The organism is Frateuria sp. (assembly GCF_035943815.1).
GTDB lineage: Bacteria > Pseudomonadota > Gammaproteobacteria > Xanthomonadales > Rhodanobacteraceae > Frateuria_A.
The window spans coordinates 1-208,755 of the sequence record NZ_DASZBU010000009.1 but is presented as its reverse complement, the minus strand read 5'-3'; the positions used below and the strand labels follow the sequence as shown (position 1 = coordinate 208,755).

The 208,755-nt window shown below is 68.6% G+C and carries 199 protein-coding genes, 1 tRNA gene, 2 pseudogenes and 1 riboswitch; of the genes and pseudogenes, 108 read left to right on the top strand and 94 right to left on the bottom strand.

Going from position 1 to position 208,755, the window contains the following annotated elements; genetic code table 11:
* Window positions 1–247: 247 nt before the first annotated feature.
* On the bottom strand, window positions 248–1,459 hold the full coding sequence (gene tyrS / locus VGU65_RS05930) for a tyrosine--tRNA ligase (protein ID WP_327473756.1): 1,212 nt from the start codon (window positions 1,457–1,459) through the stop codon (window positions 248–250).
* 177 nt (window positions 1,460–1,636) lie between these two features.
* Here tyrS and VGU65_RS05925 point away from each other — a divergent pair, with 177 nt between their 5' ends.
* Both VGU65_RS05925 and VGU65_RS05920 read left to right on the top strand, forming a co-directional pair.
* Window positions 1,637–3,079: an OapA family protein gene (locus VGU65_RS05925; RefSeq protein WP_327473754.1), complete on the top strand. Its 1,443-nt coding sequence runs from the start codon at window positions 1,637–1,639 to the stop codon at window positions 3,077–3,079.
* A gap of 11 nt (window positions 3,080–3,090) precedes the next feature.
* Complete coding sequence (locus VGU65_RS05920; protein WP_327473752.1) at window positions 3,091–4,218, top strand: anhydro-N-acetylmuramic acid kinase; 1,128 nt, start codon at window positions 3,091–3,093, stop codon at window positions 4,216–4,218.
* Between the two features lie 21 nt (window positions 4,219–4,239).
* On the opposite strand, the gene VGU65_RS05915 is transcribed toward VGU65_RS05920, so the two are convergent.
* The 3 genes from VGU65_RS05915 to VGU65_RS05905 form a co-directional block, all read right to left on the bottom strand.
* A complete protein-coding gene (locus VGU65_RS05915) occupies window positions 4,240–4,533 on the bottom strand; it encodes a hypothetical protein (RefSeq protein ID WP_327473750.1) in 294 nt (97 codons plus the stop codon).
* Window positions 4,534–4,658: 125 nt separating this feature from the next.
* Window positions 4,659–5,957, bottom strand: a complete 1,299-nt coding sequence (locus tag VGU65_RS05910) for an AmpG family muropeptide MFS transporter (RefSeq protein WP_414655799.1) — start codon at window positions 5,955–5,957, stop codon at window positions 4,659–4,661.
* Window positions 5,947–6,717, bottom strand: a complete 771-nt coding sequence (locus VGU65_RS05905; RefSeq protein ID WP_327473748.1) for an exodeoxyribonuclease III — start codon at window positions 6,715–6,717, stop codon at window positions 5,947–5,949. Before VGU65_RS05905 ends, VGU65_RS05910 begins: the two co-directional genes overlap by 11 nt.
* A 75-nt stretch (window positions 6,718–6,792) precedes the next feature.
* Here VGU65_RS05905 and pyrE point away from each other — a divergent pair, with 75 nt between their 5' ends.
* Entirely contained in the window at window positions 6,793–7,440 is a 648-nt protein-coding gene (gene pyrE, locus VGU65_RS05900) for an orotate phosphoribosyltransferase (RefSeq protein ID WP_327473746.1), read from the top strand.
* 110 nt (window positions 7,441–7,550) lie between these two features.
* Window positions 7,551–8,186, top strand: a complete 636-nt coding sequence (locus tag VGU65_RS05895) for a DUF4124 domain-containing protein (protein WP_327473744.1) — start codon at window positions 7,551–7,553, stop codon at window positions 8,184–8,186.
* A gap of 73 nt (window positions 8,187–8,259) precedes the next feature.
* Here the strand turns inward: VGU65_RS05895 and VGU65_RS05890 are convergent, their stop codons facing one another.
* The 3 genes from VGU65_RS05890 to coaBC are packed head-to-tail and all read right to left on the bottom strand — an operon-like array spanning window position 8,260 to window position 12,230.
* Window positions 8,260–10,548: a phosphomannomutase/phosphoglucomutase gene (locus VGU65_RS05890; protein ID WP_327473742.1), complete on the bottom strand. Its 2,289-nt coding sequence runs from the start codon at window positions 10,546–10,548 to the stop codon at window positions 8,260–8,262.
* Window positions 10,549–10,572: 24 nt separating this feature from the next.
* Window positions 10,573–11,028, bottom strand: a complete 456-nt coding sequence (gene dut, locus VGU65_RS05885; protein ID WP_327473740.1) for a dUTP diphosphatase — start codon at window positions 11,026–11,028, stop codon at window positions 10,573–10,575.
* The gene (gene coaBC, locus VGU65_RS05880; protein WP_327473739.1) at window positions 11,025–12,230 is read right to left on the bottom strand and encodes a bifunctional phosphopantothenoylcysteine decarboxylase/phosphopantothenate--cysteine ligase CoaBC; all 1,206 of its coding nucleotides are present in this window, start codon (window positions 12,228–12,230) and stop codon (window positions 11,025–11,027) included. The genes dut and coaBC overlap by 4 nt, the downstream gene beginning before the upstream one ends.
* Before the next feature lie 97 nt (window positions 12,231–12,327).
* Between coaBC and radC the strand changes: the two genes are divergently transcribed.
* The 4 genes from radC (at window position 12,328) to VGU65_RS05860 (ending at window position 16,580) form a co-directional block, all read left to right on the top strand.
* The gene (radC, locus tag VGU65_RS05875; protein WP_327473737.1) at window positions 12,328–12,999 is read left to right on the top strand and encodes a RadC family protein; all 672 of its coding nucleotides are present in this window, start codon (window positions 12,328–12,330) and stop codon (window positions 12,997–12,999) included.
* Window positions 13,000–13,445: 446 nt separating this feature from the next.
* Window positions 13,446–15,134, top strand: a complete 1,689-nt coding sequence (argS, locus tag VGU65_RS05870; protein ID WP_327473735.1) for an arginine--tRNA ligase — start codon at window positions 13,446–13,448, stop codon at window positions 15,132–15,134.
* Complete coding sequence (locus VGU65_RS05865) at window positions 15,134–15,826, top strand: SPOR domain-containing protein (protein WP_327473733.1); 693 nt, start codon at window positions 15,134–15,136, stop codon at window positions 15,824–15,826. Before argS ends, VGU65_RS05865 begins: the two co-directional genes overlap by 1 nt.
* Before the next feature lies 1 nt (window position 15,827).
* On the top strand, window positions 15,828–16,580 hold the full coding sequence (locus tag VGU65_RS05860; protein WP_327473732.1) for an SDR family NAD(P)-dependent oxidoreductase: 753 nt from the start codon (window positions 15,828–15,830) through the stop codon (window positions 16,578–16,580).
* A gap of 16 nt (window positions 16,581–16,596) precedes the next feature.
* Here the strand turns inward: VGU65_RS05860 and VGU65_RS05855 are convergent, their stop codons facing one another.
* Together VGU65_RS05855 and speA are read right to left on the bottom strand one after the other, a co-directional pair.
* A complete protein-coding gene (locus tag VGU65_RS05855; protein WP_327473730.1) occupies window positions 16,597–17,397 on the bottom strand; it encodes a 3-hydroxybutyrate dehydrogenase in 801 nt (266 codons plus the stop codon).
* Window positions 17,398–17,518: 121 nt separating this feature from the next.
* The gene (speA, locus tag VGU65_RS05850; protein ID WP_327473728.1) at window positions 17,519–19,399 is read right to left on the bottom strand and encodes a biosynthetic arginine decarboxylase; all 1,881 of its coding nucleotides are present in this window, start codon (window positions 19,397–19,399) and stop codon (window positions 17,519–17,521) included.
* 254 nt (window positions 19,400–19,653) lie between these two features.
* Between speA and speE the strand changes: the two genes are divergently transcribed.
* Complete coding sequence (speE, locus tag VGU65_RS05845) at window positions 19,654–20,505, top strand: polyamine aminopropyltransferase (RefSeq protein WP_327473727.1); 852 nt, start codon at window positions 19,654–19,656, stop codon at window positions 20,503–20,505.
* A 10-nt stretch (window positions 20,506–20,515) separates the two neighbouring features.
* Here the strand turns inward: speE and VGU65_RS05840 are convergent, their stop codons facing one another.
* Window positions 20,516–20,716, bottom strand: a complete 201-nt coding sequence (locus VGU65_RS05840; protein WP_327473726.1) for an antitermination protein NusB — start codon at window positions 20,714–20,716, stop codon at window positions 20,516–20,518.
* Between the two features lie 158 nt (window positions 20,717–20,874).
* On the opposite strand from VGU65_RS05840, the gene VGU65_RS05835 reads away from it, so the two are divergent.
* From VGU65_RS05835 to VGU65_RS05815, 5 genes are all read left to right on the top strand, one after another.
* On the top strand, window positions 20,875–21,957 hold the full coding sequence (locus VGU65_RS05835; RefSeq protein ID WP_327473725.1) for a hypothetical protein: 1,083 nt from the start codon (window positions 20,875–20,877) through the stop codon (window positions 21,955–21,957).
* Between the two features lie 40 nt (window positions 21,958–21,997).
* A complete protein-coding gene (locus VGU65_RS05830) occupies window positions 21,998–22,627 on the top strand; it encodes a nucleotide-binding protein (protein ID WP_327473765.1) in 630 nt (209 codons plus the stop codon).
* Between the two features lie 12 nt (window positions 22,628–22,639).
* On the top strand, window positions 22,640–23,113 hold the full coding sequence (locus VGU65_RS05825) for a SixA phosphatase family protein (protein WP_327473723.1): 474 nt from the start codon (window positions 22,640–22,642) through the stop codon (window positions 23,111–23,113).
* Complete coding sequence (locus VGU65_RS05820) at window positions 23,113–23,667, top strand: YceI family protein (protein ID WP_327473722.1); 555 nt, start codon at window positions 23,113–23,115, stop codon at window positions 23,665–23,667. Before VGU65_RS05825 ends, VGU65_RS05820 begins: the two co-directional genes overlap by 1 nt.
* 124 nt (window positions 23,668–23,791) lie before the next feature.
* Window positions 23,792–25,681 (top strand): phospholipase D-like domain-containing protein, encoded by a 1,890-nt coding sequence (locus VGU65_RS05815; protein ID WP_327473721.1) that lies wholly within the window; start codon window positions 23,792–23,794, stop codon window positions 25,679–25,681.
* Between the two features lie 73 nt (window positions 25,682–25,754).
* On the opposite strand, the gene VGU65_RS05810 is transcribed toward VGU65_RS05815, so the two are convergent.
* A complete protein-coding gene (locus VGU65_RS05810; RefSeq protein WP_327473720.1) occupies window positions 25,755–26,258 on the bottom strand; it encodes an energy transducer TonB family protein in 504 nt (167 codons plus the stop codon).
* A gap of 21 nt (window positions 26,259–26,279) precedes the next feature.
* Window positions 26,280–27,563 carry an acetyl-CoA C-acetyltransferase gene (locus VGU65_RS05805; protein ID WP_327473719.1) on the bottom strand — a complete coding sequence of 428 codons (1,284 nt, stop codon included), beginning with the start codon at window positions 27,561–27,563 and terminating at the stop codon, window positions 26,280–26,282.
* 112 nt (window positions 27,564–27,675) lie between these two features.
* On the opposite strand from VGU65_RS05805, the gene VGU65_RS05800 reads away from it, so the two are divergent.
* A complete protein-coding gene (locus VGU65_RS05800; RefSeq protein ID WP_327473718.1) occupies window positions 27,676–28,800 on the top strand; it encodes a hypothetical protein in 1,125 nt (374 codons plus the stop codon).
* A 175-nt stretch (window positions 28,801–28,975) separates the two neighbouring features.
* On the top strand, window positions 28,976–31,471 hold the full coding sequence (locus tag VGU65_RS05795) for a sensor domain-containing protein (RefSeq protein WP_327473716.1): 2,496 nt from the start codon (window positions 28,976–28,978) through the stop codon (window positions 31,469–31,471).
* Window positions 31,472–31,492: 21 nt separating this feature from the next.
* Here VGU65_RS05795 and VGU65_RS05790 read toward each other — a convergent pair whose 3' ends face one another.
* From VGU65_RS05790 to VGU65_RS05780, 3 genes are all read right to left on the bottom strand, one after another.
* Window positions 31,493–31,960 carry a GNAT family N-acetyltransferase gene (locus VGU65_RS05790; RefSeq protein WP_327473714.1) on the bottom strand — a complete coding sequence of 156 codons (468 nt, stop codon included), beginning with the start codon at window positions 31,958–31,960 and terminating at the stop codon, window positions 31,493–31,495.
* A gap of 128 nt (window positions 31,961–32,088) precedes the next feature.
* Window positions 32,089–33,462, bottom strand: coding sequence for a nitrogen regulation protein NR(I) (gene ntrC, locus VGU65_RS05785; RefSeq protein ID WP_327473712.1), 1,374 nt, complete (start codon window positions 33,460–33,462; stop codon window positions 32,089–32,091).
* Between the two features lie 102 nt (window positions 33,463–33,564).
* Window positions 33,565–34,554, bottom strand: coding sequence for a two-component system sensor histidine kinase NtrB (locus VGU65_RS05780; RefSeq protein ID WP_327473711.1), 990 nt, complete (start codon window positions 34,552–34,554; stop codon window positions 33,565–33,567).
* A gap of 150 nt (window positions 34,555–34,704) precedes the next feature.
* Between VGU65_RS05780 and VGU65_RS05775 the strand changes: the two genes are divergently transcribed.
* Complete coding sequence (locus tag VGU65_RS05775; protein ID WP_327473709.1) at window positions 34,705–36,216, top strand: T6SS phospholipase effector Tle1-like catalytic domain-containing protein; 1,512 nt, start codon at window positions 34,705–34,707, stop codon at window positions 36,214–36,216.
* Window positions 36,217–36,276: 60 nt separating this feature from the next.
* Here VGU65_RS05775 and glnA read toward each other — a convergent pair whose 3' ends face one another.
* A complete protein-coding gene (gene glnA, locus VGU65_RS05770) occupies window positions 36,277–37,686 on the bottom strand; it encodes a type I glutamate--ammonia ligase (protein ID WP_327473707.1) in 1,410 nt (469 codons plus the stop codon).
* Between the two features lie 271 nt (window positions 37,687–37,957).
* Here glnA and VGU65_RS05765 point away from each other — a divergent pair, with 271 nt between their 5' ends.
* On the top strand, window positions 37,958–38,755 hold the full coding sequence (locus VGU65_RS05765; protein WP_327473705.1) for an undecaprenyl-diphosphate phosphatase: 798 nt from the start codon (window positions 37,958–37,960) through the stop codon (window positions 38,753–38,755).
* Window positions 38,756–38,807: 52 nt separating this feature from the next.
* Here the strand turns inward: VGU65_RS05765 and VGU65_RS05760 are convergent, their stop codons facing one another.
* Complete coding sequence (locus VGU65_RS05760) at window positions 38,808–39,770, bottom strand: LysR family transcriptional regulator (protein WP_327473703.1); 963 nt, start codon at window positions 39,768–39,770, stop codon at window positions 38,808–38,810.
* A gap of 148 nt (window positions 39,771–39,918) precedes the next feature.
* On the opposite strand from VGU65_RS05760, the gene VGU65_RS05755 reads away from it, so the two are divergent.
* From VGU65_RS05755 to VGU65_RS05725, 7 genes are all read left to right on the top strand, one after another.
* Window positions 39,919–41,115, top strand: a complete 1,197-nt coding sequence (locus VGU65_RS05755; RefSeq protein WP_327473702.1) for an efflux RND transporter periplasmic adaptor subunit — start codon at window positions 39,919–39,921, stop codon at window positions 41,113–41,115.
* 153 nt (window positions 41,116–41,268) lie between these two features.
* Window positions 41,269–44,457, top strand: a complete 3,189-nt coding sequence (locus tag VGU65_RS05750) for an efflux RND transporter permease subunit (protein ID WP_327473700.1) — start codon at window positions 41,269–41,271, stop codon at window positions 44,455–44,457.
* A 1-nt stretch (window position 44,458) separates the two neighbouring features.
* Entirely contained in the window at window positions 44,459–45,934 is a 1,476-nt protein-coding gene (locus VGU65_RS05745) for an efflux transporter outer membrane subunit (RefSeq protein WP_327473698.1), read from the top strand.
* Between the two features lie 328 nt (window positions 45,935–46,262).
* Window positions 46,263–47,960: a TolB-like translocation protein gene (locus tag VGU65_RS05740; RefSeq protein WP_327473696.1), complete on the top strand. Its 1,698-nt coding sequence runs from the start codon at window positions 46,263–46,265 to the stop codon at window positions 47,958–47,960.
* A 99-nt stretch (window positions 47,961–48,059) separates the two neighbouring features.
* Window positions 48,060–49,172, top strand: a complete 1,113-nt coding sequence (locus VGU65_RS05735) for a sensor histidine kinase (RefSeq protein ID WP_327473694.1) — start codon at window positions 48,060–48,062, stop codon at window positions 49,170–49,172.
* Window positions 49,169–49,921, top strand: coding sequence for a LytR/AlgR family response regulator transcription factor (locus VGU65_RS05730; protein ID WP_327473692.1), 753 nt, complete (start codon window positions 49,169–49,171; stop codon window positions 49,919–49,921). Before VGU65_RS05735 ends, VGU65_RS05730 begins: the two co-directional genes overlap by 4 nt.
* 118 nt (window positions 49,922–50,039) lie before the next feature.
* Window positions 50,040–51,011 carry a TolB-like translocation protein gene (locus tag VGU65_RS05725; RefSeq protein ID WP_327473690.1) on the top strand — a complete coding sequence of 324 codons (972 nt, stop codon included), beginning with the start codon at window positions 50,040–50,042 and terminating at the stop codon, window positions 51,009–51,011.
* A gap of 18 nt (window positions 51,012–51,029) precedes the next feature.
* Here VGU65_RS05725 and VGU65_RS05720 read toward each other — a convergent pair whose 3' ends face one another.
* The 7 genes from VGU65_RS05720 to VGU65_RS05690 all read right to left on the bottom strand — a co-directional run bounded on the left by VGU65_RS05720 (window position 51,030) and on the right by VGU65_RS05690 (window position 55,462).
* The gene (locus tag VGU65_RS05720; protein ID WP_327473689.1) at window positions 51,030–52,172 is read right to left on the bottom strand and encodes an AI-2E family transporter; all 1,143 of its coding nucleotides are present in this window, start codon (window positions 52,170–52,172) and stop codon (window positions 51,030–51,032) included.
* Window positions 52,169–52,450 (bottom strand): hypothetical protein, encoded by a 282-nt coding sequence (locus tag VGU65_RS05715; RefSeq protein WP_327473687.1) that lies wholly within the window; start codon window positions 52,448–52,450, stop codon window positions 52,169–52,171. Before VGU65_RS05715 ends, VGU65_RS05720 begins: the two co-directional genes overlap by 4 nt.
* Window positions 52,447–52,896, bottom strand: a complete 450-nt coding sequence (locus VGU65_RS05710) for an ABC transporter ATP-binding protein (RefSeq protein WP_327473685.1) — start codon at window positions 52,894–52,896, stop codon at window positions 52,447–52,449. Before VGU65_RS05710 ends, VGU65_RS05715 begins: the two co-directional genes overlap by 4 nt.
* Window positions 52,897–52,920: 24 nt before the next feature.
* Window positions 52,921–53,280, bottom strand: a complete 360-nt coding sequence (locus tag VGU65_RS05705) for an ElaB/YgaM/YqjD family protein (protein ID WP_327473763.1) — start codon at window positions 53,278–53,280, stop codon at window positions 52,921–52,923.
* 119 nt (window positions 53,281–53,399) lie between these two features.
* Window positions 53,400–53,555, bottom strand: a complete 156-nt coding sequence (locus VGU65_RS05700) for a DUF1328 domain-containing protein (RefSeq protein WP_091335435.1) — start codon at window positions 53,553–53,555, stop codon at window positions 53,400–53,402.
* A gap of 124 nt (window positions 53,556–53,679) precedes the next feature.
* On the bottom strand, window positions 53,680–54,300 hold the full coding sequence (locus VGU65_RS05695; RefSeq protein ID WP_327473680.1) for a YbhB/YbcL family Raf kinase inhibitor-like protein: 621 nt from the start codon (window positions 54,298–54,300) through the stop codon (window positions 53,680–53,682).
* A 64-nt stretch (window positions 54,301–54,364) separates the two neighbouring features.
* On the bottom strand, window positions 54,365–55,462 hold the full coding sequence (locus tag VGU65_RS05690; RefSeq protein WP_327473679.1) for a PQQ-dependent sugar dehydrogenase: 1,098 nt from the start codon (window positions 55,460–55,462) through the stop codon (window positions 54,365–54,367).
* A gap of 401 nt (window positions 55,463–55,863) precedes the next feature.
* Between VGU65_RS05690 and VGU65_RS05685 the strand changes: the two genes are divergently transcribed.
* A complete protein-coding gene (locus VGU65_RS05685) occupies window positions 55,864–56,757 on the top strand; it encodes a manganese catalase family protein (RefSeq protein ID WP_327473678.1) in 894 nt (297 codons plus the stop codon).
* 141 nt (window positions 56,758–56,898) lie between these two features.
* Here the strand turns inward: VGU65_RS05685 and VGU65_RS05680 are convergent, their stop codons facing one another.
* The 4 genes from VGU65_RS05680 to VGU65_RS05665 all read right to left on the bottom strand — a co-directional run bounded on the left by VGU65_RS05680 (window position 56,899) and on the right by VGU65_RS05665 (window position 60,219).
* The gene (locus tag VGU65_RS05680) at window positions 56,899–57,669 is read right to left on the bottom strand and encodes a ZIP family metal transporter (RefSeq protein ID WP_327473677.1); all 771 of its coding nucleotides are present in this window, start codon (window positions 57,667–57,669) and stop codon (window positions 56,899–56,901) included.
* Between the two features lie 143 nt (window positions 57,670–57,812).
* On the bottom strand, window positions 57,813–58,817 hold the full coding sequence (locus VGU65_RS05675) for a YheT family hydrolase (RefSeq protein WP_327473676.1): 1,005 nt from the start codon (window positions 58,815–58,817) through the stop codon (window positions 57,813–57,815).
* Window positions 58,814–59,608 (bottom strand): lysophospholipid acyltransferase family protein, encoded by a 795-nt coding sequence (locus VGU65_RS05670; RefSeq protein WP_327473675.1) that lies wholly within the window; start codon window positions 59,606–59,608, stop codon window positions 58,814–58,816. The genes VGU65_RS05675 and VGU65_RS05670 overlap by 4 nt, the downstream gene beginning before the upstream one ends.
* A 134-nt stretch (window positions 59,609–59,742) precedes the next feature.
* Window positions 59,743–60,219: an Lrp/AsnC family transcriptional regulator gene (locus tag VGU65_RS05665; RefSeq protein ID WP_327473674.1), complete on the bottom strand. Its 477-nt coding sequence runs from the start codon at window positions 60,217–60,219 to the stop codon at window positions 59,743–59,745.
* A 145-nt stretch (window positions 60,220–60,364) separates the two neighbouring features.
* Here VGU65_RS05665 and phhA point away from each other — a divergent pair, with 145 nt between their 5' ends.
* Window positions 60,365–61,264: a phenylalanine 4-monooxygenase gene (gene phhA, locus VGU65_RS05660; RefSeq protein ID WP_327473673.1), complete on the top strand. Its 900-nt coding sequence runs from the start codon at window positions 60,365–60,367 to the stop codon at window positions 61,262–61,264.
* On the opposite strand, the gene VGU65_RS05655 is transcribed toward phhA, so the two are convergent.
* The 11 genes from VGU65_RS05655 to VGU65_RS05605 form a co-directional block, all read right to left on the bottom strand.
* On the bottom strand, window positions 61,222–61,941 hold the full coding sequence (locus VGU65_RS05655) for a GDSL-type esterase/lipase family protein (protein ID WP_327473671.1): 720 nt from the start codon (window positions 61,939–61,941) through the stop codon (window positions 61,222–61,224). The genes phhA and VGU65_RS05655 overlap by 43 nt on opposite strands.
* Window positions 61,942–62,004: 63 nt before the next feature.
* On the bottom strand, window positions 62,005–62,691 hold the full coding sequence (locus VGU65_RS05650; RefSeq protein ID WP_327473670.1) for an RES family NAD+ phosphorylase: 687 nt from the start codon (window positions 62,689–62,691) through the stop codon (window positions 62,005–62,007).
* 84 nt (window positions 62,692–62,775) lie between these two features.
* A complete protein-coding gene (locus tag VGU65_RS05645; protein WP_327473669.1) occupies window positions 62,776–63,168 on the bottom strand; it encodes an MbcA/ParS/Xre antitoxin family protein in 393 nt (130 codons plus the stop codon).
* 87 nt (window positions 63,169–63,255) lie between these two features.
* Window positions 63,256–63,627: a GDSL-type esterase/lipase family protein gene (locus VGU65_RS05640; protein WP_327473668.1), complete on the bottom strand. Its 372-nt coding sequence runs from the start codon at window positions 63,625–63,627 to the stop codon at window positions 63,256–63,258.
* Window positions 63,628–63,953: 326 nt separating this feature from the next.
* A complete protein-coding gene (locus VGU65_RS05635) occupies window positions 63,954–65,720 on the bottom strand; it encodes a DUF885 domain-containing protein (RefSeq protein ID WP_327473667.1) in 1,767 nt (588 codons plus the stop codon).
* Window positions 65,721–66,047: 327 nt separating this feature from the next.
* Window positions 66,048–66,749: a helix-turn-helix transcriptional regulator gene (locus VGU65_RS05630; RefSeq protein WP_327473666.1), complete on the bottom strand. Its 702-nt coding sequence runs from the start codon at window positions 66,747–66,749 to the stop codon at window positions 66,048–66,050.
* A gap of 57 nt (window positions 66,750–66,806) precedes the next feature.
* The gene (locus VGU65_RS05625) at window positions 66,807–67,433 is read right to left on the bottom strand and encodes a glutathione S-transferase family protein (RefSeq protein ID WP_327473665.1); all 627 of its coding nucleotides are present in this window, start codon (window positions 67,431–67,433) and stop codon (window positions 66,807–66,809) included.
* An 11-nt stretch (window positions 67,434–67,444) separates the two neighbouring features.
* Window positions 67,445–67,828, bottom strand: a complete 384-nt coding sequence (locus VGU65_RS05620) for a GFA family protein (protein WP_327473664.1) — start codon at window positions 67,826–67,828, stop codon at window positions 67,445–67,447.
* A gap of 19 nt (window positions 67,829–67,847) precedes the next feature.
* A complete protein-coding gene (locus VGU65_RS05615; protein ID WP_327473663.1) occupies window positions 67,848–68,585 on the bottom strand; it encodes an NIPSNAP family protein in 738 nt (245 codons plus the stop codon).
* The gene (locus tag VGU65_RS05610) at window positions 68,582–68,746 is read right to left on the bottom strand and encodes a hypothetical protein (protein WP_327473662.1); all 165 of its coding nucleotides are present in this window, start codon (window positions 68,744–68,746) and stop codon (window positions 68,582–68,584) included. The genes VGU65_RS05615 and VGU65_RS05610 overlap by 4 nt, the downstream gene beginning before the upstream one ends.
* Window positions 68,747–68,757: 11 nt before the next feature.
* Window positions 68,758–69,366: a DJ-1/PfpI family protein gene (locus VGU65_RS05605; RefSeq protein ID WP_327473661.1), complete on the bottom strand. Its 609-nt coding sequence runs from the start codon at window positions 69,364–69,366 to the stop codon at window positions 68,758–68,760.
* 194 nt (window positions 69,367–69,560) lie between these two features.
* Here VGU65_RS05605 and VGU65_RS05600 point away from each other — a divergent pair, with 194 nt between their 5' ends.
* From VGU65_RS05600 to VGU65_RS05590, 3 genes are all read left to right on the top strand, one after another.
* Window positions 69,561–70,577, top strand: coding sequence for a class 1 fructose-bisphosphatase (locus VGU65_RS05600; RefSeq protein ID WP_327473660.1), 1,017 nt, complete (start codon window positions 69,561–69,563; stop codon window positions 70,575–70,577).
* 115 nt (window positions 70,578–70,692) lie between these two features.
* Window positions 70,693–71,616 carry a patatin-like phospholipase family protein gene (locus tag VGU65_RS05595; protein ID WP_327473659.1) on the top strand — a complete coding sequence of 308 codons (924 nt, stop codon included), beginning with the start codon at window positions 70,693–70,695 and terminating at the stop codon, window positions 71,614–71,616.
* 66 nt (window positions 71,617–71,682) lie between these two features.
* Window positions 71,683–73,728 (top strand): LpqB family beta-propeller domain-containing protein, encoded by a 2,046-nt coding sequence (locus VGU65_RS05590; RefSeq protein WP_327473658.1) that lies wholly within the window; start codon window positions 71,683–71,685, stop codon window positions 73,726–73,728.
* Window positions 73,729–73,737: 9 nt separating this feature from the next.
* Here the strand turns inward: VGU65_RS05590 and VGU65_RS05585 are convergent, their stop codons facing one another.
* A complete protein-coding gene (locus VGU65_RS05585; RefSeq protein WP_327473656.1) occupies window positions 73,738–73,917 on the bottom strand; it encodes a hypothetical protein in 180 nt (59 codons plus the stop codon).
* A 222-nt stretch (window positions 73,918–74,139) separates the two neighbouring features.
* Here VGU65_RS05585 and VGU65_RS05580 point away from each other — a divergent pair, with 222 nt between their 5' ends.
* Complete coding sequence (locus VGU65_RS05580) at window positions 74,140–75,825, top strand: ABC1 kinase family protein (RefSeq protein WP_327473654.1); 1,686 nt, start codon at window positions 74,140–74,142, stop codon at window positions 75,823–75,825.
* A 33-nt stretch (window positions 75,826–75,858) separates the two neighbouring features.
* On the opposite strand, the gene VGU65_RS05575 is transcribed toward VGU65_RS05580, so the two are convergent.
* Complete coding sequence (locus tag VGU65_RS05575; RefSeq protein ID WP_327473653.1) at window positions 75,859–76,953, bottom strand: PA0069 family radical SAM protein; 1,095 nt, start codon at window positions 76,951–76,953, stop codon at window positions 75,859–75,861.
* Window positions 76,954–77,115: 162 nt separating this feature from the next.
* Between VGU65_RS05575 and acs the strand changes: the two genes are divergently transcribed.
* The 3 genes from acs (at window position 77,116) to VGU65_RS05560 (ending at window position 80,795) form a co-directional block, all read left to right on the top strand.
* Window positions 77,116–79,056, top strand: coding sequence for an acetate--CoA ligase (gene acs, locus VGU65_RS05570; RefSeq protein WP_327473652.1), 1,941 nt, complete (start codon window positions 77,116–77,118; stop codon window positions 79,054–79,056).
* Window positions 79,057–79,188: 132 nt separating this feature from the next.
* Window positions 79,189–79,824, top strand: a complete 636-nt coding sequence (locus VGU65_RS05565) for a 4'-phosphopantetheinyl transferase family protein (RefSeq protein WP_327473651.1) — start codon at window positions 79,189–79,191, stop codon at window positions 79,822–79,824.
* Window positions 79,825–80,051: 227 nt separating this feature from the next.
* Window positions 80,052–80,795, top strand: coding sequence for a pyridoxine 5'-phosphate synthase (locus tag VGU65_RS05560; protein ID WP_327473650.1), 744 nt, complete (start codon window positions 80,052–80,054; stop codon window positions 80,793–80,795).
* A 152-nt stretch (window positions 80,796–80,947) separates the two neighbouring features.
* Here the strand turns inward: VGU65_RS05560 and VGU65_RS05555 are convergent, their stop codons facing one another.
* The 9 genes from VGU65_RS05555 to dnaA all read right to left on the bottom strand — a co-directional run bounded on the left by VGU65_RS05555 (window position 80,948) and on the right by dnaA (window position 91,354).
* Window positions 80,948–81,355, bottom strand: a complete 408-nt coding sequence (locus VGU65_RS05555) for an ExbD/TolR family protein (protein WP_327473649.1) — start codon at window positions 81,353–81,355, stop codon at window positions 80,948–80,950.
* 4 nt (window positions 81,356–81,359) lie between these two features.
* Complete coding sequence (locus VGU65_RS05550; RefSeq protein ID WP_327473648.1) at window positions 81,360–81,773, bottom strand: ExbD/TolR family protein; 414 nt, start codon at window positions 81,771–81,773, stop codon at window positions 81,360–81,362.
* Between the two features lie 11 nt (window positions 81,774–81,784).
* Window positions 81,785–82,546 (bottom strand): MotA/TolQ/ExbB proton channel family protein, encoded by a 762-nt coding sequence (locus VGU65_RS05545; protein ID WP_327473761.1) that lies wholly within the window; start codon window positions 82,544–82,546, stop codon window positions 81,785–81,787.
* Window positions 82,547–82,600: 54 nt separating this feature from the next.
* Window positions 82,601–83,260, bottom strand: coding sequence for an energy transducer TonB (locus VGU65_RS05540; RefSeq protein ID WP_327473646.1), 660 nt, complete (start codon window positions 83,258–83,260; stop codon window positions 82,601–82,603).
* Between the two features lie 202 nt (window positions 83,261–83,462).
* Window positions 83,463–84,758, bottom strand: coding sequence for a tetratricopeptide repeat protein (locus tag VGU65_RS05535; protein WP_327473645.1), 1,296 nt, complete (start codon window positions 84,756–84,758; stop codon window positions 83,463–83,465).
* A gap of 292 nt (window positions 84,759–85,050) precedes the next feature.
* Window positions 85,051–87,465 (bottom strand): DNA topoisomerase (ATP-hydrolyzing) subunit B, encoded by a 2,415-nt coding sequence (gene gyrB / locus VGU65_RS05530; RefSeq protein WP_327473644.1) that lies wholly within the window; start codon window positions 87,463–87,465, stop codon window positions 85,051–85,053.
* Between the two features lie 64 nt (window positions 87,466–87,529).
* Window positions 87,530–88,609: a DNA replication/repair protein RecF gene (gene recF / locus VGU65_RS05525; protein WP_327473642.1), complete on the bottom strand. Its 1,080-nt coding sequence runs from the start codon at window positions 88,607–88,609 to the stop codon at window positions 87,530–87,532.
* An 84-nt stretch (window positions 88,610–88,693) separates the two neighbouring features.
* The gene (gene dnaN / locus VGU65_RS05520) at window positions 88,694–89,794 is read right to left on the bottom strand and encodes a DNA polymerase III subunit beta (RefSeq protein WP_327473641.1); all 1,101 of its coding nucleotides are present in this window, start codon (window positions 89,792–89,794) and stop codon (window positions 88,694–88,696) included.
* A 228-nt stretch (window positions 89,795–90,022) separates the two neighbouring features.
* Window positions 90,023–91,354, bottom strand: coding sequence for a chromosomal replication initiator protein DnaA (dnaA, locus tag VGU65_RS05515; RefSeq protein WP_327473640.1), 1,332 nt, complete (start codon window positions 91,352–91,354; stop codon window positions 90,023–90,025).
* 181 nt (window positions 91,355–91,535) lie between these two features.
* Here dnaA and rpmH point away from each other — a divergent pair, with 181 nt between their 5' ends.
* The 4 genes from rpmH to mnmE all read left to right on the top strand — a co-directional run bounded on the left by rpmH (window position 91,536) and on the right by mnmE (window position 95,211).
* Entirely contained in the window at window positions 91,536–91,670 is a 135-nt protein-coding gene (gene rpmH, locus VGU65_RS05510; protein ID WP_007510029.1) for a 50S ribosomal protein L34, read from the top strand.
* 14 nt (window positions 91,671–91,684) lie between these two features.
* Window positions 91,685–92,065, top strand: a complete 381-nt coding sequence (gene rnpA / locus VGU65_RS05505; protein ID WP_327473622.1) for a ribonuclease P protein component — start codon at window positions 91,685–91,687, stop codon at window positions 92,063–92,065.
* A gap of 61 nt (window positions 92,066–92,126) precedes the next feature.
* Entirely contained in the window at window positions 92,127–93,815 is a 1,689-nt protein-coding gene (yidC, locus tag VGU65_RS05500) for a membrane protein insertase YidC (protein WP_327473621.1), read from the top strand.
* Between the two features lie 46 nt (window positions 93,816–93,861).
* Entirely contained in the window at window positions 93,862–95,211 is a 1,350-nt protein-coding gene (mnmE, locus tag VGU65_RS05495) for a tRNA uridine-5-carboxymethylaminomethyl(34) synthesis GTPase MnmE (protein ID WP_327473620.1), read from the top strand.
* A 27-nt stretch (window positions 95,212–95,238) separates the two neighbouring features.
* Here mnmE and rbsK read toward each other — a convergent pair whose 3' ends face one another.
* On the bottom strand, window positions 95,239–96,129 hold the full coding sequence (gene rbsK, locus VGU65_RS05490; protein WP_327473619.1) for a ribokinase: 891 nt from the start codon (window positions 96,127–96,129) through the stop codon (window positions 95,239–95,241).
* A gap of 113 nt (window positions 96,130–96,242) precedes the next feature.
* On the opposite strand from rbsK, the gene VGU65_RS05485 reads away from it, so the two are divergent.
* Complete coding sequence (locus VGU65_RS05485) at window positions 96,243–96,845, top strand: cation efflux transmembrane domain-containing protein (RefSeq protein ID WP_327473618.1); 603 nt, start codon at window positions 96,243–96,245, stop codon at window positions 96,843–96,845.
* 23 nt (window positions 96,846–96,868) lie between these two features.
* Here VGU65_RS05485 and VGU65_RS05480 read toward each other — a convergent pair whose 3' ends face one another.
* From VGU65_RS05480 to lptM, 7 genes are all read right to left on the bottom strand, one after another.
* On the bottom strand, window positions 96,869–97,483 hold the full coding sequence (locus VGU65_RS05480; protein ID WP_327473617.1) for a hypothetical protein: 615 nt from the start codon (window positions 97,481–97,483) through the stop codon (window positions 96,869–96,871).
* Between the two features lie 36 nt (window positions 97,484–97,519).
* A complete protein-coding gene (gene hslU / locus VGU65_RS05475; protein ID WP_327473615.1) occupies window positions 97,520–98,857 on the bottom strand; it encodes an ATP-dependent protease ATPase subunit HslU in 1,338 nt (445 codons plus the stop codon).
* Window positions 98,858–98,924: 67 nt separating this feature from the next.
* Window positions 98,925–99,491: an ATP-dependent protease subunit HslV gene (gene hslV / locus VGU65_RS05470; protein ID WP_327473613.1), complete on the bottom strand. Its 567-nt coding sequence runs from the start codon at window positions 99,489–99,491 to the stop codon at window positions 98,925–98,927.
* Between the two features lie 146 nt (window positions 99,492–99,637).
* A complete protein-coding gene (gene xerC, locus VGU65_RS05465) occupies window positions 99,638–100,525 on the bottom strand; it encodes a tyrosine recombinase XerC (protein ID WP_327473611.1) in 888 nt (295 codons plus the stop codon).
* Window positions 100,526–100,542: 17 nt separating this feature from the next.
* Entirely contained in the window at window positions 100,543–101,229 is a 687-nt protein-coding gene (locus VGU65_RS05460; RefSeq protein ID WP_327473609.1) for a DUF484 family protein, read from the bottom strand.
* A gap of 85 nt (window positions 101,230–101,314) precedes the next feature.
* Window positions 101,315–102,148 (bottom strand): diaminopimelate epimerase, encoded by an 834-nt coding sequence (gene dapF / locus VGU65_RS05455; protein ID WP_327473607.1) that lies wholly within the window; start codon window positions 102,146–102,148, stop codon window positions 101,315–101,317.
* A gap of 5 nt (window positions 102,149–102,153) precedes the next feature.
* Window positions 102,154–102,321 (bottom strand): LPS translocon maturation chaperone LptM, encoded by a 168-nt coding sequence (gene lptM, locus VGU65_RS05450; RefSeq protein ID WP_327473605.1) that lies wholly within the window; start codon window positions 102,319–102,321, stop codon window positions 102,154–102,156.
* 64 nt (window positions 102,322–102,385) lie between these two features.
* Here lptM and VGU65_RS05445 point away from each other — a divergent pair, with 64 nt between their 5' ends.
* On the top strand, window positions 102,386–103,069 hold the full coding sequence (locus VGU65_RS05445) for a hypothetical protein (protein WP_327473760.1): 684 nt from the start codon (window positions 102,386–102,388) through the stop codon (window positions 103,067–103,069).
* Between the two features lie 70 nt (window positions 103,070–103,139).
* Complete coding sequence (locus VGU65_RS05440) at window positions 103,140–103,643, top strand: hypothetical protein (RefSeq protein ID WP_327473604.1); 504 nt, start codon at window positions 103,140–103,142, stop codon at window positions 103,641–103,643.
* A gap of 4 nt (window positions 103,644–103,647) precedes the next feature.
* Here VGU65_RS05440 and VGU65_RS05435 read toward each other — a convergent pair whose 3' ends face one another.
* Window positions 103,648–104,121: a GNAT family N-acetyltransferase gene (locus VGU65_RS05435; RefSeq protein ID WP_327473603.1), complete on the bottom strand. Its 474-nt coding sequence runs from the start codon at window positions 104,119–104,121 to the stop codon at window positions 103,648–103,650.
* A 211-nt stretch (window positions 104,122–104,332) separates the two neighbouring features.
* On the opposite strand from VGU65_RS05435, the gene VGU65_RS05430 reads away from it, so the two are divergent.
* Complete coding sequence (locus VGU65_RS05430) at window positions 104,333–105,817, top strand: RimK family ATP-grasp domain-containing protein (RefSeq protein WP_327473601.1); 1,485 nt, start codon at window positions 104,333–104,335, stop codon at window positions 105,815–105,817.
* A 15-nt stretch (window positions 105,818–105,832) separates the two neighbouring features.
* On the opposite strand, the gene VGU65_RS05425 is transcribed toward VGU65_RS05430, so the two are convergent.
* Both VGU65_RS05425 and VGU65_RS05420 read right to left on the bottom strand, forming a co-directional pair.
* Window positions 105,833–107,926 carry a putative bifunctional diguanylate cyclase/phosphodiesterase gene (locus tag VGU65_RS05425; RefSeq protein WP_327473599.1) on the bottom strand — a complete coding sequence of 698 codons (2,094 nt, stop codon included), beginning with the start codon at window positions 107,924–107,926 and terminating at the stop codon, window positions 105,833–105,835.
* A gap of 119 nt (window positions 107,927–108,045) precedes the next feature.
* Window positions 108,046–108,261, bottom strand: a complete 216-nt coding sequence (locus VGU65_RS05420; RefSeq protein WP_327473597.1) for a hypothetical protein — start codon at window positions 108,259–108,261, stop codon at window positions 108,046–108,048.
* Between the two features lie 117 nt (window positions 108,262–108,378).
* On the opposite strand from VGU65_RS05420, the gene aroE reads away from it, so the two are divergent.
* The 3 genes from aroE to VGU65_RS05405 all read left to right on the top strand — a co-directional run bounded on the left by aroE (window position 108,379) and on the right by VGU65_RS05405 (window position 111,718).
* Window positions 108,379–109,215 (top strand): shikimate dehydrogenase, encoded by an 837-nt coding sequence (aroE, locus tag VGU65_RS05415; protein ID WP_327473594.1) that lies wholly within the window; start codon window positions 108,379–108,381, stop codon window positions 109,213–109,215.
* Between the two features lie 109 nt (window positions 109,216–109,324).
* Window positions 109,325–111,085, top strand: coding sequence for a peptide-N4-asparagine amidase (locus VGU65_RS05410; RefSeq protein WP_327473592.1), 1,761 nt, complete (start codon window positions 109,325–109,327; stop codon window positions 111,083–111,085).
* A gap of 129 nt (window positions 111,086–111,214) precedes the next feature.
* The gene (locus VGU65_RS05405; RefSeq protein ID WP_327473590.1) at window positions 111,215–111,718 is read left to right on the top strand and encodes an energy transducer TonB; all 504 of its coding nucleotides are present in this window, start codon (window positions 111,215–111,217) and stop codon (window positions 111,716–111,718) included.
* Here VGU65_RS05405 and VGU65_RS05400 read toward each other — a convergent pair.
* A complete protein-coding gene (locus tag VGU65_RS05400; protein ID WP_327473588.1) occupies window positions 111,700–112,233 on the bottom strand; it encodes a gamma carbonic anhydrase family protein in 534 nt (177 codons plus the stop codon). The two genes, VGU65_RS05405 and VGU65_RS05400, sit on opposite strands and share 19 nt — an antisense overlap.
* 78 nt (window positions 112,234–112,311) lie before the next feature.
* Here VGU65_RS05400 and VGU65_RS05395 point away from each other — a divergent pair, with 78 nt between their 5' ends.
* From VGU65_RS05395 to VGU65_RS05370, 6 genes are all read left to right on the top strand, one after another.
* Window positions 112,312–114,369: a M3 family metallopeptidase gene (locus VGU65_RS05395; protein ID WP_327473586.1), complete on the top strand. Its 2,058-nt coding sequence runs from the start codon at window positions 112,312–112,314 to the stop codon at window positions 114,367–114,369.
* Window positions 114,370–114,629: 260 nt separating this feature from the next.
* Complete coding sequence (gene xth, locus VGU65_RS05390; protein ID WP_327473584.1) at window positions 114,630–115,400, top strand: exodeoxyribonuclease III; 771 nt, start codon at window positions 114,630–114,632, stop codon at window positions 115,398–115,400.
* A gap of 6 nt (window positions 115,401–115,406) precedes the next feature.
* Window positions 115,407–116,087, top strand: a complete 681-nt coding sequence (locus VGU65_RS05385; protein WP_327473582.1) for a YecA/YgfB family protein — start codon at window positions 115,407–115,409, stop codon at window positions 116,085–116,087.
* Window positions 116,088–116,096: 9 nt separating this feature from the next.
* Window positions 116,097–116,459, top strand: a complete 363-nt coding sequence (locus VGU65_RS05380; RefSeq protein ID WP_327473580.1) for a DUF4336 domain-containing protein — start codon at window positions 116,097–116,099, stop codon at window positions 116,457–116,459.
* Window positions 116,449–116,847 carry a hypothetical protein gene (locus VGU65_RS05375; protein WP_327473579.1) on the top strand — a complete coding sequence of 133 codons (399 nt, stop codon included), beginning with the start codon at window positions 116,449–116,451 and terminating at the stop codon, window positions 116,845–116,847. The genes VGU65_RS05380 and VGU65_RS05375 overlap by 11 nt, the downstream gene beginning before the upstream one ends.
* A 122-nt stretch (window positions 116,848–116,969) precedes the next feature.
* Window positions 116,970–117,803, top strand: a complete 834-nt coding sequence (locus VGU65_RS05370) for a pirin family protein (protein WP_327473578.1) — start codon at window positions 116,970–116,972, stop codon at window positions 117,801–117,803.
* Between the two features lie 73 nt (window positions 117,804–117,876).
* Here VGU65_RS05370 and VGU65_RS05365 read toward each other — a convergent pair whose 3' ends face one another.
* The gene (locus tag VGU65_RS05365) at window positions 117,877–118,443 is read right to left on the bottom strand and encodes a gluconokinase (RefSeq protein ID WP_327473577.1); all 567 of its coding nucleotides are present in this window, start codon (window positions 118,441–118,443) and stop codon (window positions 117,877–117,879) included.
* A 256-nt stretch (window positions 118,444–118,699) separates the two neighbouring features.
* On the opposite strand from VGU65_RS05365, the gene VGU65_RS05360 reads away from it, so the two are divergent.
* The 6 genes from VGU65_RS05360 to VGU65_RS05335 all read left to right on the top strand — a co-directional run bounded on the left by VGU65_RS05360 (window position 118,700) and on the right by VGU65_RS05335 (window position 123,052).
* The gene (locus tag VGU65_RS05360) at window positions 118,700–119,155 is read left to right on the top strand and encodes an SPFH domain-containing protein (protein ID WP_327473576.1); all 456 of its coding nucleotides are present in this window, start codon (window positions 118,700–118,702) and stop codon (window positions 119,153–119,155) included.
* 62 nt (window positions 119,156–119,217) lie between these two features.
* Window positions 119,218–119,844 (top strand): 16S rRNA (guanine(527)-N(7))-methyltransferase RsmG, encoded by a 627-nt coding sequence (rsmG, locus tag VGU65_RS05355; protein WP_327473574.1) that lies wholly within the window; start codon window positions 119,218–119,220, stop codon window positions 119,842–119,844.
* A gap of 156 nt (window positions 119,845–120,000) precedes the next feature.
* On the top strand, window positions 120,001–120,846 hold the full coding sequence (locus VGU65_RS05350; protein ID WP_327473572.1) for a ParA family protein: 846 nt from the start codon (window positions 120,001–120,003) through the stop codon (window positions 120,844–120,846).
* A gap of 2 nt (window positions 120,847–120,848) precedes the next feature.
* Window positions 120,849–121,718: a ParB/RepB/Spo0J family partition protein gene (locus VGU65_RS05345; RefSeq protein WP_327473571.1), complete on the top strand. Its 870-nt coding sequence runs from the start codon at window positions 120,849–120,851 to the stop codon at window positions 121,716–121,718.
* Between the two features lie 177 nt (window positions 121,719–121,895).
* A complete protein-coding gene (locus VGU65_RS05340) occupies window positions 121,896–122,612 on the top strand; it encodes a glycosyltransferase (protein ID WP_327473570.1) in 717 nt (238 codons plus the stop codon).
* Between the two features lie 71 nt (window positions 122,613–122,683).
* A complete protein-coding gene (locus VGU65_RS05335) occupies window positions 122,684–123,052 on the top strand; it encodes a DUF488 domain-containing protein (RefSeq protein ID WP_327473569.1) in 369 nt (122 codons plus the stop codon).
* A gap of 56 nt (window positions 123,053–123,108) precedes the next feature.
* Here the strand turns inward: VGU65_RS05335 and VGU65_RS05330 are convergent, their stop codons facing one another.
* Window positions 123,109–124,005: a patatin-like phospholipase family protein gene (locus tag VGU65_RS05330; protein ID WP_327473567.1), complete on the bottom strand. Its 897-nt coding sequence runs from the start codon at window positions 124,003–124,005 to the stop codon at window positions 123,109–123,111.
* Between the two features lie 221 nt (window positions 124,006–124,226).
* Between VGU65_RS05330 and VGU65_RS05325 the strand changes: the two genes are divergently transcribed.
* Window positions 124,227–125,993, top strand: coding sequence for an SLC13 family permease (locus VGU65_RS05325; protein ID WP_327473565.1), 1,767 nt, complete (start codon window positions 124,227–124,229; stop codon window positions 125,991–125,993).
* A gap of 45 nt (window positions 125,994–126,038) precedes the next feature.
* Here VGU65_RS05325 and VGU65_RS05320 read toward each other — a convergent pair whose 3' ends face one another.
* Window positions 126,039–127,022, bottom strand: coding sequence for a helix-turn-helix transcriptional regulator (locus VGU65_RS05320; protein ID WP_327473563.1), 984 nt, complete (start codon window positions 127,020–127,022; stop codon window positions 126,039–126,041).
* 126 nt (window positions 127,023–127,148) lie between these two features.
* On the opposite strand from VGU65_RS05320, the gene VGU65_RS05315 reads away from it, so the two are divergent.
* On the top strand, window positions 127,149–128,060 hold the full coding sequence (locus tag VGU65_RS05315; RefSeq protein WP_327473561.1) for a hypothetical protein: 912 nt from the start codon (window positions 127,149–127,151) through the stop codon (window positions 128,058–128,060).
* An 84-nt stretch (window positions 128,061–128,144) separates the two neighbouring features.
* A complete protein-coding gene (locus VGU65_RS05310) occupies window positions 128,145–128,960 on the top strand; it encodes a DUF481 domain-containing protein (RefSeq protein ID WP_327473560.1) in 816 nt (271 codons plus the stop codon).
* Window positions 128,961–129,022: 62 nt separating this feature from the next.
* Here VGU65_RS05310 and hemC read toward each other — a convergent pair whose 3' ends face one another.
* From hemC to VGU65_RS05290, 4 genes are all read right to left on the bottom strand, one after another.
* Complete coding sequence (gene hemC / locus VGU65_RS05305) at window positions 129,023–129,937, bottom strand: hydroxymethylbilane synthase (protein WP_327473559.1); 915 nt, start codon at window positions 129,935–129,937, stop codon at window positions 129,023–129,025.
* A gap of 101 nt (window positions 129,938–130,038) precedes the next feature.
* Entirely contained in the window at window positions 130,039–130,743 is a 705-nt protein-coding gene (locus tag VGU65_RS05300; protein WP_327473557.1) for a LytR/AlgR family response regulator transcription factor, read from the bottom strand.
* A complete protein-coding gene (locus VGU65_RS05295; RefSeq protein WP_327473554.1) occupies window positions 130,743–131,792 on the bottom strand; it encodes a sensor histidine kinase in 1,050 nt (349 codons plus the stop codon). The genes VGU65_RS05300 and VGU65_RS05295 overlap by 1 nt, the downstream gene beginning before the upstream one ends.
* Before the next feature lie 79 nt (window positions 131,793–131,871).
* On the bottom strand, window positions 131,872–132,537 hold the full coding sequence (locus VGU65_RS05290; protein WP_327473552.1) for an alpha/beta hydrolase: 666 nt from the start codon (window positions 132,535–132,537) through the stop codon (window positions 131,872–131,874).
* 249 nt (window positions 132,538–132,786) lie between these two features.
* Between VGU65_RS05290 and VGU65_RS05285 the strand changes: the two genes are divergently transcribed.
* Window positions 132,787–135,207, top strand: a complete 2,421-nt coding sequence (locus tag VGU65_RS05285) for a S9 family peptidase (protein ID WP_327473550.1) — start codon at window positions 132,787–132,789, stop codon at window positions 135,205–135,207.
* Window positions 135,208–135,996: 789 nt separating this feature from the next.
* On the opposite strand, the gene VGU65_RS05280 is transcribed toward VGU65_RS05285, so the two are convergent.
* Entirely contained in the window at window positions 135,997–136,851 is an 855-nt protein-coding gene (locus VGU65_RS05280) for a helix-turn-helix transcriptional regulator (protein ID WP_327473548.1), read from the bottom strand.
* A gap of 271 nt (window positions 136,852–137,122) precedes the next feature.
* Here VGU65_RS05280 and VGU65_RS05275 point away from each other — a divergent pair, with 271 nt between their 5' ends.
* The 5 genes from VGU65_RS05275 to VGU65_RS05255 all read left to right on the top strand — a co-directional run bounded on the left by VGU65_RS05275 (window position 137,123) and on the right by VGU65_RS05255 (window position 142,221).
* The gene (locus VGU65_RS05275) at window positions 137,123–137,365 is read left to right on the top strand and encodes a hypothetical protein (RefSeq protein WP_327473546.1); all 243 of its coding nucleotides are present in this window, start codon (window positions 137,123–137,125) and stop codon (window positions 137,363–137,365) included.
* Between the two features lie 74 nt (window positions 137,366–137,439).
* Window positions 137,440–137,898: a MarR family winged helix-turn-helix transcriptional regulator gene (locus VGU65_RS05270; RefSeq protein ID WP_327473544.1), complete on the top strand. Its 459-nt coding sequence runs from the start codon at window positions 137,440–137,442 to the stop codon at window positions 137,896–137,898.
* Between the two features lie 23 nt (window positions 137,899–137,921).
* Window positions 137,922–139,379: an efflux transporter outer membrane subunit gene (locus VGU65_RS05265; protein WP_327473542.1), complete on the top strand. Its 1,458-nt coding sequence runs from the start codon at window positions 137,922–137,924 to the stop codon at window positions 139,377–139,379.
* A gap of 10 nt (window positions 139,380–139,389) precedes the next feature.
* Complete coding sequence (locus VGU65_RS05260) at window positions 139,390–140,586, top strand: HlyD family secretion protein (RefSeq protein ID WP_327473540.1); 1,197 nt, start codon at window positions 139,390–139,392, stop codon at window positions 140,584–140,586.
* A 111-nt stretch (window positions 140,587–140,697) separates the two neighbouring features.
* Entirely contained in the window at window positions 140,698–142,221 is a 1,524-nt protein-coding gene (locus VGU65_RS05255; protein WP_327473539.1) for a DHA2 family efflux MFS transporter permease subunit, read from the top strand.
* A 35-nt stretch (window positions 142,222–142,256) separates the two neighbouring features.
* Here the strand turns inward: VGU65_RS05255 and VGU65_RS05250 are convergent, their stop codons facing one another.
* Complete coding sequence (locus VGU65_RS05250; RefSeq protein ID WP_327473537.1) at window positions 142,257–142,790, bottom strand: acyloxyacyl hydrolase; 534 nt, start codon at window positions 142,788–142,790, stop codon at window positions 142,257–142,259.
* Window positions 142,791–143,051: 261 nt separating this feature from the next.
* Here VGU65_RS05250 and VGU65_RS05245 point away from each other — a divergent pair, with 261 nt between their 5' ends.
* A complete protein-coding gene (locus VGU65_RS05245; protein ID WP_327473535.1) occupies window positions 143,052–143,654 on the top strand; it encodes a DUF2239 family protein in 603 nt (200 codons plus the stop codon).
* A 46-nt stretch (window positions 143,655–143,700) separates the two neighbouring features.
* Entirely contained in the window at window positions 143,701–144,978 is a 1,278-nt protein-coding gene (locus VGU65_RS05240) for an MFS transporter (RefSeq protein WP_327473533.1), read from the top strand.
* Window positions 144,979–144,990: 12 nt separating this feature from the next.
* On the opposite strand, the gene VGU65_RS05235 is transcribed toward VGU65_RS05240, so the two are convergent.
* Entirely contained in the window at window positions 144,991–148,176 is a 3,186-nt protein-coding gene (locus tag VGU65_RS05235) for an efflux RND transporter permease subunit (protein ID WP_327473531.1), read from the bottom strand.
* Between the two features lie 311 nt (window positions 148,177–148,487).
* Window positions 148,488–150,335: a TonB-dependent vitamin B12 receptor gene (gene btuB / locus VGU65_RS05230; protein ID WP_327473529.1), complete on the bottom strand. Its 1,848-nt coding sequence runs from the start codon at window positions 150,333–150,335 to the stop codon at window positions 148,488–148,490.
* Between the two features lie 133 nt (window positions 150,336–150,468).
* Window positions 150,469–150,686: riboswitch (cobalamin riboswitch) on the bottom strand.
* A 216-nt stretch (window positions 150,687–150,902) separates the two neighbouring features.
* Between btuB and VGU65_RS05225 the strand changes: the two genes are divergently transcribed.
* Both VGU65_RS05225 and VGU65_RS05220 read left to right on the top strand, forming a co-directional pair.
* Complete coding sequence (locus VGU65_RS05225; protein WP_327473527.1) at window positions 150,903–154,106, top strand: TonB-dependent receptor plug domain-containing protein; 3,204 nt, start codon at window positions 150,903–150,905, stop codon at window positions 154,104–154,106.
* A gap of 375 nt (window positions 154,107–154,481) precedes the next feature.
* On the top strand, window positions 154,482–157,508 hold the full coding sequence (locus VGU65_RS05220) for a TonB-dependent receptor (protein ID WP_327473525.1): 3,027 nt from the start codon (window positions 154,482–154,484) through the stop codon (window positions 157,506–157,508).
* 300 nt (window positions 157,509–157,808) lie between these two features.
* Here VGU65_RS05220 and VGU65_RS05215 read toward each other — a convergent pair whose 3' ends face one another.
* Both VGU65_RS05215 and VGU65_RS05210 read right to left on the bottom strand, forming a co-directional pair.
* The gene (locus tag VGU65_RS05215; protein WP_327473523.1) at window positions 157,809–159,407 is read right to left on the bottom strand and encodes a tetratricopeptide repeat-containing sulfotransferase family protein; all 1,599 of its coding nucleotides are present in this window, start codon (window positions 159,405–159,407) and stop codon (window positions 157,809–157,811) included.
* A 63-nt stretch (window positions 159,408–159,470) separates the two neighbouring features.
* A complete protein-coding gene (locus VGU65_RS05210; RefSeq protein WP_327473521.1) occupies window positions 159,471–160,223 on the bottom strand; it encodes a GntR family transcriptional regulator in 753 nt (250 codons plus the stop codon).
* Window positions 160,224–160,383: 160 nt separating this feature from the next.
* Here VGU65_RS05210 and zwf point away from each other — a divergent pair, with 160 nt between their 5' ends.
* From zwf to VGU65_RS05190, 4 genes are all read left to right on the top strand, one after another.
* Window positions 160,384–161,850 carry a glucose-6-phosphate dehydrogenase gene (gene zwf / locus VGU65_RS05205; protein ID WP_327473519.1) on the top strand — a complete coding sequence of 489 codons (1,467 nt, stop codon included), beginning with the start codon at window positions 160,384–160,386 and terminating at the stop codon, window positions 161,848–161,850.
* Between the two features lie 73 nt (window positions 161,851–161,923).
* Window positions 161,924–162,619 carry a 6-phosphogluconolactonase gene (pgl, locus tag VGU65_RS05200; protein WP_327473518.1) on the top strand — a complete coding sequence of 232 codons (696 nt, stop codon included), beginning with the start codon at window positions 161,924–161,926 and terminating at the stop codon, window positions 162,617–162,619.
* 49 nt (window positions 162,620–162,668) lie between these two features.
* Window positions 162,669–164,483 (top strand): phosphogluconate dehydratase, encoded by a 1,815-nt coding sequence (gene edd / locus VGU65_RS05195; protein ID WP_327473517.1) that lies wholly within the window; start codon window positions 162,669–162,671, stop codon window positions 164,481–164,483.
* Entirely contained in the window at window positions 164,483–165,142 is a 660-nt protein-coding gene (locus tag VGU65_RS05190; RefSeq protein WP_327473515.1) for a bifunctional 4-hydroxy-2-oxoglutarate aldolase/2-dehydro-3-deoxy-phosphogluconate aldolase, read from the top strand. Before edd ends, VGU65_RS05190 begins: the two co-directional genes overlap by 1 nt.
* A 414-nt stretch (window positions 165,143–165,556) precedes the next feature.
* Here the strand turns inward: VGU65_RS05190 and VGU65_RS05185 are convergent, their stop codons facing one another.
* Entirely contained in the window at window positions 165,557–166,012 is a 456-nt protein-coding gene (locus VGU65_RS05185) for a GNAT family N-acetyltransferase (protein ID WP_327473513.1), read from the bottom strand.
* 5 nt (window positions 166,013–166,017) lie between these two features.
* A complete protein-coding gene (locus tag VGU65_RS05180; RefSeq protein WP_327473511.1) occupies window positions 166,018–166,410 on the bottom strand; it encodes a rhodanese-like domain-containing protein in 393 nt (130 codons plus the stop codon).
* An 81-nt stretch (window positions 166,411–166,491) separates the two neighbouring features.
* Here VGU65_RS05180 and ftrA point away from each other — a divergent pair, with 81 nt between their 5' ends.
* From ftrA to VGU65_RS05165, 3 genes are all read left to right on the top strand, one after another.
* Window positions 166,492–167,514: a transcriptional regulator FtrA gene (gene ftrA, locus VGU65_RS05175; protein WP_327473510.1), complete on the top strand. Its 1,023-nt coding sequence runs from the start codon at window positions 166,492–166,494 to the stop codon at window positions 167,512–167,514.
* Window positions 167,511–168,374, top strand: coding sequence for an EamA/RhaT family transporter (locus VGU65_RS05170; protein ID WP_327473508.1), 864 nt, complete (start codon window positions 167,511–167,513; stop codon window positions 168,372–168,374). The genes ftrA and VGU65_RS05170 overlap by 4 nt, the downstream gene beginning before the upstream one ends.
* A gap of 77 nt (window positions 168,375–168,451) precedes the next feature.
* On the top strand, window positions 168,452–170,050 hold the full coding sequence (locus tag VGU65_RS05165; protein ID WP_327473506.1) for a S10 family peptidase: 1,599 nt from the start codon (window positions 168,452–168,454) through the stop codon (window positions 170,048–170,050).
* A 96-nt stretch (window positions 170,051–170,146) separates the two neighbouring features.
* Here the strand turns inward: VGU65_RS05165 and VGU65_RS05160 are convergent, their stop codons facing one another.
* The 8 genes from VGU65_RS05160 to VGU65_RS05125 all read right to left on the bottom strand — a co-directional run bounded on the left by VGU65_RS05160 (window position 170,147) and on the right by VGU65_RS05125 (window position 175,152).
* Window positions 170,147–171,016, bottom strand: a complete 870-nt coding sequence (locus tag VGU65_RS05160; RefSeq protein WP_327473504.1) for a beta-lactamase induction protein — start codon at window positions 171,014–171,016, stop codon at window positions 170,147–170,149.
* 93 nt (window positions 171,017–171,109) lie between these two features.
* A complete protein-coding gene (gene nudC / locus VGU65_RS05155; protein WP_327473502.1) occupies window positions 171,110–172,054 on the bottom strand; it encodes an NAD(+) diphosphatase in 945 nt (314 codons plus the stop codon).
* Between the two features lie 9 nt (window positions 172,055–172,063).
* Window positions 172,064–172,432: an iron-sulfur cluster insertion protein ErpA gene (gene erpA, locus VGU65_RS05150; protein ID WP_327473501.1), complete on the bottom strand. Its 369-nt coding sequence runs from the start codon at window positions 172,430–172,432 to the stop codon at window positions 172,064–172,066.
* A gap of 61 nt (window positions 172,433–172,493) precedes the next feature.
* Window positions 172,494–172,931 carry a bactofilin family protein gene (locus VGU65_RS05145; RefSeq protein ID WP_327473499.1) on the bottom strand — a complete coding sequence of 146 codons (438 nt, stop codon included), beginning with the start codon at window positions 172,929–172,931 and terminating at the stop codon, window positions 172,494–172,496.
* A gap of 1 nt (window position 172,932) precedes the next feature.
* Window positions 172,933–173,673 carry a DUF6776 family protein gene (locus VGU65_RS05140; RefSeq protein ID WP_327473497.1) on the bottom strand — a complete coding sequence of 247 codons (741 nt, stop codon included), beginning with the start codon at window positions 173,671–173,673 and terminating at the stop codon, window positions 172,933–172,935.
* 122 nt (window positions 173,674–173,795) lie between these two features.
* Window positions 173,796–174,263 (bottom strand): bacterioferritin, encoded by a 468-nt coding sequence (bfr, locus tag VGU65_RS05135; protein ID WP_327473495.1) that lies wholly within the window; start codon window positions 174,261–174,263, stop codon window positions 173,796–173,798.
* 99 nt (window positions 174,264–174,362) lie between these two features.
* Window positions 174,363–174,569 carry a (2Fe-2S)-binding protein gene (locus VGU65_RS05130; RefSeq protein WP_414655798.1) on the bottom strand — a complete coding sequence of 69 codons (207 nt, stop codon included), beginning with the start codon at window positions 174,567–174,569 and terminating at the stop codon, window positions 174,363–174,365.
* Between the two features lie 37 nt (window positions 174,570–174,606).
* On the bottom strand, window positions 174,607–175,152 hold the full coding sequence (locus tag VGU65_RS05125) for an RNA pyrophosphohydrolase (protein WP_327473492.1): 546 nt from the start codon (window positions 175,150–175,152) through the stop codon (window positions 174,607–174,609).
* A gap of 154 nt (window positions 175,153–175,306) precedes the next feature.
* Here VGU65_RS05125 and VGU65_RS05120 point away from each other — a divergent pair.
* The 16 genes from VGU65_RS05120 to VGU65_RS05045 all read left to right on the top strand — a co-directional run bounded on the left by VGU65_RS05120 (window position 175,307) and on the right by VGU65_RS05045 (window position 187,770).
* Window positions 175,307–175,383 (top strand) — tRNA-Met (locus VGU65_RS05120).
* Between the two features lie 80 nt (window positions 175,384–175,463).
* Entirely contained in the window at window positions 175,464–175,826 is a 363-nt protein-coding gene (queD, locus tag VGU65_RS05115) for a 6-carboxytetrahydropterin synthase QueD (RefSeq protein ID WP_327473490.1), read from the top strand.
* Between the two features lie 116 nt (window positions 175,827–175,942).
* Window positions 175,943–176,329 carry a phasin family protein gene (locus VGU65_RS05110; RefSeq protein ID WP_327473488.1) on the top strand — a complete coding sequence of 129 codons (387 nt, stop codon included), beginning with the start codon at window positions 175,943–175,945 and terminating at the stop codon, window positions 176,327–176,329.
* A gap of 231 nt (window positions 176,330–176,560) precedes the next feature.
* The gene (locus VGU65_RS05105; RefSeq protein ID WP_327473486.1) at window positions 176,561–176,950 is read left to right on the top strand and encodes a hypothetical protein; all 390 of its coding nucleotides are present in this window, start codon (window positions 176,561–176,563) and stop codon (window positions 176,948–176,950) included.
* Window positions 176,951–176,953: 3 nt separating this feature from the next.
* On the top strand, window positions 176,954–177,760 hold the full coding sequence (atpB, locus tag VGU65_RS05100; protein WP_327473484.1) for a F0F1 ATP synthase subunit A: 807 nt from the start codon (window positions 176,954–176,956) through the stop codon (window positions 177,758–177,760).
* A gap of 53 nt (window positions 177,761–177,813) precedes the next feature.
* Complete coding sequence (gene atpE / locus VGU65_RS05095) at window positions 177,814–178,092, top strand: F0F1 ATP synthase subunit C (protein ID WP_291196641.1); 279 nt, start codon at window positions 177,814–177,816, stop codon at window positions 178,090–178,092.
* Window positions 178,093–178,183: 91 nt separating this feature from the next.
* The gene (locus VGU65_RS05090; RefSeq protein ID WP_291196643.1) at window positions 178,184–178,654 is read left to right on the top strand and encodes a F0F1 ATP synthase subunit B; all 471 of its coding nucleotides are present in this window, start codon (window positions 178,184–178,186) and stop codon (window positions 178,652–178,654) included.
* 2 nt (window positions 178,655–178,656) lie between these two features.
* Window positions 178,657–179,190 carry a F0F1 ATP synthase subunit delta gene (locus VGU65_RS05085; protein WP_327473479.1) on the top strand — a complete coding sequence of 178 codons (534 nt, stop codon included), beginning with the start codon at window positions 178,657–178,659 and terminating at the stop codon, window positions 179,188–179,190.
* A 127-nt stretch (window positions 179,191–179,317) separates the two neighbouring features.
* Window positions 179,318–180,868 carry a F0F1 ATP synthase subunit alpha gene (gene atpA / locus VGU65_RS05080; RefSeq protein WP_327473477.1) on the top strand — a complete coding sequence of 517 codons (1,551 nt, stop codon included), beginning with the start codon at window positions 179,318–179,320 and terminating at the stop codon, window positions 180,866–180,868.
* Between the two features lie 89 nt (window positions 180,869–180,957).
* Window positions 180,958–181,875 (top strand): F0F1 ATP synthase subunit gamma, encoded by a 918-nt coding sequence (gene atpG, locus VGU65_RS05075; RefSeq protein ID WP_327473475.1) that lies wholly within the window; start codon window positions 180,958–180,960, stop codon window positions 181,873–181,875.
* A gap of 124 nt (window positions 181,876–181,999) precedes the next feature.
* Window positions 182,000–183,433, top strand: coding sequence for a F0F1 ATP synthase subunit beta (gene atpD, locus VGU65_RS05070; protein ID WP_327473473.1), 1,434 nt, complete (start codon window positions 182,000–182,002; stop codon window positions 183,431–183,433).
* A gap of 53 nt (window positions 183,434–183,486) precedes the next feature.
* A complete protein-coding gene (locus tag VGU65_RS05065) occupies window positions 183,487–183,915 on the top strand; it encodes a F0F1 ATP synthase subunit epsilon (protein WP_327473471.1) in 429 nt (142 codons plus the stop codon).
* 224 nt (window positions 183,916–184,139) lie between these two features.
* Window positions 184,140–184,655 (top strand): energy transducer TonB, encoded by a 516-nt coding sequence (locus VGU65_RS05060; RefSeq protein WP_327473469.1) that lies wholly within the window; start codon window positions 184,140–184,142, stop codon window positions 184,653–184,655.
* Between the two features lie 71 nt (window positions 184,656–184,726).
* A complete protein-coding gene (locus tag VGU65_RS05055) occupies window positions 184,727–185,809 on the top strand; it encodes a DUF748 domain-containing protein (RefSeq protein ID WP_327473467.1) in 1,083 nt (360 codons plus the stop codon).
* 60 nt (window positions 185,810–185,869) lie between these two features.
* Window positions 185,870–187,240, top strand: coding sequence for a bifunctional UDP-N-acetylglucosamine diphosphorylase/glucosamine-1-phosphate N-acetyltransferase GlmU (gene glmU / locus VGU65_RS05050; protein ID WP_327473465.1), 1,371 nt, complete (start codon window positions 185,870–185,872; stop codon window positions 187,238–187,240).
* Window positions 187,237–187,770 (top strand): P-loop nucleotide/nucleoside kinase family protein, encoded by a 534-nt coding sequence (locus VGU65_RS05045; protein WP_327473463.1) that lies wholly within the window; start codon window positions 187,237–187,239, stop codon window positions 187,768–187,770. The genes glmU and VGU65_RS05045 overlap by 4 nt, the downstream gene beginning before the upstream one ends.
* On the opposite strand, the gene VGU65_RS05040 is transcribed toward VGU65_RS05045, so the two are convergent.
* Window positions 187,761–188,756 (bottom strand): chorismate transformation FkbO/Hyg5 family protein, encoded by a 996-nt coding sequence (locus VGU65_RS05040; RefSeq protein WP_327473461.1) that lies wholly within the window; start codon window positions 188,754–188,756, stop codon window positions 187,761–187,763. The genes VGU65_RS05045 and VGU65_RS05040 overlap by 10 nt on opposite strands.
* 89 nt (window positions 188,757–188,845) lie before the next feature.
* On the opposite strand from VGU65_RS05040, the gene apeE reads away from it, so the two are divergent.
* The 8 genes from apeE to fabG all read left to right on the top strand — a co-directional run bounded on the left by apeE (window position 188,846) and on the right by fabG (window position 195,234).
* Window positions 188,846–189,115 (top strand): ApeE family acyl carrier protein, encoded by a 270-nt coding sequence (gene apeE, locus VGU65_RS05035; protein WP_327473458.1) that lies wholly within the window; start codon window positions 188,846–188,848, stop codon window positions 189,113–189,115.
* Between the two features lie 85 nt (window positions 189,116–189,200).
* A complete protein-coding gene (locus tag VGU65_RS05030) occupies window positions 189,201–189,905 on the top strand; it encodes a xanthomonadin biosynthesis protein (RefSeq protein WP_327473456.1) in 705 nt (234 codons plus the stop codon).
* On the top strand, window positions 189,902–190,207 hold the full coding sequence (locus VGU65_RS05025; RefSeq protein ID WP_327473454.1) for an ApeI family dehydratase: 306 nt from the start codon (window positions 189,902–189,904) through the stop codon (window positions 190,205–190,207). The genes VGU65_RS05030 and VGU65_RS05025 overlap by 4 nt, the downstream gene beginning before the upstream one ends.
* The gene (locus tag VGU65_RS05020; protein WP_327473452.1) at window positions 190,204–191,157 is read left to right on the top strand and encodes a lysophospholipid acyltransferase family protein; all 954 of its coding nucleotides are present in this window, start codon (window positions 190,204–190,206) and stop codon (window positions 191,155–191,157) included. Before VGU65_RS05025 ends, VGU65_RS05020 begins: the two co-directional genes overlap by 4 nt.
* The gene (locus VGU65_RS05015) at window positions 191,081–191,719 is read left to right on the top strand and encodes a LolA-related protein (protein ID WP_327473450.1); all 639 of its coding nucleotides are present in this window, start codon (window positions 191,081–191,083) and stop codon (window positions 191,717–191,719) included. Before VGU65_RS05020 ends, VGU65_RS05015 begins: the two co-directional genes overlap by 77 nt.
* Window positions 191,716–194,076, top strand: a complete 2,361-nt coding sequence (locus tag VGU65_RS05010; RefSeq protein WP_414655797.1) for an MMPL family transporter — start codon at window positions 191,716–191,718, stop codon at window positions 194,074–194,076. The genes VGU65_RS05015 and VGU65_RS05010 overlap by 4 nt, the downstream gene beginning before the upstream one ends.
* Complete coding sequence (locus VGU65_RS05005) at window positions 194,060–194,500, top strand: hotdog family protein (protein WP_327473448.1); 441 nt, start codon at window positions 194,060–194,062, stop codon at window positions 194,498–194,500. The genes VGU65_RS05010 and VGU65_RS05005 overlap by 17 nt, the downstream gene beginning before the upstream one ends.
* Window positions 194,497–195,234, top strand: a complete 738-nt coding sequence (gene fabG, locus VGU65_RS05000; RefSeq protein WP_327473446.1) for a 3-oxoacyl-ACP reductase FabG — start codon at window positions 194,497–194,499, stop codon at window positions 195,232–195,234. The genes VGU65_RS05005 and fabG overlap by 4 nt, the downstream gene beginning before the upstream one ends.
* A 21-nt stretch (window positions 195,235–195,255) precedes the next feature.
* Here fabG and VGU65_RS04995 read toward each other — a convergent pair whose 3' ends face one another.
* The 3 genes from VGU65_RS04995 to VGU65_RS04985 are packed head-to-tail and all read right to left on the bottom strand — an operon-like array spanning window position 195,256 to window position 198,049.
* Window positions 195,256–196,053, bottom strand: a complete 798-nt coding sequence (locus VGU65_RS04995) for a glycosyltransferase family 2 protein (protein ID WP_327473445.1) — start codon at window positions 196,051–196,053, stop codon at window positions 195,256–195,258.
* Complete coding sequence (locus VGU65_RS04990; RefSeq protein ID WP_327473443.1) at window positions 196,050–196,847, bottom strand: beta-ketoacyl synthase chain length factor; 798 nt, start codon at window positions 196,845–196,847, stop codon at window positions 196,050–196,052. Before VGU65_RS04990 ends, VGU65_RS04995 begins: the two co-directional genes overlap by 4 nt.
* Complete coding sequence (locus VGU65_RS04985) at window positions 196,844–198,049, bottom strand: beta-ketoacyl-[acyl-carrier-protein] synthase family protein (protein WP_327473441.1); 1,206 nt, start codon at window positions 198,047–198,049, stop codon at window positions 196,844–196,846. Before VGU65_RS04985 ends, VGU65_RS04990 begins: the two co-directional genes overlap by 4 nt.
* A gap of 181 nt (window positions 198,050–198,230) precedes the next feature.
* Between VGU65_RS04985 and VGU65_RS04980 the strand changes: the two are divergent.
* Window positions 198,231–198,524, top strand: a pseudogene (locus tag VGU65_RS04980) (integrase core domain-containing protein); the annotation flags it as partial.
* Between the two features lie 80 nt (window positions 198,525–198,604).
* A complete protein-coding gene (hemF, locus tag VGU65_RS04975; protein ID WP_327473439.1) occupies window positions 198,605–199,516 on the top strand; it encodes an oxygen-dependent coproporphyrinogen oxidase in 912 nt (303 codons plus the stop codon).
* A 43-nt stretch (window positions 199,517–199,559) separates the two neighbouring features.
* Here hemF and VGU65_RS04970 read toward each other — a convergent pair whose 3' ends face one another.
* On the bottom strand, window positions 199,560–200,219 hold the full coding sequence (locus VGU65_RS04970; protein ID WP_327473437.1) for a DUF4097 family beta strand repeat-containing protein: 660 nt from the start codon (window positions 200,217–200,219) through the stop codon (window positions 199,560–199,562).
* A 142-nt stretch (window positions 200,220–200,361) separates the two neighbouring features.
* On the opposite strand from VGU65_RS04970, the gene gpmA reads away from it, so the two are divergent.
* On the top strand, window positions 200,362–201,105 hold the full coding sequence (gene gpmA, locus VGU65_RS04965) for a 2,3-diphosphoglycerate-dependent phosphoglycerate mutase (protein ID WP_327473435.1): 744 nt from the start codon (window positions 200,362–200,364) through the stop codon (window positions 201,103–201,105).
* A gap of 135 nt (window positions 201,106–201,240) precedes the next feature.
* A complete protein-coding gene (locus VGU65_RS04960; protein WP_327473433.1) occupies window positions 201,241–201,765 on the top strand; it encodes a CcdC protein domain-containing protein in 525 nt (174 codons plus the stop codon).
* Window positions 201,766–201,770: 5 nt separating this feature from the next.
* Here the strand turns inward: VGU65_RS04960 and glnK are convergent, their stop codons facing one another.
* Window positions 201,771–202,109 (bottom strand): P-II family nitrogen regulator, encoded by a 339-nt coding sequence (glnK, locus tag VGU65_RS04955; protein ID WP_327473431.1) that lies wholly within the window; start codon window positions 202,107–202,109, stop codon window positions 201,771–201,773.
* 174 nt (window positions 202,110–202,283) lie between these two features.
* Between glnK and VGU65_RS04950 the strand changes: the two genes are divergently transcribed.
* Together VGU65_RS04950 and VGU65_RS04945 are read left to right on the top strand one after the other, a co-directional pair.
* Window positions 202,284–202,541, top strand: a complete 258-nt coding sequence (locus tag VGU65_RS04950) for an accessory factor UbiK family protein (RefSeq protein WP_327473429.1) — start codon at window positions 202,284–202,286, stop codon at window positions 202,539–202,541.
* Window positions 202,542–202,825: 284 nt separating this feature from the next.
* Complete coding sequence (locus tag VGU65_RS04945; RefSeq protein WP_327473427.1) at window positions 202,826–204,328, top strand: YifB family Mg chelatase-like AAA ATPase; 1,503 nt, start codon at window positions 202,826–202,828, stop codon at window positions 204,326–204,328.
* Window positions 204,329–204,496: 168 nt separating this feature from the next.
* Here VGU65_RS04945 and aceA read toward each other — a convergent pair whose 3' ends face one another.
* Window positions 204,497–205,792, bottom strand: coding sequence for an isocitrate lyase (gene aceA, locus VGU65_RS04940; RefSeq protein ID WP_327473425.1), 1,296 nt, complete (start codon window positions 205,790–205,792; stop codon window positions 204,497–204,499).
* A gap of 39 nt (window positions 205,793–205,831) precedes the next feature.
* On the bottom strand, window positions 205,832–207,457 hold the full coding sequence (aceB, locus tag VGU65_RS04935; protein ID WP_327473423.1) for a malate synthase A: 1,626 nt from the start codon (window positions 207,455–207,457) through the stop codon (window positions 205,832–205,834).
* A 142-nt stretch (window positions 207,458–207,599) separates the two neighbouring features.
* Between aceB and VGU65_RS04930 the strand changes: the two genes are divergently transcribed.
* Window positions 207,600–208,601 carry a LysR family transcriptional regulator gene (locus VGU65_RS04930; RefSeq protein ID WP_327473421.1) on the top strand — a complete coding sequence of 334 codons (1,002 nt, stop codon included), beginning with the start codon at window positions 207,600–207,602 and terminating at the stop codon, window positions 208,599–208,601.
* An 8-nt stretch (window positions 208,602–208,609) separates the two neighbouring features.
* Here the strand turns inward: VGU65_RS04930 and VGU65_RS04925 are convergent.
* Window positions 208,610–208,755: pseudogene (locus VGU65_RS04925) on the bottom strand (IS481 family transposase); the annotation flags it as partial.

Genomic DNA, 208,755 nt, shown 5'->3' with positions numbered 1-208,755 from the left:
AAGGCGCCCACACAAGTCACCTGCGCACACTGTCAAAGATCAATCACTTGCGATCCTTTCTTCAGATCGCCCCGAGACCTTTCGTCCCGGGTGAGCCGCCCATTCTACATCCCTTTCTCTGCCCGTCAACACCTTCGTGTGTTGTTTTTCTACCGAGGGAGTCGTCAGCCGAAAGGGGAGTGGGCGACGGGCCGCGAATGATAAAGACGGCGTCTGTCGAAGGCAAGCGAACACAGCCTTTTAGTGCTCAGCGGACGACCAACCTCACTCGCGCGAAATTGCGCTTGCCGATCTGCAGCACGCCTTCGAAGCCAGCGCCGAACATGTGCGAGGCATCTTGGACCACCTCGCCATCGATACGCACCGCGCGCTCCTTGAGCTTGCGGTTCGCCTCCGAGTTGCTGCCGGCAAGCCCCGCGGCCGTTAGCAGCGCCGGCAGACGCAGGCCTTCGGCGCCCACGGCGATGTCATTGCAGGGCAGCAGCGACGTGTCGCCTTCGCCACGCACCACGGCATGCCATCCGGCGATGGCCTGGTCGGCCGCCGCGGCGTCGTGGAAGCGGGCAGCCAACTCGCGCGCCAGGCGCAGCTTGGCGTCGCGCGGGTTGAGTGCGCCGACCGCGACGTCGTGCTTCATACGCTCGAGCTCTTGCAATGAAACCTCGAAGCTGAGCAATTCGAACCAGCGCCACATCAGCACGTCGTCAATCTTCATCGTCTTGGTGACGATATCGATGGCCGGCTCATCGATGCCGATGTAGTTGCCCAGCGACTTGGACATCTTATGCACACCGTCCAGGCCCTCGAGCAGCGGCATGGTCAACACGATCTGTGGCGGCTGCCCGTGGTGCTCTTGCAGGGCGCGACCCATCAAGAGGTTGAATTTCTGGTCGGTGCCGCCGAGCTCGACGTCGGCTCGGAGCGCAACCGAGTCGTATCCCTGCACCAGCGGATACAGGAATTCATGGATGGCGATGGGCTGCTGCGCGGCGTAGCGCTTGGCGAAATCGTCGCGCTCGAGCATGCGCGCGACGGTGTGCTGCGCGGCCAGCTTGATCATGTCGGCGGCAGACATCTTGCCGAACCATTCGTTGTTGAAACGCACCTCGGTACGCTCACGATCGAGCACCTTGTAGACCTGGCTTGCATAGGTCTGGGCGTTCTTCAGCACGTCCTCGCGGCTGAGCGGCTTGCGGGTGACGTTCTTGCCGGTGGGGTCGCCGATCATTCCGGTGAAGTCGCCGATCAGGAAGATCACCTGGTGCCCCAAGTCCTGGAACTGGCGCATCTTGTTGAGCAGCACCGTGTGGCCCAGGTGCAGGTCCGGCGCGGTGGGGTCGAAGCCTGCCTTGATGCGCAGCGGCCGGCCGGCCTTCAGGCGCTCGCTCAGCTCCTCCTGCTTGATGATCTCGTCGGCGCCGCGGGCAATGGTCGCCAGCGCCTGCTCAAGCTCGTTCATGGTGTCCTCTATCCGGATCGGTTCGACGGGGGCAACGGGCCGCCGTTCACAAAATGGCGTTAATTGTGCGTTAATCAGAAAACCAGCGCAAATCCTTGAAAGAAAAGGCGTTGACGCCCTTTATACGCGGCCGCTAAGGTACGACGCCTGAGTACTTTGTAGCGCGGGGCAACGAGCATGGGTGAGGGCGAGCAGATCGCGCGGGCGGCGCGCAAGCAGGCTATCCGCCGCAAGGCGCAGCGCCGCCACATGCACTTCTACGAACGTTGCTCGCACTGGTCCTTCAGTCGTCACGGCGAAGCCGAGCCCATCAACTGGCATCGCGAGCGCTGGGTGCTGGCCGGTACGGCGCTGCTGCTGACCGCGCTATCCGGCATCTTCTTGCCTGCCTGGGCCAGCGCGATGCGGCCCGCGCCCGAACCGGCCGTGCACACGCTGCTTCCGCTCACTCTGCCAAAGGCAGACGTCACGACCTTGCCCGCCCCGGCGATGGAAGACTGGCGGGTGGTGCAGGTGCAACCTGGACAGACGCTGTCGGACATCTTCAAGGATCAGGGTCTGAGCCTCACCGACCTGCAGCGCGTGATGGACGCGGCCGGCTCGGCCAGAGGCGCATTCCACAATATCCGTCCGCACCAGGAGTTCGACTTCCTGCTGGGTGGCGACGGCAGCCTGCGGGGCATCCGCTTCGACAAGGACGAGGCCAACCGCGCAGTCGTGCGCTTCGATGGCGGGCAGTCCACGCTGGCGGTTCAGCCGCGCGCGATGGAAACCCGCGAGCACGTGGCGCACGGCACCATCACCAGTTCGCTGTATGCCGCCGCGGCCAAGGCCGGCATGAGCCAGGCGATGGTCGGCAAGCTCGCCGACCTGTTCAAGTACGACATCGATTTCGTGCAGGATCTGCGCGAAGGCGACAATTTCACGGTGATCTACGACGATGTCTACCGCGACGGTAGCTACTACGCCGAAGGCGACATAGTCGCCGCCGAGTTCGTCAACCAGGGGCGCCGCTACACCGCCTACCGCTTCAAGAAGGATGACGGGCACTATGGCTGGTTCAGCGAGGACGGTCGTCCGATCCAGAAATCGTTCCTGCGCATTCCGGTGGACTTCACCCGCATCTCCTCGACATTCAGCGCCGCGCGCTTCCATCCGATCCTCGGCCGCATGCGCGCACACAAGGGTGTCGATTACGCCGCCCCCATCGGTACCCCGATCCACGCCGCGGGCGATGGCGTGATCAAGTTCAAGGGCTGGATGAACGGCTACGGCAATTTCGTGGTGATCCAGCACAACGGCAGCATCAGCACCGCCTATGGCCACATGTCGCGCTTCGCCAACGAGCGCGTGGGCCAGCACGTGAGTCAGGGGCAGGTGATCGGCTACGTCGGCATGACCGGCCTGGCCACCGGGCCGCACCTGCACTACGAGTTCCGCGTGAACGGTACGCAGCGCGATCCGCAGACGGTCACCCTGCCCAAGCCGCAGCCCCTGCCGGCCGCGCAGCTGGCGCGCTTCGAGAGCCAGGTCGTGCGCCCGCAGCTGGCGCGTCTGAAGACCATGGACGCGAGCATCAAGCTCGCCCAGCTCGGTTCGACTACGCGCAACGACGACTGACGGCCAGCGCCTTGCGCCAGGATGACGCCTCGGCTCTCTATCTGGGCCTGATTTCCGGCACCAGCGCCGACGGCATCGACGCGGCCCTGGTTTCCTTCGAGCAGGGCCTGCCGCGGCTGGTCGCGGCGTTCACGCACCCGTGGCCGGACGCATTGCGCGAACGCGTGCTCGCCGTGGCGCAGGATCTGGCGGCCTTCGACCTGGATGCCTATGGCCGGCTGGACGTTGCCGTCGGCCGCCACTTCGCCAGCGCCGCCCAAGCCCTGCTCCAGGCCAGCGGCACGATGGCGTCGCAGGTGCGGGCCATCGGCTCGCACGGGCAGACCGTGCGGCACCGGCCTGGCGGCGAGGCGCCGTTCACCCTGCAACTGGGCGACCCAACAGTGATCGCCGAGCAGTGCGGCATCGACGTGGTGGCCGATTTCCGCCGCGCAGACGTGGCCGCCGGCGGCCAGGGCGCGCCGCTGCTGCCTGCCGTCCACGCCATGCTGCTCGGCCAGCCCGGGCGCACCCGCGTCGTGCTGAACCTGGGCGGCATCGCCAACATCACCGTGCTGCATGCCGGCGGCCAGGTGCTCGGCTTCGACACCGGACCGGCCAACGGCCTGATGGATGCCTGGTGCCTGCAACACCGCGGCGAGCCGTTCGATCGCGACGGCGCCTTCGCGGCCACGGGTCGGGTCGATACGGCCTTGCTCGAGGCGCTATTGGCCGATCCCTATTTCGCGCTCAGCCCGCCCAAGAGCACCGGGCGCGAGCACTTCCATCTGGCATGGCTGATGCGCCAGTCGCGCGTGGCGACCCTGTCGCCGGCCGACGTGCAAGCCACCCTGCTGGAGTTGACGGCTCGCAGCGTGGCCGATGCGATCCACATCCATGCGCCCACTGCCGACGATGTGCTGGTGTGCGGCGGCGGCGTGCACAATCCCCGGCTGATGGAGCGACTGGCTCGATATCTAGAATCCAGCCGACTGGCCAGCACCGCAACCTGCGGCATCGACCCGGATCATCTGGAGGCGACCGCATTCGCCTGGCTCGCCCGCCAACGCGTCCTGGGCCTGCCGGGCAACCTGCCCACGGTGACTGGCGCGCGGGGGCGGCGCGTCCTGGGCGCGCTATATCTGGCACCCCAAGACTGACCGGACGGACGCAGCCTGCAGCTAGCCCAGCGTGGGCGCGCTCGCAGGCGCCAGCTGCGTGGGCCGCGTGAGGGAGAGCGCCTGCAGCGCCTCCTGGAAAACCGCCTTCTCGGCCAAGTCCCACTGCCCCCCGAGCACCAGGCTGTTCGGATCGAACAGCGTCTCGCTGGAGATCTGCCCTGCGGAACTCAAGCCAAGGCCATGGCGCAAGGCGTGCAGTACAACGTCATTGATCGACCAATGGCGATCCTTCGCGAGCGCCTTGATGCGCTCGGCCATCATGCTGTCGATATGGCGTATGACGAGGTCCGGCACGTGCGTCGCTCCGTGTCGTGCATGCCAGGTGGCGAGGCATGGTGGCACAGAACCGGCGGCTTTGCAGTAGGCCGGGCGACCGGTTCCGCCAAGCCGCGCACGAGCCGGCGAAAACGGTGCAGGGCCTAGGTGTCGCCCTGCTCGGTCGCACGCATGCGCCGCCAGAGCACCGCGTAGAGCAGCATGGCCGGGATCAGCGCCAGTACGGTGAGCACGAAATAGCCTGCGTATCCGGCGGCTGTGGCGATGCCGCCGGCAAAAAAGCCCAGCAGCTTGCCCGGCAGGTTCACCAGCGAGCTCAGCAGCGCGTACTGGGTGGCGGTGTGCTGGCGGTTGACCAGCATCGACAGGAACGCCACCGCTGGCGGACCCAGCATGCCCAGGGTGAGGTTCTCCGCGGAAATCACCAGGGTCAACACTGCGACGTTGCCCGGATGCGGGATCAGCGTCAGGTAGCACAGGTTGCTACAGCCGCAGAGCACCGCCGTTGCGCCCAGCGTACGCCACGCGCCCCAACGGGCCACCGCCGCGCCGCCGATGAATACGCCGACGATGCCAATCCAGACACCGTAGATCTTGGTGATCGCGCCGATCTCGGTCTTGGAGAACTGCATGTCCCGGTAGAACGGGCTCATGATGCCGCCGATGGTCGCCTGCTCCGGGATCTTGAACAGCAGGATGAACAACAGGATCACGCCGGCCACCAGCGCGCCGTAGCGGCGGAAGAAATCGGCGAACGGGTCGAGCACGCTCTCGCGCATGGCCGCGCGCCAGCTCGCCGGCCGTGCGCGCAGCACGTCCGGCTCACGCGCTAGCAGGGTGGTCGCCAGGGGAATGGCCATGGCGGCGGCCATGACCAGGTAGACCACGCGCCAGGGCAGGTGATCGGCCAGTATCAGCGCCACCGCGCCGGCCAGCAGCAAGCCGATGCGATAGCCGAGCGCATAGGTGGCCACCAGCGCGCCCTGCGCTTCCGGCGGCGCGATCTCGATGCGGTAGGCGTCGATAGCCACGTCCTGGGTGGCGCCGAAGAACGCCACCAGCAGCGTGGCCGCCACGAACGGCACCAGCTGCGCCGGCGTCAGCAGCGCCATCGCCAGCAGCCCGGCGGCCACGCAGAGCTGGGCGAACAGCAGCCAGCCGCGGCGCTGTCCCAGGCGCGCGAAACCCGGCAGCCGCCAGTGATCGAGCAGCGGCGCCCACAGGAACTTTAAGGCGTAGGTCATGCCGGCGCTGGCGATCATGGTGATGTCGGCCAGCTTGATGCCGTTCTCCTTCAGCCAATACGCCAGCGTGCCGGCAACCAACAGGAAGGGCAGGCCCGAGGAAAAACCCAGCAACGCCATCGTACCCGCCGCCGGTTGCGCGAATGCGCGCCAGATCGGGGGCTTGGGCGGCGCCGGGGCGCCCGGTTCAGTCGGCATAGTCGACCGTGTAGGGCGCGTGGTCGGAGAAGCGCTGCTCGCGATAGACCGAACAGCCAAGCATGCGCTCGCGCAGTCCGGGCGTGCAGACCTGGTAGTCGATGCGCCATCCCACGTTGTTCTCGCGCGCACGCCCGCGGTTGGACCACCAGGTGTACTCGACCGCCTCGGGCTTGATCGCGCGGAAGCTGTCGACCCAGCCGCGAGTGTGGAACAGCAGGTCCAGCCAGGCCCGCTCTTGCGGCAGGCAGCCGGAGTTTTTCTGGTTGGAAGTCCAGTTCTTGATGTCGTTCTTGGTATGGACGATGTTCCAGTCGCCGCAGATCACATAGTCGCGGCCGCTGTTGAGCCATCGATCGAAGATCGGCGTCAGGAAGTCCATCGCCTTGAACTTGAACTGCTGGCGCTCCTCGCCGGAAGAGCCCGAAGGCACGTAGAGCGAAACCACCGATAGGTTGCCGAAACGCGCCTCGACGTAGCGTCCCTCACAATCGAAGGGCTCCCAGCCCAATTCCGTGAGCACCGCATCCGGTTCCCGCCGCGCGTAGATCGCAACGCCGCTGTAGCCCTTCTTGCAGGTGGCGTCGCGGTAGAAGCAGTGGTGGCCGTCGGGGCGGAACATCGCGTCGCCGAGCTGGTCCTCCTGCGCCTTGGTTTCCTGCAGGCAGACCACGTCGGCCTGCTGCGTGCGAAGCCAGTCGAAGACGCCCTTGCTGGCGGCCGAGCGGATGCCGTTGGCGTTGAGGGTGATGATTCTCATGCGGTGCGGCTCGTCGTGCGGGAAGCGATGGATAATAGCCACAAGCGCCCTCCGGCCGTCGACCCTGGAAACCCCGTGCAACCCCATCAACGCGACTTCATCGAACTGGCCCTTTCGCGCGACGTGCTGCGCTTCGGCGAATTCACCTTAAAGTCCGGCCGCCACAGCCCGTATTTCTTCAACCTCGGCAGGATCGACTCCGGCGCCGCGCTGGCGCGGCTGGGTGATGCCTACGCCGAAGCACTGGTGCGCTCGCAACTGGCCGTGGACATGCTCTTCGGTCCCGCCTACAAGGGCATCGCCTTGGCCGCTGCCACCGCCATCGCGCTGGCCACGCGGCACGGCCGTGACCTGCCGTGGGCGTACAACCGCAAGGAGGCGAAGGACCACGGCGAGGGTGGCGTGCTGGTCGGGGCGCCGCTCAAGGGCCGCGTGCTGATCGTCGATGACGTGATGACCGCCGGCACCGCCGTGCGCGAGTCGCTCGCGCTGATCCGGGCCCAGGGCGCGACGCCGGCCGGCGTGCTGATCGCCCTGGATCGCCAGGAACGCGGCCAGGGCGAACTGTCCGCCGCGCAAGAGGTCGCGCGCGACCACGGCATTCCGGTGGTCGCGATCACTGGCCTGGAAGACGTGCTCGCCTATGCCGGCGAGCGGCCAGAGCTGGCGGCCGAGCACGCCCGCCTGCTCGATTACCGCTCCCGCTACGGCGTGGACTCGTAAGCGCAGGCTGCCGTGTGGCGACCGGCGTCACACGCCCGGCAGCGGCCTTCATCCACGCTTTAGGCGGCATCGGCACGATGGCTATACTGGCCGCCAGGAGGGGGTTATCCATGCGCAAGTTCGTTTACGCCGCCGCCATCAGCATGGCGACGGTCCTGACCACCTACGCCCAAGGCGCCGGTGTCCGCTACCACTGGCGCGATGGCCAGGGCCTCTCGCACTACAGTGACAGCCTCACCGCGGAGGCGATGAAGTACGGCTATGACCTGGTCAACGACCAGGGCATGGTGGTACGCCATGTCGAGCGCCAGCTCAGCCCCGAGGAGCGCGCCGCGGCCGACAAGGTGGCCGCCGAGCAGGCCGCCCGGCTGCGTGCGGAAGACGCGCGCAAGCGCGCCGACCTGCAAATGCTCAACGCCTACGGCGACGAGGCGGCGCTGCGGCAGGCGCAGCAGGAAGAAATCAATTCCATCGACCAGCAGATCAGCACCACCCGCATCAACCTGCGCAGCCAGGAGAAGACGCTGGCCGATCTGCTCGGCCGTGCGGCCGAACTGGAGCGCGCCAAGAAGCCGGTCCCCAAGTACCTCACCGACAGCATCAGTGAGCAGCGCAACGTGGTGGCCAGCCAGCACGCCACGCTGGAGCGCCAGCAGGACCGCCGCGACGACGCCCAGAAGACGGCCGCGCAGCAGCTGGATCACTACCGCGCGCTGAAGAAGGCACAGGAAGAACAGCGGCAGTAGCGTCGCGCATCGCAAGGAGGCTGGCCCACCCTGCGATGCTGCACGGGCGGCTTCAGCCGCCCCGCCGGATTACTCAGAACGGCAGCTTCAAACCCGGATCGACCAGGAACAGTTGCTCGCGGAAGGCCTGCTGGATCCGCCTGAGCGCCGCCGGGTTGTCCGCATCGAAGCGCAACACCAGCACCGGCGTGGTGTTGGAGGCGCGCACCAGGCCCCAGCCATCCGGCCAGTCCGCGCGCACGCCGTCGATGGTCACAAGGGTGGCGTCACCGAAGCTGGCCTTTTCCCTGAACTTCTCGATGAAGCGGTAGTGCTCGCCTTCCTTGAGCTCGATCTTCAGCTCGGGCGTGGACACACCCTTCGGGCACGTGACAAAGATCTCCACCGGCGTGCGCCCCTCCAGGTCGCCGGCAAGGATCTCCAGCAGCCGCGCGCCGGCGTAGATGCCGTCGTCGAAGCCATACCAGCGCTCCTTGAAGAAGAAGTGGCCGCTCATCTCGCCGGCGAGCTCCGCCTGCGTCTCGCGCATCTTGGCCTTGATCAGCGAGTGGCCGGTGCGCCACATCAGCGGGCTGCCGCCGGCCTCAAGTACCTGGCCCTTCAGATGCCCGGTGCACTTGACGTCGTAGATGATCGTGGCGCCCGGCTGGCGCGAGAGCACGTCGCGCGCGAACAGCATCAGCAGGCGGTCGGGGAAGATGATCTCGCCTTCGCGGGTCACCACGCCCAGGCGGTCGCCGTCGCCGTCGAAGGCCACGCCGATGTCCGCTCCGGTCTGGCGCACCGCGTGGATCAGGTCCTCCAGGTTGTGCGGATCGGACGGGTCCGGATGGTGGTTGGGGAAGGTGCCGTCCACCTCGCAGTACAGCGGGATGATCTCGCAGCCGATGCCTTCGAGCACCTGCGGTGCGACCGCGCCGGGAATGCCGTTGCCGCAATCGACCACGATCTTGAGACGACGCTCGGCCTGCACGTCGGAGGTGATCCGCTCGATGTAGTCGGGAACCACGTCGACATGGCGCAAGCCGCCGTGGCCGCCATCCTCCAGCGCGCCACTGGCGATGCGCCGGTACAGGTCCTGGATCGCGCCTTCGGACAGCGTCTCGCCGCCCACCACGATCTTGAAGCCGTTGTAGTCCGGCGGATTGTGGCTGCCGGTGACCGCCACGCCGCTGCCGGTGTTGAAGCGGTAGGCGGCGAAGTACACCACCGGCGTCGGCACTGCGCCGACGTCGATCACGTCGATGCCCGCCTCGCGCAAGCCGTCGGACAGCGCGCCGGCCAACTCAGGACCGGACAGCCGGCCATCGCGACCGACCACGATCTCGGACAGGCCCTTCTCGCGCATCAACGTGCCGATCGACTGGCCCAGCAGGTGGGCCACCCGCGCGGTAAGCGTCTTGCCGACCACGCCACGCACGTCGTAGGCGCGAAAGATGCTCGGATCGATCGCATCGGCGGGGCTGGCCGCGGGCGGCTTCGCCGCGGGGCGCACCACCGGCGGAGCCGGTTGGGGCTTGGCTGGAGTGACGTCTGACACCATGATCTCCTTCGGTTGAATCTCTCGCTGCGCTGGCGCTCGGGCGCGCAGCCACAGCAGGTAAAGGCCGCCGACGATGCATGCCAGTGCCAGCAACGCCGCCAGCGACCAGATGCGCGGCAGCACGATGAAGGCAGCCGGAAGCGCGGCGGCGACACTGAAACTGCTGCCCGGCACGGGCTTGGCATCATCCTCCAGCTGGGCCGAAGCCACCCCGCGCGAAAGCAGGCTCAACGCACCGCGGTCGTCGCCCTGATGCAAATCGATGCGGCCGTTACCCGGCGCAATGGACTCGAATCGCCGTTGCAGCGGCGTGAATGGGAGTTCCACCCAGGCCCACGCCAGCGGGCGTGCCGCCGGGCCCATCGGCTGCACCACGCTCAACCGCCGCTGGCCGTGCGTGGTCACGGTCTGCACCGGCGGATTGCCATCACTGGTCTGGGCCGCCATCAGCTGGGCCGCCTTGGCATAGCCGAACTCGCGGTAGTTCGCGTGCAGCACCTCGTCCAGGGCGGCGCTGTAGACTTCCACCTCCAGTGCCGCAGGCAGCCTGGCGCGCAGCGCCGCGGCGAGCTGCGCGCGGTCGCCCTGCACGCCCACAGCGGCCACCGCCTGAGCGATACGGTTGTGCTCGTCCGCGATCTCGGCCGCCAGCGACTGCACCGCCTGGTCCTGCGCCGCGTGCACCCGCGCCACCTGGCCGCTTTCGCTGGCGATCAGCCAGGTCTGCCATGCGCAAAACAGGCCCAGCAGCAACAGCACGGTGCCGCCAGCCAGCGGCAACAGCCGAAGCCACGCATCTCCCGCGATCTTTCTTGCCATCTCGCCCCCGACTGCAGCCCGTCTTCAGTTGATGCCTGTCGAACCAAACCCCCCCGCGCCACGGGCGGTCGGCGCGAACTGCGCCACCACGCGCAACCGCGCCTGCGCTACCGGTACCAGCAGCAACTGCGCTATTCGGTCGCCCACGCCGATGGTGTACGGCGCGCCGGCACGATTCCAGCAGGAAATCATCAGCGGCCCCTGGTAATCGGCATCGATCACGCCCACCAGGTTGCCCATCACCAGCCCATGTTTGTGGCCCAGTCCAGAGCGCGGCACGATCAGCGCGCACCAGTTGGGATCTCCAATGTGGATGGCGATACCGCTAGGCACCAGCGCACTCTCGCCCGGCGCCAGGGTGAGCGGTGCATCGATGGCGGCACGCAGGTCCATGCCGGCGCTGCCGGCGGTCGCCGCCTCGGGCAAGGGGATGGTGCCGCCCAGGCGCGGGTCGAGAATCTTCAGCTCGACGTCGATCATGCGCGCGCGGCCCGGTAGCGCTGCGCGATGCGCTCGACCAGCCGCGAGGCCAGTTCACGCTTGGAGGCACGCGGCAACTCCTCGCCACCGCCCGGCCAATACAGGCTGAGCGCGTTATCGTCGGCCTCGAAGCCCAGGCCCTCGCCGACGCGGTTGGCGGCAATCATGTCCAGTCCTTTGCGGGCGAGTTTGTCCTGCGCGTAGGCCGCGACGTCATGGGTTTCGGCAGCGAAGCCGACCAGGAACGGATGCGGCGTGGCGGCGACCAGTGCCATCAGGATGTCCGGGTTCTCGGCCAGGTCCAGCACCAGCGGGGCGCCGTCGCGCTTCTTGAGCTTGCGCGGCGCCACCTGGGCCGGACGATAGTCGCCCACCGCCGCCGCGCCGACGTAGATGTCCGCCGCTGCCGCCGCGCTGCGTACCGCCTCGTGCATCTGTGCGGCGCTGCGCACATCGATGCGGCGAGCCACGCCCGCCGGCGTGGCCAGGCCGACCGGGCCGGCGACGAGCGTCACCTCGGCGCCGGCCGCAGCTGCCGCCTGCGCCACCGCGAACCCCATGCGCCCGGAACTGCGGTTGCCGATGAAGCGCACCGGATCGATGTCCTCGTAGGTCGGGCCTGCGCTCACGACCACGCGCAGCCCGGCCAGCGCGCCGCTCCCGAACGAAGCGGCGAGGGCGTCGCGCAGTTCCAGCGGTTCGAGCATGCGGCCCGAACCGACGTCGCCGCAGGCCTGCTCGCCGGCGGCCGGGCCCAGCACCGTGACGCCACGGGCGCGCAGCGTGGCCAGATTGGCCTGCACAGCCGCATGCGCCCACATCTGCTGGTTCATCGCCGGCGCCACGAACAACGGTGAGTCACTGGCCAGGCACAACGTGGTCAGCAAGTCGTCGGCCCGGCCCTGGGCCAGGCGGGAAAGGATGTCGGCGCTGGCCGGCGCGATCAGCACCCGCTCGGCCCAGCGCGCCAGCTCGATGTGGCCCATCGCCGCCTCGGCGCCTTCGTCCCACAGCGATACGCGCACGGGTTCGCCGGACAGCGCCTGGAACGTCGTGGCGCCAACGAAGTGCGTGGCGGCTTCGGTCATCACCACACGTACCTGCGCGCCCTGCTCGCGCAGACGACGGACTAGTTCGCAGGACTTGTAGGCGGCGATACCCGCCGAGACGCCGAGCAGGAGGCGACGTTGCGCAAGACTCATGTAAGGCGGGCCTGACAATCGGGCGGAGCGCTAGCTTACCGGAATCGTCCGGACGCTCCGCTGCCTGCGGTCGCACTACGGTAGGCAGGATGGCCCGATGAGCATCCGCCACTGGCCCAGCGGTGAACGCCCCCGCGAAAAGCTGCTGCACAAAGGCAGCGCCGTCCTGTCCGACGCCGAGCTGCTGGCCGTGCTGCTGGGCAGTGGCGTGCCCGGCAAGGACGCCATCGCACTGGGCCGCGAGCTGCTGCAGGAGGCCGGCGGCCTGGGCGCCCTGCTCGGCCGCCCGGACCAGCCCTTGCGCAGTACCGGCCTGGGCCCGGCCAAGCGCGCACGCCTCATGGCCGCGCTGGAACTGGCTCGCCGCAGCCTGGCCGAACAGTTGCAGGCGCTGCCCAGCCTGGGCAACCCGCGCGACAGCGGCGACTACCTTTCCGCCCGCCTGCGCCACCTGCCCTACGAAGTGTTCGGCTGCCTGTACCTGGACAACCGGCACCGCGTGCTCGCCTTCGAGGAACTCTTCCGCGGCACCGTGGACGGCGCCAGCGTGCACCCGCGGGAGGTGGTGCGCGCCTGCCTCAAGCACAACGCTTGCGCGGTGATCTTCGCCCACAACCACCCAAGCGGCACGGCCGAGCCCAGCGCAGCCGACCGCGCCATCACCCGCGAGCTGCGCGAAGCGCTGCAGTTGGTCGGCGTGCGCGTGCTTGACCACCTGGTGATCGGCCACGGCGCGCCGGTGTCGATGGCCGAACGGGGACTGTTGTAAACGACGGCCCGGGGGTCGACCGCCGCTCCGGCAAAAAAAGGGCGGCACGCCGGGGAATGCGTGCCGCCCTGGACGCGCCCGGGGGATAAGCGAGCGCCAGCGAAGCATGCCCCCTGCGTGTGACCGGAACATGACCACGATCACACTACTTGACAGGCGCCAAAACAAGCCGCGCGACTTATGCACAACTCGGCCCCATCGGGCCTGCCGGGCCGAAGCTTCCTGAAAAGGTAAGACTTGCATTGCAAGTACTTGTTTTAAAAGGTTTGTTCTCTTTACAAGCGCTTTACGGGACCAGTCGAATCTAAGATCACGCCTCCGATCCGGTTTTTCCCCACAGAGTTATCCACAACATTGTCCCCACCGGGCCCGGCAAGGTGCCCGCGGACCCCGCCAGGCGCGCCTCTGCTAGGATTGACGGTTCCCATCGACGCTGATGCCCCGCCGTGAAACAACCGCTGCGCGACCTGCTGCTGCAGGCCATCCGGACCCTGCAGGACACTGCCGTCCTGCCTGCCGACCTCGAGATTCCGCCCTTCGTGGTGGAACGCGCGCGCAGCCGCGAACATGGCGATTTCGCGACCAACGCAGCGATGCTGCTGGCCAAGCCGGCCCGCGCCAAGCCGCGCGAGCTGGCCGAGAAACTGGTCGGCGCGCTGCCGCTCAACGCGCTGGTGAAAAAAATCGAGATCGCCGGCCCCGGCTTCGTCAATTTTTTCCTGAGCCCCGGCGCCTACCACGCGCAAGTGCAACGCATCTTCGCCGACGGCGAGGATTACGGCCGCAGCACCGCCGGCGCGGGCAAGACCGTCGGCGTGGAATTCGTCTCGGCCAATCCCACCGGTCCTTTGCACGTGGGCCACGGGCGCAACGCTGCGCTGGGCGATTGCATCGCCCGCCTGTTGGAGGCGACCGGCTGGAACGTCCGGCGCGAGTTCTACTACAACGATGCGGGCGTGCAGATCCAGAACCTGGCGATCTCCACCCAGGCGCGCGCGCGCGGCCTGGCACCCGGCGACCCCGGCTGGCCGGAGGATGGCTACCGCGGCGACTACATCGCCGAGGTGGCCAAGGCCTACCTCGCCGGCGACAGCGTCACGGTCGAGGGCCACACGGTCACCGGCGCGAAGGATCCGGCCGACCGGGAGGCGATCCGGCATTTCGCCGTGGCCTACCTGCGCCGCGAGCAGGACCTGGACCTGAAAGCCTTCGGCGTCGGCTTCGACACCTTCTTCCTGGAGTCCAGCCTGTACACCGACGGCAAGGTGGAGGAGACCGTGCGCGAGCTCGTCGCCCATGGCCACACCTATGAGGAAGGCGGCGCGCTGTGGCTGCGCACCACCGATTTCGGCGACGACAAGGACCGCGTGATGCGCAAGTCCGACGGCACCTATACCTATTTCGTGCCGGACGTGGCCTATCACCTCTCCAAGTGGCAGCGCGGCTACGAGAAGGCGATCACCGTGCTGGGCTCGGACCACCACGGTTCGCTGGCGCGCGTGAAGGCCGGCCTGCAGGCGCTCGATGCCGGCATCCCCAAGGGCTATCCGGATTACATGCTGTACCAGATGGTCACCGTGATGCGCGGCGGCGAAGAGGTGAAGATCTCCAAGCGCGCCGGCAGCTACGTGACCCTGCGCGACCTGATCGACGAAGCCGGCCGCGATGCCACGCGCTACTTCCTGATCTCGCGCAAGGCCGACTCGCAGCTGGTGTTCGACATCGACCTGGCCCGTTCGCAGAGCAACGACAACCCGGTCTACTACATCCAGTACGCCCACGCGCGCGTGTGCTCGGTGCTGCGCCAGGCCGGCGAGAAGGGTCTCGGCGTCGACCTCGACCAGGGGCTGGCGGAGCTGGCGCGACTGGACAACGAGCACGAGCAGGTCTTGCTCACCGAACTATCCAAATACCCCGAGATCGTCGATGCCGCCGCCGCCAACCTCGAGCCGCACCTGCTCGCCGGCTGGCTGCGCGAACTGGCCAACGCGTTCCACACCTACTACAACTCGCACCAGTTCCTGGTCGACGACGCCGCCCTGCGCAATGCGCGACTGGCGCTGGTGGTGGCGGCCCGTCAGGTATTGAAGAACGGGCTGGGCCTGCTGGGCCTTTCCGCCCCGGAGAGCATGTAATGGCAGCACGCAAGGGCAAGGGCCGGCAGGCCGTGCGCAACCGCAAGGGCGGCTTCCCGGCCTGGGGCTGGGCGGTGGTCGGCATCGCGGTCGGCGTGGTGGCGATGGTGGTGCTGACGCGCCATTCGCTGCTGCCGATGGCGCCCACCGGCCCGCAACCGAATCCGCAGGCCACGGCGCAGGGCGGCGGCGACAAGGGCCTGGCACCGGCCGAGAGCGCGCCGAAGAAGCCGCAGTACGACTTCTACTCGGTGTTGTCGGAGAAGGAGGTGCGCATCCCCGACGAGCAGATCAGCGCACAGGCGCGCGCCGAGCAGCAGCAGAAGCAGCAGGCCGCGCAGCAGGCGCAGGCCACGGTGGCCGCGCAGCAACAGGCGACCACCGCCAATGCACCCGCCGCCGTCACCGAAAACATCCAGGCCGCGCCGGCAGCGGCGCTGCCGCCGCCCGCCCCCGGCAGCGGCTACCTGCTGCAGGTCGGCGCCTTCCCCAGCGCGGCCGACGCGGAGGCATTGAAAGCCAAGCTCGCGCTGCAGGGCTTCGTCGCCAACGTGCAGGCGGTCAGCGTGGGCGGGCAGACCTTCCATCGCGTGCGCCTGGGCCCGTTCCGCTCCGCCTCCGAGCTGGAGTCGACCAAGCAGCGCCTGGCCTCGGCCGGCATCAAGGCGATCGCGCTGAAGGAAGGCCGCTGAGATGAACGCGCGCACCGCCTGGATCAGCGGCGCCACGTCCGGTTTCGGCGCCGCGGCGGTGGAGCGTTTCGTGGCCGGCGGCTGGCGCGTCGTCGCCAGCGGCCGCCGCGCCGAGCGCCTGCAGGCGCTGGTCGAGCGCCACGGCGCCGAGCACGTGCATCCGTTGGCCTTCGACATCCGCGACGAGGCCGCCATGCGCGCGGCCCACGCGAGCCTGCCCGCAGGGTTCGCCGGCGTCGACCTGCTGGTCAACAACGCCGGCCTGGCGCTGGGCACCGTTCCCGCGCAGCAGGCGGATCTCAAGCAATGGCAGCAGATGATCGACACCAACGTCACCGCCCTGGTGACGCTGACCCGGCTGCTGCTGCCCACGCTGATCGAGCGGCGCGGCGCCATCGTCAACATCAGTTCGACCGCGAGCAGCTATCCCTACGCCGGCGGCAACGTGTACGGCGGGACCAAGGCCTTCGTCTCGCAGTTCTCGCTGGGCCTGCGTTCGGACCTGCACGGCACCGGCGTGCGCGTGACCTCGGTCGAACCCGGCATGGCGCAGACCGAGTTCACGCTGGTGCGCACCGGCGGCGACCAGGCCGCCTCCGACAGGCTCTACGCGGGCGCGCACCCGATCACCGCGGCCGACATCGCCGAAACGCTATGGTGGATCGCCAACCTGCCGGCCCACCTCAACGTCAACCGCATCGAACTGATGCCCACCAGCCAGTCGTTCGCCGGGTTCCAGGTACACCGCGACTGAGCCGCGTCGAAGGCGGCTACTGCATGTGCCAGCCGTGGCTGACCAGCAGGCTCTGCCCGGTCAGCGCGGCGCTGGGGAAGGCGGCCAGGAAGAGTGCGGTCTGCGCCACGTCGTCCAAGGTGGTGAACACGCCGTCGACGGTGTGCTTGAGCATCACGCTGCGGATCACTTCTTCCTCGCTGATGCCCAGTTCCCTGGCCTGCTCGGGGATCTGCTTTTCCACCAGCGGCGTGCGCACGAAGCCCGGGCAGATCACGTGCGAGCGCACGTTGTGCGGTGCGCCCTCCTTGGCCAGCGTGCGGGCCAGGCCGAGCAGGCCGTGCTTGGCGGTGACGTAGGGCGCCTTCAGCACCGAGGCCTCGTGCGAATGCGCCGAGCCCATGTAGATCACGGTACCGCCGCGACTCTTGCCGGTACCGTCGTCCTGATACATGTGCTTGAGCGCCGCGCGCGTGGTGAGGAAGGCGCCATCGAGGTGGATCGCCAGCATCTTCTTCCAATCGGCATAGGCGAAGCTCTCGATCGGGTTGACGATCTGCACGCCGGCGTTGGAGATCAGGACATCCAGACGCCCGAAAGCCTTCACCACCGCCTCGGTGCCGGCATCGACCGCCTGCTCGTCGGTAACGTCCATGGCCACCCCCATGGCGCGCCCGCCGGACGCCCTGATCGCCTCGGCGGTGCCACCGGCGGCCTGCAGGTTGATGTCGGCGATCGCCACGGCGGCGCCTTCGCGCGCGTACAGCTCCGCGATCGCCTTGCCGATGCCGCTGGCCGCGCCGGTGATAAGGGCGACCTTGCCTTCGAGCTGGGCCATGGCACGTCTCCGGGAGGGGGAGCCTGCGATTGTAGACCCGCCCCCGGCGGGCGCCATCGGACCTTGGTGCAAGGCTGCGCAGCCGCGCCAAGCGCATCCATGCGCGGGATGCGCCTGCGACTCAGCCGGCCAGATAGGTATAGGCGGTCAGTCCCGCGTCGAGGTCGCGGTAAAGCGCCTGGGCCGCGCCGTCCTCGATGCCGGCGGCCGCGATGCGCTCGCGGTAGCTGCGGCGCAGGGCCGCCAGGTCGTAGCCGACGTAGTCGAGCATCAGGTCGGTGGTGTCGCCGCGGCGCACGTGGTCGAACACGTAGCCGTCGCCGTCGGCGCGCACGTTGACCGCGTCGGTGTCGCCGAACAGGTTGTGGATGTCGCCCAGGGTCTCCTGGTAGGCGCCGACCATGAACAGGCCCAGGCAGTAGTCCTCGCCGGGCCGCGGACGATGCAGCGGAAGGCTCACGTCCACGCCCTCGGCATCGACGTAGTGGTCGATGCGGCCGTCCGAATCACAGGTGAGGTCGACGATCACGCCGCGCCTCACCGGCGCCTCGTCCAGCCGCGTGATCGGCACGATCGGAAAGATCTGGTCGATCGCCCAGATGTCCGGCACCGACTCGAACACCGAGAAGTTGAGGAAGTACTTGTCGACCAGTTTCTCGTCCAGTTCGTCCAGCAGCACGCGGTGCGCGCGGTCGGCGGGCGAGAGCCGCGCGCGCACCGCGTTGGCGATCAGGTAGAACAGCTCGTCCAGCCGCGCGCGGTCGGCGAGGCTTAGCTGCCCCAGCGCGAACAGCGACTGCCCCTCGGCCAGGTGGTGCTGCGCCTCGTGGTAGAGCTCCAGCGGCGGGCGTTCGCCCAGCGCGGCATGCACTTCACGCAGATGGCGCAACACCGGCGGTTCCTCCGCCCGTGCCTTTGGCAGCGCACCGGCAGGCACTTCCTCGACTTCGGTGACGCCGGAAACCAGCACCGCATGGTGCGCCGTCATTGCGCGGCCGGCTTCGGTGAGGATGTGCGGGGCGGCCAGGCCTTCGGCCGTCACCGCCTCGGCCAGCGACTGCACGATGGTCAGCGCGTACTGCTCCATCGAGTAGTTGATCGAATTGTGGCTGCGCGAGCGCGAACCTTCGTAGTCCACGCCCAGGCCGCCGCCGACATCGACGATCTCGAGCGGCACGCCCATGCGCGAGAGTTCCACGAAATAGCGCGTGGCCTCGCGCATGCCGTTGGCGATGTCGCGCACGTTGGAGATCTGCGAACCCATGTGGAAGTGCTGCAGCTTGAGCGTGTGCTTCAGGCCGGCCTCCTCCAGCGTCGCCACCAGCTCCAGCACCTGCGCCGGCGACAGGCCGAACTTGCCTTTGTCGCCGCCGGTGTTCTGCCATTTGCCGGCGCCGATCGAAGCCAGCCGCACGCGCACGCCGAGCAGCGGCTCGACACCCAGCGCCTTGGCCTCGGCGATCACGTGCTCGAGTTCGGACAGCTTCTCGATCACGATGAACACGCGCAGCCCCAGCTTGCGACCGATCAGCGCCAGGCGGATGTACTGGCTGTCCTTGTAGCCATTGCAGATCACGATCGAGCCGGGCCGCGCCAGCGCCAGCACCGCCATGAGCTCAGGCTTGGAACCGGCCTCCAGGCCGAAGCCTTCGCTACCGGCGGCTACCAGTTCCTGCACTACGCCGCGCTGCTGGTTGACCTTGATCGGAAAGATCGCGGTGTAATCGCCGGCGTAGCCGGTCTCGCCGATCGCACGGGCGAAGGCGCCCTGCATGCGGCGCAGGCGGTCGGCCAGGATCTCGGGAAAACGCACCAGCAGCGGCAGCCGCAGGCCCTGCGCGCGCGCCTGCTCGACGATCTGCGGCAGCGGCAAGGAAGGGCCGCCCGCACCTTGCGGGCGCATCACGATCCGGCCGCCGGCATCGACGTCGACGTAACCGTCGCTCCAATACGGCACGGCATAGAGCAGGCGGGCGTCGTCGACGGTCCAGGGCGTGGACATGGCAAGGGTCTCCCAAGCAAACGGATCCATGCACGTCGCAGCGGCGAGCCTTGACGCATGCTCGAATCGAGCGAGGGCCCGCCGGCCGGAAGCCTCGCACGCCGCGGGGCCGGATGGGCTCGTGGGCGACCGACGGCCGGCCCGGCGCCATTGTAGCGGCGGGGCGGCAACAGGTGGTCAACCCGCACATTGCGTGCGTGCGGTTGCCGCTACAATGCCGCTCTTTTCATGTATCCCAAGTGCAGGACAGCGCCATGTCGCAACTCAGCTGGTTCACCGAGGCCCACCAGACCTCAGGCTCCTCCATCGGTTTCCGCGTGGAGAAACTGCTGCATGCGGAGAAGACGCCGTTCCAGACCATCGAGATCTACCAGACCACCGACTGGGGCAATCTCATGGTCATCGACGGCTGCGTGATGCTGACCAGCCGCGACAACTTCCTCTATCACGAGATGATGACCCATCCGGCCTTGTTCACCCATGCGCGCGCCAAGCGCGTGGTGATCATCGGCGGCGGCGACTGCGGCACGCTGCGCGAAGTGCTCAAGCACGAGGAAGTCGAGCACGCGGTGCAGGTGGAGATCGACGAGCGTGTCACGCGCCTGGCCGAGCAGTATTTCCCGGAACTGTGCGAGTCCAACGGCGATCCGCGCGCGGAGCTGTTGTTCATCGACGGCATCAAGTACATGGCCGAGGCCGAACCCGATTCGCTGGACCTCATCATCGTCGACTCGACCGATCCGGTGGGGCCGGCCGAAGGCCTGTTCAACGCCGCCTTCTACGCCAGCTGCCACAAGGCGCTGCGCCACGGCGGCATTTTGGTGCAGCAGAGCGAATCGCCGCTGGCGCACCTGGAACTGATCAAGTCGATGCGCTCGGCCATGCGCACCTCCGGCTTCTCCGCGGTCAAGACGCTGCCGTTCCCGCAGCCCTGCTACCCGACGGGCTGGTGGAGCTGCACGATGGCGCGCAAGGGCGGAGATCTCTCCGGCTTCCGCGAGCGCGGCGCCCTCAGCAAGGGCTTCCCTACCCGCTACTACAACGCCGAGACTCACCGCGGCGCGCTGGCGCAGCCGGAGTTCATGCGCGAGGCGCTGGGCGAATAGCGGCCGCCGATCAGAACAACTTCTGGCGCACCTTCGGCAACAGCACCAGCACCAGCGTGGCGAGCGGGCCGAACACCAGCGAGAGCAGGAACCACAGCAGGCCGCTGCGGTTCTTGCCTTGCGCCAAGCCCGCGTTGATGAGCGCCAGCGTGCCCCAGCCGACAAACCATGGCGCCGCCTGGACGTCGGCCAACCTCGAAAACTGATCCACGGCATCTCTCCATCATTCGCAGGCACGCGCCGGGTGCGCGTCGGGGAGCGGTCATGCTAACCATCCTTGCCCGCCAGCGCGCACCCCGCCGCCAGGCGGATCAGGCTGGCTTAATCCTTGCCCGCTATGCTGCCCGCTTCAGCTCCAAGGAGAACGCGATGCCGGGACTGCGTCAACTGGCCATCCTGCTGGCATGCGTGCTGGGTGCCAGCGCCGTGCCCGGCACCGTGCTGGCGAAGAAATCCAAGGCCCACCCCCGGCAGCAACAGCACTCCGCCGCCTTGCTTGCCTTCCAGCGCGACCTGGTGAGCGTGCTGGCGCCGCGCGCCGACGCGTTGCCGCTGCTCGGCGCGGCGCTGCTGGCGCGTCCGCTGGCCGACCAACCCAAGGCGAACGACTTCCACAGCCTGATCGAGCGCGCCGTGGCCGCGCCGGGGCATGGCCCGGCGGAGCGCTGGATACAGCTGGCCGATTGCGACGCGAAGGCCGGCGCCTGCCCCAACGCCCAGGCCCTCGCCTCGCTGCTGGAAGAGGCTCCGGACAACGCCGCCGTCTGGCTGCTCAAGCTCGGCCAGGACATGCACGAGGCCAAGCGCGAGGCCGCCCGCGCGGACCTCGCGCACGCGGCCCAGACCAAGCTCTACGACGACTACACCGGCACCAGCCTGAAGGCCCTGGCCAGCAGCGTGGGCGTGCTGCCGCCCCCCGCGGCCACGCTCGATCCGAAGGCCGGCGCCGGCGCGGCCGGCCTGCAGGCGATGCTCGTGTTCGGCATCGCCGGCACGCAGCCGCAACCGGGCCTGCGTGCCGTGGCCGACCTGTGCCAGGACGCCGGCGCCGACCAGCAGCTGAGTGCCGATTGCCGGCAGCTCGGCAAGACGCTCGAATGGGGGTCCAGTCCCTTGGCCCGATCGCTCGGCCTGCACCTGCGCGAAACCCTCGGCGACGAAGCGGAGCGCAACCAGGCGCTGCGCGAACGGCGCGACCTGGTCTGGCAGGTTCAGCAGTTCGCCCGGCTCGCCTCGCGTGTGCAGGCCGACAAGGCCCAGGCCCAGCACCTGCTGTCGCTGGCGCGCAGCGGCGGTACCGAGATGAGCCTGGTGCTCTCGGCATTGCGCGATGCCGGCGTGCCGACCGATGCCCCGGCCGACTGGGAGATGCACCCCGAAGGAAACGCGCCGCCGCCTGCGGGCACCCGAACTGCGGCGCGCGCGGACCATCCTGTTCCCCGCTCCCCGTAACCAGTTACGCTTGCCCCACCTTTCCGAACGGGGGCGGCCGATGCTGACGGTGCTGGTGGCAAGCAGCAAGGGCGGATGCGGCAAGAGCACGCTGGTCACCCAGTTGGCCTCGCACTTCGCGCAGGAGGGCAGGCGCACGGCGATCGTGGACACCGACCGCCAGGGTTCGAGCTTCCGCTGGGCCGCGCTGCGGCCCGACGGAACGCCAGGCGTGCTGGGGCTGGAAGGCCGCCGTGGTCTGCAGAAACTCCCGCCGGACACCGACCGCGTGCTGGTCGACACCCCCGCCGGCACCGGCGAGCGCGAGCTGGAGCCGCTGCTGGAGCAGGCCAGCGCCCTGCTGGTGCCGGTGTTGCCCTCTTCGTTCGACCTGCACGCGACGCTGGACTTCCTGCAACGGCTCGCCGGCATCGCGAGGATCAAACGCGGCAAGCTGCCGGTGGCCCTCGTCGGCAACCGCCTCAAGCCATGGACCCACGCCAGCCAGGACGCGCTGGCGCAGCTGGCCGAGGATGCCCCCTTCCCGGTCGTCGCCGAATTGCGCGACAGCCAGGCCTACGTGCTGCTCACCGCCCTGGGCAAAGGCATCTTCGACTACCACTCCGAACAGGTGCGCAGCCAACAGCAGGACTGGCTGCCGCTGCTGCGCTGGCTCAAGCGCCAGCATTGAATCGAGGCCGCCATGCAAGAACTGATTCTTTTGCGACATGCCGAGGCCCTGCCCGCATCCTCCGGCAGCCAGGACCTGGAACGCTCGCTGAGCCCGCGCGGCGAACAGGAGGCGCTGGCCGCCGGCCGCTGGCTCGCCGCGCACGGCGTGCGTCCGGACCGCCTGCTGTGCTCGCCGGCCCTGCGTGCAAGACGCACCGCGGAATTGGCCGCCAAGGCGGTCGCCCCTGACGGCGCGATCGGCCTGGCCGGGGAAATCTACGACGCCACCCCGGGCGAATTGCTCGCCCTGCTCGACCAGCACGCCGACGCACGCTGCATGCTGCTGGTGGGCCACAACCCCGGCATCGAGCGACTGGTCGCCCTGATGGTGGACGGCCGTTCTGACGAATTCCGCGGCATGCCGCCGGCCGCGCTGGCCGTGCTGCACCTGCAGGGCGTGCTGGAACCGGGCAACGCACGACTGGATGCTTTCTGGTCGCCCTGATGCGCACCGCGGCCCTCGTCGCGATGCTGGCCCTCGCGCCGGCGGTGCACGCGGCGCCGTCCCACCGGTGGCGCATCGAAAGTCCGCCCTCGCATGTGGATTTCGGCGTGCGGCTGCTGTGGCTGCACACCATTCACGGCCGCTTCGAGCGGCTCGCCGGCGCGATCGAGCCGCACGGCGACGGCCGCGTGGTGGTGGACGCGCGCGTTGCGGTGGACAGCCTGTCGATGGACTCGCAACGCCTGCGCCGCTGGGTGTTGGCCGAGGAATTCTTCGACGCGGCGCGGTATCCGACCTTGCGCTTCGTCTCCGCACCGGTGCCGCGCACGGCGCTGGACGACGGCGGCACGCTCGAAGGCCAGCTGACCTTGCGCGGAATCACCCGCCCGATGCGCTTCGAGCTGCTGCCCGCGCGCTGCACCGCCGACGCCTGCTTGATCGAGGCACGCGGCCAGTTGACGCGCAGTGAATTCGGCATGACCGGCCACCGCGCCGTGCTATCGGACCACGTGGAGCTGGCGTTGTCGATCGCGATTGCCCGGGCATCGCAATGAATGGCCGTGCGCCGGAGGCGAGCCCCGCGTCAGGCCCTGCTGCCGGCGGCAAGGAATACCTGCCCTGCTGAACGGACGCTGCGTCTTGCCTCGCCGCCCACGGCACCGCCCGTATGATGGGGGTATGAGTTTGCGCCACTTCGCCCTGTTTACCCTGCTCGCCGCCGCCGCGCTGCTCAATGGCTGCACGCTCTCGCGCGCGCAGATCCGCCGCGCCGATGCCCTCGTCGCGGCCACTACCGCGAAAGACTCCACCTGCAGCCAGCCCGAGCACTGCGCGCGTCCCTCGCCGCTGCTCGATGCGGCGGTGGAGGCGCTGGCCGAATCGACGCCGGCCCGGCCGCAGCACCTGGTGGCGCTGCTCGATGCCAGCGAGCCGGCGCTGGTGGCGCGGCTCAGCCTGATCCGCGCCGCGCGCCGCTCGATCGACGTGCAGACCTACATCTGGGACCAGGACGATGTCGGCCAGCTGGTGCTCGACGAGCTGGTGCAGGCGGCACGGCGTGGCGTGCAGGTGCGCATCCTGGCCGACCAACTGTCCTCCTTCGGTGACCTCGGCCTGCTCGACCGGCTCGCCCGCGCGAGCCCCAATCTGCAGGTGCGGCTGTACAACCCGACCTTCCAGGAAGCGCGCACCTCGCCGCTCGAATGGGCCGCCGGCATCGCCTGCTGCTTCCTCAAGTTCAACCAACGCATGCACAACAAGGTGATGGTAGTGGACGACACCGCCGGCATCACCGGCGGGCGCAACTACCAGGACCGTTACTTCGACTGGAACGACGACTTCGACTACGTCGACCGCGACGTGCTGGTCGGTGGCCCGGCCGCACGCGCCATGGCCAGGAGCTTCGCGCTGTTCTGGCGGCACAAGCGCGCCGTGCCGCTGACCCAGCTGCGCGACGTCAACCACTACATCCTTGCCCATCCGCAGGCGCCCGGCTGGGATGCGCCTCACTACGACCATCCGCAGCGGGTCTACCGCGTGCAGCAGGAGGCCGACGATGCGGCCTGGCTGCGCATGCACGTGCTGGCCGGCAGCGTGCGTGTCGAGCACGTCGAATTCTTCAGCGACCTGCCGGCCAAGACCGAGCAGCCGCTCAAGCGGCAGGCACGCCAGTTCACCGCGCACGTGATGCAGATGGTCGGCGAGGCGCGCCATGAGGTGATTCTGCAGACGCCCTATCTGGTGATGAGCCGGCGCGCACGCCACATCTTCGAGCACCTGCACGAAGAGCAGACCGCACCGCGCATCGTGGTGTCGACCAACTCGCTCGCCTCCACCGATGCCTTCGCGGTCTATGCGCTTTCCTACAAGCATCGCAAGCGCTACCTCAAGGACTACGGCTTCGAGATCTACGAGCTCAAGCCGCATGCCGCGGACGCCGCCGCAGCCAACGCGCTGGCCAGCCTGGAATGGGTCGGCGATGGCCGGCACGCGAGCGGCGAACCCGCGCGCAACGCCTCGCGCCGCTACGTCAGCACCGAGGACCACGGCCTGCTGGGCAGCCACGGCAGCAGCCGGCGGCCGGCGCCGCTGGTCAGCGAAGGCCGCCGCTTCGCCTTGCATGCCAAGTCGATCGTCGTGGACGACCGCTTCGCCATGGTCGGCTCGCACAACTTCGACCCCCGTTCGGACCACTACAACACCGAAGCGGGGGTGATCGTCTACGACAGCCGCATCGCTGCCCAGGTGCGCGCGTCGATCCTGCGCGACACCGAGCCGCAGAACGCCTGGGTGATCGCGCCGCGCCGCCCGGTGGTGCCGGTGCTGACCACGGTCAACCAGGTGATCGGCGACGTTTCCGAAAGCCTTCCGCTGTTCGACTTCTGGCCCTATCGCTACGCCACCAGCTACCAGCTCAAGGCAGGTTGCGCGCCGATGCGGCCGAGCGATCCGGCGTTCTTCAGCTGCTACGAGCCGGTGGGCGACTTTCCCGACGTGGCGCTGTCGCCCAAGCTGATCTACACACGCCTGATCACGGCGTTCGGGTCGAGTGCGAGCGGGATTCTCTGAGTCCGCACTAGCGCTGCGCTCGGAGGCGTGAGAGCACAGGAGACATTCGCTCTCTTTTCCCGCGAGCGGAACGTCACGGCGGCGTGGCCTTCGGGCCTTGAAAGCGCATCGGCAGCTGGCCGCGTACTCCGGAAGATCCCGCTGGCACCGCGAAACGCCAGTGCCGCACGGTGGCCAGCGCATGCGCATCGAGCACCGGGTCGCCACTGGTCCGGGCGACACGCGCATCGGTGACGCGGCCGTCGCTGCCGGTATCGATTTCCAGCACCACGCGACCGTCAAGGTGGCCCTGCAACTCGGCCCACGCGGACGGACCGGCGGGCGTCTCCAGCGGCACCAGCGAAGGCGGCGGGACCGGCGCGGCAACGGGGCCGGCCTCGGGCTCCGCACCCAGCACGCGCGGGGGCGTATGCGAACGATGGTGCGAAGGCGCCCGTGGCGGGCGCGCGGCCGCCGTTGCGCCTCGCGGCGGCGGACCGATCCAATCGTCGGTGAAGCCGCTCAGCCAGTGCGTGCCCCAGATACCGACGAGCAACGCCAGCAGGCTCAGTGCGGTGGTGACGCGCAGGCGCGGCATCGCTTCGGGCGTCCGGACGGCTCAGCGTTCGAGGATCGCCACCACGCCCATGCCGCCAGCGGTGCACACCGAGATCAGGCCGCGGCCGCTGCCCTTCTGCGCGAGCTCCTTGGCCAGCGTGGCGACCAGCCGCGCACCCGTGGCAGCGAAGGGATGGCCGACGGCAAGGCTCGAGCCGTGCACGTTGAGCTTGGCCGGATCGATGCTGCCCAGCGGCGCGGCCAGGCCCAGCCGGTTGCGGCAGTAGTCGGCGCTTTCCCATGCGCGCAAGGTGCACAGCACCTGAGCGGCGAAGGCCTCGTGGATCTCGTAGAAGTCGAAGTCCTGCAGACCGAGGTTGTTGCGTGCGAGCAGCCGCGTCACCGCCACCGTCGGCGCCATCAGCAGGCCTTCGCCATGGACGAAGTCGACCGCCGCCACTTCGGCGTCGCGCACCCAGGCCTGCACCGGCAGGCCGCGCGCGGCGGCCCAGTCCTCGCCGGCAAGCAGCACCGCGGCGGCACCGTCGGAGAGCGCCGTGGAATTGCCGGCGGTCAGCGTGCCGTGGCCGGAGGTGCGGTCAAAGGCAGGCTTTAGCGTCGCCAGCTTCTCCATGCTGGTGTCGGGCCGCAGAATGTTGTCGCGCTTGACGCCACGAAAGGGCACCACCAGGTCGTCCATGAAGCCCGCCTCGTAGGCGGCGGCGAGCTTGTGGTGGCTTTGCAGCGCCAGGCGGTCCTGCTCCTCGCGGCCGATGTGCCATTCGCGCGCCATCTTCTCGCAGTGCTCGCCCATCGACATGCCGGTGCGCGGCTCGGCCACGCCCGGAAAAGAAGGCTTGAGTTCCGCGAGCGAGAAGCCGCGCGTGGCGGCGGCCAGCTTGTCCTGCCAGCCCGTGGCGCGGTTGATCGAAAGCAGCCGCTTGCGCAGACGGTCGCCGTAGACGATCGGCACGTCGCTGGTCGTGTCCGATCCGGCGGCGATGCCGGCGTCGATCTGCCCCAGCGCGATCTTGTTGGCCACGATGATCGCGTTGTCCAACGACGTGCCGCAGGCGCGCGCAGTGGTGATGCCGGGCGTGGTCGGCGCAAGGCCCGAACTCAACAGCGCCTCGCGCGCCAGGTTCCAGTCCGAAGCGTGCTTGATGACGGCGCCCAGCGCCACTTCGCCCAGCTCCACCCCGTGCAGCCCGTACCGCTCCACCAGCGCCCCGAGCACCTTGACCGACATGCCGAAGTTGCCGACGTCGGCGTAGGCGGTGTTGTTGCGGCAGAACGGGATGCGCACACCGCCGATCACACCGACGCGCTTGGGGGTTTTTTCCATGTCCTGGGCGGTCCTGGGCCTTGAGCTCCCAAGGCTAACCCGCACGTCCATGCGGCGGAAGCCCAAAAGCGTGAATGGTAGAATCGGAGTTCCCCGCCGTTCGGAAACCTCGATGGAAGCGCAACCGCTGACCGCCTTGCCGGCGGTACTCGCGCTGGAACTGCCGCCCGGTCAGTCGCCCTCCACCATGACCTTCAGCCGCGATCAGGCCGATGCCCTGGCCGGGCTGGTGGCCGAGGACCTGCACGCGCTGTTGCCGGGTATCGGCCAGGCACGGCTCGCGCTGGCCGGTGCCTTGTTCGATCCGGTGGAGCTGCTGCGCCCGGGCTTTCCGGTATGGGCCACGCTCGATGAACTGGCCCGCCGCATTCCGCGCGGCCACCTGCAGAACGTGGTGGCCTTCGGCAGCCACCAGGGCCAGATGCCGGCGCAGACGCTGGTGCCGGAATCCGAACATGCCGGTGGCGCGCTGCGCCTGCTGCCGCTGTCGTTGCTCGCGCCCGAGGCAGTGGCCGAAGCGTTGGCCGGCCGGATGGAAGTAGAGCTGGTCGGTCGCGGCGAAGCCGGGACGCGCACCGCGGACTGGCTGATGCGCACGCTCGGCGTACCGCTCGAGCATGCGCGCTATTTCAGCCGCAACGACCTGCTCGCGCTGATCTGCGTGCAGTACGAACACGTCAACCTGGCGCCGCTATGGACGCTGCTCGAAGCGGCGATGCTCACCCCGTACCAGGGCGAAAGCACGCTGAGCGCGCGCGGCCTGCCGCTGCGCTATGCCGAGGGCCGCGTGCACGCAGGTTCTCCGGCCGCCTGGCTGGCGCAGCAGGCCGGCGACGCGGCGGAACGGGCGCATGCCATCGCCGGGCTTGTATTCGAGCTGCGCCAGTATGCGGCGCTGCTGCACGCGCACCGGCTGCCGTTCGCACTGGAGCGGGGCGAGGCGGGTGAGGGCTGGTTGCTCGAAACCCTGGCAGCGCCCGATCCGGCACTGGCGCCGCCGGGGTTGGTGGCGCACGAGGCACCCGGCCTGGGCACCATCGCGCTGACCGCCGTCCAGGCAGGACGCGACGGGCAGCCGCGCCTGCTCGCACACGGCTACCCGTTGGCGCCGCAGGCCTTGGGCCCGCTGGTGGCCGTGCTGGCCGCGCGCCTTGGCATCGAGCCCTCGCTGCACGCGTTGGGCCGCGTGGTGTTGGATGCCGGTGGGCTGAGTGCGCCGTTGCCCGTGCGCCACTAGGCGAGCCGTCGGAGCCAACTGGCGTGTATCGCGATTTCCTGCGGTTCAAGGAGCCTTACCGCCGCTTGATGTCTGTTGGCATCGGCCCGGTGCAGGCGCATGATGTCGCCCAGCGCAGGGGCATGCGCTCAGGGGCCGTGTCGTGAACCAACCCCTTTCTTCGCCGGACGGGTCCATGGCGGACCAGCCCGAAGACGCCGGCCATTCCACCCGGAACTGGCCCGAACACGTACTGTGTGGCGTACCTGCGCTGATCGCCTATTTCGATCCCGAACTGCACGTGCGTTTCGCCAACCAGCCGCCGCGCCGCTGGCTGGCGCTGCCGCCTGAAGGCCTGCTCGGGCGCGCGGCCGGCGAGCTGCTGGACGAAGCCAGTGCGCCGCGCGTGATCGAAACCCTGCAGGCGGCGCTCGGCGGCCGTCCCGGCACCGTCGAAGGCGTGCTGTTCGCCGGCTCCGCGCACCGCTACATGCACGCCAGCTTCCAGCCGGACGCCGACGCGCAGGGCCGCATCCAAGGCGTGTTCGCCGTGTTCATCGACATCACCGAGCGGCACGCGCTGGAACTCAAGTTGCGCGAGAGCGAACAGCGTTTCTTCGGCGCTTTCCAGCACGCGGCCATCGGCATGGCGCTGGTGCGCCCGGACGGCCGCTTCCTGCGCGTGAACGAAGCGTTGTGCCGCATGTTGGGCTACAGCGAGGAGGAGTTTCTTACCTTAAGCATCGCCGACATCACCCATCCGGACGACTACGCCGACGACGTGGAACAACTGGAACGCATGCTCGATGGCGATGCCGACGCCTGCCAGATGGAGAAGCGCAACCTGCGCAAGGACGGCCATGTCGTGCACTTCCAGCTCAGCGTCTCGCTGGTGCGCGACGAGCACGGCAAGCCGCTTTACTTCGTCTCGCAGGTGGAGGACATCAGCCAGCGCAAGCAGTACGAGGAGGCGCTGTTCCGCGAGCGCGAGCTGGCCGAGGTCACGCTCAACTCGATCGGCGACGCGGTGATCGCCGCCGACATGGATCTGCGCGTGACCTCGCTCAACCCGATCGCCGAAGGCTTGACCGGCTGGAGCGCGGCCGAGGCGCGCGGCCGGCCGATGGACGAGGTGTTCCGACTGCGCGACGTGCGTACCGGCGCGGCGCTGGCCAACCCGCTGCGCACGGCGATCGAGCGCAATGCCATCGTCGAGCTGGAAGGCAAGGCGGTGCTGCTCCACCGCAACGGCTTCGAGACGCCGATCGAGGATTCGTCCGCACCGATCCACGACCACGCCGGCCACGCCATTGGCGGCGTGCTGGTGTTCCGCGACGTCAGCGAGACGCGCGCGCTGGCGCTGAAGATGATCCACCTGACCCAGCTCGACACCCTCACCGGCCTGCCCAACCGCAGCCAGATGCAGGGCCAGATCGAGCAGGTGGTGGCCACCGCGCGCCGTCGCCAGCAGCGCTGCGCGCTGCTGTACATCGACGTGGACCACTTCAAGCGGATCAACGAGCAACATGGGCCGGCCAATGGCGACCGGGTGCTGCGCGCGTTCGCCGTGCAGCTGCGCCAGGCGCTGCAGGACGAGGACCTGCTGTGCCGCCATCACGGCGACGAATTCGTGGTCGTGCTGCCGCAGGTGGAGGCTCCCGGCCAGGCCGCCAGCGTCGCGCAGCGGCTGATCGCCCATGGCGAGCGCACCGCGGTGGCCGGCCTGCCGGAGCTGGCGCTGCGCCTGTCGGTGGGCATCAGCCTGTGCCCGGACGATGCGGCCGACGCCGATGCGCTGCTGCGCAACGCCGACAGCGCGATGTACGAGGTCAAGGCCGGCGGCCCTCACAGTTATCGCTTCTTCACCAGCTCGATGAACGAACGCGCCGCGTCGCGACGGCGCATCGAGGCCGAGCTGCGCCTGGCGATGGCGCGCGAACAACTGTCGCTGTACTACCAGCCCAAGGTGGACGCCACGGACGGGCGCATCGTCGGCGCCGAGGCGCTGTTGCGTTGGCACGGCGCCGATGGCGCCGAGCGCTATGCCACCGAGCAGTTCGTCACCGTGGCCGAGGACGTCGGCCTGATCGTGCCGCTCGGCGCCTGGGTGCTGCGCCAGGCCTGCCAACAGGCAGACCACTGGCATGGCCTGGGCATGGGCGTGCCGATCGCCGTCAACGTCTCGCCGCTGCAGTTCCAGCACACCGCCTTCCTCGCCGACCTGCAGGCGGTGCTCTCCGACTGCGCTCTGGACCCTTCCCTGCTGGAACTGGAACTGACCGAGCGCACCGTGATGGCCGGCGGCGACACCACGATCGCGCTGCTGCAACGGATCAAGCATTGCGGCGTGCGGCTGTCGCTGGACGACTTCGGCACCGGCTACTGCAGCCTGTCCTACCTCAAGCATTTCCCGGTGGATGCGCTGAAGATCGACCGCGCCTTCGTGCGCGGCGTGGACAACGACACCGATACCGCCGCGATCACCCAGGCGATCATCGCGATGGCGCGCAGCCTGGGCAAGACGGTGGTGGCCGAGGGCGTGGAAACCGAGGCCGAGGCCGACTATCTGCGCACCGCCGGCTGCGACCAGCTGCAGGGCTTCCTGTTCGGCGCGCCGATGGACGCGGCGGCCTTCGGCAAGCTGCTGACCGAACAGCACCTGCTGCGCTGGGCTTCCGACCGCGGCCCGTAGGCGACCGGCAGGCCGGTCGCGCTATTCGGCACGCGCCAGCGCTTCCTCGTACATCAGGTAATGACAAGGCGTCATGCCGAGTTCGGCGTAGGTGCGCTGGGCACGGTGGTTCTCGGTCTCCACGTACAGCCGCAAGCCGACCGCACCGGCCTCGCGCGCCCGTTCGCGCACCGCCGCGTACAGCGAGCGGAACGCGCCGCCGCGGCGCGCCTGCGGCACCACGTACACGCTCTGGATCCACCAGAAGTCGCCGCAGCGCCAGTCGCTCCACTCGTAGGTCACCAGCAGGCAGCCGATCGCTGCGCCGTCGCGTTCGGCGACCAGGTAGAAGCCGCGGCGCGGGTCGTCGAACACCGCTTCGACGCCGCGCGCGAGCACGTTGCGATCCAGCGTCTTGGCCTCGGTCTCCTGCGCCATGGCGACGTTCCAGTCGGCCAGGTGGGGGATGTCGGCGCGGGTGGCCGGGCGGATGAGGGGCGGGTGGGTCATGCGGCCTCCGAAGAATCGCGATTCTGCCCTAAACGGCGTGCTTTCCCGCACCGCTCGCTGCCCCCTCTTTCCCGCAACAGGGGAGAAGGCTCGCGGCCGGACCTCGCCCGCCCTCGCACAGGGCCTGCTCAGCTCCGCTTGCGCGATGCCCCCAGCTTGCGCGTCAGCGTGTTGCGGCCCACCCCCAGCGCTGCCGCCGCATGCTGCCGGTGCCCCCCGTGCGCCGCGAGCGCGGCCTCCAGCAAGGTGCGATCGAGCGCCTCTCGTGCGCGCGCATGGATGTCCGCCTCGCCGCGCGAGAGCGCCTGGCCTGCCCAGTCGTGCAGCGCCGCGGTCCAGTCGCCGGCGGCGGTCGAGGCAGGCGATGAACCCAGCTCCGCCGGCTGGATCTCCGCGCCCCGCGCGATCACCGCCAACCGCCGGCAGAGGTTCTCCAGCTCGCGTACGTTGCCGGGGAAATCACGCTGCTCCAGCGCCTTGAGCGCCGCGCGCGAGAAGCGCTTGGGCGGCAGCTTGAGCTCCTGCGCCGCCGATGCCAGGAAGTGACGCGCCAGCAGCGGGATGTCGGCGCGGCGCGCGCGCAGCGGCGGCAGCTCGATGCGCACCACGTCCAGCCGATGCTTGAGGTCCGCACGGAACTGACCGGCAGCCACGCGCGCGTCCAGGTCCTGATGGGTGGCGGCGACGATGCGCACGTTGCCGCGGACCAGCTCGCGCCCGCCGACGCGATAGAACTCGCCGCCGGCCAGCACGCGCAGCAGGCGGGTCTGCAGCGCCAGCGGCATGTCGCCGATCTCGTCCAGGAACAACGTGCCGCCCTCGGCCTGCTCGAAGCGCCCGGCCACGCGCCGCACCGCACCGGTGAAGGCGCCGGCCTCGTGGCCGAACAGTTCGCTCTCCAGCAGCTCGCTCGGGATCGCCGCCGTGTTGAGCGCCACGAACGGCTTGCCGCGGCGCGCGCTCTCCTCGTGCAGTGCGCGCGCCACCAGCTCCTTGCCGGTGCCGGTCTCGCCGGTGACCAGCACGTTTAGATCGCTCGCGGCGACGCGGCCGATCAGCCGGAAGACCTCGCGCATCGGCGCGCTCTCGCCCAGCAGCGCATGCGCCGGCGGCGCGGCCGGCGTGGCCGGCGCCGCGGGCTGCTCGGACAACGCACGGCGCACCACGTCCACCGCATGGTCCAGGTCGAACGGCTTGGCCAGGTAGTCGACCGCGCCGGCGCGGTAGGCCGCGGCGGTGGTGGCCACGTCGGTGTAGGCACTCATCACGATCACCGGGCCGATGCCCTGCGCGTGGAGCTCGGCGAGCAGGCCCAGCCCGTCCTCGCCGGGCATGCGCACGTCGGTCAGCAGCAGCGCCGGACGCGCCTCGCGCAAGGCCGCGCGCACCGCCGACGCGTCGCCGAACTCGCGCACGGCGAGGCTGGCGTCGCGCAGGGCGGCGGCGAGCACGAAGCGGATGCTGCGGTCGTCGTCGACGATCCACACTTCAGGCGCTTGCACGGGACGCGGGGCAAGGGCGCCCGCTGCCGCCGGTGGCCGGCCCGCAGGCTGGCGCGGCTTGCCCTTGCGATTCCCGCTTCCCGGTTTGCGGTTCCCGGCCATTCAGTGCTCCAGCGGCAGCAGCAGGGTGAAGGTGGTGGCGCCCGGGCCACCGCCATGGCGCAGCTCGCCGCCGTGCTCGTGCGCGATCTCCCGCGCCAGCGCGAGACCCAAGCCGGTGCCGTCGGCGCGGCCGGACACCAGCGGCTCGAACAGCGTGTCGCGCAGAGCGGCCGGCACGCCGGCGCCGTCGTCGGTCACGTCCAGGCGCAGGGCCGTGCGCAGCCTGCGATCACCCACCCGCACGCCGTGCTCGGCCCGCGTACGCAGCACGAGCGTGCGCGCGCCGGCCTCGCGTGCATTGCGCGCCAGGTTGAGCAGCAGCTGCTGCAGGCGGTCGGCGTCACCAAGTAGCTCCGGCAGGCTGGGGTCGTAGTCCTGGCGGATGACGAGCGGCACGGGCTCGGCTTCCAGCAACGCGATCACGCGCTCCAGCACCGCATGCATGTTGAGCGCCTCGCGCCGCGGGGCGCCGCCACGGCGCAGCAGCCGATCGGCGAGCGCCGCCAGCCGGTCGGCCTCGGCGATCACCACGCCGGCCAGCGCCTTGAGTTCCGGCTCGCCCACGCGTCGCTCCAGCAGCTGCGCCGCGCCGCGCAGGCCGGCCAGCGGATTCTTCACCTCGTGCGCGAGACCGCGCAGGCTGGCCGATACGGGCGACTCCTCTGCCGCGGGCGTGGCCAGCACGTGCACTTCCAGCAGTAGGGTGTCCGCATCCAGCGGTTGCAGCGCGGCGTCGCACTGACGGTCGCCGGGTAGCGCAAGGCCACGCCAGTGCATCGTGCGCTGCATGTCGCGCGCGCGCGCGGCTTGAGCCTCGATCGCCCGATCGCCGAGCAAGGTCGCCAGTGGCTGGCCCACCGCGCGCCGCGGCCCCAGCGCCAGCGCCTCGGCCATCGCGGGATTGAGCCAGCGCAGGCGCAATCCCGCATCGACCAGGCCCAGTCCGGTCGTCGCCTGCTCGGCCCATGTGCGCCAGTCGGCTTCGTTCATTGCACCATGATGGGTTTTGCGCCTTGCTGGTGCAATCGCCTCTCCGGGCAATGCGCCTTACCGTGTGCACGGGCAGGCACCGCAAGCCACGGAAACGGGGGTAGGGTGCACGGCAGCCACCCGGCGCCAGTCCATCCAAGGAGAGCGGCCATGACCCAACTGATCGTCTGCTGCGACGGCACCTGGAACACTCTGGAGCACACCGACCAAGGCCTGCCCGCGCCGACCAACGTGGCCAGGCTCTACAACGCGTTGATCAAGGACGAGGAGCAACTGGCCTACTACCACCCGGGCGTGGGCACCAACGGCGGGCTGCTCGACCGCTGGGTCGGCGGCGGCACCGGCGCGGGGCTGGAGCGCAACATCATGAGCGCGTACCAGTGGCTGGCCGTGAACTGGCGCAACGGCGACCGGATCTTCCTGTTCGGCTTCAGCCGCGGCGCGTACACGGTGCGCAGCCTGGGCGGACTGCTTTCCCACGGCGGCCTGCTGGATCTGTCCGATCCCAAGCTGGCGCCGGCCGAGGTGTGGACGCGGGTGGAGCGCGTATTCGAGGCCTACCGCAGCGGCAAGCCTTTCGACAACGCGCAAGACTGGGCTTTCCACGGCGTGGCGGCAGGCCAGCCCACCGCCGGCACCATGCCGGTGCACTTCATGGGCGTGTGGGACACGGTCGGCGCGCTGGGCATTCCGCTGGAGCTTTCGGTGCTGCGCTTCATCGGTGACCCGCGCCGCTACCAGTTCCACGACACCCGCATCAGCCCGTTGATCCAGAACGCCCGCCACGCGCTGGCCATGGACGAGCGCCGCGCCGATTTCGCGCCCACGTTGTGGACCGACATCAAGCGCCCGGACAAGGTGCACCAGGTGTGGTTTCCCGGCGTGCACGGCGACGTCGGCGGCGGCTACGCGCAGGCGGGCCTGTCGGACATCGCGCTGCGCTGGATGATGGAAGAGGCGCAGGCGCTGGGCTTGCGCCTGCGCGAGGGCGTGCTGGAGCAACTGCGGCCCGATCCGCAGGGCGTGCTGCACGACTCGCGCCAGGGTCTGTTCAAGCTTGGCCCCACCTGCCCGCGCCCGGTGGCGCGCGTGGCGCAGGCGAGCGTCGATGCCGGCCTGCTCCATGCGAGCGCGCTGGCGCGCCAGGCCAATCCGCCGATCACCCAGGGCGACTACTGGCCCGTCCGCCTGCTCGGCGCCGGCGAGCGCGCCAGCATGGACGTGTATGCCTCGCAGCGCTGGAACGCGACCGGCCTGTATCTGGAAGCGGGCGTGACCTACCGCCTGGCCGGCACCGGCGAATGGCTGGACGGGAGCGCGCCGTTCTCGCCAGCCGGCGGCGAGGTCGGCGGCCACCACCTGTCCGACGTCTCGCGGCTGGCCGCCTCGGCGCTGGACTCGGTGGAGAGCCTGTTCAACACCGTCACCGGAAGCCAGAACGACTTCTGGCTGACGCGCCGGGTGGAGTCCGCGCCATGGCTGGCCCTGCTGGGTTTCGTCGCCAACGGCGTGGGCGACTCCAGGGGCGAAACCATCCTGATCGGCGAAGGCTTGAGCTTCACCCCGGCCGCCGGCGGCTACCTCTACGCCTACGCCAACGATGCCTGGCAGACCTACGCCAACAACCACGGCAGCGTGCTGCTGACGGTCGAGCGGTCCTGACGCCCGCCCGAAACGACGACGGGCGCCGCAGCGCCCGTCGCCCGCATCCGTCGCTGCGCGTCAGATCGCGTAGTACATCTGGAATTCCAGCGGGTGCGTGCTGGCGCGGTAGGCGGTCACTTCCTTCATCTTCAGTTCGATGTAGGCATCGATGAAGTCGTCGGTGAACACGCCGCCGGCCTTGAGGAACTCGCGATCCTTGTCCAGCGCGTTGAGCGCCTCGTCCAGGCTTGCGCACACCTGCGGGATGTTCTTCTCCTCTTCCGGCGGAAGGTCGTAGAGGTCCTTGTCGGCCGGCGCACCCGGGTCGATCTTGTTGATGATGCCGTCCAGCCCCGCCATCATCAGCGCGGTGAACACCAGATAGCCGGAGTTCATCGGGTCGGGGAAGCGCACCTCGATGCGGCGGCCCTTCGGGCTGGACACGTACGGAATGCGGCAGCTCGCCGAGCGGTTGCGCGCCGAGTAGGCCAGCATCACCGGCGCCTCGAAGCCCGGCACCAGGCGCTTGTAGCTGTTGGTGGTGGAATTGGCGAAGGCGTTGATCGCCTTGGCGTGCTTGAAGATGCCACCGATGTACCACAGCGCCAGCTGCGACAGGCCGCCATACAGTTCGCCCGCGAACAGGTTCTGGCCGTCCTTGGAGAGCGACTGGTGCACGTGCATGCCCGAACCGTTGTCGCCGACGATCGGCTTGGGCATGAAGGTCACGGTCTTGCCGTTCTGGTGCGCCACGTTCTTGATGACGTACTTCATCGTCATCAGCTCGTCGGCCTTCTTCACCAGCGTGTTGAACCGGACGCCGATCTCGCACTGGCCCGCGTTGGCCACCTCATGGTGGTGCACTTCGACCACCTGGCCCAGCGACTCGAGCACCTTGCACATGTCCGCGCGCAGGTCGCCCAGCGAGTCGACCGGCGAGACCGGGAAGTAACCGCCCTTCACGCCCGGGCGGTGGCCGGTGTTCTGGCCCTCGTACTTGTAGCGCGAGCTCCACGACGCCTCGTCCGAACCGATCTCGTAGAACACGCGGCCCATGTCGTTCTGCCAGCGCACCGAGTCGAAGATGAAGAACTCCGGCTCCGGACCGAAGAAGGCGGTGTCGGCGATGCCAGTGGACTTGAGGAACGCCTCGCCGCGCTTGGCGATCGAGCGCGGGTCGCGGCCGTAGGCCTGCATGGTCGAGGGCTCGAGCACGTCGCAGTGCAGGATCAGCTGCTTGTGCTGCGAGAACGGATCCAGGTGCGCGGTGTCCGGGTCGGGCAGCAGCACCATGTCCGACTCGTTGATGCCCTTCCAGCCCGGGATCGAGGAGCCGTCGAACATTTTGCCGTCTTCGAAGGTCGACTCGTCGATGGCGTGCGCGGGGAAGCTCACGTGGTGATGCTTGCCGAGCATGTCGGCAAAACGCAGGTCGACGAATTCGACGTCGTTCTCGGCGATCAGGTCGAGCACTTTCTGGGCGGTCATGGGCTGCCTCGGAACGGTGAAGGGATGCGCCACAGATGCAATGCGCGTGCCAGCGTCCCTTGGACGGGAAACCGTGTCCGTAACCCAAGGTGCAGCATACCCGGCGGCAAGGCGGCGTCACCCTCCAGCGGACGGCGGCGAGTCCAAGAATCACCATCATGGTGCAACCAATGCACCACGGACGTGCGACGCGATCCCTTACCCCACCGGCCGGCTTGCCCGTAAGCTATGCCATTTCGTGTCGGCTGCCGGCACATCCCGGAGAGTGTGAGTGAACGACCTGATCCGCGTCATCCTGCTCGGCATCATCGAGGGCATCACCGAGTTCCTGCCGATCTCCAGCACCGGCCATTTGCTGATCGCCGAGAAGCTGGACCTGGGTGCGCGCTCGGATCTGTTCAACGTGGGTATCCAGGCCGGCGCGATCCTGGCGGTGACGCTGATCTACTGGAAGCGGCTGTGGCAGCTGCTGACCCAGTGGCGTGATGCGGCCAACCGCGACTACCTCGCCAAGCTCACCGTGGCTTTCCTGATCACGGCGGTGCTGGGTTTCATCGCGGTGAAGTTCGGTTTCAAGCTGCCCGAGACGGTCACGCCGATCGCCTGGGCACTGGTGATCGGCGGCCTGTGGATGCTCGGCGCCGAGGCGCTGGCCGCGCACCAGCCCGATCGGCGCGAGGTCACCTGGCGCGTGGCGATCCTGGTCGGCGTCGCGCAGATGATCGCTGGCATCTTCCCGGGCACCTCGCGCTCGGCGGCGACGATCTTCGCCGGCATGCTGGCCGGCACCAGCAACCGCGCGGCCGCCACCGAGTTCGCGTTCCTGGTCGGCATCCCGACCATGTACGCGGCCACCGGCTACGAGCTGCTCAAGGTGTTCAAGGAAGGCGGCGCGGCGCACGAGGACTGGAACGCGCTCGCCCTCGGCTTCGTAGTCTCGGCGGTCGTCGCCTTCATCGCGGTGAAGTGGCTGCTCGGCTACATCCGCACGCACCGCTTCACGCCGTTCGCGATCTACCGCATCGCCTTGGGTGCCGCCTTGCTGATCTGGCTGCCGGCCGGCGGTTGAGCCGGCTTTCACCGCTCCGGCTGCGGGGCCCTGGCTCGCCGTGCCGGGCCGCTCAGGCCAGGGCGACGGAGGCGCCCTGCCCCGCCTTGCCGGCATCGCGCACGGGCATCCGCAACTGCGGCTCGTTGGTCCGCTCGAACAGCTCGCGCACCCACTCGATGAAGGCCTGCACCCGCGCGGACAGATGCTTTTTCTGCGGGTAGACGATCCACACGGGCTTGCCGGTGGAGCGGATCTCCGGCATCACCAACTCGAGTTTGCCCAGGTCCAGCATGCAGGCGACCAGCATGTGCGGGGCCTGGGTTATTCCTAAGCCCGCGGCCGCCGCCTGGATCACCGACTCGGCGTCGTTGATCAGCAGGTGCGCATCGATGTCCACCGCGATCGCGCCGCCGGGGCCGTCGAACATCCACTGCCGCGGACGCCCGTTGGGATAGACGTAGTTGATGCAGCGGTATCGCCTGAGGTCCTCGATGGTCTGCGGCGAGCCGTAGCGGGCGAGGTAGTCGGGCGAGGCGCACACCACGTTGCGCAGGTAGCCGATCTTGCGCGCGATCAGGCTGGAGTCCTCCAGCTCGCCCACGCGCACGGCGCAATCGATGCCTTCGCCGTTCATGTCGGCCGGCAGGTCGCTCATCGACAGCTCCAGGCGGATGTCGGGGTAGCGCTGTTCGAATTCGGTCAACCGCGGGATCAGCGCGGCACGCCCGACCGCCAGCGACAGGCCCACGCGCAGCTTGCCGACCGGCTTGCGGTTGGCGTAGCCCAGCGCCTCGGTAGCCTCGGCCAGGTCCGCCAGGATGTCCTTGCAGCGGGCATGGAACACGGCGCCGTCGTCGGTCAGGCGCAACGCGCGGGTGGAACGGAACAACAGGCGTGCGCCCAGGCGTTCCTCCAGCCGCGATACCGCGCGGCTCACCCCTGACGGAGTCATCCCAAGCTGCGCGGCGGCAGCGGCGAAGCTCTTGGCTTCGACCACGCGGACGAAAGCGGAGATTGCTGCAAAGTCTTCCATTGAGCCGACTCCAGGGTTATTCGTGACTCATCGTCACTATTGCATTGCACAAGATCGCGGTTTTCTGTACCGATAAGTGTACCTATTCTCCCGGGCCTCCGCCGGTCCTATACCGATCGGTGCATTAATTTAGACCCGGGAGCACGGCATGAAAAAGCGATGGATCCTCTTGAGCCTGGCGGTTGCGGTGGCGGCCGGCAGCTGGGCGGTGCTCGGCAGCCATGGCGAAAGCCACGCACAGGAGGCCGGTGCGCCGCCGCCCCCCGCGGTCACCGTGGCGCAGACGCTGGTGCGTCCGGTCAGCGATACCGATGCCTTCACCGGGCGCCTGCAGGCGGTGGACACGGTCCAGGTACATCCGCGCGTGAGCGGCTACGTCACCGCCGTGCATTTCAAGGAAGGCGCGCGGGTGCGCCAGGGCGATCTGCTGTTCACCATCGACCCGCGCCCCTACCAGGCCGAAGTCGACCGCCTCGGCGCCACGCTCAACCAGATGCGCGCCGAGCAGAAGCTGGCCCAATCCAATGCCGAGCGCGCGCAGAAGCTGTTGGCCCAGCACGCGATCTCCACGCAGGAAGCCGACCGCCTGGACACCGCCGCGGCCAGCGCCAAGGCGCAGGCCGCCGCCACCGGCGCGGCGCTGGAGGCGGCGCGGCTCGACCGCAGCTTCACCGAGGTTCGCGCGCCGATCGATGGCCGCGTCAGCAACGCGCGGATCACCGCCGGCAACCTGGTCACGCCGGCGGACGTGCTCACCAGCGTGGTCAGCATCGACCCGGTGTATGCCTACTTCGACATCGACGAGCACAGCTACCTGAAGCTCGACCGCCTGCGTCGCGAGCACGGCCAGGCACCGCAGGTGGCGATGGGCCTGGTCGATGAAGACGGCTACCCGCACCCGGGCCACATCGATTTCGTGGACAACCAGCTCGATGCCGGCAGCGGCACGATCCGCCTGCGCGCCGTGTTCGACAACGCCGACGGCCGCTACACGCCGGGGCTTTACGTGCGCCTGGAACTGCGCACGCCGAGCCAGCGGCCGCGCGCGCTGATCGACGAGCGCGCCGTGGGCACCGATCTGGGCAACAAGTTCGTCTACGTGCTCGATCCGGACCACAAAGTCGAGTACCGCAAGGTGACCTTGGGCCCGCTGGTCGACGGCCTGCGCGTGGTCACCGACGGCCTCTCCGCCAAGGACGTGGTGGTGGTCAACGGGCTGCAGCACGTGCGGCCGGGCATGCAGGTCAACGCGACGCTAGTGGCGATGGAGAGCCGCAGCCTGGATGCGGGCAACCGCCTCGCGCAGGCGGCCGGCGGCAACGGCAAGGTCGCCGCGCGCAACTGATGAAGGCCCGCGGTCGCTGACGGCCGCCACAGGGGAAATCCACAGCTCCCTCTTCCGCCCCGGCGGAAGAGGGCCGGAAGCCGACGTCCTGCGCAAGGGCGTCCTTCCAGCCTTCCATCCACGGAAGGCACCGATGCACCAGGGAAACCAACGATGAAACTCGCCCAATATTTCGTGGAACGGCCGATCCTCGCCGGCGTGCTGTCGGTGCTGATCGTGATCGCCGGCGCGATCTCGCTGTTCAAGCTGCCGATCGGGGAATACCCGGAAGTGGTGCCGCCCACGGTGGTGGTGCGCGCCAGCTATCCGGGCGCCAATCCCAAGGTGATCGCCGCCACGGTGGCCACGCCGCTGGAGGAACAGATCAACGGCGTCGAGGGCATGCTCTACACCTCCTCGCAGGCCACCAGCGACGGCGCCATGACGCTGACGGTGACCTTCGCGCTGGGCACCAACCTGGACAATGCCCAGGTGCAGGTGCAGAACCGCGTGGCGCAGGCCCTGCCGCGCCTTCCCGAGGAAGTGCAGCGGCTCGGCGTGACCACGCAGAAGAGCTCGCCCGACCTCACCATGGTCGTGCACCTGATCTCGCCCGACCAGCGCTACGACATGCTGTACCTGTCCAACTACGCGCGGCTGCACATCAAGGACCAGCTCGCGCGGCTGGACGGTGTGGGCGACGTGCAGCTGTTCGGCGCCGGCGAGTACTCGATGCGCGTGTGGCTCGACCCGGAGAAGCTGGCCATGCGCGGCCTGACCACCGGCGACGTGGTCAACGCGATCCGCGAGCAGAACGTGGACGTGGCCGCCGGCTCGTTGAACGCGCCGCCGGCGCCCAACGGCGCGGCCTTCCAGCTCAACATCAACACGCGCGGCCGCCTGGTCACCGAGGACGACTTCGCAAGCATCGTGCTGCGCACGACCAGGGACGGCGCGGTCACGCACCTGCGCGACGTGGCGCGGGTTGAACTGGGCTCGAACAACTACGCGCTGCGCAGCCTGCTCGACAACAAGCCGGCGGTGGCGCTGCCGATCTTCGCCCGTCCCGGCTCCAACGCGATCCAGATCTCCGACGAGGTGCGCGCCACCATGGCGCGGCTGAAGTCCGAGTTCCCGCAGGGCGTCGACTACAAGATCGTCTACGACCCGACCGTGTTCGTGCGCGGCTCGATCGAGGCGGTGGTGCACACGCTGTTCGAGGCGATCCTGCTGGTCGTGCTGGTAGTGATCCTGTTCCTGCAGACCTGGCGCGCCTCGATCATCCCGCTGGTGGCGGTGCCGGTCTCGCTGGTGGGCACCTTCGCGGTGATGTACCTGGCCGGCTTCTCGCTCAACGCCTTGAGCCTGTTCGGCCTGGTGCTCGCCATCGGCATCGTGGTGGACGACGCCATCGTGGTGGTGGAGAACGTCGAGCGGCATATCGAGCATGGGCTGAATCCCAAGGAAGCCACGCGTCGCGCGATGACCGAGGTGACCGGACCGATCGTGGCCACTGCGCTGGTGCTGTGCGCGGTGTTCATCCCGGCGGCCTTCATCAGCGGCCTGACCGGCGAGTTCTACCGCCAGTTCGCGCTCACCATCGCGATTTCCACGGTGATCTCCGCGTTCAACTCGCTGACCTTGAGCCCGGCGCTGTCCGCGCTGCTGCTCAAGGAGCACGGCGCGCCGAAGGACCGCTTCAGCATTCTGCTCGAGCGCGCCTTCGGCTGGCTGTTCCGACCGTTCAACCGGATGTTCGTGCGCGGAGCGGACCGCTATGTCGGCGGCGTGCGCCGCGTGCTGGGCAAGGGTGCGCCGGCGCTGGTGATCTACGGCGTCCTGGTGCTGCTGGGCGTATTCGGCTTCATCCACGTGCCGACCGGCTTCGTGCCTTCGCAGGACAAGCAGTATCTGGTGTCCTTCGCACAGCTGCCCGACGCCGCCTCGCTGGACCGCAGCGAGGACGTGATCCGCCGCATGAGCGAGATCGCCCTGAAGCAGCCTGGCGTGGAGAGCGCGGTGGCGTTCCCGGGGCTGTCGATCAACGGCTTCACCAACTCGCCCAACTCCGGCATCGTCTTCGTCACGCTGAAGCCGTTCGAGGAGCGGCGCAGCGCCGAACTCTCCGCCGGCGCCATCGCCGGAGCGCTCAACCAGAAGTACGCGGCGATCCAGGACGCCTACATCGCGGTGTTCCCGCCGCCGCCGGTGATGGGCCTGGGCACGATCGGGGGTTTCCGCATCCAGGTCGAGGACCGCTCCGACCAGGGCTTCGAGGAGCTGTTCAAGCAGACCCAGAATCTGATCGGCAAAAGCCAGCACATACCGGCGCTGGCGGGCCTGTTCTCCAGCTACCAGGTGAGCGTGCCGCAGATCGACGCCGAGGTGGACCGCGAGAAGGCCAAGGCCGAGGGCGTGAACCTGGCCGATGTCTACCAGACCATGCAGGCCTACATGGGCTCGCTCTACGTCAACGACTTCAACCGCTTCGGGCGCACCTACCAGGTCAACGTCTCGGCCGCGCCGGGCTTCCGCCGCGAACCGAAGGACATCCTGCAGCTGAAGACGCGCAACGCGGCGGGCGTGGCGATCCCGCTCGGTTCGTTCGTCACCGTGCACCAGAGTGTCGGCCCCGACCGCGTGCAGCACTACAACGGCTACCCGACCGCCGAGATCAACGGCGGCCCTGCGCCGGGCTACAGCTCCGGCCAAGCGCAGGCGGCGATGGAGAAGCTGGCCAAGGACAACCTGCCCAACGGCATGAGCTACGAGTGGACCGAGCTCACCTACCAGCAGATCCTGGCCGGCAACACCGCGGTGCTGGTCTTCCCGCTCTGCGTGCTGTTGGTGTTCCTGGTGCTGGCGTCGCTGTACGAGAGCCTGACGCTGCCGCTGGCGGTGATCCTGATCGTGCCGATGGTGCTGTTGTCCGCGATCGCCGGCGTGTGGCTCTCGGGCGGCGACAACAACATCTTCACCCAGATCGGCCTGATCGTGCTGGTGGGCCTGGCCTGCAAGAACGCCATCCTGATCGTGGAGTTCGCCCGCGAGGCGCAGATCCACGAAGGCCTGGACCGCCGGCAGGCGGTGCTGGAAGCGGCCCGCCTGCGATTGCGCCCGATCCTGATGACGTCGTTCGCCTTCATCATGGGCGTGGTGCCGCTGGTGACCTCGCACGGCGCCGGTGCGGAGATGCGCCACGCGATGGGCGTGGCGGTGTTCTCCGGCATGTTGGGCGTGACCTTCTTCGGTCTTCTGTTCACCCCGCTGTTCTACGTGATCGTGCGCGGCTGGAGCGAGCGTGCGGCAGCGCGGCGTGCCGCGCGCCTCCCCGCACTGCCGACGGCGATCGAGGAGCATTGAAATGTCAAAAAGTCACCATCAGGCCGCCCCCTCTTTCCTCCGTGGCGAGGGAGCCAAGCAGGCACTGGCGTCGGCCCTTGCCCTCCTGCTCGCCGGTTGCATCAACGTCGGCCCGGATTACCACCACCCGGCGGAGAAGCCGGTCACGCTGCAGGGCATCGACACCGCACGCCAGTCCAACGCCGAGGTCCAGGCCGACTGGTGGAAGCAGTTCAACGACCCGACGCTCGACGCCCTGATCACCCGCGCAGCAAGGAACGCACCGGATCTGAAGATCGCGCTGGCACACCTCGACGAAGCGCGCGCCCTGCTCGGCTCCGCGCGTTCCGAACGGTGGCCCGATATCCGGACCGGCGCGAGCTACACGCGCAGCCGCGGCCAGACGCCCGGCGTGAGCGAGCAGCGCACCACGACGACGGCCTACCAGGCCGGTTTCGACGCGGGCTGGGAGTTTGACCTGTTCGGCGGCGTCCGCCGCGGCGTCGAGGCCGCGCGCGCGGACGGCGATGCGGCCGCCGCCTCGCTGCAGGACGCGCAGGTGACGCTGTTCGCGGAGGTCGCGCGCAACTACTTCGATCTGCGCGGCACGCAGCTGCGCATCGAGGTGGCCGGACGCGACATCGCCAACCAGCGCGAGGCGCTGGAACTTATCCAGAGCCGCGCAGCGCTCGGCACCGGTTCGGAACAGGACGTGGCCAGCGCCCGCGCACGGCTGGCCGGCGTCGAGGCCACGCTGCCGGTGCTGCGCGCGCAGGCGCAGGCCGACGGCTTCCGCCTGGCGGTGCTGCTGGGCGAGCGTCCCGGCGCACTGGACATCGACCTGTCGAGCGCGCACTTCACGCCGATCGATACCGTGCTCCCCATCGGCAATGCCGGCGATGTGTTGAAGCGCCGCCCGGACATCCGCGTCGCCGAACGCGAGCTCGCTGCCGCCACCGCGCGCATCGGCGTGGCCAAGGCGGACTGGTTCCCGCACGTCACGCTGGGCGGCTTCCTCGGCTTCCTGGCCGGGCGCAGCAACGACTTCGGCAGCCCGGCGACGCGCGCCTGGTCGGTCGCGCCCAGCATCCGCTGGTCGGGCCTGAACGTGCAGCGCGTGCGCTCTGGCGTGCAGGCCAGCGAAGCGCGTGCCGACGCGGCGCTCGCCCTCTACCAGCGCACCGTGCTGCGCGCGCTGGAGGACGTGGACGACGCACTGGTGGGCTACAACCAGCAGCGCGAGCGCGTGCAGCACCTGCTCGAGCAGGCCCGGCAAAGCGAGCGTGCGGCGCAGCTGGCGAAGATCCGCTACGAAGCCGGCGCGATCGACTACCTGGAGCTGCTCGACGCCCAGCGCACGCAGCTTTCGGCCCAAGACCAGCTGGCCGAAGCGGAAGCCGGCATCGACCTGCGCGCCATCGCGCTGTACAAGGCGCTCGGCGGCGGCTGGCAGGCCTGCGCCGACGAGCGCTGCAGCGCGCTGGCCGCGGCGCGCTGACGCGTACGAGGCGCAGGGACGCGGCAGCGACCGGAAGCCGGACGTCGCTTCGCACTCGCCATGCTCCCGCGGCCCACCCTCGGCGGAAGACGCCGGCTCGTATCGTCCCCTGCCCCGTGCCGGCGAGGGCCAGGCGTGTGAGCACGCCCTGGCTCCGCCCGTCCACCCCTCCGTGCGCGACCTTCGGGCCGGCGGCATGGCACCGCCGGCCCGCCGCTCCCACCGTTCGTCTACACGACGCGACCGCTCGCCCCATCCCGCACGACGGCCACGCACCCCGGGCCTAGCCTGGGGGATGCCCGCGCGTGCGGGCGTCGTGGAGAAACCCATGCGCCGGATCCGCCTGCTCGTCCTGTTGCTGGCCGCGGCCGTACCGGCGTTCGCCGCCGGCCAGGACGCACCCACGCTGTTCGCACCGGGCGTGATCTCCGGGCCGGGCGGAGAAGGCGCTGCGGCATTCACGCCGGACGGCGCCGAGGTGTACTTCATGCGCGGCACCGGGGCCGGCTTTACCGTGCTGGAATCGCGGCGCACCGGCAACGGCTGGTCGACACCGCGCCCGGCGGCGTTTTCCGGCCGCTGGCGTGACCTCGACCCGACGATGGCGCCGGACGGCTCCTACCTGCTGTTCGTTTCCAACCGGCCGACCCACGGCAATGCGCCGGTCGACATGACCTACAACGGAAAGCGCTATCCCGGCCGCGGCATGAATCTGTGGCGGGTCGACCGCAAGGGCGATGGCTGGAGCGCGCCGGTGCACCTGCCCGACCTTGTCAACAGCTGCCCGACGACCTTCGCGCCGAGCGTCACCGCCGATGGTGGCCTCTACTACATCGGCTGCGACGGCCCGCGCCCGCCATTGCGCCTGATGCATGCGACCTACCGGCAAGGCCGTTACCTCGCGCCCGAGGTGGTCAAGCTCACCGACGCGGACACGACGATCCGCGATCCGGCCGTCGCGCCCGACGGTTCGTTCCTGGTGGTCAGCCTCAAGCGTGCGCCGAGCACGGCGTACCGCCTGGCGATCGCCTTCCGCACGGCGGACGGCTGGACCACGCCGCAGGACCTGGGGGACATCGCCAACCAGGGTACGAGCAACATGAGCAGCCAGCTCGGCCCGGACCATCGCACCCTGTACTTCTCCAGCGACCGTGCCACGGGCCAGGGCGGCAGCGGCGGCAACGACAACGTGTGGCAGCTCTCGCTGGCGCCGTGGATCGCCGCCGGCCCCGCCGTGGAGGCGCCATGGACGCTGCCCGACGACGCCTCGCCCGCCTTCAGCCGCGACGGGCGCACGGTGGTGTTCGCGCGCGGCCGCGCCGCCACACGCCGCGTATACGTCTCGCAACGGCAGGGTGCGCTCTGGTCGGCACCGCAACCAGCACCGTTCTCGGGCAAGGCATGGATGGACCTGGAGCCGGCGATGGCGCCGGATGGCTCGTACCTGGTGTTCGTCTCCAACCGGCCGGCGCGACCGGGCGGCAAAGCGCTCGATGGCGACTACGAAGGACAATCCGCGCCCGGCCGCGGCGGCAACCTGTGGCGCGCGGACCGCACCGCCGGCGGCTGGGGCGAACCGATCCACCTGCCCTTGCCGCTGAACGCCGCTACGTCGGTCTATGCGCCCGCCGTGGCGGCGGACGGCAGCGTGTATTTCATGCAGCCGGACCCGGCGACCGGCCACTTCCGTCTGTATCGCAGCCGCTTCGCGCAAGGCCGTTACCTGCCGCCCGAGCCGCTCTCCTTCAGCGACGGCCGGGTGGCCGACTACGATCCGGCGATCGCGCCGGACCAGTCCTACATCGTGTTCAGTTCCGACCGGCCGCCCTCGACCGCCGGCAGCAGCGCGATCTTCATCGCCTTCGCCCATGGCCGGGGCTGGGGCACGCCGGTTCCGCTGGGGCCCTCCGGCATCGAGTCGCGCCTGGCGCCGGACCTGTCCGGCCTGTACTTCAGCGGGCCGGACCGGCGCATCCATCGCTTCGCCCTCGCTGCCTGGCTCGGGCAGCACGCCAGGGGTCGATGAGGCACCTTGGTCGACGAGGCACCTTGGTCGATGACGCTCCTTTCCCCGCCCGCCGGCAGCCTGCACACTGCAGACCCTGGCCTGCGCGGGAGCGCTGAGATGGAACCTGTCCGCGGCGGCGTGGTGCCCGCCCCACCGACGAGCGCGCGGCTCGGGCGCCAAGCGCTGGCGTTCGTCTTCTGGACCCTGCTGGCGCTCTCCTACACGCTCAGCGCCGGCCTGTCCTCGATCAGCGAGGGGCATCCGCCCGGCTGGTCGCGCGCCCTGGTGTGGAACCTGTCCACCTTCTGGCTGTGGATGGCGCTGGTGCCGCTGGTGGCCTGGCTCGGACGGCGCGGCGCCGACGGCGGCTGGCGGCGCTTCTGCGCGGTGCATGTGCCCGCGGGGCTGGCCTTGGCATTGCTGCACATGCTGGTGCAGCTGTCGCTGTTCTGGCTCGTGTGCGGCCCCGGCCGCATGCCGGTGCACACGCTGGGCAGCTACGTCGCCATGGAGTTCGCCTACAGCTACCACCTGGCGGTGCTCACCTACTGGATCATCCTGGTGGTGCTGCGCGGCCTGGAATCGCGGCGGCGGCTGCGCGACGAACAGCTGCGCAGCGCGCAGCTGCAGACCCAGCTGGCTCAGGCCGAGCTGCAGGCGCTGCGCATGCAGCTGCAGCCGCACTTCCTGTTCAACACGCTCAACGCGATTTCCGCGCTGGCGCTGGCCGACCCGCTGCAGGCGCGGCTGATGATCGCGCGGCTGAGCGACCTGCTGCGCCTGACGCTGGAGGAGGGCCACGCCGCCGAGATCCCGCTGGCGCGGGAGATGGAGTTCCTGCGTTGCTACCTGGACATCCAGCGGGTGCGTTTCCAGGACCGGCTGGACACGCGGCTGGACGTGGCGCAGGACACGCTGCGCGCGGCGGTGCCCAGCATGATCCTGCAGCCGCTGGTGGAGAACGCGCTGCGCCACGGCCTGCTGGCCAAGCCCGAGCCTGGCAACCTCTACATTGCCAGCCGCCGCGACGGCGACCTGCTGCACCTGCGCATCGACGACGACGGCCTGGGCCTGCCGCCGGACAGGCCGCTCGAGGGCCTGGGCCTGGGCAACACGCGGGCACGGCTGGCCGTGCTGTTCGGCGCAGCGGCCAGCCTGGAGCTCAACCGCAGGGCCGGGGGCGGTACGCGGGTGGAACTGCGCCTGCCCTTTCGCGAGCACGCGGCATGAGCACCGGACCCATCCGCACCCTGCTGGTCGACGACGAGGTGCTGGCCCGCCTGGCGCTGCGCCAGGCGCTGGCGGCGCATGCGGACTTCGAGATCGTCGGGGAATGCGGCAACGCCGCCGAGGCGATGCAGGCCGTCGCCGCGCTCGCGCCGGATCTGTTGTTCCTGGACATCCGCATGCCGGGCCTGGACGGCTTCAGGCTGCTGCACCAGCTCAAGCCCGATACGCTGCCGATGGTGGTTTTCGCCACCGCCTACGGCCAGCACGCGCTGCGGGCGTTCGACGCCAATGCGCTGGACTACGTCTTGAAGCCGATCGACCAGGCGCGCTTCGACCAGGCCCTGGCGCGCGTGCGCCGGCACTGGCGCGGGCTGCATGCACGCACGCCGGCCGGCATCGCGCCAGCGACAAGCGAACCGGTGCAGCGACTGAGCGTGCGCGTAGGCGAGCACATCCGCGTGATCGCGGTGGACGCCATCGACTGGATCGAAGCCGACGGCAACTACGTGCACATCCACGTGGGCAAGCAGGCCTACCTGCACCGCGAGACGCTGCGAGGGCTGCTCGCCACGCTCGATCCCGGTCGCTTCCTGCGCATCCACCGCGGCACGCTGGTGAACCTCGAGCGCATCCGCGAGATCCACCCGCTGTTCCAGGGGAACGCGGAGGTGGTGCTGCACGACGGCACGCGGCTGAACCTGAGCCGGCGCTTCCGCCTGCACGCGCGGCGCGCGCTCGGCATGGCCTGACGCCCCTGACCTGCGCCGGATGGCCGCCAGCCCCGCCACGGCGACCGCTGGTCACAAACCCGCGGCAGCCCGGGCGAAGGCGAAGCACGCTGGCCGCTCCCTCCACGAGGACCGCCGCATGCGACTGCCCCGCTCCGCCTGGGCCCTGGCCCTTGCCATGGCCTGTGCCACCTGCTCCGGCGCCGAGCTGCTTGGCGCCGGCGTGATCTCCACCGGCCTGCAGGAAACCTCGGCCGCGGTCTCGCCGGATGGCGGCACGCTGTTCTTCATGCGCTCGGACTTCGCCGAGAAGGACGACACCATCCTGGTCTCGCACCGCGAAGGAGGTCACTGGTCGAAGCCCGAGGTCGCCCCGTTCTCGGGCCGCTGGCACGATTCGGAGCCAACCTACGCGCCGGACGGCAAGCGCCTCTACTTCGTCTCCAACCGTCCACCGCGCGCGGGCGGCCCGGCGCTTGAGGTCGAGCAGTCCGGCCAGCGCTTCGCCGGCACCAACCTCTGGTACGTGGAGCGCCAGTCGGACGGCCGCTGGAGCGAGCCGGTGCACGTCGAGGGCGCGCTCAACGACGGCGCGCAGCTGTACAACCCCTCGATCGCGGCCAACGGCGACATCTACTTCTCCGCTCATCGGCCGGACTCGGGCAGGCTCTACCAGATCTACGTGGCGCGGCGCACCGCGCAAGGCTATGCGTCACCCGAGCGCGTGGACCTGGGCGATGCCTCGCACAACCGCATGGATCCCTGCATCGACCCGCAACAGCGTTTCCTGCTGTTCGCCGGCAACGAGGGCGACGCGCTGGGCAGCGCCGACATCTACATCGCCTTCCGCCAGAGCGACGGCCGCTGGGGCAAGCCCGAGCACCTGGGCGGCGACGTCAACACGGCAAGCCTGGAGAACGCCCCCTCGCTCGGACCGCATTTCGGCGAACTCTACGTTTCGAGCAACCGCGAGGAGGCACCACGCTTTCCCAAGCCGCGCGACGACTCGAACTCGCTGCTGCGGCGGCTGGAAGGTCCGCTCAACGGCTCGCGCAACCTCTGGCGCTTCGATATCGCCGGCGTGCTGCGCGACCACGGGATCGGTCGCTGATACGAAAGGGCCGTCCGCCTAGCGCTGCACCATCACTGCGAACCAGCCCCAGCCGCGCACGCGCTCGGCGATCAGCTTGCAGCTGGTCAGCATCGGCACCGCCAGCAGCGCGCCGGGGATGCCCCACAGCCAGCCCCACACCAGCAGCCAGATCAGGATCGCGATGGGCGACAAGCGCATGCGGTGGCCCTGGATCATCGGCGTGATCAGGTTGCCCTCGATCGCGGTCATGCCGGCGAAGGTCAACGCCGGCAACAGCGCGGCGCCCAGCTCGTGGGCATTGATCAGGCCCACCAGCGCCAGCACCACCGTGGTGACGATGGCGCCTACGTAGGGGATGAAGTTGGCCATCATCGCCACCGCGCCCCACAGCAGCGGATCGGGTACGTGGTAGAGCCACAGCATCAGCGTGGTCAGGGCGCCGAGGGTTGCATTGATAAGCAACGCGGTGAGCAGGTAGCGCGAGACCTCGACCTGGATGCTGCGCACGATCTCCACCGCGTGGCGCTTGTAGGCGAAGCTGGGCGAGATCTCCACCAGCCGGCGCAACAGCGAGTCGCCGTAGATCAGGAAGAAGAACACCAGCAGCACCACCGTGAGCACCGCGGCCAGCACCTTGGGCGCGGTGGAGACCACGTCCCAGGCGGAGATCGCCACCGCGGTCGGCTGCGTCGGCGCGGCCCGCACCGGGCCGCCGACCAGGCTCTGCGTGGCGCGGTTGGCCGCCTCCAGCGGCTTGGTCACGCTGCGCAGCTTGGGCACGAAGCTCTTGATCGCCGCCGGTGCTCCGTGGAACCAGCCCAGTGCCGGTTGCGTCAGCGCGCCGATGCCGGCGCCCAGTCCGGTAAGCAGGACGAGCATCAGCACGCTGGCGGTCAGCCAGCGCGGCAACCGATGGCGCGCGCCCGCGGCGACGATCGGGTTGAGCGCCAGGCCGATGAACGCGGCCAGCACCAGCGGGATCAGCAGCACGCGCGTGATCGTGACGGTGTAGAGCAGCGCCAGCACCAGCAAGGCGTTGAGCACGAAGCGCACCGCCAGCAGGTGACGCCGCAAGGTGCGTGCCGCTCGCAACGGCGGCGACGCCGGCGCAACCGGCAGCGCGGCAGCGGACGCCACGTCGACCGCAGCCGGCGTGACGTCGGGATCGGGCAGGTTCATGCGTCCTCGTTGGTGGCGTGCGCCAGGAAACCCGCACCCAAGGCGGTCAGTTCGCTCATCACGCCGCCGATCAGCCCGCTCATGCCCGGCACGCGCATCGGATGCACATCCATGCGGCCCATCACCAGGCCGGCCCCGGCGGCGATTCCCAGGACGACGAGCGGATGCCGCTCGCCACGCGCAAGCAGGGCGGAAGCCGGCACCGCGACCGCGCGGCGCGCTTCGCTCATGCGTCGTTGCGCGGACCGTACCCGCGCGTGCTGGCCGAACATGCTCATGCCGCGTCCTCCCGTTCCACCCGGCGCCGGGCTCGTGCCCGCGTCTCGCGCATCATCGCACTCCATTCGGTGCGAGTGGCGGGCAGGGTCATCCAGTGCATGCAACGGCGGAAGAACACGATCGCGACCAGCAGAAACACCAGTTGCAGCACGGCCAGCGCCAGCAAGGCCCAGACCCAGGAGGCGAACCACTTGGCCAGCAGCACGCCGACCAGCGCCAGCAGGGTCAGGCCCAGGCCGACGCCCGCGATGGTGGCGGCCAGGCCGGCCAGCAGCATCCAGGAGATCGCGCTGCGCGCCAGGCCGATCTCGGCCGACAGCAATTCCAGCTGCGCTCCGAACAGCTCCTTGACCGCGGCGGCGAGCTGGCCGAACTCGGCGAGCACGCCGGTGTGCGGCGGCGTCCGGGCGCCCCCCTCGGGGTCGACTTGTTCGGCCTCAGGCATCCCTGGCACCCGTCAGCGAAAGGATCAACGACGCAGGATACGCCCCAGCAGCCAGCCGGCGCCCACCGCGATGGCGATCGACTGCAGCGGCTTCTCGCGCACGTAGGCGCGCGCCTGCGCCATCCAGGCATCGGCCTTGTCCATGGTGTCGTCGCGCAGTTCACGGCCGCGGTCGGCCAGGTCCGCGGCCTTGTCGTTGGCACGGTGCACTGCGCCGGCGGCCTTGTCGGTGGCGTGGTGTACGCCGGCTTCGACCTTGTCGGCGGTCTCGTTGACCACCTGCTTGGTGCGCGCCACCGCCTCGGAGGTGGCGTGCTTGACGCGCTCCGCGCTCTGGTCGATACGGTCATTTGCCCTGGACTGGCCGCCGGTCACATCGGCCATGCGCGCATCGGCCATCGCCGGGTTCGGTACCGCCGGATTCAAGCCGTTGTCACGCGGGTTGGATGAACTGTGGGTGGAGTTGGTCATGGCGTTCTCCCGGTGTTAGGTGGCGCCGCCGCTCAACTGGCGCGGCGGAAGAAGGCGATGATTGCCAGAATCAGGAAAATGACGAACAGGATCTTCGCTATGCCGGCGGCCGCGCCGGCGATGCCGCCAAAACCGAGGATGGCAGCGATGATGGCGATGACCAGAAAGACAATGGCGTAGTGCAGCATGACGGCTTCCTCACGGGTGAGAGCGGATTCCCTTGTGGGCCGGCCTGCAAGGCCAGACGCTTTCCATTCATCCACAGGGGTTGCCATCTGCATGTGAAGAGGCGCGTGCCAGCGTGCCCTTCGTTCATGACGCGTGCGGATTGATCGCGTAGGTTCCGGTCAGTTCCGCGCTGGCCAGCACGTGACCGGCCATCGCCGCACGCAGCTGGTCGATCCCGAAGCCGGCGGCCAGGCCGAGCGACGCCACGTCGAGCGCGTGCAGCCGGAAATGGTAGCGGTGCACGCGTGCGTCATTCCACGGCGGGCACGGGCCGTCGTAACCGAGGTAGGTGCCGGCCATCTGCGGATCGGCGGCGAACCAGCCGCCGTAGTCGTTCTCGCCTTGCACGCTGCCGGGCGGGCCCGACGGTGCACGCTTGCCGTGCGGGGTGACGCCGCGGCTGCACGAACCCTCGCCCAGTTCTCCGCACTCGGCGGGGATGTCGGCCATCAGCCAGTGCACGAACTCCACCCGCGGCAGGTCGGCGCCGACCGTGCGGCCTTCCTTGTTGACGTCGTCGCCGCGGCTGGGCGCATCGGAGTCGATGCAGGTGAGCACGAACGAGCGTGTGCCCGGCGGCGCATCGCGCCAGGCCAGGTGCGGGCTGAGGTTGTCGGAGAGGGCGATCCGGTCGCCGGGCTTGCCGAAGGCGCACTTGGCCGGGATCGGCCGGCCGTGCTGGAAATCGTCGCTGCGCAGTTGCATAGGCCTCTCCTTCGGTGGTTGCGTCGCGCGGAATTGCGCCTCTGGGGGTACGGAGCGAAGCGCGCTAGCGACCGCGCTTGTCGTAGGTCACGCGATACACCGCACCGGCGAGGTCGTCGCTCACCAGCAGGCTGCCGTCCGGCAGCATCTGCACGTCCACCGGCCGGCCCCAGGCCTGCTCGTCCTGCTCGAAGCCGGTGATGAACGGCTCGTAGGAGGCCACCTTGCCGCCCTCCAGCCGCACGGCCATCACCCGGTAGCCGGACTTCTTCGTGCGGTTCCAGGAGCCGTGCTCGGCGACGAAGATCGCGCCCTGGTAATGCCCGGGAAACTGCCTGCCGGTGTAGAAGCGCATGCCCAGCGAGGCCACGTGCGCGCCGAGCTTGAGCACCGGCGGGACGTAGTCCTTGCAGTTGTGGCCCTTGCCGAACTCCGGATCGAGGACGTCGCCCTGGTGGCAGTAGGGATAGCCGAAGTGCTCGCCCACGCGATCGAGCCGGTTGAGCTCGTCGCTAGGCACGTCGTCGCCCATCAGGTCACGACCGTTATCGGTGAACCACAGCTTGCCGGTGGCAGGCTGCCAGTCGAAGCCGACCGTATTGCGGATGCCGTAGGCGACGTCCTGGAGACCCGTGCCGTCGGGACCCATGCGGGTCAGCTTGGCGTAGTCCCTGTCCTTGTCGCAGATATTGCATGGCGCGCCGATCGGCACATAGAGCTTGCCGTCCGGACCGAAGGCGATGAATTTCCAGCCGTGGTGCGTCTCGGTGGGATATTTGTCGTAGACGACTTGCGGCTTGGGCGGGTCGCCCAGGTGGTCCTCGATGTCGCGCAGCACCAGGATGCGGCTGACCGCCGAGACGTACAGATCACCCTTGTGGTACGCCACGCCCACGGGCAACTGCAGGCCGGTGGCGATCACTCGCACCTTGTCCGCGCGACCGTCGTGGTTGGTATCGGTGAGCGCATAGACCTTGCCCGCGTCCATCGAGCCGACGAACACGGTGCCCTTGGCGCCCACCGCCAGCTCGCGCGCCTGCGGCACCTGGTCCGAATACACCGCGATGTGGAAGCCCTTGGGCAGGCTCAGCCGATCCAGTGCCGGTCCGGCCCACGCAGGCGCCACGACCAGGGCCAGCAGCAGGGAAAGCAGTACGCGCATGAGGACACCTCCTTGCAGCGGAATGGCCAGCGTAACGCCGATGCCGTCAAGCCGGAAGGAGGCGCCGGCCGATAGGCATCGCCGGCGTGGTGGCCGACTCTGGTGCCCGTGGGCGGCGGCCCGAGGACGGCGGCGTCTCGCGCCGCGTGCTCGGCCACCTACTCATCTGGATGGCCTAGCGCAAGGCCCGGGGTGTTCGCCGCGCACTGCGTGCCGACGATGGATGTCCACCCGGCCACGCTGCAAATGTTGCAGCCGAGCGCAAATCTTGCGTCCGCGTCCGCGGGCCGACCCGCTCAAACGGGCCCTTGGGCAAGGCATGGTTCTTGCCGCCTCCGGGAAACCTCGCGGCCGGCGCCTCTTGCCGGCGGCCCCCCCCGCAGACGACCCAAGGATCTCCCATGTTCGCTCACAACAAACGCCTGCAGTACACGGTTCGGGTTTCCGAATGCAATCCAGCCCTGGCCAACCTCATGCTCGAGCAGTTCGGCGGTCCGCAAGGCGAGCTCGCCGCGGCGATGCGTTACTTCACTCAGGCGCTGGCCGAAGACGACCCCGGTCGCAAGGACATGCTGCTGGACATCGCCACCGAAGAGCTCAGCCATCTGGAGGTGATCGGCACCATCGTGGGCATGCTCAACAAGGGCGCCAAGGGCAAGCTGGCCGAAGGCGCGGAAGAGCAGGCGCAGGCGTTCCGAGAGCTGCAGGGCGCAGGCAACGATTCGCACGTGACCCAGGTGCTCTACGGCGGCGGGCCCGCGCTGACCAATTCCGGCGGCCAACTGTGGACAGCCGGCTACATCGACTCGATCGGCGAGCCGACCGCCGACCTGCGCTCCAACATCGCCGCCGAGGCGCGCGCCAAGATCATCTACGAACGGCTGATCAACCTCACCGCCGATGCGGGCGTGCGCGACGCGCTGGGCTTCCTGATGACCCGCGAGATCTCGCACCAGCAATCGTTCGAAAAGGCGCTGTACGCGATCCAGCCGAACTTCCCGCCGGGCAAGCTGCCGGGCAAGGCGGAGTTCGCCAACGTCTACGTCAACACCTCGCAGGGCGAGGGCGACATGCGCGGGCCGTGGAACAGCGACGAGAACTTCCAGTACGTCTCCGACCGTGAACGGATGCTGGCGATGGACGGCGGCAGCGGCATGCCGGAGGTGGCGATGGGCGAGGCCGAGCGCTCGACGCTGATGCAGATGGCCCGCCGCACGCGTTCCAATCCGTCGATCAATCCGGAGACCGGAGCGGAGCTGGGCAAGGGCAGCGGGCAGCAGGGAACGCGGCATTAGGTGGCTTTGGCACAAGCCTTCCCATCCGCCCTTCGATCACCCTCCCGCCTAAACAGGGAAGAATGTGCGGCGACGAGCCTTTCCCCCGCGAATGCGGGGGATGGTGCCGAAGGCCAATGGCGCGCTTTCGGACGCGATACCTCACCCGAACGCAGTATCCAGCAACATCATCAGCACGAACCCGACCATCAGGCCGCCGGTGGCGAAATGCTCGTGCCCGTGCCGGTGCGATTCGGGGATGATCTCGTGGCTGACCACGAACAGCATCGCGCCGGCGGCGAAGCCCAGGCCCACCGGCAACAGCAGCGGGTAGCCGATCACCACGCCGGCGCCGATCAGTGCGCCCACCGGCTCGACCACGCCCGAGAGCATGCCCACCATCACCGACCAGGCGCGGCCGTAGCCGACCGCCATCAGGGCGATCGCCACCACCAGCCCCTCGGGCAGGTCCTGCACCGAGATACCGGTCGCCAATGCGGTGCCGTGCGCCAGGCCCGGCCCGAAGCCCACGCCGATGGCCAGCCCTTCCGGCAGGTTGTGCAGGCAGATGGCGATCACGAACAGCCAGGCGCGCTTGAGTCGCTGCGAAGCATGCCCTTCCGGCCCCTTGATGAAATGCTCGTGCGGCAGCACGCGCTCGAGCAGCACCAGCGCCGCGGCGCCCAGCAGGATCGCCACGCCGACCAGCGCGCCGGCGCTCCAGGGCCCCTGTCCCTGCCGCCGCGCCTCCTCGATGCCGGGCAACGCCAGCGAGAACGCGCTCGCGGCGAGCATCACGCCAGCGCCGAACCCGAACATGGTGTCCTGCGTACGCGCGTCGATCCGCCGCGCGGCCAGCGCCGGCAGCGTGCCCAGCGCGGTGGCGGTGGCGCCGGAACAGCCGCCGAGGAACGCAGCCAGCACTGATGTCATGCCATGGCGGCTCCGCCACGGGACGATCGCACGATGTCACGGGGTTGCGGCATGGCGTGGCCGGCATCTGCTCGGGTCTCCAGCATGCTGCTTGTCGGTCGCCGTCCGCGTGAACGTGCCGGAGCGGAACCTCCGTAAGCGGGCTACGGCGCGATCGCGTTGAAACGCGCGGCGATGTAGTCGTCGGTGAAGCTGGTCATGTCGCGGCCGCGGATGAAGCCGCAGTGGCCGCCGTAGTCGGCGATGTCCAGCTCGATGCCGGGCGGCAGCTGCAGCTGTTCGAACGCGCCGACCGGGATGACCGGGTCGTCGCGCGCGGTGAGGATGGTGGCCGGCACGGACGCGGCCGCCAGCGCGTCGCGCGCCACCGAATAGCCGTCCAGGTAGGCCTGGAGCGAGCCGAAGTCGGTGTGCCTGAGCACCAGCGCCTCGGTCAGCCCGCGCAGGCTCTGTTTCAGTTCGGCCAGCTCGAAGTACTGCCGATGCGGGAAAGCCTTCTGCTTGGCCTTGAGCGACTGGCGCCACTTCCTCATGAAGTAGGCCTGGTAGATCCATGGCGCGTTTTCCTCCAGCGAGAACAGACCTTCGCTGGGATCGATGATCGGGCAGACCGCCAGCGCGTAGTCCAGCGGGATGCCAGCCGCCGGCGCGCGCAGCGCGGCGCGCAGGGCGAAGTTGCCGCCCAGCGAGAAGCCGGCCAGCGCGGTCACCGGCCGCGGCCAGCGCCGGGTGATGTCGCCGAGCGCGTTCACCACCTCGTCGATGCGGCAGGAGTGAAACAGCGCCTCGTTGAGGTGGTGGCTTTCGCCGTGGTCGCGGAAGTTGAGCCGGAACACATCCCAGCCTTCGCGCAACAGGCGGCTCCCGGTCTGCAGCACGTAGGTGGAGTCGACGCTGCCTTCCCAACCGTGAAACAGCACGGCCAGGCCGCGCGCCGCGCGACCGTCGCGCCGGGCCGTGTAGGCACCGGTCAGGCGCACGCCGTCGCCGCCGTCGACCACCACCGGCTCGGCACCCTCGGCCACCTCGTAGGCCGAGCGCGGCAACAGCAGGCGGCGCACGCCGCTGGAGGAGAGCATGGTCTGGATATGCCCGCTGGTCAGCGGCCAGGGGGGACGGAAATCCTTTCCGCGCGGCAACTCGCTCATGCGTGGGCGTCGTCCAGCGCGGCGGCGATGCGCTCGCGCGACAGCTCGGCCATGCGCCGGCGCGCGTCGGGCATCGCCGGCACGGGTTGCAGGAAATGCACCTCGGCATCCAGCGGCGCCTCGCCCAGCATGCGCAGCAGATTGCCCATGAAGTTCTCATGCTCGCGGAAGCCCGCTTCGATCACCCGCTTGCCGTCGCGCGCAAAGCGCAGCGCCACCGGCTGCACCGGCACCGGCGCATCCAGCGCCGCCTGGAAGATGCGCGCGTGGAAGACCTTGAGCACGCCGTTGTGGCCCGTGCCGCCCTCGGGAAACACCGCCACCGAGCGGCCGCCGCGCAGGCGCTCGACCATGGTCTGCATCACCGAGGCAAGCGAATGGTTGCTGCCGCGCCGATGGAAGATCGTGCCGCCGCTGGCGGCCAGCCAGCCCACCAACGGCCAGCGCGCGATCTCCGCCTTGGCTACGAAGCAGGCGGCACGCTGGCTGTGCAGCAGTTCTATGTCGATCCACGAAGTGTGGTTGGCGACGAACAGCACCGGGTCGGGCAGCGGCGTGCCGATGCGCACCGAGCGCAGGCCGAAGATGCGCATCAGCACGGTCGACCACCAGCGGATCATGCGGTGGGCGAACGGCTCGCGACCGTCGACCATCACCCGTTGCTTGTTCCAGCTCAGGATGAATGCGCACAGCACGATCCCCAACACGATGTGCAGCAGCAGCAGCGGCACCCGCCACAGGTAGCGCACGGCACGCCAGGGATCGCGGGCGGGGGTCGGGGGGGTGTCCATGAGCCGGTTAGTTTAGCGTTTTCGTTCTCGCGGGCGCGCGCGTCGGCTACACCCCGGCACCTTGCCCCCGGAGAACCGACAAACCGGTGCTCCACCCGCCGGGCCTTCCCTGGGGCGAGAGGCCCCTCCTCGCCTCAACCTTCCAGTTGCCCCAGCGGCAACGACGGCGAGCGCTTCACCGTGCGGAGCACGAAACTCGAATTGGCGTCGGCCACGCCCGCATCGTTGAGCAACCGGTCCAGCAGGAAGCGCGAGAAATGCGGCAGGTCGGCCACGTAGACGTGCAGCAGATAGTCCATGTCGCCGGTCAGCGCATGGCAGGCGACCACCTCCTCCCAGCCGGCGACCTTCTCCACGAAGCGCTCGATCGCCCCGGCCTCGTGCCGTGCCAGCTGCACCCGCACGAAGGCCTGCAGGCCCAGGCCGACCGCCTGCGGATCGACCTGCGCGGCGTAGCCGGTGACGATGCCCTCGCCCTCCAGCCGCTGCAGCCGGCGCAGGCAGGCCGAGGGCGACAGGCTGACCCGCTCGGCCAGCTCCGCGTTGGTGATGCGCCCCTCGCCCTGCAGCACGGCGAGCAGGCGCAGGTCGATGCGGTCCAGCTTGGGCATGGCGCTTTGCTCCACGTTCGCGCGGGTTGGCGCAAGAATACTGCGCCATCTCACGGGAACGTCACAACAAACGCAACCTTCGTGCGGTATGGGCGGCGTATTCTTCGGGTTCGGGCGCACCAGAGCCCCCACCACCGGAGCCGCCATGCAAACCGCCACCACGCCACGCAAAGTCGAACACCAGCAGACCGACCGCGGCTACGTGCCGGTCTACGCCACCGGCGTGGTGGAACAGCCATGGTCCGGCTACAGCCGCACCGACCACGAGGTCTGGGACACGCTGTTCAAGCGCCAGTGCGAGCTGCTGCCGGCGCGCGCCTGCCGGGAGTTCCTGGACGGCGTGGCGAAGTTCGGCCTGGGCCAGGGCGGCATTCCGAAGTTTTCCGAGATCAACCTCGTGCTGGCCAAGGCCACCGGCTGGGAGCTGGTGGCAGTCGAGGGCCTGCTGCCGGACGAGGTGTTCTTCGACCACCTGGCGCACCGCCGCTTCCCGGTGAGCTGGTGGATCCGCAAGCCCGAGCAGCTGGACTACCTGTCCGAGCCGGATCTGTTCCACGACCTGTTCGGCCACGTTCCGCTGCTGCTAAACCCGGTCTTCGCCGACTACATGCAGGCCTACGGCCGCGGCGGCACGAAGGCGCACGCGATCGGCCCCGAGGCGCTGATGAACCTCACCCGCCTGTACTGGTACACGGTGGAGTTCGGCCTGATCGACACCCGCGAAGGCATGCGCATCTACGGCGCGGGCATCGTCAGCTCCAAGGGCGAATCGATCTACAGCCTCGACTCTGACGCGCCCAACCGCATCGGCTTCGACCTGGAGCGTGTGATGAACACGCGCTACCGCATCGACACCTACCAGCAGACCTATTTCGTGATCGACAGCTTCGAGCAGCTGTTCGAGGCGACCACGCCGGACTTCACGCCGATCTACGCGAGCCTGCGCGGGAAGGCCCCACACGCGGCGGCCGACGTGCTGGACGCCTCCGACCGCGTCCACCATTACGGCAGCCGCGAAGGCTTCGCCGCCAACGCCGATACCTGAGCGGCCCCCTGTCGCGACGCTGCCGCACGGGGCGGCAGCAGACCGCATCGCTTCAGCCAGTCGCAAACCACGCCGGTCCAGAGCGCGTAGCCCCGCGTGTTCAGGTGCAGCCCGTCCACATCGAACCAGCGCGGATCGGCTTGCCCGTCCGCGCCCAGCATCGGACCGTGGATGTCCAGGAACGCGACCCCGCGTTCGTGCGCGCAGGCGAGGATCAAGGCGTTGGCCTGCCTGATCAGCGGCAATTGGGCATGGCGCGAGAGGTTGGGCTTGATCGAGATATAGGCGAACGGCACCTCGCCAGCCCAATGGCGCGTGCAAGTGACGAACGCGCCGAAAGCGTCGCGCACCTGTTCGGGCGGCTTGCCGGCCGCCAGGTCGTTGCCGCCGGCGTACATGACGACGGCCGCCGGGTGATACGGCGCCACCAGTTGCTCGGCAAAGTACAGGCTGTCGGCGATCTGCGAGCCGCCGAAGCCGCGGTTGATGGTCGGCACCTGCGGGAAGTCGGCCGCCAGTGTGCGCCACAGCCGGATCGAGGAGCTGCCCACGAACAGCACGGCGCCCGATGGCGGTGGCCGGAGCCGATCGATGGCGCCGAACGCCGCAATCTCGCTTTGCCATTCGATGAAATCGGCCGCCTCGCCGCCGGAGGGAGAGGGCGATCCTTCAATCATGGGTACCAAGCTAGGCGCACAGCGGTCAAGGCTGCGTGGGCAGGCTGGGGCTTACGCGCCCGCCTAGGGCCGCTTAAGTTCGCTTACCTGAAGCACCTGGGCTATGCGTGTCCCGTCCCAGCGGTAGATGAAGTGCTGCGCCTGCACGCAGGGCGTCACCACGTCCGGATAGAAAGCCGCCACGCACTCGCCGCCGGCGTGGCGTGCGCTGTCGTAGACGATGCCACTGGATCCGGCTTCGCGCAGCGTCCGGGCCAGCGCAATGCTGGCCGCATAGCTGTCTGCGGCGTGCGCCGAGGGCCAGCCGCCTCGGATGTCGTGCAGCTTGCAGTCGATGCTGGTGCGATAGCAGCGCATCTCGATCTCACAGGCCGGTTCCGCCGTGGCTGCGAGAAAGCGCTCGCGGTGGTAGACCGTCTCCTCCACCGCCGTGGCCGTGCTGTGCGCCGCGTAGAACACTCCCCAGCTACCGTCGGAGAACCGGCTGCCCTCGGGATTCAGGTGGGTGAAGGCAGCCATAACCGGCGTGCTGCCCGGCCCGCTGATGCGCCGCTGCGGCGGCACCAGCTTCAACGCGCCGGCCTCCTCGCGCAGGCGCGGGTTGGTCAGCGCCTCGACCGCGAACAGCGCGTCGAGGTCGCGTGGATCGGCGATGCGGTCGAACACGCCCACCGGCGGGAAGCGGCTGGGCACGATGCGGTAGGCGTGGGTCCATCGGATGCGTCTGAGCGGCGGCAGATCGAGGGGCATCGGTGTGTCCGGTGGGCATCCCCGGGCGGGCGCGGGAGGAGCCGAGCATGCAGCGGGCCGGTCTCGCCGGCGGCGACGCGCGGCTCAGCCCCGTTGCGCGTCCAGGTACTGGCGCACCACGTAAAGGTCGCCGACATTGCCCGAAAGCATGCGCTCCAGCGCCGAATGGCCGCCGAACAAGGGCGACTGATTGGGCTTGCGCAGCCAGGCGTCGGCCTGGGCCGGGTCGGGAAACAGGATCTGCAGCGATTTCCAGATGCCCAGCAGGTAGCTGATCCGCTCGACCACATCGCGGCCGGGGTTGCCGTCCTGGTCGCGCTTCCATTTGAAGAAGGTCGATTCGGCCGGGTCGCCGAGCAGGCGGCGTTGCTCGGCGACGCGCAGTTGCCAGTGCTCGGCTATGCGGAAGAAGGAGCGCAGCGCAGCGCCGCCAAGCTCGCTTGCGGGGGCCAGTTCGTGGCGCGGATGGGCCAGCATGCGGACTCTCCTTTTGGAGTTATTGGCCAGTCTACTCCATTTGTGAAGTTGCCGCGCAAACGCGGCGGGGTTTTTCGCCGCCCGGGTTCAGGGACGCGCTACGGTGTCCAGCCAGCTCCGCACCAGCCGGACCCACACGGCATAGCCCTGGCGGTTCATGTGCAGGCCGTCCTGGCCGAACCAGCGCCGCTGTGGTTGTCCGTCCGGCCCCAGCATGGGCGTAAAGGCGTCCAGATAATCCACGCCGTGCTGCTGCCCTGCGTAGTCGCGCACCAGCGCGTTCGCGCGGCGGATCTGCGGCAGCAGGTGCTTGCGCGCCATGCTCGGCTTGATCGCGATGAAGGCGATCGGCACCCCGGGATCGAGCGCCCGCGCGCGCCGTACGAAGGCGGCGAAGGCATCGCGCACCTGTGCGGGCGTGCAGCCCTCGGCCAGGTCGTTGTCGCCGGCATAGAACACGATGGCGCGGATGGTAGGGCGCCACCAGGCGTCCGGCGTAATAGGTTGCGTCGGGGATGCGCGAGCCGCCGAAGCCGCGGTTGAGCACCGCGTGACCGGGAAAATCCTGCGCCAGCGTGCTCCACAGGCGTATCGAGGAACTGCCGACGAACAGCACCGCGTGCGGCGGCGGCGCGTGCGCGCGATCGGCGGCGGCGAAGGCGGCGATGTCCGCGCGCCATTGCTCCGGCTGTCCCGCGCACGCCTGCGCCCGTCCGGGCAGCAGCGCGAAGGCCAGCAGCAGCCAAGCGGCCCCCGCCCACAGCGGGCGGAGTTGGATGCGCAGCTCAAGGGGCATGCTTGCAGTCACAGTCATAGTCGGGCTCCGGGCCGCCTTCGGCAATGAAACGGTCGATGCGCTTCTCCAGTACCGGCAGCGGCACCGAGCCCAGTTGCAGCACGGTGTCGTGGAAATGGCGCAGGTCGAACTTGCCGCCCAGCGCCTTCTCGGCGCGCGTGCGCAGCTCGCGGATCTTCAGATAGCCCAGCTCGTAGGACAACGCCTGGCCGGGCCAGCTGATGTAGCGGTCGACCTCGTTGGCGATCTCGCGCGAGGACAGCGCGGTGTTGTCGGTGAGGTAGTCGATGGCTCGGCTGCGGCTCCAGCCCAGATGGTGGATGCCGGTATCGACCACCAGCCGGCAGGCGCGCCACATCTGGTAGGTGAGGTAGCCGAAGCGCTGGTAGGGCGTGGCGTAGATGCCCATCTCGTTGCCCAGGTACTCCGAGCACAGGCCCCAGCCCTCGCCGAAGGCGGAGATGTAGCCCTGGCGGCGGAACTCCGGCTGACCCTGCTGCTCGGCGGCCAGCTCGAGCTGCAACGCATGGCCGGGGTAGGACTCGTGCAGGGTCAGCGCCGGCATGTTGAACAGCGGGCGCGAAGGCAGGTCGTACGTATTGACCAGGTACGCATCCGCACCGCCGCGGCCGGAGGTGTAGTACGGCGCGATGTCCGCGGGCACCGGCACGATGGCGAAGCGCGCGCGCGGCAGATGGCCAAAATGGCGGCCCAGCTGGCCGTCCACCTGCTTGGCCACCCAGGCGGTGCGCGTCAGGAGTTCCTCGGGCGTCTTGGCGTAGAACTGCCGGTCGGTGCGCAGGAAGCGCAGGAACGCGGGAAAGTCGCCCTTGAAGCCGCTCTCCTTCATCGTCTCGAGCATCTGCGCGTGGATCTGCGCCACCTGCTCCAGGCCGATCCGATGGATGGCGTCGGGGTCGAGATCCAGCGTGGTGTATTCACGGATCTGCTGGCGGTAGAACGCCTTGCCGTCGGGCAGCGCTTCCGCCGCGAGCGTGGTGCGTGCGCGCGGGAGGTATTCCTGCCGGAAGAAGGTCAGCAGCTTGGCGTAGGCCGGAATCACCTGGTCGCGGATGCGTCGCAGCGCTTCCCCCTGCAGGGCCTGCGCCTGGTCGGGCGGGATTGTTGCGCCCATGTGCTTGAACGGTTCGTAGAAGCTGCTGGCGGTCGGGTCCTTGAGCTCGGCCACCGCGGCGATCGACACGTCGCGCCCGTCCAACACCGCGCGCGGCACCGAGAAGCCGCGCTCGAGGCCCAGCCGCATGTTGGCCATCTGCTGGTCGAAGTAGGCCGGGATCTGGCCTAGGCGGTCGAGGTAGCTGCGATAGTCGGCCGGCGCGTGCAGGCGGTCGCCGTCGAGCTCGTAGCCGATGTCGCTCCAGAACGCCGAATCGCTGTTGAACGGCATCTGCCAGGTGGCGAAGCGCTGGTCGGCCAGCAGGTTGGCGATCTGCGCGCGATAGACAGCGTAGTTCACCTGCTCGGCGGGGGACAGCGCACGGACGTCCAGCGCATCGAGTTGCGCCAGCACCTCCTGCCAGCGCTGCAGCCGCTGCTGCTGGCTGGCCGCATCGACGTTGTCCAACCGGCCGTTGTTCGGCTGCGGCTCGCCCGAGGCGCTGATGTCGCCCTGCCCGGTGCGCCAGGCCCATTCGTGCGTGTAGATCGCACGGAAGCGGTCGTCGGCATCGGTGGCATGCGCGAGCGAGGCCAGCGTCAGGCCCGCGGCCAGCAGTGCGCCCAGCAGGTGTTTCATCGAGAGTTCTCGCGCAGTGAAGGGCGTCGATCATCGCAAAGAAGAGGGCGCGGGTGCCGATATGGATGGCCGTCATTCCCGCGAAAGCGGGACGAGCGCGAAGAACGGCCGAAGGCCTGCCCGAAGGGGCGAACGCGACGAGTAATCGATCTTGATCCCTGCTTGAAATGGATTCCCGCCTTCGTGGGAATGACGGCTGGTGAGACCAGGCGGTGAGGTCTGCCACTCCGAGGCCCGCCAGGCAGGCGGGTGAGGGGGGCGTAGCGCGTCATCCGGGTTTCGCCAACCCTCTCCCCACGCCGCTCTGACGGGGAGGGTACACAAGCGTCAGACGCCGGCGTAGTAGCCGCGCATGGCGTCGAGATACGCGTCGAGGTTGCGGCCTTGGCCGGTGTCGAAGCGCTCGCCGGTCTCGTCGAGCTGGTCGATGCGGTCAGGGCGGAAGTTGCGGAAGGCGCTGCGCAGGCGGCACCAGGTGCCCAGCGTCCACTTGCCGCCCCAGAAGGCCAGGCACAACGGCTCGACCTCGCGCGTGCTGGCCTGCCCGCTTTCGTCGCGGTAGACCAGCCTGAGCACCCGTTGCGCCTCGATGGCCGCATGCAGGCGGTCGATCCGCGCGGCGAAGGCGAGCGTCATCTCGTCGCGGTAGACCGGCGCATAGATGCGCGTGCGCGCGGCGCGCTCGCGCAGTTCCGCCGGCAGCACCGCCTCGATCTTCATCAGCGCCGCCTGCGCGCCCTCGGCCAGGCGCTCGCCGGCGAAGGCGCGCACGAAGCGCGTGCCCACCACCAGCGATTCGAGTTCCTCTGCGGTGAACATCAACGGCGGGATGTCCGCGCCCTTGCGCAGCACGTAGCCGACGCCCGCCTCGCCCTCGATCGGCACGCCGGAGAGCTGCAGGTCGGCCACGTCGCGGTAGACCGTGCGCAGCGACACGCCCAGCGTCTCGGCCAGCGAGCGCGCCTGCAGCGCGGTGCGGCGTCCGCGCAGGGCATGGATGATGAGGAACAGGCGGTCGGCGCGGCGCATCGGCGAATGATCGCCGAGGCGCGGTGCGCGAACCAGTGCGCCACCGCGCCGTCCCGCTCAGGTTTGGCCGGCGAGGAACTCGGCATCTTTCGCCTCGGCCCGCTGCATCGCCGGGCGCGCGCGCACACGGTCGATGTACTGGCGCACCGGCGGCAGCTCGGGCACCAGCTTGAACATCGTGGTCCAGTGCAACGCAGTGCCCCACAGCACGTCGGCGGCGCTGAAACGATCGCCGAGCAGCCAGGGCCCGGGCGTGAGCTGGGCGACGATCGCGTCCAGCACCTCCTGCCAGCTGCCGTAGGGCGACATCATGTGCGGAGCCGGTTCGCGCTGCATCGAGCGATCCAGCAGCGCCGGCTCGAAGCACGAGCCGTAGAACACCATCCAGCGCAGGTACGGCCCGCGCAGCGGGTCGCCGATGGCAGGCGCCAGTCCCTTCTCCGGGTACAGATCGGCCAGGTACATCATCACTGCCGGCTGCTCTGTGACCATCGCCTCGCCGTGGCGGATCGCCGGCACCTTGCCCAGCGGGTTGAGCGCCAGGTAGGCCGGGTCGCGCTGGGTGCCGGCCTTCAGGTCGAGCAGGTGCAGGTCGTAGTCGACGCCCAGTTCCTCCAGCAGCGCCAGCGTGCCGCGCGAGCGCGACTGCGGGGCATGGAAGAAGGTCACCTTCGGTACGTTCATGGCTTGGCTTCCTAGAGGTGGCCGGTGACGGCCGGCGGGTTCATCCAGTTGTCGTGCTGCCCGTCGAAGTGGCGCACCGGGGCGTCGGCCAGTTCCTGCGGGGTGACGTCGTCCAGGCAGGCCAGGTTGACGCTGACGAAGTCGCCGCCCAGCTGCTCCAGACGTCCGGTGCCGAACGGCTGGATGCCGCAGTGGCGGCAGAATCGGTAGTGCATGCTGTGGGTGCCGAACTGGTAGTCGGCCAGTGCCGCCTCGCCTTCCAGCAGGCGGAACGCCTCCGGCCTGACGATCGCACCCCAGCGGCGCGCGTCTTGCTGCAGATCGAGCAGTTGCAGCGGCCGGTGCCCGCCGCCAGGTCGATGTCGGCGGCGAAGCGCACCGCGCCGCAATGGCAACTGCCGTGGTAGGTCCTGGTCATGCCGGCTCCTCGCGTGTGGCGTCGGAAGGGATGCCACGCAGCAGCGAGCGCGGCGTGGGCGCGAGACGCAGGATCTCCGGCATCGCGTCAAGACGATGGATCCACGCGGCGAGGGCCGGCTCCGCCGCCGCGGCGGCCTGGAACCGTGCCTGCGCCGCGGCGTCGGCGAAGGCGGCGAACCAGACAAGCACGCATTCGCCCTCGCGCACCGGCAGGCGCGGATAGGTGTTGCGCGCCGGCTCGGTGGTCCATTGGGCCAGCAGCGGTGCGCCGAGTCGTTCCAGCGCCGGCCGCACCTCGCTGTCGAAGCGGCGCGCGAGCGCGGCGGCGTCGCCCGGCGGCAGCGGGCAGATGGTGGCGGCGAGCACGCCGGCCGGTACGCGTTGGCCCGCCGACGGCCGAATCAGCCCGTCGAGCGCAAAGCCGCGGACCGGGCGCAGCAGCAGCACATCGTCCGAATCGACCATGGTGGCGTTGGCCGCCTCGCGGTGCGCCCGCCAGACCGGGCCGTCGTAGAACGCGGCCAGCGCGGCGGCGCGCGACTCCATGTCCTGGAAGCTGCGCAGCCAGACGAAGCGGTTCGCATCGTCCAGATCGCGGAACTGGCCGGGCAGGCCGATGCCGAGCGCTTCCTGCGATTCGACGAACTCGCGCTCGAAGAGCTCCACCAGGTGCTCGCGCTGGCCGGGGCGCAGCGTGTACTGGCGCAGTTCCAGTATGCCGTGGGCGCTCATGGCCGCCGCCCGAAAAGCACGGCGACCAGCGCCAGCAGGGTCATGCGCCGGTGTGGCCGCTGCTGCGACATCGGCGGCAGCGCGTGCGGCCCTTCGACCAGCCGATTGCGCCCGGCCAGCGGGCGGTAGGCAACGGCGACGCGACGGAGGATCGGATGCATGGTCACCCTGCTCACGCCGCGGCCGCTTCGCCGACGCACCACGGCGGCAGCTGGGCATGCTTGAACAGGCGGTACCAATGCTCGCGGTCGGTGGGGCCGTAGAGCTCCAGGGTGCGGATCACCTCGCGCGCGAAATCCACGCTGCCCAGGTGGCTGGCGGTGATCGTGCCGCCGTCGCTGACCGCGAGCACCGAGGCGTCGTACTGGGCGCTGCCGCCGTAGCCGGGCACCTGACCGTCGATGTGGCCAGCCCAGTTGCCGGTGTGGCGGCAATGCTCGAGCAGGCCGGCGCGAGCGAGTGCGAGCACGCCGCTGTCGATGCCGGCGACGACCGTGCCGGCGCCATGCAATTGGCGGATCGCCGCCACCGCCGCCGCGCCCTCGCCACGCTGCCACAGATGGCCACCGGGCACGATCACCAGCGCGGCGCGGCCGAAGTCCAGCTCGGCCAGGCTCAGCTGCGGCTGCACCGCCAGACCGCCCATCGAGACCACCGGCGCGCGGGTGAAACCCACCGCCGCCACCTGCCAGTCGCCCGGCCGGCGCACCTCGCACAGCGCCAGCGCCGCCTGCCAATCCGCAAAGCCGTCGAATACCAGGAAATAGACCGTGTCACGCATCGCCGTTGCCTCCGTTGCAAGGCATGCAGGATGGAACGGGGCTGCTGCCAGCGTGATGTCAGCAGTGGGGCAGCGGGCGGGCGGTGGTGGTCCAAGCCATGGGCTCGCCTCTATCAAGCGAGGTTGGGGTCGGGCCGGGCCGCCATTCACGCGCGCCCCGTAGAATGCGCGTTCCTTCCTGCCACGGACCCGACATGAAGCCAGTCTCGCTGATCCAGTTCCTCATCGAGGAACGCCGCGCCGGCCGCATCAACGCCGAGCTTTCGCTGCTGATCGAAGTGGTCGCGCGCGCCTGCAAGCGCATCGCGGTGGCCACCAGCAAGGGTGCGCTGGGCGGCGTGCTGGGCAACGCCGGCAGTGACAACGTGCAGGGCGAGGCGCAGAAGAAGCTGGACGTGATCTCCAACGAGATCCTGCTGGAAGCCAACGCCTGGGGCGGCCACCTGGCCGCCTGCGCCTCGGAGGAGATGGAAGATCCGCAGCCGATCCCCGACATGTACCCCAAGGGCAACCACCTGCTGCTGTTCGATCCGCTGGACGGCTCTTCCAACATCGACGTCAACATCTCGGTCGGCACCATCTTCTCGGTGCTGCGCTGCCCCGAGCACGTCACCGAGCCGAAGGTGGAGGACTTCCTGCAACCGGGCACGCAGCAGCTGGCCGCCGGCTACGTGGTGTACGGCCCGGCCACGCTGCTGGTGCTCACCTTCGGCCACGGCACGCATGAGTTCACGCTGGACCGCGAGGTCGGCAGCTTCACGCTCAGCCGGCGCGACATCCGCATCCCGGTCGAGACCGCCGAGTTCGCCATCAACATGTCCAACCAGCGACACTGGGAGGCGCCGATGCAGCGCTACGTGGGCGAGCTGCTGGCCGGCAAGGAAGGCCCGAGGGCCAAGGACTTCAACATGCGCTGGGTCGCCTCGATGGTGGCCGACGTGCACCGCATCGTGACCCGCGGCGGCGTGTTCTTCTACCCGCTGGACGCCAAGATCAAGGCCAAGGGCGGCAAACTGCGGCTGATGTACGAGGCCAACCCGATGGCCTTCATCGTCGAGCAGGCCGGCGGCGCGGCCACCACCGGGCGCGAGCGCATCCTCGAGATCCAGCCGACCGGCCTGCACCAGCGCGTGCCGGTGTTCCTGGGCTCCAAGGCCGAGGTCGAGGTGGCTACGCGCTACCACCGCGAAGCCGACGTCGCCCACGCCTGATCACGCATGGCCTGACCCCGCACGGCCGGTGCCACGAGGCCGGCCGTGCCCAGCCCCGTCACTGCCCTCGCCCTGCCCCACGCTTGTGTCTGCCCCCGAAAGAAACGCCCCGGCCATGCGCACCCGCTCCCTGCTCCTGCTGCTCACCCTCACCCTGGCCGGCTGCGCACCGTGGCGCAAGCCGCCGTCGGCACCGGCGCCGCCACCGCGCAAGCTGGTGATCGGCCTGGCGCTGGGCGGCGGGGCGGCCAAGGGTTTCGCACACATCGGGGTGATCAAGATGCTGGAGGCCAGCGGCATCCACCCGGACGTGGTTACCGGTACCAGCGCCGGCAGCGTGGTCGGCGCACTGTACGCCAGCGGCATGGACGCCTTCGCGATGCAGCAGGCGGCGATCGCGCTGGACCAGGCCTCGCTGCGCGACGTGCGCCTGTTCAGCGGTGGGCTGGTACAGGGGCAGAAGCTGCAGGACTACATCGACGCGCAGGTCGGCCAACGGCCCATCGAACGGCTCAAGCTGCCCTTCGCCGCCGTCGCCACCGACCTCGCCAGCGGCCAGCGCACCGTGTTCACCCATGGCGACACCGGCCAGGCGGTGCGCGCCTCGTGCAGCGTTCCGGGGGTGTTCGAGCCGGCGCTGGTCGGAGGCCGGCGCTACGTCGACGGCGGCGTGGTCAGCCCGGTGCCGGTCGATGCCGCGCGTCAGCTCGGCGCGGACTTCGTGATCGCGGTGGACATCTCCGCCCGCTCCGACGGCTCGCTGCCGACCGACATGCTGGGCATCGTCGGCCGCTCGGTGGTGATCATGGGCCAGCACCTGGGTGCGCAGGAGCTGGCGCGGGCCGACGTAGTGGTGCAACCACAGGTCAATATGATCGGCGCCGCGGATTTCGAGCAGCGCGACCGCGCCATCATGGAAGGCGAGCGGGCCGCGCTGGCGGCGATCCCGCTGATCCGCGCACGCCTTGTCGCCGCGCAACGAATGCCGGCTGCGGTCGCCGCGCACCAGCCGACGCTCGGCCCGCACGACAGCCTGTGACCGGCTGCACTTGGGCGGACGCGCCGGCGCTGCTAGCGTGGCTGTCCCCTTGCACGAGGCTCTTCCATGCACGCCTGCCCCCGCCTGTTGCCGCTGCTCACCCTGGCCCTTGCTCCACTCGCGCTGGCCCCGCAGGCCATGGCCGCATCTCCCCGGGTCGACCCGCGCATCAGCCAGTTGCTCGACCAGCTGGGCAAGGTGCGCGCCATCGACCAGGTGCAGCTTTCGCCGGATGGCCAGCGGCTGGCCTGGGTGGTGCGCGGCGAGGGCAAGCCGACCATCGAGATCGCGCGCGCCGATGGCACCGATGCGCATCCGCTGACGATGCTGAGCAAACCCGGCAGCTGCCGGCAGGAGGAGATCGCCTGGTCGCCGGACTCGCGCCGGCTGGCCTTTCTCTCCGACTGCGGCGGCAAGCCCGGCGATATGGACGTTTATACGGCTGACGTCGGTGCGACGACCGCACCGCGGCGGCTGGCCGACCTCGACGGCTACGCCCACGCGCTGAGCTGGTCGTCCGACGGCCGCGCGCTGGCCTTCCTCTACGTGGAAGGCGCCACTCGCCGCGCCAGCGCGGTCGCCGCCGCCAAGCTGGCCGCCGGCGAAGTGGGCGTGGAAGGAGGCCTGGAGATCCAGCGCATCGCCACCGTCCCGGCCACCGGCGGGGCGCCCACCCTGGCGACGCCCGTCGGCCAGTACGTCTACGAGTTCAGCTGGTCGCCCGACGCGCGCCGTTTCGCCTACGTCGCCGCGCCCGCTCCGGGCGACAACAACTGGTGGATCGCCAGGCTATACGCGCAGGACGCGCGCGCCGGCGCCGCGCCGCGCGTGCTGGTGGACCCGGGCAAGGTCGCCGGCCCGCTGCACGGACTGCAGATCGCGCTGCCGCGCTGGTCGCCGGACGGCAGCCGGCTGGCCTTCATCGGCGGCCTGATGAGCGACCAGGGCTCGACCGGCGGCGATCTCTACGCTGTAGCGGCCGCGGGCGGCGCGCCGGTGGACCTGACACCCGGCATCCACGTCACGCCGGCCTGGTTCGCCTGGACTTCGCCGCGCACGCTGCTGGTGAGCCAGGTCAGCAACGGCCAGAGCCAGCTGGCCGACTACGCGGTCGACGCCATGCGTGCCACGCAGCAGCGCGTGCACTTCACCCTGCCGGCGAGCATCGGCGACGGCAGCGCCTCGATGGCGGTGTCGCTCTCGGCCGACCACAAGCAGGCCGCCTTCACGCAGAGCTCCTACGCGGCGGCACCCGAAGTGCACGCCGGAGCGCTCGCCCAAGGCGCACCCGCGGCGGTCACCACGATCAACGCCGCGCTCCGCCCGAGCTGGGGCAAGGCCGAATCGGTCGAATGGGACCATGACGGCCGCCACGCGCAGGGCTGGCTGCTGTATCCGGCCGGCTACGATCCGGCCAAACGCTACCCGATGATCGTCAGCGTTCACGGCGGTCCGGCCGCGGCGGTGATCCCGCGCTGGCCGGGCGTGGGCTACGGCAGCGTGCCGTTCTCCACGCTGGGCTACTTCGTCTTCATGCCCAACCCGCGCGGCAGCTTCGGCCAGGGCGAGGCTTACGTGCAGGCCAACCGCAAGGACTTCGGCCACGGCGATCTGTCCGACATCCTCGCCGGCATCGATGCGATCGAGAAGAAGCTGCCGGTCGACGATGAGCGCCTGGGATTGACCGGCTGGAGCTACGGCGGCTTCATGAGCATGTTCGTGCCCACCCAGACCCAGCGCTTCCATGCGGTGGTGGCCGGCGCCGGCATCGCCAACTGGCAGAGCTACTACGGCGAAAACCTGATCGACCAGTGGATGATCCCGTATTTCGGCTCCTCGGTTTACGACGACCCGGCGGTGTACGCCAAGAGCTCGGCGATCGACTTCATCAAGCGGGTGAAGACGCCCACGCTGGTGGTGGTCGGCGACCGCGACGCCGAATGCCCCGCGCCGCAGTCGTTCGAATTCTGGCACGCGCTGCGCGCCCAGGGTGTGCCGACCTCGCTGGTGGTCTATCCGAACGAGGGCCACCACTTCGTCGACCCGGCGCACCAGCGTGATGTGCTCCAGCGCGCGCTCGAGTGGTTCGGGAAGTACCTGCCGGCCGGCTGAAGCGGTTCGCTAGCGCGGCGGCGGATCCCGCCGCTGCGTGTGCTTCACCGCGCCCAGGATGCCCAGCCCGAACACCACGATCACGCCGGCGCCGATCCACTGCAGCGGTACGTGCACCAGCCAGGCCACGTAGGCCAGGCCACCGATCAGCACGATGACGCCGATCAGGTAGAGCGAGAACGAGGACATGGCGGCCTCCGTGCATGACGTCGCGGAGGCAAAGCAAACCGACTGGCCGATCAGCGGCGCGTGAACGATCCGGAAGGGCGTACCTTCGCGTCTGTGCGCCACGCGCCCGCGGATGCTGCCTCGCGCCGACGGGCGCAGCGAGCAGGCGAACTGCCGGGGCCCGTTGACGCGCTGTTGCCGCCGGCCGATCCACGCTGTGGGAAAGCGTTGGAGCCCCGAGGCGTGAACGAAGCCACCCGTCTGTCCCGCTACGCCCGGATCGGTGCGTTCCTGCTGCGCTACCGCAAGGCGGGGTTGTTCAGCGGGCTGGATCTGGACATCCAGGAGGCAGCCCTGGCCGACGAGACCGAGGCGGTCAAACCAGGCCAACCCGAGCAGTTCGTCGACGAGCTGGAGGCGCTCGGCCCTACCTTCATCAAGGTCGGCCAGGCCCTGTCGACCCGGCCGGACATGGTGCCGGCACCCTACATCGCGGCGCTCGAGCGCATGCAGGACGACGTAGCGCCGGTGCCGGTGGCGCGGGTGCGCGAGATCATCGAGGCGGAGCTGGGCGCACGCATCGGTACGCTGTTTGCAAGCTTCGACGACGAGCCGCTGGCCGCCGGCTCGGTCGCGCAGGTGCACTCGGCCAAGCTGCATGGGGGGCGCGAGGTGGTGCTCAAGGTGCAGCGCCCGCACATCGCCCAGACCCTGCGCGAGGACCTGGCGATCCTGGAAAAGCTCGCCGGCGCGGCCGACCGCATGACCGACGTCGGCCGCCGCTACGGCTTCGTCGGGCTGGTCAGCGAGCTGCGCCACAGCCTGGCCAGCGAGCTCAACTTCGAGCTGGAGGCGGAGAACCTGCGCCGCTTCGCCGAGAACCTGCGCGGCTACGACCGTCTCTACGTGCCGCTGCCGCTGGCCGACCTCACTACCACCCGTGTGCTGACCATGCAGCGCGTGCGCGGCATCAAGGTCACGCACATCCCGCCGCTGCGGCGCATCGAGCATCCCTTGCGCGAGCAGGCACGCGAGCTGCTGCGCGCCTATCTCGATCAGGTGTTCGTGCATGGCCTGGTGCACGCCGACCCGCACCCGGGCAACGTGCTGCTGATGGAGGACCATCGCCTCGCGCTGTTCGACCTCGGGATGGTGGTGCGGCTGGTGCCACGCACGCGCCACCGGCTCCTCAAGCTGATGCTTGGCGCGATCTCCGGCAACGGCGACCAGGTCGGCGAGATCAGCGAGACCATGGGCACCGCCCTGGAGGACTTTCGCCACAGCCTGTACACGCGCCAGGTCGAACAGCTGGTGGCGAGCTACGTGGGGCTGCACAACTCCAGCCGGCAATTCTCCGAGGGACGGCTGGTGCTTGAGCTGGCGCGCGTGGGTGCGTCCTGCGGGCTGCGGCCGCCGGCCGAGCTCTCCATCCTGGGCAAGACCCTGCTCAACCTCGAGGCGGTCACCAGTGCGCTCGACCCGACCATCGACACCCGCCGCGTGGTCGAGCAGCACCTGCAGCAGGTGCTTCGGCGGCAGGCCCTGGGCACGCTCTCGCCGGCCAACCTCGCCAGCGAGTGGCTGGACGTGCAGGAGCTGGCCCGGCACACGCCGCAGCACGTGGCATCGATCCTGCGAACGCTGGCGCAGAACCGCCTGCGCGTGCGCGTGGACGGGCTGGAAGAGTCGCACATGATGGAAAGCCTGCAGAAGATTGCCAACCGCATCAGCACCGGGGTTATCGTCGCCGCGCTGGTGATCGGGTCGGCGCTGACCTCACGCATGACCAGTGGCCCGACGCTGTTCGGCCTGCCGATCCTCTCGATGCTGTTCATCATCGCGGCCGTGGCGCTGGGCTTGGGCCTGATCCTCAGTGCGCTGCGGCGCGACGGCAAGGTGGAGCGGGCGGCAAACCGGCCACCGGATTGACGCTGGGGAGGCGAAAGCACGGGGCCGCCATGCCTAGAACAGCACCCCTTGCGGCGATGCCTCGCGCGGTGGCACGAAGCTCGAGGCATCGAGCTTGAGGTCGCGCGCCCGCCCGAAACCATGCTTGCGGCAGGCCACCTCGAAGCGCCGCCTGAGCAGCTGCGCGAACACGCCCTGCCCGCGCATGCGCGTGCGGAAGTCGCTGTCGTAGTCGCGCCCGCCGTTCATCTGCTGGACCAGGCTCATCACGTGGTTCGCCCGCTGCGGCGCGTGCAGCGCCAGCCATTCGCGGAACAGCGTCTTCAGCTCGTAGGGCAAACGCACCACGGTGTAGCCGGCGCAGCGTGCGCCGGCGGCATGGGCCTGCTCGAGCACCGCTTCCATGTCCGCATCGTTGAGCGCGGGGATGATCGGCGCGACCAGCACGCCTACCGGGATGCCCGCGTCACTGAGCGCGCGAATCGTCCGAATGCGCCGGTGAGGCGCGCTTGCGCGCGGTTCGAGCTTGGCGGCCAAGTGGTTGTCCAGTGCGTTGACCGAGATGAACACCTGCACCAGATCCTCGCGTGCCATCGCCGCAAGCAGGTCCATGTCGCGTTCGACCAGAGCGTTCTTGGTGACGATAGTGCACGGATGGTGGCAATCGGCCAGCAGTTCCAGCGCCGCGCGGGTCAGCCGCCAGCGCTTCTCCACCGGTTGGTAGGGATCGGTGTTGCTGCCGATGTTGATCGGGCTGGGCACATAGCCACGTTTGGAGAGTTCCGCGCGCAGCACTTCGGCCAGATTGGTCTTGGCGCGCAGGCGCGTCTCGAAGTCGAGTCCCGGCGAGAGGTTGAGGTAGCCGTGCGAGGGCCGTGCGTAGCAATAGATGCATCCATGCTCACACCCGCGATAGGGATTGATCGCCTGGTCGAAGCCGATATCGGGCGAGTCGTTGCGGCTGATCACGCTGCGCGCGCGTTCCTCGGTCACTTCCGTGCGCGGGCGCGGGATGTTCTCGTCCAGCAGCAGGCTCTGCCAGCCGTCGTCCTCGGCCTGGTGGCGGGTGACCTCGAAGCGTCCCTCCGGATTGGAGGCGGCGCCGCGGCCCTTGCGGGCGTAGGGCGCGGTGGGATCGGTCGGCTGCATGCCGCAAGCGTAGCCCGTGGGCGTCTCACCGTTTGCGGCTGGGCCACCGGCCCTGCTCCCACCGGGCCCGGACGGGGCGCGCAACCCGCACGAGCAGGGCTACACTCGAACCGATGCCGGCCAGCCCGGTCCCGTCCACGCAGCCGCAGGAGAGCCCCTTCCATGTCCACGCTCCATCCGGTCGACCCCGCGTTTGCCGCCAAGGCGCGCATCGACAAGGACGCCTATACACGCATGTACGCCGACTCGGTACGCGACCCGGAGGGCTTCTGGGGCAAGGTCGCCCAACGGCTGGACTGGATCCGTGCGCCCACGCGCATCAAGGACGTCTCCTTCGATCCGAAGGACCTGCACATCCGCTGGTACGACGACGGCCAGCTCAACGTCGCGGCCAACTGCCTGGATCGCCACCTGGCCGAACGCGGCGACAAGACCGCGATCATCTTCGAAGGCGACGATCCCGGCGAATCACGCCGCATCAGCTACCGCGAGCTGCACGCCGAGGTGTGCAAGTTCGCCAATACGCTCAAGCACCTGGGCGTGGCCAAGGGCGACCGGGTGGCGATCTACCTGCCGATGATCCCGGAGGCGGCGGTGGCTATGCTCGCCTGCGCGCGCATCGGCGCGATCCACTCGGTGGTGTTCGGCGGCTTCTCGCCCGATTCGCTGGCCGGACGCATCGCCGATTCGCAATGCAAACTGGTGGTCACCGCCGACGAGGGCCGGCGCGGCGGCAGGCACATCCCACTCAAGGCCAACGTGGACGCGGCGCTTGAGCGGCCCGGCACCAACAGCGTGGAGACCGTGGTGGTCGTTCGCCGCACCGGTGCGGCGGTGCCGATGCAGTCCCCGCGCGACCGCTACTGGCACGTGCTGATGGACGGCCAGAGCGCCGACTGCATGCCTGAGCCGCTGGACGCCGAGCACCCGCTGTTCATCCTCTACACCTCCGGTTCCACCGGCAAGCCCAAGGGCGTGCTGCACACCTCGGGCGGCTACCTGGTCTTCGTCAGCTACACCCACGAGTGCGTGTTCGACCTGCGCGAGGAGGACGTGTACTGGTGCACCGCCGACGTCGGCTGGGTCACCGGCCACAGCTACGTGGTGTACGGCCCACTGGCCAACGGCGCGACCACGGTGATGTTCGACGGCGTACCGAACTACCCTGACCACAGCCGCTTCTGGCAGGTGATCGACAAGCACCGGGTGACGCTGTTCTACACCGCGCCGACCGCGATCCGCGCGCTGATGCGCGAGGGCGAGGCCCCGGTGAAGAAGACCTCGCGCCAGTCGCTGCGTCTGCTCGGTACGGTCGGCGAGCCGATCAACCCGGAGGCATGGGAGTGGTACTGGCGCGTGGTCGGCGAGGAGCGCTGCCCGGTGGTCGACACCTGGTGGCAGACCGAGACCGGCGGCATCCTCATTTCACCGCTGCCCGGCGCGATCGACGCCAAGCCAGGGTCGGCCACGCTGCCCTTTTTCGGCATCAAGCCGGTGATCGTCGATGCCATCGGCGAGGTGCAGCAGGGCGCGGCCGAGGGCAACCTGCTGCTGACCGACTCCTGGCCCGGACAGATGCGCACGGTCTACGGCGACCACCAGCGCTTCATCGAGACCTACTTCAGCGCCTACCCGGGGAACTACTTCACCGGCGACGGCGCGCGGCGCGACGAGGATGGCTACTACTGGATCACCGGGCGCGTGGACGACGTGATCAATGTCTCCGGCCATCGGATCGGTACCGCCGAAGTCGAAAGCGCGCTGGTGGCCCACCCGAAGGTGGCCGAGGCGGCGGTGGTCGGCTGCCCGCACGAGATCAAGGGCCAGGGCATCTACGCCTACGTCACCCTGGTCGCCGGCGAAAGCGGCACCGACGAGCTGCGCAAGGAGCTCATCGCCTGGGTGCGCAAGGAAATCGGCCCGATCGCCACGCCCGACTTCCTGCAGTGGGCGCCCAGCCTGCCCAAGACGCGCTCGGGCAAGATCATGCGCCGCATCCTGCGCAAGATCGGCGAGAACCAGCCCGATCAGTTGGGCGACATCTCCACGCTGGCCGACCCTTCGGTGGTCAAGAACCTGGTCGACGAGCGGCTGATCAGGTGACCGCCCGGGCACGACGGCAAGGCCGCATGCCGGGGTGACCGGCGGACACGCGTTCAGCGCGGCCCAGCGGAATCCCTCCTGCTGCGCGGTGCCGGCTTGTGCCGGACGGCGCCGGCCCGGCACCATGCATCGATGAACCTGGTCGGTGGGACGTCCTTGGCGAAAGCAGCAGAGCATCTGCGCGATGACGAAGTGCACGTCTGGCGGCTGCCGTATACGCCGTCGGAGGGGCGCGCACCGCTGCTCGCGCTGCTCGGCGCCTACCTCGGCCGTGATGCCGGGTCGGTGCATCTGGTCAATGGCGAATACGGCCGACCTGGGCTGGCCGAAGCCTCTGCGCTCGACTTCAACTGGTCGCACAGCGGCTCCCTGGCGCTCGTGGCGCTGGCGCGCGGAATGGCGCCCGGCGTTGACGTCGAGCGGTTGCGACCGCGGCCGCGCGCGTGGGCGCTGGCTCAGCGCTACTTCACTCCTGCCGAGGTCGCGGCGCTTGCCCGACTCGCGCCAGGTGAGCGCGAAGCGGCCTTCCTGCGTTTGTGGACCGCCAAGGAAGCGGTACTCAAGGCGCTGGGCCGCGGCCTGGCGTTCGGCCTGCATAGGCTGGACATCGAATGCGAGGGCCAGGTGCCGCGGCTGCGAGCCCTCGAGGGCGACGATGCGGCCCGATGGCAGTTGCATGCACTGCGGGCCGGGGAGGATTGCGTGGCAACGCTTGCCTGGCGGGGCGAGGCGCGGCAGGTGCGTGTGTGGTCGCTGGCCCAGGGCTGAAGCCTGCATTATTGGTCGCATTCGAATCACGAGCCGCCGCCCACTGCACCCTGGCAGCGCCACGGCCGGCAGCCCTGGCGAGGCAGCTTTGCGTTCGTGGCCGACAGCGGACGCGTCCGTTCCGGATGCACCCGGCGACGGCGCGTCGGCCCGCGTGCTTGCCCGCGCGGCACATTCGTCGCATTGTTTGCGGCCCACTGCGTGGCGTTCGTCGAGGACTGCGGCCCATGACCCTGCTCAGCGTCAACCTCAACAAGATCGCCGTGCTGCGCAACTCGCGCGGCGGCAGCGAGCCGGACATCCTGCGCGCGGCGCAGACCTGCATCGAGGCCGGCTGCGGCGGCATCACCGTGCATCCGCGGCCGGACCTGCGCCACGTGCGTCCGGACGACGTGCGCGCATTGGCAGCAATGCTGCGGGGCCGGGTCGAGTACAACATCGAAGGCAACCCGTTCGCGCCAGCGCGTGGCGCCTACCCCGGGCTGGTCGCGCTCGCCCGCGAAACGCGCCCGAGCCAGGTCACCCTGGTGCCCGACAGCGACGGCCAGATCACCTCCGACCACGGTTTCGACCTGGCCGCGGACTGCGAGCGGCTGCGTCCACTGGTGGCCGAGCTGCGCGCGCTCGGCTGCCGCGTGAGCCTGTTCGTCGATGCCGGCACGCAGGATTTCGCGCCGGCGGTGGCGATCGGCGCGGAACGCATCGAGATCTATACCGGCCCTTACGCCGAGGCCTTTGCCGAGGGGGACGCGCGCGCCGCGCTGGCCGCCTGCGCCGACACGGCGAGGCGGGCGCAGCAGGCCGGTCTGGCAGTGAACGCGGGCCACGACCTCAACCAGGCCAACCTTGGCGGCTTCAAGGCGGCCATACCTGGGCTGGCGGAAGTGTCGATCGGCCACGCGTTGATCGGTGAGGCGCTCTATGACGGGCTGGCGCCTACGGTGCGGCGCTACCTGCAGATCCTGCGCTGAGCATTGGCCAGGAAGTTGGGCCCGATGTCACGCGGCCCGTGTGCCTGGTGTCGGAGCCGCTTCTCCGTTTCCCACGAATCGTTCGGGCCCACAAAGCAAAACCCCCGCTTGCGCGGGGGTTTGCCGGTAGTGTCAAGCGATCCGCCTGAGGATCACTGTCCCTCGGTAAAGCCGATCTTGGTCAAGCCGTAGCTCTTGGCGTCGGCCAGCACGCGCGCGACCGCCTCGTAGGCCACGCCGTCGTCCGCGTTGATCTGCAGCTCCGGCTGGTTGGTCTGCTGGGCGATCACCGCGATCTGGGCCTTCAGGCCCAGCTCGTCCACCGGGGTATCGTTCCAGTACAGCGCGCCGGTACGGTCGATCTTCAACCGGATCGGTTCCAGCGGGTTTTCAGGCTGGACGATGTTGGGGTTCGGCTGCGGCAGGTCGACCTTCACCTTGTGGGTGAGCATCGGCGCCGTGATCATGAAGATGATCAAGAGCACCAGCATCACGTCGACCAGCGGCGTGACGTTGATGTCGGCCATCGGGCCGCTGGTGTTTCCGGAACTGAAAGCCATCGTCTTACTCCTTGCCGGTCGTCATGAAACCGACATGGACCATGCCTGCCGCCTTCGCGTCGCCGAGGATCTTGCGGACATACCGGTATTCGGTGTCCTTGTCGGCGCGAAGCTGGATTTCCGGCTGCGGCGTCTTGGACGCCGCCACCGCAAACTGTGCCTTCAACTCCGCCTCGGTCACCTCGGCATCGTTGAGGTACATGCTGCCGTCCTGCTTCAACGCCACGTCCATCGGCTCGACGTATCCGCTGTCAGGCGTCTTGGGGTTGGCATTGGGCAACGGCACGGTGATCCGGTGCGACATCAGGGGTGCCGTAATCATGAAGATGATCAGCAGCACCAGCATCACGTCGACCAGCGGCGTGACGTTGATCTCCGACATCGGGCCGCCGGAATTGCCTCCGGTACTCATCGCCATGGCTCAAGCCCTCACTTCTGGGTCGGCGCCACGCCTTCGACACGCGAACCGGTGGCGAAGAAGTCGTGCAGGTCGTGCGCAAACTCGTCGAACTGCGCATAGGTCATGCGGTTCGAACGGTTGAAGAAGTTGTACGCGAGCACGGCCGGGATCGCGGTGAACAGACCGAACGCGGTCATGATCAGCGCCTCACCCACCGGGCCGGCGACCGCTTCCATCGAGGCGTTGCCGGAAGCGGAGATCTTGATCAGCGCGTGGTAGATGCCCCACACGGTACCGAGCAGACCGATGAACGGCGCGGAGGAACCCACGGTCGCAAGCAAGGTCATGCCGCCTTCCAGGCGCAGGCTCTCGCGGGCCACGGCCTGGCGCAGGGCGCGGTCGATGAACTCCGAGCGGCTCAGCGACTCGGCCAGGCGGCCGCCGCCGGCCGCCGTGGCCTGCTGGTGGTGGGCCACCGCGGAGGCGGCATCCAGCGCGATCTTCGAGAAGGGTTCGCCCTTGGGCTGGGCTTCCAGCTCGCGGATCGCTTCCTGGGTCGAGGTGGTGCCCCAGAAACCCTGGATCACCTTCTCGGCGCGGGAACGGACCATCGCGTTGCGGATGGCGTTGGCGATGATGAAGTACCAGGAGGCGAACGACATCACCACGAGGGTGATGAAGACGATCCAGCCCAGCGGGTCGAAGTTGTGGATCAGGTCCCCGAAGCCCATGTGCTTCATGGCTTCGGCGTTGGAGGTGCCGCCCTGGGCCGGTGCAGTTTGTAGGAACATCATGACGCTACCTTTTAGAGATGTCAGGCGTGAACTGGTGGACTGTAATGAGGGTTACAGCTGGTTGAGAGAGAAGTTGACGGGCACGCGGGCGTAGCCCTCGACCTTCTGGCCGTTCTTGACCTCCGCATTGAAACGCCACCTGCGGACAGCGTCCATCGCCGCGCGATCAAGTTCGCGATAGCCGCTGGAAGTCTCGACCTTGACGTCCTTGACACTGCCGTCGACGGCAACCAGCACCAGCAGGGTAACCGTACCCTCGTGCCGCTGACGCATGGCCTGGGGCGGGTACTTCGGCTTGATCTGGTTGTTGTAGCTCAGATCCTGGCTGGCCGTGATGTCCGACGGCGGTGCAGGCGGCGCAGGCGGTGCCGGCGGCGGCGCCGGAATCGCATTGGTCGACTGCTCTTCCACGGCCGGCGGCGGCGCCGGCGGCGGCGGAGTCGGCGGCGGCGTCACCTGCTGGATGATCTTCGGCGGCGGCTGCTTCGGCGGTTCCGGCGGCGGCGGCGGCGGCGGCGGCGGCGGCGGCGGCGGCTCGATGAAGTTCACCTGGACGATGCGCTCTTTCTTGGCTTCCGCCTGCTTGGGTGGCGCCGGAGGCGCGATCAGCAGCAGGAACGCGAACGAGTGCAGCGCGATGGCGACAGCCAACGCCCAGGTGCGCCTCCAACTGAACGGCTTGGCGCCGGTTTCTTCGTTACTCGAGGCCATCTGTCACTTTACTGGAGCTAGTCAATCGGAATGACGTGGTCGCAGCGTCGATCGGCAAATCTCGCCCGATAGGGTGACATTTGCCACTGGACATGCGCGGGAAAGGGTTCTCAACGGTACAACAGGCCATGGCGTTTGTATAGCACCCGTGAGGCCGGCAGATGGACGTCCGTCCGACCTCGCGGGCGCGCGCCAGGCCGGCCTACTTGGTTCCTGCCTGCTTCAGCCAGGCCTTGGCCTTGGCCGAGGTTTCCGGGTCCTGTGCCGCCATCTTCATGGCAGCGATGGCACCGGGCTTGTTCTTCAGACCGCGCTCGGCTTCGGCCAGCAGCATGTACGCCGTGCCCTTGTGCTGCACGCCCTTGTCGATGCCCTGCTTGATCAGCGTCTTGGCCTCGCCGTACTTCTGCTGGGAGAGCAGCAGCTGGCCGGCGCGGATGGCGGCCTCGCCGTCCTTGCCCATCGGCATGGCCTTCTTGTAGCTCTCGATGGCCTTGCTTTCATTGCCGGCGATGTAGGACGCGTCGCCCAACAGCTTGAGGTTGTCGTAGCTGGACGTGACCACGCCCTTGGAGATGCCGTCCTCAAGCACGCCGACCGCCTTGGTCGCGTTCGGCTTGGGATCTTCGCTGTTCTGGCCGGTGATCAGGTAGAGCTTGGCCAGGTTCACGTAGCTCTTTTCGTCCTTGAAGCCGCCGGCGGCGCGCGACTTCTCCATCAGCTCGATGGCCTGGGGATATTTCTGCGCCTGCATCAGCACGGCCACGGCGTTGTTGAGCGCCGTGGTGTCATTGGGGTTGGCGGCCAGCTGCTGCTGGGCGAGCTGCGCGGCCTGGTCGCTCTGGCCAGACTCCGCGTAACTGGCCATCAGGATCTGATTCCACGATTCCTGCGGCTTGTCGGTAAGCGACTGCGCCTTCTTGATCGCGGCGATCGCCTGTGGGTACTTCTCCATGCGGTAGTAAGCGTTGCCTTCCAGCGCGTAGGACTCGGCGGTTTCCTTCTTGCCTTCGTTGCGCCACTTCTCGACCGTGTCGATGGACTGCTGGTACTGCTCGGCGGCAAGGTAGAACTGGGCCAGTTCGTACTCGAGCTGGAAGTAGGTGTCGTTCGGCAGCACGCCGATGTCCAGCGATCGCTTCAGCGCATCGATCGCACCTTTGACGTCGTTTTCGTTGTACTTGATGTTGGCGATACCCTGCAGCGCCAGCGACTGGGCGTACTTGCTGCTGCTGCTGTCGGCGATCGGCTGCAGCAGCTGCATGGCCTTGTCCTTGTCGCCGGCGTTGACCGCATCCAGGCCGTCGTTGAGCTTCTTCTGCTCGCTCGAGCTGCTGAGGTCGAGCTTGGGTTCCTTGCGGGTGGCGTTCGGATAGAGCGCCTCTTTCTTGTCCTTGCTGGACTGGTCGCCATGATCGCGGGCGATGGCGGGACTGCTCACAAGGGCGAACGCGAGCGCCGCGCCGCCCAACAGCTTGAGAAGGGGAGCATGCTTCATGGCAGTCCTCTGTAAGGTTTTTCGCACAAATCGTGCGGGGGATCGCTGAGCGTAACCCGAGCAGGCAGGCGATAACAAGTTGCACTGCCGCATGGAAGGTTCATCTAAATCAATGGGTTGCAGGCAGATTGCCGCGCCCGGTGAAAATTTTTTGGCAAAGCGGCGTCACGACTGCCAATGCAGGTTCCCGAGAGGGCCCGCAGGCAAGCGATGGTTCGTTCGCGCGTGGCGGCCCCGGATGTGCTCGGGCAAAGGCGTGGGTCGCCGCCGGCCACGGCGGCGACCTGCGCGATCAGATATCCAGGTTGGCGACCTTGAGCGCGTTGGCTTCAATGAAGTCGCGGCGCGGCTCGACGGCTTCGCCCATCAGCATCGAGAACATCTGGTCGGCGGCGAAGGCGTCCTCAATTCCCACCTGCAGCATGCGGCGGGTTTCCGGGTTGACCGTGGTTTCCCACAGCTGCTCGGGGTTCATTTCGCCGAGGCCCTTGAAGCGCTGGATGCTGCGGCCCTTCTTGGCTTCTTCCAGCAACCAGCTACGCGCTTCGGCGAAGTTGCCGATACCCCGCGATGCATTGCCGCGACGGACCACCGCGCCCGGCTGGACCAGCCCGGCCAGTTGCTGGCTCGCCTGCAGGATCGGTCTGAATTCGGCGCCCGCGAAGAACGGTTGCGGCAACAGCAGCGTATGGCTGAGGCCGTGCTGCTCGCGTACCACTTCGATCGCCGCCGGTTGCGTTTCACCAGCGGGACGCAGCGCCAGCCGGTAGCGCGGCTTGCCCAGACCGCTGGCGGCCAGGCGCTGCGCCACGCCGTCCAGCCATGCCTCCATGGCCGCGGCGTCGCTCCACATCTGCGGCGTGAGCGGTGGATGTTCCAGCAGGGCGGTTAGCACGCTGGTGTCGAAGCGATGGCCCAGCCGTTCGATCTGGTCCAGCGCCACCTGGTAATCGCGTAGCAACTTCTCCAGCGCCTGGCCGGCAACCGGCGGCGCATGGGGGTCGGTGACCAGCTCGGCGTTGTCCACGGCGCTGGAGATCAGATAGGCGTTCAGGGCCGCGTCGTCCTTCAGATACAGCTCCTGCTTGCCCTGCTTGAGCTTGTACAGCGGCGGCAATCCGATATAGACGTGGCCCCGCTCGATCAGTTCGGGCATCTGGCGGTAGAAGAAAGTCAGCAGCAGCGTGCGGATGTGCGAACCGTCCACGTCCGCGTCGGTCATGATGATGATGTGGTGGTAGCGCAGCTTGTCGGGGTTGTAATCCTCCTTGCCGATGCCGGTACCCAATGCAGTGATCAGCGTGCCGACCTCCGCCGAAGACAGCATCTTGTCGAAGCGCGCCTTTTCCACGTTGAGGATCTTGCCCTTCAGCGGAAGCACGGCCTGCGTTTTGCGGTTGCGCCCCTGCTTGGCCGAGCCGCCAGCCGAATCACCCTCGACCAGGAACAGTTCGCACAGCGCCGGGTCCTTCTCCTGGCAATCGGCAAGCTTGCCGGGCAGCCCAGCGATGTCCAGCGCACCCTTGCGACGGGTCATCTCACGCGCTTTGCGCGCAGCCTCGCGGGCGCGGGCGGCATCGACCACCTTGGAGGCGATCGCCTTGGCCTCATTGGGGTGCTCCAACAGGAACTCGCCCAACTTTTCGTTGACCGCCTGCTCCACCGCTGTCTTGACCTCGGAGGAAACCAGCTTGTCCTTGGTCTGGGAAGAGAACTTGGGATCGGGCACCTTCACCGACAGTACGGCGATCAGGCCTTCGCGCATGTCGTCGCCGGACAGCGCGACCTTGGCGTTCTTGGCCAGGCCTTCCTTCTCGATGTAGTTCTGCAGCGAACGGGTCAGCGCCGCACGGAAGCCGGTCAGATGAGTGCCACCGTCGCGTTGGGGGATATTGTTGGTGAAGCAGAACATCGTCTCGTTGTACGAGTCGGTCCACTGCATCGCCAGTTCCACCGTGATGCCGTCCTGCTCGGCCGACAGGCTGATCACATTGGGATGCAGCGCAGTCTTGAGTTGCGCCAGGTGCTGCACGAAGGAGCGGATGCCACCCTCATAGGCATAGGTGTCGTGGCGCCCCTCGCCGCGCTCGTCGACCAGGTCGATGGTGACGCCGGAGTTGAGGAACGCCAGCTCACGCAGGCGCTTGGCCAGGATGTCGTAGTGGAACTCTATATTGGTGAAGGTTTCCGGGCTGGGCAGGAAGCGCACGGTGGTGCCGCGCCGGCTGGAAATGCCTACTTCCTTCAGCGGATACAGCGGCTCGCCCAGGGAGTATTCCTGCTGGTATTCCTTGCCATCCCGACAGATGGTCAACCAGAGGTGGGACGACAGCGCGTTCACCACCGATACGCCTACGCCGTGCAGGCCACCGGACACCTTGTACGAATTGGCGTCGAACTTGCCGCCGGCGTGCAGCACGGTCATCACCACCTCGGCGGTGGAACGCCCTTCTTCCGGATGGATGTCGACCGGGATGCCGCGGCCGTTGTCGCTCACGCTGACCGAACCGTCGTCGAGGATGGTGACCGTCACATGGTCGCAGTAACCGGCCAGGGCTTCGTCGATCGCATTGTCGACCACCTCGAACACCATGTGGTGCAGGCCGGTGCCGTCATCCGTGTCGCCGATGTACATGCCCGGGCGCTTGCGCACCGCTTCCAGGCCCTTCAAAACCTTGATGTTGCTCGAATCGTAGGATGCGTTCATGCCATGCCCGTTGCGGCGCCGCCCGCGCTCCGGCGGTCGCCGGCGCGGAAAAGCCATCGCGTGATTATAGCAGAGGGCGGATTTTTCCCTGTTCCACGTGGAACACCCGGTGGGGGCGTGACTGTAAGGGGAGCGGGCACTCCGTCCCGGTGATCAAGACCTGTGCATCCACCGAGGCCAGGCGATCGACCAGCGCTGACTGATGGGCCAGATCCAGCTCGGACGCCAGATCATCAAGGCAAACCACCGGCCAGTCGCCCCGGCAATTCGCGTACAGTTGCGCCTGTGCCAGGAGACAGGCGAGTGCGGCCAACTTCTCCTGCCCCCGCGACAGATGTTCACGCAGGGGCGCTTGTTCGAACGAGAGCGACCAATCGGCCCGATGAGGACCCGCCGTGGTATGGGTTCGGGCCAGATCCCTCCCCCGCTGCTCGGCCAGCACACCGGACAGCGAAGCATCATCGGCCCAGCCTCGGCGGTAGCGCAGGCTAAGCGGCCCCAGCTCGGGAAGTAGGTAGCTGGCGCCTTCGGCCAGCACGGGAAGCAGTCGGTCGAGATAGCTGCGCCGGTAATTGTCGATGATTGCTCCCGCGTCGCCCAACTCCCGTTCCCAGGGTTCATAAAGCTCGTTGGTGCCGGCCTCTCCCATGCGCAGCAAGGCGTTGCGCTGCTTCAAAGCGCGTTGATACCGCCGCCACACGGCCAGGAAGGTGTGTTCCACGTGGAACACACCCCAATCAAGAAAACGCCGCCGTTCCTCGGCGGCGCCCGCGATCAAGGCGTGCGAGCCAGGTTCGAAGCAGACCACCGCGCAAGCCTGCACCAATTGACCGAGCGGCACGTCGATGCCGTCCAGGCGCGCGTCCCAGCGCGTACCGGACCGCCCCAGTCCCAACCGGCGGTAACCGCCGCTCTCGTCCTGGACTTCGGCGAACACGGATAAGCCGGCTTGACCCCGCTGCATCAGCGCTTCGCGTGCCCCGCTCCGGAACGAGCGTCCGTGCGAGAGCAAATAGGCGGCTTCCAGCACACTGGTCTTGCCTGCGCCGTTCGAGCCCACGAATACGTGGATGCCCTCACCCAGAGTCACGGTCACGTCGGTGAGGCAGCGCAGCCCCTGGATCCGCAGGCGCTCGAACTTCATTGGCCACCCCACAACGAACAACGCCGGAGCGTCTGCTGACGGCTCCGGCGTTGCGGGGCGACCCTAGGCCCTGCTTGTCTCACGTCAGAGGCGCAGCGGCATGATGACGTGGCGCGACTGGTCGTTGTCGTCTTCCTGCACCAGGCAGCTCGACTGTGCGTCGCGCAGGTTAAGGCGCGCGCGTTCGCCCTTCAACGCCGACAGCGCGTCGAGCAGATAACCCACGTTGAAACCCACAGCCAGGTCGGACACGACCGTGTCGGCCTCGACTTCCTCGACCGCCTCTTCCTGTTCCGGATTGTGCGCCACGATGCGCAGCTTGCCTGGCGAAAGCTCGAGCTTCACGCCGCGATACTTCTCGTTGGAAAGGATCGCCGCGCGTTGCAACGCCCCGCGCAGCACTTCGCGATCCAGCGTGGCGCGCTTGTCTGCGCCCAGCGGGATCACTGCCTCGTAATCGGGGAAACGGCCATCGATCAGCTTGGAGGTGAACACCACCTCGCCACGACGCACGCGCAAATGATTGCGGCCGAATTCCAGTTCCACTTGGCCGTCCCCGGTCTCGAACAGGCCGACCAGCTCATTGACACCCTTGCGCGGAATGATGATCTGGCGGCGCGCGGCAACCTTGCTTTCAAGCTTGGTTTCCTTGAGCGCCAACCGGTGGCCATCGGTGGCCACGCACCGCAGCGTGTGTTCCTGCAGATCCAGCAGCATGCCGTTGAGGTAATAGCGCACGTCCTGGTTGGCCATGGCGAAGGCCGTACGCTCCATCAGATCACGCAATACCTCCTCCGGCAGGCTCACGCGCTCGACCAGCTCTATCTCGTCGATGGTCGGAAATTCGCTGGCGGGCAGCGTCGCAAGCGTGAAGCGGCTACGGCCCGCGGTCATCGCCACACGGTCGCCGTTGAGCTTGAGGTCGATACGTACGCCATCGGGAAGCGCGCGCACGATGTCGAAGAGCTTGCGCGCGGGAATGGTGATCTCGCCATCGCCAGCCTGGTCCACGGGGGCAGCAGCGATCATTTCCACCTCGAGGTCGGTGCCGGTCAGCGAAACCCGACCTCCAGCCACCCTGACCAGCAGGTTGGCGAGCACCGGCAAGGTCTGTCGCCGCTCGACCACGCCCACGACCTGCTGCAGCGGCTTGAGCAAAGCTTCTCGTTGGATGCTGAATTGCATGTGTGGGCTTCCCCTGGCTGTTGCTCTGTTTTTTTAAAGAAGGCTAGTAGTTGTTGTAGGTGCGGTGGATAACCATGATTTTCCGAATTCCACCAAAAAATCAATAACTTGCATAGGCCTGTCGATGTGCTTAACCGGGCCCGCTCGCTGTGTGTGGATTGTGGATAAATCCGCGCCCCGAAACATCCACCTATTATCCACAGCTTCGGCCACCCCTTTTCAAGCGGTTTACCCCGTCAGCACGCGGATCAGCTGCTCCCAGTCCTGCCGCATGCGCGCGTCGGTTTCGCACAACTTGCGGATCGTGCGGCAGGCATGCAGCACCGTGGTGTGGTCGCGCCCGCCAAACGCTTCGCCGATCTCCGGCAGGCTGTGTTCGGTCAGCTCCTTCGACAAGGCCATCGCGATCTGGCGCGGCCTTGCCAGCGAACGCACGCGCCGCTTGGACAGGAGGTCCTGCAGGCGCACGTTGAAGTATTCGGCGGTGATCTTCTGGATGTTGGGCACAGTCACGGCCTGCGCGTGGGTGGCCAGCAGGTCGCGCAGGGTTTCCTCGGCGAAGTCGGTGGTGATCGGCTTGCCGTAGAAGTTCGCGCGGGCGGCGAGGGTGTTCAACGCCCCTTCCAGGTCGCGCACGTTGGAGCGGATGCGCTTGGCCAGCAGCATCGCCACGTTCTCGCTCACCGCCACGCCCTTGTCGTGTGCCTTGGACAGAAGAATTGCCGCGCGCGTCTCGAAATCCGGCGGCTCGATTGCTACCGACAGGCCCCAGCCCAGTCGCGATTTCAGCCGCGGCTCAAGCTTGTCCACTTCCTTGGGATAGCGGTCGCAGGTCAGGATGATCTGCTGCTTGGACTCGAACAGCGCGTTGAAGGTGTGGAAGAACTCCTCCTGCGTGGTGTCCTTGCCGGCGAAAAACTGGATGTCGTCGATCAGCAGCGCGTCGACCGAGCGGAAGCGCTGCTTGAACTGATCCATGTTCTTCGTGCGCAACGCCTCGATCATGGCGCCGACGAACTGCTCCGAGCGCAGGTACAGCACCTTGCAGCTCGAGTTGCGCTCGCGCATCAGGTTGCCGGCCGCGTGCATCAGGTGGGTTTTTCCCAAGCCGGTGCCACCGTAGAGCAGCAGCGGGTTGTAGGCGCGGCCCGGGTTCATCGCCACCTGCATGGCGGCCGCCTTGCCCAGCTGGTTGGACTTGCCCTCGACGAAGGTCTCGAAGGTGTAGTGCGGGTCGAGGTTGTGCACGAAGGATGGCGCAACCGCGGGCTCCGCGGCGGCGGCCGCCTTGCTCGCAGCCGGCCTTGCGGCGGCACGGGGCGCACTCGAGCCCACGTCCAGGCGCACCACGCACGAGCGTCCGGCCAGTTGGGCGAGTACGGTCTCGATCCGTGGCAGGTAGCGTTCGCGGACGGTGTCCAGCGTGTACGGGTTGGGCGCGAACAACTGCACCCCGGCCGCTTCCTCGCGCGCCTGCAGCGGCATCAGCCAGGTGTGCAGCTCCTCGGCGCTCAGCTCGCTTTCCAGGCGCTCAAGGCAGCGCCGCCACAGATCACTCATGGGATAGTTCTTGACCGACGAAAGGGCGCTTGCGCGCAGGGTGGACCGGCAAGTCTAGCAGCCAACCCCCAGCATATCCCCAGCGATGTCCACAGGCCGCATCAACGGCAGTTTGACAGCCAGCGCGCGCAAGCCCCATAATTTCCAACCTTTTTATCGACTTTCTTCTGGAGCTACAGCCATGAAGCGGACCTTCCAGCCGAGCAAGCTCAAGCGCGCCCGCACCCACGGCTTCCGTGCCCGTATGGCGACCGCCGATGGCCGTAAGGTGCTCAACGCCCGTCGCGCCAAGGGTCGCAAGCGCCTGATCCCGTAAGCGGCGCGAGCGTCATGCCCGCCGCCGGCCTGCCGCGCGATGCGCGGATCCGCCGCGCCGGCGACTTCGCCGCCTTGCGTCATGCCAGCGGCCGCCTCGGCGGCCGCTGTTTTTCTGTGCGCTATCGTCCCAACGGGCTGGCCCACGCCCGGCTGGGCCTGGCCATTTCCAAGCGCGTGTCCAAGCGCGCGGTCGAGCGCAACCGGATCAAGCGCCTGTTGCGCGAGTCGTTCCGGCGTGCCCGCGCGCAACTGCCGCCGGTGGACGTGGTGGTGATGGCGCGCGAGGCTGCCGCCGGCGTGCCCGGCCACGAGCTCCTGGCCGAGATCGACGCGCTCTGGCGCAAGCTGCCGCCGTTGAAGCCCACCGAAGGCACCGGCACAATCGCGTGTTGACCTCCCCTTTGCCCTGTCCCTCCGCGGCTTGCATCCGCGGCGCCACCGGAATTGTTCCGCGATGAACCAGACGCGCACGTTTCTTCTGTTTGCCTTGATGGCCGTGGCCTACCTGCTGTGGATGGCTTGGGAGAAGGACTACACGCCGGCGCCCGCTGCCATCGCCCCAATGGCGGCCAGCAGCACGAGCCTGCCGGCGGACAACACCGTGCCGGGCGCGCCGTCGGCCGCTACGCCGGCGATCGCCAGCGGCGCGCCGGCTACCGCGGCGGGGCAACTGGTCACGGTCAGCAACGATGTGCTGCGCCTGACCATCGACACGCGCGGCGGCAGCGTGGTGCGCGCGGAACTGCTGGCCTATCCGGCCGAACCGGTCACCAAGAAGCACCCCAATCCGCCGCCGGTGCGCCTGCTGGACGATGCGGCAGCCGACTATTTCGTCGCGCAGAGCGGCCTGGTCAGCGCGGGCAGCCCGGCGCCTGACCATCGCGCGCTGTTCCAGTCGGCGCAGACCCATTACGAGCTGGCCAGCGGCGAGCCGGAACTCAAGGCCGAGCTGACCTGGCAGCAGGGCGGCATCAAGGTCACCAAGAGCTATACCTTGAAGCGCGGCAGCTACGAAGTGGCCCTAAGCCAGCGCATCGACAACGCCGGCACCGCGCCATGGCAGGGCAATGCCTACGAGCAGCTGCAGCGCGCGCCGCGCCCCGCGCATACCGGCTGGCTGCAGAACATGACCGACCCTTCCGCCGCCAGCTTCTTCGGCGCCGGCTGGTACAGCCCCGAAGACCACTTCAAGTCGCTCGCCTTCGACAAGTTCCAGAAGGACCCGCTGCGCCAGAGCTTCGCCGGCGGCTGGGCGGCGATGCTGCAGCACTATTTCTTTGCGGCCTGGATTCCGCCCGCGACACAGACCTCCAGCTACAGCACCGACGTGGTCAATGCCGGCGGCGAGCATCCCACCTACCTGATCCGCACCGTGGGTCCGACCCTCAGCGTGGCCCCCGGCCAGAGCACCAGCAGCGAGGCTCGCCTGTACATCGGGCCGAAGCTCACCGGCACCCTCGATACCATCGCACCCGGGCTGTCGCTGGCGACCAACTACGGCATGTTCACCGTGATCGCGCAGCCGATGCATGCGCTCTTGTCGTGGCTGGAGAAGATCAGCGGCAACTGGGGCGTGGCCATCATCCTGCTGGTGCTGATCATCAAGGGCCTGACCTGGAAGCTCACCGCCGCGCAGTACCGCTCCAGCGCCAAGATGCGCAAGCTGCAGCCGCGCGTGGCCGCGCTCAAGGAGCGCTTCGGCGACGACAAGCAGAAGATGCAGATGGCGATGATGGAGCTGTACAAGAAGGAGAAGGTCAACCCGATGACCGGCTGCTTCCCGGTGCTGATCACCATCCCGATCTTCTACGGCCTGTACGAAGTGCTGCGCGAAAGCGTGGAGCTGCGCCAGGCGCCGTTCTTCGGCTGGATCCACGACCTGTCGGCGCCCGATCCGTTCTTCGTGCTGCCGGCGCTTTACACGCTGGTGATGCTGGGCCAGCAATACCTGATGCCGGCCACCGGCATGGATCCGGCCCAGGCGAAGATGATGAAGTTCATGCCGCTTGTCTTCGCGGTGCTGTTCGCCTTCTTCCCTGCCGGCCTGTGCCTGTACTACGTGGTCAACGGCATCACCGGCCTGGCCCAGCAGTGGTACATCACCCACCAGGTCGAGCAGGGCGACGCCAAGGCGAAGGCCTGACCGGGCGGTTCGCGGGCGCGCCTGGCGCGCCCGCTATGCTTTGCGCATGCCCGATGCCGACAACGACACCATCGCCGCGATCGCCAGCGCCCCCGGCCCGGCGGGCGTGGGCGTGGTGCGCGTCTCCGGCCCGCAGGTGCCGGCCATCGCACAGCTCCTGCTCGGCGGCCGTCGTCCGACGCCGCGCCATGCGCACCTGACGGCGTTTCGGGGCGGCGATGGCGAACTGATCGATCGCGGGCTGCTGCTCCATTTCCCCGCACCGCATTCCTACACGGGGGAGCACGTGCTCGAACTGCAGGGCCACGGCAGCGCCGTGCTGCTGGACCTGTTGCTGCGCCGCGTCTGCGCGCTGGGTGCGCGGCTGGCGCGGCCGGGCGAGTTCACCGAGCGGGCCTTCCTCAACGGCAAGCTGGACCTGGCCCAGGCCGAGGCCGTCGCCGACCTGATCGCCGCCCGCTCCGAAGCCGGAGCGCGCGCCGCACTGCGTTCGCTCGACGGCGCCTTCTCGCGGCGCGTGCACGCCCTGCAGGAGGCCCTGGTCGCGCTGCGCGTGCACGTGGAAGCGGCGATCGACTTTCCGGAAGAGGAGATCGATTTCCTCGCCGACCCGGCCATCGCCCGCCAGCTGGAAACCCTGCGCACGCAGCTCGCGGGACTGTTGGCCGAGGCCCGCCGCGGCGTGCGCCTGACCGACGGCCTGAAGGTGGCCATCGTCGGCCGCCCCAACGTGGGGAAGTCCAGCCTGCTCAATGCGCTGGCGCAGAGCGACCGCGCCATCGTGACGCCGATTGCCGGCACCACACGCGACGTGCTGCGCGAAACCGTCAGCCTGGACGGCGTTGTGCTGGAACTGGTCGACACCGCCGGCCTGCGCGAAACGCAAGACACGGTCGAGCGCGAAGGCGTGCGCCGCGCCCGTGGCGAGCTGGCCGGCGCCGATCTCGCCCTGCTGGTCACCGATGCGTCCGGCGCCGAGGCCGACCTCGCCCTGCTGGCGGACCTGCCCGATACCGTCGCGCGGCTGGTGCTGGTCAACAAGATCGACCTGGACGCCGTGGCGCCGCACGCCGCCACGCGCGAGGGCCTGCGCTGGCTGTGGGCTTCGGCACGCACCGGCGAAGGCCTCGAAGCGCTTCGCACGGAACTGAAGCAACGCGCCGGCGCGGGCAGCGGCGAAGGCGCCTTCAGCGCCCGCCGGCGCCACGTGCTGGCGCTGCAGAGCGTGCAGGAGCACCTGGATCACGCAGCCCGCGTCCTGGCTGCAAGTCGCGCCGGCGAGCTGGCCGCAGAAGACCTGCGCCAAGCCCAGCACGCGCTGGGGCAGATCACCGGCAGCTACACCAGCGACGATCTGCTGGGGGCCATCTTCGGCAGCTTCTGCATCGGCAAGTGAGCGTGCCGCGCGGATGCGGGCGAACGATCAACCGGCAAGGAAAGCGTCGAGCTCGTGTGTCCGCGGCATGCCCTGCTGCGCGCCCAGGCGGGTGACCGCCAGTGCGGCGGCGGCACAGGCCTTGCGCACGGCAACAGGCAGGCCTTCGTGCAGGAACACGCCCAGCGCCGCGTTGAAGGTATCGCCGGCACCGGTGCTGTCCACCGCTTGCACCTCGAAGGCCGGCTGGTGGGCCGGTTCGCCCTGCTCCCGGTACCAGGCGCCTTCGTGGCCGCGGGTGAGCACCACGGGGACGGGCGCACGGCGCATCAGCGCACGGAAGTCCTCGGCCGGATCGGCACCGAGCAGGGTCGCCAGTTCGTGCTGGTTGGGGGTGACGTAGCGGGCCTGCTCCAGCCAACCGGCCGGAAGCGGACGCGCCGGTGCCGGGTTGAGGATTACCGGTACGCCCAGGCTCCGGCCCAGCCGCAAGGTGGCCTCGACGGCCTCCAGCGGAATCTCCATCTGCACCAGCACCGCATCCGCGCGGGCAAGCACCTGCCGGGCCGATTCCACGTGCGCGGGCGTGACCCGCGCATTGGCGGCAGGCACCACGATGATCTGATTGTCGCCGCCGGCGACGGTGATCGAGGCGGTGCCGCTGGCCACTTCGTCCAGACGCCGCACGTGGTCGAGATTGACGCCTTCGCGCAGCAGGCCCGCGCGCAACAGCTCGCCGAAGGCGTCGCTGCCGAGCGCGCCGACCAGGGCCACCTCGGCGCCGAGCCGAGCCGCCGCCACCGCCTGGTTGGCGCCCTTGCCGCCCGGCACCGTGACGAAGCCCTCGCCCAGCAGCGTTTCGCCTGGCTGGGGAAAGCGTGGCGCCTGGGTGACCAGGTCCATGTTGATGCTGCCGACGACGGCGATGCGGCGTGCCATGCGGTTCCCGTGCCATTGGATCGGTGCCAAGCATAGCGGCCATGGCCCTGGTGCCGCGCCAAGCCGTCACGCTGGAGCTGGCATGATCCGTCTGCCAGGCCAGGACATCCCGCGTGCTGCGTTCCAGCTCCCCGTCCGACTACGCGCTGCATCGAACCGTGCGATGGGTGGCGCTCGCCAATCTCGCCTACTTCGGCGTGGAATTCGCGGTGGCGCTGGCGATCGGTTCGGTCGCGCTGTTTGCCGACAGCATCGATTTCCTGGAAGACGCCTCGGTCAATCTGCTGATCTTCCTGGCGCTGGGCTGGAGCCTGCGCGCACGGGCAAGGGTCGGCATGGCGCTGGCCGGTATCCTGCTGCTGCCGGCGCTGGCGCTGCTGTGGGCGCTCTGGCAGAAGCTGCACGCGCCGGTGCCGCCAGCCGCCATGCCGCTGTCGCTCACCGGACTGGGCGCGCTGGCCGTCAATCTTGCCTGCGCGATGGCGCTGGCGCGGTATCGGCACCATGCCGGCAGCCTCACCCGCGCGGCGTTCCTGTCAGCGCGCAACGATGCATTTGCCAACGTGGCGATCGTCGTCGCCGGCGGGCTTACGGCATGGATGCGGTCGGTGTGGCCGGACGTGGTGGTCGGGCTGGCTATCGCGGCGATGAACGCGGACGGCGGCGCACGAGGTGTGGACAGCCGCGCGCGCGGAACACCTCGCATCAAGGGATGAGCCCTAAGAACGGCGGCCGGCGCTCAGTGCGCCCGGCCGATGCCCGAGTCGCCCTGCTCCAGCGGCGGCGGCGTGCCGGCGACGGCCAGCAGCGCCTGCGCGTAGCCGTCTTCCATGCTGATGGTGGAGACCTCGTCCCAGGCGAAGAACGAAGCCTCGCGCAGCCATTCTGCGTCGGGGCTGATTTCCTGCAGGGTGAAGCCGTCCTCTTCCACGCCGACCAGCCGGCCGATGTAGCAGACCTCGGCCTCCTCTTCGCTGTCCACGTGCACGCCGATCACCGGCGCCAGCTTGCCGGCGGCCTGCACCACCTCGCGGATGGAGTCGAGCGGAAAGCCGCGCGGCGTGCGCGGCAGCAGCTGCTTGTGCTTGAGCGCCTTCTCCATGAAGACGTGGTGCTTGTCCGGCGTTTCCAGCTCGGACACGTCGCGGTGGCGCATCACGTACATGCCATCGTAGGTGATGCCGTCGCCAACCACCCACAGTAGGAAGAACTCGCGGCCGACACCGCCCACGTAGCCGCAGAAGCTGCCGTGCTCCAGTTCGGCACGCCACAGCCGGATCAGCTGTTGCTGCTGCTGCGCCTCGCGCAACTGCGCGCGCTGGCCGGTGGTCTTGAGTTCGATGATCTTGCCCATGACAGGAATTTTACCAGAGGGGTCTGTGCGGCTTGTTCAGAGGATGTAACGGCTCAAATCCTGGTCCTTCACCAGAGAAGCCAGGCTCTTGTCTACCTGATCGGCGTCGATCAGATATTTTTCGCCGGACTTGTCCGCCGCCTCGAACGAGATCCTCTCCAGCAGCCGCTCCATCACCGTATGCAGGCGGCGGGCGCCGATGTTCTCGGTGCGCTCGTTCACCTGGCAGGCCACCTCGGCCAGCCGGTCGATGCCCGAATCGGTGAACTCGATGGTCACCCCCTCGGTGCCCAGCAGCGCCACGTACTGCTTGGTCAGCGCGTTGTGCGGTTCGCGCAGGATGCGCTTGAAGTCGTCCACCGACAGCGCGGCAAGCTCCACGCGGATCGGCAACCGTCCCTGCAGTTCGGGAATCAGGTCCGATGGCTTGGACAGCGAGAACGCGCCGGAAGCGATGAACAGCATGTGGTCGGTCTTGATCGGGCCGTACTTGGTCGACACGGTCGAGCCTTCCACCAGCGGCAGCAGGTCGCGCTGCACGCCCTCGCGCGAGACACCGGCGCCGCTCCATTCGGAGCGCTGCGCCACCTTGTCGATCTCGTCGATGAAAACGATGCCGTTCTGCTCGGCCGCCTCTACCGCCTGCGCGCGGATCTCCTCGTCGTTGAGCAGCTTGCCGGCTTCCTCGTCGACCAGCAGCGGACGGGCCGCCTTGATCGTGAGCTTGCGCTGCTGCGTGCGCGCCCCGCCGATGTTCTGGAACATCTGGCGCAGTTGCGCACCCATCTCTTCCATGCCCGGCGGCGACATGATCTCCACCCCCACGTTCATGGCGAAATCCAGCTCGATCTCGCGATCGTCCAGCGCGCCCTCGCGCAGCTGCTTGCGCAGCTTCTGGCGGGTATCGGTGTCGGGCGCCGCGACGGTCAGGTCGTGCGACCAGTCGCTGGCGGTCTGCCGGCGCGGCAGCAGGGCATCCAGGATGCGATCCTCGGCACGGTCCTCGGCGTGCGAGCGCACGCGCTTGACCGCCTGGTCGCGGGTGAGCTTGTAGGACACGTCGGCGAGGTCGCGGATGATCGACTCGACGTCCTTGCCGACGTAGCCGACCTCGGTGAACTTGGTCGCTTCCACCTTCACGAAAGGCGCGTTGGCGAGCGTGGCCAGGCGTCGCGCGATCTCGGTCTTGCCCACGCCGGTGGGGCCGATCATCAGGATGTTCTTGGGCGTGACCTCGTTGCGCATCTCCGGATCGAGCTGCATGCGCCGCCAGCGGTTGCGCAGCGCGATGGCGACGGCGCGCTTGGCGTCGTTCTGCCCGATGATGTAGCGGTCCAGTTCGTTGACGATTTCGCGGGGAGTAAGTTCGCTCATGGTTTTGCCGGCGTGGGGAACGGGAAACGGGAAAAGGAAAAGGGAAGGCCTGCGGTAGCGGAGAGGCTCACATTCCCTGCTCCGCGCCTCCCGTTCCCGCTTCGAGCTCCTCGATGGTCGTGCTGTGGTTGGTATAGATGCAGATGTCGCCGGCGATCTTCAGCGCCTTCTCGACGATCTGGCGCGCGTCCATGTCGGTGTTTTCCAGCAGCGAAAGTGCCGCGGCCTGGGCGTAAGGGCCGCCGGAGCCGATCGCGATCAGGCCGTGCTCGGGTTCCAGCACGTCGCCGTTGCCGGAGATCAGCAGCGAGGCGTCCTTGTCGGCCACCGCCAGCATCGCCTCGAGCTTGCCGAAGCGCCGATCGGTACGCCATTCCTTGGCCATCTCCACGGCGGCGCGGGTGAGGTTGTTGCCGTGCTTGTCGAGCTTCTGCTCGAACAGCTCGAACAGCGTGAAGGCATCGGCGGTAGCGCCGGCGAAACCGGCCAGCACGTCGCCCTTGCCGAGCCGCCGGATCTTGCGCGCGTTGGACTTCATCACCGTGTTGCCCAGGGTGACCTGGCCGTCGCCGCCCAGCACGACGCGTCGGCCGCGGCGGACCGAAAGGATGGTGGTGGCGTGGAAGGATTCCATGGACGGCTCCGCAGGGCTTGAGCGGGCATACATGGGGCCGCTGGGGTGGCCTTCAACGTCGGCGGCGGCTTCGGGAAAAGCCCAGCGGCCTTCGCCTCGCCCAGCCACCGCTCCCGGCTGCGCCGGGGAATGGGAGTTGATGGGGCTCAGCCCTTGCGGCGCGCGCGCGGGTGCGCGGCGTCGTAGACCTTGGCCAGGTGCTGGAAATCTAGGTGCGTGTAGATCTGCGTGGTGGCGATGTCGGCGTGGCCGAGCAGCTCCTGCACGGCGCGCAGGTCGCCGGAGGACTCGAGCATGTGGCTGGCGAAGGTGTGCCGCAACAGGTGCGGGTGCACGCGCTTGGGCAACCCTTGCGCCAGCGCCAGAGCCTTCAGCCGTGCCTGCACCGTGCGCGGGCTGATCGGCGCGCCGGCGCGGCCGCGGAACACCGGCGCGGCCGGCGCTGCGCCCTCGGCCTGGCTCAGTGCGCGCAGCGCGGCCACCGCGTGGCTGCCCACCGGCACGATGCGCGTCTTGGCGCCCTTGCCGAGCACGCGCACCTCGCCCTCGTCCAGCTGCAGGTCGCCCCAGCGCAGGCCGCACAATTCGGACAGGCGCAGGCCGGAGGAATAGAACAGTTCCAGCATCGCGCGGTCGCGCAGGGCGAGCGCGCCTTCGCCGGCATGCCCGACCAGCGCGCCGGCTTCGTCCACGTCCAACACTTGCGGCAGCTTGCGATGCACCTTGGGGCCGCGCACGCCGGCGGCGGGATCGTGTGCCAGCAGGCCCTCGCGGGTGAGCTGGCGGAACAGGCTGCGGCAGGAGGACAGCAGCCGCTGCAGGCTCTTGGGCGAAAGCCCGGCGCGGTGCTCGGCGGCGACGAAGGCGCGCAGGCGCGCAGGCGTCAGTGCGGCGAAGTCGCCGACGGCTTGGGCGTCCATCCAGCCGAGCAGCTTGTCCAGGTCGCGGCGATAGGCGGCGACCGTGTGCGCGGAGGCCTGGCGCTCGCCGACGAGGCGGCCGAGCCAGGCCTCGACCTGCGCGCGCGGTTGCACTGCATCGCGGATGGTGTTCAGGCCAGCTCCTGCGAGCGGGTCAGCGCGGCGTTCACCGTGGCGCCCAGCATCTTGAGGAACAGCGTGCCCATGCCGGGCTGAAAGTGGTTCGGATCGGCGCTGCCCAGCGCGAGCAGGCCCAGTTCGCCCAGCGGCATCACCGCGGCGGACTGCACTTCGGGCGCATGGTCGCCGAACAGTCGGTAAAGCCGTTCGGCCGAGAGTCGCCCGACCAGCGGCTCGTGGTTGCCCAGGAAGCCTGCGAACTCGCCCAGCGCGGCGCGGCCGCCCGGCTCGACCAGCAGCCATTCGGCCTGCGGCAGGCCGTGGGCATGGCCGAACAGCAGCAGCCGTACCTGCTCGATGCGGAAGTCGCTCGCCAGCCGGCTGATCACGCTGCGCGCGGCGAGCGCGGGCGTGGCCGCGCGCAGCATCGTCACGTGCAGTTCGTGTACGCGCTGCATCAACCGCTCGTTGTCCGCGGCGATGGCGATCAGCTCGGCCAAACGCCGCTCCAGCTCGGCGTTCTTCTCGCGCAGCTGCTGCAACTGGTACATCGCCAGCGAGGCGACCGGCCCTTCGCTGCGCGGCAGCGTGAGCTGCGCGGCGAGGTCCGGGTAGTCGGCCAGGAAATGCGGGTGGCGCTTCAGGTAGGCGGCCACCGCGGTGGCGCCGGGGATCTCGTCGAGCAGGGTATCGGGCATGGAACGACCTAGGAAACGTCAGGCGGCGGATCGGCCTGGCCGGAGTGTGCGACGCGCGCGGCTGCGCATCAATGCATCGGGGCCGTCATGCGTGGGCCAGCCATTCGCCTTCGAAGGCGAACGCGGCCGGGCCGGTCATCCACAGCGTGTGGCCGGCGCCCGGCCAGTCGATCTGCAGCCGGCCGCCGGGAAGGTCCACCTGCACGCATTCGTCCACCAGGCCGCGCGCGCGCAGCACCGCCGCCGCAGCGCAGGCGCCGGTGCCGCAGGCCTGCGTCCAGCCGGCGCCGCGCTCGTGCACGCGCAGGCGCAGGTGGCCGCGGCCGAGGACCTGCACGAAGCCCGCGTTGGCGCCCTGCGGGAAGTGCGGATGGGTGGTCAGCTGCGGGCCGATGCGCTCCAGCGCAGGATCGGCGAGGTCCGGCACCACCACCACCGCGTGCGGGTTGCCCATCGACACGGCGCCGACCTCGACCGGGCCTTCGGCGAGCGCGAGGGCATAGCTGTCGGCACGCGCGTCGGCGAGCAGCGGAATGCGCGGCGGATCGAACAGCGGTTCGCCCATGTCCACGGTGACTCGTCCGGCGTCGAGCACGCGCACGGTCACCGGACCGGACGGGCTTTCGATGCGCACCGCCTGCTCGAGCGCAAGCGCGCCGGCGCGGTGCAGCCATGCCGCCACGCAACGCACGCCGTTGCCGCACTGGCCCGACGGACTGCCGTCGGCGTTCCAGATGCCGTAGTAGAAGGCGCACGAAGAATCGCGGGGTGCTTCCACGCTGAGCAACTGGTCGCAGCCCACGCCGGTGTGGCGGTCGGCCAGCGCGCGGATCGCCTCCGGCGCAAGCGCGAGCGGCGCACGCCGCGCATCGACCAGCACGAAATCGTTGCCGATGCCGTGCATCTTGGAGAAGCGCATGACGGTCAGCCCGGCTGCGAGGCGCTCGTGGCCGGTGCCGGCGCGGAGGTGGCAGGCGCCACCGTATGGCCCGGCTGCGCGGGCGAGGGCAGCACCAGCGGTCCCTTGTTGCCGCAACCGGCGAGCAGGCCGGCGGCCAGCAGCAGGACCGTGCAGAAGATGGATCGGCGCATCGGCTTTCCTCGAAACGGCGGCGGCTATGATGCACGCATCATAACGGTGTGGACTGACGCATCGATGGACTGGGCCATGCTGCTGCAATTGCCGAGCACCCTGCTGGGGATCCTGGCCGTGCTCGCGCTCCTGTTCGCGCTGGTGCAGCTGGTGGCACTGCGCCAGCGACTGCAGGCACGCCGGCCGGTCGCGGCCCTGCTGCGCACGCTGTTCCTGCTGGTCGGGCTCGCCCTCGCCCTGGTGCTGGCCGGCGCCGGCTGGAGCCTGCGCGGCTACCGGCTGCTGGGCGAGGAAGCGCCGGTGGTGACGCTGGATGCGCGCATCCTCTCGCCGCAGCGCTGGGCGGTCACGCTGGTTTGGCCCGACGGGCAGACCCGCGTGGTGGGCGTGGCCGGCGACGCCTGGCGCGTGGAGGCGCTGGTGCTCAAGTGGAAGCTGCCCGCCCTGCTCTCGGGCCTGCCGCCGCTGTACCGGCTAGACCGCCTGTCCGGCCGCTACGACGACCCGGCCGAGGAGGCCAGCGCGCCGCGCACGGTGGTCGACCTGCGCCAGGCCGGTGCGTTCGACCTGGTCGCGCTGGCGCGCCGGCATCCGGACTGGCTGCCGCTGGTCGACACCGTCTATGGCAGCGGCGCCTATCTGCCGCTGGTCGACGGCGGCCACTACACGGTCAGCCTGATGCGTACCGGCGCGCTGGTCGCGCGCCCCGACGAGGACACGGCCGAGCGCATCGCCCATCCGCTGTAGCGCCTGGGCGGCTTGCAAACAGCCGGCGCGGGGCATCCAATCGGCCGACCTGCCTGCCCGGAGTCGAGCCATGCGCCTGCCGTGCCTGCTGCTCAGCCTGATGCCCGCCGTGACCCTGGCCGGGCCGCCCGCGGACGGCCTCGATGCGATAGCCGTCTACGCCGGTTCCTGGCAAACGCAGATGCACCATCTGGACACGCCTTACAGCAAGGCCGGCATCGAGCACGCTCGCCTGCACAACCAGTGCTGGCGCGGCCAGGCCTTCTATGCCTGCGAGCAGGTGGTCGACGGCAAGCCGGCGGCGCTGGTGGTGTTCCTCAAGGGCAAAGGCGAGGGCGAGTACGTCACCCACGCGATTCCCGCCGATGGCGGGCACGCCAACGACGGCACACTCGAGATCCAGGGCAACCGCTGGACCTTCCCCTGGCAGTTCGACGACCACGGCAAGACCATCCACGCGCGCGTGGTCAACGTGTTCGACGGGCGCGACGCGATCGACTTCCGGCAGGAGTATTCCGCCGACGGCGTGCACTGGACCGCGATGGCCACCGGCCGCGAGACCCGCGTGCGCTGAGCGCCTACAGCGTTTCCAGCGGCTTCCCGTAGCGCCAGGCGTCGGCGCCGTCTTCGTAGTAGCCGGCATAGCGGCCGATGCGCCGGTAGCCGGCGCGCTCGTAGAGGCCGATCGCGGTGGGGTTGTCCACCCGCACCTCCAGCCGCAGCGCGCGGCTGCCGCGTTGGCGCGCGGCCTGTTCGGCAGCGGTCAGCAGGGCCGTGCCGATGCCGCGTCCGCGCGCGGCCGGTGCGGTGGCGATCGAGTAGAGCCGCGCCACGGCACTGCCCTTGCGGAAAAACACCAGCGCGCTGCCGAGCAGGCCCTCGTCCCCCGCGTCGGCGACCAGCACGGCCGCGTGCGGGCTGACGAGGTGGCGGCGATATTGTGCGCGGCTCATGCGATCGCCGCTGAAGGCGCGCAGCTCCAGTGCGACCAGCGCATCGAGATCGGCCGGTGCGGCGGTGCGCACGGGCGTGGACGACGGATCGGTTGCCAAGCGGTGCTCCAGTGGACCTGCATCCCGTAGGGTGGGCTGGAGCCCGCCGCCGCGCAATGGTGGACTCGAGCGCAGGCGTCGCTGAACCGCCTCTTAGGCCTGCCCCGGCGCGCCGTTGCGCACCGCGCCGCCTATGCCAAACTGCGCGCTTTGCGTTGCCTGCCGCCTCGTTCCGCGCCGCGACGGCAGCCCTCCTGCGTAGCGAGGTGCCATGACCCGCCTAGTGATCGTCGTCGAGAAAGCCTCTGACTGGAGCGCCTACTACCCGTCCGTGGACGTCATGAGCGCGATGGACTACCTGCGCGAGCCGGTCGGCAGGGACGACGAACGCACCCATGTGATCAACCTGTGCCGCAGCTACAAGTACCTGGGCACGGGCTACTACGTCTCGCTGCTGGCCGAGGCGCGCGGGCACAAGGTGCTGCCCTCGGTGCGCACCATCAACGACCTGCGTCGGCGCTCGCTGTACGGCCTGGACATCGAGGACCTCAACAGCAAGCTCACCCATTTCCTGCCGGCCGGCGGGCGCGACACCACCGACTTCGGCATCCTGGTGTACTTCGGCGAGACCGCTTACCCGGCCTTGCAGGACCTGGCCCGCCAGCTGTTCGAGATGTTTCCCTGCCCCCTGCTGCGCATGGAGTTCGAGCGCGAGCGCGTGTGGCAGGTGGCCTCGATCAAGCCGGTCGGTCTGCACACGCTGGACGACGCGCAGGAGGACGCCTTCGCCGCGGAGCTGGACCGCTTCTCGCGCAAGCTCTGGCGCAAACCTCGCACGCGCAAGCTCTATCGCTACGACATCGCCATGCTGGTCGACCCGGCCGAGGCGATGCCGCCTTCCAACAAGAAGGCGCTCAAGAGCTTCATCGCCGCCGGCAGGGAGCTTGGCATCGAGGTCGATCCGATCGGCAAGAACGACTACCCGCGCCTGGCCGAGTACGACGGCCTGTTCATCCGCGAGACCACCGCGTCCGACAACCACACCTACCGCTTTGCCCACCGCGCGGAGAAGGAAGGCATGGTGGTGATCGACGACCCGGCGTCGATCCTGCGCTGCACGAACAAGATCTTTCTCAACGACCTGATGATCTCGCGCAAGCTGGCCGTGCCACGCACCGAGATCCTCTACCGCGACAATGCCAAGGGCCTCAAGGAGACCGCCGAGAAGCTCGGCTTCCCGCTGGTGCTGAAGATTCCCGACGGTTCGTTCTCGCGCGGCGTGGTCAAGGTGGAGAACGCCGCCGCGCTGGAGAAGGCGGCGGGCGAATTGTTCTCGCACAGTGCGCTGCTGCTGGCGCAGGAATTCCTCTACACCGAGTTCGACTGGCGTATCGGCGTGCTCAACCGCGAGCCGCTGTACGCCTGCAAGTACTACATGTCGCGCGGGCATTGGCAGATCTACAACCACGGCGCCAAGGGCACCGCCAAGTCCGGCGGCTTCGAGACGGTGGTGGTGCGCGACGCGCCGGCCGAGGTGGTCAAGCTCGCGCTCAAGGCGACCCAGGCGGTGGGCGAGGGCCTGTACGGCGTGGACATCAAGCAGGTCGGCAGCAAGCCGGTGGTGATCGAGGTGAACGACAATCCCTCGATCGACGCGGGCATCGAAGATGCCTGCCTCGGCGCGGACCTCTACCGCCGCGTCATGCAGGAGTTCCTGCGCCGAATGGAGCACAAGCGGCTGGGCATCGGGCGCTAGCTGGCCCGGCCGCGCTCAGCCGCTGGCGGCGTCGCTGGCCGCCGGCTGCGTCGCTGAGCGCAGCAGGTGCGCCGGCACCGCCTCGGGCGGCAGCGGCCGCACGAACAGGTAGCCCTGGCCGATCTCGCAACCTGCTTCCTGCAGCCAGTCGGCCTGCGCGTGGGTCTCGATGCCTTCGGCGATGGTGGACAGGCGCAGCTTGCGCGCCAGCGCGATGATCGCCTCGGTGATGTCGCGGTCGGCCGGGTTGCGGCTGGCGCCCTGGACGAAGCTCTGGTCGATCTTGATCGACTGCGTGGGCAGCTGGCGCAGGTGGCTGAGGCTGGAGAAGCCGGTGCCGAAATCGTCGATCGCCATGCGGAAGCCCAGCGCCTCGAGCTGGCGCAGCTGGCGCAGCGTGTGCTCGGCGTTCTTCATCGCCGCCGACTCGGTGATCTCGAACTCGATCAGGCTGTGGTGCAGGCCGAACTCGCGCAGCGTGCCGAGCAGACCCGCCACGAAATGACCGTCCTGGATCTCCTGCAGCGACACGTTGATCGCCACCGGCACCAGCGGCAGGCCGCGTGCGCGCCATTGCGCGAGCTGGCGCGCCACCTGGCGCAGCACGACCTGGCCGAGCTGGCCGATCAACCCGCTGCTCTCGGCCAGCGGCACGAAGACCTTGGGCAGCAGCAAGCCGCGTGCCGGATGCGGCCAGCGCACCAGCGCCTCCAGCCCGACCACGCGCCGGCTGGCCAGGTCCACCTTCGGCTGGTAGTGGACGACGACCTCCTCGCGCTGCAGCGCCTCGCGCAGCTCGGCCGAGAGCAGCAGCCGGTCGCGCGCCAGCTCGCTCATGCGCGGCTGGTAGAAGCAGTAGCCGGCCTTGCCCTGCTCCTTGGCGGTATACATCGCCAGGTCGGCGTGGCGCAGCAGGCTCGCGGCGTCCTCGCCGTCGCGGGGAAACACCGCCACGCCGATGCTGGGCGTGGCGCTCACGCTGTGACCGGAAACCGCCACCGGCCGGCTGACCAGGCTGAGGATCTTGCGGCAGATCGATGCCAGGTTGGCCTCGCTGCGGAAGCGTTCCAGCACCACCACGAACTCGTCGCCGCCGAAGCGCGCGACCGTGTCGCGGCTGCGCACGCTGGCGCGCAGCGCGTCGGCGACCGAGCGCAGGAATTCGTCGCCGACGTCGTGGCCCAGCGTGTCGTTGATCGACTTGAAGCCGTCCAGGTCGACGAACATCACCGCCACCTCGAACTGCTCGTTCTTGGCCAGCGGCAGCAGGCGGTCGAGCAGGTCGAGCACGTTGGCGCGGTTGGGCAACGCGGTCAGCTCGTCGTGGTAGGCCAGCCAGGACAGCGCGTCGCGCGCCTGGCCCAGTTCGCGCGCGATCGCCTCGGTGTGCCGCTGCAGCTGCCGGTGCGCCAGGCTCACGCCCAGCGTCAGCAGCAACAGCAGGCCCGACACCAGACTGACCGCCAGGCCCAGTCCCAGTCCCTGCAGGCCGACGCCGGCCTGCAGGCTCACCGCACCGGGTGCGAAACGCATCCCGCCCATGCCGAGGTAATGCACGCCGGCAGCAGTGCCGCCCAGCAGCAGGGCGACCAGCACGCGCAGCCACCAGCGGTGGCTGCGATCGCTGCGCCAGATCAGGCTGTGCAGCCAGATGGAGGCGGTCGAGCCGGCCAGCCCGAGCCCCAGCGAGGCGGCCATCCAGGGCGCCTGCCAGATGACCGGCGGCTGCATGTGCAGCGCGCGCACACCCAGGCAGTGCATCGAGATCATGCCCAGCCCGAGGATCACGCCGGCCGCCATGGCGCCAGCATGGGTGGCGCGCCGCGCCAGCAGCCACAAGGTGGCTCCGGTGGCGAGCATCACCGGCACGCTCGACAGCGCCGTGTCCTGGCTGTCGTAGCCCAGCGGTACCGGCACCCGCAGGGCGAGCATGCCGATGAAATGCATCGCCCACACGCCCGAGCCCATCGCCAGCGCGCCGAAGGTGGTCCACAGCACCGCGACCGGGCCGCGAGACCGGGCGATGCGCCCGACCACACTGAAGGCGACGTAGGCATCCAGTGCCGCCAGCGCGACCGACAGAGCCACCAGCCACGGGTTGTAGCTCACCGCCATCATGCTTCGGTTGTCGGCCCCCTGCCGTCGGACGCGAGTGCGTCACGCGAGATCGCGCCTTGTAGCACAACGCGCGTGCCGGAGCGCGCGGCAACACGCCCCGGCGCCGGCGATCAGCCGAGGGGTGTGGCGAAGGCAAGCCGGCGCAGGCGCAGGCCGGCCAGCATGCACGGCGGTGCCAGCAGCAGCCAGTACAGCGGCGTCCAGCCGAGCGTGTCGGTGTGCGCCGGCAGCGGCGTGAGGGCGAGCAGGAAGGCGCCGAGCAGCCACCACAGGATGGCGCCTGCGACCAGCTGCAGGGCAAAGGCATGGGAACGACGGGCAGGCATGGCGCGGACTCCGGAGGTGACGAGCGCGCAGCCTGCGCGACGGCCATCTCAGCGGCTGCGACGTTGCCGCCGTGCCCGGCCTAGAATGCGCGCCACGCAACGTCCACAGGACCGCATATGCCTCACGGCACCGCCCTACCCGCGCGCTACGCGGTCTTCGGCCATCCGGTCAGCCATTCGCTCTCGCCGGCCATCCACCGGCTGTTCGGCGAGCAGTGCGGCGTCGCGCTGGAATACGCCGCCGTCGATGCCGCGCCGGAGGCGTTCGCCGACGCCGTGCACCGCTTCCTCTCCGGCGCGCACGGCGTCAACGTCACCTTGCCGCACAAGGCCGCCGCCTTCGCGCTGGCCGACGAGCGCAGCGCGGCGGCCAGCCGCGCCGGCAGCGCCAACGTACTCACCCGACTGCCCAATGGGCGGCTGGCCGCGCACAACACCGATGGCGCAGGCCTGGTGCGCGACCTCACCGAACGTCAGCGATGCGCGCTGGCCGGCGCCCGGGTGCTGCTGCTGGGCGCCGGCGGCGCCGCCCGCGGCGTGGCCTGGGACCTGCTCGACGCGGGCGTGCAGGAGCTGACCATCGCCAACCGCACCGCCGACACGGCCGCCGCGCTCGCCGGCTCGCTCGGCGTGACACGGGCACGTGCACACTACTGGCAGGACCTCGCCGAGCTGGGTCGCTTCGACCTCGTCGTGCACGCCACATCGGCCGGCATGCTCGGCCAGCGGCTGGAACTGCCAGGCAGCCTGGTCGGCCCGCGCACCGTCGGCTACGACCTTTCCTACGGCGCCGGCGCGCAGGGTTTCCTCGACTGGGCCCGCAGCGCAGGTGCACGGACCGCCTGCGACGGCCTGGGGATGCTGGTGGAGCAGGCCGCCGACGCCTTCGCGTTGTGGCACGGCCGTCGACCGGACACCGGGCCGGTCTACGCCCGGCTGCGCACGGCTGCCTGAGGACCGGGCCTCGACCTGTCCGTTCCGGCGCGGCGCTCACACCCAGGCGCCCGAAGCGCGTGCTAGCGTCCGCTTCCACAGGGGGTTACTCGCATCAGCGGAGTCACCCATGACGCAGATAGGGATGCTCGGCCGTGGCCTGTGCGGGCTCGGCCTGGTCGTAGTGCTGTCGGGCACCGCGCAGGCGGCACCGGCCGCCGCGGGATTCACCATCGGCTCGCCCAACGTGGCGGTCGCCGATCCGGCGGTGCCGCGGCCGCCGGGCAGGGCCTGCACGGTCGAGCTTTTCAACGACGTGAGCTTCGACGACTTCGGCACTCGGCCCTACAGCTACGCGCCGCCTGCCGGCTGCGGCACGCACTGGAAGAAGGTGGTGCTGGAAGCCGACTTCTCGGTGACCGCCGGGCGCCAGTACGACCGCACCGCCACGCTGTGGCTGGGCGGCGTGAACCTCTACTTCGGCACCACCCAGGAGCCCTCCGCCGCGGTATCGCCGCAATGGCACGTCGAGCGTGACCTGACCGACTACAGTGCTCTGCTGCGCCAGGCCGGCCAGGGCCAGGCGATCATCGGCAACCTGGTCAATAGCACCTATACCGGCGTGATCCACGGCAGCGCGCGGCTGGTGTTCTATCCCGGCGGCGGCCAGGGTGATGTGCCCGATGCGGTCTACCCGCTGGGCGCCGACCCGGTCGGCAACACCACCGTGCTCAACAGCGGCAGTGACCAGCTGGCCAGGACGTTGACGTTGCCGCGCAACGTCGAGCGCGCCTACCTCGACGTGTTCACCCAGTCACAGGGCGGCGACGAGTTCTGGTACACCTGCGTGCCCGACGCCTACGCCGCGCAGACCTTCGAATGCGGCGGGGGCAACTTCCGCGAGGCCGAGGTGAGCATCGACGGGCAACCGGCCGGCGTGGCGCCGGTGATGCCGTGGATCTACACCGGCGGCATCGACCCGTATCTGTGGCGCCCCACGCCCGGCGTGCGGACGCTCAACTTCACCCCCTACCGCGTCGACCTGACCCCGTTCGCCGGCCTGCTCAGCGACGGTGCGCCGCACCAGGTCGCGCTTAGCGTGGCCGGCGCGCAGGGCTACTTCTCCGCCACCGCGGCGCTGCTCGTCTACCGCGATCCGCAGGCGGCACAGGTGACCGGCCGCATCGTGCGCAACACGCTCGCCGGCCAACCGCCCACGCCGACCATCGGCAGCACGCTGGCCACCGACGCCAACGGCAACCTGAGCGGCGACATCACCACCCGGCTCAGCCGCCAGTTCACCATCGAAGGCTATGCCGACACCTCGCGCGGACGGGTGCGCAGCACAGTGACACAGACGGTCGGCTTCGACGACACGCAGAGCTTCCTCATCGACCCGTCCACCTACGACCAGCACAGCGTGCAGCTGACCCGCGTGGACAGCCTGAGCGCTCGCCAGCGCGGGCCGCTGGTGGAAACCTACACGCAGCACGTGCGTTACCCGCTGGACCTGGACTACCGCCAGGTGACCGCCGCCGACGGCAGCCTGAGCGCCGCCACCACGGTGCGCCAGGGCCAGGAATCCGACACCGCCCGCGGCCTGGCCGGCATCCCGCTGTACTCCACGCGGCTCTCCAACCAGGTGGAAGCGGCCGACACGCTGCAATTCGACGCCAGCGGCGCGTTCACCGGCCACACGGGGCAGCAGAACACACAGCACTACCGCTTCGAGGACAACCTCGGCAGCTGCTACGAGGCGTCGGTCGCCAGCACCGGCGGCCTGCTGAGCGGCTACACGCAGGGTCAGGGCTGTCCCGCCGGGCGCAACCGGCTGAGCTGGTTCAGCCGTCCGGACGGCTCGCCCGATTCGCGCGAGCACGCACCGCTCTGACCTGCACGACCTGACCTGCCCGGCGCGAGGGGCGAAGGAGCGCACCTCGCGATTCCGGTCACGCCACTGACACACCTGCCCGCTACGGTGCGCGCGCCGCGTTGGAGCGCGGGTCACTGGCGATCATGCATGTCCGTTTCCTTCGCACCGAAGCGCCTTCCCCTGCTGGCGGCAGGCACCCTGCTGGCCCTCGCCTGCGTGCTGCTGGGCTTGCGCTGGCCCCTTGCCACGCCCGCCGCGCCGTCCGACGACGACGGCCGCGGTGTCCTGCTCGGCCTGGCCGAACAGGCCGAGCAGGACCATCGCCTGGTGGCGCCGGCCGGCAGCAACGCCTACGAGTTCTACCTGAGCGCGCTCGAACTGGCGCCCCAGGACGCGCCCACGCGCGAGGCGCTGCACCGGCTGTTTCCCGCCGCCACGCAGACCATCGAGGAGACGATCGACCGCGACGAGCTGGACGAGGCCGAGCGCGAGCTGCGCCTGCTGCGCGACTTCGACGGCGACAACTACACCGTGGCGTTGCTGGCCGGCAAGCTCGCCGCCGAACGCGGGCTTGCCACGCGCCGCCACGAAGCCCGCGCGGCGATGATCCGCGCGCGCATGGCCGACGCCGCTCAGCCGGTGGCCAGGTAGTCGTCCTTCAACCGCATGTAGTGCTCGGCCGAGTAGTGCAGCTGCTCGACCTGCTTGTCGGTCAGCACGCGCACGCACCGGGCCGGGTTGCCCAGCCACAGCTCGCGCTCGCCCACCACCTTGCCCGGCGAGACCACCGCGCCGGCGCCGACGAAGCCATGCTTCTTCACCACCACGCCGTCGAGCACGGTGGCATGCATGCCGATCAGGCAGTAGTCCTCGATGGTGCAGGCGTGCACCACGGCGGCGTGGCCGATCGTCACGCCCTCGCCGATCACGCAGGGGAAGCCCGGCCCGTACGGACCTTCGTGGCTGACGTGCACGACGCTGCCGTCCTGGATGTTGGTGCGCGCGCCGACGCGGATGTAGTGCACGTCGCCGCGCAACACCACGCCGGGCCAGACCGATACGTCGTCGCCGAGCGTCACATCGCCGATCACGCTCGCGGCCGAATCGACGTAGACGCGCTCGCCGAGGGTGGGACGGATGCCCTTGTAGATGCGCAGATGGTTCATGCACGCATTGTAGGCGAGCGTGCGGCTTGAATTCGTCCAGGCCGGTCGCCACGCTTCGCCTGAGCAAAGGAGCAACCCATGGACCCATCCAACCCGCTGCTGGCCGACCAGCCGCTGCCGGCCTTCTCGCAGATCAAGCCCGAGCACGTGACGCCGGCGATCGACGCGATCCTGGCTGATTACCGCGCCGGCATCGAGGCGCTCACCGCCGCCGACGCGCCGAAGGATTTCGACACGGTGATGCTCACCCAGGAGCGCCTGGAGCAACGCCTGTCGCACGCCTGGGCGCCGGTGGGGCACCTGCATGCGGTGGCCGACAGCGAGGCGCTGCGCGCGGTGTACGGGCCGGCCGAGGAGAAGCTCACCGAGCACGCCATCGAGCTGGGCCAGAACCGTGCGCTGTACGCCGCGGTGCAGGCGCTGGCCGATGCGCCCGCGTTCGCCACGCTGCCGCGCGCGGAGCGCGCGCTCGTCGAGCACGCGCTGCGCGATTTCAGGCTCTCCGGCGTGGCGCTGGAAGAGCCGGCGCGCAGCCGCTACCGAGAGATCGGCGTGGCGCTGTCGCGCCTTTCCACCGAGTTCTCCAATGCCGTGCTCGATGCCAGCGAGGCCTGGCACGAGCACATTACCGACGAGCGCGACCTGGTCGGAGTGCCCGAGTCCGGCCGTGCGGTACTGCGCCAGTACGCGGCCGAGCAGGGGCTGGAAGGCTTCCTGGTCACGCTCAAGCAGCCCAGCGTGCAGGCGGTGCTCACCTATGCCGACAACCGCAGCTTGCGCGAGCGCGTCTACTGGGCCTACCAGACGCGCGCCTCCGACCAGGGCCCGGACGCGGGCAAGTTCGACAACAGCGGGCGCATCGAAGAGATCATGAAACTTCGCCACGAGGCTGCGCGACTGCTGGGCTTCGCCAACGCGGCGGAGGAATCGCTGGCCACCAAGATGGCCAGCTCGCCGACCGAGGTGATGGAGTTCCTGCACGACCTGGCCATGCGCGCCCGTCCGGTGGCCCAGCAGGAACTCGATGAACTGCGCGCCTGGGCGCAGGCCGAGCTGGGCCTGGACAACCTCGAGCCCTGGGACATCGCCTATGCCTCGGAAAAGCTGCGCGCCCAGCGCTATGCCCTGGACGAGGAACAACTCAAGCCCTACTTCCCGTTGCCGGCGGTGATCGAGGGCCTGTTCGGCCTCACCGGCAAGCTCTACGGCATCACGCTCGCGCAGCGCCACGATGTCGACGTGTGGCATCCGGATGTGCGCTACTACGACGTGCGCGATGCCGGGGGGCACGTGTTCGCGGGAGCCTACGTCGACCTCTACGCGCGCAACGGCAAGCGCGGCGGTGCCTGGATGGATGTCTGCCGCGCGCGCTTCGACGATCAGGCGCAGCACCAGCTGCCGATCGCCTTCCTTACCTGCAACTTCGCCCCGCCCACCGAGGGCAGGCCGGCACTGCTCAAGCACGACGACGTGCTGACCCTGTTTCACGAGTTCGGCCACGGCCTGCACCATTTGCTCACCGAGATCGCGCTGCCCTCGATCGGCGGCATCGACGGCGTGGAGTGGGACGCGGTGGAACTGCCCAGCCAGTTCATGGAGAACTTCGGCTGGAACCGCGAGGCGCTGGATATGTTCGCGCGCCACTGGCAGACCGGCGAGCCGCTGCCCGAGGAGCTCTACCAGCGCATGCTCGCCGCGCGGCACTACCACGCCGGCCTGTTTCTGGTGCGCCAGCTCGAGTTCGCGCTGTTCGATTTCCTGCTGCACCTGGAATACGACCCGGCGCGTGGCGCGCGCACGATGGAGGTGTTGGAGGAGGTGCGCAACCAGGTGGCCGTGCTGCATCCGCCGGCGTGGCAGCGCTTTCCACATGCGTTCACGCACATCTTCTCGGGCGGCTACGCGGCCGGCTACTACAGCTATCTGTGGGCCGAACTGCTGTCGGCCGACGCCTTCGGCGCGTTCGAGGAACTGACCGAGCACGGCGGCAGCGCGATCGACCAAGCCACCGGCGAGCGCTTCCGCCGCGAGATCCTCGCCGTCGGCGCCAGCCGCCCGGCGCTGGAAAGCTTCGTCGCCTTCCGCGGGCGCAAGCCCGAGCCGGAGGCGCTGCTGAAGAGCCACGGGCTGGCCTGAGCGCGCGTGCCCATCGGCCACAGGACCTGCGACATGTGTGGCAACGGTGCATGCCGCAGCCAGGCGCAACGTGTTCCCGGATCTGTCCTACTCGCGGTTCCGCGCGGAAATGCTGCGTAAACGCCCTGCGGTTTAGCTGACGGACGGTGCGCGTGGTCGACCGGTTCGATGGAGCGGCGCCGGCCCGCTCCGAGGGCCGTGACCTGGCGCCATCCGCTCCCGCAGGCGTCCGGACCGGAGCCATCCCATACAATGGACCGATGAAGATCGCCTCCTGGAACGTGAACTCGCTGAAGGTGCGCCTGCCGCAGCTGACCCAGTGGATGGGCGAAACCCAGCCGGACGTCGTGGCGCTGCAGGAAACCAAGCTGGAGGACGCCAAGTTTCCGGTGGACGAGCTGGCTGCGGCCGGCTACCGCGCGGTGTTCTCCGGGCAAAAGACCTACAACGGCGTGGCCATCCTGGCCCGTGGGCACGTGCCCAGCGACGTGGTCACCGATATTCCCGGGCTGGATGACCCGCAGCGGCGCATCCTGGCAGCCACGGTCGGCGAGCTGCGCGTGATCGACCTGTACGTGGTCAACGGCAAGGCGGTGGGTGATCCGAAGTACGACTACAAGCTCGACTGGCTTGCCAAGGTACGCGAATTCATCGCGCGCGAGCACGAGCGCCATCCCAACCTGGTGGTGCTGGGCGACTTCAACATCGCGCCGGAGGACCGCGACGTGCACGATCCGGCCGCCTGGCGCGACTCGGTGCTGTGCTCGGTGCCCGAGCGCGCGGCGCTCAAGGCGATCACCGGTCTGGGCCTGCACGACAGCTTCCGCCTGTTCGAACAGGACGCCGGCCACCACAGCTGGTGGGACTACCGGCAGGCCGCCTTCCGTCGCAACCTGGGCTTGCGCATCGACCTGATCCTGCTTGGTGATGCGCTCAGGGGTGCCGCGCGCGCGGCCACGATCGACCGCGTGCCGCGCACTTGGGAACGGCCGTCTGATCACACCCCGGTGACGCTCGATCTGGATATCTGAGAAACGATGAATACCCCTTCCACCGAATGGCCCAGTTCTCTCACCGACGACGAGCTGGACGAGCTCGACCGCTATCTGCGCAGCCATGCCGACGAAGGCCGCCTTCTGCTCGACGGCGTGCACGGCATGCTCTCGGCGATTGCGGTGGGCCCGCTCGAAGTGCTGCCGGACGAATGGCTACCCGAGGTGCTGCACGATCCCTTCGCCGACGAGGCCGAAGGCAACCGCGTGCTGGAACTGCTCGCCAAGTTGAACGATTCGATTCGCATCGAGCTGGACGTTGATGCCTACGAGCCGATCCTGGGCGAGGTCGACACCGATACCGGCCCGGTACTGTCGGCGGCGGGTTGGTGCGAGGGCTTCAGCCGCGGCATCGACCTGCGTGCCGGGCTGTGGGAGAAGCGTCTGGCCGACGATCCGCAGCTGATGGAGCTGCTCGGGCCGGTGATGGCGCTGGCGGTGGACGAAGGCATCCTCGCGGCCGAAACCGAGTTCGAGAAGCTCAGCGACGAAGAGTACGACCAGTGCCTGGCACAGGTCGCGCCGGTGCTTGACGCGGTCGACCAGTACTGGCGCGAGCATCCCGCCACTGAGGCGGAGCTCGCCGCGCTCGCCCGCGCGCCGGCGCCCGAGGGCGAAGACACGCCCCCCCCGCCGCGCCAGCGCAGCGGTCATTGGGTGCACTGAAAACGCCGGATGACCGATCCGGCGCTCTACCAGCCGATCAACATGCTCAAGCCGGTCGCGCCGGAGCTGTGGATCGTCGACGGTCCGATCGTGCGCATGGCGGCAGGGCTGGGCATGAGCGCACCTTTCCCGACCCGCATGACGGTGGCGCGCCTGCCCGATGGCAGCTTGTGGTGCCACTCGCCGGTGGCGTCCGACGAGCAACTGTTCACCGCCCTCGACGCGCTCGGGCCGGTGGCGCACCTGGTTTCGCCGAACAAACTGCACTATGCGCACATCGCTGCGTGGAAGCGGCGCTATCCCGCGGCCGTCGTCTGGGCCTCGCCGGGCGCGCGCGCGCGCCGCCGGTCAACGCATCGACGTGCGCTTTGACGCCGACCTGGGCGACGTGCCTCCGGCCCTCTGGGCCGGGACGATCGACCAGCTGCGTTTCAAGGGCAGCCGAGCGATCGGGGAAGTGGTATTCCTGCACCGAGCGAGCGCCACGCTCATCCTCGCCGACCTGATCGAGAATTTCGAAGCCGAGCGCCTGGATCCCCCGATGCGCTGGATCGCCCGTCTGGGCGGCGTGCTCGCGCCCGAGGGCAAGACCCCGCTGGACATGCGCTTGACCTACCTGGCCCACAAGCGTGAAGCGCGCGCCTGCCTCGAGCGCATGCTGGCCTGGCAGCCGCAGCGGATCATCCTGGCCCACGGGCAATGCTTCATGGAGGACGGCGAGGCCGAGCTGCGCCGGGCCTTCGCCTGGCTGCTGCGGTAGGGCAGGCCCGCCGGCCCGGCATTTTCCTGCGCGCCGAAACGCTGCGTTCACGCCGCGGCGCTTGGCCCCGCTGTTCGCGGGCCCCATGCTGAGCGGGTCCCCTCCCAGCCCTGAGGCGTTCCATGAGCCAACGCACCATCACCCGCCGCGTGCGCGGCATCGACACCAACGACGGCGCCGGGGTGAAGCTCAAGCGCATCATCGGCCAGCCCAACCTGGACATGCTCGATCCGTTCCTGCTGCTGGACGAATTCCGCTCCGACCAGGCCGGCGATTACATCGCCGGTTTTCCCGAGCATCCGCACCGCGGCTTCGAGACGGTCACCTACATGCTCGCCGGCCACATGCGCCACGGCGACAACCACGGCAACCGGGGCGATCTCGGTCCCGGCAGCGTGCAGTGGATGACCGCCGGCCGCGGCATCCTGCACTCGGAGATGCCGCAGCAGGAGAACGGCCTGATGTGGGGCTTCCAGCTATGGGTGAACCTGCCGGCGACGGACAAGATGACGGCGCCGCGCTATCAGGACATCGGGCCTGAGCGCATTCCGCGCGTCGAACCTGCGCCCGGCGTGGAGGCAAGGGTGATCGCCGGCCGACTGGGCGATGCGGTCGGCCCGGTGCAGGGCGTCGCCACCGCGCCGGTCTATCTGGACATCACGCTGGCCGCCGGCGCGCGCTTCGAGCTGGACCTGCCCCCGGGCCACCATGCCTTCGCCTACGTGTTCGAGGGCGAGTCGGCCGAGGTAGGCGGTTCGCCGCTGCCACGCAACGAACTGGCGGTACTGTCCGATGGGGATGAGCTCACCCTCGCCGCGGGTACCACCGCCGCACGCCTGCTGGTCGTTGCCGGCCGCCCGCTCAAGGAAAGCGTCGCGCGCTACGGACCGTTCGTGATGAACACGCCCGAGCAGATCCACGAGGCGATCGCCGATTTCCGCGCCGGGCGCTTCTGACTTCGCGTCCTCTGCCAGGGCATGGGGGAGAGGGTCGGCCGAGGCGCTTCAGCAGGCAGTCCCGCCCACTGGTTCACTCGTCCGGGCGCACCTGCGCACCTGGGTGCTCGGAGCGCTCCCGCGCAAGGGCCTGCAGTACCCGCGCCATCACGTCCGCCACCGTTCCGTCCGCGTCGACCCGCATCGCCTGCTCGTCGCCGTCGGGCGCCTCCAGCGTGGCCAGCTGGCTGCCCAGCAGTTCCGGCGGCATGAAGTGCCTCCGGGCGCGCATGCGTCGCGCCAGTTCCTCGTACTCCACGTCCAGGTAGACGAACCGCACCGCCGGCCCGGCCTGCCGCAGGCGATCGCGGTAGACCCGCTTGAGCGCCGAGCAGGCGACCACGCCGCTACGCTTGTCCGCCAGCTCGTGGCGCATCCAGGCGACGATCGCGTCCAGCCAGGGCGCGCGGTCGGCATCCTCGAGCGGCACGCCGGCGCTCATCTTGGCGATGTTGGCCGCCGAGTGCAGATCGTCGCCGTCGAGGAACGCGTAGTTCAGCGACTGCGCCAGACGGCGCGCGACGGTGGTCTTGCCCGAGCCGGACACGCCCATCACCACCAGCATCTCGGGCCACGCGGGCTTCGCCCCGTACGCGCTCACGCTCGCTCCCGCCAAGGTCGAGCGCCGACCTTAATCCTTCGGCACAGGACGTGCGATTCATGACTTGGCGGACGCTGCGGATCTGATCGGCGCTCAAGTGCGCCCCACCGTCGCCGATGCCCTGATGAAGGTCGTGTGATTTTGTGCGTTGGAACTCGGTTTGCTCCGTTAAAATGCCATTAATCTGAGTACGAGCAGGATGTTGCAATGCTCGCCAATCATGTTGCCGAATTAAGTCATCCAACCTACTGATTCTATGACCGTTGCGCTGCTGACTATGATCACCTGCCTGGCCCTGATCGCCGGCGCGGTCAAGCGCGTGCCGGAAGGGCGGGTGCACAGCGTGTACCGCAACGGCAAGCTGCAGCGCCTGCTGCAGCCGGGCATGCACTTCGTGCTGCCAGGCCTGGAGCGGGTCGGCCATCGCATCGACCTGGCCGGCCAGGTCCTGCGCTTCCAGGAACCGCTGGCTGCCTCGTCCCAGTTGCATGGAACGGTCTACTGGCAGGTGCTTGAGCCGGAGCGCGCCGACGCGGTGATCGACCAGGCCGAGCAGCTGATCCGCGGCGGCACGCTGGATGCGCTCAAGGCGGAGCCGGACGTGGCGCAGGAAAACCGCCGCGACCTGGGCAGCCGCCTGAAGCAGCGCCTCAACGCCGTGCTGCGCGAGCGGGGCGTGATCATCACCCGCGTCGAGCTCGACTTCGCCTGAGCCAGCTGGCATCGCCGGCGCGCGCGCCGGATACTGCGCGGCTCCCTTGCCGCGAACCGCCGATGAACCGCGCTGTCCTCCACGATCGCCTCGAACACGGCATCGCCGCCCTCGGCCTGGCCTTGCCGGGGGACGCGGTGGCGCGCCTGCTCGACTACCAGGCGCTGCTGGAGCGCTGGAACGGCGCCTACAACCTCACCGCCGTCCGCGATCCGGCGGAGATGGTCACCCGCCACCTGCTCGACTCGCTGGCGATCCTGCCCTACGTGCGGGGCGCCACGCTGGCCGACCTCGGCACCGGCCCGGGGTTGCCCGGCATCGTGCTGGCGATCGCCGCGCCAGGGCGGCAGGTTCTGCTGGTCGACTCCAACGGCAAGAAGGTGCGTTTCCTGCGCGAGGCGATCCGTGCGCTCAAGCTCGAGGGCGTACGCGCGGTGCAGTCGCGAGTGGAGGACGTCCAGGGCCAGTTCGAGTGCATCACGGCCCGCGCCTTCGCCAGCCTGGCGGACATGCTGGGCTGGGGCGGCCATCTGCTGGCGCCCGACGGCATCTGGCTGGCCATGAAGGGCAAGCCGGCCGAGGAGGAACTGCCGGGGATTCCTGCGGGCTTCGAACTGCGTGCCCGGCATGCCCTGCGCGTGCCCGGGCTAGACGCCGAGCGGCATCTGCTGGTGCTCGGCAGGGCTTAGCCGCCGGCCGGTCTAGGCCGGCGCGGCGCTTCACCTCGATCGCCTGCATTCCCCGGGTGACGGAAGGCCACGGATTGCGTGACCGCGGCCGGGGTCGACCCGCGTGCCGGACCCACTACACTAGGCCCCTTTCCGCATCTCGGTAGCTATCGAGCCATGGCCCGCATCATCGCTGTCGCCAACCAGAAGGGCGGCGTCGGCAAGACCACGACGGCAGTCAATCTCGCCGCAGCGCTGGCGGCCGCCAAGCGCAAGGTGCTGCTGGTCGATCTGGACCCGCAGGGCAACGCGACCATGGCCTCGGGCGTGGACAAGCGCGAGGCCAAGCCCAACGGCTGCGAGGTGCTGCTGGACGAGGCCCCGATCGAACGCGCCATCGTTTCCACCGAGGCGCACTACGACCTGCTGCCCGGCAACGGCGACCTCACCGCCGCCGAACTCAAGCTGATGGACGCGATCGCCCGCGAGAACCGGCTCAAGGAACAGCTGGCCAAGATCTCGGACAGGTACCAGACCATCCTGATCGATTGCCCGCCCTCGCTGCACCTGCTCACGCTCAACGCGCTGGCCGCGGCCGATGGCCTCTTGATCCCGGTGCAGTGCGAGTACTTCGCGCTGGAAGGGCTCTCCAGCCTGCTCGACACGGTCAAGGCCGTGCGCCACCGGCTGAACCCGAAGCTGGAGATCGAAGGCCTGCTGCGCACCATGTACGACGTGCGCAACAACCTGGGCAACGAGGTTTCCGCGCAGCTCACCCAACACTTCGGCGACAAGGTGCTGCGTTCGATCATCCCGCGCAACGTGCGTCTGGCCGAGGCACCCAGCCACGGCCAGCCGATCCACCTTTACGACCGCAGCTCGCGCGGCGCAATCGCCTACATCGGCCTGGCCGGCGAGATCATTCGCCGCGAACGCGGCGCGCAGGCCGCCGTGGCCGCGCTCAACGACATGCACGACACCGGCGAGGCGCTCGACGCCGCCGCCGACATCCACCAGGAGTGATCATGGCCGCCGCGAAGAAACGGGGACTCGGCCGCGGGCTCGACGCGCTGCTCGGCGGCGACGGCGCCGGCGCCGCCGAGCCACTGGAGCAGGAGGGCGAGCTGCGCAGCCTGCCGATCCAGCAGATCCAGCCGGGCAAATACCAGCCGCGCCGGCACTGGAACGAGGAAGCGCTGGAGGAGCTGGCCGCCTCGATCAGGGTACAAGGCTTGATCCAGCCGGTGGTGGTGCGCGTGCTGGGCAGGAACAGCTACGAGCTGATCGCTGGCGAACGCCGCTGGCGCGCCGCCCAGCTCGCGCAGCTGAGCGAGATCCCGGCGCTGGTCAAGGCGGTCGACGATGCCGCCGTGCCGGCGATGGCCCTGATCGAGAACATCCAGCGCCAGGACCTCACCCCGCTGGAGGAAGCCGACGCGCTCAAGCGCCTGATCGAGGACTTCGAGCTCACCCACCAGCAGGCGGCGGACGCTGTCGGCCGCTCGCGCGCGGCCGTGTCCAACCTGCTGCGCCTGACCGAGCTGCCCACGCCGATCAAGAAGCTCCTGGACGAAGGCAAGCTGGAGATGGGCCATGCCCGCTGCCTGCTCACGCTGGACGAGGTCGTCGCCCTGCCGTTGGCGCGTCAGGCTTCGACCTTGGGCTGGAGCGTGCGCGAACTGGAAGACGCCGCGCGCCGCGCGCAGAACCAACCGAAGGGCAAGGCCAGGGGCACCGGCGCGCGTGATCCCAACATCGACGCGCTGGAGCGCGAGCTGGGCGAGCGCTTCGCCACCCGGGTGGAACTGGCGCAGGGCCGCGGCGGCCGCGGCAAGCTGGTGATCCACTACCACAGCAACGACGAGCTGGACGGGATCCTCGGCAAGTTGCGCTGAGGCGTCGCCTTTTTCCCTGCGGGACCAGAGCCCGCAGGGCGGATGAAGGTCCGTCCGTAGCGGCGCAGGTTCCGCATTCTTGCGCCGGCCTTTCCCGAAAAGAGCGAGCAGAGCCGCCTGCGCTCGCTGTCCGCATCGGCGATAATTGCCGCCCATTCGTTCCGTCGGACTGGCCCCATGCCCGAGCTTTCCGTCGTCGTGCCCGTGTTCAACGAGCGCGACAACATCCCGCCGCTGCTTGCCGAGATCGCCACCGCCCTGCGCGGAACGGTCGATTTCGAGATCGTCTACGTGGACGACGATTCCAGCGACGACAGCCGCGCCGTGCTCGCCGCACAGAAGGCCAGCTACCCGGAGCTGCGCGTGCTGCACCACGTCAGCCGCAGCGGCCAGAGCACGGCGGTGTGGAACGGCGTGCGCGCCGCGCGCGGCGCCTGGATCGCTACGCTGGATGGCGACGGCCAGAACGACCCGGCCGACATCCCCAAACTGCTGGCCGCCCGCGCGAGCGCCGCGTCCGAGATCAGACTGTTCGCCGGCTGGCGCACCACCCGCCGCGACAGCTTCAACAAGCGCATTTCCTCCAGGATCGCCAATGCGGTGCGTTCGCGCATGCTCAAAGACGCCACGCCCGACACCGGCTGCGGCCTCAAACTGTTCGAACGCGAAACCTTCCTGCGCCTGCCCTACTTCGACCACATGCACCGCTACCTGCCGGCGCTGGTGCGGCGCGCCGGCTACGCCAGTCAGAGCGTGCCGGTGGGCCATCGCCCGCGCATCGCCGGCACGTCCAAGTACGGCATGCTCGACCGCCTGTGGGTGGGCCTGGCCGACCTGCGTGGCGTGGCCTGGCTGATGCGCCGCGCCAAGGTGACCCGCGTCGAGGAACTCTGATCCGCGCCGCGCCCTACAGGGTATTCACCGCCGCGGAGTAAGCTGGGCGGCGGTTCCTGCAAGGGGGCGCCATGAGCCTGGCCGTCAAACGCGTCTATGACCCGCCCTCGCCCAAGGACGGCTGCCGCGTGCTGGTCGACCGGCTGTGGCCGCGCGGCCTGAAGAAGGAAGATGCCGCACTGGACCTCTGGGCCAAGGAGGTCGGCCCTTCGCGCGAGCTGCGCCAGTGGTTCGGCCACGAGCCGACGCGCTGGGAAGGCTTCCGTCATCGCTACGCCGGCGAACTCGACGCCATGCCCGACGCCTGGCACGCGCTGGCCGAAAAGGCCCGCCGCGGCCGCGTGACGCTTTTGTTCGGTGCGCGCGATGAGGAGCACAACAACGCGGTTGCGCTGAAGGCTTATCTGGAAAACTATCTGGCCGCGCACGGCCCGCATTGACGCCGCGGCCCGGCGCGTCCCGACCGCGCGGGAGGCCTCAGGATGTGCGTTGCCGGTCAATCCGACGGACGCCAACGCTGCAGCGCTTCGCGGGTGCGCAGCCGGCCCAGCTCGATCAGCTCGTCCGCCCGGTAGAACTCCCATACGGCCGCCGCGTCGCGTGGGATCTGCACCAGCAGGTCCGGCTCGTAGGCGGCCAGCCGCACGCGCGAGAGGTTCGACTGCATCAGGTCCATCGACTGGGTCAGCAGCTCCAGCGCACCCGGCTCGCGTATCCGCGGCGGGATGGCCTCGCCGCGCGAGAACAACCGGCCGAGCCATCCGGACTTGACCTCGGGCGTGGCTGTGGCGTCCTGTTGGGGGCTGGGGCGCTCGATCGGGCCGTCCAGGCTCACGGCGACCAGGAAGTCGGCGCGTTCGCGGATCAGCGGCGTCATCGGGACCGGATTGAGCAGCGCGCCATCGACCAGCCGGCGCCCGTCCAGCATGTGCGGCCGGAACACCGTGGGGATCGCGATCGAGGCGCGGATCGCATCGAACAGTTGCCCGCGTGTCAGCCAGACTTCGCGTTCGCGGTCGATGTCGGTGGCCACCGCGGTGTAGGTCAGCGGCAGCTCCTCGATGCGCGCATCGCCGATCAGCTGGCGCAGCGTCTCGATGATCTTCTCGCCCTTGATCAGTCCGCCGCTGAAGGTCCAGTCGACCAGCCGCAGCACGTCGAAGCGGGCCAGCTTGCAGACCCAGTCGCGGTAGACCGGCAGCTTGCCCATTGCGTAGATGCCGCCGATCAGCGCTCCCATCGAACTGCCGGCAATGGCGCTGATGCGATAGCCCTGGCGCTCCAACTCCTCGATCGCGCCGATGTGCGCCAGGCCCTTGGCGCCCCCGGCGCCAAGCGCAAGTGCGACGGTCGGCTGGCTTGGCGCGTCCGGTGCCGGGGCGGAGGAATTCATGCGGCGGGCCTAGGTGGGCAAGCCCTCACGATACGTTGGCACGGGGCTGTGGTGAAGTCATCCTTCCGGGCGGGAGGCGGCAGCGGTCGCTATGATGGCCGCATCGGCACCTACGACACGACGGGCCAGCCCTCAGGAATCATGCCAGCCGATACCCACCTTTACTCCTCGTTCCGCCTGGCTGCTCCAGTCCGTGCCTGCCGCCCGCGCGGAGCGCGCGCGTGAGCTGGCAGGCCTGGGCCACGGTGGCCATCATCGCCGGTGCGATGGGTCTGTTCGCGAGCGAGAAGGTGCGCATCGACCTGGTCGCCCTGCTGGTGCTGGCGGCGTTGGTGGTGCTGGGCATCGTGTCGCCGGAGGAAGCCTTGTCCGGCTTCAGTAACGAGGCCACCGTGACCGTGGCGGCGATGTTCGCGCTTAGCCTGGGGATCGAGCGCTCGGGCGCGCTGGAGCCGCTCACCCGCCTGCTGATGCGCATCCGCAAGCCGTGGCTGTTGACCCTGGCGATGATGCTGGCGATCGCGCCGCTGGGTGCGTTCGTCAAGAACATTGCGCTGGTCGCCACCTTCCTGCCGCTGGCACTGCGCGTGTGCCAGCGCACCGGCACCTCGCCCGCCCGCGTGCTGATGCCCATGGCCTATGCGGCACAGATGGGCGGCGTGTGCACGCTGATCGGCACGTCCTCCAACCTGCTCGCCGACAGCCTGGCGCAGAAGCATGGGCTGCCGCCGTTCGGCGTGTTCGAGTTCACCAAGATGGGTGCGCTGCTGGCGGTGGCCGGCATGGCCTATCTCATGCTGATCGGCCGCCGCCTGCTGCCCCGCCATATCGATGCGGCTTTGCCCGAGGGCGGCGAGGTGGGCAAATACGTCACCGAGCTGGTGGTGGGCGAGGAATCGCCGCTGCTGGGCACACGCATCGCCGACGCGCAGCTGGGCGAGAAGTACGGCGTCTACCCGCTGGAGCTGCTGCGCGGGGAGCGCCGCATGTGGTCGCCGCGCGAACAGCAGCTGGCCGCCGGCGACGTGCTGCTGGTGCGCGGGGACTGGGGCAAGATCGAGGAGTTCCAGCGTCGCGCGCGGCTGCGCAATGCTCCCGAGCAGCACTATGCGCGCGAGGACGACCGCACCCGCGTGCTGGCCGAGCTGATGGTCGCGCCGGGCAGCCCCGCCGAAGGCCGTCGCATGTCGGAGCTGGGCCTGGACTGGCGCTACCGTGCCACGGTGCTTGCGGTGCACCGGCGCGGCCAGGTGCTGCGCGACAAACTCAGCAACACCGATCTGGCGGTGGGCGACGTGCTGCTGGCGCTGGTCGACGAGGGCGGCATGCCCAAGCTGCGCACCGACGATGCTTTCATCGTGTTGTCCGAACGCGACGACGCGCGTGGCAGCATGCGCAAGGCCTGGGTTGCGGCGACGATCATGGCCGCGGTGGTGGTGGTCTCGGGCATGCATTGGCTGCAGATCCCGGTCGCCGCACTGTGCGGCGCCACCGCGATGGCCCTGACCGGCTGCTTCGGTCGCAGGGACGTCTACGAGGGCATGGACTGGAAGATCATCATCCTGCTCGGCGCCATCTTGCCGCTGGGACTGGCGATCGAGAAGACCGGGCTGTCCACGGTGGTGGTGCAGGGCGCGATGAGCCTGGTCGGCAGCCACGGGCCGCTGGCTGCGCTGTTGATGGTCTACCTGCTGACCGCGCTGCTCACAGAGCTGATGGGCCACAACCCGTCCGTGGTGCTGATGGTGAGCATCGCGGTGACGTTGGCGCATGCGGCGCACGCCGATCCGCGCCCGTTCGTCGTGGCGGTGGCCTTCGCCGCGGCGACCTCGTTCGCCACGCCGGTCGGCTATCCGACCAACACGATGGTGTATTACGCCGGCGGCTACCGCTTTACCGATTTCATGAAAGTGGGCATCCCGCTCATCGGGCTGTTCTGCGCGCTGTCGATGTGGCTTATCCCGCAGCTGTGGCCGTTCCATCCCTGAGCCATCGACCGCCTCTCCTCCGGCGCAGGCGGGGAAGAGGGCCTGCTAGCGTGGCGCCTGCTGGTAGCCGCCCAGCGCCATGTGCAACAGGCTCTTCATCTCCTCGCGCAGCGGCAGCGGCGCCACGACCTCCGCGTCCGGCCCGTACTTGAGCACGTCCATCAGAAGTTCGCGCGACTTGGAGTAAGGCACCTTCAGCTCATAGTGGCCGTCGGGCAGCCACTCGCCCTTCTGCTGCGAGTGCCAGTGCTCGTCGGCGACCCAGCGCGCGGCGTGGGCGGAGAACCGGATCGTCGCCCAGGCCTTGGGCTTGCCGGCGAAGATGCCGTAGCTGGAGGCGAGCCATTCGTTGAGGTCCGCCTCGGGCACGTCGATCGCCGCTTCGTCCAGCGCGTGGGCATCGCGGATGCGGTCCACCGCGAAGCTGCGCAGGGCGTCCCGGTCGTGGTCCCACACGTCCAGGTACCAGTTGTCGCGGTAGTGGGTGAGGCGTTGCGGCGAGACGGTGCGCTTGCTGTCCGAGTCGGTCGTGCGCGCGCGGTAGGAGAAGCGCAGCCGGCGGCGCTCCAGCACCGCGCCGGCGACCACGCGGAACACCTGCTGGTCGAGCTTGCGCTCGCCCCAGGGGATCACGCGGATGCGCTCGATCGGCAGTGATTTCTCCTTCTCCTGGCCGGTCAGCAGTCGCTCGATGCGCTGCTTGAACGGCGCCAGGGCGCCGGCCAGCACGCCGGGGCCGGAGCGGCCGATCAATTCATTGAGCGCCAGCAGCGCGGCCAGCTCGTCGGAGGTCAGCCAAAGCCCCGGCAGCTCGAAGCGCTCGCCCTCGCCCAGTTCGTAGCGGAACGCTGCCTGGTCGGTGCCGGCGCTTTCGATGGGGGCGCCCAGCGCGTCGCGCAGGAAGGCCACATCGCGGTAGAGCGTGGCGCGCGAGCATTCCAGCTCGTCCATCAACCGCGCCAGCGGCACCGGGTAATGCGCCGATTTGAGAAGCCGGTGCAGGGTGAGGATGCGTTCGTAGCGGTCCATGTCATACCGTTGGGGGGCGGGCTTTGTGTAGCATGGGTACGGCCAGCGACGGCCGCAAGCCCGTTGCCCGGCCCGGTCGTGCGCCGGGTCGCGGTTTTTCCCCAACCGGCGAGCCTTTCGATCCCGATGCAGCCATCCAGCGACACGCAGGCCTGCATACCCGCGCCGGCGGGCGAGCAAGCCTGCCCCGCGCCCCCGGCCTATCCGGCAAGCCTGCTGCGGGTGCTGGCGCTGTCAGGCCACGGCCTGTGGATGCTGCTGGGCCTGGCGCTGGCGCTCGGCATCTACCGCGTCGGGCGCAGCGAAGCTTTGCTGCCGCTGGCACTGGGCGCGGCGTTCATCAGCTCCGGCCTACTGGCCGCCTGCCTGCGCTTGCCGGGCTTGTCCGAATGGCACGGCTGGCACCCGGCGCGGCGCAGCCGACCCACGCGTGAGGCCATGCTTGCGTTGGCAGCCTATCTTCCGATGCTGGCGGTGGGCGGCCTGGTGCGTGGCGACAACGCCTTCTGGGCGACCCGCGTGGCAGGCACCGCCCTGGCGCTGTGCAGCGCCGCCAGCATGGTCTACACCGTACATCGTTACCGCAGGCAGCTTTCGGCCGGCGCGCTGCGTTGTTCGGCGCAGCTTCCGCTCAGCCGGATGGTCGCCGCCTGGTATGCCGGCGGCTTGTGGATGTGGCTTTGTCTGGCCGCTCAGGACGGTGCCGTGCATCCGGCCGGTACGCGACCCTGGATCATGGTGCTGCTGGTGCTGGCGTTGCTGCTGGGCTTGATCGAGGGGCTGCGCTGGCAGGCGCTGGCCCAGGCCGACAAGCGGCCCGCCGGCACGCGGGGCCGGACCGACCGCTTCGTCGCCGCGCTGTTCACCTATGCCATGCCCAGCCTGGCCTTGCTGGTGGTGGACCTGTCCGGTGCCGGCGTGCCGCTGGTGGCGCTGGCGGCGGTCAGTTGCCTGCTCGGGCGGGCCATCGAGCAGCGCGCCTACGAGGGCATGCTCGCGCGGCTCTGCCTTGCCGAACGCGCCGGTCACGGGCCGTAGCCCGGCAACCGGGGTGTTCACTGCAAGTTCCGAACCGTCGCATTAAGGTTACGATTTTACTTGCCCCATCCCATGGATCGCCCGATGAACAAAACCCTGATCGTCGCCGCGTGCCTGCTGGCCTTCGCCGGCATCGCGCAGGCACAGGACGCCGGCGCGCCCGGCAACAGTGCGGCCGACAACGGCGGCTGGACCGGCTCCGGCGAGTTCGGCTTCGCTTCCGCGCATGGCAATTCGCGAACCGAGAACATCAACGCCAAGCTCGGCCTGAACCAGGAAAACGAGTACTGGAAGAACAACTTCTTCCTCAACGGCATGCGCTCGAAGGGCGAAGTGTCGGTGCGGGATGCCGCCGGCAACACGATCAACCGCTTCAGCACCACCGCCAACCGCTACGATTCGGGCGCCTCGGTCGGCTACAAGCTCGACCCTCGCAGTTACATCGTGGGCGCAGCCCGATACGAGCATGACGACTTCGGCGCCAACCTGTGGCAAGGCATCGTTTCGCTGGGTTACGGCTACATCGCGTTGAAGAACGAGCGCACCGAGCTCTCCTTCGAAATCGGCCCCGGTTACAAGCGCTATCGCCCGGCCAACTCCCTGGTGCAGATCAACGGCGTGAACACGGTCGTGCGCAGACCTACCGAGAGCGAGGCGGTCGCTCGCGGCCTGATCAACTACAAGTACCGCCTGACGGACAACACCGCCTTCGAGGACACCCTGCTGCTCGAAGCGGGTTCGAAGAACAAGTACTACCAGAACGATGCCGGCCTTTCGGTCAGCATGACCAAGAAGATGGCGCTCAAGCTCGGCTTCCAGGTGCGCTACAACTCCGACACGCAGCCGGGTACGAAGAGCACCGACACGCTGACCACCACTAATCTGGTCTACAACTTCTAGGCCCCTGCATGCCGCCTTGCCACCTCTCCCCACGGGAGAAGGGGCAAGGCGGCGCCGTCGAATTAGCCGAGCATTTCGCCCGCGCCCTGCGCCAGCAGGGCATCGGCCACCACGCGGCCGAGCGCCTCGGGCTGGTCGGCCACGCCCTGCGCTTCCGCGCGCAGCAAGCGCCCTTGGGTCGCATCGCCCACCAACCCACGCAGGTGCAGGCCGTGTTCGCCTAGCACGCACCAGGCCGCCACGGGCACCGTGCAACTGCCGCCGAGCGCGTGGTTCATGGCGCGCTCGGCGCTCACCGTCACGCGCGTGTCGGCGTCGTCCAGCGCGGCCAGCAGCGCCAGCACGGCCGGCTGGTCCGCGCGCGCCTCGATCGCGATCGCCGCCTGCCCCGGCGCCGGCAGCCAGTCCGGCGCGGCCAGCCGCTGGCGGATGCGTCCGGCCAGGCCCAGGCGTTCGAGCCCCGCGCAGGCGAGCACGATGGCGTCGTAGTCACCTGCGTCCAGCTTGGCCAGGCGCGTGTTGACGTTGCCGCGCAGGTCGAGCAGTTCCAGGTCCGGTCGCGCCGCGCGCAGCTGCGCCTGGCGGCGCAGCGAAGAGGTGCCCACGCGGGCGGCGTGCGGCAACGAGGCGAGCGTGGCGTGCCGGTTGCAGACGAAGGCATCGGCAGCATCCGCGCGCGGCAGCATCGCCGGCAGCACGAAGCCAGGTTCGAGCTCGGCCGGGACGTCCTTGAGCGAATGCACCGCCAGATCGGCGCGGCCTTCGAGCATCGCCACTTCCAGTTCCTTGAGGAACAGTCCTTTGCCGCCAATGGCGGCCAGCGGGCGATCGGCGATCTCGTCGCCGCGGGTGGTCATCGGCACCAGGTCGACGGCCAGGCCCGGATGCGTTTCGCGCAGGCGAGCGGCAACGTGTTCGGCCTGCCACAACGCGAGCGCGCTCTTGCGGGTGGCGATGCGCAGGAGGGAAACGGCCATCGGAGTTCCGTGAGAGTAGACAGCGGTGCACATTGTCGCGCAGGAGCGGCCTGGACGTGCCCGCCCGCGACGATTTTGCAGTTGGCGTCGCGTGCAGCGCTTCAGCCGCTGCGAAGCAGCTTGCGTACCGCCGGCAGGTTGCGCCGGCTCACCTCGGGGCTGAGATCGGTGCCGGCCAGGCGCGCCAGCACGCGACCGTCGGCCAGGGTCTTCAGGCCCAGCAGGCGCGGTGCGGGCACCAGGCAGTTGCGGTGCAGGCGCACCAACTGGGTCGGGTAGGCCTCCTCCAGCTGCCGCAGCGATTCCTCGATCAGCAGTTCGCCGCCGGCGTGGCGCACCACCACGTATTTTTCCTCGGCCAGCAGGCAGACCACCTCGGTGAGCGCGATTCGCACCTGCTCGCCGCGCAGGCGGCCGCGCAGGTAGCCGATCGCTTCGGCTGGCGCGGCGGCCAGGCGCACGCGGGCGCGCTGCAGCGCCTCGCGCAGGCGTTCCAGCCGCACGGGCTTGAGCAGGTAGTCGACCGCGCCCACTTCGAAGGCGGTCAGCGCATGGTTCTCGTAGGCGGTGCAGAAAACAATCTGCGGGCGCGCCTGCCCCGCCAGCCGGGCCGCCAGCGCGGCGCCGTCCAGGCCAGGCATGTTGATGTCCAAGAGCAGCAGGTCCAGCTGCGTCTGGCCGATCGCCGCCAGCGCGGCTTGGCCATCACCGACGCTGCCAGCCACGGCCACACCCTCGCATTCGCCCAGCAGCGCGGCCAGGCGCGCACGGGCGAGCGGTTCGTCGTCGACGATCAGCACGCGCATCAGCCGGACCCCGCTTGCGGCGCGTCGAGCGGCAGGCGCAGCGCCACCACGAAGCGGCCCTCGCGCGGCCCGGCCTCGACCGTGGCGCGCGTGCCGTAGCGATAGGCCACGCGTTGGCGCACGTTGGTCAGGCCGTGGCCGTGGCCGGGCGCGGTGGGTGAGGGCGGCAGCGGGTTGTCGATCTCGATGTGCAGCGTGCGCGTGTCGTGCCAGCCGCGCAGCCGTACTTCGCCCCCTTCACGCAGCGGCTGGATGCCGTGGCGCACGGCGTTCTCCACCAGCGGCTGGAGCAACAGGCGCGGCAGCGGGTAAGCGGGCGGCATGGCGTCGAGCTCGCGGCGCACGTGCAGCCGTTCGCCCAGGCGCAGCTGTTCGATCGCGAGGTAGCGCTCGATGAGCGCCAGCTCCTCGCCCAGCGTGCCTTCGTGCGTGCCGGTGGCGCCGAGCGCCGCGCGGAACAATTCGCACAGGTCCTCGATGGTGCGCTCGGCCGCCGCCGGGTCGACTCGCACCAGCGCGGCCACCGTGTTCATGCTGTTGAACAGGAAGTGCGGCCGGATGCGCGCCTGCAGCGCATCGACCTGCGCGTGTGCCACCGCCGCCAGGCGCGCCTGCCACTGCGCCAGCACATAGAAATAGCGCAGCATCGCGGCGCCGAGCAGGGCGGCGACCAGCAGGTTGTCGCGCACGAACGCCGCTGGCGGGACGCGCACCAGGTCCAGTTGCAGCGCCAGGTCCATCCAGCGCGCGCATGCGCTGGCCGCGGCCACCACCAGCATCATCACCAGCCACACACCGGCATAGGGCATCCAGCCACCCAGGCGCTGCAGCCACGGCCGCGCATAGCACAGCGCCAGCGCGATCAGCACCGACAGCCAGCTGACGAACAGCATGCCCACGCTGTAGCCGCGCCAGCCGCGTGGGTTGTCCGGCGTCAGCCACATCAGCGTGACGGTGAGCGCGCCGACCGCGAACAGCGCAGCTACCGCCGGGAGCCGGCAGAAATCCGGCAGCGGGCTGGGCGTGCGGGCTGGGGGGGGAGCGCTCATGCGCGCCAGTATGCCGTAGGGGTGGGGGCTGGCGGCTCCGTCCCTGCCCCGCGTTGGCGGGGAGGGCTCGGCATGGAGATCAGACGAGGCGGTCGCCAAGCCAGCGCCGCAGGTCGGCGATCTCCTCGGCGCACACCGAGTGTGGCATCGGATAGGTGTGCCAGTCGATCGTGTAGCCCATTTCTTCCAGCAGTCGTCGCGAATCCAGCCCCCGCTGCAGCGCTACCACCGGATCGGCCGTGCCGTGGCCCCAGAATATCGGCACGCGGGCGTTGGCCGCGCTGCGCTCGGGCGCCAGCGTGGCGGCGATCGGCAGATAGGTAGACAGCGCGACTATGCCGGCCAGCGGCTGCGCGTGACGCAGGCCGGCGGCGAGCGCGATGGCGCCGCCCTGCGAGAAGCCGGCCAGCACGATGCGCTCGCTCGGCACGCCGCGTTCGTGCTCGCGCGCGATCAGCGCCGCTACCGCTGCGATCGTGCGGCGGATACCGGCCTCGTCCTGCGGCGCGCGCGCGTCGAAGCCGACGATGTCGTACCAGGCCCGCATCGGCACGCCGCCGTTGATGCTGACCGGCTGCACCGGCGCATGCGGGAACACGAAGCGCAGCGCAGGCCAGCTCCTGTCCACCAGCTCAGGCACGATCGGCGCGAAGTCGTTGCCGTCCGCGCCCAGGCCGTGCAGCCAGAGGATGCTGTAGCCGGGAGCGGGGCCGGTTTCGCGTTCGATGGCCGGGAGGTGTGTCATGGGAGTCCAGTTGGGCAGGAGAGTGGGCAGTGTCGTCCATGCGACGTGGCGTTGCCCGCGCGAATGGTGAATGGGGTGTGGGCCCTTCGCAAGATTGGCTCCTTACCTCGATCCTCTCCCCATCTTTGAGAGGAGCCGGGGAGAGGGGGCGAAGGTGCGCTTCGCGCAGCGACGGCTTTCATAGACGCGGGTTTGCGGCATCTGTGGGCTTGGCTATGCTCGACGCTTTTGCGACCGCGGAGTGCTTGCATGCGTCGACTTTTCCTGGCGGGCCTCGTCGCCCTCACCGCCTTGCCGGCAGTAGCGGCTACGGCTGCGGCTCCGCTCGACCTGGAAACGGTAATGGCCAATCCCGACTGGATCGGGCAGGCGGTGGAGTCTTCCTACTGGAGCGTGGACGGGCGGGCGATCTACTACCGGCTCAAGCGCGACGGCAGCGAGGTGCGCGACTTGTACCGCGTCGATCCGGCCACTGGCCGCAGCGAGAAGCTCGACCCGGCGGCGGTGGCACAGGCCGACGGCCCGGCGGTTTACGACCGCGCGCATCGCTACGCCGCCTTCGTGCGCCACGGCGACGTGTTTCTGCGCAGGCTGGCCGACGGCCGCACCGTACAGGTCACGCAGACGGCCGAGGAGGAAACCTCGCCGCAGTTTTCCGCCGACGGCCACGCGCTTCAGTACCGCGCGGGCAACGACTGGTACAGCTACGACATCGCCCGCGCGGTCGGCGCGCCGGCGGCGATCCTGAAATTTGCCGACGACCCGCAGCAGGACAAGGCCGACGCGCTGGAGGACGAGCAGCTGAAGCTCTTCTCCACCCTGCGCCAGCTCAAGGCGCAGAAGGAGGCCAAGCGCGCCGACGACAAGGCGCTGGCCGAGGCCGACCCCAGTCGCGCGCCGGAGCCGTTCTGGCTCGGCGACAAGATCGTGGCGCTCGACACCGAACTATCGCCCGACGGCCGCTGGTTGCTGCTGGTCACGCGGGCGAAGGACTACGCGCCCGGCCGCCACCCCAGCGTGACCCACTACGTGACCGACTCCGGCTACGCGGAGGGGCAGGAGGCGCGCGTCTACGTGGGGCGCAACGATCCGGCGCCGCAGTCGCTGCTGCTGCTGGACCTGCGCGAGCACAAGCACTACCCGCTGCTGACCGACGGCCTGCCTGGCATCAAGGACGATCCGCTCGCGGCGATCCGTGCAAAGACCGTCGCGGCACTCGCCAAGGCCGGCAAGGACGACGAGGCCAGGGCCCTCAAGGCGCCGGAGGTGCGCGCGGTGCGCATCATCTCCAGCGCAGAGGACGGTGGCGGCGGCGGCATCGTGTGGAGCGAGGATGGCAGCCATCTGGCCATCCAGTTGCGCGCGATCGACAACAAGGACCGCTGGATCGCCAGCGTCGACTTCGCCCGCCACGCGCTCGTCAACCAGCACCGCCTGCACGACGACGCCTGGATCAACTGGAACTTCAACGATTTCGGCTGGCTCAAGGACAACCGCACGCTGTGGTACCTGTCCGAGGAGAGCGGCTACTCGCAGCTCTACACCAAGGCGCTCGACGGCAAGGCGCGCGCGCTGACCTCGGGCCGGTTCGAGGTGAGCCACCCGCGGCTCTCCGAGGACGGTCGCTGGTTCTACCTGCGCAGCAACAAGGTCGCGCCCTACAGCTACGACGTCTACCGCGTGCCCAGTGCAGGCGGCGAGCTCGCGCGCGTGACCCGCTACCAGGGCATGGACGAGTTCGCGCTCTCGCCCGACGGCGGCTGGCTGGCGGTGCTGCACTCCTCACCCTACGTGCTCGCGCAGCTGGCGGTTCAGCCGGCCGACGGCGGCACGCCGCGCCAACTGACGAACACCATGAAGAGCGCCTTCACCGCGCGCGCCTGGATCGCGCCGAAGATCGTCGAGGTGCCTTCCAGCCATGGTGCGGGGACGATCTACGCCAAGTACTACGGCCCGGCCAACGAAAGCGGCGCATCGAAGCCCGCGGTGATCTTCGTGCACGGCGCCGGCTACCTGCAGAACGTCACGCTGTCCTGGTCGAACTACTTCCGCGAGCAGATGTTCCACAACTTGCTGGTGAGCCAAGGCTATGTGGTGCTGGACATGGATTATCGCGCCTCAGAGGGCTACGGCCGCGACTGGCGCGACGCGATCTACCGCCAGATGGGCCATCCGGAGCTGGAGGACCTGCTCGACGGCAAGGCCTGGCTGGTCAAGCACCACCAGGCCGATCCCAAGCGCGTAGGCATCTATGGCGGCAGCTACGGCGGCTTCATGACCGAGATGGCGCTACTGCGCGCGCCGGGCGAGTTCGCCGCGGGCGCCGCGCTGCGGCCGGTCAGCGACTGGCGGCTGTACAACCACGAGTACACCTCCGATATTCTCAACGACCCGCAGCTGGACCCGCACGCCTACGCGATCAGCTCGCCGATCAGCTACGCCGACCAGCTGGCCGATCCGCTGCTGATCCAGCACGGCCTGATCGACGACAATGTGATGGCGGCCGATTCGATCCGCCTGTACCAGCGCTTCATCGAGCTGCACAAGAAGAACTTCTGGATCTCGCTTTATCCGATGGAGCGGCACGGCTTCGTGCATGCCGACTCCTGGTACGACGAGTACCGGCGCATCGACGAATTGTTCGAGACCTACGTGAAGCCGGCCCGGTGACCCAGTGAACCCCTCTCTCTCTCTGCGGGAGAGGGGCGGAAGGGCCGAGTCCGGCTACGCCCAGGCGGCGCTCATCGACAGCACGAAGCCGCTCACCGCGACCAGCGCGGCCACCATCCATTTGGGCAACGGCAACCGCTTCCAGTGGCAGCCCAGGTTAAGCAAGGCACGATTCCGCCGGGGGCTGCGATCAGGAACAGCAGCAGGCCCCCACAGGCGGAGGCGGGCATCCGTTCGAAGTAGCGCCCGGCCATTGCCGGAGGCGCGCCGGAACTTCGCCGAAGGTGTTGACGCTGTGGGCGATGCGCAGCACGCGTCGGTCGCTGGGCAGGCCCAGCTGCGGCGCGCGCCGCGCCACCCGTCCATCAGCACCCTCAGCGCGATCCTGCTGCTCGTGGAGTGTTATCGAGCAGCGTCCAGTCGGCGGCGCGCAGCATCAGCGCGCATCAGATCGTTGGCACCTGCAGCGCCTCGAACATGTCCCAGCCGCGCAGCGCGCGGGCATGCGCACGGTATGCGGCTCGCCCGGCGGCATCCAGCCCACCCGCTGTGGCGAAAGGGCCCAGGCGCCCTCGCGCGTGCGAATGCCGACCATGCCGGACTCGATATAGAAGAAGTGGCGCGCACGTGCTGGTGCCAGTCGCTCCCTTCGTCGTGTGGCCTATGTTCGACCGAGCTGTCCACTCGGAAGGCTTCGAGGTGTGCGAACGTGCGCCGGCGGCGCTGCTGCGCGACGAACTGGCCACGCGCCATGAGTTGCCGGTGAGGCTTGAAGCGGAGTGCCGTCGCTCAGGCCGGCGGCGTCTGCGTCTGCAGTTCGGCGGCGATGCGCGCGAAGCTTGCCTGGGTGGCGGCGTCCTGCGGTACGAAGAAGAACGCGGTGGCGCCGTCGGCGTGCCCGTCGCGCAGCGGCAGGCGCACCGAGTGGGCGCGCACGTCACCGAAATCCGGATGGAAGAAATGCGCTGTCCAGGCGCTCAGCGGCGCCACCCGCTGGCGCTGCCAGAGTTCGACGAATTCCGGGCTGGCGCGACCCAAGGCGTCGATCAGCTGCTCGAAACGCGGATCGTGCGGATGCGCCGCGTGGTTCACCCGGAAGATGCCCAGCAGGTTGAGCATGCCCGGTTCGAAGCAGGGCGCGTAAAGGCGCCGGCGCGCCGGCTTCATGAAGGCGTTCCACAGGTGGTTGTGCGCCAGTGGTCCGTGGAACTGGCCGAAGTCGTAGAGGCGCTGGGCCATGCGGTTCCAGGCCAGCACGTCGAACACCGGATCGATGACGAAGGCCGGCGCCCGGTACAGCTCTAGCATGCCCTGCATTGCCGGCGGCAGCACCGGCTGCGCGGTCGGCGGCTCCGCGCGCGGCACGCCGGCGAGGGCGAACAGATAGGCCTCGTCGGTGGCGTCCAGCGCCAGTGCGCGGGCGATGCGCGTCAGTGCCGCAGCCGAAACGTTGATCGCGCGGCCCTGCTCCAGCCACGTGTACCAGGTGACGCCCACTTCGGCCAGGGTGGCGACCTCTTCGCGCCGCAGGCCCGGCGTGAGCCGGCGCAGGCCGCGCGGCAGCCCGGCTGCCTCGGGTGTCAACGCAGCGCGCCGGGCGCGCAGGAAAGCCTTCAGCTCGGAACGCTGCCGGGAAAGTTCCATGGACGATTCCAGCGGGATGGATCTCGGGCCGGTGAAACCCTGGGTGGTTGGGGAGCCTGAGGGAGGCTTGGGTGAAGCTCGGGGTGGTAGCGAGAGTACCAGCAGTAGGAACTGCCTTCCGCCGAGGCTGCAGCGGACGTACGTTGGAAGTTCCCCCGGACCAGACCGCGCGCAATGCGCGGGTTTTTTGCCGGCACCGCCAAGCCGGCGCGTCACGCCGCGGCCTCGCCGGGCGTCCTCGCCTATCCACACAAGGACCAGGAGTATGCCGATGCCATCGCTATCTGTTCCCGCTCGCGCGCCGGACACTGACGCGCTCACCGATTTCGTGGTGCACGCACAGTTGATGCTCGACCCGGCCACCCCCGAAGCGCTGCGGCGCGAGGCCGAGCCGCGCCTGCTGGCACAGCTGCCGACCCTGCGCGCGCTGGGCGTGTTCGAGCTGTTCGCCGTCCGCCATCCGGCGCTGGCCGCACTGGTGCGCGACGAGCTGGCCGCGCAGCACGCCGGCTGATTGTTTGCAGAGGCAATGGCATCCTGCGAGATATTTGCCTTGACAAATATACTTGCGGCAATAGAATGCGCGGCATGGACACCGACTCCCTTGCCTTCGCGGCTCCCCAGGAAAGCCTGGGCGTATTGCTTGGCCTGGTGCGCTCGGAGATCGTGCGCGCCATGGAGGCGGAGCTCGCTGCGCTGGGCGTGGATCTGCGTTTCACCCAGTTCCTGATACTCAAGCGGCTGGCCCGGCTGGGCCCGATGACGGCGTCCGAATTGGCCCGGTCGGTGGAGCTCGATGGCGGTGCGATGACCCGCCAGCTCGACCAGCTCGAACGCAAGGGCTACCTGCGCCGCTGCCCGCACGAACAGGACCGCCGCGCGCTTCGCATCGAGCTGACCGATACGGGCAACGCTCTTTGGCAGCAGTTGACCGACTGCAACGAGCGCGTGCTGGATGCGGCGCAACGCTCGCTCAGCGAAACCGAGCGCAAGCGCCTGCACGACTACCTGTCGCGCGTACTGCACGCGTTGCGCGACAAAGACTGACCCTCACCCGGAATCCCCAAGCCATGCGTCTGCAACTCCTTGCGGCGGCCACCGCACTGACTCTCGTCCTGGCCGGCTGCGCCAGCAGCGGCGGGCTGCATCCGGACGGCACGCTGCTCGATCCGTCCGCGCTTACGGCCCAGCGCAGCCTGGGCGGCAAGGCGCTCAGCCCGGCGGCATGGCCCGCGCAGGCCTGGTGGAGCGGCCTGGGCGATCCGCAACTGGATGCGCTGATCGACGAGGCGCTGGCCGGCAACCCCGGCCTGGCCGCAGCCGACGCGCGCGCGCGCGGGGCGCAGGCCGCCGCCGGCGCCGCCGACGCCGCGCGCAAGCCGGAGCTGGGCCTGGGCGCCAGCGTCGCCGGCGCCAAGCCGCCGGCAGGCCTGTTCGGCGACAAGGCGCATTTCTCCTTGGCCAAGTTCGGCTACCTCAGCTTCAACTGGGGACTGGACCTCTGGGGCGGCCAGCGCGCCGCGTGGGAAGCCGCAGTCGGCCAGGCCCGCGCGACCGAGGTCGAGGCGCGCGCCGCGCGCGTCGAGCTGTCAGGCAACGTGGCCCGAGCCTATGCGCAACTGGCCTACGCCTATACCCAGCAGGACCTGGCGCAAGCCGAACTGGAGCGCGCCGGCAAGGCGCGCGAACTGACCGCCCAGCGCGTTGCCGCCGGGCTGGACAGCCGGCTGCAGCTCAAGCAGGGCGACGCCGAAGTGGCCAGCGCGCAGCAGCAGCTCGCGCTGGCGCAGCGCGCGATCGATGCCGCGCGCTCGGCGCTGTCGGTGCTGCTGGGCAAGGGCCCCGACCGCGGCCTGGACATCGCCCGGCCGCGCCCGCTCGCACCCGAAACGCTGGCGGTGCCGGCCAACCTGCCGATCGACCTGCTTGGCCACCGCGCCGACCTGGTCGCCGCGCGCTGGCGCGTGGAGGCGGCCGCCCACGACATCGCCGCCGCCAAGACCGAGTTCCTGCCCAACGTGAAGCTCGGCGCGATGGCCGGCCTGCTCAGCATGGGCGGCAACAACCTGTTCCGGGCTTCCTCGCTGTTCTACCAGGTCGGCCCTTCGCTGAGCCTGCCGATCTTCGACGGCGGCCGCCTGCGCGCCAACCTCGCCGGCAAGGACGCGCAATACGACCTGGCGGTGGCGCAGTACAACCAGGCCCTGGTCGGCGCGCTCAACGAAGTGTCCGACGACTACTCGGCGCAGCAGTCGCTGACTGTCCAGATCCAGGCGCAGCAGCGCGCGCTCGATGCCGCCGGCGACGCCTGGCGCCTGGCCGAGCAGCGCTACCGCGCCGGCGTCGGCAGCTATCTGGAGACGCTCAGCGTGCGTCAGCAACTGCTCGCCGCCGAGCAGCGCATGGCCGCGCTCAAGGCGCAGCAGGTCGATCTCTCCGTGCAGCTGATCCAGGCCCTCGGTGGCGGCTACCGCCCGCAGGCCGCGACCCAGACCGCTTCCGACTCTTCCACCCCCGCTCATTCCTGAAGGCTCTTCCATGTCCAGCCAGCCTGCTTCCCAACCGAACGGCGCCGCCGCGCCTGACCAAAACCGGCCGGCCGCAAAGAACAAGCGCGGCTTCCTGCTGCGCGCGCTCGGCGTGGTGGTGCTGCTCGCCCTGATCGGCTGGGGCCTTTGGTACTACTTCGACGGCCGCTGGTACGAAGGCACCGACGATGCCTACGTCAACGGCAACATCGTGCAGATCACGCCGCAGCTCCCAGGCACCGTGGTGTCGATCGGCGCCGACGACGGCGACCGCGTGAAGGCCGGTCAGGTGCTGATCAAGCTCGACCCGAGCAACACCGAGGTGGCGCTGGCCGAGGCCAAGGCCAACCTCGCCAGCACCGTACGCAAGGTGCGCGGCCTGTACAGCACGGTGAGCGGCGCGCAGGCCGACGTGACCGCGCGCAAGGTGGCGGTAGACAAGGCTCGTGCCGACTTCAACCGCCGTCGCGACCTGGCCAAGTCCGGCGCGATCTCCGCCGAGGAACTGGCGCACGCCCGCGACGAGCTGACCGCCGCCGAAAGCGCGCTGACTGCCGCCACCCAGCAGTACCAGACCAGCAAGGTGCTGGTGGACGATACCGTGGTCGCCTCGCACCCGGACGTCCAGACGGCCGCGGCGAAGCTTCGCGCCGCCTACCTGGACGAGCTGCGCACCACGATCGTCGCTCCCGTCGATGGTTACGTGGCCAAGCGTGCGGTGCAACTTGGCCAGCGCGTGGCGCCGGGCACGCCGCTGATGGCGGTGGTGCCCCTGCACGAGGTCTGGCTGGACGCCAACTTCAAGGAAACCCAGCTCACCCACATGCGCATCGGCCAGCCGGTGGACATCCACGCCGACGTCTACGGCGGCGACGTGACCTACAAGGGCACGGTGCAGAGCCTGGGCGTGGGCACCGGCAGCGCCTTCTCGCTGCTGCCGGCGCAGAACGCCACCGGCAACTGGATCAAGATCGTGCAGCGCGTGCCGGTGCGGGTGGTGTTCACCGACCCGCAGCAGCTGGACAAGCACCCGCTGCGCATCGGGCTGTCCACCGACGTCACGGTCAGCCTGCACGACCAGCGGGGGCCGATGCTGGCCCTCCAGCCGCCGACCAAGCCGGCCTTCAGCACGCAGGTCTACCAGAAGCAGCTCGAGCAGGCCGACAGCCTGATCAACCAGATCATCCATACCAACATGGGCCGCTGAACGCCCGGCGAGGGCTCCCCGAGGAGGCGCGCGCCTGAGGCCCACGGCCGCGCCCCTGCCCCGCTCCGCACCGCTCGCCGCCCGCCCGCCCTCGTCGCCAGGCTCCGTCCGATGACCACACAGTTCCGTCCACCCAGCATGGCGATCACCACGATCGGCCTGTCGCTGGCCACCTTCATGCAGGTGCTGGACACCACCATCGCCAATGTGTCGCTGCCGACCATCGCCGGCAACCTCGGCGTGAGCGTGAACCAGAGTACCTGGGTGATCACCTCGTTCGCGGTCAGCATGGCGATCTCGCTGCCGCTGACCGGCTTCCTCACCCGCCGCTTCGGCGAGGTGAAGCTGTTCATCTGGTCGACCCTGCTGTTCGCGCTGACCTCGTTCCTGTGCGGCGTATCGCAGAGCATGGGAATGCTGATCCTGTTCCGGGCGATCCAGGGCGCGGTGGCCGGACCGATGTATCCGATCACGCAGAGCCTGCTGATCTCGATCTACCCCCCTGCCAAGCGCGGCATGGCGCTGGCGCTGCTGGCGATGGTCACGGTGGTGGCGCCAATCGCCGGGCCGATCCTGGGCGGCTGGATCACCGACAACTATTCCTGGCCGTGGATCTTCTTCATCAACGTGCCGATCGGCATCTTCGCGAGCTTCGTAGTGGCAAACCAGATGCGCGCGCGGGTGGACAAGACCGAACGTCCCAAGATCGACTACGTCGGGCTGATCACGCTGATCATCGGCGTCGGCGCGTTGCAGGTGGTACTGGACAAGGGCAACGACGAGGACTGGTTCAATTCCACCTTCATCATCGTCACCAGCATCGTCTCGGCGATCAGCATCGCGATCTTCCTGATCTGGGAACTGACCGACAAAGACCCGATCGTCGATCTCAGGCTGTTCCGGCACCGCAACTTCACTTACGGCACGGTCGCGCTGATCCTGGCCTACGCCGCGTTCTTCGCGATGAGCCTGCTGATGCCGCTGTGGCTGCAGCGCAACCTCGGCTACACCTCGACCTGGGCAGGCTTTGCCACGGCGCCGCTCGGCGTGCTTCCGGTGATGCTGACCTTCTTCGTGGGCAAGTTCGCGCCGAAGTTCGATCTGCGCGCGGTGGCATCGATCGCCTTCATCGTGCTGGGCATGACCTGCTTCATGCGCTCGGACTTCTACATCGGCATCGACTTCTACCACGTGGCGCTGGTGCAGCTGATCCAGGGCCTGGGCGTGGCGCTGTTCTTCATGCCTATTCTCACCATCCTGCTGTCGGACCTGCAGCAGAACGAGATCGCTTCCGGCTCGGGCCTGGCCACCTTCCTGCGCACGCTGGGCGGCAGCTTCTCCGCCTCGCTCACCACGCTGATGTGGGAGCGCCGTGCGGTGACCCACCACGAGCAGCTGGTGGAGCACATCACGGCCTACGACCCGGTCACCCGCGCGACCATGGAGTCGATGGGCGACCCGCAGACCGCCGCGGCGACGATCAACCAGATGGCGACCCAGCAGGGCTTCCAGATCTCCTTCAACGAGGTCTTCCACGTGCTGGGCTGGGTCTTCTGCAGCCTGGTGCTGGTGATCTGGCTGACGCGGCCGCCGTTCATCGCCAAGGCCGGCCCGGCAGCCGGCGGCGGGCATTGAGAAAGCGAAGGCGCCATTTGGCGCCTTCGTTGCGTTCAGAGGTCGAAACCTAGGCCGACCAGGGCCATGGTCTCGCCACGGTTGGGCTTGTGCAGGCTGCCGTTGGAGATGTGGCGGATCTGGAAGCTCAGGTGCTCGCCCTGCCAGCCCAGCGAGCTGACGAACTGGTAGTGCGTCGACAAGGCCTGCGTGGTCCGGTTGGCGCCGGCGAGCTGGAAGCTGAAGAACAGCGGGCGGTACCAAGCATCGGCGTCGCCGTAATGGAAACGCGCGCCCGCGGCGACCAGCGCCACCGCGTGGTCGGTGCCGTAGGCAGCGTTTCGGTAGCGGCGCACGTCGCGGCTATCGATCCAGCCGGCCGACAGGTCCGGGGACCAGTCGAGCCGGCCGTTGGCGCCGATCGTGTGCGGCGCGAAGGTCGCTTCGACGAAGGCGGTGTTGGCGCCGTAGCTGTCCATATAGCTGCGGCCGCCCTGCAGTTCCAGATGGGCGGCGGTGGCGGGCAGTGCGACTCCGGCCGACAGGAGCGCCAGCGTGCCGCAGAGCAGATGGGAGGGAGCGGGGAGCATGGGAGACCTTGTCTTGGGGGAGGGGAAGGTTCGTGTACTCCATAGTTTAATATATCTGGTGGCCGCGGCGAACGGGCACCGCCCATGGTCACGAACGCTTTGTCGCGTGGATGAAAAAGCGCACCGATAGCGGGCTCGACGCATTGCCGGGCCGCACTGCTTGGGCGCGGACGAAAGGCTGCGCGACCAAGCGCCCGCCGATAGCGCTTGACCATAGGTTTCATCCGGGTAAATTAGACGTTCCTCTTCTCCCTGCCCGCCATGCAAGCCCACCGCGCTGCCACCTGCACCGCCTTCGCCGGTGACCGCCTGCTCGCCTCCGGTCCGTGCGCGGAGGTCGCGCTGGCCCTCAAGCGCGCGCAGGAGGCGGGCGTGGGGCACTTGCTGGCCTTCGACGATGGCAGCGGCCGTACGATCGAATTCGACCTGCGCGGCAGCGAAGCGGAGATTCTTGCGCGCCTGCAGCCGCAACCGCCCGCGCCGCGCGGTCCCGGTCGCCCCCGGCTGGGCGTCACCGCGCGCGAAGTGACCCTGCTGCCGCGCCATTGGGACTGGCTGACGGCGCAGCCGGGCGGCGCCTCGGCCGTGCTGCGGCGGCTCGTCGAGCACGCCATCCGCGAAGGCGGCGCGGCACAGCGTGCACGCGAGTCGGCCGAGGCGGTCGACCGCTTCATGCTCGCGATGACCGGCGACCTGCCCGGCCACGAGGAGGCCAGCCGAGCGTTCTGGCGCGGCGAGCGCCTGCGCTTCGGCCAGTTGATCGAGCGCTGGCCTGCCGACGTGCGCGAACACCTGGGCCGCCTGGCAGCCATCGCCTGGGACGAGGCCGGTACCGCCAAGCCCGGGCGCGGCGCCGCCGTCTGAAGCAAGCCGGCGCTCGTCGCCGATATCCCCATCCAGGAAGAAACCAATGGAAAACCAAGGCCGTGCTTCGGTGCTCGCCCATCGCGACTTCCGCCTGCTGTTCGGCGGCAGCTCGATCTCGGCGCTGGGCGATCAGTTCACCCTGGTCGCGCTGCCGTGGCAGGTGCTGCGGCTGACCGGCAGCGCGGCCGCGCTCGGCCTGGTGCTGGCGGCGATGGCGCTGCCGCGGGCGATCTTCATGCTGATCGGCGGCGCGATGGTCGACCGGCTCTCCGCGCGGCGCATCCTGCTGCTGGCGCGCGGCGCCAATGCTCTGCTGGTGGCGACGCTGGCCGGCCTGGTGCTGGGTGGCGCGGTCGCCATGCCGGCGGTCTACGCGATCGCCCTGGGGATCGGCATGGCCACCGCGTTCGCCTATCCGGCTGGCTCGGCGCTGCTGCCCCAGCTGGTGCCGCCATCTCAGCTGGCCTCCGCCAATGCCCTGTTCATGGGCGCGCGCCAGTTGAGCCTGTTCATCGGCCCCGCAATGGCCGGCCTGGTCATCGGCATCCATGCGGGCCACGGCACCGCCGAGGCACGCGGGCTGGGCATGGCGTTCGCCATCGATGGGGCGAGCTTCGTCTTTTCGCTCGCGTCGCTGTGGCTGATCCGCACTGCAACCGATCGCCAGCCGCACGCTACGGGCCGCGGCGTGCTGGGCGACGTGGCGGCGGGCGTGCGCCAGATCTGGGCCGACCTGCCGCTGCGCGCGTTCATGCTTTATGCGGCGGTGGTCACGGCGTTCGTCGGCGGACCGATCCAAGTCGGCCTGCCCGTGCTGGCCAACAGCCGCATGGATCTGGGGGCCGCATCGCTGGGCGTCCTGATGACCGCCAACGGCGGCGGCATGCTGGTGGGAGGGTTTCTGTCGCGGGTCGTCGCGCGCAGGGCGGCCGGACGCCTGGGCATGCTGGTGCTGTGCATGGACACGATGGCCGGCTTCGCACTGGCTGCGCTGGCGCTGGTGCACAGCACCGCCTACGGCGCGCTGTTGCTCGCCGGGGTGGGCGTGCTGGCGGGCATCGCGCAGATCGCGATCGTCACATGGATCCAGCAGCGCGTGCCGCCGGCCATGATGGGTCGCACCATGAGCCTGCTGATGTTCACCTTCATGGGCATCGGCCCGGTATCCGCCGCGGTGGCCGGCAGCCTGCTCAAGCTGATTTCGCTCGGCGCGCTGTTCGTCGGCGCCGGCCTGGCGCTGAGCGCCATCGCGCTGGGCTGCCTGGCCAGCCCGGCCCTGCGCGGCATCGGCACGGCGCGCCCGGACGGCGCGCCAGCCTGAAGTCCGGCAGCGTCAGCTAGCCGTCTGCTGCTTGCCCAACGCCTTGAGCCGCCGTTTCTCCTCGCGGCGCTGCCGGCGAGCGGCCTTGCGGATCCTGCGGTCGTAGCCCCACAGGTAGATCGCCGGCGTGCTGAGCAGGGTCAAGAGCTGCGACACCAGCAGACCGCCGACGATGGCTATTCCAAGCGGCTGGCGCATCTCCGAGCCGATGCCGAAGCCGATCGCCAGCGGCAGCGCCGCGCCCATCGCCACCAGTGTGGTCATGGTGATCGGGCGGAAGCGCACCAGCGCGGCCTCGCGGATGGCGTCGGGCGGCGACTGGTTGCGTTCGCGCTGGCCGACCAGCGCGAAGTCGACCATCAGGATCGCGTTCTTCTTGACGATGCCGATGAGCATCAGGATCGCGATGATCGCCATCAGCGAGAGCTGGGTCTGCGTCACCAGCATGGCCAGGAAAGCGCCCATGCCGGCGGCGGGCAGCGTCGAGAGGATGGTCAGCGGATGGCCCAGGCTTTCGTAGAGGATGCCCAGGACGATGTACATCGCCACGATCGAGGCCAGCAGCAGAATCATGCCGTTGGACTTGGCCTGCTGCAGCCGCTGGTTGGCGCCGGTGAAATCCACCCGCATGCCGTCGGGCAGGTGCGCCGCGAAGGCGGCCTGCTCGACCAGCTTGACGCCGGTCTGCTGGTCCACGCCCTCGGCCAGGTTGTAGGTGACGGTGGCCGCCTGCAGCTGGTTGTGGTGGCGGATGCGCATCGGCGCGATGTTGGGTTCGATGCGCGCCAGCGCCGAGAGCGGGATCATCTGGCCGGTGCTGCTGCGCACGTGCACGTTGAGCAGCGATTCGGGGCTGATCGTCTCGGCGCCGGCAGAGGTCAGCACCACGCGGTACTGGTTGATGTCCGAGTAGATCACCGAGACCTGGTTCTGCCCGAAGGAGTTGTACAGCGCCGAATCGACCGCGCCCAGGCTCACGTGCAGCCGCGCGGCGTTCTCGCGGTCGACCTTCAGCATCTGCTGCTTGCCGGTCTGGTCGAAGTCGCTGCCGACATCGCGGAACTCCTTCTTCTCGCGCAGCTGGCGCACCATCTTCAAGGTCCACGGCTGCAGGTCGTCGCCGTTGTCGCTGATGAGCTGGAACTCGTACTGGCCGCCGCGGTCGCCGCTGCCGCCGCCGCTGAGGAACTGCGCCACGCTCAGCTCGACACGCACGCCAGGCAGCTTGTCCAGCTGCTTGGACAGCCGCTCGACCACCTTCTTGGAACCCACGTCGCGCTCGCCCGGCCCGTCGCCGCGCGGCTTGAGGTCCATGAACATCTGCGCGCCGTTGCCGACCGCTCCGCCGTCGCCGCCGCCTTGGCCGCCGAGCATGGTGAGCATGTCGGCCACCGCCGGATCGGCCTGGATGATCTGCGCCACCTGCTGCACCCGCGCGGTGAGCAGAACCGGCGAGACGTTCGCGTCGGCGGTGAGCTGCGCCTGCAGCTGGCCGGTGTCCTCGTCCGGCATGAAGGTGCCGCCGGCGGTCTTGCCCACCGCGATGCCCAGCACCACGGTCAGCACCAGCAGGATCAGCGGCTGCCAGCGCATCAGCCGGCGGTGGCGCATGGACCAGTCCAGCGCGCGCTCGTAGCGGTGCAGCAGGGCGCGATCGAAGCGCTCCACCGCGCGCTCGATGCGCCCGGGTGGCGGCGGGTTGGCCCGCTCGGGCTTGAGCAGGCGCCCGCACAGCGCCGGCGTGAGCGTGAGCGACACGACGGCCGAGATCACCACCGCCGCGGTCAGCGTCACCGAGAACTCGCGCAGCAGCATGACCAGCATGTTGTTGCCGAACAGGAGCGGCGCGAACACGGCCACCAGCGACAGCGTGATCGACACCACCGTGAAGCCGATCTCGCGCACGCCGGTCAGCGCCGCCTGCAGCGGCGGCATGCCGTGCTCCATGTGGCGCACGATGTTCTCGATCACCACGATCGCGTCGTCGACCACGAAGCCGATGCACAGCACCAGCGCCACCAGCGACAAGGTGTTCAAGGTGTAGCCCAGCGCCCACATCGCCACGAAGGCGCCGGCCAGCGACAGCGGCACGCTCAGTGTCGCGATCAGCGTGGGGCGGAGGCGGCGCAGGAACACCAGCATCACCAGCACCACCATAACGATCGAGATCAACAGCGCCACCTCGACCTCGTGCAGCGCCGACTTGGTGGTCTGGGTGAGGTCGAACACCGCGCTCATCTGCACGTTGGCCGGCAGCACTGCGCGCAGCTGCGGCAGCTTGGCGCGGATCGCCTCCACGGTGGCCACCGCATTGGCTTCCGGCCGCTTGGTGATCTGCATGCCGACGGCACGCGCATTGCCCTGGGGCGTGCTGAACCAGGCGGCCTGGTACTTGTCCTGCTGGCCGCCGTAGACCCTGGCCACGTCCGACAGGCGCACCGGCACGCCCTTCTTCGTGGCGATCAGCAGGCGGGCAAACTCCTCCGGTGTCTGCAGGCCGTCGGTGGCGGTCACCGTCATCTGTGTGCGGCCGTCGCTGAGCGTGCCCTGCGGTGAGGTGACATTGGCGGCGCGCAGCGCGTTGGCTACGTCGTTGGCGGTCAGGCCCTTGGCCGCCAGCGCGTCGTTGTCCAGCTCGATGCGCACTGCGTGCGGCGTGCCCCCGAACACCTGAACCTGGGCGACGCCGGGAATCTGCGCCACCGCCGGCTTGAGCAGCGTGTCGGTGAGGTCGAACAGCTGGTCCTGCGGCAAGCCCGAGGAGGTCAGCGTGATGAACAGGATCGGGATCTGCGAGGTGTCGAACTTGAAATACTGCGGCGGGCTGGGCATGCCCGAGGGCAGGTCGGGTGCGGCCGCGTTGATCGCCGCCTGCACGTCGCGTGCGGCGCTGTCGGCGGTGCGGTCGAAGGTGAAGCGCACCATCACCGAGGCCGAGCCTTCGCTGGCGTTGCCGTACATTTCGTCGATGCCCGGGATGCGCCCCAGGTGTCGCTCCAGCGGCGCCAGGATGGTGCTGGCCATGGTCTGCGCGCTGGCGCCCGGCTGGCTGGCGACTACGTACACGCCCGGGAAATCCAGCGAAGGCAGCGCGGCCACGCCCAACAGCAGGTAGGCCCAGAAGCCGGCCAGGGTCAGGCCGAGCGCCAGCAGCGAGGTGCCGATCGGGCGGCGGATCAGGGGGGCGAAGATGTTCACGGGGTGTCCGTACCGCGGGGAAGTCGCGCGGCCGTGGCCGCGCCGGGGGCGCCAGCGTAGCGCACGGCCGGCGCCGTGTTCGTGGGCCAGAGGATGGGCAGGTTCATGCGCGACGTTATGCCGTGCGCGTCCCGGCTGCCGGATGTGCCTGAAGTCCGGCCCCTGCCGAAAGGCAGGGCCGTGGCATGTCTCCGGCACGGCTCCCGTGCGCCTGTTCGGTGGAAGGCTCGATCAGGAGGACCCGGCCTATAGATCCTCCCCGCTTGCGGCGACAAGCGCCGGAAGGGCGGATGGGGCGGCCCGCGCGGAACTCACCCGCCCGGCGTGTACCGCAGCGTCAGGTATCCGCTGCGGCCCGGCTGGTTGAAGTAGTAGACGGTTTCGTAGCGCCGGTCGAACGCATTGGCCAGCCGTGCTTCTACCTGCCAGCCGGGGGCGAACGCCCAGCTCGCGCGCAGGTCGGCCGTCGCATAGCCGCCCAGGCGGAGCCTGTTGGCCAGGTCGTCGTAGCGTGCGCCGGCGGCCAGCAGGCTGGCGCCTACGCCGAAGGCGCCGAAGCTGCGGTCGAGGTCCACGCGGACGGTCCGCTCGGGGCGGCGCGGAAGCAGGTGGCCGTCGTTGGCGCCGCCGTCGCGGTTCTGCGGGCGTTGCAGGGTCAGGTAGCTTTCCAGGTGCCAGTCCGCGAGCTCGGTGCCGAACTGGGCCTCCAGCCCGCGGATGCGCGCGCGGCTGATGTTGCGTGGGAAGTAGTTGGCATCCAGCGAGATCAGCTGGTCGATGGTGGTCTGATAGGCGTTGAGCGCCCAGTGCCATGCGTCCTGCTTCTGCGTCAGGCCCAGTTCGGCGCTGCGCGAGGTTTCAGGCTTGAGGGCCGGGTTGCCGCTGCCATAGGGGTAGTAGAGATCGTTGAAGGTCGGCGCGTGAAAGGCGCTGCCCCAGCTGGCCGAGAGCTTCAGGCCGCGATCGAAGGCATAACCCCAGGCCGCCGCGCCGGTGGTATGGCCGCCGAACTGTTGGTTGTCGTCATGCCGCAGCGAGAACTGCAGCTCGTGGCGGCCAAAGCTGCCCTGGTATTGCGCATAGCCTCCGGTGTCGCTGCGGCTGTCGGCCAGGTAGCCGGTGTCGCTGGACAGGTGCTCCTGCTGCCAGTCGATGCCCAGGGTGAGCAGCTGGTCTGCGGCCAGGCTAAGGTCGTTCTGCCACGAGGCCTGGTTGCGCCGGGAGTTGCCATAGCGCATGAACACGCCGTCGTTGTAGGTGCGCTGCTGGTCCAGGCTCTGCCCGGCGGCCAGTGTCACCCGCCAGGAGGCCAGCGGGTCGAAACCCAGGCGGGCGCCGGCGACCTGCTGCAGGTTGTGGTGCTGATTGCCGTAGGGCGCGCCATCGAAGTCCACGTGGCTGTCGCTGCGCAGCCAGGTCGCGGCCAGCTCAGTGCCGTTGTGCCAGCGGTAGCCGGCATTGGCCAGGGCATTGTGGTTGCGGTACGGATCCCGGTCCGGCTCGTCGACGAAGCAGCCGGCGAAAGCCTCGGCGGCGCCCACCCGGCAGGCGTTGATGCCGCGCGTGTACTGCCCGCCCACACTGAGGTTGTACCAGGCGTTCCTGTCGCCGCCGGAGAGCCCAAACAGGCTGTCGGCATAGCCGCGGCTTCCGGCGCCCAGGCGCAGCGAGGGTGTCAGCTCGCCCTGCCGCCCATGCCGCGTGAAGATCTGGATAACACCGCCGATCGCATCGGCGCCGTAGAGGCTCGAGCGCGGCCCGCGCACCACTTCGATGCGTTCGATCTGGTCCAGAGGCAGCTGGTCAAAGGCCGGTATCCCGGCGCTCACCGTGCCCACGCGCACGCCGTCGATCAGCAGCAGCGTATGCGATGAATTGGTCCCGCGCAGGAACAGCGAGCTCTGCTGGCCCAGGCCGCCGGCCTGGGCAAAGGTGACGCCCGGCAGCCCCTGCAGCAGGTCGATCAGCGATACCGGCTGCAGCCGGTCGATGTCCTCGCGGGTGATCACGGTGACTGACGACAGGGCGTCATCCACCGTGATCGCTGTGCGCGTGGCGGTGACGATCACCGGCGAGAGCGTGGCCGGGTCCTGGGGATCTGCGGCCAAGGCGGCCAGCGTGACCCCGCACAAGGCGGCGGCGAGCAAGGTCTTCTTCATAGGTATGACGAGCGTTCCTTCGGCCGGGCACCCACGCACGGCCATGCGATGGAGGAGCTGGCCGATCGGGGCAGGGGGAAGGAACGCCGGGCAGACACGCGCCGCACGAGCTCCGGCCCGCCCACCGCAGGTCCGCCAGGTAGCGCTCCGGGCCGGTCTCCGGGCTCGCGAGCGCAGGCTGACCTGCCGGGCGGCGCCTTCCCATGCATCAAGCACAGTGGCGTGGGGCCGTCCGTATCACTCGCTTACCGTTGCGGGGGCAGCGCCGGCCTTGTCGCGCATCGCGACGCACCGGCTTCCCGTTTCATCCCACGACGATGGTCGCGGAACACCCAGAACGAACCGATCTTAGCTAGCGCCACGCGCAAGCGGCAAGGCATGGCCTGGCGTGGAACTCTGCCGACAGCCGCCAGCGGCGTTGACAAGGCCGTTATCAAAACGTTACGGTCAGTCGCGAGAATTTGCGAATTCCGCATGAAAAAACGGGACCTCGCAGTTCGAAACGTCGCCTCTGGAGGATGAGGCGATCTGTCATTTGCCCAAGTCTGGGCCTGATGGGGGAGATTCATGAGTTCACGTAACTTCTATGTGGGTCGGCCGCTGCGCCGTACGTCGTTGGCCGTTGGATTGGCGGTGACCTTGGGCTTGCTCAATGGCGGCGCGATGGCGCAGTCCAACAGCTCCGGCGCCATCTTCGGCCAGGTTTCCGGGCAGACTGCGACCACGGTCGTCATCCAGAACCTGGATACGGGTCTGTCTCACACCGTGCCAGTGGACGCGTCAGGTCGCTATCGCGCCTCGTCACTGCCCACCGGCCGCTACAAGGTCGCTCTGCAGAACAACGGCACGGAAGTCGGCACGCGCGACAATGTCGTGGTAAGCATCGCCGGCGCTACAGATGTGTCGTTCACCGGCACCGTCAACGCCACGAACCTTGAAGGTTTGACCGTAGTCGGTTCGGCTCTGCCTACCATTGACGTGTCCTCGGTGGATACGCGCACGGTGCTTACGGCAGAGCAACTGGCCAAGATCCCGGTGGCCCGCAATGCGATCTCCGCAGCTCTCCTGGCGCCGGGCGTGGTTCGCGGCGACAGCCGCTTCGGCAACAACGTCATTGCGATGGGTGGCTCGGGTATTTCCGAGAACTCCTACACCATCAACGGTTACAACATCACCGATCCGCAGTCGAACGAGACATTCTTCCAGATGCCGTTCTGGGCGATCGACCAGGAACAGGTTCTGACCGGCGGCATGGGAGCCGAATTCGGGCATTCGACCGGCGGCGTGATCAACGTGGTCGGCAAGCGCGGCGGCAATACCTGGAAGGGCGGCATTGCCATGAACTGGGCACCCGATTCGTTGCGCGCCCAACGCGGCAACCTCTACTACCCGAGCAATCCCGACGCACAGTCGCTCGCCATCGGCACGGGCCCGTTCGGCCACGGTGGCCCGGGCATCACGCAGCCGTTCGGCTCGAACGGAAAGCTGTACTCGTATCGCAACGGTAACAAAGAGGACCAGCTGAGCACGTCAGTGTACGTGAGCGGTCCGCTGATCAAGGATCGCCTGTTCCTGTATGCCGCGGCGGATGTCACCCGCACCACCAGGAGCGGTGTCGGCGGCCTGGCCACCTACAACAATGACGGCACCCTGACGGCCAGTTCGATCAACGCCCCCACTGGCGCCAATACCTATTGGGATAAGGCCGCCAAGTGGTACAGCAAAATCGATTGGAACATCACAGACAGCCATATCCTCGAATTCACCGGGATGGCCGACAACGACCGCGATCACACCAACTACTACCAGTACAACTATCAGACCCTCACGCAAGGCGCTTACCGTGCAGGGTCCGACGGCAATACCAAGAACAGCAACAAGTTGTGGTTGGGCAAGTACACCGGCTACATCACGGACGACCTTACGGTCAGCGCGCTCTACGGTCATACGAGCAACGAGCAGCCGCAGTTGACGCAGATACCCGACTTCCCGCTGGTGCGGGCGGCCGCGACTGCCCCGCAGTTCGTGCGTAGCGCCATGAAGAACCTGCAGCCCTACGGCAACCTCTCCAACGGCACCTCGAACAGCACGGACGGTTGGCGTGTCGACCTCGCGTACAAGCTGGGCGATCACGACCTGCGTGCCGGTGTGGACCGCCAGGAACTGAAGACCACCACGAGCAGCAACTACGCCAATCAGACCAAGTACGGCGAGGGCGAGGGCCAGAATGGTGGCTACTGGCTCTATGACGGCGACCCGGGCTATGGCACGGCCAACGGTGCCATCGTCACCCGCATCCTGCTGCGTTCGGGCGGCGACTACAAGGAAAAGCTCAACGCGTTCTATCTGGAAGACCACTGGCAGGTCAGCGATCGGTGGCTGGCGTACATCGGGCTGCGCAACGAGTCGTTCGAGAACTACAACAGCTTCGGCAAGGTGTTCATCAAGCAGAGCAACCAATGGGCGCCGCGTCTTGGCATCAGCTGGGACGTAAATGGTGATTCCACGACGAAGGTCTACGCGAACCTTGGCCGTTATTACCTCGCGTTGCCCAATGGCGTGGCGGTGCGCGGCGCCGGCGGGTCGCTCTACACGATGGAGGACTATTCCTTCACGGGCATCGATCCGGCCACCAACCTGCCGATCGGTCGTGGCTCGCTTGGCCCTCCCTCCTCGTCCAATGCCGAGTTCGGCCAGGAACGCGAAGCGCGAACCGCACGCATCAACAACCTGAAGTCGCATTATCAGGACGAGTTGATCCTTGGCTTCGACCAGCAGCTGGCGACCGGCTGGACGGTAGGCGCCAGGGGTATCCTGCGCCGTCTCGAGTCGCAGGTGGATGACACCAGCGATCCGCGCCCGGTCTGCCGCTTCATGGCCGCGAACAACCTGTTCGACGGGCAGTACAGCAGCGTGGCCGATTGCGTGGCAAACATCCCGTACCCAGGCGTGATCTTCAACCCGGGCAAGGGCGCGGACTTCTACACGGCGCCATACTACGATGCCGATGGCATCAATCCGGATACGTCACGGCTGATCCACGTTACGCTCAGTGCCGCCGACCTGGGCATGCCCAAGCCCAAGCGCAAGTACACCCAGTTCAACGCCTATCTGCAGCATTCGTTTGACGGCAAATGGTTCGGGCGACTTGACTACACCTGGTCTCACAGCTACGGCAACACCGAGGGCCAGATCAAGTCCGACATCGCCCAAGGCGATGTGGCCGCGTCGCAGGATTGGGATTTCCCGGAGTTCATGCAGTTCGCCAATGGCAACTTGCCGAACGATCGGCGCCACCAGATCCGCGCGCTGGGCTATTACCAGCTCAACTCCGAATGGATGGTCAGCGCCACCGCCCAGGCGAACTCGGGACGCCCGAAGAACTGCATCGGCCCCTGGTTTGCGGACCCCTCCACCGGCCTGTACACCGATCCGGACGGCTATATGAGCCGCGCGGGCTCCAACGGTGCGTTCCACGTCTGCTATGGCAAGGCGTCGCCGCGTGGCGAGCTGGGCAATCTGCCCTGGACCTACACGCTCGATCTGGGCGTGCAGTACAGCCCGAACTTTGCCAAGAACCAGCTGACCTTCGGCGCGAACGTCTTCAACGTGTTCGATCAGCAGCGTCCGATCACGATCAACGAGACGTCGGTGGGCGGTGCGGTCAACGCCAGGTCGGGCGGTCAGCCGAACAACCTGTATCAGGCCACCCTGCAGACCTCGCCGGGTCGTTACTTCCGTTTGTCTGCCTCGTACGAGTTCTCCTTGTAAAGAAAACAACCGCGGCGATCGCCCGCCGCGGTTACTACTTGCCGCCGGTTTCCGGCGGCTTTTTTTGCCTCGCGGGGGGACTCGCTTGGTTTCTGGACGACGGGCGAAACCACCTCGTTCCCGGCCCGGTCGCCAACGGTTCGAAAGAAATTACACTAGCGCAACAACTTACGTTCGCCCTCACAAGTGCTAAAAAATAGTTGACGCTGCGTTAGGCGGGCGGTAGGTTCGCCGTGAGAAGACGCCGGGGTTCGACTCGTGGGGCGGATGTGCCGCCCAGGAGCAGGAAGGCGTTGGACCGTCTGGACGTGGGCTAATCCACCATCCGACTTTTTTTTCAGGCCCGGCGATGGGTCGATCTGGGGAGATCTCTCGATGAATAAGCGTTACATGCCGCACGGGGTCCAGCCTCGTCGCACTGCTCTGACGGTGGCACTTGCCATGGGGCTTGGCTTCACCGGCTTCGCCTACGGCCAGGCCACCACCGGCAACATCTTCGGCACCGCTCCGGCCGGCGCCGGCGAAAGCGTGGTGGTCAAGGGCGCCAACGGTACCGCCCGTGAAGTGACGGTGGGTGCGGATGGCCGCTACTCGGTCAACGGCCTGCCGGTAGGTCGCTATTCGGTCACCCTGCAGAAGGATGGCCAGGTACTGGCCTCGCAGGACAACGTTACCGTTACTCCGGGCGGCGGCACCTCGGTACCTTTCGCCGCGGCCAGTGCAACCAATGCGCAGAACCTGGGCGCCGTGCAAGTGGTTGCCAGCGCGTTGCCGGCCATCGACGTGACCAGCGTCAACTCCAGCACCATCATCACCGCCGCCGACCTGGCGAAGCTGCCCGTGCAGCGCAACGCAGAGTCGATCGCGTTGCTGGCTCCGGGTACCGTCAAGGGCAGCAGCTATTTCGGTAACGCGGTTGCCTTCGGTGGCTCCAGCGTGTCCGAAAACGCCTATTACGTGAACGGCTACAACACCGGCGAACCGTACAAGAATATCGGCGGCTTCCAGCTGCCCTATGGCGCGATCGACCAGCAGGAAACGCTTACCGGCGGCTACAGCGCCAAGTATGGCCGTTCCGATGGCGGCGTGATCAACCAGATCGGCAAGCGCGGTACCAACGAGTGGCACTTCGGCGGTCAGGTGGTTTGGCAGCCGCGCTTCCTCGAAGGAACCCCGGTCAACAACCGTTACGGTAATCCGGCGATTCCGGCGTCGATCGGAAACATCAACTACCAGCTGGCCAATCCGTCTCTGCCGGGTACGTTGCACCAGTACCGGAACGACAATAAGCAGTGGGAAACGATCTATTCGGCCTATGTGGGCGGCCCGCTGATCAAGGACAAGCTGTTCATGTTCCTGGCGGCTGAAACCACCAAGACGCAGTCGACCAACGTCGAAACCGCGTCTCTGCAGAAGGTTCAGTACAACCGGGACAAGAACACCAAGTATTACGCCAAGGTTGACTGGAACATCACCGACAACAACGTCCTTGAATTGACCGCGCTGAAGAACCGCGACGCCACCGGTGCGGGCGCGACCTACGCGTACGACTACAGCACGTTGAAGTCGGGTGCCTTCATCGCAAACAACGATGTGACGAGGGATAACGCCCAGTTCTACGTCGGCCACTTCACCAGCTACATCACCGATGCGGCTACGCTGAGCATCCTGTATGGCAAGGCCAAGTTCCAGGATCCGGTCGTCTATGCCAACAAGAGCCCGCTGCCGTTCATCTCGAACCCGTTCCAGTTGCCGGGCATTCCCACCAATAGCCAAACCAATACCAGCTGGACCTCGCCCAACGCGACCAACGGCACCCATGGTCTGCGCGTCGATTTCGACTACAAGCTCGGCGATCACGACCTGGCCGTCGGTATCGACAACATGAGCTACAAGGCCAGCCACCAGGGTCCGGACCAGCAGAACCCGTTCAATCCGTCGATCAACTACTACTGGCGCTACTACCCCGGCAACATCGTGCGCAAGCGCGATATCGGCTGGGCTACCAGCATGACGATGACCCAGAAGGCCTATTACCTGCAGGATACCTGGCAGGTCGCCTCCAACGTGCTGCTGGACATCGGCGTCCGCAACGACCATTTCACCAACTACAACGATCTTTCCCAGCCGTTCGTCGACGAGAAGAACCAGTGGGAACCGCGTATCGGCGCCAGCTGGGACGTGTATGGTGACTCGTCGTTCAAGGTCTACGGCAACGTGGGCCGCTACTACCTCGCGCTGCCGGATAACGCGGCAGAGCGCGCGGCGAATATCTCGACCTACGTCATCACCAAGTACAAATATACTGGTGTGAACCCGGACGGCACGCCGATCATCGACCCCACCGTGGCGCCGGTTGTGTCTTCGCCGGACGGCGAGTTCGGCCTGCCCAAGGATCCGAAGCAGGTCACTGCGCGCAATTTGAAGCCGGAATACGTGGACGAGTTCATCGTTGGCTTTGACAAGAAGCTCAACGACGAGTGGACCTATGGTGCCAAGGCTTCGTGGCGTGATCTGAAGGCCGCCATCGACGACGAGTGCTCGCCGGGCCAGATCGGCACGAAGATGACCAGCATGGGTCTGAATCCGAGCGATTACTCGAATTCGCTCTACGGTGCATCGTACTGCCGCCTGATCAATCCGGGCCTCACCAACACCATGCTGGTCGTCAAGAACGATGGCACCAGCAGCGTCCTCGTGCCGATGAGCCAGAAGGATTGGGGCTACATCAATGGCGTCAAGCGCAAGATCGGATCGCTCAATCTGTACATGGAGCATCCGTTCGACGGCAAGTGGTTCGGGCGTGTCGATTACACCTTCAGCCGCGGCTTCGGCAATACCGAGGGCCAGGTGCGCTCCGACTTCGGCCAGGCTGACGTTTCCAAGACCGAAGACTGGGATTCCTGGCAGCTCATGGACGGTCAGGACGGCGAGCTGAGCAACATCCGCAAGCATCAGATCCGTTTCCGCGGCGCCTACCAGATCACGCCGGAGTGGCTGGTGTCCGCCACGCTGCTGGCCCAGTCTGGCACTCCGAAGGAGTGTCTTGGCTACTACGGCCCGACGGGCACGGGTGATCCGACCGGCTACAACAACGGCGGCAGCGGCAATTACCACTGGTGCCATGGTGTGCGCATTCCGCCCGGTTCGATCGGCCATACGCCGTGGACTGAGCAGGTCAATCTCGGCGTGCACTACACGCCGGCGTTCGCCGATCACAAGCTGGGTCTGAACCTGGACGTCATCAACGCGCTGAACCAGCAAAAGGCGGTGCAGACCGACCCGACTGGCGAGGCCGCTTACGATGGTGCCAATACCGTCTCCATCAACAACAGCTACGGCGACGGCATTTTCTGGCAGCCTCCGCGTATGGTCCGTTTGTCGGTCACCTACGACTACTGATCAGATCTGCAGTAGTGACTCAGAAACCACCGGCCATGCGGCCGGTGGTTTTTTTTTAGATCAACGACCTGCCGGCGGAGGCGCCGAGTCATCCGGCGCGGTCTGGAGCGGTGGCTTCCCGGCACGACCAAGTGATCCGAGCTGCGCCCGAACCCGGATGCCGTCGAGCACGCGCGACAATTCTGGAGCAGAAAAGCCGAAGCACTCACACGCCTCAAGCCGCCGGTATGTTCGACGTACTTGGTACGATGCCGCTGCCGGGGCTCATCGCCAGAGTGGCTACAGAACTCTCTACTTGGGTCAGGACAAGTATGTGGCGAGCGATGCGCGCAACGGCTCCAGCTGCCGTTCGTATCGGCGCCATTGGTCCAGCGCCCGTGTATGGATTGGTTCGCGTACTTGCGCGCTGCTCGGCGTAGCAACAGGCGCTGTATTCCGTTCGGGCCGCAGGCAGGCTTCTTCCACATCCAGCCCGCAATGGGCAAGCACGCCCCTGAGCGTAGCCTCTGGATTCTGCACAAGGGCCTGATAGGAGACGTCGAGTACTGCACCCGGTAGTGCGGCATGCCAGTGGCGAACCAACCGCGCGTATTGACTGTAGTAGTGGGCCACCGCGTCGAGGTCGTAACTGTACGGTGAGATGTTGCCGAACATCGCCTTGAGGTTGGAAAAACACGTATCCATAGGGCTGCGAACCATGTGCAAGATCGGCGCGTGTGGCAAGGCCCGTCGGATGAAGGCGACCATCTGGATGTTCGCCGGCAGCTTATCGATGTAATAGGAACGCCCTTGCGCCCGCCACTGCGTCTGCCTCAGATAGCGAGCGCCAAGTTGGCGGTAATCGATGCCTGTGCTGCGGCCGACGACTTTCAGCAGGCCGCTCGCCTTGGCCGGAAGAACGTCAGCCACCCAATGAAGCTGCCGCCAGAAATCGATGATCTCGCCGGCGGAGGTCACCGCCGAATGATTGGACAGGATGCGATCGAGCAGGGTCGTTCCCGATCGGGGCATGCCGACGATGAAGATCGGAACAGGGCCCTCGAATGCCGGCACCAGGTCCGCATGCTGCACGGGCATCTCGATCAGCGCATCGGTCAGTGCGGTTTCAGTCTCGGCATCATACGGATTGAGGTCGTGCATTAGCGCATTGCAACGGGCTAAAGCGAGCCAGGCTTCCTCATGTCGGCCGAGGTCGTCCAATGTCTTGAACACCGCATATTCAAATTCAGCGCGAACGAACGCGGTTTCTGGATCACCTACCTTCTTTGCCGACAGAAGATCAATCTGCTCCTGCAGCTGCGGGAGGCGGTTGGCGTCCGGCCTTTGCCTTTGCAGGTTTGCCAACACCATGGCCGCATCTCCGAATTGCGGCCAGCGTGAGAGGCAGTCCTCCAATACGACGCGGGCGCCAGCGATATCGCCACTGAACTGTAGAAGCATGGCGTATGTGTGCAATTCGTCCGGCGCGTTTGCACCTGCTGCGATTGCTCTGTCCATGAGCTCCTTGGCCACGGGTATCTCGCCCGTGGCAAAGCGCAGATTGGCTTGCGCAACCAGCAGATCCGCCGGCGGATCGGGTGCAAGCGCAAGTAGGTCCAGGCATGCGCGCGCGCCGACGATTTCGCCGCGTGCGATGAGATGCTGCACCAAGCTGACAAGCAACGGCGCATTCCGCGGCAACTGGCGCATCGCCTGCAGCAATGGCTGTGTGGACGCCTGTAGCTTCCCGCGCCGAAACAAGACGTCCGCCAGGTCAATGCTGGCGGCGAGGTCATGCGGCGCATATCGCAGGATTTGTTCTAGCGCTTGCTGGGCTTCGCTCAGCCGCTGTGCCTGCAGATGGGTTTGCGCGTGCAGGCGCCACTTTTCCAGCGTAGACGAAGGAATCGACGAGTTCATTTCACAATACTAGCTTGACTCGGAACCGAGGCCGCGGATACGTGAGCGATCGGATCGGCGTCCTCAGTCGGTATGCAACTCCGCCACGAAATCGTAGATGTCGCCGCGATACCACGAAGTGGTGAATTCCACCACGCGGCCGTCGTCTAGGAAGCTGCGCCGTTCGATGCTCAGGCCCGCGCTGCCGACGGGCACGTGCAGCAGGCGGGCGTGCTGGGCGCCCAGGGAGACGGCGCGCAGGCGCTGCAGGGCGCGGCGGGGTCGGGCGTTGCGTCGTTCCAGCGCCTCGTAGAGCGAGTCGCGCACGAGCATCGGGTCGGGAAGCACGCTGGCGGGCACCACGCTGCGCTCGATCGCCAGCGGCTCGTCGCCGGCGTAGCGGACCCGGTGCAGGCGTACCACCGCGGCGCCGGGCGAAAGGTTCATCGCCATGGCTTCCTCTGGCGTCACTTCGCCGATGCCGCGCTCGAAGAACTCCGAACGGGGGTTGAGGCCCCGCGCGCGCAGGTCCTCGGTGAAGCTGGTCAGCCGCGACATCGGCTTGACGATGCGTTCGGCGACGAAGGTGCCGGCGCCGTGGCGCTGGGTCAGCAGGCCCTCTTCGACCAGGCCGGCGATGGCCTTGCGCACGGTCACGCGCGAGAGGCCCAGCACCTGCGACAGGTCGCGCTCGCTGGGCAGCGCCTGGCCCGGCTCGATGTCGCGATGCTCGACCACGGTGCGGATCGCCCGGCGCAGGCGCAGATAGGCCAGCGGCTGGCGCGTCTCGGGGCTTTCGCAGAGGCGGCGGTATTCGGCGGCGAGCGCGGTCTCCATGCCGGGCACGATACCAATCCAGCACCATTTGCAGCAAGCGGGTATGAAAACGTATGCATGCCATCGACGTGGGGCTGTGTAATCTGGTATTTCACTGGTACGATCCCGGCAACCCAGCGGGCCCCAAAGCCCGCCTCCTCCAAGCAATCGAGGTGAACCCGTGACGGCTTCCTCCCCGCCCGTCGATCCGTTCGACCTGGTGATTTTCGGCGGCACCGGCGATCTGGCCCTGCGCAAGCTGCTGCCGGCCTTGTTCCATCGGTTCGCCGAAGGCCAGGTGCCGCCCAGCAGCCGCATCATCGGCGTGGCGCGCGAGGCCCTGGACGATGCCGGCTACCGCGCGCTGGTGCGCGACGTGCTGGCCGACGGTGGCGCCGCGCCCGAACGCATCGACACGTTCCTGCCGCAGCTCAACTACCTGCCGCTGGATGCGCGCAAGGACGAGGGCTGGGATGCGTTCGCCGCGCTGGTGAACGAGCAGCCCGACCACATCCGCGTGTTCTACCTGTCCACCTCGCCGGAGCTTTTCGTCGACATCTGCAACCGCCTGGGCGCCCAGGGCCTCAACGGGCCCAACGCGCGGGTGGTGCTGGAAAAGCCGATCGGCCGTGACCTGGCCAGTGCGATGCGGATCATCGAGGCGGTCGGGCGCGTGTTCTCCGAGGCGCAGACCTTCCGCATCGACCACTACCTGGGCAAGGAGACGGTGCAGAACCTGCTGGCGCTGCGCTTCGGCAATGCGCTGTTCGAGCCGCTGTGGAACGCCGGCCACATCGACCACGTGCAGATCACCGTGGCCGAAACCCTCGGGCTGGGCCGGCGCGCCGGCTACTACGACCATGCCGGCGCGCTGCGCGACATGGTGCAGAACCACATGCTGCAGCTCTTGTGCATGGTCGCGATGGAGCCGCCGGCCTCGCTCTCGCCCGACGCCGTGCGCGACGAGAAGCTCAAGGTGCTGCATGCGCTCAAGCCCATCGATATGCGCAACGCCTCGCAGCTGACCGTGCGCGGCCAGTACAAGGCCGGCGCGATCGACGGCGAGCGCGTCCCCGGCTACCTGGAGGAACTGGAGAACGGCCAGTCCAACACCGAGACCTTCGTGGCCCTGAAGGCCGAGATCGCCAACTGGCGCTGGGCCGGCGTGCCGTTCTACCTGCGCACCGGCAAGCGCCTGGCCACGCGGCTGTCGGAGATCGTGGTGGCGTTCAAGTCGGTGCCGCATTCGATTTTCGACGCTTCCGCCGGCCCGCTCGCGCACAACCGGCTGGTGCTGCGGCTGCAGCCGGATGAAGGCGTCAAGCTGTGGCTGACCATCAAGCATCCGGGCCCCGGCGGCCTGCGCCTGCGCCATGTGCCGCTGGACATGAGTTTCGTCGAGGCCTTCGGCGTGCAGCAGCCCGACGCCTACGAGCGGTTGCTGCTCGACGTGGTGCGCGGCAATCCGACGCTGTTCATGCGCCGCGACGAGGTGGAAGCGGCCTGGCGCTGGATCGACCCGATCCTGGGCGCCTGGGCCGCCGTCGGCGAGCCGCCGCGGCCCTATGCCGCCGGCAGCTGGGGACCGAGCGCGGCGGTTGCGTTGATCGAGCGCGACGGACGCACGTGGAACGAGGACAGCGAATGACCCCGGGCATGCCGTCTCGCCGCGTGGCACTGGGCGCTGCCGATCGCTGCATGCCATGGAGGGCTGTCCGCCCATGACTGCGCCCGGCACCACCATGCACGACTTCGCCGATGGCCGCGCCCTCGCCGCCGCCCTGGCCGAGCGCGTGGCCGGGTGCCTGCGTGAAGGCCTGCACGAGCGCGGGGTCGCGGTGCTCGCCGTTTCCGGCGGCCGTACGCCGCTGCACTTCTTCGAGCAGCTGGCGCAGTCGCCGCTGGACTGGGCGAAGGTGCAGGTGACCCTGGTCGACGAGCGCTGGGTCGACGAGAACGACCCACGCTCGAACGCGCGCCTGGTGCGCGAGAACCTGCTGCGCCACGCGGCGTCCGCTGCGCGGTTCGTGCCCTTGTACACCGGCGCGGCCACGCCCGAGGACGGACAGGCCAAGGCCGGCCGGCGCGTGCACGCGCTGGCGTTGCCCTTCGACGCGGTGGTGCTCGGCATGGGGGCCGACGGCCACACCGCCTCGTTCTTCCCCGGCGGCGACCAGCTCGAGGCGGCGCTCGATCCGAACCTGCCCACCGGGGTGGTGCCGATGCGCGCACCCGGCGCGGGTGAGCCGCGCATCACGCTGACGCTCGCCACGCTGCTCGCCACGCGTCACCTGTTCCTGCACATCGAGGGCAAGGACAAGCGCGAGGTGCTGGACCGGGCGTTGCAGGAAGCCGCGCCCTACCCGATCCGGGCCGTGCTGGAGCGTGCACCGGTGGCGGTGTACTGGTGTCCCTGATCGTCCTTGATGGCCGGCCTGCGCCGGCATTTGCCGGAGTTCGTTTGCCATGAGTTCGCTGCATCCCGTCATTGCCGATATCACCGCGCGGATCGCCGAACGCAGCCGCGCCAGCCGCGCGGCCTATCTCGCACGCATCGACGCCGCGCAGGGCGATGGCCCGCATCGCGCGCAGCTGTCCTGCGGCAATCTCGCGCACGGCTTCGCCGGCTGCAGCGCGCCGGACAAGGCCGCTTTGCGCGAGGGGCGCGCGCCGAATTTGGGGATAGTCACCGCCTACAACGACATGCTTTCGGCGCACCGGCCCTACGAGCGCTATCCGGCGCTGATCCGCGAGCTCGCGCGCGCCGCCGGCGCCACCGCGCAGGTGGCCGGCGGCGTGCCGGCCATGTGCGACGGCATCACCCAGGGCCGCGCCGGCATGGAGCTGTCGCTGTTCTCGCGCGACGTCATCGCCATGGCCACCGCCGTGTCGCTCTCGCACGACATGTTCGATGGCGCGCTGTATCTGGGCATCTGCGACAAGATCGTGCCGGGCCTGCTGATCGGCGCGCTCAGCTTTGGCCATCTGCCGGGTGCCTTCGTCCCTTCCGGCCCGATGCCCAGCGGCATTCCCAACGAGCAGAAATCCAAGGTCCGCCAGGCCTACGCCGAGGGCAAGGCCACGCGCGCGGAATTGCTGGAGGCCGAGGCCGCCTCCTACCACAGCCCCGGCACCTGCACCTTCTACGGCACCGCCAACTCCAACCAGATGCTGATGGAGATCATGGGCCTGCAGTTGCCTGGTTCTAGCTTTGTCGAGCCGGACACGCCGCTGCGCGATGCGCTGACCCGCGCGGCGGTGGGGGCGGTGATCGCCAACGCCAGCGCAGCGTCGCGCATGCCACTGGGCCGCGTCGTCGACGAGCGCGCGATCGTCAACGGAGTGGTCGGCCTGCACGCCACCGGCGGCTCGACCAACCACCTGCTGCACCTGGTGGCGATGGCGCGCGCTGCCGGCATCGTGCTCAGCTGGGACGATTTCGACGCGCTGTCGGCGGTGGTGCCGCTGCTGGCGCGCGTGTATCCCAACGGCTACGCCGACGTGAACCAGTTCCACCAGGCCGGCGGCATGGCCTTCCTGATCGACCAGCTGCTCGCGGGGGGCATGCTGCATGCCGACGTGCAGACCATCGCCGGACCGGGCCTGGCGCGCTACGCGCAGGTGCCGGTGCTGGACGAAGCCGGCCGGCTGGCCTGGCAGCCGGTGGCGAAGGAAAGCGGCAACCGCGGCGTGCTGCGCGGCGCGCACGAGCCGTTCCGCCCCGATGGCGGCCTGCGCCTGCTCGACGGCAATCTGGGTCGCTCAGTGATCAAGATCTCCGCCGTGCCGGACGACCGCCTGCTCATCGAAGCGCCGGCCATCGTGTTCGATGACCAGGACGCGGTGCGCGCGGCATTCGAGCGCGGCGAGCTCGATCGCGACTTCATCGCCGTGGTGCGTTTCCAGGGTCCGCAGGCGATCGGCATGCCGGAGCTGCACAAGCTCACCCCCACGTTGGCCGTGCTGCAGGATCGCGGCCACCGCATCGCGCTGGTCACCGACGGGCGCATGTCCGGCGCCTCCGGCCGCGTGCCGGCGGCGATCCACGTGACGCCCGAAGCGGCTGCCGGCGGCCCGCTCGCGTGCCTGCGCGACGGCGACATGCTGCGCCTGGATGCGGCGAACGGACGTCTGGACGTCCTGGTCGACGACGCCGAGCTGGCTTCCCGTGCGCCGGCGCGCAATGCCCAGTCCTCGCACCAGGCGGGCACCGGCCGCGAGCTGTTCGCGCTGTTCCGCGCCAACGCCATGAACGCCGACCTCGGCGCCGGAGTGCTCTGATGAACCAGGTCGACAAGCAACAGGATATCGAACGCACCATGCGCCTGGCGCCGGTGATCCCGGTGGTGGTGATCGACGACGCCCGCGCCGCCGTGCCGATGGCGCGGGCACTGGTCGCCGGCGGCGTACCTGCGATCGAGGTGACCCTGCGCACCGCCGCCGCGCTGGAGGCCGTACGCGCGATCGCGGCCGAGGTCGAGGGCGCGGTGGTCGGCGTCGGCACGGTCCTGGGCGAGGCCGATCTGCGCGCGGCGCGGCAGGCCGGCGCCCGCTTCGCGGTCTCGCCGGGCGCCACCGTGCGGCTGCTTGACGCGGCAGAGGACATCGCGCTGCCGCTGCTGCCCGGCGCGGCCAGCGCCAGCGAGGCGATGGTCCTGCTCGAGCGCGGCTACCGGTGCCTGAAGTTCTTTCCGGCCGTGCCCGCCGGCGGCCCGAAGCTGCTGGCCGCCTGGGCCGGCCCGTTGCCGCAGTTGCGCTTCTGCCCGACCGGCGGCATCAGCGCTGCCAGCGCGTCCGATTTCCTCGCCCTGCCCAACGTGCTTTGCGTGGGCGGCTCGTGGCTCACCCCGGCGGACAAGCTCGCTGGCGGCGACTGGGCCGGCATCGAGCAGCTTGCCCGCGCGGCGGCCGGGCTGCGCCCGGCCCAGGCCGGCGCCTGACGGGCCGGCGGATACGGCCACTCCCGATGCTCCGGGCGCCACCCGGACGGCCTGCACCACCAGCGCGGCGTGCATGGCGGTTCGACCGGCTTGTAAATGATCCGGCTGGAGGCGGGATCGCGCCCCAGATGATTGCCATGCCTCCGGTCGCGTGCAGCGCGTAGCGGCGCGCAGGGAAGCCACCGCCGCAGGCCGTGCAAATCGAGCGGCAGCACGTGCTCCACGCCGTCGCCGCAGAAAGTACATTCGAACGGCAGATCCGCGTTTCGCTCGATGCCGGCGGCAGTGGCTTGTTCCAGTGTTCGCAACTCAGGGAAAGTCCGAGCAGGCGTTTCCGAAGATGACCGGCCGAGGCAGGTCGCGCGGATGCCATCCATGAAGATGGCTGGCAGGCACAGCGCGCCTGCCGCCATGTCACGCCAGCGGCAGCTCGTAACGCCGTTTGAGCGTCTCGCGCGCGCCCAGCCGCCGGTAGAAGCGGGCCGCCGCCTCGTTCCACGACGGCGTCTGCCATTGCATCACCCGGCAGCCGGCGCCAAGCGCAAAAGAGTGCAGCGCTTGCCATAGCCGTTTGCCGATCGCGCGGTTGCGCCAGCTCTCGCGCACGTAGAGGCAATCCATGTGCAGGTACGGGGCGCCCCCGAGGGTGGAGAAATCGAATGTGGCGGTTGCATAACCGACGGCGTCGCCGGCATGGAGCGCAAGCCATGCATGCAGGCGCGCCGGCGTGGCATCCAGCGCCGCGGCCAGCGCATCGGCGTGCTCGCCCAGCCCATGCGGCAGGCGTTCGAACGCCGCATGCTCGATACACAGCGGCACCAATTGGGCGAGATCGGCGCCGGTCGCGTGCCGCACCAGCAATACGTCCACGGCGATCAGCCGCGCTCGAGGCCGAAGCCTTCGTCGAGCCAGCCGGTGAGCCCGCCGATCATCTCCTTCACCGGCCGGCCCAGCCGCGCCAGCTTGAGCGCGGCCTTGTTCGCGCCGTTGCAATGCGGGCCGGCGCAATAGACCACGAACAGGGTATCGGCCGGGAACTCCGCCAGGCGCGCCTCGCCGATGATTCGCACCGGCATGTTGATCGCGCCGGGAACGTGGCCTGCCGCAAACAGCACGGGGGTGCGCACGTCCAGCAGCACGAAGTCCTGTTCCTCGTGCCCGCTGGCGTACCAGACGTCGGCGCAGTCGGTCTCGAAACCCAGGCGCGCCTGGAAGTGTTCCTGCGCGAGGGCGGCGGGTGCGGCGGGGGTCTGGCTGACGACGCTCATGGAGATGCTCCACTCGATTGGGGAAGCCGGCAGTGTGCTCACTGGCGGCGAGCGCGGCCATTGGCGAGAATGACCGCATTCATGAAGAAACCGCCAATCCCACCCCCTGCCACGGCACGCAACCTGACTGTGGTGGCGCTCGCCTACGATGGCCTGTGTACCTTCGAGTTCGGCATCGCGGTGGAGATGTTCGGCTTGCCGCGCCCGGAGCTGCCGGTCTGGTACGACTTCCGCGTCTGCGCCATCGAGCGCGGGCCGCTGCGCGCGGCTGGCGGGCTGCGCGTGCATGCCGACGGCGGGTTGGAGGCGTTGGAGGGCGCCGGCACGGTGATCGTGCCGGGCTGGCGCGGCGCCGATGCGCCGCCGCCGCCGAAACTGCTGGCGGCCCTGAGCGTTGCCCATGCCCGCGGCGCACGACTGCTGTCGTTCTGCTCCGGCGTTTTCGTGCTGGCCGCCACCGGCCTGCTGGACGGCCGCCGTGCCACGACGCATTGGCGCTACGCCGATGCGCTGGCGGCGCGCTTCCCGCGGGTGCGGGTCGAGCCCGACGTGCTTTACGTGGACGAGGGAAGCCTGCTGACGTCCGCCGGCAGCGCGGCGGCGCTGGATCTTTCGCTGCACCTGATCCGCCGCGACCACGGGCCGCAGGTGGCCAACCAGGTGGCGCGCCGCGCCGTGGTGCCGGCGCATCGTGACGGCGGCCAGGCGCAGTTCATCCCCTCGCCGCTGCCGGCGCAAGGCGAATCGCTGGGCGCGCTGTTGGAGTGGATGCGCCGCCGCCTCGACCGGCCGTTGCCGTTGGCCGAGCTGGCTACGCGCGCTCGCACCAGCGAACGCACCCTGCTGCGCCGCTTCGAGGCCGCCACCGGCCGTTCGCCACGGCAGTGGCTGATCGAGGAGCGGCTGGGCCGCGCCCGCGAGCTGCTCGAAGGCAGCCGGCTGAGCGTCGAGCAGATCGCCGACCGCTGTGGCTACGGCCATGCGGATAGCCTGCGCCATCATTTCCGCCGCGCATTAGGTGTGAGCCCGGCTCGGTACCGCGAACGCTTCGCCCATCGCCCGGTACGGCACCCGTCCGCTTCCAACCCGCCGGAGAAGGCATGATCTATCTATTGCTCGCTGCACTCTGCAGCGTGCTGGTGTCGGTGCTGCTCAAGCTCGCCCGCCGGCTGGAGGTGGACGTTGGCCAGGCGATCGCCTGGAACTACGTCGTCGCGGTCGCGCTCAGCGCTTGGGCGTTCGCGCCCGCCGCACCGAGCCTGCGCGCGACGGCGGCGGTGTGGCCGGCGTTGCTCGGGCTGGGCGTATTGCTGCCGACGATCTTCCTGGCGCTGGCCGGCTCGGTGCGCCACGCCGGCATCGTGCGCTCCGAGGTAGCCCAGCGCCTCTCGCTGATGCTGTCGCTGCTGGCGGCCTTCGTGCTGTTCGGCGAATCCTTGAGCGCAGCCAAGGCGTGGGGCATCGCGGCGGGCCTGGCGGCGCTGGCTGGGCTGGTCTGGCGGCCTTCGCGCGGGGGCGCGGGTACGGACGCCGACGCCGGCCGCTGGCTGTTCCCATTGCTGGTGTTCCTGGGCTTCGGCGTGATCGACGTGCTGTTCAAGCGCGTGGCGCAGGCGGGCGTGCCGCTCGGTGCCGCGCTGCTGGCGATGTTCGCGCTGGCCCTGCTGGTGAGCCTGCTGTTGCAGGGCTGGCGGCTCGCGCGCACGAACGCGCGGCTGGGTCGCCGCAGCGTGGCAGCCGGCGTGCTGCTGGGCCTGTTCAACTTCGGCAATATCCTTTGCTACCTGCGCGCGCATCAGGCGCTGCCCGGGCGGCCGGCGCTGGTGTTCGCGGGCATGAACCTGGGTGTGGTGGCGTTGGGCGCACTGGCGGGCCTGGTGCTGTTCCGCGAGCGGCTTTCGCGTCTCAACCTGGTCGGGCTGGCGCTCGCGGTGCTGGCGATCGCCCTGCTGGCACGCGGTTGAGCGTGACTTCTGGGCTGTGAATGCGCAGCAGGCACTGCCTATGCTGGCGCTTTCACGCGCCCCCGAGAGGTTACTTCATGCGCAAGCTCCCCCTGGTCGCGGCACTGGCCGCGATGCTGATGGTCCCGGTCGGTTTTGCGGCGGACAAGGACAAGCCCCGCCCTGACGCCGACCAGGCCGAAGCCGCGCTCACCCAGCCGCAGAGTGCGCAAAGCACCGGCTCGGTCAGCGTCGAGGGCAAGCGCATCGACTACAAGGCCGTCGCCGGCACGCTGGTGCTGCACAAGCACGGCGACCAGGCCGGCGAGCCGACCGTGAGCATGTTCTACACCGCCTACTTCAAGCAGGGCGCCGACCCGGCCAAGCGGCCGATCACCTTCGTCTACAACGGCGGCCCCGGTTCGGCCACGGTGTGGCTGCACATGGGCGCGTTCGGCCCCAAGCGCGTGATGACCAGCGACGACAGCCACACGCCGGCAGCGCCCTACCGCCTTGTCAACAACGACTACAGCCTGCTGGACGCCTCCGACTTGGTGTTCATCGACGCCCCCGGCGCGGGCTTCTCGCGGCTGATCGCCGACGACAAGGACAAGTCCAAGCGCGACGAACAGATGAAGGAGCGCAAGAAGGAGGTCTACGGCGTCGATGGTGACGGCCATGCCTTCGCGCAGTTCATCACCCAGTTTCTCTCCCGCTACGACCGCTGGAATTCGCCCAAGTACCTGTTCGGCGAAAGCTACGGCACCACCCGTTCGGCAGTGCTGGCCAACATCCTGCAGAACGAGGACAGCGTCGACTTGAACGGCGTGGTCCTGCTTTCGCAGATCCTCTCCTTCGACACCAGCATCGACGGGCCCGAGTTCAACCCCGGCGTGGACCTGCCCTACGCGCTGGCGCTGCCGACCTTCGCCGCCACCGCGTACTACCACCACAGGCTGCCGCAACAGCCGGCGCAGCTGGAGCCGTTCCTGCGCGAGGTCGAACAGTACGCATTGGGCGATTACGCCAGCGCGCTGATGCAGGGCGCGCGGCTGGACGATGCGCGCAAGCGCGCCGTCGCGCAGAAGTTGCACGAGTACACGGGGCTGCCGGTCGACTACCTCGTCAAGGCGAACCTGCGCGTCAGCGGTGGCATGTTCGAGCACCAGCTGCAGTTCGACGGTGACCTGACCACCGGGCGTCTGGACAGCCGCTTCTCCGGGCCGGCGCTCGATCCGCTGGCGAAGGACTCCGAGTACGACCCGCAATCCTCGGCGATCAGCTCGGCCTACGTGGCCGCCTTCAACGACTACGTGCGCCGCCAGCTCAAGTTCGGCGACGCCATGCAGTACCGGCTGTTCGCCGACATCGACCACTGGGATTTCTCGCACAAGGCACCGGGAACGCACGGGGAGGCTCTGCAGTCCTCGACCAACGTGATGCCCGACCTGGCCACCGCGATGAAGACCAATCCGGACCTCAAGGTGTTGCTCAACGGCGGCTACTACGATCTGGCCACGCCCTACTTCGCCGCCGACTACGAGATGCACCACTTGCCGATTCCGGCCTCGCTGGAGAAGAACATCTCCTTTGCCTGGTATCCGTCCGGCCACATGGTCTATGCGCACGAGCAATCGCTGAAGGCGCTGCACGACAACGTGGCGCGCTTCATCGAGCAGACCGACAACGTGGAGTGAGCTCCCATCCTTCTCCTTCCGAGAGGGTGCACGCTAGGTGGAAGAGGTACGGGCGGAGCGGGATGTCTCCTCACGAGCCCGCCGGGGGCGGTGCGCTCAGGTCACCCAGCCGCCCAGCACGATCAGCGCCACCACGCTCAACCACGCCAGCAGCGCTCGCAGGAAGGCGCTGCGCATGCGGGTCAGCTCCAGCAGCGGATCGGTGCGCTCCTGGGCATAGCCGTCGCCCGCCTCGATCTCCACGTCGATATCGGCGCAAGCCGCCGCGGCGAGGAAATCAGGCTCGTCGGCGTACCAACTGGTCGGCGCCGCGCGCTGGCGCCATCGGCGCCACGAGGCCATCACCGCATCCCAATGGCCGACCAGCGCCAGGGTGAACACCAGCAGCTGCGCGGGCAGCCAGTCCAGCGCGTTGGCGACGAAACGCGCGTGGGTGCCGCTGCCCGCGTCCAGCGCGAGCGTGTCATCGCGCCCCAGCGTCTGCGCCAGCCGGTAGAGCAGCGCGCCCGCTGGCCCGAGCAGGAAGAACCACAGCAGCACGCCGAAGCGACGGCGCAACGCTGCCATGGCCACCGACTGGCCCAGCGCATGGGCATTCCAGGCCACCCGCTGGCCGGGCTCGGCGAGGCGCTGGGCTGCCGCCTCGCGGGCCAGCGGGTCGGGGGCATGGAGGATCGCCTCCAGATCCGCCTCGAACGCATGCGGGCCCAGGCCATAGAGCAGCACTGCCACGGCGAAGATCAATTGCATGATGCCGCCCAGGGGCGTCCGGGCGAGCAGGTCGGACAGCAGCAGGCACAGCAGCGTGGGCACGATCAGGGTGATCAGGACGCGGCCGCGGCCCGCCGTGTCGTCCAACTGGCGTACCCAGCCGCGGAACACCCTGTCGTCACGCCATTGGACAAGCTGCGGCAGCAGATGCAGCAGGCCGAGGGCGATCAGGGCGGCAAGCAGGCTCAAGGCCATCGGTCGATGCTCCTGGTAATGCCCGCCATTGTAGGACAAGCCCCTCCAGCAGCCCGTGGGAACGCCGTAGGCGCGGAGCAAGACGCCGGTTGATCAGCCGGCGAGGGCGTCCAACTCGATGCCTGCGCGCTCGCGCAGCCAGTGCGCGAGCAACTGGTAGGACACCGACAATCGGGTCGGCGTGGCGAAGCTGCCGTCGGCCAGGCCAGCGACGATCTGCTCCGGCGTGAACCAGCGCGCATCGGCCAGCTCGCCGTCGCGCAGGTCGATCGCGCGCCCCAGCGCTGTGCCGGTGAAGCCGACCATCAACGACGCAGGCAGCGGCCAGGGTTGCGACGAGTGATAGTGCACGTCGCCTACGCGCACGCCGGCCTCCTCTGCTACTTCGCGCCGCACGGCGTCTTCCAGCGATTCGCCCGGCTCGACGAAGCCCGCCAGCGTCGACCAGCGGCCCTGCGGCCAACTGGCCTGGCGACCGAGCAGGCAGGCGCCTTCGTGTTCGATGATCGCGATGACTGCCGCGTCGGTGCGCGGAAAATGCAGGCGCCCGCAGGCGCCGTTGGTGCATTGCATGCGGTGGCCTGCGGAAACGCGCCGCAGTGGCGCGCCGCATCCACTGCAGTACCGCGTCTCGCGCTGCCAGTGCGCCAGGCCCTTGGCATAGGCGAACAGCCCCGCCTCATCCGCGGCCAGACGCATGCCCGCTTCGCGCAGCCCGATGCGTCGCGCATGCAGGCGGTCTTCCAGGGTGTCCAGCGGCTCGCCCTCGCCGAGTGCGAGCAGGAAGTGCGGCCGTTCGTCCGCGATGCCCAGCAGGCTCACCTCGGCATCGGCGAACAGCTCACGCCGTTCGGCGGCGCTCAGCCAGCGCAGGCCTTCCGCCTCACGCAGCAGATAGCTCTCGCCGGAAGGGTCGAGCAGCAGGTAGCGCGCGCCCGCATGGTCGCCCTGTTCGGCGACCCAGGCGTCCTGGTCGCGGCGCTCGGACATGCGATCCAGCACCAGGCTCAGGCCGGCGAAGATATTGGTGCAAGCCATCGGCGCGACTCAGGTGGAGAACGAGGAACCGCAGCCGCAGGTGGTCTTGGCGTTGGGGTTGCGGATCACGAACTGCGCGCCGGAGAGGCTCTCCGCATAGTCGATTTCAGCGCCCGTGAGGTATTGCAACGACAGCGGATCGACCAGCAGCGTGACGCCCTCGCGGTCCAGCGCGAAGTCGTCCTCCGCCTGCGCCTCGTCGAAGGTGAAACCGTACTGGAAACCCGAGCAGCCGCCCCCGCTGATGTAGACGCGCAGCTTCAGCGCCGGGTTGCCCTCCTCGAGGATCAGCTCATGCACCTTGCGCGCGGCCGCTTCGGTGAAGACCAGCGGGGCGCCGGCCTGACGGTAATCGGGAATCGAGACGAGGGTTTCCATGCGGCGGATGTGCGGTTGCCTGGGTGCGATCTCAAGGATAGCGCTTGGCTTCGGCGGCCGCTCAGGCAGGTACCGCTTCGTCCAGCCCTGCGTCGTGCGCACCTGGCGCGGGCAGCTCGCGCGGCGCGCTGCCGTCGACGCGGTGGCTCATGCGGCCATTGACCTGTGCGCCGGCGGCCATCTCCAGCGTGCGGTAGTGCACATCACCGGCGATGCGCGCCTGCGGGGCGAGCTCCAGCCGCTCGGTGGCATGGATGTCGCCATGCACCTGACCGTTGATGATCGCGTGCGGCACGCGAATCTCGCCCTGCACCTGGCCCTGCTCGCTGAGCGTGAACACGGCATCCTCGCCTTCGGCCAGCACCGTACCTTCGATGCGTCCATCCAGATGCAGCGCGCCGCTGAAGCGCAGATCGCCGCGGATGACCGTGCCGCGGGCGATCAGGCTGGTGTCGCTGCTGGTGCTGGCGTCGCGGTCGCCGCGTCGACGATTGAGCATGTCAGTTTCCCCCTTCGATGGTCGTGAGGTTGCCCGAGAGCGCATCGCTCCACGCGACCGTGCGGTCGACGCCGTCCTCGCCTTCGGCTCGGACGTGGATGCGCAGCCGGGTCGGCTTGAAATCGGCCGGCAGCATGAAAGTGGCGTGCAGCTGCTGGAAGTAGCGGAAGCGGAAGGGCAGGCCATCCTTCTGCGCCGCGTCGCCGAGCTGTGGCCAGTCCAGCGCCACCACCTTGTCGCCGCGCACGCCTTCCACGCCGAGCGTTACCGTGCCGCTGACGTCGCTGCCGCGCTTGGCGTTCTGGGTGAGGCTGAGCGCGAGGTTCCAGGCATGTGCGCCGGGCACCGGCCGCAGCTGCACCTCCTGCACCTTCAACCCCTCGCGCTGGGCGTTGCCGCCGACCAGTCGCGAATAGAAGCCGAGGTCTGCGCGCAGTCCGCTGATCTCCTCTTCGCGCTCGGCAAGCGTGCCGCGCAGCGACTTGGTAGCGATCCCCGTAACCTGCTGGGCTCGCCTGAGGTTGGCGACCTGTTGCCTGAGTGCGTCGTTCTGCGCTGCCAGCTGCCTTGCTTCGCGCCCGTCGACCGCCGCGGGCGTGGTGCGCCAGGCCAGCGTGCCGACGACCAGCGCCGTCAGCAGCAGGCTGGCCAGCCAGGCCGCGCCCAGCCATAGCCGGCGGCGGCGTTGGCTGGCTTCGTCATGCGGGCGCACGACGAAGCGTGGTGGCGGGCGTGAAGCCATGGGGATATCCGGAGCGGCACGGAGATTCGGTATAGCTTCAGCGTGACGAGAGCGTCAAGGAACCGCTGCACGCTTTGCAGGGAACCTGCGCCAGGCCTTCCCGGGCCGGCCGGCAGGCGGGCTCAGCCCACCTTGTTCTGCAGGTAACGTTCGGCGCCGATGTCCTTGACCAGGTTCAGCTGGGTCTCGAGCCAGTCGATGTGTTCTTCCTCGTCGTGCAGGATGGTCTTGAACAGGTCGCGGCTGATGTAGTCGGCAATGCCCTCACTGTGCGCGATGGCGGCCCGCAAGTCGACCGCGGCGGCCAACTCCAGGTCGAGGTCGCCCTGGATGCATTCGAGCGCGTTCTCGCCGATGCGCAGCTTGCCCAGGTGCTGCAGGTTGGGCAGGCCGTCGAGGAACAGGATGCGCTCGATCAGCCGATCGGCGTGCTTCATCTCCTCGATCGATTCCTTGTACTCGTGCCCGGCCAGATCGCCGTAGCCCCAGTCCTTGAACATGCGGTAATGCAGGAAGTACTGGTTGATCGCGGTCAGTTCGTTGTAGAGCACCTTGTTGAGGTACTCGATGACCTTGGCGTCGCCTTTCATCGGAGGTCTCCGGTTCCATTCGACCGGTGACTATACGGGCTTGGCCACGGACTGGAGGTAACGCGAATTGACTTGCGGTTCGACGCCCGCAAGATGCGCTCAGGCGGTGAGCAGCGGAAGCGGGAAGACCACCTGGACCAGCGCCGCATCCAGCGTCGCGCGCGCTTCGGGCTCGCAGCAGCCACAGCAGTCCGAGCAACCGGTGCGCGCCTGCAGCTCGGCGAAGGTGCGCACGCCGTCGGCGACCGCGCGGCGGATGTCGCCGTCGGTGACGGCATTGCACAGGCAGATGTACATGCCGCGCATTCCAGCGTAAATGCGAATGATTGTCAACTAGGCCGGGTCAGGCCACGGCGCGCCCGCCCGTCCCGTCACCGCCCGCGGTGCGCGGCTGGACGCCCAGCTGGACGCTGAGCATTTCTTCAACCAGCGGAGCGAAATGGCGCAGCGCGCGCTCGTAGACCTGGCGCTTGAAGTTGACCACGTGCTCGGCCGGGTACCAGAAATCGACCCAACGCCAGATGTCGAATTCCGGTTTGTCGCAGGCATCCAGCCTGAAAGCATCCTCGCCGCCGACCAGGCGCAGCAGGAACCACACCTGCTTCTGGCCGATGCAGGTCGGGTGCTGGTGGTGGCGCACGTAACGATGGGGCAGGCGATAGCGCAGCCAGCCGCGGGTGCTGGCAACCACCTCGACGTGCTCGGGCGCCAGCCCGGTTTCCTCTGCCAGTTCGCGGTACATCGCCTCCAGCGGCGTCTCGTCGCTGCGCATGCCGCCCTGCGGAAACTGCCAGCCGTCGTGATTGACCCGCCGCGCCCAGAACAGCCGGCCATCGCCATTGAGCAGCACGATGCCTACGTTGGGGCGATAGCCATCCGCATCGATCATGTCGCCTCCTGGGCCGGCATGCCGCGAATGCAGCGGCTCCGGCGGGGATTCAACCATAACGCGCGCGACGCGGGAAAGCGAAGAGACTTGAACCGGCCCGACCCGCCAATTACACTGCCGGGCTCCGTTGGCGCACCTGGCCAGCGATGCCCTTGGCTATGTAGCTCAGCCGGTTAGAGCACAGCACTCATAATGCTGGGGTCGGTGGTTCGAGTCCACCCATAGCCACCACCGCCTGCGACGCGGCGCCTTTCCCGCTCTCGATTCTCGCGCTCCCTCCTTGTCGTGGGCCGAACCTACAATCGCTCGCCATGCATATCCATAAGGTGTTCCAGATCGAGGCGGCGCATCGGTTGCCCAACGTGCCGCCCGGTCACAAGTGCGCCCGGCTGCATGGGCACTCGTTCCGCATCGAGATCCACGTCGAAGGGGAGCCCGATCCGTCGCTGGGTTGGGTGATGGACTTTGCCGATGTCAAAACGGCCTTCGCGCCGTTGTTCGAGCAACTGGACCACCACTATCTCAACGAGATCGAGGGATTGGAAAACCCCACCAGCGAGGCGTTGGCGCGCTGGATCTTCCGTCGTCTGGAGCCTCGCCTGACCGGGCTGGACAAAGTGGTGGTGCACGAGACCTGCACTTCCGGCGCGAGTTGCAGCCGAGCCAGCTTCTGACGCAGTGCAAGATGATTCGGAGTCAGCCTTCGTATCGCTCGAAACCGTCATTTGTTGCATTGCAACAAATACCCTGCTAGGCTTGCTCCACTCCCAACTCCCGTGAGGGACAAGCCATGACACAGCAGATCGACACCCAAGTTTTTGCTTATGCCAGGCAGTTCGCCGACAACGCCTTCAAGGCGCAGGCGCTCGTGCTCAAGGGCCTGGAGCAGGCCGCCGGCCTGCAGCTGGGCACGCTGGAGCAACAGTCCCGCTCGGCCGCCGAATTTCTGCTCGCCGCGGGCGAACTGCGCGACGCCGACGGCCTGCGAGGCCTGTGGGACAAGGGCGTTGCGCTCAACCGCGCACAGACCGAACAGGCCGTGGCCCTGACCCAAGGCCTGGCCGCCGTCGGCCGGCAGACCGCCGAATCGCTCGGTGCGCTGGTGCAGCCGCTGCAAGCCGCCAATGACGCGGTTGCGGCCACGGCTGCAGCCACCCGTGCGGCAGCCGCCAAGTAGGGTTCTGCCCGCGTCCCCAGCATCCCTCCCCGCCGGGACGCGCTCCCTGGGCCGGACTTCGCAAGTCCGGCCTTTTTTTTGTGTCCGTCAGCAGGAATTTGCGCACCGGAAAAGTGAACGCCGGCGCCCACATGACAAGATGTCGCGGCTGCGCGGCTTGTCGGTCCAAAAGCCCGGCTGATATACTTTTGCGGATTGGATCGTGGCCCGTAGCTGCAAGGGTGACGCCTGGTGCGAAGCCGCGCGGGAACACACGTGCTCAACAGTCTTGCCTCCGGTCGTCGCCTGGCCCTGCGCATCGTGATGTGGCAGGTCGCCGCGGCGGCACTGGTCGGCCTCATCTTCCTGGTGCAGGGACGCCGTGAAGCCTTGGCGGCTGCCGCAGGCGCCCTCGTCATGGCGCTGGGCAACGCGCTGCTTGGCGCGCGGGCCTTCGCCGGGATGCATGGAGCGGGCATGGCGCTGGGCCGGCTGCTGGTGGGCATGGTCCTCAAGTGGATCGCGGTCATCGGAGGGATGGGCGTGATCCTGATCAAACTGAAGTTGCCGCCGCTGGCCGCCATCACGGGGCTGGCGGCTGCTTACGCGGTTCATCTGCTGGCGTTTCGATTCAAGGGCTGACACATGGCAAGCGAGCCGCAGGGCGGTCTTACCGAATACATCTCCCACCACCTCAAGCACCTGACTCCGCATACGAGTCCGGAAGGCTTCTGGGCGGTGCACATCGATTCGGTCACCGTCTCGCTGGTGCTCGGCGTGCTGTTCTGCCTGTGGTTCTGGGCCAAGGCGCGCAAGGCCACCGCCGGCGTGCCGGGCAAGGGCCAGGCGTTCGTCGAGATCGTGCTGGAATTCGTTGACGGCCAGGTCAAGGACGTCTTTCATGGCGACCGTCGCGTGCTCGGTCCGCTGGCGCTGACCGTTTTCGTCTGGGTGTTCCTGATGAACGCGATGGACTTGCTGCCGGTCGATCTGCTGCCCTGGATCACCGCGAAGTTCGGCCTCGGCCACTTCCGCGCCGTGCCCACGGCCGACATCAACATGACCTTCGCGATGTCGCTCACGGTCCTGCTGCTGATCATCTTCTACAGCTTCAAGGCCAAGGGCTTCAGCGGCTACATGCACGAGATGTTCACTGCGCCGTTCGGCAAGCATCCGCTGCTGTGGATCCCCAACTTCGCGCTGAACCTGGTCGAGCTGCTCTCCAAGCCGGTGAGCCTGGCGATGCGACTGTTCGGCAACATGTACGCCGGCGAGCTCGTGTTCATGCTGATTGCCGGGCTGTTCACCGCCGGCAGCTGGGCGCTTTATGGCATGGGCATCATCGGCTACACCGTGTGGGGCATCTTCCACATCCTGATCATTTCGATCCAGGCCTTCATCTTCATGGTGCTGACCGTCGTGTACATCTCGATGGCTCACGACCACCACTGACCTGCAGTTCTTTTTCATCGAACAACTAAGCTTTTCTTTCTGAGGAGATCGTCGTGGAAGCTATCGTTCAAATCGCGCAAATCCAGGGTTTCACCGCCATCGCGCTGGGCCTGATCATCGGCCTGGGCGCTCTGGGCGCCTGTATCGGCATCGGCGTCATGGGTTCGAAGTTCCTCGAAGCCGCCGCCCGCCAGCCGGAGCTGGTGCCGCTGCTGCAGGGCCGCATGTTCCTGCTGGCCGGCCTGATCGACGCGGCGTTCCTGATCGGCGTGGCGCTGGCGATGTACTTCGCGGTGGCCAACCCGCTGCTGTCGGCCCTGACGGCTAAGTAAGCACGAGGCGGCGCCTGGCGCCGCTCCCCTACGGGCGCCCGCGCCAGGGCGCCCGTATCCGTACCACCCCGCATTTACAGGTAACGCAGCGATGGATTTCAACGCGACCTTGATCGGCGAAATGATCGCCTTCGCGATCCTGATCTGGTTCACCGTCCAGTTCATCTGGCCGCACATCAACAAGGCCATCGAAGAGCGTCAGCTCAAGATCGCCGAAGGCCTCGACGCCGCCGAGCGCGCCCGCGCCGAGCTGCGCGATGCCGACAGCAAGGTGGCCGCCGAGATCAAGGTGGCGCGCCAGCAGGCGGCCGAGATCATCGATCGCGCGCAGCAGCAGGCCAACCAGATCCTGGACAAGGCCCGCGCCGACGCCATCGGCGAGATCAACCGCCTGAAGGCCAGCGCGCAGGACGACATCGCCTCGATGGCCCAGCGTGCCCGCGAGGAGCTGCGCGAGAAGGTCGGCGCGCTCGCCGTGCAGGGCGCCGCCAAGATCGTGCAGCGCGAGATCGATCCGGCCGCGCACAAGGCGTTGCTCGATCAGCTCGCCACGGAAATCTGACCATGGCCCAGGCAATCACCCTCGCCCGTCCGTACGCGCGCGCCGCTTTCGAGCTGGCGCACGAGGCCGGCACGCTCGGCGAATGGTCACAGGCGTTCGCCTTCGCCGCTTCGGTGGCGAAGGACCCGCGTGTGGCAGCCCTGGTCGGCGACCCGCGCGTGCAGCCGGCGCAGCTGGTGGCCTTGCACCTGCCGCAGGGCATGGGTGTGGACACCCCGTTCGCACAGTTCCTTCAGACGCTGGCCGAACAGCGCCGCCTGGCGCTGCTGCCGGAAGTGGCCGAGCTGTACGAGGAACACAAGCGTGAAGCGGGTTCGCAGCTGAGGGTCAAGGTGACCAGCGCGATGGCGCTGGATGGCGCCCAGGCCGAGCAGCTGAAGGCGTCGCTCAAGCGTCGCTTCAAGCGCGAGATCGAACTGGAGGCCAAGGTCGATCCGGCGCTGCTCGGCGGCGTGGTGATCGACACCGGCAGCGAAGTGATCGACGGCTCCGCGCGCGGTCGCCTGCAACGCCTCGCCAGCGCCCTGATCAGTTGATTAAACGCGGCATCCGTGCCGCGAAAGCAGAACCGGCCATCCGTGGCCGACTCTGAAAAAACCTAGAGCAAAGCCGGCCATGTGGTCGGACTCTTGAAAAAGCATTCCCAAATTCAGGAAAGCGACCATGTCCAGCACCACTCTGAACCCGTCCGAGATCAGCGAACTGATCAAGAGCCGCATCGAGCAGTTCAAGCTCGGCGCTGAGGCCCGCAACGAAGGCACGATCATCAGCGTGTCCGACGGCATCGTGCGCATCCACGGTCTGGCCGACGTGATGCAGGGCGAAATGATCGAGCTGCCGGGCAATGCCTTCGCGCTCGCGCTGAACCTCGAGCGCGACTCGGTCGGCGCCGTGGTGCTGGGCGAGTTCCAGCACCTGAAAGAAGGCGATACCGCCAAGACCACCGGCCGCATTCTCGAAGTGCCGGTCGGTCCGGAGCTGCTCGGCCGCGTCGTCGATGCGCTGGGCAACCCGATCGACGGCAAGGGCCCGATCGCCGCCAAGAAGACCTCGCCGATCGAGAAGGTCGCGCCGGGTGTGGTGTGGCGCAAGTCGGTCGACCAGCCGGTGCAGACCGGCTACAAGGCGATCGACTCGATGATCCCGATCGGCCGCGGCCAGCGCGAGCTGATCATCGGCGACCGCCAGACCGGCAAGACCGCCGTGGCGATCGACGCGATCATCAATCAGAAAAATTCGGGCATCTACAGCATCTACGTTGCGATCGGGCAGAAGCGCTCGTCGATCGCCAACGTGGTGCGCAAGCTCGAGGAGAACGGCGCGCTGGCCAACACCATCGTGGTCGTCGCCTCGGCTTCGGAGTCGGCTGCGCTGCAGTACATCGCGCCGTATTCGGGCTGCGCCATGGGCGAGTACTTCCGCGACCGCGGCGAAGACGCGCTGATCGTGTACGACGACCTGTCCAAGCAGGCCGTGGCCTACCGTCAGATCTCGCTGCTGCTCAAGCGCCCGCCGGGTCGCGAAGCCTATCCGGGCGACGTGTTCTATCTCCACTCGCGCCTGCTCGAGCGCGCCGCGCGCGTCAACGAGGCCTACGTCGAGAAGGAGACCAACGGTGAGGTCAAGGGCAAGACCGGCTCGCTCACCGCGCTGCCGATCATCGAGACCCAGGCGGGCGACGTGTCCGCGTTCGTGCCGACCAACGTGATCTCGATCACCGACGGCCAGATCTTCCTCGAGACCGATCTGTTCAACGCCGGCATTCGTCCGGCCGTGAACGCCGGTATTTCGGTGTCGCGCGTGGGTGGTGCGGCGCAGACCAAGATCGTCAAGAAGCTCTCCGGCGGCGTGAAGCTGTCGCTGGCCCAGTTCCGCGAACTGGCCGCATTCGCGCAGTTCGCCTCGGACCTGGACCCGGCCACCCGCGCCCAGCTCGACCGCGGCCAGCGCGTGACCGAACTGATGAAGCAGAAGCAGTACGCGCCGCTGTCGATCGCCGAGCTCGCGCTGTCTGTATACGCCGCCGAGAAGGGCTACCTGGACGACTTGGCCGTAGCCAAGGTGCTCGACTTCGAGCGTGGCCTGCACGCGTTCTTCCATCAGAACCACGAGGAACTGATGAAGAAGATCGTCGCCACCGGCGACTGGAACGGCGAGATCGAGGGCGTCTTCAAGAGCGGCCTGGACGAGTACAAGAAGACCGGTTCCTGGTGAACCCCGCCGGTGGGCCCTCAAGGCCCGCCGCGCACGTTGACGGCGGGCCGTAAGCCCGCCCCACGCAGGTCGAACCCAAGAGCAGACAGATGGCAAGCGGACGCGAAATCAAAACCAAGATCAAGAGCACGCAGAACATGCGCAAGGTGACGCGTGCGCTCGAGATGGTCTCGGCCTCGAAGATCCGCAAGGCGCAGGACCTGATGAAGGCCTCGCGTCCGTACGCGAGGATGATGCGCCGGGTGATCGCCCACGTGGCCCAGGCCAACACGGACTTCAAGCATCCGTTCCTCATCGAGCGCGAGAACGCCTCGCGCGTGGCGTTCATCGTGATCTCCACCGACCGCGGCCTGTGCGGCGGTCTGAACTCCAACCTGTTCCGCCGCGTCCTCCCGGCCGTGCGCGAGTGGCAGGACAAGGGCGCGCAGGTCGACGTGGTCGCCATCGGCCAGAAGGCGATCCAGTTCTTCCGCCGCATCAAGGGCGTCAACCTGGTCGGCAGCGTCAGCCACCTGGGCGAGCGACCCAAGCTCGAGCAGCTGGTCGGCGTGATCAAGGTCGTGCTGGACGCCTATGCGGCCAACGGCCTGGACCGCGTGTTCCTGGCGTACAACGACTTCGTCAACACCATGACGCAGAAGCCGATGGTCGATGCGCTGCTGCCGCTGCCGCTGGTGGCCGCAGAGCTTGCCGCGCAGCAGTCCTCGGGTGATTCGGCCTACGCCGGCATTACGCTAGAGCAGACCCACGACTGGGACTACATCTACGAGCCCGATGCCGCCGCGGTACTCGAGCACGTGCTCGGCCGCTACATCGAGTCGGTGGTGTACCAAGGCGTGCTGGAGAACCTCGCCAGCGAGCATGCGGCGCGCATGGTCGCCATGAAGAGCGCCTCGGACAACGCCAACAAGGTCATCGCCGAGCTGACGCTCAGCTACAACAAGGCGCGCCAGGCTGCGATCACCCAGGAAATTTCCGAAATCGTCGGCGGCGCCGCGGCTGTATAAGTGCGGTCATCCATGACCGCAGAGCAAGATCAAAAAGCGGCCATCCGTGGCCGCACTCTGAATAAGAGCGACGCTTCGGCGGCGCTGTGACGAAAACTTGAAAGAATCCATCCGGAGCACATCCATGAGCCAGGGCAAAGTTGTTCAGATCATCGGCGCGGTCATCGACGTCGAGTTCGCGCGCGATCAGGTGCCGCAGGTGTACGACGCACTGAAGATCGACGGCATGGACATCACGCTGGAGGTCCAGCAGGTGCTGGGCGACGGCGTCGTGCGCACCATCGCGCTGGGCTCCACCGAAGGCCTGCGCCGCGGCCTGGTCGCGCGCAACACCGGCGAGGGCATCAAGGTGCCGGTCGGCAGCGCCACGCTCGGCCGCATCATGGACGTGCTGGGCAACCCGATCGACGAAGTCGGCCCGATCAACGCGGAAGACCACTGGGTCATCCACCGCGAAGCGCCGACCTACGACGAGCAGGCCGCGGCCAACGAACTCCTGGAAACCGGCATCAAGGTGATTGACCTGGTCTGCCCGTTCGCCAAGGGCGGCAAGGTTGGCCTGTTCGGCGGCGCCGGCGTGGGCAAGACCGTGAACATGCTCGAGCTGATCAACAACATCGCGACCCAGCACTCGGGCCTGTCGGTGTTCGCCGGCGTGGGCGAGCGTACCCGCGAGGGCAACGACTTCTACCACGAGATGCAGGACGCGGGCGTGGTCAAGCTCGACAATCTGCCCGAGTCGAAGGTGGCGATGGTCTACGGCCAGATGAACGAGCCGCCGGGCAACCGCCTGCGCGTGGCGCTGACGGGCCTGACCATGGCCGAGTACTTCCGCGACCAGAAGGACGCGTCCGGCAAGGGCAAGGACGTGCTGCTGTTCGTCGACAACATCTACCGCTACACCCTGGCCGGCACCGAGGTGTCCGCGCTGCTCGGCCGCATGCCGTCGGCGGTGGGCTACCAGCCGACCCTGGCCGAGGAAATGGGCGTGCTGCAGGAGCGCATCACCTCCACCAAGACCGGTTCGATCACCTCGATCCAGGCCGTGTACGTGCCCGCGGACGACCTGACCGACCCGTCGCCGGCGACTACGTTTGCCCATCTCGACGCCACTGTCGTGTTGTCGCGCAACATCGCCGCGCTGGGCATCTACCCGGCGGTGGACCCGCTGGATTCGACCAGCCGCCAGCTCGATCCGAACGTGATCGGCGCCGAGCACTACGACGTCGCCCGCCGCGTGCAGGGCACGCTGCAGCGCTACAAGGAGCTCAAGGACATCATCGCGATCCTGGGCATGGACGAGCTGTCCGAGGAAGACAAGCAGGTGGTGTCGCGCGCGCGCAAGTGCGAGCGCTTCTTCAGCCAGCCCTTCCACGTGGCCGAAGTGTTCACCGGCGCGCCGGGCAAGTACGTGTCGCTGGCCGAGACCATCCGCGGCTTCAAGATGATCGTGGACGGCGACGTCGACCACCTGCCGGAGCAGGCGTTCTACATGGTCGGCGGCATCGACGAGGCGATCAAGAAGGGCGAGGAGATGTCCGCCAAGAAGGCGGCCTGATCCGACGGCGGGCCGTGCGGCCCGCCTTCCCCTGAGCAGAACGAGACATCCCCATGGCAACCACCATCCGCGTCGAAGTCGTCAGCGCCGAAGCCGCGATCTACTCGGGCGAGGCCACGATGGTCGTCGCTACCGGCGACCAGGGCGAGCTGGGCATCACGCCCCGCCACGCCCCGCTTATCACCCGCCTAAAGCCCGGCAAGGTCGTCGTGACCGAGGCCGGCGGCGAGAAGGTCGACATCTCGATCACCGGCGGCGGCATCCTGGAGGTGCAGCCGCACGCGGTAACCGTGCTGGCCGATACCGCGCTGCGTTCGGAGGACATCGACGAAGCCGCCGCGCTGGCCGCCAAGAAAGAAGCGGAGGAAGCCCTGGCCAACCGCTCCGACGCCATCGACGTGGCCGAGGCGCAGGCAAAGCTGGTCGCCGCCCTGACCCAGCTGCAGGCGCTGGAGCGCCTGCGCAGGAACCTCAAGCACTGACGGGCTTTCTGGCCTGACGAAGACGCCGGCCTTGCGCCGGCGTTTTCGTTTGCGAAGCGCGGTTCCCTATCCCTCGCGGGAGGGGCCTGAACGAGGGTCGCTCTTACGATGAACCTCCCAAGCCCCCCGCCCCGGCTCCTCCATCGTGAGAGGACAGCGCGGGGGATTGGGCGCGAGCGTTTCCGTAGGCTCGGCTCTCCCACGGTATCCAGGAAGGACCGAACATGGCCCATGCGATCACCCTGTTCTGGGCCATCCTGCTGGCCGGCTGCGCCCATCTCGCCCCGACAACGCCCGCCGGACCCGGCGTCGGCTCGGCCAGCTACCGCACCGCCGCCGGCACCGGCCTGGCCCACTACCAGCTCGCGCTAGGCCAGGTGGCGACCGGCGCGGCGCTGCAGGCACATGAGCCGCCCGCGTACCCGGCCTCGATGCTCGCCGCCTGCCCGCCGCTGGTCGAACTGGCGGCGCGGGTGATCGTGGATGCTCGAGGCGTGGTCGGCGATGTACGGATGGACCCGCCGCCCGCGCAACAGCCTTTCGCCGATGCCGTGCGTCGCGCCGTGCGGGACTGGCGCTATGCCCCGCTCACGATCAGCCGTTGGTCCTCCGACGCGGACGGCAACAGCCATCCGGTGGACAGCGAGACCAAGCCCTTCAGCCTCGACTACGTCTTCATCTTTCGCTGCGAGCACGGCCACACATCGGTTTCGTCCGGACCCGGACAAGGAAGCCGCTGAGCACGCCCCCTGGACGTCCCGCGCACACTCCCGCGCCTAGACTCTAGGCGGGCTGGACCGCGGGAACGCTCATGAAACCTGTCTTTCGCCGCTCGCTTGTCGTAGCACTGGTCATCGTCGTCCTGCTGGTGACGGCGCGAGTGGCCCTGCCCTACGTGGTCAAGGACTACCTCAACCGCAAGATGGACCGGATGGGCGATTACCACGGCCACATCGCCGACATCGACATCCATCTCTGGCGCGGCGCCTACAGCATCGACGCCCTGCGCATCGACAAGGTCACCGGCAAGGTGCCGGTGCCATTCTTCGCCGCCGCCACCACCGACATCGCCTTGAGCTGGCGCGCGTTGACCCACGGCACCGTGCGCGGACGCGTCGAGTTCGACCAGGCCAGCCTCAACTTCGTCGATGGCGAAGGCAAGGCCGCCGGCCAGTCGGGCAAGGGCGTGGACTGGCGGCAGAAACTGGAGATGCTGCTGCCGATCCGGCTCGACGAAGTGCGCGTTCACCGCGGCGAGGTCACCTTCCACAATTTCGTATCGAGGCCGAAGGTCGACTTGAAGATGACCGACGTCGACGCCACCGTGATCAACCTGACCAACGCCGACCGCAGCCAGGGCCGGCGCGTAGCCGACCTCGATGCCAGCGCCAAGGTGCTCGGCAATGCCCCGTTGACGGCCAAGGCGAGTTTCGACCCGCTCGCCCCGCGGCTATTGGATTTCACCTTCGCCCTGAGCGTGACCGACATCGAGCTGACGCGCCTCAACGACCTGGCTCGCGCCTACGCCAAGCTCGACTTCGCTGGCGGCCACGGCACCTTCGTGATGCAGCTGGAGGCCAAGAACGGCGCGCTCGACGGTTATGCCAAGCCGTTGCTGCACGACGTGCAGATCTTCAGCTGGAAGCAGGATGTGGAGGAAGAACACAAGAACCCCCTGCGTATCGCCTGGGAGGCCATTGCGCAGGGCATCACCTCGCTGTTCAAGAACCATAAGCAGGACCAGTTCGCCACTCGAGTGCCGATCAGCGGCCGCATCGACAACAAGGACGTCAGCACCTGGGGCGCGATCGTCGGCGTGCTGCACAACGCCTTCGTCCAGGCCTACTCGCCCAAGCTCGAGGACCTCAAGCCGGCGCCCGCGAAGAAGGACTGATCCGTCCGCTCAGGCGAGCGCTGCTATCCTCGCCGGCCTGCCACCACCCATGGGTCGAAGATGTCAGCCACGCCCCTGCACGTCGTAATCCTCGCCGCCGGCGAGGGCAAGCGGATGAAATCGCGCAAGCCCAAGGTACTCATGCCGCTGGCGGGCCGGCCCCTGCTGGCCCACGTGCTGGATACGGCGCGCGCGCTTTCACCGGCGGCGATCCACGTGGTCTACGGGCACGCCGGCGATCAGTTGCGGGCTGCCTTCGCGCACGACATGGACCTGCGTTGGGTCGAACAGGCCGAGCGCCTCGGTACCGGCCACGCACTCGCGCAGGCGCTTGCGGGCATTCCGGGTGCGGCGCGCGTACTGGTGCTCTATGGCGACGTGCCGCTGCTGCGCGCCGCCACGCTCGCCCCCCTCGCACAGACCCCGGGCCTGGCCCTGCTCGCCACCGCGCTGGAGGACCCGCACGGCTACGGCCGCGTGTTGCGCGACCCATCTGGCCGTGTCGCCGGCGTAGTCGAGGAGAAGGACGCCGATGCCGCCCAACGCTCGATCCGCCTGGTAAATACCGGCATCCTGGCCGGCGATGCGGAAGCGCTCGCCCAGTGGATCGCCCGGCTGGACCGCAACAACGCGCAGGGCGAGTACTACCTCACCGACGTGTTCGCGATGGCCGCCGCCGAGGGCCGCCCGGCCGCCTGCGTGGAATGCGCCGATCCGGTCGAAGCGGCTGGCGCCAACAACCCGTTGCAGCTGGCCGAGCTGGAGGATCACCACCGTCGCCGCGCAACGCGCGAGCTGATGCACGCCGGTGTGCGCATCGCCGACCCGCGCCGACTGGAAATGCGAGGCACGGTCGATGCCGGCATGGACGTGGAGCTGGACATCGAAGTGATACTCGAAGGACACATCGTGCTCGGCGACGACGTGCGCATCGGCCCGTTCGTGCGCCTCAAGGACGTCGAACTGGCGGCCGGCACCGTGGTGCTCGCCCATTGCGACCTCGAAGGCGTCGTCACCCACGGCGCCTGCACCATCGGCCCGTTCGCGCGCCTGCGCCCGGGGACCGAACTGGCCGCAGGCGTGCACGTCGGCAACTTTGTCGAGACCAAGCAGGCCAGCCTGGGCGAGGGCAGCAAGGCCAATCACCTCACCTACCTTGGCGACGCGCGGATCGGTGCCGGCGTCAACGTGGGCGCGGGCACCATCACCTGCAACTACGACGGCGTCAACAAGCACGTCACCACGATCGGTGACGGCGCCTTCATCGGCTCGAACGCCGCGCTGGTGGCGCCGCTGACGATCGGCGCCCGCGCCACCATCGGCGCCGGTTCGGTAATCACCCGTGACGCACCGGCCGATGCACTGACCGTCGCACGCGGCCGCCAGACCAGCCTGGAAGGCTGGCAGCGGCCGCAAAAGAAGCCCAAGTGAATGGCCTGCTGATCGTGCTGGCCGGCCTGCCCGGCAGTGGCAAGACGACCCTGGCGCGGGCGCTGGCGGCGCGCACCGGCGCGGTGTACCTGCGCATCGACACGATCGAGCAGAGCCTGCGCCACGCCGGCATCGCACCCGAGGAGGAAGGTTATGCCGTCGCCATGGCCCTGGCCGGAGACCAGCTCGTGCTCGGCCACGTCGTGATCGCCGATGTGGTCAACGCGACCGCGCAGGCACGTCGCGGATGGCGGGCGACGGCCACCGGCGCCCAGGCACGGCTGGTCGAGATCGAGGTCTGCTGCTCCGACCTCATCGAGCATCGGCACCGGGTGGAAACCCGGCGCGCCGATATCGCCGGCCTCGAGTTGCCGGACTGGGAACGGGTGTCGGCACGCGACTACGCGCCCTGGGACCTCCCGCCGCTGCGCATCGACACCGCCGATCGCTCGGCCGACGACTGCGTGGCCGAGTTGCTACTGCAGCTGCCGCGGACGCTGGGTGCCGCGCTGGCGCGCGATCAGGCGTAGCGCCAGCCGTCGATCTCCACCAACAGCTCGCGCCGGCAGATGTCGCCGTGCAGCAGCAGTACCGGCACGCCGGGCAGGCGGCGGACGATAAACTCGCGCACCTGCGCGGCATCGGCCGGATGGCGCACGTACGCCTTCAATGGCGAATGGGTGTCGAAGCCTTCGGCCATGCCTGCGGTGGCCAGCAGCGTGTCGAGGTTGGTGAAGGTTTCCGCCAGCTGTGCATGCAGGTCGTCGGCATGGGCCGAAGCATGCCCGACGACCGCGGCGGTGCCGGAGATCGCCAGCACGTCAGACGCCGGCAAGGCCATCGCACGGGCGAAGCTGGGCGGGGTGCGGCCGTACTGCCTGGGATAGCGCCAGGCACTGACCTGGCGCGGGTTTTCCACCCGCTCACCGGGCTGGTCGCAGGCCAGCAGGTAGACCTGCAATACCGGTCGCGCTCCGTGGTGGCCGATCGCCGTGGCGGCGGGGAAACCGTCGGCGAAAAAGTCGCCCATGCCGGCGGCGCGGCCGTCGCAGAACAGCTTGTAGCGCTCGGCGTCGTCCTCGCCCTGGTTGATCGCAGCCAGGTAGTTCCAGATGCGCAGCACGTGGTGTTCGGCGCGCGCGTCGACCACTCGGCGAAGCTCTTCATAGGCGTGCCGCGCCGTGTCGCGGGGGCCACCGTGGTCGCGCTCGTCCACCTCGATGGCGGCAAACAGCCAGCCACCGCCGCGCGCCCAGCGCACCGCGCCATCGCAGCCGTGCTCGACCGGCGCACCGACCTGCCACACCTCCAGCGGTCCGGGCGCATCGAAGCTTTCCAGCCCGATCCTCAGGTAGCGCGGATCACCCATCGCCTGCGCGCCGGCACCGAAGCCGAACACCGCCAGGGTACCGGCCTCGGCCAATGCCTGGGCCGCCTCGCCGCTGCGGTAGGTGACCCTTGGCGCACGGCGGGGCGGCACGACCTCGGCCAGGGTGTTTTCGCAAGCTTCAGCCATGCGTCGCGGAACCGGGAATAAGGGCCGCTATGTTACACTCCGCGCCCGCTGCCGCCGGGGGGAGGCACACATGGGGTACGGAATTTCGCATGGCAGAACAGACCGCGGCGCAGCACGAGCTGGCCACCTTGATCGTCCAGAGCCTGAACCTCGATTCGCTGACAGCAGAGCAGATCGACCCGGACGCACCGTTGTTCGGCGGCGACCTCGGGCTGGACTCGATCGATGCGCTGGAGATCGCGCTCGCCGTATCCAAACACTACGGTTTCCAGCTGCGCTCGGACAACCCCGACAACCGGCGCATCTTCACCAGCCTGGCCACGCTCGCGGCGCACATCGAGCAGAGCCGCGCGGCCTGAGCGGTCGTGCACGCGCGGCAATGACGCCTTCGACAGGTTGCTGCGCGGATTATCCCGTCCACCTCTGCTGATGCACGCGCACGCCATGTCCGAGGCCCGGCACGCGCAAGCGCGCCCACTGCCGCTGCTGCTCGCCTACCCACTGCTGGCCATCGCCGGCGCGCTCACCCATTGGCAAGCCTTCACGCTGGCCGCGTCCGCCTTGCTGGCAAGCCTGCTGCTGTGGCCGGCACTGCGCGCCGGCCGGCCGGGCGCATGGCTGGCGTGGCTGGGCTTGCTCGGCGGCCTGGCCTGGCTTGCTGCGCGCGGCCTCGCCGCGCTCGCCTTGGACGCGGTGCCGCTGCTGCTGAACATGTTGCTCGCCTGGCTGTTCGGTCGCACCTTGCGGGCCGGGCGCCAGCCGCTGGTCGCACAGTTCATCGAAGCCATCGAAGGCGCGCCGCGGTTGGCGATGCCAGGCATCGCGCGCTATGCGCGTCTACTCACCGCGTTCTGGGCCGCGCTGCTGGGTGTGCAGGCGCTGGTGCTGGGCGCGATGCTGTTCTGCCAGGTACCCGGAGGCATGCTGGCGCGGCTGGGCCTGCCCTCGCCATGGCCGGTGCCGCTGACGTGGGTCCAGGGCTACATGCACGCCGGCGCCTACCTGCTGTTGGGCACGATCTTCGTGCTGGAGTATCTGTTCCGCCGCTGGCACCTGCGCCATCTGCCGCACCTGGGGCTGCCCGCGCTGTTGCACCGGCTGGCGCTACGCTGGCCGCAGCTGATCCGCGGCAGGAACCATGCGCCATGACCCCCGGTGCCTATCAGACGACGTTTTGCTTCGCGCCGGATCATCCCAGCCTTCCCGGACATTTCCCGGGGCGCCCGCTCGTTGCCGGCGTGTTGCTGCTCGAAAAGGTGGCCGAAGCGCTGCGCGCCTGGCGCGGCGAGCGGCTGGCTTGCTTGTGGGAGGCCAAGTTCGTCGCCCCGCTCCACCCTGCGGAGACTGCCCAGTTGCAGTTGACGCCGGCAGGAGCACGGGTACGCTTCGAGGTACGCCGCGGCGGCCAGCTGATCGCGCGCGGCCTGGTCGAGGGAGCGGCGGACGCATGAATCATCATTGGCAAAGCCGGCCCGAGGGCGGCGGCCGTTTCGCGCTGTGGCTGATTCGCAGCATCGCGCTGCATGGCGGGCGGCGGTTCGGGCGGCTGTTACTCTATCCGATAACGCTTTATTTCTTCCTGCGGCGGGGACCCGAGCGGGCGGCCTCGCGCGCGTACCTGAGCCGGGTGTTCGGCCGCCGCGCGTCGTCTTGGCAAGTGATGCGTCACATCCATTGCTTCGCGGCCACGACCATGGACCGCATCTTCCTGCTCGCCCACGGCGAAAAGGACTTCGAGATCGAGACCGTCGGTCTGGAGATGCTGGACGAACGGCTGGCACTAGGCCGCGGCGTGCTTCTCTTCGGCTCGCACCAAGGAAGCTTCGAGGCGCTGCGTGCGATCGGCGCGCGCCGCCCGGACATGCCGCTGCGCGTGCTGCTGGACAAGCAGAAGACCCCGGCGATGACCGAACTGCTCGAAGCGCTGGCGCCGGAAGTGGGCGCCTGCGTGATCGACGCCTCGCAGGACGGCACCTCGATCACCCTGGCCATCAACGAGGCCTGCCAGCACGGTGCGCTGGTGGCCTTGCTGGCCGACCGCGGGCGCGCCCACGAGACCTTGCGGCATGTTCCCTTCCTCGGCCAGAGCGCGCCGTTCCCGGTGGGGCCCTGGTTGCTGGCGCACTCGCTGAAGGTGCCGGTGGTGTTGTGCTTCGGCCTGTACCTGGGCGGCCGGCGCTATCGGCTGGTGTTCGAACCGCTGGCCGACCGGGTGGACATCCCGCGCCACAACCGCGGCCCGGAGCTGGACGCGCTCATCGCCCGTTATGCCCAGCGACTGGAGCATTACGTCCACGTGGCTCCCTACAACTGGTTCAACTTCTATGATTTCTGGCAGCAAGATCAGCGCACTGCTGTGCGCCCTGGCCCTGGCTTGCTCGGCGAGCGCATCGGCACCTGACGCCACCGATGCGCTGATCAGCCAGCTCGGCCGCCCCGCGCCGGCGCGTACCGCGTTTGCCGAGGCGCGCTTCATGCAGGTGCTCGACCGCCCATTGGTGGTTTCCGGCGAGCTGGCCTGGCTGGGCGGGGACACCCTCGAACGCCACGTGCAGAAGCCGCACGCGGAAACCGCGCGCATCACCGGGGGCAAGGTGTACCAGCAGCGCGAAGGCAAGGCCGAGCGCAGCTTCTCGCTGGAGCGAGCGCCGCAGCTTAAGGTGCTGGTCGACAGCTTCGTCGCCCTGCTCGGTGGCGACGCCAGCCGTCTGCGCAGGGCCTTCGCGATCGCTCGCCGCGGCGACGGGCACGGCGCCTGGTCGCTCACCCTGACGCCGCGCGACCTCGCGGTGGCGCGTACTGTGGCCAGCATCCGCATCGACGGCGAGAACGGACAAGCGCGCTGCATGTGGATGCAGGAGGCCGACGGCGACGTCGCCATCGACCTGCTCGGCGGCCTGGCTGCGAAGATGCCGGCGGCGCCGACCCGCGAGGCGCTCGCCGCGCTCTGCAAGGGCGGATGAGCATGCGCGGCAGCTCGGGCACGCCGGGGCACGTACGCGTCGCCATGCTGGCCGTCGCGTGGCTGCTGGCGCTGGCCCTGCTCGGCCTGTGGGTGGTGCAGCGGCTTCACGTCAGCACCGACCTGCGCAGCTTCATGCCGGCGCCGACCACGCCCGACCAGCGCCTGCTGATGGAGCAGGTGGGCGAGGGCCCCGGTTCGCGCCTGCTGCTGCTGGCGATCGCCGGCGCGGACGAGGCCAGCCTCGCCAGGCTCAGTCAGGACCTGGCCGCGAGGCTCAAGCCCGACGCTCGCTATACGCAGGTGCTCAACGGCAGTTTCGACCTCACTGCGCTCGACGCGAAGCTGCTGCCCTACCGCTACCTGCTCTCACCCACGCTCGATACGCACACGCTGGACGCGCCGTTCCTGCGCGAGGAACTGGAGCAGCGGCTGGATGACCTGTCCTCGCCGGCGGCGAGCCTGCTCAAGGACCTGCTGCCGCGCGATCCGACGCTTGAAGTGCTCAAGCTCGCCCAGCGCTGGGCGCCGGCCAACGCGCCGGAGCTGCGCGAGGGGGTGTGGTTCTCGCCGCAAGGCGAGGCGCTGTTGCTGGTGCAGACGGCGGCCGTCGGCTTCGACCCGGACGCGCAGCGGGCGGCGATCGACGGCATCGAAGCGGCACTGCGCGCGCTGCCCGGCGGCAGGGTGGTCCGATTGACCGTATCGGGCCCTGGCTACTTCAGCGTCGTCGCCAGCACGCAGACGCGCCAGCAGGCGGACTGGATCGGCCGCATCTCCACCATCGGCTTCATCGCGCTGCTGCTGCTGGCCTACCGCAGCGTGAGCTCGCTGCTGCTGGCCGCGCTGCCGGTGGCCAGCGGCGCGCTGGCCGGCATCGCCGCACTGACGCTGCTGTACCCGCAAGTCCACGGCATCACGCTGGCGTTCGGCTTCACCCTGCTCGGCGTGGCGCAGGAATACCCGATCCGCGTGTTGAGCCACCGTCGCGCCGGCGAGGATGCGGTGGCGAGCGTACGCGACCTGTGGCCGCTGCTGCTCACCGCGATCGCCTCGGCGTGCATCGCCTACCTGGCCTTCTACGCCTCGGGCGTCAACGGCCTCAAGCAGCTGGCGGTGTTCACGATCGTCGGCCTGCTGGCGGCAGGCTTCAGCACGCGCTACCTGCTGCCCCAGTTGCTGCCGGCGCGGGTGCGCGACGTCGCCGCGCTGCCGTGGCTCGTGCGCCTGCGCACGGCGGTCGATGCGCTGCCGCGGCCGCGCTGGATACCCTGGCTGGTGGCCGCGCTCGTCGTGGGCATGCTGGGGCTCTCGCGCGGGCCGTTCTGGCAGAACGACCTGGCCGCGCTGACCCCGCTGCCGACCGACCTGCTGCAACGCGACGCCCGCCTGCGCGCGGCGCTGGGCGCGCCGGACGTGCGCTACCTGCTGACACTGGAAGCGGCCACGCCCGACGCGGTGCTAGCGCTGTCCGAGCGGCTGCAGCCGAAGGCGGACAGGTTGATCGCGCAGCACGCCGTCGATGCGATCGAGCTGCCTTCGCGCTACCTGCCCAGCGTCGCGACCCAGCGCGCACGCCAGCAGAAGTTGCCCGATCGCGCCACGCTGGAGCATGCGCTCGCGCAGGCCACCGAGGGCCTGCCGTTCCGCAGTGGGCTGTTCGCGCCCTTCGTGACCGACGTGGAAACCGCGCGTACGCTGCCGCCGCTCACGCCCAAGGCGTTCGCCGCCAGTCCGCTCGGCCAGCGCCTGGCCGCGATGTTAATCCAGCGCGACGGCCGCTGGCTGGGCCTGGGCACGGTCAGCGGCGTGCATGATGCGGCGGCACTCGCAGCGCTTGCCCAGGGCAGCGGCGGCGCCGTGAGCGTGCTCGACCTTAAGGAGGCCGCCGAATCGTTGGTGGTCGCCTACCGCACCCGCATCCTGCAAGCCTTGTTGGCCGCCGCGGCGTTGCTGGTGCTGACCATCGGCCTGGCCTTGCGCAGCCTGCGCCGCGCCTGGCACGTGCTGGCGCCGATGACGCTGGCGACCTTCCTGGTGCTGGCGGTCGAGCGCGTGGCCGGCGTGGAGGTTTCCCTGTTCCACCTGGTCGCGCTGATCCTTGCCGCCGGACTGGGCCTGCACTATGCGCTGTTCTTCGAGCGCGACACGGGCGATGCGGCCGAGCAGCGGCGCACGCTGCATGCCACGCTGGTCTGCGTGCTCTCGGCGCTGCTGGTGTTCGGCATGCTGGCCTGGGCGACGATTCCTGTGCTGCGCGCGATCGGGCTGACGGTCAGCCTGGGCGTGGCCTTCCATTTCTGCCTTTCCATCCTGATGGCGCCGCACGCGCCCGCCGACGATGCTGCCGAAAAGTGACTGGGCGCACCTGATCCCGCATGCCGGCGACATGTGCCTGCTCGATGCCGTGCTGGCCTGGGACGAACACACCGTCCACGCCTGCAGCGACGGACATGCGCGCGCGGACCATCCGCTGCGCGGGCCGCACGGCCTGCACGCGGTGCACCTGGTCGAGTTCGGCGCACAGGCGATGGCCGTGCACGGCGCGTTGCTGGCTCGTGCGCGCGGCATCGAGAGGATGCGACCGGGCCTGCTGGTCAGCCTGCGCGAGGTCGCCCTGGCGATCGAATACGTATCACCGGGCGGACGCCTGGACGTCCATTCGCATTGCATGTACGCCGACGATGCCGGCGCCCAGTACGCCTTCCGCGTGGAACAGGCCGGCCGCGTGCTTGCCAGTGGCCGCGCGGCGGTGATCCATCCTGACGAGGCCCTTCCATGAGCACGAAACCCGCACTCCGCCGCGCGCTGGTCACCGGTGGCAGCGGCGACCTGGGCAGCGCGATATGCCACGCGCTGGCGGCGGCCGGCTACCAGGTGATCGTTCACGCATACAGTGAGCCGGCGCGCGCCGAGGCCGTGGTATCGGCCATCCGCGGTCATGGCGGGGAGGCAAGGGCGATCGCGTTCGACGTCGCCGACGCATCGGCCACGCGGCATGCCGTGGAAACGCTCCTGCTCGACGGCCCGATCCACGCGGTGGTCAGCAACGCCGGCGTGCACGCCGACGCGCCGATGGCGGGCATGGCCGTGGAGCAATGGCACGGGGTCATCGACGTCTCGCTGCATGGCTTCTTCCATGTGGTCCAGCCGCTGCTGCTGCCGATGGCGCGGGCGCGCTTCGGACGGGTGGTGGCGGTCGGCTCAGTGGCCGGCCAGCTCGGCAACCGCGGCCAGGCCAACTACGCGGCGGCCAAGGCCGGTCTGCACGGTGCGGTGAAGTCGCTGGCGCGCGAGATGGCCTCGCGCGGCATCACTGCGAACGTGGTGGCACCGGGCATCATCGAGGGGCGCATGGCCGGCGAGTGCTTCCCGCTGGAGCGCATCCGCGAAATGGTGCCAGCGCAGCGGGCCGGCCGCCCGGAAGAGGTGGCCGCGCTGGTCGCCTTTCTTTGCTCGGAGGCAGCCGGCTACGTCAACGGCCAGATCATCGGCGTCAACGGCGGCATGGCCTGAACGCGCCCGACCTCGGCTGCGTCAGCGAATCAGGCGCGCCGGTTCGCCGGCTTCCACCGCGAGCAGCCCTTCGTCGTCGATCACCGTTGGCGGCCCTTCGTGCGAACGCCGATAGCTGGCGAGGATGCTGCCGTAATGCATCACCCGGCCGATGGTGTAGGCGGTGATGCGCACCACGTCGCGCACCGGACTGAAATGGCTGAGCCGGAACTCTCCCTGGTAGCGCGAGGCGATCGGTACCGACACCACGCCCAGGCCCTTTTCGCGGCAGGCGGCGATCAGGATGGCCGCCTCGAACACGAAGTTTTCCGCCGGCAGGTCGACCAGTTCCAGCGCGGCGCGTGGGTACCAGCGCTGGCCGCTCTGGGTATCGGCTACCGGCAGGCCACAGCCCCAGGAGATGCCCCAGTCGGCCACCGCGTTGGCGCGGCGGCGGCCTTTGGGCTGCTGCTCGCGTTCGAGCAGGCGCGCGCCGATCACGATGTGGTCGGGATAGCGCTGTGCCGCAGCGACGATGCGCGGCACGTCAGCGGCCAGGTGCTGGCCATCGCCATCCATCGTCACCACGGCATCGAAGCCCTGCCTGAGCGCCTCGCGGAAACCGTGGCGCAGCGCCTCGCCCTTGCCGCGGCGCACCGGGTGGCGCAGCAAGGTGACCGGCAGGGCTCCTACGATCTGTGGCGTGCGGTCGTCCGAGCCGTCGTCGATGACGATCACCGGCACATTCAGCGCCAGCACCGAGGTGACCACCTGCTCGATCGCCGCCTCTTCGTTGAGGCAAGGGATGAGTACGCACCAACGCGGCGAAGTCGGTTTCAAGCGCATTCCTCCAATTGAACTTCCATGCCGAGCGAACCGGTCGCCATCAGTCGGCAGCGGCCGGTGCCCTGCGCCAGCAGCGCCAGCAGCGGCAAGGCCGAAGCCGATGGGCTGCTGGCCATCCAGGTGGCCGGCAGCGCCGCTGCGGACGATGCACCGGCGATGCTAGCGGGACAAAGGTGCAGATCAAGTCGGCCCAGCGTGGAGGCGCCCGGCTGCGGTGCGAGTACCAGCGCGCAGGCGAACGGTGCGACGCAACCGGTGACTTCGGTCAGCGGCCCGCTGCCGGCGGTATCGCTGCACACCAGCAGCACGGGCCTTGCATCGGCCACGGCCAGGATGGCCGCTTCGAGCAGGCCGGCCCCGAAGCTGGCCTGTTGCGCGCATACCGCGTTGGAGGGCGCATGGCAGCCGGTGGCGATGGTCCAGTAGCCGGCGGGGGCGTTATGCACCGAGTTGTGGAAACGCGTCGGCGAAAGCTCCGCCGGCGCGGTCGCGAGGACCGCGCACATGTAGTCCATGATCGGCTGGTCGCCATGCGAGGAGGCGAACACGCAGGCCAGCGTCGACGCGTCCAGACCGCTCATGGCCACCGCCTGGTCGGCCACCTCGATGGCCAGCAGCACGCTCTCGGGCGCACGCCGGCGCTCGTTCGCCGGCAGCCGGGATGCCGGGGGACGCGCGGGCGGCGGAGCCACATCCTGGCCCCGGAGCGCGCCACGCAGGGCGGCGAAATCGGCCAGCTGCGGTGACCACACGCCGACGCCCTGGACGTACACCTGCAACCGGCTCATGCGCGGCGATCCGCGCGGGCAAAAGCCAGACAGGCGTTGTTGCCGCCGAAGCCGAACGAGTTGCTGAGCGCCACCTCGACCGCCCGCGCCTCGTTGTGCCAGGCGAACTGCGGGCCGCAGGCGGGATCCGGGTCGGCGCCTCCGAGGTTGCCCGGCACCAGGCCGTGGTCCAGCGCCAGCAAGGTGATCACCGCCTCGAGGATGCCGGCGGCACCGAGCGTGTGGCCGGTGAAGCCCTTGGTGCTGCTGGCCCGCGTCGACGGCGGGAAGGCGCGGGCGATCAGTGCCGCCTCCACTTCATCGTTCTTCAAGCTCGCGGTGCCGTGCAGATTGATGTAGTCGACCCGCGCAGGCTCGATGCCGGCGCGCGCGAGCGCATCGTGCAGCGCGATCTCGGCGCCCAGGCCCTCGGGATGGGGCGTGGACATGTGGTGGGCATCGCTGGCTTCGCCGTAGCCGAGGAGACGCAGCGCACGGGGCGCGGCGTCGACGCGCTCGAGCAGCGCGAAGCCGGCTGCCTCGCCGATCGAGATGCCGTCGCGGGCGCGGTCGAACGGGCGGCACGGCGCGCGCGAAACCAGTTCCAGCGCGTTGAAGCCGAACAGCACGCTCTCGCACAGGGTATCCACGCCGCCGACCACCGCGGCGTCCACCAACCCCAGGCGGATCATCCGCTCGGCGCTGGCGAACACCTTGGCGCTGGAGGAACACGCCGTGGACACGGTCAGGCACGGGCCTTCGAGCGCCAGCGCTTCGGCGACGAATCCGGCAAGCGAATGTGGCGTGTGAATCGGCCGGCGCAGCATGTCCTGCGGAAAACCGCCATCGGGATCGAGTCGGCGGTAAGCCTCCTCGGTGGCACCGATGCTGGCGGTGGACGTGCCCAGCAGCAGCGCCACGCGGCTGGCGCCATAGCGTTCGCGCACCGAGCGCACGGCATCGAGGAAACCGTCCTGGTTCAGGCCCAACCAGGCGAGCCGATTGTTGCGGCACTCCCACGCCGCCAGGGCGACCGGCAGCGGCGCTTCTTCCAGACCCTCCACACGCCCCACCCAGCACGCCAGCGCGACCTGGCTGAAATCATTGGCACGCAGGCCGGAGCGGGCGTCCTGCAAGGCCTGGCGATGGCCCTCGAGGCCTCGGCCCACGGCGGAGGTGGCGGTAAAAGCAGAGATCGCGAGCGGGGAGATCGGTTGCGGCATCGAGCCAGCCTAGCGGCGGTGCACGACCTTGCCTAGCCTCGCTTACACGGTGGCGGCCGCTTGTTCAGGCAGGTGAGGGAAGCGTGCATGAATGCGGTGGCGCAGCTGCCTGCGCACACTCGCGGCTCCCTCTCGATCCACGATGCCGTGGCCGCTTCCGTCCTCGCAATCCGCCGGCGCGACCGACAACGGTGACTGCTACAAGTCACGCGGCTTCCGCCGCCTCGTCCGCCGGCTCGGCATGCGCCACCTGCGTACTCGACCCTACAGGCCCCCACCAACGGCAAGGCCGAACGCCTGGTGCAAACCAGCCTGCGCGAGTGGTCCTACGCCAGCTCTTACGCTGACTCCGAACAGCGCACCCGCGCCCTCAGGCCTTGGCTGCACCAACTGGTATCGACCGCATGCCACCCTTGGCTACCGCCCACCCATCTCGCGCATTCCACTGAACAACGTGCTGGCTTTGCACAGCTAGATCGCGCCCGCGTCGTCGCGCCGCAGCGCCGGCGCGGGCGAGCTTGTTAAGCTCTGTGCATTGCGTTTTGCGGATGCCCGATGAGCCAGCAAGCCGACCAGGCCGAAACCTTCCTGCGCGAACTGCAGGACCGCATCTGTAGCGCACTCGAAACCCTCGATGGCACGGCATGCTTCGTCGAGGATCGCTGGACCCGCGAAGCCGGAGGCGGCGGCCGTACCCGCGTGCTGCGCGACGGCGCGCTGTTCGAGCAGGCCGGCGTCAACTTCTCGCGCGTCAGCGGCCACACCCTGCCGCCCAGCGCGACCGCGCACCGGCCGGAGCTGGCCGGCGGCAGCTTCATCGCGACCGGCGTCTCGCTGGTACTGCATCCGAAGAATCCGTACGTGCCCACCACGCATGCCAACGTGCGCTATTTCGAGGCGAGCAAGGAAGGCGTGGAACCGGTGTGGTGGTTCGGTGGCGGCTTTGACCTGACCCCGTACTACCCGTTCGATGAAGACGTGCAGCATTGGCACACGGTCGCACGTGACCTGTGCGCGCCCTACGGGACCGACCTCTATCCACGCTACAAACGCTGGTGCGACGAGTACTTCTATCTGAAGCATCGTGCCGAGACGCGCGGCGTCGGCGGGCTGTTCTACGACGACCTGAACGAGGGCGGCTTCGAGCGCTGCTTCGCCTTTACCCGCGGCGTCGGCCAGGGCTTCCTCGATGCCTACCTGCCGATCGTGCAGCGTCGCCGCGACACGCCCTGGGGCGACCGCGAACGCGAGTTCCAGTTGTACCGGCGCGGCCGCTACGTGGAATTCAACCTGGTCTATGACCGCGGCACGCTCTTCGGGCTCCAGTCGGGCGGGCGCACCGAGTCGATCCTTATGAGCTTGCCCCCGCGCGTGCGCTTCGAGTACGCCTATGCGCCCGAAGCCGGCTCGCCGGAGGCGCGGCTGGAGGATTACCTCAAGCCGCGCGATTGGCTGCCTGAAACCTAGGTGGCCCCGGGCGGGCTTCCGCCCGCTGCCGTAGCCCGCTCGGTCACGGCTGGGCACTGCTGAACTTCACCGGCGTGGCGCCCACGACCTTGCCGATCTGGGCACTGTCGCTGACCTGCAGCACCACCTCGCGGCGGAATTCCAGCGTGCCCTGCACTACCGCGTGGGGGCCGATCACGATATGCGGCGGGCGACTGTCGCCGAAGTGGAACCAGCCACCGGGCTTGTCCACCAGGATGCCGCCCTCCACCCGCGAAGCTTCGCCGACGTCGATGTCGCCACCGACCGTGCCCAGGCCGCCTGCGACATGTGCCGCGTCCAGCGTGATCGCGCCGTTGACGTTGGAAACGCGGCCGCCGACGTCGGCATTGCGGCCGAGGCGGATGCCGCCGTTGACCGCCTCGATCTTGCCGTGGACGCGGCTGTCCGCGCCCAGCGTGATGCTGCCGTTGACGGTGCCCAGCGACTGCGCCTGGGCGTGCGTGCCCAGTTCCACCGAGCCGTTGACCGTGCTGGCGTCGCGCACGGTGGCGTTGTCGCCCACGCGCACGGCGCCGTTGACGGTGCTCACGTCGCCCGCGGTCTGGCCGGCCTCGACGCGAGCGGTGCCGTTGACCTTGTCGATGTCGCCGTCGCCGGCCATCGCCGCGAGCGGCAGGCAGAAGGCGAGGGCCAGGGCGAAAGCAAGATGGTGACGACGCATATCGGAGCTCCGTAGGATGGTTTGCCTGGGCATGGATGCACCCGCCCCGCACAGGGTTGCCATGACCTGTGGCAGGGTCGATTTGACCTCCAGGCGGTCACCCCGCACCATTTCACGTTTCCGGGTCGCCAGGCCAAATGACATGCATAAGCTCGTCCTGATCCGCCACGGCCAGTCCCAGTGGAACCTCGACAACCGCTTCAGCGGCTGGGCCGACGTCGACCTCACCGATCAGGGCATGGCCGAGGCGAAGGAAGCCGGGCGACTTCTGCTGGAAGCAGGCTACACCTTCGACGTGGCGCATACCTCGGTGCTAAAGCGCGCCGTGCGCACCCTATGGGGGGTGCTCGACGCGATGGACCTGATGTGGCTTCCGGTGGTCACCGACTGGCGCTTGAACGAACGCCACTACGGCGGTCTGACCGGGCTCAACAAGGCGGAAACCGCCGCGAGGTACGGCGAGGACCAGGTGAAGATCTGGCGCCGCAGCTACGACATTCCGCCGCCGCCGCTGGAGCGCGCAGCCAACCCGTCGCTGCGCGATCCGCGCTACGCGTTGCTCGACCCGTCGCTGATCCCCGACACCGAATGCCTGAAGGACACCGTCGCCCGAGTGCTGCCGTACTGGCACGACGTGCTGGCGCCGGCGGTGGCCTCCGGCCAGCGCGTGTTGGTGGCCGCGCATGGCAACTCGTTGCGCGCGCTGATCAAGTACCTGGACAATATCTCCGACGAAGCGATCGTCGAAATGAACGTGCCCAACGGCGTGCCGCTGGTGTACGAGTTCGACGAGACCATGAGGCCGTTACGCAGTTACTACCTGGGCGACGCCGAGGCGATCGCCGCGAAAATGGCCGCCGTGGCCAACCAAGGCAAGGCAAAGTAGGTCCATCGGCTGGCTCCGAGGGGCCTCGATGCAGCCCTCGCGCTGACAGCTGTCATTTGCGAAGGGTGCCTGGCATCCCTCGTGTCGGACTGCCCGCGCGGATAGGCTTCGCTGCATCTGTCCAGGGAGCACGCCATGGCACCGAACCTCCTCATGCCCGCGCTGGTCTCGCCGCTGGTGGCATTCATGGTGTGGCGTCGCGTTCGCCGCCAGTTCGGCCGCCAGCCCGTTCGCCACGGACTCATGATGGTCCGCGTGGCGATCCTTACCGTGGTGGCCGGCCTGGCCTGGCTGGCCGGCCTGCACGATCCGCGTCTGCTCGAAGGCTTAGCCGGCGGCCTGCTCGGCGGCATTGCGCTGGGTCTGCTCGGGTTGCGCCTGACCCGTTTCGAACGGAGTGTGGACGGCCGCGATCTTTACCTGCCCAACCCGTGGATCGGTGCCGCTATCGCTGCCGTCCTGGTCGGGCGCCTGGCCTGGCGCTTCCTGGTGTTGATGCCTTACGCGGGCGCGACTGACTCGACCATGGCGTCGACCGCTCCCCAGCTCGGCAACAGCCCCCTAACCTTGCTGGTGGTCGGTCTGATGATTGGCTACTACGTCAGCTATTACTTAGGGCTGCTCGTCCATCACCGGCGCTTCGCGCGAACCTTGGGCTGAAGCCCTCAGAGCGCGTCGTTGTCCAGCTCGCCCGTGCGGATGCGGATCACCTGCTCCAGCGGGCTGACGAAGATCTTGCCGTCGCCTATCTTGCCGGTACGTGCCGCTTGCTGGATCGCCTCGATCACCCGCTCGAGCTGGTCGTCCGCCACAGCCACCTCAAGCTTGATCTTGGGCAGGAAATCGACCACGTATTCGGCGCCGCGATAGAGCTCGGTGTGGCCTTTCTGGCGACCGAAACCCTTGACCTCGGTCACCGTGATGCCCTGCACGCCTACCTCGGCCAGCGCCTCACGCACGTCGTCCAGCTTGAACGGCTTGATCACTGCCACGACCAGCTTCATGAATGTTCCTTCCGGTACCTGTGCACGCAGGCGGCATTGTGCCTGTCTTGCCCTGAAGCTGTCGCCCCGGTGGGGCGTGTAGGAGAATCCCTACAATTTCTGACGGAACCGGCCGATGGTGTACACGCATCTCCTATACCTAGACTTCATCCCGACCCGCTCGAGGTGCCGTCCATGATGGATCGGCAGGAAATCGACAGAATTGCCCTGCGACTTGTGTCGCTGGTACCGCCAGGGTTGGCACAGGCGCAGCAGGATTTGCGAACCAACTTCCACGATGTCCTGATGCAAGGATTGCGTCGCCTCGAGCTGGTCACCCGCGAGGAGTTCGAGGTCCAGAGTCAATTGTTGGCGCGCACCCGTGCCAAGGTCGACGAACTGGAAAGACGCGTCGCCGAATTGGAGGCCGACGCGGCTGGCCGCGAGCCCTAGCTGCCAGCTCCCGGGAGCCGCCCCCGATCTGTCACCCTCACCCCGAGAACGATCGGGGGCGGTTATTTTTGCCTGTACGTCGATGGAGTCGCGTTTCACATGCACCCTTGCGACCCTATCGTGTGCGGCCGGCATGACCATAGGGGGCCACGTGCGCCACGTCACGCAGGGCAGCCGTTGACGAACGCCCACGCCAGTCCACATCAGTTCGGCCGGTCGATCCCGTCATTCAGACTCGCTCCACCAAGTGCGCTGGCGAGTCCCCAGGCCATCCCGGCGATGCCATGAGCCTGGCAGTTACTTTGAGCCGTGCCCAAGAGGGTGTCTCCGCGCCGCAGGTCATGGTCGAGGTGCACCTTTCAGGCGGCCTGCCGGGCACGCACATCGTGGGCTTGCCGGAAGCAGCCGTACGGGAAGCACGCGACCGCGTGCGGGTGGCGATCCAGAACGCCGCGTTCGAGTATCCCAACCGCAAGGTCACGGTGAACCTCGCTCCCGCCGAGCTACCCAAGGACGGAGGCCGCTTCGATCTCGCCATCGCGCTGGGCATCCTGGCCGCTGGGGGACAAGTGCCCCGGGAGAAGCTCGACCAGTGCGAGTTTCTCGGCGAGCTCGCGCTGTCCGGTGACCTGCGGGGTGTCTCCGGCGTGCTGCCTGCGCTGTTGCGTGCGCGGGCGCGTGGGCGACGCGTGGTTGTGCCACGCGCCAACGCTGCCGAGGCGGCGCTTGTGCCCGAAGCCGAGGTACTGGTAGCCGACACGCTGGCGGAAGTCTGTGGCTGGCTGCGCGATGCGCAGGAACTGGCCCTGCCGGGCCGGCCTGACGATGGGCAATCGGCCGATCCGGACGTGCCCGACCTGGTCGACGTGCGCGGCCAGTTGCAGGCGCGCCGCGCGCTGGAGATCGCTGCAGCCGGGGGGCATCATCTCCTGCTGGTCGGTCCGCCTGGCACCGGCAAGACCATGCTGGCCGAGCGCCTTCCCGGCATCCTGCCGCCACTGGACGAGTCCGAGGCGCTGGAAACCTGCGCGGTGCTCTCGGTGGCCGGTCAGCCGGTCGACCCAGCCCGATGGAGGCGCCGTCCGTTCCGCGCACCGCACCATACCGCTTCCGCAGTGGCGCTCGTCGGCGGGGGCTCCAACCCTCGCCCGGGTGAGATCTCGCTGGCGCACAACGGCGTACTGTTTCTCGACGAACTGCCCGAGTTCAACCGGCATGTGCTGGAGGTACTGCGTGAACCGCTGGAATCGGGCCATATCCTGGTTTCGCGGGCGGCGCGGCAGTCAACCTTTCCGGCACAGTTCCAGCTCGTCGCCGCGATGAACCCGTGCCCCTGCGGATACGCGGGCGACGCACGCGAGCGTTGCCGCTGCACGCCCGACCAGATCCAGCGCTATCGCAGTCGCATCTCTGGTCCGCTGCTGGACCGCATCGACCTATGCGTTGAGGTGCCGCGCGTGCCGTTGGCTGAGCTGGGCGCGCCCTGCAGCGTGTACGACGAGGATTCGGCGACCGTGCGTGCGCGGGTGATCCAGGCCCGCGAATGGGCCTTGGCCCGGGCAGGCCGAGCCAACGCCGAGATCAACACGCGCGAGCTGGAACGCGATTGCGGGTTGGGTGCGGCCGAACGGCGCTGGTTCGAGGCAGCGCTGGAACGGCTAGGACTGTCGGCCCGCGCCTATCACCGGACCTTGCGGGTGGCCCGTACCATTGCCGACCTCGATGGCGGCGCGGCGCTGCTCGACCGGGCGCATCTGGCCGAGGCGCTGCAATATCGCCGCTTTTGATTTCTGTACTGCCGGGTATTGACATTGCCCGGCCATCGCCTAATATCTGCACTCGCCGGTACTTAAATGCTGCCGGCCGCCGCCCCGGTATCGGTCCCCCTCCCTCCCCCGCCCGATACCGGGGCCGGCCTCCTCTCCTCCGGTGCTCATCTCCGCCCCCCGTCCGACTCAGGCGGCCGAGGCCCGCTGGAACTGCGCTTCCTCGGTCGACCCCTTGAGTGCGGTGGTCGAGGACTGCCCCTGCTGGATCGCCTGGGTAACCTGGTCGAAGTAGCCGGTACCGACCTCACGCTGGTGCTTGACTGCAGTAAACCCACGCTCGGCGGCGGCGAACTCCTTTTCCTGCAGGTCCACGAAGGCGCTCATTTGCCGTCGGGCGTAGCCGTGCGCGAGTTCGAACATGCCGTAATTGAGGCTGTGGAAACCGGCCAGCGTGATGAACTGGAACTTGTAGCCCATGGCGCCCAGTTCCTTCTGGAAAGTCGCGATCGTCGCGTCGTCCAGGTTCTTGCGCCAATTGAAGCTCGGCGAGCAGTTGTACGCCAGCAGCTTGCCCGGGTACTGCGCATGGATCGCCTCTGCGAAGCGGCGTGCGTCCTCCAGATTAGGCTTGCTGGTCTCGCACCAGACCAGGTCGGCATACGACGCGTATGCCAGACCCCGGCTGATGGCCTGGTCGAGACCCGGCCTGACGCGGAAGAAGCCCTCGACGGTGCGCTCGCCGGTGAGGAAGGGCTTGTCGTTGTCGTCGACATCGGAGGTGAGCAGATCGGCCGCATCGGCATCGGTACGGGCCACCAGCAGGGTCGGCACGCCGCAGACGTCCGCGGCCAGGCGTGCGGCGGTGAGCTTGTCAATGGCCTCGCGGGTTGGCACCAGGACCTTGCCTCCCATGTGACCGCATTTCTTCACTGCGGCAAGCTGGTCCTCGAAGTGCACGCCAGCGGCACCGGCCTCGATCATCGCCTTCATCAGCTCGAAGGCGTTGAGCACGCCGCCGAAGCCGGCTTCGGCATCGGCCACGATCGGCGCCAGCCAGTCGATCTCGTCGCTGCCTTCGGCGTGATGCAACTGATCGGCACGCAGCAGCGCGTTGTTGATCCGCTTGACCACCTGTGGCACCGAGTTGGCCGGGTAGAGCGACTGGTCCGGATACATCTCGCCCGCGAGATTGGCGTCGGCGGCCACCTGCCATCCGGACAGGTAGATCGCCTTCAGGCCCGCCTTGACCTGCTGCATGGCCTGGTTGCCGGTGAGCGCGCCGAGCGCGTTGACGAAGTCGTCCTTGTGCAGCGATTGCCACAGCTTCTCCGCGCCGCGCCGGGCCAGCGAATACTCGATGGACACCGTGCCGCGCAGGCGCACCACGTCCTCGGCGGTGTAGTTGCGGCGGACGCCCGCCCAGCGGGGGTTGTTGGTCCAATCCAGCGAGAGCTGTTCGGCGGTCGGCAGATGGGTCTTCATGAGTCGGTTCCTTGAGTAGGGAATTCCAGAGGCCCGCTGTCAGGCGAGCAGCTCGTAGGCGGGCAGGGTGAGGAAAGCGCCGAGTTGGCTGGCGTGGGTCAGTTGGGCGAGAAGGGTGGCCGCCTCGTCGGCGCGGCTGGCGCCGGGAAGGTCGCTGCCGCGCAGCCGATGGGCATGTGCGGCCAGCAACTGGTCGAACAACGCCATGTCGATCGGTGCGCCATCGGCGAACTCCAGCGGCACGCAATCGTTGCGCTCTCCGGGCTCGGCGGCGTAGTGCAGCCACTGCCATAGCTGGGTGCGCGCGATCTCGGCCGTGGCGGCGTCCTCCATCAGGTGGTGGATCGGCACGCAGCCGAGGCCTTCCAGCCAGGCGGCGGTGTAGCGCAAAGCCACCTCCACGTTGTTGTCGAAGCCGGCACGGGTGATCGTTCCGCAGGCCGGCGCGAGCAGTTGCTCGCGCGTCACCGCGACGTCCGGGCGCAGCACGCCGAGCTGGTTCGCGCCTTCCATGTGCCGGTCGAACACCTCCCGCGCCACCGGCACCAGCGCCGGATGGGCGACCCAGGTTCCGTCGTGCCCGGCGCGCACTTCGCGCAGCTTGTCCCCGCGCACCTTCTCCAGCGCGGCCTCGTTGGCGGCCTCGTCGCCCTTGATCGGGATCTGCGCGGCCATGCCGCCCATGGCGAAGGCACCGCGGCGATGGCAGGTCTGGATCAGCAGCTCCGAATAGGCCTTCAGGAACGGCACGGTCATCTGGACCTGACCGCGTTCGGGCAGCAGGCGGTCACGGTGGCGGCGCAGGGTCTTCAGGTAGGAAAAGATGTAGTCCCAGCGGCCACAATTGAGGCCGACGACGCGCTCGCGCAGCGCATGCAGGATCTCGTGCATCTGGAACGCCGCCGGCAGCGTCTCGATCAAAACGGTGGCTTTCATGCAGCCGTGCGGCAGGCCAAGTTCGCCCTCTGCATGCGCCATCACGGCATCCCACAGGGCGGCTTCTTCCATGGCCTCTAGCTTGGGCAGGTAGAAGTACGGACCGCGGTCGCGCCGGTGCAGGGCGCGGGCGTTGTGGAACACGAACAGGCCGAAGTCCACCAGCGCCCCTGCCATCGGCTCGCCGTCGACCTCCAGATGGCGCTCCGGCAGGTGCCAGCCACGCGGGCGCACCACCAGCACGGCCGGCTCGGCACCGAGCCGATAGCGGCGTCCCTCGGGCGAATCCCAGGCGATGGTGCCGGCCACGGCATCGATCAGGTTGCGCTGGCCGTCGAGTTGGTTGTCCAGGGTCGGCGTGGAGGAGTCCTCGAAATCGGCCATGAACACCTGCGCACCCGAATTGAGCGCGTTGATGACCATCTTGCGCTCGACCGGACCGGTGATCTCCACGCGCCGGTCGCGCAGTGCAGGCGGGATGGGCGCCACCTGCCAGTCGGCCTCGCGGATCGCCCGGGTATCGGCGCGGAAATCCGGCAGTGCGCCGGCATCCCAGCCCGCCTGGCGTTCGGCGCGGGCCGCGAGCAGGACGCGGCGATGGGTGTCGAAGCGCCGGTGCAGGCTGGCCAGGAAGGCCAGCGCGTCATGGCTGAGAAGGTCGCGGTAGGCAGACGTGTCGCCGTGGACGGTCAGCGGGCCGGGATCGATTCGTTCCTGCGGGACGGCCATGGATGCAGCTCCTTGGAAGGGTGTCATCCACGCTAGGCTCGCCAACCTATTTTTGACAAAGCGAATGTTTCAATTTTTCTTATTGAAAAAGTCAAAGTTATCGCTAAAACTCGCCCTAATGGCGCCTTTCGAAGGGGAAGTGATGGCCAACCGACCAAGCCCACGCCCTCGAAAAATCCTCGACGAGGCAGACACAGCCGAGCGCTATTACTACAAGGGCAACCGCCACAAGCAGCTGCGCGCGTTTGTGAGCATCGTCAAGCTGGGTACGCTCACCCGGGCAGCCGAGGCGTTGTTCCTCTCCCAGCCCACCGTCACCCTGCAATTGCAGGCCCTGGAGCGTGAACTGGGCGTGCCGCTGCTGGAGCGGCGGCGGCGGCGCATCAACCTGACCGATGCCGGCGAGGTGCTGTACGAGCTGGCGCGGCCGCTGATCGACGGCTGGGACAACCTCGACCGCGACTTCCAGGCCCGCGTGAAGGGCCTTACGGCCGGCCGCCTGACCATCGCCGCCGGCGCCTCGACCATCCAGTACCTGCTGCCCGCGATGGTGCGTCGCTACCGTGAAGCCTATCCGGCGGTGCACTTGCAGTTGGCCAATGTCACCGGCCGCGACGGCCTGGCGCTGCTGCGGGCCGACGAGGCAGATTTCGCGGTCGGTTCGATGCTGGACGTGCCCAACGACATCGCCTGGGCGCCGCTGCGCCAGTACGACCCGATACTGATCACGCCGTTGGACCACCCGCTGGCGCACAAGAGCGAGGTGGCGCTGGAGGACCTTTCGCCCTATGGCCTGATCCTGCCGCCGCAGCGGCTGTCCACCTACCGGCTGGTCGATCTGGTGTTCCAACAGCGCCAGGTGCCCTATCAGGTGGCGATCGAGGTGGGCGGCTGGGAGGTGATCAAGGAGTACGTGGCCGCGGGCCTGGGTATTTCGATCGTCACCGGTATCTGCATCACCGAGGCCGACCGCTCACGCCTGGCCATGCGCAACATGAAGCGCTGGTTTCCGCAGCGCAGCTACGGCGTTGTGGTGCGCAAGGGCAAGTTCCTCAGCGCCGAGGCGCGCGCCTTCATCGATCTGGTGAAACCCGGGCTGCTGACCCACCGAGAGCACGACGAGCCCGGCCACTCGCGTCGCTAGGACGAGTGCTAGTTGTGTAAACCCACCAGGTTGTTCATGGTGATGCGGGTGATTGGGGCCCGGTAATCCAGGCTGGCGTGTGGCCGATGCCAGTTGTACTGGTGTAGCCAGGTCAGCCAATGGGCGGCGCGCTGGGCAGAGTGCTCGTAGCTGC

Bases quoted from the DNA above. Each gene is read 5' to 3' on its own strand.
- tyrS (WP_327473756.1), bottom strand. From the start codon at position 1,459: ATGAACGAGCTTGAGCAGGCGCTGGCGACCATTGCCCGCGGCGCCGAC.
- VGU65_RS05925 (WP_327473754.1), top strand. From the start codon at position 1,637: ATGGGTGAGGGCGAGCAGATCGCGCGGGCGGCGCGCAAGCAGGCTATC.
- VGU65_RS05910 (WP_414655799.1), bottom strand. From the start codon at position 5,957: ATGCCGACTGAACCGGGCGCCCCGGCGCCGCCCAAGCCCCCGATCTGG.
- VGU65_RS05905 (WP_327473748.1), bottom strand. From the start codon at position 6,717: ATGAGAATCATCACCCTCAACGCCAACGGCATCCGCTCGGCCGCCAGC.
- VGU65_RS05895 (WP_327473744.1), top strand. From the start codon at position 7,551: ATGCGCAAGTTCGTTTACGCCGCCGCCATCAGCATGGCGACGGTCCTG.
- VGU65_RS05890 (WP_327473742.1), bottom strand. From the start codon at position 10,548: ATGGCAAGAAAGATCGCGGGAGATGCGTGGCTTCGGCTGTTGCCGCTG.
- dut (WP_327473740.1), bottom strand. From the start codon at position 11,028: ATGATCGACGTCGAGCTGAAGATTCTCGACCCGCGCCTGGGCGGCACC.
- coaBC (WP_327473739.1), bottom strand. From the start codon at position 12,230: ATGAGTCTTGCGCAACGTCGCCTCCTGCTCGGCGTCTCGGCGGGTATC.
- radC (WP_327473737.1), top strand. From the start codon at position 12,328: ATGAGCATCCGCCACTGGCCCAGCGGTGAACGCCCCCGCGAAAAGCTG.
- VGU65_RS05865 (WP_327473733.1), top strand. From the start codon at position 15,134: ATGGCAGCACGCAAGGGCAAGGGCCGGCAGGCCGTGCGCAACCGCAAG.
- VGU65_RS05860 (WP_327473732.1), top strand. From the start codon at position 15,828: ATGAACGCGCGCACCGCCTGGATCAGCGGCGCCACGTCCGGTTTCGGC.
- VGU65_RS05855 (WP_327473730.1), bottom strand. From the start codon at position 17,397: ATGGCCCAGCTCGAAGGCAAGGTCGCCCTTATCACCGGCGCGGCCAGC.
- speA (WP_327473728.1), bottom strand. From the start codon at position 19,399: ATGTCCACGCCCTGGACCGTCGACGACGCCCGCCTGCTCTATGCCGTG.
- speE (WP_327473727.1), top strand. From the start codon at position 19,654: ATGTCGCAACTCAGCTGGTTCACCGAGGCCCACCAGACCTCAGGCTCC.
- VGU65_RS05835 (WP_327473725.1), top strand. From the start codon at position 20,875: ATGCCGGGACTGCGTCAACTGGCCATCCTGCTGGCATGCGTGCTGGGT.
- VGU65_RS05830 (WP_327473765.1), top strand. From the start codon at position 21,998: ATGCTGACGGTGCTGGTGGCAAGCAGCAAGGGCGGATGCGGCAAGAGC.
- VGU65_RS05825 (WP_327473723.1), top strand. From the start codon at position 22,640: ATGCAAGAACTGATTCTTTTGCGACATGCCGAGGCCCTGCCCGCATCC.
- VGU65_RS05820 (WP_327473722.1), top strand. From the start codon at position 23,113: ATGCGCACCGCGGCCCTCGTCGCGATGCTGGCCCTCGCGCCGGCGGTG.
- VGU65_RS05815 (WP_327473721.1), top strand. From the start codon at position 23,792: ATGAGTTTGCGCCACTTCGCCCTGTTTACCCTGCTCGCCGCCGCCGCG.
- VGU65_RS05810 (WP_327473720.1), bottom strand. From the start codon at position 26,258: ATGCCGCGCCTGCGCGTCACCACCGCACTGAGCCTGCTGGCGTTGCTC.
- VGU65_RS05805 (WP_327473719.1), bottom strand. From the start codon at position 27,563: ATGGAAAAAACCCCCAAGCGCGTCGGTGTGATCGGCGGTGTGCGCATC.
- VGU65_RS05800 (WP_327473718.1), top strand. From the start codon at position 27,676: ATGGAAGCGCAACCGCTGACCGCCTTGCCGGCGGTACTCGCGCTGGAA.
- VGU65_RS05795 (WP_327473716.1), top strand. From the start codon at position 28,976: ATGGCGGACCAGCCCGAAGACGCCGGCCATTCCACCCGGAACTGGCCC.
- VGU65_RS05790 (WP_327473714.1), bottom strand. From the start codon at position 31,960: ATGACCCACCCGCCCCTCATCCGCCCGGCCACCCGCGCCGACATCCCC.
- VGU65_RS05780 (WP_327473711.1), bottom strand. From the start codon at position 34,554: ATGAACGAAGCCGACTGGCGCACATGGGCCGAGCAGGCGACGACCGGA.
- VGU65_RS05775 (WP_327473709.1), top strand. From the start codon at position 34,705: ATGACCCAACTGATCGTCTGCTGCGACGGCACCTGGAACACTCTGGAG.
- glnA (WP_327473707.1), bottom strand. From the start codon at position 37,686: ATGACCGCCCAGAAAGTGCTCGACCTGATCGCCGAGAACGACGTCGAA.
- VGU65_RS05760 (WP_327473703.1), bottom strand. From the start codon at position 39,770: ATGGAAGACTTTGCAGCAATCTCCGCTTTCGTCCGCGTGGTCGAAGCC.
- VGU65_RS05755 (WP_327473702.1), top strand. From the start codon at position 39,919: ATGAAAAAGCGATGGATCCTCTTGAGCCTGGCGGTTGCGGTGGCGGCC.
- VGU65_RS05750 (WP_327473700.1), top strand. From the start codon at position 41,269: ATGAAACTCGCCCAATATTTCGTGGAACGGCCGATCCTCGCCGGCGTG.
- VGU65_RS05745 (WP_327473698.1), top strand. From the start codon at position 44,459: ATGTCAAAAAGTCACCATCAGGCCGCCCCCTCTTTCCTCCGTGGCGAG.
- VGU65_RS05740 (WP_327473696.1), top strand. From the start codon at position 46,263: ATGCGCCGGATCCGCCTGCTCGTCCTGTTGCTGGCCGCGGCCGTACCG.
- VGU65_RS05735 (WP_327473694.1), top strand. From the start codon at position 48,060: ATGGAACCTGTCCGCGGCGGCGTGGTGCCCGCCCCACCGACGAGCGCG.
- VGU65_RS05730 (WP_327473692.1), top strand. From the start codon at position 49,169: ATGAGCACCGGACCCATCCGCACCCTGCTGGTCGACGACGAGGTGCTG.
- VGU65_RS05725 (WP_327473690.1), top strand. From the start codon at position 50,040: ATGCGACTGCCCCGCTCCGCCTGGGCCCTGGCCCTTGCCATGGCCTGT.
- VGU65_RS05720 (WP_327473689.1), bottom strand. From the start codon at position 52,172: ATGAACCTGCCCGATCCCGACGTCACGCCGGCTGCGGTCGACGTGGCG.
- VGU65_RS05715 (WP_327473687.1), bottom strand. From the start codon at position 52,450: ATGAGCATGTTCGGCCAGCACGCGCGGGTACGGTCCGCGCAACGACGC.
- VGU65_RS05710 (WP_327473685.1), bottom strand. From the start codon at position 52,896: ATGCCTGAGGCCGAACAAGTCGACCCCGAGGGGGGCGCCCGGACGCCG.
- VGU65_RS05705 (WP_327473763.1), bottom strand. From the start codon at position 53,280: ATGGCCGATGTGACCGGCGGCCAGTCCAGGGCAAATGACCGTATCGAC.
- VGU65_RS05700 (WP_091335435.1), bottom strand. From the start codon at position 53,555: ATGCTGCACTACGCCATTGTCTTTCTGGTCATCGCCATCATCGCTGCC.
- VGU65_RS05695 (WP_327473680.1), bottom strand. From the start codon at position 54,300: ATGCAACTGCGCAGCGACGATTTCCAGCACGGCCGGCCGATCCCGGCC.
- VGU65_RS05690 (WP_327473679.1), bottom strand. From the start codon at position 55,462: ATGCGCGTACTGCTTTCCCTGCTGCTGGCCCTGGTCGTGGCGCCTGCG.
- VGU65_RS05685 (WP_327473678.1), top strand. From the start codon at position 55,864: ATGTTCGCTCACAACAAACGCCTGCAGTACACGGTTCGGGTTTCCGAA.
- VGU65_RS05680 (WP_327473677.1), bottom strand. From the start codon at position 57,669: ATGACATCAGTGCTGGCTGCGTTCCTCGGCGGCTGTTCCGGCGCCACC.
- VGU65_RS05675 (WP_327473676.1), bottom strand. From the start codon at position 58,817: ATGAGCGAGTTGCCGCGCGGAAAGGATTTCCGTCCCCCCTGGCCGCTG.
- VGU65_RS05670 (WP_327473675.1), bottom strand. From the start codon at position 59,608: ATGGACACCCCCCCGACCCCCGCCCGCGATCCCTGGCGTGCCGTGCGC.
- VGU65_RS05665 (WP_327473674.1), bottom strand. From the start codon at position 60,219: ATGCCCAAGCTGGACCGCATCGACCTGCGCCTGCTCGCCGTGCTGCAG.
- phhA (WP_327473673.1), top strand. From the start codon at position 60,365: ATGCAAACCGCCACCACGCCACGCAAAGTCGAACACCAGCAGACCGAC.
- VGU65_RS05655 (WP_327473671.1), bottom strand. From the start codon at position 61,941: ATGATTGAAGGATCGCCCTCTCCCTCCGGCGGCGAGGCGGCCGATTTC.
- VGU65_RS05650 (WP_327473670.1), bottom strand. From the start codon at position 62,691: ATGCCCCTCGATCTGCCGCCGCTCAGACGCATCCGATGGACCCACGCC.
- VGU65_RS05645 (WP_327473669.1), bottom strand. From the start codon at position 63,168: ATGCTGGCCCATCCGCGCCACGAACTGGCCCCCGCAAGCGAGCTTGGC.
- VGU65_RS05635 (WP_327473667.1), bottom strand. From the start codon at position 65,720: ATGAAACACCTGCTGGGCGCACTGCTGGCCGCGGGCCTGACGCTGGCC.
- VGU65_RS05630 (WP_327473666.1), bottom strand. From the start codon at position 66,749: ATGCGCCGCGCCGACCGCCTGTTCCTCATCATCCATGCCCTGCGCGGA.
- VGU65_RS05625 (WP_327473665.1), bottom strand. From the start codon at position 67,433: ATGAACGTACCGAAGGTGACCTTCTTCCATGCCCCGCAGTCGCGCTCG.
- VGU65_RS05615 (WP_327473663.1), bottom strand. From the start codon at position 68,585: ATGAGCGCCCACGGCATACTGGAACTGCGCCAGTACACGCTGCGCCCC.
- VGU65_RS05610 (WP_327473662.1), bottom strand. From the start codon at position 68,746: ATGCATCCGATCCTCCGTCGCGTCGCCGTTGCCTACCGCCCGCTGGCC.
- VGU65_RS05605 (WP_327473661.1), bottom strand. From the start codon at position 69,366: ATGCGTGACACGGTCTATTTCCTGGTATTCGACGGCTTTGCGGATTGG.
- VGU65_RS05600 (WP_327473660.1), top strand. From the start codon at position 69,561: ATGAAGCCAGTCTCGCTGATCCAGTTCCTCATCGAGGAACGCCGCGCC.
- VGU65_RS05595 (WP_327473659.1), top strand. From the start codon at position 70,693: ATGCGCACCCGCTCCCTGCTCCTGCTGCTCACCCTCACCCTGGCCGGC.
- VGU65_RS05590 (WP_327473658.1), top strand. From the start codon at position 71,683: ATGCACGCCTGCCCCCGCCTGTTGCCGCTGCTCACCCTGGCCCTTGCT.
- VGU65_RS05585 (WP_327473656.1), bottom strand. From the start codon at position 73,917: ATGTCCTCGTTCTCGCTCTACCTGATCGGCGTCATCGTGCTGATCGGT.
- VGU65_RS05575 (WP_327473653.1), bottom strand. From the start codon at position 76,953: ATGCAGCCGACCGATCCCACCGCGCCCTACGCCCGCAAGGGCCGCGGC.
- acs (WP_327473652.1), top strand. From the start codon at position 77,116: ATGTCCACGCTCCATCCGGTCGACCCCGCGTTTGCCGCCAAGGCGCGC.
- VGU65_RS05565 (WP_327473651.1), top strand. From the start codon at position 79,189: ATGAACCTGGTCGGTGGGACGTCCTTGGCGAAAGCAGCAGAGCATCTG.
- VGU65_RS05560 (WP_327473650.1), top strand. From the start codon at position 80,052: ATGACCCTGCTCAGCGTCAACCTCAACAAGATCGCCGTGCTGCGCAAC.
- VGU65_RS05555 (WP_327473649.1), bottom strand. From the start codon at position 81,355: ATGGCTTTCAGTTCCGGAAACACCAGCGGCCCGATGGCCGACATCAAC.
- VGU65_RS05550 (WP_327473648.1), bottom strand. From the start codon at position 81,773: ATGGCGATGAGTACCGGAGGCAATTCCGGCGGCCCGATGTCGGAGATC.
- VGU65_RS05545 (WP_327473761.1), bottom strand. From the start codon at position 82,546: ATGTTCCTACAAACTGCACCGGCCCAGGGCGGCACCTCCAACGCCGAA.
- VGU65_RS05540 (WP_327473646.1), bottom strand. From the start codon at position 83,260: ATGGCCTCGAGTAACGAAGAAACCGGCGCCAAGCCGTTCAGTTGGAGG.
- VGU65_RS05535 (WP_327473645.1), bottom strand. From the start codon at position 84,758: ATGAAGCATGCTCCCCTTCTCAAGCTGTTGGGCGGCGCGGCGCTCGCG.
- gyrB (WP_327473644.1), bottom strand. From the start codon at position 87,465: ATGAACGCATCCTACGATTCGAGCAACATCAAGGTTTTGAAGGGCCTG.
- recF (WP_327473642.1), bottom strand. From the start codon at position 88,609: ATGAAGTTCGAGCGCCTGCGGATCCAGGGGCTGCGCTGCCTCACCGAC.
- dnaN (WP_327473641.1), bottom strand. From the start codon at position 89,794: ATGCAATTCAGCATCCAACGAGAAGCTTTGCTCAAGCCGCTGCAGCAG.
- dnaA (WP_327473640.1), bottom strand. From the start codon at position 91,354: ATGAGTGATCTGTGGCGGCGCTGCCTTGAGCGCCTGGAAAGCGAGCTG.
- rpmH (WP_007510029.1), top strand. From the start codon at position 91,536: ATGAAGCGGACCTTCCAGCCGAGCAAGCTCAAGCGCGCCCGCACCCAC.
- rnpA (WP_327473622.1), top strand. From the start codon at position 91,685: ATGCCCGCCGCCGGCCTGCCGCGCGATGCGCGGATCCGCCGCGCCGGC.
- yidC (WP_327473621.1), top strand. From the start codon at position 92,127: ATGAACCAGACGCGCACGTTTCTTCTGTTTGCCTTGATGGCCGTGGCC.
- mnmE (WP_327473620.1), top strand. From the start codon at position 93,862: ATGCCCGATGCCGACAACGACACCATCGCCGCGATCGCCAGCGCCCCC.
- rbsK (WP_327473619.1), bottom strand. From the start codon at position 96,129: ATGGCACGCCGCATCGCCGTCGTCGGCAGCATCAACATGGACCTGGTC.
- VGU65_RS05480 (WP_327473617.1), bottom strand. From the start codon at position 97,483: ATGGGCAAGATCATCGAACTCAAGACCACCGGCCAGCGCGCGCAGTTG.
- hslU (WP_327473615.1), bottom strand. From the start codon at position 98,857: ATGAGCGAACTTACTCCCCGCGAAATCGTCAACGAACTGGACCGCTAC.
- hslV (WP_327473613.1), bottom strand. From the start codon at position 99,491: ATGGAATCCTTCCACGCCACCACCATCCTTTCGGTCCGCCGCGGCCGA.
- VGU65_RS05460 (WP_327473609.1), bottom strand. From the start codon at position 101,229: ATGCCCGATACCCTGCTCGACGAGATCCCCGGCGCCACCGCGGTGGCC.
- dapF (WP_327473607.1), bottom strand. From the start codon at position 102,148: ATGCGCTTCTCCAAGATGCACGGCATCGGCAACGATTTCGTGCTGGTC.
- lptM (WP_327473605.1), bottom strand. From the start codon at position 102,321: ATGCGCCGATCCATCTTCTGCACGGTCCTGCTGCTGGCCGCCGGCCTG.
- VGU65_RS05445 (WP_327473760.1), top strand. From the start codon at position 102,386: ATGGACTGGGCCATGCTGCTGCAATTGCCGAGCACCCTGCTGGGGATC.
- VGU65_RS05440 (WP_327473604.1), top strand. From the start codon at position 103,140: ATGCGCCTGCCGTGCCTGCTGCTCAGCCTGATGCCCGCCGTGACCCTG.
- VGU65_RS05430 (WP_327473601.1), top strand. From the start codon at position 104,333: ATGACCCGCCTAGTGATCGTCGTCGAGAAAGCCTCTGACTGGAGCGCC.
- VGU65_RS05420 (WP_327473597.1), bottom strand. From the start codon at position 108,261: ATGCCTGCCCGTCGTTCCCATGCCTTTGCCCTGCAGCTGGTCGCAGGC.
- aroE (WP_327473594.1), top strand. From the start codon at position 108,379: ATGCCTCACGGCACCGCCCTACCCGCGCGCTACGCGGTCTTCGGCCAT.
- VGU65_RS05410 (WP_327473592.1), top strand. From the start codon at position 109,325: ATGACGCAGATAGGGATGCTCGGCCGTGGCCTGTGCGGGCTCGGCCTG.
- VGU65_RS05405 (WP_327473590.1), top strand. From the start codon at position 111,215: ATGTCCGTTTCCTTCGCACCGAAGCGCCTTCCCCTGCTGGCGGCAGGC.
- VGU65_RS05400 (WP_327473588.1), bottom strand. From the start codon at position 112,233: ATGAACCATCTGCGCATCTACAAGGGCATCCGTCCCACCCTCGGCGAG.
- VGU65_RS05395 (WP_327473586.1), top strand. From the start codon at position 112,312: ATGGACCCATCCAACCCGCTGCTGGCCGACCAGCCGCTGCCGGCCTTC.
- xth (WP_327473584.1), top strand. From the start codon at position 114,630: ATGAAGATCGCCTCCTGGAACGTGAACTCGCTGAAGGTGCGCCTGCCG.
- VGU65_RS05385 (WP_327473582.1), top strand. From the start codon at position 115,407: ATGAATACCCCTTCCACCGAATGGCCCAGTTCTCTCACCGACGACGAG.
- VGU65_RS05380 (WP_327473580.1), top strand. From the start codon at position 116,097: ATGACCGATCCGGCGCTCTACCAGCCGATCAACATGCTCAAGCCGGTC.
- VGU65_RS05370 (WP_327473578.1), top strand. From the start codon at position 116,970: ATGAGCCAACGCACCATCACCCGCCGCGTGCGCGGCATCGACACCAAC.
- VGU65_RS05360 (WP_327473576.1), top strand. From the start codon at position 118,700: ATGACCGTTGCGCTGCTGACTATGATCACCTGCCTGGCCCTGATCGCC.
- rsmG (WP_327473574.1), top strand. From the start codon at position 119,218: ATGAACCGCGCTGTCCTCCACGATCGCCTCGAACACGGCATCGCCGCC.
- VGU65_RS05350 (WP_327473572.1), top strand. From the start codon at position 120,001: ATGGCCCGCATCATCGCTGTCGCCAACCAGAAGGGCGGCGTCGGCAAG.
- VGU65_RS05345 (WP_327473571.1), top strand. From the start codon at position 120,849: ATGGCCGCCGCGAAGAAACGGGGACTCGGCCGCGGGCTCGACGCGCTG.
- VGU65_RS05340 (WP_327473570.1), top strand. From the start codon at position 121,896: ATGCCCGAGCTTTCCGTCGTCGTGCCCGTGTTCAACGAGCGCGACAAC.
- VGU65_RS05335 (WP_327473569.1), top strand. From the start codon at position 122,684: ATGAGCCTGGCCGTCAAACGCGTCTATGACCCGCCCTCGCCCAAGGAC.
- VGU65_RS05330 (WP_327473567.1), bottom strand. From the start codon at position 124,005: ATGAATTCCTCCGCCCCGGCACCGGACGCGCCAAGCCAGCCGACCGTC.
- VGU65_RS05320 (WP_327473563.1), bottom strand. From the start codon at position 127,022: ATGGACCGCTACGAACGCATCCTCACCCTGCACCGGCTTCTCAAATCG.
- VGU65_RS05315 (WP_327473561.1), top strand. From the start codon at position 127,149: ATGCAGCCATCCAGCGACACGCAGGCCTGCATACCCGCGCCGGCGGGC.
- VGU65_RS05310 (WP_327473560.1), top strand. From the start codon at position 128,145: ATGAACAAAACCCTGATCGTCGCCGCGTGCCTGCTGGCCTTCGCCGGC.
- hemC (WP_327473559.1), bottom strand. From the start codon at position 129,937: ATGGCCGTTTCCCTCCTGCGCATCGCCACCCGCAAGAGCGCGCTCGCG.
- VGU65_RS05300 (WP_327473557.1), bottom strand. From the start codon at position 130,743: ATGCGCGTGCTGATCGTCGACGACGAACCGCTCGCCCGTGCGCGCCTG.
- VGU65_RS05295 (WP_327473554.1), bottom strand. From the start codon at position 131,792: ATGAGCGCTCCCCCCCCAGCCCGCACGCCCAGCCCGCTGCCGGATTTC.
- VGU65_RS05290 (WP_327473552.1), bottom strand. From the start codon at position 132,537: ATGACACACCTCCCGGCCATCGAACGCGAAACCGGCCCCGCTCCCGGC.
- VGU65_RS05285 (WP_327473550.1), top strand. From the start codon at position 132,787: ATGCGTCGACTTTTCCTGGCGGGCCTCGTCGCCCTCACCGCCTTGCCG.
- VGU65_RS05280 (WP_327473548.1), bottom strand. From the start codon at position 136,851: ATGGAACTTTCCCGGCAGCGTTCCGAGCTGAAGGCTTTCCTGCGCGCC.
- VGU65_RS05275 (WP_327473546.1), top strand. From the start codon at position 137,123: ATGCCATCGCTATCTGTTCCCGCTCGCGCGCCGGACACTGACGCGCTC.
- VGU65_RS05270 (WP_327473544.1), top strand. From the start codon at position 137,440: ATGGACACCGACTCCCTTGCCTTCGCGGCTCCCCAGGAAAGCCTGGGC.
- VGU65_RS05265 (WP_327473542.1), top strand. From the start codon at position 137,922: ATGCGTCTGCAACTCCTTGCGGCGGCCACCGCACTGACTCTCGTCCTG.
- VGU65_RS05260 (WP_327473540.1), top strand. From the start codon at position 139,390: ATGTCCAGCCAGCCTGCTTCCCAACCGAACGGCGCCGCCGCGCCTGAC.
- VGU65_RS05255 (WP_327473539.1), top strand. From the start codon at position 140,698: ATGACCACACAGTTCCGTCCACCCAGCATGGCGATCACCACGATCGGC.
- VGU65_RS05250 (WP_327473537.1), bottom strand. From the start codon at position 142,790: ATGCTCCCCGCTCCCTCCCATCTGCTCTGCGGCACGCTGGCGCTCCTG.
- VGU65_RS05245 (WP_327473535.1), top strand. From the start codon at position 143,052: ATGCAAGCCCACCGCGCTGCCACCTGCACCGCCTTCGCCGGTGACCGC.
- VGU65_RS05240 (WP_327473533.1), top strand. From the start codon at position 143,701: ATGGAAAACCAAGGCCGTGCTTCGGTGCTCGCCCATCGCGACTTCCGC.
- btuB (WP_327473529.1), bottom strand. From the start codon at position 150,335: ATGAAGAAGACCTTGCTCGCCGCCGCCTTGTGCGGGGTCACGCTGGCC.
- VGU65_RS05225 (WP_327473527.1), top strand. From the start codon at position 150,903: ATGAGTTCACGTAACTTCTATGTGGGTCGGCCGCTGCGCCGTACGTCG.
- VGU65_RS05220 (WP_327473525.1), top strand. From the start codon at position 154,482: ATGAATAAGCGTTACATGCCGCACGGGGTCCAGCCTCGTCGCACTGCT.
- VGU65_RS05215 (WP_327473523.1), bottom strand. From the start codon at position 159,407: ATGAACTCGTCGATTCCTTCGTCTACGCTGGAAAAGTGGCGCCTGCAC.
- VGU65_RS05210 (WP_327473521.1), bottom strand. From the start codon at position 160,223: ATGGAGACCGCGCTCGCCGCCGAATACCGCCGCCTCTGCGAAAGCCCC.
- pgl (WP_327473518.1), top strand. From the start codon at position 161,924: ATGACTGCGCCCGGCACCACCATGCACGACTTCGCCGATGGCCGCGCC.
- edd (WP_327473517.1), top strand. From the start codon at position 162,669: ATGAGTTCGCTGCATCCCGTCATTGCCGATATCACCGCGCGGATCGCC.
- VGU65_RS05190 (WP_327473515.1), top strand. From the start codon at position 164,483: ATGAACCAGGTCGACAAGCAACAGGATATCGAACGCACCATGCGCCTG.
- VGU65_RS05180 (WP_327473511.1), bottom strand. From the start codon at position 166,410: ATGAGCGTCGTCAGCCAGACCCCCGCCGCACCCGCCGCCCTCGCGCAG.
- ftrA (WP_327473510.1), top strand. From the start codon at position 166,492: ATGAAGAAACCGCCAATCCCACCCCCTGCCACGGCACGCAACCTGACT.
- VGU65_RS05170 (WP_327473508.1), top strand. From the start codon at position 167,511: ATGATCTATCTATTGCTCGCTGCACTCTGCAGCGTGCTGGTGTCGGTG.
- VGU65_RS05165 (WP_327473506.1), top strand. From the start codon at position 168,452: ATGCGCAAGCTCCCCCTGGTCGCGGCACTGGCCGCGATGCTGATGGTC.
- VGU65_RS05160 (WP_327473504.1), bottom strand. From the start codon at position 171,016: ATGGCCTTGAGCCTGCTTGCCGCCCTGATCGCCCTCGGCCTGCTGCAT.
- nudC (WP_327473502.1), bottom strand. From the start codon at position 172,054: ATGGCTTGCACCAATATCTTCGCCGGCCTGAGCCTGGTGCTGGATCGC.
- erpA (WP_327473501.1), bottom strand. From the start codon at position 172,432: ATGGAAACCCTCGTCTCGATTCCCGATTACCGTCAGGCCGGCGCCCCG.
- VGU65_RS05145 (WP_327473499.1), bottom strand. From the start codon at position 172,931: ATGCTCAATCGTCGACGCGGCGACCGCGACGCCAGCACCAGCAGCGAC.
- VGU65_RS05140 (WP_327473497.1), bottom strand. From the start codon at position 173,673: ATGGCTTCACGCCCGCCACCACGCTTCGTCGTGCGCCCGCATGACGAA.
- bfr (WP_327473495.1), bottom strand. From the start codon at position 174,263: ATGAAAGGCGACGCCAAGGTCATCGAGTACCTCAACAAGGTGCTCTAC.
- VGU65_RS05130 (WP_414655798.1), bottom strand. From the start codon at position 174,569: ATGCGCGGCATGTACATCTGCCTGTGCAATGCCGTCACCGACGGCGAC.
- VGU65_RS05125 (WP_327473492.1), bottom strand. From the start codon at position 175,152: ATGATCGATGCGGATGGCTATCGCCCCAACGTAGGCATCGTGCTGCTC.
- queD (WP_327473490.1), top strand. From the start codon at position 175,464: ATGCATATCCATAAGGTGTTCCAGATCGAGGCGGCGCATCGGTTGCCC.
- VGU65_RS05110 (WP_327473488.1), top strand. From the start codon at position 175,943: ATGACACAGCAGATCGACACCCAAGTTTTTGCTTATGCCAGGCAGTTC.
- atpB (WP_327473484.1), top strand. From the start codon at position 176,954: ATGGCAAGCGAGCCGCAGGGCGGTCTTACCGAATACATCTCCCACCAC.
- VGU65_RS05090 (WP_291196643.1), top strand. From the start codon at position 178,184: ATGGATTTCAACGCGACCTTGATCGGCGAAATGATCGCCTTCGCGATC.
- VGU65_RS05085 (WP_327473479.1), top strand. From the start codon at position 178,657: ATGGCCCAGGCAATCACCCTCGCCCGTCCGTACGCGCGCGCCGCTTTC.
- atpA (WP_327473477.1), top strand. From the start codon at position 179,318: ATGTCCAGCACCACTCTGAACCCGTCCGAGATCAGCGAACTGATCAAG.
- atpG (WP_327473475.1), top strand. From the start codon at position 180,958: ATGGCAAGCGGACGCGAAATCAAAACCAAGATCAAGAGCACGCAGAAC.
- atpD (WP_327473473.1), top strand. From the start codon at position 182,000: ATGAGCCAGGGCAAAGTTGTTCAGATCATCGGCGCGGTCATCGACGTC.
- VGU65_RS05065 (WP_327473471.1), top strand. From the start codon at position 183,487: ATGGCAACCACCATCCGCGTCGAAGTCGTCAGCGCCGAAGCCGCGATC.
- VGU65_RS05060 (WP_327473469.1), top strand. From the start codon at position 184,140: ATGGCCCATGCGATCACCCTGTTCTGGGCCATCCTGCTGGCCGGCTGC.
- VGU65_RS05055 (WP_327473467.1), top strand. From the start codon at position 184,727: ATGAAACCTGTCTTTCGCCGCTCGCTTGTCGTAGCACTGGTCATCGTC.
- glmU (WP_327473465.1), top strand. From the start codon at position 185,870: ATGTCAGCCACGCCCCTGCACGTCGTAATCCTCGCCGCCGGCGAGGGC.
- VGU65_RS05040 (WP_327473461.1), bottom strand. From the start codon at position 188,756: ATGGCTGAAGCTTGCGAAAACACCCTGGCCGAGGTCGTGCCGCCCCGC.
- apeE (WP_327473458.1), top strand. From the start codon at position 188,846: ATGGCAGAACAGACCGCGGCGCAGCACGAGCTGGCCACCTTGATCGTC.
- VGU65_RS05030 (WP_327473456.1), top strand. From the start codon at position 189,201: ATGTCCGAGGCCCGGCACGCGCAAGCGCGCCCACTGCCGCTGCTGCTC.
- VGU65_RS05025 (WP_327473454.1), top strand. From the start codon at position 189,902: ATGACCCCCGGTGCCTATCAGACGACGTTTTGCTTCGCGCCGGATCAT.
- VGU65_RS05020 (WP_327473452.1), top strand. From the start codon at position 190,204: ATGAATCATCATTGGCAAAGCCGGCCCGAGGGCGGCGGCCGTTTCGCG.
- VGU65_RS05015 (WP_327473450.1), top strand. From the start codon at position 191,081: ATGATTTCTGGCAGCAAGATCAGCGCACTGCTGTGCGCCCTGGCCCTG.
- VGU65_RS05010 (WP_414655797.1), top strand. From the start codon at position 191,716: ATGAGCATGCGCGGCAGCTCGGGCACGCCGGGGCACGTACGCGTCGCC.
- VGU65_RS05005 (WP_327473448.1), top strand. From the start codon at position 194,060: ATGCTGCCGAAAAGTGACTGGGCGCACCTGATCCCGCATGCCGGCGAC.
- fabG (WP_327473446.1), top strand. From the start codon at position 194,497: ATGAGCACGAAACCCGCACTCCGCCGCGCGCTGGTCACCGGTGGCAGC.
- VGU65_RS04990 (WP_327473443.1), bottom strand. From the start codon at position 196,847: ATGAGCCGGTTGCAGGTGTACGTCCAGGGCGTCGGCGTGTGGTCACCG.
- VGU65_RS04985 (WP_327473441.1), bottom strand. From the start codon at position 198,049: ATGCCGCAACCGATCTCCCCGCTCGCGATCTCTGCTTTTACCGCCACC.
- hemF (WP_327473439.1), top strand. From the start codon at position 198,605: ATGAGCCAGCAAGCCGACCAGGCCGAAACCTTCCTGCGCGAACTGCAG.
- VGU65_RS04970 (WP_327473437.1), bottom strand. From the start codon at position 200,219: ATGCGTCGTCACCATCTTGCTTTCGCCCTGGCCCTCGCCTTCTGCCTG.
- gpmA (WP_327473435.1), top strand. From the start codon at position 200,362: ATGCATAAGCTCGTCCTGATCCGCCACGGCCAGTCCCAGTGGAACCTC.
- VGU65_RS04960 (WP_327473433.1), top strand. From the start codon at position 201,241: ATGGCACCGAACCTCCTCATGCCCGCGCTGGTCTCGCCGCTGGTGGCA.
- glnK (WP_327473431.1), bottom strand. From the start codon at position 202,109: ATGAAGCTGGTCGTGGCAGTGATCAAGCCGTTCAAGCTGGACGACGTG.
- VGU65_RS04950 (WP_327473429.1), top strand. From the start codon at position 202,284: ATGATGGATCGGCAGGAAATCGACAGAATTGCCCTGCGACTTGTGTCG.
- VGU65_RS04945 (WP_327473427.1), top strand. From the start codon at position 202,826: ATGAGCCTGGCAGTTACTTTGAGCCGTGCCCAAGAGGGTGTCTCCGCG.
- aceA (WP_327473425.1), bottom strand. From the start codon at position 205,792: ATGAAGACCCATCTGCCGACCGCCGAACAGCTCTCGCTGGATTGGACC.
- aceB (WP_327473423.1), bottom strand. From the start codon at position 207,457: ATGGCCGTCCCGCAGGAACGAATCGATCCCGGCCCGCTGACCGTCCAC.
- VGU65_RS04930 (WP_327473421.1), top strand. From the start codon at position 207,600: ATGGCCAACCGACCAAGCCCACGCCCTCGAAAAATCCTCGACGAGGCA.